The 228,232-nt window shown below is 62.1% G+C and carries 220 protein-coding genes, 1 tRNA gene and 3 pseudogenes (2 of these 224 only partly in view); 82 read left to right on the top strand and 142 right to left on the bottom strand.

What is annotated here, in order from left to right; genetic code table 11:
- From HNQ71_RS26865 to HNQ71_RS26835, 7 genes are all read right to left on the bottom strand, one after another.
- On the bottom strand, positions 1–166 hold the start of the coding sequence (locus HNQ71_RS26865) for a sensor histidine kinase (RefSeq protein WP_184876071.1). It extends 635 nt beyond the left edge of the window; only the first 166 of its 801 coding nucleotides appear in the window; its start codon is at positions 164–166; its stop codon lies off the left edge, out of view.
- 499 nt (positions 167–665) lie between these two features.
- Positions 666–3,536, bottom strand: coding sequence for an ATP-binding protein (locus tag HNQ71_RS26860; protein WP_184876069.1), 2,871 nt, complete (start codon positions 3,534–3,536; stop codon positions 666–668).
- A gap of 216 nt (positions 3,537–3,752) precedes the next feature.
- Positions 3,753–4,127 carry a serine hydrolase domain-containing protein gene (locus HNQ71_RS26855; RefSeq protein WP_184876067.1) on the bottom strand — a complete coding sequence of 125 codons (375 nt, stop codon included), beginning with the start codon at positions 4,125–4,127 and terminating at the stop codon, positions 3,753–3,755.
- 150 nt (positions 4,128–4,277) lie between these two features.
- Complete coding sequence (locus HNQ71_RS26850; protein WP_246462154.1) at positions 4,278–5,030, bottom strand: response regulator transcription factor; 753 nt, start codon at positions 5,028–5,030, stop codon at positions 4,278–4,280.
- A 2-nt stretch (positions 5,031–5,032) separates the two neighbouring features.
- Positions 5,033–5,422 (bottom strand): response regulator, encoded by a 390-nt coding sequence (locus tag HNQ71_RS26845; protein WP_184876065.1) that lies wholly within the window; start codon positions 5,420–5,422, stop codon positions 5,033–5,035.
- Positions 5,419–6,066 carry a response regulator transcription factor gene (locus tag HNQ71_RS26840; protein ID WP_184876063.1) on the bottom strand — a complete coding sequence of 216 codons (648 nt, stop codon included), beginning with the start codon at positions 6,064–6,066 and terminating at the stop codon, positions 5,419–5,421. Before HNQ71_RS26840 ends, HNQ71_RS26845 begins: the two co-directional genes overlap by 4 nt.
- Positions 6,063–8,129 carry a PAS domain-containing sensor histidine kinase gene (locus HNQ71_RS26835; protein WP_184876061.1) on the bottom strand — a complete coding sequence of 689 codons (2,067 nt, stop codon included), beginning with the start codon at positions 8,127–8,129 and terminating at the stop codon, positions 6,063–6,065. Before HNQ71_RS26835 ends, HNQ71_RS26840 begins: the two co-directional genes overlap by 4 nt.
- Before the next feature lie 579 nt (positions 8,130–8,708).
- On the opposite strand from HNQ71_RS26835, the gene HNQ71_RS26830 reads away from it, so the two are divergent.
- The gene (locus HNQ71_RS26830) at positions 8,709–9,005 is read left to right on the top strand and encodes a hypothetical protein (RefSeq protein WP_184876059.1); all 297 of its coding nucleotides are present in this window, start codon (positions 8,709–8,711) and stop codon (positions 9,003–9,005) included.
- Positions 9,006–9,143: 138 nt separating this feature from the next.
- The gene (locus tag HNQ71_RS26825; protein ID WP_184876058.1) at positions 9,144–10,670 is read left to right on the top strand and encodes a DegQ family serine endoprotease; all 1,527 of its coding nucleotides are present in this window, start codon (positions 9,144–9,146) and stop codon (positions 10,668–10,670) included.
- A 228-nt stretch (positions 10,671–10,898) separates the two neighbouring features.
- Here HNQ71_RS26825 and HNQ71_RS26820 read toward each other — a convergent pair whose 3' ends face one another.
- From HNQ71_RS26820 to HNQ71_RS26795, 6 genes are all read right to left on the bottom strand, one after another.
- Positions 10,899–11,957, bottom strand: coding sequence for an AraC family transcriptional regulator (locus HNQ71_RS26820; protein WP_184876056.1), 1,059 nt, complete (start codon positions 11,955–11,957; stop codon positions 10,899–10,901).
- A gap of 660 nt (positions 11,958–12,617) precedes the next feature.
- Entirely contained in the window at positions 12,618–12,950 is a 333-nt protein-coding gene (locus HNQ71_RS26815) for a hypothetical protein (RefSeq protein ID WP_184876054.1), read from the bottom strand.
- 249 nt (positions 12,951–13,199) lie between these two features.
- Entirely contained in the window at positions 13,200–14,105 is a 906-nt protein-coding gene (locus HNQ71_RS26810; protein ID WP_184876052.1) for a hypothetical protein, read from the bottom strand.
- Positions 14,098–14,703 (bottom strand): hypothetical protein, encoded by a 606-nt coding sequence (locus HNQ71_RS26805; protein WP_184876050.1) that lies wholly within the window; start codon positions 14,701–14,703, stop codon positions 14,098–14,100. Before HNQ71_RS26805 ends, HNQ71_RS26810 begins: the two co-directional genes overlap by 8 nt.
- 900 nt (positions 14,704–15,603) lie before the next feature.
- Positions 15,604–18,744, bottom strand: coding sequence for an efflux RND transporter permease subunit (locus tag HNQ71_RS26800; protein WP_184876048.1), 3,141 nt, complete (start codon positions 18,742–18,744; stop codon positions 15,604–15,606).
- Positions 18,741–19,916: an efflux RND transporter periplasmic adaptor subunit gene (locus tag HNQ71_RS26795; RefSeq protein WP_246462153.1), complete on the bottom strand. Its 1,176-nt coding sequence runs from the start codon at positions 19,914–19,916 to the stop codon at positions 18,741–18,743. Before HNQ71_RS26795 ends, HNQ71_RS26800 begins: the two co-directional genes overlap by 4 nt.
- Before the next feature lie 73 nt (positions 19,917–19,989).
- Here HNQ71_RS26795 and HNQ71_RS26790 point away from each other — a divergent pair, with 73 nt between their 5' ends.
- A complete protein-coding gene (locus tag HNQ71_RS26790) occupies positions 19,990–20,679 on the top strand; it encodes a hypothetical protein (RefSeq protein WP_184876046.1) in 690 nt (229 codons plus the stop codon).
- A gap of 536 nt (positions 20,680–21,215) precedes the next feature.
- Here HNQ71_RS26790 and HNQ71_RS26785 read toward each other — a convergent pair.
- Positions 21,216–21,515, bottom strand: a complete 300-nt coding sequence (locus HNQ71_RS26785) for a hypothetical protein (protein WP_184876044.1) — start codon at positions 21,513–21,515, stop codon at positions 21,216–21,218.
- A gap of 379 nt (positions 21,516–21,894) precedes the next feature.
- Here HNQ71_RS26785 and HNQ71_RS26780 point away from each other — a divergent pair, with 379 nt between their 5' ends.
- On the top strand, positions 21,895–22,089 hold the full coding sequence (locus HNQ71_RS26780; RefSeq protein ID WP_184876042.1) for a hypothetical protein: 195 nt from the start codon (positions 21,895–21,897) through the stop codon (positions 22,087–22,089).
- A 344-nt stretch (positions 22,090–22,433) separates the two neighbouring features.
- Here HNQ71_RS26780 and rpoH (HNQ71_RS26775) read toward each other — a convergent pair whose 3' ends face one another.
- The 4 genes from rpoH (HNQ71_RS26775) to HNQ71_RS26760 form a co-directional block, all read right to left on the bottom strand.
- Positions 22,434–23,330 (bottom strand): RNA polymerase sigma factor RpoH, encoded by an 897-nt coding sequence (rpoH, locus tag HNQ71_RS26775; protein WP_184876040.1) that lies wholly within the window; start codon positions 23,328–23,330, stop codon positions 22,434–22,436.
- Positions 23,331–23,467: 137 nt separating this feature from the next.
- Positions 23,468–23,842 (bottom strand): response regulator transcription factor, encoded by a 375-nt coding sequence (locus tag HNQ71_RS26770; RefSeq protein ID WP_246462152.1) that lies wholly within the window; start codon positions 23,840–23,842, stop codon positions 23,468–23,470.
- Between the two features lie 117 nt (positions 23,843–23,959).
- Positions 23,960–24,628, bottom strand: a complete 669-nt coding sequence (locus tag HNQ71_RS26765) for a response regulator transcription factor (protein WP_184876039.1) — start codon at positions 24,626–24,628, stop codon at positions 23,960–23,962.
- The gene (locus HNQ71_RS26760) at positions 24,625–25,788 is read right to left on the bottom strand and encodes a sensor histidine kinase (protein WP_246462151.1); all 1,164 of its coding nucleotides are present in this window, start codon (positions 25,786–25,788) and stop codon (positions 24,625–24,627) included. Before HNQ71_RS26760 ends, HNQ71_RS26765 begins: the two co-directional genes overlap by 4 nt.
- A 751-nt stretch (positions 25,789–26,539) precedes the next feature.
- On the opposite strand from HNQ71_RS26760, the gene HNQ71_RS26755 reads away from it, so the two are divergent.
- Positions 26,540–27,766, top strand: a complete 1,227-nt coding sequence (locus tag HNQ71_RS26755; RefSeq protein ID WP_281391406.1) for an oxalate decarboxylase family bicupin — start codon at positions 26,540–26,542, stop codon at positions 27,764–27,766.
- Between the two features lie 264 nt (positions 27,767–28,030).
- Here HNQ71_RS26755 and HNQ71_RS26750 read toward each other — a convergent pair whose 3' ends face one another.
- From HNQ71_RS26750 to HNQ71_RS26660, 19 genes are all read right to left on the bottom strand, one after another.
- Complete coding sequence (locus HNQ71_RS26750; protein WP_184876035.1) at positions 28,031–28,966, bottom strand: acyltransferase domain-containing protein; 936 nt, start codon at positions 28,964–28,966, stop codon at positions 28,031–28,033.
- 5 nt (positions 28,967–28,971) lie between these two features.
- Complete coding sequence (locus HNQ71_RS26745) at positions 28,972–29,919, bottom strand: AEC family transporter (RefSeq protein WP_343068256.1); 948 nt, start codon at positions 29,917–29,919, stop codon at positions 28,972–28,974.
- Complete coding sequence (gene mdcB / locus HNQ71_RS26740) at positions 29,919–30,794, bottom strand: triphosphoribosyl-dephospho-CoA synthase MdcB (RefSeq protein WP_210334062.1); 876 nt, start codon at positions 30,792–30,794, stop codon at positions 29,919–29,921. Before mdcB ends, HNQ71_RS26745 begins: the two co-directional genes overlap by 1 nt.
- 8 nt (positions 30,795–30,802) lie before the next feature.
- Positions 30,803–31,450, bottom strand: coding sequence for a malonate decarboxylase holo-[acyl-carrier-protein] synthase (gene mdcG / locus HNQ71_RS26735; RefSeq protein ID WP_281391412.1), 648 nt, complete (start codon positions 31,448–31,450; stop codon positions 30,803–30,805).
- Positions 31,451–31,457: 7 nt separating this feature from the next.
- Positions 31,458–32,180, bottom strand: a complete 723-nt coding sequence (mdcE, locus tag HNQ71_RS26730) for a biotin-independent malonate decarboxylase subunit gamma (RefSeq protein ID WP_184876031.1) — start codon at positions 32,178–32,180, stop codon at positions 31,458–31,460.
- The gene (locus HNQ71_RS26725; protein ID WP_184876029.1) at positions 32,167–33,111 is read right to left on the bottom strand and encodes a biotin-independent malonate decarboxylase subunit beta; all 945 of its coding nucleotides are present in this window, start codon (positions 33,109–33,111) and stop codon (positions 32,167–32,169) included. The genes mdcE and HNQ71_RS26725 overlap by 14 nt, the downstream gene beginning before the upstream one ends.
- Positions 33,108–33,425 (bottom strand): malonate decarboxylase acyl carrier protein, encoded by a 318-nt coding sequence (gene mdcC / locus HNQ71_RS26720; protein WP_184876027.1) that lies wholly within the window; start codon positions 33,423–33,425, stop codon positions 33,108–33,110. The genes HNQ71_RS26725 and mdcC overlap by 4 nt, the downstream gene beginning before the upstream one ends.
- A gap of 14 nt (positions 33,426–33,439) precedes the next feature.
- Entirely contained in the window at positions 33,440–35,086 is a 1,647-nt protein-coding gene (mdcA, locus tag HNQ71_RS26715) for a malonate decarboxylase subunit alpha (protein WP_184876025.1), read from the bottom strand.
- Between the two features lie 243 nt (positions 35,087–35,329).
- A complete protein-coding gene (locus HNQ71_RS26710; RefSeq protein WP_184876022.1) occupies positions 35,330–36,508 on the bottom strand; it encodes an NAD(P)/FAD-dependent oxidoreductase in 1,179 nt (392 codons plus the stop codon).
- Complete coding sequence (locus HNQ71_RS26705; protein ID WP_246462149.1) at positions 36,487–37,110, bottom strand: methyltransferase domain-containing protein; 624 nt, start codon at positions 37,108–37,110, stop codon at positions 36,487–36,489. Before HNQ71_RS26705 ends, HNQ71_RS26710 begins: the two co-directional genes overlap by 22 nt.
- 115 nt (positions 37,111–37,225) lie before the next feature.
- Positions 37,226–38,308: a type III polyketide synthase gene (locus tag HNQ71_RS26700; RefSeq protein ID WP_184876018.1), complete on the bottom strand. Its 1,083-nt coding sequence runs from the start codon at positions 38,306–38,308 to the stop codon at positions 37,226–37,228.
- Positions 38,309–38,625: 317 nt separating this feature from the next.
- The gene (locus HNQ71_RS26695) at positions 38,626–40,470 is read right to left on the bottom strand and encodes a mechanosensitive ion channel domain-containing protein (RefSeq protein WP_343068255.1); all 1,845 of its coding nucleotides are present in this window, start codon (positions 40,468–40,470) and stop codon (positions 38,626–38,628) included.
- Positions 40,471–40,844: 374 nt separating this feature from the next.
- Positions 40,845–42,161: a hypothetical protein gene (locus HNQ71_RS26690; RefSeq protein ID WP_184876015.1), complete on the bottom strand. Its 1,317-nt coding sequence runs from the start codon at positions 42,159–42,161 to the stop codon at positions 40,845–40,847.
- A 119-nt stretch (positions 42,162–42,280) separates the two neighbouring features.
- Positions 42,281–43,291, bottom strand: coding sequence for an Lnb N-terminal periplasmic domain-containing protein (locus tag HNQ71_RS26685; protein ID WP_184876013.1), 1,011 nt, complete (start codon positions 43,289–43,291; stop codon positions 42,281–42,283).
- Between the two features lie 153 nt (positions 43,292–43,444).
- Entirely contained in the window at positions 43,445–44,755 is a 1,311-nt protein-coding gene (locus HNQ71_RS26680; protein WP_425492271.1) for an alpha/beta hydrolase, read from the bottom strand.
- 57 nt (positions 44,756–44,812) lie between these two features.
- A complete protein-coding gene (locus tag HNQ71_RS26675; protein WP_184876009.1) occupies positions 44,813–45,769 on the bottom strand; it encodes a DUF2950 domain-containing protein in 957 nt (318 codons plus the stop codon).
- A gap of 26 nt (positions 45,770–45,795) precedes the next feature.
- Positions 45,796–47,166 carry a DUF3300 domain-containing protein gene (locus tag HNQ71_RS26670; RefSeq protein ID WP_184876007.1) on the bottom strand — a complete coding sequence of 457 codons (1,371 nt, stop codon included), beginning with the start codon at positions 47,164–47,166 and terminating at the stop codon, positions 45,796–45,798.
- A 215-nt stretch (positions 47,167–47,381) separates the two neighbouring features.
- Positions 47,382–48,416: a DUF2955 domain-containing protein gene (locus tag HNQ71_RS26665; protein WP_184876005.1), complete on the bottom strand. Its 1,035-nt coding sequence runs from the start codon at positions 48,414–48,416 to the stop codon at positions 47,382–47,384.
- On the bottom strand, positions 48,406–49,530 hold the full coding sequence (locus tag HNQ71_RS26660) for an HlyD family secretion protein (protein ID WP_246462148.1): 1,125 nt from the start codon (positions 49,528–49,530) through the stop codon (positions 48,406–48,408). Before HNQ71_RS26660 ends, HNQ71_RS26665 begins: the two co-directional genes overlap by 11 nt.
- A gap of 451 nt (positions 49,531–49,981) precedes the next feature.
- Here HNQ71_RS26660 and HNQ71_RS26655 point away from each other — a divergent pair, with 451 nt between their 5' ends.
- Positions 49,982–50,629, top strand: coding sequence for a MarC family protein (locus HNQ71_RS26655; RefSeq protein ID WP_184876003.1), 648 nt, complete (start codon positions 49,982–49,984; stop codon positions 50,627–50,629).
- A gap of 98 nt (positions 50,630–50,727) precedes the next feature.
- Here HNQ71_RS26655 and HNQ71_RS26650 read toward each other — a convergent pair whose 3' ends face one another.
- The 17 genes and pseudogenes from HNQ71_RS26650 to HNQ71_RS26570 form a co-directional block, all read right to left on the bottom strand.
- On the bottom strand, positions 50,728–51,672 hold the full coding sequence (locus HNQ71_RS26650) for a formylglycine-generating enzyme family protein (protein WP_184876001.1): 945 nt from the start codon (positions 51,670–51,672) through the stop codon (positions 50,728–50,730).
- Between the two features lie 6 nt (positions 51,673–51,678).
- Positions 51,679–53,184, bottom strand: a complete 1,506-nt coding sequence (locus HNQ71_RS26645) for an arylsulfatase B (protein WP_184875999.1) — start codon at positions 53,182–53,184, stop codon at positions 51,679–51,681.
- 324 nt (positions 53,185–53,508) lie between these two features.
- Positions 53,509–53,727 (bottom strand): hypothetical protein, encoded by a 219-nt coding sequence (locus tag HNQ71_RS26640; RefSeq protein ID WP_343068254.1) that lies wholly within the window; start codon positions 53,725–53,727, stop codon positions 53,509–53,511.
- 133 nt (positions 53,728–53,860) lie between these two features.
- Complete coding sequence (locus HNQ71_RS26635; protein WP_184875996.1) at positions 53,861–54,520, bottom strand: L,D-transpeptidase; 660 nt, start codon at positions 54,518–54,520, stop codon at positions 53,861–53,863.
- A 68-nt stretch (positions 54,521–54,588) separates the two neighbouring features.
- The gene (locus HNQ71_RS26630) at positions 54,589–55,557 is read right to left on the bottom strand and encodes an ABC transporter substrate-binding protein (protein WP_184875994.1); all 969 of its coding nucleotides are present in this window, start codon (positions 55,555–55,557) and stop codon (positions 54,589–54,591) included.
- A 300-nt stretch (positions 55,558–55,857) separates the two neighbouring features.
- Positions 55,858–56,298, bottom strand: coding sequence for a hypothetical protein (locus HNQ71_RS26625; protein WP_184875992.1), 441 nt, complete (start codon positions 56,296–56,298; stop codon positions 55,858–55,860).
- Positions 56,299–56,466: 168 nt separating this feature from the next.
- Positions 56,467–56,943, bottom strand: a complete 477-nt coding sequence (locus HNQ71_RS26620) for a hypothetical protein (RefSeq protein ID WP_184875990.1) — start codon at positions 56,941–56,943, stop codon at positions 56,467–56,469.
- A 178-nt stretch (positions 56,944–57,121) separates the two neighbouring features.
- Positions 57,122–57,727, bottom strand: a complete 606-nt coding sequence (locus tag HNQ71_RS26615; RefSeq protein ID WP_246462147.1) for a hypothetical protein — start codon at positions 57,725–57,727, stop codon at positions 57,122–57,124.
- A 128-nt stretch (positions 57,728–57,855) separates the two neighbouring features.
- Positions 57,856–59,790 carry a DUF3604 domain-containing protein gene (locus HNQ71_RS26610; RefSeq protein ID WP_184875988.1) on the bottom strand — a complete coding sequence of 645 codons (1,935 nt, stop codon included), beginning with the start codon at positions 59,788–59,790 and terminating at the stop codon, positions 57,856–57,858.
- On the bottom strand, positions 59,787–60,572 hold the full coding sequence (locus HNQ71_RS26605; RefSeq protein ID WP_184875986.1) for a hypothetical protein: 786 nt from the start codon (positions 60,570–60,572) through the stop codon (positions 59,787–59,789). Before HNQ71_RS26605 ends, HNQ71_RS26610 begins: the two co-directional genes overlap by 4 nt.
- Before the next feature lie 9 nt (positions 60,573–60,581).
- Positions 60,582–61,577: a HupE/UreJ family protein gene (locus HNQ71_RS26600; RefSeq protein ID WP_246462146.1), complete on the bottom strand. Its 996-nt coding sequence runs from the start codon at positions 61,575–61,577 to the stop codon at positions 60,582–60,584.
- Between the two features lie 47 nt (positions 61,578–61,624).
- Entirely contained in the window at positions 61,625–62,368 is a 744-nt protein-coding gene (locus tag HNQ71_RS26595) for a peptidyl-prolyl cis-trans isomerase (protein WP_343068253.1), read from the bottom strand.
- 558 nt (positions 62,369–62,926) lie between these two features.
- A complete protein-coding gene (locus tag HNQ71_RS26590) occupies positions 62,927–63,337 on the bottom strand; it encodes a hypothetical protein (protein WP_184875980.1) in 411 nt (136 codons plus the stop codon).
- A gap of 45 nt (positions 63,338–63,382) precedes the next feature.
- A complete protein-coding gene (locus tag HNQ71_RS26585) occupies positions 63,383–64,354 on the bottom strand; it encodes a formylglycine-generating enzyme family protein (RefSeq protein WP_184875978.1) in 972 nt (323 codons plus the stop codon).
- Between the two features lie 243 nt (positions 64,355–64,597).
- Positions 64,598–66,208: pseudogene (locus HNQ71_RS26580) on the bottom strand (arylsulfatase).
- Positions 66,209–66,980: 772 nt separating this feature from the next.
- Entirely contained in the window at positions 66,981–67,781 is an 801-nt protein-coding gene (locus HNQ71_RS26575; protein WP_184875976.1) for a hypothetical protein, read from the bottom strand.
- A gap of 130 nt (positions 67,782–67,911) precedes the next feature.
- Complete coding sequence (locus HNQ71_RS26570; protein WP_184875974.1) at positions 67,912–68,220, bottom strand: hypothetical protein; 309 nt, start codon at positions 68,218–68,220, stop codon at positions 67,912–67,914.
- 163 nt (positions 68,221–68,383) lie between these two features.
- Between HNQ71_RS26570 and HNQ71_RS26565 the strand changes: the two genes are divergently transcribed.
- Positions 68,384–70,060: a hypothetical protein gene (locus HNQ71_RS26565; RefSeq protein ID WP_246462143.1), complete on the top strand. Its 1,677-nt coding sequence runs from the start codon at positions 68,384–68,386 to the stop codon at positions 70,058–70,060.
- Positions 70,061–70,352: 292 nt separating this feature from the next.
- Positions 70,353–70,814 (top strand): hypothetical protein, encoded by a 462-nt coding sequence (locus HNQ71_RS26560; RefSeq protein ID WP_184875972.1) that lies wholly within the window; start codon positions 70,353–70,355, stop codon positions 70,812–70,814.
- Between the two features lie 446 nt (positions 70,815–71,260).
- Here HNQ71_RS26560 and HNQ71_RS26555 read toward each other — a convergent pair whose 3' ends face one another.
- Entirely contained in the window at positions 71,261–71,428 is a 168-nt protein-coding gene (locus tag HNQ71_RS26555; RefSeq protein ID WP_167392245.1) for a hypothetical protein, read from the bottom strand.
- Between the two features lie 495 nt (positions 71,429–71,923).
- Between HNQ71_RS26555 and HNQ71_RS26550 the strand changes: the two genes are divergently transcribed.
- Complete coding sequence (locus HNQ71_RS26550; protein WP_184875970.1) at positions 71,924–72,127, top strand: hypothetical protein; 204 nt, start codon at positions 71,924–71,926, stop codon at positions 72,125–72,127.
- 404 nt (positions 72,128–72,531) lie between these two features.
- A pseudogene (locus HNQ71_RS35045) lies at positions 72,532–72,957 on the top strand (polysaccharide biosynthesis/export family protein); the annotation flags it as partial.
- Positions 72,958–73,122: 165 nt separating this feature from the next.
- On the opposite strand, the gene HNQ71_RS35040 reads toward HNQ71_RS35045, so the two are convergent.
- Complete coding sequence (locus HNQ71_RS35040; RefSeq protein WP_246462178.1) at positions 73,123–74,001, bottom strand: hypothetical protein; 879 nt, start codon at positions 73,999–74,001, stop codon at positions 73,123–73,125.
- Positions 74,002–75,191: 1,190 nt separating this feature from the next.
- Positions 75,192–75,407, bottom strand: a complete 216-nt coding sequence (locus HNQ71_RS26540) for a cysteine rich repeat-containing protein (RefSeq protein WP_184875968.1) — start codon at positions 75,405–75,407, stop codon at positions 75,192–75,194.
- A gap of 63 nt (positions 75,408–75,470) precedes the next feature.
- Between HNQ71_RS26540 and HNQ71_RS26535 the strand changes: the two genes are divergently transcribed.
- Together HNQ71_RS26535 and HNQ71_RS26530 are read left to right on the top strand one after the other, a co-directional pair.
- Positions 75,471–76,634: an efflux RND transporter periplasmic adaptor subunit gene (locus tag HNQ71_RS26535; protein ID WP_184875966.1), complete on the top strand. Its 1,164-nt coding sequence runs from the start codon at positions 75,471–75,473 to the stop codon at positions 76,632–76,634.
- On the top strand, positions 76,631–79,780 hold the full coding sequence (locus HNQ71_RS26530; RefSeq protein WP_184875964.1) for an efflux RND transporter permease subunit: 3,150 nt from the start codon (positions 76,631–76,633) through the stop codon (positions 79,778–79,780). Before HNQ71_RS26535 ends, HNQ71_RS26530 begins: the two co-directional genes overlap by 4 nt.
- Positions 79,781–79,878: 98 nt before the next feature.
- Here the strand turns inward: HNQ71_RS26530 and HNQ71_RS26525 are convergent, their stop codons facing one another.
- Positions 79,879–80,232, bottom strand: a complete 354-nt coding sequence (locus tag HNQ71_RS26525) for a cupin domain-containing protein (protein ID WP_184875962.1) — start codon at positions 80,230–80,232, stop codon at positions 79,879–79,881.
- Positions 80,233–80,335: 103 nt separating this feature from the next.
- Complete coding sequence (locus HNQ71_RS26520; RefSeq protein ID WP_246462139.1) at positions 80,336–81,358, bottom strand: sugar-binding transcriptional regulator; 1,023 nt, start codon at positions 81,356–81,358, stop codon at positions 80,336–80,338.
- A gap of 155 nt (positions 81,359–81,513) precedes the next feature.
- Here HNQ71_RS26520 and HNQ71_RS26515 point away from each other — a divergent pair, with 155 nt between their 5' ends.
- Positions 81,514–82,311: a hypothetical protein gene (locus HNQ71_RS26515; protein ID WP_184875958.1), complete on the top strand. Its 798-nt coding sequence runs from the start codon at positions 81,514–81,516 to the stop codon at positions 82,309–82,311.
- A 15-nt stretch (positions 82,312–82,326) separates the two neighbouring features.
- Here HNQ71_RS26515 and ptsP read toward each other — a convergent pair whose 3' ends face one another.
- The 5 genes from ptsP to HNQ71_RS26490 all read right to left on the bottom strand — a co-directional run bounded on the left by ptsP (position 82,327) and on the right by HNQ71_RS26490 (position 87,132).
- Entirely contained in the window at positions 82,327–84,297 is a 1,971-nt protein-coding gene (gene ptsP / locus HNQ71_RS26510; RefSeq protein ID WP_184875956.1) for a phosphoenolpyruvate--protein phosphotransferase, read from the bottom strand.
- 56 nt (positions 84,298–84,353) lie between these two features.
- The gene (locus HNQ71_RS26505; protein ID WP_184875954.1) at positions 84,354–84,734 is read right to left on the bottom strand and encodes a PTS glucitol/sorbitol transporter subunit IIA; all 381 of its coding nucleotides are present in this window, start codon (positions 84,732–84,734) and stop codon (positions 84,354–84,356) included.
- A gap of 121 nt (positions 84,735–84,855) precedes the next feature.
- Positions 84,856–85,860 carry a PTS glucitol/sorbitol transporter subunit IIB gene (gene srlE / locus HNQ71_RS26500; protein ID WP_184875952.1) on the bottom strand — a complete coding sequence of 335 codons (1,005 nt, stop codon included), beginning with the start codon at positions 85,858–85,860 and terminating at the stop codon, positions 84,856–84,858.
- Between the two features lie 18 nt (positions 85,861–85,878).
- Positions 85,879–86,640 carry a PTS glucitol/sorbitol transporter subunit IIC gene (gene srlA, locus HNQ71_RS26495; protein ID WP_013892733.1) on the bottom strand — a complete coding sequence of 254 codons (762 nt, stop codon included), beginning with the start codon at positions 86,638–86,640 and terminating at the stop codon, positions 85,879–85,881.
- A 54-nt stretch (positions 86,641–86,694) separates the two neighbouring features.
- On the bottom strand, positions 86,695–87,132 hold the full coding sequence (locus HNQ71_RS26490; protein WP_184875950.1) for a transcriptional regulator GutM: 438 nt from the start codon (positions 87,130–87,132) through the stop codon (positions 86,695–86,697).
- A gap of 191 nt (positions 87,133–87,323) precedes the next feature.
- Here HNQ71_RS26490 and HNQ71_RS26485 point away from each other — a divergent pair, with 191 nt between their 5' ends.
- Positions 87,324–87,965 carry a hypothetical protein gene (locus HNQ71_RS26485; RefSeq protein WP_184875948.1) on the top strand — a complete coding sequence of 214 codons (642 nt, stop codon included), beginning with the start codon at positions 87,324–87,326 and terminating at the stop codon, positions 87,963–87,965.
- A 111-nt stretch (positions 87,966–88,076) separates the two neighbouring features.
- The gene (locus HNQ71_RS26480; protein ID WP_184875946.1) at positions 88,077–88,751 is read left to right on the top strand and encodes an HAD-IA family hydrolase; all 675 of its coding nucleotides are present in this window, start codon (positions 88,077–88,079) and stop codon (positions 88,749–88,751) included.
- A gap of 4 nt (positions 88,752–88,755) precedes the next feature.
- Here HNQ71_RS26480 and HNQ71_RS26475 read toward each other — a convergent pair whose 3' ends face one another.
- From HNQ71_RS26475 to HNQ71_RS26430, 10 genes are all read right to left on the bottom strand, one after another.
- Positions 88,756–89,865: a DUF930 domain-containing protein gene (locus HNQ71_RS26475; RefSeq protein ID WP_184876349.1), complete on the bottom strand. Its 1,110-nt coding sequence runs from the start codon at positions 89,863–89,865 to the stop codon at positions 88,756–88,758.
- Between the two features lie 164 nt (positions 89,866–90,029).
- Positions 90,030–91,106 carry an ABC transporter ATP-binding protein gene (locus HNQ71_RS26470; protein ID WP_184875944.1) on the bottom strand — a complete coding sequence of 359 codons (1,077 nt, stop codon included), beginning with the start codon at positions 91,104–91,106 and terminating at the stop codon, positions 90,030–90,032.
- Positions 91,094–92,797 (bottom strand): ABC transporter permease, encoded by a 1,704-nt coding sequence (locus HNQ71_RS26465; RefSeq protein ID WP_184875942.1) that lies wholly within the window; start codon positions 92,795–92,797, stop codon positions 91,094–91,096. The genes HNQ71_RS26470 and HNQ71_RS26465 overlap by 13 nt, the downstream gene beginning before the upstream one ends.
- 72 nt (positions 92,798–92,869) lie before the next feature.
- Complete coding sequence (locus HNQ71_RS26460; RefSeq protein WP_184875940.1) at positions 92,870–93,856, bottom strand: ABC transporter substrate-binding protein; 987 nt, start codon at positions 93,854–93,856, stop codon at positions 92,870–92,872.
- Between the two features lie 239 nt (positions 93,857–94,095).
- Positions 94,096–95,514 (bottom strand): pyruvate dehydrogenase complex dihydrolipoamide acetyltransferase, encoded by a 1,419-nt coding sequence (locus HNQ71_RS26455; RefSeq protein WP_184875938.1) that lies wholly within the window; start codon positions 95,512–95,514, stop codon positions 94,096–94,098.
- A gap of 3 nt (positions 95,515–95,517) precedes the next feature.
- Positions 95,518–96,516 carry an alpha-ketoacid dehydrogenase subunit beta gene (locus HNQ71_RS26450; protein ID WP_184875936.1) on the bottom strand — a complete coding sequence of 333 codons (999 nt, stop codon included), beginning with the start codon at positions 96,514–96,516 and terminating at the stop codon, positions 95,518–95,520.
- Complete coding sequence (locus tag HNQ71_RS26445; protein WP_184875934.1) at positions 96,516–97,544, bottom strand: thiamine pyrophosphate-dependent dehydrogenase E1 component subunit alpha; 1,029 nt, start codon at positions 97,542–97,544, stop codon at positions 96,516–96,518. The genes HNQ71_RS26450 and HNQ71_RS26445 overlap by 1 nt, the downstream gene beginning before the upstream one ends.
- Before the next feature lie 2 nt (positions 97,545–97,546).
- Positions 97,547–98,875 carry an NAD(P)H-dependent oxidoreductase gene (locus HNQ71_RS26440; protein ID WP_184875932.1) on the bottom strand — a complete coding sequence of 443 codons (1,329 nt, stop codon included), beginning with the start codon at positions 98,873–98,875 and terminating at the stop codon, positions 97,547–97,549.
- A 271-nt stretch (positions 98,876–99,146) separates the two neighbouring features.
- Positions 99,147–99,911 carry a phosphodiesterase gene (locus tag HNQ71_RS26435; protein ID WP_184875930.1) on the bottom strand — a complete coding sequence of 255 codons (765 nt, stop codon included), beginning with the start codon at positions 99,909–99,911 and terminating at the stop codon, positions 99,147–99,149.
- An 86-nt stretch (positions 99,912–99,997) separates the two neighbouring features.
- Complete coding sequence (locus HNQ71_RS26430; RefSeq protein ID WP_184875928.1) at positions 99,998–100,786, bottom strand: 3-hydroxybutyrate dehydrogenase; 789 nt, start codon at positions 100,784–100,786, stop codon at positions 99,998–100,000.
- A 244-nt stretch (positions 100,787–101,030) separates the two neighbouring features.
- Here HNQ71_RS26430 and HNQ71_RS26425 point away from each other — a divergent pair, with 244 nt between their 5' ends.
- Together HNQ71_RS26425 and HNQ71_RS26420 are read left to right on the top strand one after the other, a co-directional pair.
- Complete coding sequence (locus HNQ71_RS26425) at positions 101,031–101,819, top strand: acetoacetate decarboxylase (protein WP_184875926.1); 789 nt, start codon at positions 101,031–101,033, stop codon at positions 101,817–101,819.
- A complete protein-coding gene (locus HNQ71_RS26420) occupies positions 101,812–102,972 on the top strand; it encodes a patatin-like phospholipase family protein (protein ID WP_184875924.1) in 1,161 nt (386 codons plus the stop codon). The genes HNQ71_RS26425 and HNQ71_RS26420 overlap by 8 nt, the downstream gene beginning before the upstream one ends.
- 152 nt (positions 102,973–103,124) lie before the next feature.
- Here HNQ71_RS26420 and HNQ71_RS26415 read toward each other — a convergent pair whose 3' ends face one another.
- Both HNQ71_RS26415 and HNQ71_RS26410 read right to left on the bottom strand, forming a co-directional pair.
- A complete protein-coding gene (locus HNQ71_RS26415; protein WP_184875922.1) occupies positions 103,125–104,726 on the bottom strand; it encodes an inorganic phosphate transporter in 1,602 nt (533 codons plus the stop codon).
- 128 nt (positions 104,727–104,854) lie between these two features.
- Positions 104,855–106,069 (bottom strand): ROK family protein, encoded by a 1,215-nt coding sequence (locus tag HNQ71_RS26410; RefSeq protein ID WP_184875920.1) that lies wholly within the window; start codon positions 106,067–106,069, stop codon positions 104,855–104,857.
- A gap of 207 nt (positions 106,070–106,276) precedes the next feature.
- On the opposite strand from HNQ71_RS26410, the gene HNQ71_RS26405 reads away from it, so the two are divergent.
- The 6 genes from HNQ71_RS26405 to HNQ71_RS26380 all read left to right on the top strand — a co-directional run bounded on the left by HNQ71_RS26405 (position 106,277) and on the right by HNQ71_RS26380 (position 112,368).
- A complete protein-coding gene (locus HNQ71_RS26405) occupies positions 106,277–107,515 on the top strand; it encodes an extracellular solute-binding protein (protein ID WP_184875918.1) in 1,239 nt (412 codons plus the stop codon).
- 82 nt (positions 107,516–107,597) lie between these two features.
- On the top strand, positions 107,598–108,482 hold the full coding sequence (locus HNQ71_RS26400; RefSeq protein WP_184875916.1) for a carbohydrate ABC transporter permease: 885 nt from the start codon (positions 107,598–107,600) through the stop codon (positions 108,480–108,482).
- Complete coding sequence (locus HNQ71_RS26395; protein ID WP_184875914.1) at positions 108,482–109,327, top strand: carbohydrate ABC transporter permease; 846 nt, start codon at positions 108,482–108,484, stop codon at positions 109,325–109,327. The genes HNQ71_RS26400 and HNQ71_RS26395 overlap by 1 nt, the downstream gene beginning before the upstream one ends.
- Positions 109,328–109,329: 2 nt before the next feature.
- Complete coding sequence (locus tag HNQ71_RS26390; RefSeq protein ID WP_184876347.1) at positions 109,330–110,346, top strand: SIS domain-containing protein; 1,017 nt, start codon at positions 109,330–109,332, stop codon at positions 110,344–110,346.
- A complete protein-coding gene (locus tag HNQ71_RS26385; RefSeq protein WP_184875912.1) occupies positions 110,346–111,284 on the top strand; it encodes a PfkB family carbohydrate kinase in 939 nt (312 codons plus the stop codon). Before HNQ71_RS26390 ends, HNQ71_RS26385 begins: the two co-directional genes overlap by 1 nt.
- The gene (locus tag HNQ71_RS26380) at positions 111,271–112,368 is read left to right on the top strand and encodes an ABC transporter ATP-binding protein (protein WP_184875910.1); all 1,098 of its coding nucleotides are present in this window, start codon (positions 111,271–111,273) and stop codon (positions 112,366–112,368) included. Before HNQ71_RS26385 ends, HNQ71_RS26380 begins: the two co-directional genes overlap by 14 nt.
- Here HNQ71_RS26380 and HNQ71_RS26375 read toward each other — a convergent pair.
- Positions 112,350–112,904: a TetR/AcrR family transcriptional regulator gene (locus HNQ71_RS26375; protein WP_184875908.1), complete on the bottom strand. Its 555-nt coding sequence runs from the start codon at positions 112,902–112,904 to the stop codon at positions 112,350–112,352. The two genes, HNQ71_RS26380 and HNQ71_RS26375, sit on opposite strands and share 19 nt — an antisense overlap.
- Before the next feature lie 145 nt (positions 112,905–113,049).
- On the opposite strand from HNQ71_RS26375, the gene HNQ71_RS26370 reads away from it, so the two are divergent.
- Entirely contained in the window at positions 113,050–114,402 is a 1,353-nt protein-coding gene (locus HNQ71_RS26370; RefSeq protein WP_184875906.1) for an efflux RND transporter periplasmic adaptor subunit, read from the top strand.
- Positions 114,399–117,482 (top strand): efflux RND transporter permease subunit, encoded by a 3,084-nt coding sequence (locus HNQ71_RS26365; RefSeq protein WP_184875904.1) that lies wholly within the window; start codon positions 114,399–114,401, stop codon positions 117,480–117,482. The genes HNQ71_RS26370 and HNQ71_RS26365 overlap by 4 nt, the downstream gene beginning before the upstream one ends.
- A gap of 200 nt (positions 117,483–117,682) precedes the next feature.
- Here HNQ71_RS26365 and HNQ71_RS26360 read toward each other — a convergent pair whose 3' ends face one another.
- Entirely contained in the window at positions 117,683–118,144 is a 462-nt protein-coding gene (locus HNQ71_RS26360; protein ID WP_184875902.1) for a L,D-transpeptidase, read from the bottom strand.
- 52 nt (positions 118,145–118,196) lie between these two features.
- Positions 118,197–118,685, bottom strand: a complete 489-nt coding sequence (locus HNQ71_RS26355; RefSeq protein WP_184875901.1) for a hypothetical protein — start codon at positions 118,683–118,685, stop codon at positions 118,197–118,199.
- Positions 118,686–118,864: 179 nt separating this feature from the next.
- Here HNQ71_RS26355 and HNQ71_RS26350 point away from each other — a divergent pair, with 179 nt between their 5' ends.
- Positions 118,865–119,032, top strand: a complete 168-nt coding sequence (locus HNQ71_RS26350; protein WP_184875898.1) for a hypothetical protein — start codon at positions 118,865–118,867, stop codon at positions 119,030–119,032.
- A 70-nt stretch (positions 119,033–119,102) separates the two neighbouring features.
- Here HNQ71_RS26350 and HNQ71_RS26345 read toward each other — a convergent pair whose 3' ends face one another.
- Complete coding sequence (locus HNQ71_RS26345) at positions 119,103–119,789, bottom strand: response regulator transcription factor (protein ID WP_184875896.1); 687 nt, start codon at positions 119,787–119,789, stop codon at positions 119,103–119,105.
- A gap of 45 nt (positions 119,790–119,834) precedes the next feature.
- On the opposite strand from HNQ71_RS26345, the gene HNQ71_RS26340 reads away from it, so the two are divergent.
- Positions 119,835–120,608 (top strand): response regulator, encoded by a 774-nt coding sequence (locus HNQ71_RS26340; RefSeq protein ID WP_184875894.1) that lies wholly within the window; start codon positions 119,835–119,837, stop codon positions 120,606–120,608.
- Positions 120,609–120,683: 75 nt separating this feature from the next.
- Entirely contained in the window at positions 120,684–122,771 is a 2,088-nt protein-coding gene (locus HNQ71_RS26335; RefSeq protein WP_184875892.1) for a PAS domain S-box protein, read from the top strand.
- Between the two features lie 125 nt (positions 122,772–122,896).
- Here the strand turns inward: HNQ71_RS26335 and HNQ71_RS26330 are convergent, their stop codons facing one another.
- Entirely contained in the window at positions 122,897–123,307 is a 411-nt protein-coding gene (locus HNQ71_RS26330; RefSeq protein WP_184875890.1) for a hypothetical protein, read from the bottom strand.
- 496 nt (positions 123,308–123,803) lie between these two features.
- Here HNQ71_RS26330 and HNQ71_RS26325 point away from each other — a divergent pair, with 496 nt between their 5' ends.
- Positions 123,804–125,006 carry an aromatic ring-hydroxylating oxygenase subunit alpha gene (locus HNQ71_RS26325; RefSeq protein ID WP_184875888.1) on the top strand — a complete coding sequence of 401 codons (1,203 nt, stop codon included), beginning with the start codon at positions 123,804–123,806 and terminating at the stop codon, positions 125,004–125,006.
- A 50-nt stretch (positions 125,007–125,056) separates the two neighbouring features.
- On the opposite strand, the gene HNQ71_RS26320 is transcribed toward HNQ71_RS26325, so the two are convergent.
- Complete coding sequence (locus HNQ71_RS26320; RefSeq protein WP_184875886.1) at positions 125,057–126,472, bottom strand: aminotransferase; 1,416 nt, start codon at positions 126,470–126,472, stop codon at positions 125,057–125,059.
- Positions 126,473–126,742: 270 nt separating this feature from the next.
- Here HNQ71_RS26320 and HNQ71_RS26315 point away from each other — a divergent pair, with 270 nt between their 5' ends.
- The 3 genes from HNQ71_RS26315 to HNQ71_RS26305 all read left to right on the top strand — a co-directional run bounded on the left by HNQ71_RS26315 (position 126,743) and on the right by HNQ71_RS26305 (position 129,622).
- Positions 126,743–127,660 (top strand): ABC transporter permease, encoded by a 918-nt coding sequence (locus HNQ71_RS26315; protein WP_184875884.1) that lies wholly within the window; start codon positions 126,743–126,745, stop codon positions 127,658–127,660.
- On the top strand, positions 127,657–128,481 hold the full coding sequence (locus HNQ71_RS26310) for an ABC transporter permease (RefSeq protein ID WP_184875882.1): 825 nt from the start codon (positions 127,657–127,659) through the stop codon (positions 128,479–128,481). The genes HNQ71_RS26315 and HNQ71_RS26310 overlap by 4 nt, the downstream gene beginning before the upstream one ends.
- A gap of 67 nt (positions 128,482–128,548) precedes the next feature.
- Positions 128,549–129,622, top strand: a complete 1,074-nt coding sequence (locus HNQ71_RS26305) for an ABC transporter ATP-binding protein (RefSeq protein ID WP_184876345.1) — start codon at positions 128,549–128,551, stop codon at positions 129,620–129,622.
- On the opposite strand, the gene HNQ71_RS26300 is transcribed toward HNQ71_RS26305, so the two are convergent.
- The 5 genes from HNQ71_RS26300 to HNQ71_RS26280 form a co-directional block, all read right to left on the bottom strand.
- The gene (locus tag HNQ71_RS26300) at positions 129,586–130,896 is read right to left on the bottom strand and encodes a flavin monoamine oxidase family protein (protein WP_184875881.1); all 1,311 of its coding nucleotides are present in this window, start codon (positions 130,894–130,896) and stop codon (positions 129,586–129,588) included. The genes HNQ71_RS26305 and HNQ71_RS26300 overlap by 37 nt on opposite strands.
- On the bottom strand, positions 130,893–131,969 hold the full coding sequence (locus HNQ71_RS26295; RefSeq protein ID WP_184875879.1) for an extracellular solute-binding protein: 1,077 nt from the start codon (positions 131,967–131,969) through the stop codon (positions 130,893–130,895). Before HNQ71_RS26295 ends, HNQ71_RS26300 begins: the two co-directional genes overlap by 4 nt.
- A 114-nt stretch (positions 131,970–132,083) precedes the next feature.
- Positions 132,084–133,166 (bottom strand): ABC transporter substrate-binding protein, encoded by a 1,083-nt coding sequence (locus HNQ71_RS26290; RefSeq protein WP_184875877.1) that lies wholly within the window; start codon positions 133,164–133,166, stop codon positions 132,084–132,086.
- A gap of 25 nt (positions 133,167–133,191) precedes the next feature.
- Positions 133,192–133,905 carry a transcriptional regulator BetI gene (betI, locus tag HNQ71_RS26285; RefSeq protein ID WP_184875875.1) on the bottom strand — a complete coding sequence of 238 codons (714 nt, stop codon included), beginning with the start codon at positions 133,903–133,905 and terminating at the stop codon, positions 133,192–133,194.
- A 6-nt stretch (positions 133,906–133,911) separates the two neighbouring features.
- Entirely contained in the window at positions 133,912–134,706 is a 795-nt protein-coding gene (locus HNQ71_RS26280) for a methyltransferase domain-containing protein (protein WP_184875873.1), read from the bottom strand.
- Between the two features lie 201 nt (positions 134,707–134,907).
- On the opposite strand from HNQ71_RS26280, the gene HNQ71_RS26275 reads away from it, so the two are divergent.
- The 4 genes from HNQ71_RS26275 to HNQ71_RS26260 are packed head-to-tail and all read left to right on the top strand — an operon-like array spanning position 134,908 to position 139,590.
- Positions 134,908–136,527 (top strand): phytoene desaturase family protein, encoded by a 1,620-nt coding sequence (locus HNQ71_RS26275; protein ID WP_184875872.1) that lies wholly within the window; start codon positions 134,908–134,910, stop codon positions 136,525–136,527.
- Positions 136,514–138,079: a phytoene desaturase family protein gene (locus tag HNQ71_RS26270; protein WP_184875870.1), complete on the top strand. Its 1,566-nt coding sequence runs from the start codon at positions 136,514–136,516 to the stop codon at positions 138,077–138,079. Before HNQ71_RS26275 ends, HNQ71_RS26270 begins: the two co-directional genes overlap by 14 nt.
- Positions 138,080–138,082: 3 nt before the next feature.
- Positions 138,083–139,342 carry an aminomethyl transferase family protein gene (locus HNQ71_RS26265; protein WP_184875868.1) on the top strand — a complete coding sequence of 420 codons (1,260 nt, stop codon included), beginning with the start codon at positions 138,083–138,085 and terminating at the stop codon, positions 139,340–139,342.
- Between the two features lie 2 nt (positions 139,343–139,344).
- Entirely contained in the window at positions 139,345–139,590 is a 246-nt protein-coding gene (locus tag HNQ71_RS26260) for a hypothetical protein (RefSeq protein WP_184875866.1), read from the top strand.
- A 6-nt stretch (positions 139,591–139,596) separates the two neighbouring features.
- On the opposite strand, the gene HNQ71_RS26255 is transcribed toward HNQ71_RS26260, so the two are convergent.
- From HNQ71_RS26255 to HNQ71_RS26240, 4 genes are all read right to left on the bottom strand, one after another.
- Positions 139,597–140,655, bottom strand: a complete 1,059-nt coding sequence (locus HNQ71_RS26255; RefSeq protein WP_184875864.1) for a dipeptidase — start codon at positions 140,653–140,655, stop codon at positions 139,597–139,599.
- 152 nt (positions 140,656–140,807) lie between these two features.
- Entirely contained in the window at positions 140,808–141,107 is a 300-nt protein-coding gene (locus HNQ71_RS26250; protein ID WP_095089283.1) for a GNAT family N-acetyltransferase, read from the bottom strand.
- Positions 141,108–141,109: 2 nt separating this feature from the next.
- On the bottom strand, positions 141,110–141,730 hold the full coding sequence (locus HNQ71_RS26245) for an alpha/beta hydrolase (protein WP_184875862.1): 621 nt from the start codon (positions 141,728–141,730) through the stop codon (positions 141,110–141,112).
- A gap of 4 nt (positions 141,731–141,734) precedes the next feature.
- Complete coding sequence (locus tag HNQ71_RS26240; RefSeq protein ID WP_184875860.1) at positions 141,735–142,667, bottom strand: VOC family protein; 933 nt, start codon at positions 142,665–142,667, stop codon at positions 141,735–141,737.
- A gap of 226 nt (positions 142,668–142,893) precedes the next feature.
- Here HNQ71_RS26240 and HNQ71_RS26235 point away from each other — a divergent pair, with 226 nt between their 5' ends.
- Complete coding sequence (locus tag HNQ71_RS26235) at positions 142,894–144,462, top strand: sulfatase-like hydrolase/transferase (RefSeq protein WP_184875857.1); 1,569 nt, start codon at positions 142,894–142,896, stop codon at positions 144,460–144,462.
- 62 nt (positions 144,463–144,524) lie between these two features.
- Here HNQ71_RS26235 and HNQ71_RS26230 read toward each other — a convergent pair whose 3' ends face one another.
- Positions 144,525–145,862 (bottom strand): PRC-barrel domain-containing protein, encoded by a 1,338-nt coding sequence (locus tag HNQ71_RS26230; protein ID WP_184875855.1) that lies wholly within the window; start codon positions 145,860–145,862, stop codon positions 144,525–144,527.
- A gap of 272 nt (positions 145,863–146,134) precedes the next feature.
- Here HNQ71_RS26230 and HNQ71_RS26225 point away from each other — a divergent pair, with 272 nt between their 5' ends.
- Both HNQ71_RS26225 and HNQ71_RS26220 read left to right on the top strand, forming a co-directional pair.
- A complete protein-coding gene (locus HNQ71_RS26225; protein ID WP_184875853.1) occupies positions 146,135–147,055 on the top strand; it encodes a diacylglycerol/lipid kinase family protein in 921 nt (306 codons plus the stop codon).
- A gap of 379 nt (positions 147,056–147,434) precedes the next feature.
- A complete protein-coding gene (locus HNQ71_RS26220; RefSeq protein WP_425492270.1) occupies positions 147,435–148,955 on the top strand; it encodes a sensor histidine kinase in 1,521 nt (506 codons plus the stop codon).
- 71 nt (positions 148,956–149,026) lie between these two features.
- On the opposite strand, the gene HNQ71_RS26215 is transcribed toward HNQ71_RS26220, so the two are convergent.
- The 3 genes from HNQ71_RS26215 to HNQ71_RS26205 all read right to left on the bottom strand — a co-directional run bounded on the left by HNQ71_RS26215 (position 149,027) and on the right by HNQ71_RS26205 (position 150,714).
- Positions 149,027–149,485: a hypothetical protein gene (locus tag HNQ71_RS26215; protein WP_184875849.1), complete on the bottom strand. Its 459-nt coding sequence runs from the start codon at positions 149,483–149,485 to the stop codon at positions 149,027–149,029.
- An 11-nt stretch (positions 149,486–149,496) separates the two neighbouring features.
- Positions 149,497–149,823 (bottom strand): ElaB/YgaM/YqjD family protein, encoded by a 327-nt coding sequence (locus tag HNQ71_RS26210; protein ID WP_184875847.1) that lies wholly within the window; start codon positions 149,821–149,823, stop codon positions 149,497–149,499.
- A 129-nt stretch (positions 149,824–149,952) separates the two neighbouring features.
- Entirely contained in the window at positions 149,953–150,714 is a 762-nt protein-coding gene (locus tag HNQ71_RS26205) for a Crp/Fnr family transcriptional regulator (RefSeq protein ID WP_184875845.1), read from the bottom strand.
- A 204-nt stretch (positions 150,715–150,918) separates the two neighbouring features.
- Between HNQ71_RS26205 and HNQ71_RS26200 the strand changes: the two genes are divergently transcribed.
- Positions 150,919–151,239: a response regulator gene (locus HNQ71_RS26200; RefSeq protein WP_184876343.1), complete on the top strand. Its 321-nt coding sequence runs from the start codon at positions 150,919–150,921 to the stop codon at positions 151,237–151,239.
- A gap of 42 nt (positions 151,240–151,281) precedes the next feature.
- Here HNQ71_RS26200 and HNQ71_RS26195 read toward each other — a convergent pair whose 3' ends face one another.
- Both HNQ71_RS26195 and HNQ71_RS26190 read right to left on the bottom strand, forming a co-directional pair.
- A complete protein-coding gene (locus HNQ71_RS26195) occupies positions 151,282–151,833 on the bottom strand; it encodes a sigma-70 family RNA polymerase sigma factor (RefSeq protein WP_095089299.1) in 552 nt (183 codons plus the stop codon).
- Between the two features lie 3 nt (positions 151,834–151,836).
- The gene (locus HNQ71_RS26190) at positions 151,837–152,040 is read right to left on the bottom strand and encodes a NepR family anti-sigma factor (RefSeq protein ID WP_184875843.1); all 204 of its coding nucleotides are present in this window, start codon (positions 152,038–152,040) and stop codon (positions 151,837–151,839) included.
- A gap of 224 nt (positions 152,041–152,264) precedes the next feature.
- On the opposite strand from HNQ71_RS26190, the gene HNQ71_RS26185 reads away from it, so the two are divergent.
- The 5 genes from HNQ71_RS26185 (at position 152,265) to HNQ71_RS26165 (ending at position 155,570) form a co-directional block, all read left to right on the top strand.
- Positions 152,265–153,059 carry a response regulator gene (locus HNQ71_RS26185; protein WP_184875841.1) on the top strand — a complete coding sequence of 265 codons (795 nt, stop codon included), beginning with the start codon at positions 152,265–152,267 and terminating at the stop codon, positions 153,057–153,059.
- A 207-nt stretch (positions 153,060–153,266) separates the two neighbouring features.
- The gene (locus HNQ71_RS26180) at positions 153,267–153,431 is read left to right on the top strand and encodes a DUF1328 domain-containing protein (RefSeq protein WP_027031438.1); all 165 of its coding nucleotides are present in this window, start codon (positions 153,267–153,269) and stop codon (positions 153,429–153,431) included.
- Positions 153,432–153,615: 184 nt separating this feature from the next.
- A complete protein-coding gene (locus tag HNQ71_RS26175; protein WP_184875839.1) occupies positions 153,616–154,647 on the top strand; it encodes a sensor histidine kinase in 1,032 nt (343 codons plus the stop codon).
- Positions 154,648–154,914: 267 nt separating this feature from the next.
- A complete protein-coding gene (locus tag HNQ71_RS26170) occupies positions 154,915–155,241 on the top strand; it encodes a hypothetical protein (protein ID WP_184875837.1) in 327 nt (108 codons plus the stop codon).
- A gap of 83 nt (positions 155,242–155,324) precedes the next feature.
- Positions 155,325–155,570, top strand: a complete 246-nt coding sequence (locus HNQ71_RS26165) for a YMGG-like glycine zipper-containing protein (protein ID WP_184875835.1) — start codon at positions 155,325–155,327, stop codon at positions 155,568–155,570.
- A gap of 73 nt (positions 155,571–155,643) precedes the next feature.
- Here HNQ71_RS26165 and HNQ71_RS26160 read toward each other — a convergent pair whose 3' ends face one another.
- The 8 genes and pseudogenes from HNQ71_RS26160 to xylF form a co-directional block, all read right to left on the bottom strand.
- The gene (locus tag HNQ71_RS26160; protein ID WP_184875833.1) at positions 155,644–157,284 is read right to left on the bottom strand and encodes a CHASE domain-containing protein; all 1,641 of its coding nucleotides are present in this window, start codon (positions 157,282–157,284) and stop codon (positions 155,644–155,646) included.
- 155 nt (positions 157,285–157,439) lie between these two features.
- A complete protein-coding gene (locus HNQ71_RS35030; protein WP_246462137.1) occupies positions 157,440–157,805 on the bottom strand; it encodes a nuclear transport factor 2-like protein in 366 nt (121 codons plus the stop codon).
- Between the two features lie 322 nt (positions 157,806–158,127).
- Positions 158,128–158,226 (bottom strand): annotated as a pseudogene (locus tag HNQ71_RS35895) (hypothetical protein); the annotation flags it as partial.
- Between the two features lie 139 nt (positions 158,227–158,365).
- Positions 158,366–158,671, bottom strand: a complete 306-nt coding sequence (locus HNQ71_RS26150) for an EthD family reductase (protein WP_246462165.1) — start codon at positions 158,669–158,671, stop codon at positions 158,366–158,368.
- A 43-nt stretch (positions 158,672–158,714) separates the two neighbouring features.
- A complete protein-coding gene (locus HNQ71_RS26145; protein WP_184875826.1) occupies positions 158,715–159,023 on the bottom strand; it encodes a putative quinol monooxygenase in 309 nt (102 codons plus the stop codon).
- Between the two features lie 92 nt (positions 159,024–159,115).
- Positions 159,116–159,916 carry an ATP-binding cassette domain-containing protein gene (locus tag HNQ71_RS26140; protein ID WP_184875825.1) on the bottom strand — a complete coding sequence of 267 codons (801 nt, stop codon included), beginning with the start codon at positions 159,914–159,916 and terminating at the stop codon, positions 159,116–159,118.
- 11 nt (positions 159,917–159,927) lie between these two features.
- Entirely contained in the window at positions 159,928–161,259 is a 1,332-nt protein-coding gene (locus HNQ71_RS26135; RefSeq protein WP_184875823.1) for a sugar ABC transporter permease, read from the bottom strand.
- A 140-nt stretch (positions 161,260–161,399) separates the two neighbouring features.
- Entirely contained in the window at positions 161,400–162,440 is a 1,041-nt protein-coding gene (xylF, locus tag HNQ71_RS26130; protein ID WP_184875821.1) for a D-xylose ABC transporter substrate-binding protein, read from the bottom strand.
- 355 nt (positions 162,441–162,795) lie between these two features.
- Between xylF and HNQ71_RS26125 the strand changes: the two genes are divergently transcribed.
- Positions 162,796–164,043, top strand: a complete 1,248-nt coding sequence (locus HNQ71_RS26125) for an ROK family protein (protein WP_184875819.1) — start codon at positions 162,796–162,798, stop codon at positions 164,041–164,043.
- 152 nt (positions 164,044–164,195) lie between these two features.
- On the opposite strand, the gene phoB is transcribed toward HNQ71_RS26125, so the two are convergent.
- The 7 genes from phoB to HNQ71_RS26090 all read right to left on the bottom strand — a co-directional run bounded on the left by phoB (position 164,196) and on the right by HNQ71_RS26090 (position 174,474).
- Positions 164,196–164,885, bottom strand: coding sequence for a phosphate regulon transcriptional regulator PhoB (gene phoB / locus HNQ71_RS26120; protein WP_010911896.1), 690 nt, complete (start codon positions 164,883–164,885; stop codon positions 164,196–164,198).
- A gap of 19 nt (positions 164,886–164,904) precedes the next feature.
- A complete protein-coding gene (gene phoU, locus HNQ71_RS26115; RefSeq protein WP_184875817.1) occupies positions 164,905–165,612 on the bottom strand; it encodes a phosphate signaling complex protein PhoU in 708 nt (235 codons plus the stop codon).
- A gap of 25 nt (positions 165,613–165,637) precedes the next feature.
- Positions 165,638–166,444, bottom strand: coding sequence for a phosphate ABC transporter ATP-binding protein PstB (gene pstB / locus HNQ71_RS26110; RefSeq protein ID WP_095089320.1), 807 nt, complete (start codon positions 166,442–166,444; stop codon positions 165,638–165,640).
- A complete protein-coding gene (gene pstA / locus HNQ71_RS26105; RefSeq protein ID WP_184875815.1) occupies positions 166,441–167,292 on the bottom strand; it encodes a phosphate ABC transporter permease PstA in 852 nt (283 codons plus the stop codon). Before pstA ends, pstB begins: the two co-directional genes overlap by 4 nt.
- A 3-nt stretch (positions 167,293–167,295) precedes the next feature.
- Positions 167,296–168,279 carry a phosphate ABC transporter permease subunit PstC gene (gene pstC / locus HNQ71_RS26100; RefSeq protein ID WP_184875813.1) on the bottom strand — a complete coding sequence of 328 codons (984 nt, stop codon included), beginning with the start codon at positions 168,277–168,279 and terminating at the stop codon, positions 167,296–167,298.
- 67 nt (positions 168,280–168,346) lie between these two features.
- The gene (gene pstS, locus HNQ71_RS26095; RefSeq protein ID WP_184875811.1) at positions 168,347–169,402 is read right to left on the bottom strand and encodes a phosphate ABC transporter substrate-binding protein PstS; all 1,056 of its coding nucleotides are present in this window, start codon (positions 169,400–169,402) and stop codon (positions 168,347–168,349) included.
- Between the two features lie 512 nt (positions 169,403–169,914).
- Positions 169,915–174,474: a PAS domain-containing protein gene (locus tag HNQ71_RS26090; protein ID WP_184875809.1), complete on the bottom strand. Its 4,560-nt coding sequence runs from the start codon at positions 174,472–174,474 to the stop codon at positions 169,915–169,917.
- A 187-nt stretch (positions 174,475–174,661) separates the two neighbouring features.
- Here HNQ71_RS26090 and HNQ71_RS26085 point away from each other — a divergent pair, with 187 nt between their 5' ends.
- Complete coding sequence (locus HNQ71_RS26085) at positions 174,662–175,012, top strand: hypothetical protein (RefSeq protein ID WP_184875807.1); 351 nt, start codon at positions 174,662–174,664, stop codon at positions 175,010–175,012.
- A gap of 37 nt (positions 175,013–175,049) precedes the next feature.
- Here the strand turns inward: HNQ71_RS26085 and HNQ71_RS26080 are convergent, their stop codons facing one another.
- The gene (locus tag HNQ71_RS26080) at positions 175,050–175,286 is read right to left on the bottom strand and encodes a hypothetical protein (RefSeq protein WP_184875805.1); all 237 of its coding nucleotides are present in this window, start codon (positions 175,284–175,286) and stop codon (positions 175,050–175,052) included.
- Between the two features lie 245 nt (positions 175,287–175,531).
- Here HNQ71_RS26080 and HNQ71_RS26075 point away from each other — a divergent pair, with 245 nt between their 5' ends.
- On the top strand, positions 175,532–175,747 hold the full coding sequence (locus HNQ71_RS26075; RefSeq protein WP_184875803.1) for a hypothetical protein: 216 nt from the start codon (positions 175,532–175,534) through the stop codon (positions 175,745–175,747).
- Between the two features lie 95 nt (positions 175,748–175,842).
- Here HNQ71_RS26075 and HNQ71_RS26070 read toward each other — a convergent pair whose 3' ends face one another.
- Positions 175,843–176,211, bottom strand: a complete 369-nt coding sequence (locus tag HNQ71_RS26070) for a hypothetical protein (RefSeq protein WP_184875801.1) — start codon at positions 176,209–176,211, stop codon at positions 175,843–175,845.
- Positions 176,212–176,256: 45 nt separating this feature from the next.
- Between HNQ71_RS26070 and HNQ71_RS35570 the strand changes: the two genes are divergently transcribed.
- Positions 176,257–176,388: a hypothetical protein gene (locus tag HNQ71_RS35570; protein ID WP_281391405.1), complete on the top strand. Its 132-nt coding sequence runs from the start codon at positions 176,257–176,259 to the stop codon at positions 176,386–176,388.
- Between the two features lie 135 nt (positions 176,389–176,523).
- Here HNQ71_RS35570 and HNQ71_RS26065 read toward each other — a convergent pair whose 3' ends face one another.
- The 5 genes from HNQ71_RS26065 to HNQ71_RS26045 all read right to left on the bottom strand — a co-directional run bounded on the left by HNQ71_RS26065 (position 176,524) and on the right by HNQ71_RS26045 (position 179,127).
- Positions 176,524–177,357, bottom strand: coding sequence for a glutathione S-transferase family protein (locus tag HNQ71_RS26065; protein WP_184875799.1), 834 nt, complete (start codon positions 177,355–177,357; stop codon positions 176,524–176,526).
- Positions 177,358–177,378: 21 nt separating this feature from the next.
- Positions 177,379–177,960 (bottom strand): VOC family protein, encoded by a 582-nt coding sequence (locus tag HNQ71_RS26060; RefSeq protein WP_184875798.1) that lies wholly within the window; start codon positions 177,958–177,960, stop codon positions 177,379–177,381.
- Between the two features lie 161 nt (positions 177,961–178,121).
- Positions 178,122–178,196: transfer RNA gene (locus HNQ71_RS26055), tRNA-Glu, on the bottom strand.
- A gap of 90 nt (positions 178,197–178,286) precedes the next feature.
- The gene (locus HNQ71_RS26050) at positions 178,287–178,694 is read right to left on the bottom strand and encodes a VOC family protein (protein WP_184875796.1); all 408 of its coding nucleotides are present in this window, start codon (positions 178,692–178,694) and stop codon (positions 178,287–178,289) included.
- A gap of 49 nt (positions 178,695–178,743) precedes the next feature.
- On the bottom strand, positions 178,744–179,127 hold the full coding sequence (locus HNQ71_RS26045) for a fimbrial protein (protein WP_184875794.1): 384 nt from the start codon (positions 179,125–179,127) through the stop codon (positions 178,744–178,746).
- 26 nt (positions 179,128–179,153) lie between these two features.
- Here HNQ71_RS26045 and HNQ71_RS26040 point away from each other — a divergent pair, with 26 nt between their 5' ends.
- A complete protein-coding gene (locus HNQ71_RS26040) occupies positions 179,154–180,209 on the top strand; it encodes an RluA family pseudouridine synthase (RefSeq protein WP_184875792.1) in 1,056 nt (351 codons plus the stop codon).
- Positions 180,210–180,420: 211 nt separating this feature from the next.
- Positions 180,421–181,332: an RNA polymerase sigma factor RpoH gene (gene rpoH, locus HNQ71_RS26035; RefSeq protein WP_184875790.1), complete on the top strand. Its 912-nt coding sequence runs from the start codon at positions 180,421–180,423 to the stop codon at positions 181,330–181,332.
- A gap of 82 nt (positions 181,333–181,414) precedes the next feature.
- Here rpoH (HNQ71_RS26035) and HNQ71_RS26030 read toward each other — a convergent pair whose 3' ends face one another.
- The 4 genes from HNQ71_RS26030 to HNQ71_RS26015 all read right to left on the bottom strand — a co-directional run bounded on the left by HNQ71_RS26030 (position 181,415) and on the right by HNQ71_RS26015 (position 184,085).
- A complete protein-coding gene (locus tag HNQ71_RS26030) occupies positions 181,415–182,287 on the bottom strand; it encodes an MBL fold metallo-hydrolase (protein WP_246462136.1) in 873 nt (290 codons plus the stop codon).
- A gap of 242 nt (positions 182,288–182,529) precedes the next feature.
- A complete protein-coding gene (locus HNQ71_RS26025) occupies positions 182,530–183,189 on the bottom strand; it encodes a peroxiredoxin (RefSeq protein ID WP_184875785.1) in 660 nt (219 codons plus the stop codon).
- A 239-nt stretch (positions 183,190–183,428) separates the two neighbouring features.
- Positions 183,429–183,794, bottom strand: a complete 366-nt coding sequence (locus tag HNQ71_RS26020) for a cell division protein ZapA (protein WP_184875783.1) — start codon at positions 183,792–183,794, stop codon at positions 183,429–183,431.
- Between the two features lie 18 nt (positions 183,795–183,812).
- On the bottom strand, positions 183,813–184,085 hold the full coding sequence (locus HNQ71_RS26015; RefSeq protein ID WP_095089347.1) for a DUF4164 domain-containing protein: 273 nt from the start codon (positions 184,083–184,085) through the stop codon (positions 183,813–183,815).
- A gap of 262 nt (positions 184,086–184,347) precedes the next feature.
- Between HNQ71_RS26015 and tkt the strand changes: the two genes are divergently transcribed.
- From tkt to HNQ71_RS25975, 8 genes are all read left to right on the top strand, one after another.
- Positions 184,348–186,339, top strand: coding sequence for a transketolase (tkt, locus tag HNQ71_RS26010; RefSeq protein WP_184875780.1), 1,992 nt, complete (start codon positions 184,348–184,350; stop codon positions 186,337–186,339).
- Between the two features lie 47 nt (positions 186,340–186,386).
- Positions 186,387–186,554: a hypothetical protein gene (locus HNQ71_RS26005; protein WP_184875778.1), complete on the top strand. Its 168-nt coding sequence runs from the start codon at positions 186,387–186,389 to the stop codon at positions 186,552–186,554.
- On the top strand, positions 186,551–187,561 hold the full coding sequence (gap, locus tag HNQ71_RS26000; protein WP_095089351.1) for a type I glyceraldehyde-3-phosphate dehydrogenase: 1,011 nt from the start codon (positions 186,551–186,553) through the stop codon (positions 187,559–187,561). Before HNQ71_RS26005 ends, gap begins: the two co-directional genes overlap by 4 nt.
- A gap of 218 nt (positions 187,562–187,779) precedes the next feature.
- Positions 187,780–189,657, top strand: coding sequence for a potassium/proton antiporter (locus tag HNQ71_RS25995; RefSeq protein ID WP_184875776.1), 1,878 nt, complete (start codon positions 187,780–187,782; stop codon positions 189,655–189,657).
- Positions 189,658–189,800: 143 nt separating this feature from the next.
- Positions 189,801–190,997: a phosphoglycerate kinase gene (locus tag HNQ71_RS25990; RefSeq protein WP_184875774.1), complete on the top strand. Its 1,197-nt coding sequence runs from the start codon at positions 189,801–189,803 to the stop codon at positions 190,995–190,997.
- Between the two features lie 138 nt (positions 190,998–191,135).
- A complete protein-coding gene (locus tag HNQ71_RS25985; RefSeq protein WP_184875772.1) occupies positions 191,136–192,161 on the top strand; it encodes a class I fructose-bisphosphate aldolase in 1,026 nt (341 codons plus the stop codon).
- Between the two features lie 231 nt (positions 192,162–192,392).
- Positions 192,393–193,115: a DUF899 domain-containing protein gene (locus tag HNQ71_RS25980; RefSeq protein WP_184875770.1), complete on the top strand. Its 723-nt coding sequence runs from the start codon at positions 192,393–192,395 to the stop codon at positions 193,113–193,115.
- Between the two features lie 70 nt (positions 193,116–193,185).
- The gene (locus HNQ71_RS25975; RefSeq protein ID WP_184875768.1) at positions 193,186–193,902 is read left to right on the top strand and encodes an SGNH/GDSL hydrolase family protein; all 717 of its coding nucleotides are present in this window, start codon (positions 193,186–193,188) and stop codon (positions 193,900–193,902) included.
- Between the two features lie 28 nt (positions 193,903–193,930).
- Here HNQ71_RS25975 and HNQ71_RS25970 read toward each other — a convergent pair whose 3' ends face one another.
- Together HNQ71_RS25970 and HNQ71_RS25965 are read right to left on the bottom strand one after the other, a co-directional pair.
- Complete coding sequence (locus HNQ71_RS25970) at positions 193,931–194,092, bottom strand: hypothetical protein (RefSeq protein ID WP_184875766.1); 162 nt, start codon at positions 194,090–194,092, stop codon at positions 193,931–193,933.
- A gap of 113 nt (positions 194,093–194,205) precedes the next feature.
- The gene (locus HNQ71_RS25965) at positions 194,206–195,153 is read right to left on the bottom strand and encodes a ring-cleaving dioxygenase (RefSeq protein WP_184875764.1); all 948 of its coding nucleotides are present in this window, start codon (positions 195,151–195,153) and stop codon (positions 194,206–194,208) included.
- Positions 195,154–195,462: 309 nt separating this feature from the next.
- Here HNQ71_RS25965 and HNQ71_RS25960 point away from each other — a divergent pair, with 309 nt between their 5' ends.
- From HNQ71_RS25960 to HNQ71_RS25945, 4 genes are all read left to right on the top strand, one after another.
- The gene (locus HNQ71_RS25960; protein WP_184875762.1) at positions 195,463–195,630 is read left to right on the top strand and encodes a hypothetical protein; all 168 of its coding nucleotides are present in this window, start codon (positions 195,463–195,465) and stop codon (positions 195,628–195,630) included.
- Between the two features lie 84 nt (positions 195,631–195,714).
- Positions 195,715–196,305: a DJ-1/PfpI family protein gene (locus HNQ71_RS25955; protein ID WP_184875760.1), complete on the top strand. Its 591-nt coding sequence runs from the start codon at positions 195,715–195,717 to the stop codon at positions 196,303–196,305.
- A 148-nt stretch (positions 196,306–196,453) separates the two neighbouring features.
- Positions 196,454–196,864 carry a hypothetical protein gene (locus HNQ71_RS25950; RefSeq protein WP_184875758.1) on the top strand — a complete coding sequence of 137 codons (411 nt, stop codon included), beginning with the start codon at positions 196,454–196,456 and terminating at the stop codon, positions 196,862–196,864.
- Between the two features lie 70 nt (positions 196,865–196,934).
- On the top strand, positions 196,935–197,654 hold the full coding sequence (locus HNQ71_RS25945; protein ID WP_091578656.1) for a helix-turn-helix transcriptional regulator: 720 nt from the start codon (positions 196,935–196,937) through the stop codon (positions 197,652–197,654).
- 121 nt (positions 197,655–197,775) lie between these two features.
- Here the strand turns inward: HNQ71_RS25945 and HNQ71_RS25940 are convergent, their stop codons facing one another.
- The 3 genes from HNQ71_RS25940 to HNQ71_RS25930 form a co-directional block, all read right to left on the bottom strand.
- A complete protein-coding gene (locus HNQ71_RS25940) occupies positions 197,776–198,468 on the bottom strand; it encodes a DUF1013 domain-containing protein (RefSeq protein WP_184875756.1) in 693 nt (230 codons plus the stop codon).
- A 335-nt stretch (positions 198,469–198,803) separates the two neighbouring features.
- Entirely contained in the window at positions 198,804–198,944 is a 141-nt protein-coding gene (locus tag HNQ71_RS25935) for a DUF1127 domain-containing protein (RefSeq protein WP_184875754.1), read from the bottom strand.
- 208 nt (positions 198,945–199,152) lie between these two features.
- Positions 199,153–200,163 (bottom strand): NAD(P)H-quinone oxidoreductase, encoded by a 1,011-nt coding sequence (locus tag HNQ71_RS25930; RefSeq protein ID WP_184875752.1) that lies wholly within the window; start codon positions 200,161–200,163, stop codon positions 199,153–199,155.
- Positions 200,164–200,275: 112 nt separating this feature from the next.
- Here HNQ71_RS25930 and HNQ71_RS25925 point away from each other — a divergent pair, with 112 nt between their 5' ends.
- The 3 genes from HNQ71_RS25925 to HNQ71_RS25915 all read left to right on the top strand — a co-directional run bounded on the left by HNQ71_RS25925 (position 200,276) and on the right by HNQ71_RS25915 (position 202,101).
- Positions 200,276–200,470: a DUF1192 domain-containing protein gene (locus HNQ71_RS25925; protein WP_184875750.1), complete on the top strand. Its 195-nt coding sequence runs from the start codon at positions 200,276–200,278 to the stop codon at positions 200,468–200,470.
- Between the two features lie 87 nt (positions 200,471–200,557).
- The gene (locus tag HNQ71_RS25920; protein ID WP_184875748.1) at positions 200,558–201,805 is read left to right on the top strand and encodes an MFS transporter; all 1,248 of its coding nucleotides are present in this window, start codon (positions 200,558–200,560) and stop codon (positions 201,803–201,805) included.
- 32 nt (positions 201,806–201,837) lie between these two features.
- Positions 201,838–202,101, top strand: coding sequence for an ArsR/SmtB family transcription factor (locus HNQ71_RS25915; protein WP_095089373.1), 264 nt, complete (start codon positions 201,838–201,840; stop codon positions 202,099–202,101).
- 35 nt (positions 202,102–202,136) lie between these two features.
- On the opposite strand, the gene HNQ71_RS25910 is transcribed toward HNQ71_RS25915, so the two are convergent.
- From HNQ71_RS25910 to HNQ71_RS25895, 4 genes are all read right to left on the bottom strand, one after another.
- Positions 202,137–202,601, bottom strand: coding sequence for an SRPBCC family protein (locus tag HNQ71_RS25910; protein WP_184875746.1), 465 nt, complete (start codon positions 202,599–202,601; stop codon positions 202,137–202,139).
- An 11-nt stretch (positions 202,602–202,612) separates the two neighbouring features.
- On the bottom strand, positions 202,613–202,945 hold the full coding sequence (locus tag HNQ71_RS25905; RefSeq protein ID WP_184875744.1) for an ArsR/SmtB family transcription factor: 333 nt from the start codon (positions 202,943–202,945) through the stop codon (positions 202,613–202,615).
- A gap of 5 nt (positions 202,946–202,950) precedes the next feature.
- Positions 202,951–203,607, bottom strand: a complete 657-nt coding sequence (locus tag HNQ71_RS25900; protein ID WP_184875742.1) for a glutathione S-transferase family protein — start codon at positions 203,605–203,607, stop codon at positions 202,951–202,953.
- 121 nt (positions 203,608–203,728) lie between these two features.
- Positions 203,729–204,565 carry an alpha/beta fold hydrolase gene (locus tag HNQ71_RS25895; protein WP_184875740.1) on the bottom strand — a complete coding sequence of 279 codons (837 nt, stop codon included), beginning with the start codon at positions 204,563–204,565 and terminating at the stop codon, positions 203,729–203,731.
- 100 nt (positions 204,566–204,665) lie between these two features.
- Here HNQ71_RS25895 and HNQ71_RS25890 point away from each other — a divergent pair, with 100 nt between their 5' ends.
- The 3 genes from HNQ71_RS25890 to HNQ71_RS25880 all read left to right on the top strand — a co-directional run bounded on the left by HNQ71_RS25890 (position 204,666) and on the right by HNQ71_RS25880 (position 206,099).
- Complete coding sequence (locus HNQ71_RS25890; protein ID WP_184875738.1) at positions 204,666–205,187, top strand: winged helix-turn-helix transcriptional regulator; 522 nt, start codon at positions 204,666–204,668, stop codon at positions 205,185–205,187.
- 77 nt (positions 205,188–205,264) lie between these two features.
- Positions 205,265–205,498 carry a hypothetical protein gene (locus tag HNQ71_RS25885; RefSeq protein ID WP_184875736.1) on the top strand — a complete coding sequence of 78 codons (234 nt, stop codon included), beginning with the start codon at positions 205,265–205,267 and terminating at the stop codon, positions 205,496–205,498.
- Between the two features lie 169 nt (positions 205,499–205,667).
- A complete protein-coding gene (locus tag HNQ71_RS25880) occupies positions 205,668–206,099 on the top strand; it encodes a GlcG/HbpS family heme-binding protein (protein WP_095089624.1) in 432 nt (143 codons plus the stop codon).
- A 166-nt stretch (positions 206,100–206,265) separates the two neighbouring features.
- Here the strand turns inward: HNQ71_RS25880 and HNQ71_RS25875 are convergent, their stop codons facing one another.
- From HNQ71_RS25875 to HNQ71_RS25865, 3 genes are all read right to left on the bottom strand, one after another.
- Positions 206,266–206,667, bottom strand: a complete 402-nt coding sequence (locus HNQ71_RS25875; protein WP_184875734.1) for a hypothetical protein — start codon at positions 206,665–206,667, stop codon at positions 206,266–206,268.
- Positions 206,668–206,941: 274 nt separating this feature from the next.
- Entirely contained in the window at positions 206,942–207,124 is a 183-nt protein-coding gene (gene rpmF, locus HNQ71_RS25870; protein ID WP_008834724.1) for a 50S ribosomal protein L32, read from the bottom strand.
- A gap of 141 nt (positions 207,125–207,265) precedes the next feature.
- Positions 207,266–208,027 carry a biosynthetic peptidoglycan transglycosylase gene (locus HNQ71_RS25865; protein ID WP_184875732.1) on the bottom strand — a complete coding sequence of 254 codons (762 nt, stop codon included), beginning with the start codon at positions 208,025–208,027 and terminating at the stop codon, positions 207,266–207,268.
- A gap of 77 nt (positions 208,028–208,104) precedes the next feature.
- Here HNQ71_RS25865 and HNQ71_RS25860 point away from each other — a divergent pair, with 77 nt between their 5' ends.
- Entirely contained in the window at positions 208,105–209,022 is a 918-nt protein-coding gene (locus tag HNQ71_RS25860) for a polyprenyl synthetase family protein (protein WP_184875730.1), read from the top strand.
- Between the two features lie 108 nt (positions 209,023–209,130).
- Here the strand turns inward: HNQ71_RS25860 and HNQ71_RS25855 are convergent, their stop codons facing one another.
- Positions 209,131–212,559, bottom strand: coding sequence for an acyl-[ACP]--phospholipid O-acyltransferase (locus tag HNQ71_RS25855; protein ID WP_184875728.1), 3,429 nt, complete (start codon positions 212,557–212,559; stop codon positions 209,131–209,133).
- A gap of 561 nt (positions 212,560–213,120) precedes the next feature.
- Here HNQ71_RS25855 and HNQ71_RS25850 point away from each other — a divergent pair.
- Positions 213,121–215,460 carry a response regulator gene (locus HNQ71_RS25850; protein ID WP_184875726.1) on the top strand — a complete coding sequence of 780 codons (2,340 nt, stop codon included), beginning with the start codon at positions 213,121–213,123 and terminating at the stop codon, positions 215,458–215,460.
- Positions 215,461–215,478: 18 nt separating this feature from the next.
- Here HNQ71_RS25850 and HNQ71_RS25845 read toward each other — a convergent pair whose 3' ends face one another.
- From HNQ71_RS25845 to HNQ71_RS25825, 5 genes are all read right to left on the bottom strand, one after another.
- Positions 215,479–216,231: a Stf0 family sulfotransferase gene (locus HNQ71_RS25845; RefSeq protein ID WP_184875724.1), complete on the bottom strand. Its 753-nt coding sequence runs from the start codon at positions 216,229–216,231 to the stop codon at positions 215,479–215,481.
- Between the two features lie 60 nt (positions 216,232–216,291).
- Complete coding sequence (locus HNQ71_RS25840) at positions 216,292–216,843, bottom strand: phosphotransferase-like protein (RefSeq protein WP_184875722.1); 552 nt, start codon at positions 216,841–216,843, stop codon at positions 216,292–216,294.
- Between the two features lie 47 nt (positions 216,844–216,890).
- Positions 216,891–217,745: a lytic transglycosylase domain-containing protein gene (locus HNQ71_RS25835; RefSeq protein WP_184875720.1), complete on the bottom strand. Its 855-nt coding sequence runs from the start codon at positions 217,743–217,745 to the stop codon at positions 216,891–216,893.
- Positions 217,746–217,750: 5 nt separating this feature from the next.
- Entirely contained in the window at positions 217,751–219,001 is a 1,251-nt protein-coding gene (ispG, locus tag HNQ71_RS25830; RefSeq protein ID WP_184875718.1) for a flavodoxin-dependent (E)-4-hydroxy-3-methylbut-2-enyl-diphosphate synthase, read from the bottom strand.
- A gap of 316 nt (positions 219,002–219,317) precedes the next feature.
- Entirely contained in the window at positions 219,318–219,497 is a 180-nt protein-coding gene (locus HNQ71_RS25825; RefSeq protein ID WP_027023510.1) for a YdcH family protein, read from the bottom strand.
- A 242-nt stretch (positions 219,498–219,739) separates the two neighbouring features.
- Here HNQ71_RS25825 and HNQ71_RS25820 point away from each other — a divergent pair, with 242 nt between their 5' ends.
- Entirely contained in the window at positions 219,740–219,943 is a 204-nt protein-coding gene (locus HNQ71_RS25820) for a YdcH family protein (RefSeq protein WP_184875716.1), read from the top strand.
- A gap of 26 nt (positions 219,944–219,969) precedes the next feature.
- Here the strand turns inward: HNQ71_RS25820 and HNQ71_RS25815 are convergent, their stop codons facing one another.
- Positions 219,970–220,758: an IclR family transcriptional regulator gene (locus HNQ71_RS25815; RefSeq protein ID WP_184875714.1), complete on the bottom strand. Its 789-nt coding sequence runs from the start codon at positions 220,756–220,758 to the stop codon at positions 219,970–219,972.
- A 130-nt stretch (positions 220,759–220,888) separates the two neighbouring features.
- On the opposite strand from HNQ71_RS25815, the gene HNQ71_RS25810 reads away from it, so the two are divergent.
- From HNQ71_RS25810 to HNQ71_RS25765, 10 genes are all read left to right on the top strand, one after another.
- Positions 220,889–221,761, top strand: coding sequence for a transporter substrate-binding domain-containing protein (locus tag HNQ71_RS25810; protein ID WP_184875712.1), 873 nt, complete (start codon positions 220,889–220,891; stop codon positions 221,759–221,761).
- Positions 221,762–221,838: 77 nt separating this feature from the next.
- The gene (locus HNQ71_RS25805) at positions 221,839–222,504 is read left to right on the top strand and encodes an amino acid ABC transporter permease (protein ID WP_184875710.1); all 666 of its coding nucleotides are present in this window, start codon (positions 221,839–221,841) and stop codon (positions 222,502–222,504) included.
- 1 nt (position 222,505) lies between these two features.
- Entirely contained in the window at positions 222,506–223,156 is a 651-nt protein-coding gene (locus tag HNQ71_RS25800; RefSeq protein ID WP_184875708.1) for an amino acid ABC transporter permease, read from the top strand.
- A gap of 2 nt (positions 223,157–223,158) precedes the next feature.
- Positions 223,159–223,953, top strand: a complete 795-nt coding sequence (locus tag HNQ71_RS25795) for an amino acid ABC transporter ATP-binding protein (RefSeq protein ID WP_184875706.1) — start codon at positions 223,159–223,161, stop codon at positions 223,951–223,953.
- A gap of 35 nt (positions 223,954–223,988) precedes the next feature.
- Entirely contained in the window at positions 223,989–224,450 is a 462-nt protein-coding gene (locus HNQ71_RS25790) for a RidA family protein (protein ID WP_095089405.1), read from the top strand.
- Positions 224,451–224,473: 23 nt separating this feature from the next.
- Complete coding sequence (locus HNQ71_RS25785; RefSeq protein WP_184875704.1) at positions 224,474–225,679, top strand: aminotransferase class V-fold PLP-dependent enzyme; 1,206 nt, start codon at positions 224,474–224,476, stop codon at positions 225,677–225,679.
- A gap of 148 nt (positions 225,680–225,827) precedes the next feature.
- Positions 225,828–226,781: a metallophosphoesterase family protein gene (locus tag HNQ71_RS25780; protein WP_184875702.1), complete on the top strand. Its 954-nt coding sequence runs from the start codon at positions 225,828–225,830 to the stop codon at positions 226,779–226,781.
- 25 nt (positions 226,782–226,806) lie between these two features.
- Positions 226,807–227,151: a cupredoxin domain-containing protein gene (locus HNQ71_RS25775; RefSeq protein WP_246462135.1), complete on the top strand. Its 345-nt coding sequence runs from the start codon at positions 226,807–226,809 to the stop codon at positions 227,149–227,151.
- Positions 227,152–227,194: 43 nt separating this feature from the next.
- Positions 227,195–227,737 (top strand): sigma-70 family RNA polymerase sigma factor, encoded by a 543-nt coding sequence (locus tag HNQ71_RS25770; protein ID WP_343068246.1) that lies wholly within the window; start codon positions 227,195–227,197, stop codon positions 227,735–227,737.
- Positions 227,734–228,232, top strand: partial view of an anti-sigma factor family protein gene (locus HNQ71_RS25765; RefSeq protein WP_184875700.1) — the 5' portion only. 413 nt of this gene lie beyond the right edge of the window; the window shows 499 of its 912 coding nt (coding positions 1–499); its start codon is at positions 227,734–227,736; its stop codon lies beyond the right edge, outside the window. Before HNQ71_RS25770 ends, HNQ71_RS25765 begins: the two co-directional genes overlap by 4 nt.

The following is a 228,232-nucleotide window of genomic DNA, read 5'->3' as shown; positions in this document are numbered from 1 at the left end:
TAATCCGTTCAATGGCCCGTTTCACCTCATCGAGATTCGCCGGGTCTCTCGACAACCACCGCAAGGCGGTTTCCGCGTTTGTCAGTATTGCGGTAAGCGGCTGATTCACTTCATGCGCAATGCACACCGCGCGCTCGCCTATCGTTGTCGATTGGGTGCTAAACATAAGGTGCGGGCTCCTGCGCCAAGAGGGTTCGATTTGGTCGTGGGCGGTACCTGGTGCATGTCGCCTAAAAGCGGCCCTGGTTTTGGGGCAACGACATGCATAAAAACAAAGACTTAAAGCGCATCGCCTGAATCCGTTTCAATGCGACGCGCCTTAGGGCTGTGGGCGATCGATCCGCCTGAGCTTGCGAACGGGCGCGCGCCAAAACTATTGTGCTGCCGGGGAGGAAATGGTCCGGAGCGTTCGGTGTGATGAAGCCACGCGAATGTCCCAATTCTGACTCCCTCCAGCGTGGCGATTGTCTGGTACTCCATGCCAAGGAACTATCCGCTCTATGAGCTGTGAGGCGAGTTCAGCGTTGCAAATAGCTGTAAATATTCGCGCCCAAGACAGGCTGTGAATAAGCCCATGCGTGGGGCATCGCTCCAGGCTCCAGGCGCCTGGCGCGAGCATGAAAGAGCCATGGGGTTGGAAGCGGACCGCGACTGGTTTGCCCAGCTCAGCTGGTCGAGCTCAGTTCGTCGAGAAGTCGGCGAGCGGCAACCAGATCTTGGGTTCCAAATCCCTCTTTGAACCGCTGATAGATGTGTTCGAGCATGGAGCGGGCGTCCCCGCTCCGGCCGTGTTCCCCCCACATGCGTGCCAGAGGAATTGCAGCTTTCAACTCCCAACCCAGGGCGGATTGCTTGCGCGCACGATCGATCGAACGGAGCAGCGAGCCCTCTGCTGCAGGAAGGTCCGGTCTCGGCTGCGTCAGCAGGATTTCGCCTCGGGCGCGCAGCAAGTCGGGCAACCACAGTATCTCGCCGACTTGCTCCGCATGCTCCACAGCCTCGTCTATAGTGGCCAGCGCTTCCTCCGGTCGACCGGAAAGGGCCAGGCCCTCGGCCAAGGCACGCGATGCCGGCAACGTCACGATGCGGTACCGATTGGCATCCATCGCTTTCAGTCCTGCCCGCAAGATTTCGACGCCCGATGCCGCCTCGCCGCGCGCGACCATGAATTCACCCTTCAGCGCGAGGCCAACGGCGTGATAGGGAGCAAGGGAGTATTTGATAGCCTGCTCGATTACGATTTCGGTATGCTCTTCCGCTGCTTTAAGATCGCCACTCCAGTGGAGAACAGGGATGAGATAGATGAGAGCAATGCAATATGAGACCGGGTGATCGTAGCCCTGCGCAGTCCTGATTCCCTGACGTGCGACTTTGCAACCCTGGTCCGCGAAGCCGCACAGCCATAAAGACCTGGCCAGCGTTGCGAGCCCTGACACATGGTGGTCGTGGCCAAAGAAGCTCACCCTCCCCAGCTTGAAATCTGACGCAAGCGCCATGCCTTGTTTGCAGTGACGCAGCGCGGCCGCCTGATTGCCGGTCAAATGATATGATCCACCCAACATCCATTCGGTCATTGCGTTTTCGGTCGGGCCTCCGCTCGCCTTGGCAACGGTGTCGCTTCGTTTGGCGGCTGCCAACGCGCCGCTGAAGTCGCCCTGGCGCGTGAGAAAAATGTAGAGTCCAGAAAGCAACTGGAGTTGGCGCCCTCCATCCCGCAAAGCCTCGCAGAGGTCCAGGCCTCGCTCGATGCCGGCCCTGACTTCCAAGCTGTTGCCGCGGGCGTACATGGATGACATCGCCAGAGCCCCCTGGAGCTCCAGTTCCAGTTGCATCCCGTGATCCGTCTCGTGCAGCGCGCCCAGTGCTCGCCGGCACCATTGTTGACACTCATCCAGCAGTGAAAGCCCCAGGAATAGCGCAGCCCCATGCGCAGCCAGCTCAATGGCGATGGAACGGTCGCCCGAGCTGGAAAAACTCCACGCGAGCGCTTTGCGGACATTGCCGATGTGCGGAGCGTAGGCGGCTACGTTGTGGCCATCAAAAGCTGACCCTTTGGCCATGCCTTGCGCCAGAAGGCCGACGAAGTAGCACGCGTGACGTCTTTCGGCGGCTTCTGCCTCCCCGCCTTCCGCGAGCTTGGCCGCGGCATAGGCGCGTGTTGTGTCCAGGAGCCGGTAGTAAGCAGGCCCGCTTGTCGACAATATCCCCATGAGAGACTTGTCGATCAGGCTGGCGATCGTGTTGGTGACCATTTGCGTCTCGCCACCGGCATCCCCGGCGACTGCATGCGCCGCCGCCAGCGTGAATTGGCCAACGAACACGGACAGCCTGCAGAGGGTTCTCTGCTCATCCGCCGACAGTAGCCTGAAGCTCCAGTCGAGCATGGCCTGCAGCGTCTGATGCCGGGGCAACGCGCTGCGCCTGCCCTGCAAGAACAACCCGGCGCCGCTGTCCAGGAGATCGGCGGTTCCTTGAATACCATGGGTGCCCACACGACTGGCAACCAACTCGATCGCCAGAGCAATTCCATCGAGCCGGCGGCAGATATTCGCAACGATCGGAGCTTCGGTGTCGCTGAGCTCGGCACGGTGCCCGCTCGATCCCGCCCGCTCCATGAAAAGCTGGACGGCGGGCGAAGCCAGCGCCTGAACGGCAGATGACGTGTCGTCGGGCGGACTGTCGAGAGGCATCAGCAAATGCACATACTCGCCCTCGACGCGCAACGACTCGCGACTGGTCGTCAACAAGTGCAGCGACGGCGCTGCGCGAAAGAGGCGTTCGCACAGCTGCGCAGCCGTCTCGATCACATGTTCGCAATTGTCAAGAACGACCAGGGTCCGCTTATCGGCCAGGAAGGCGCTTATATACGGCTCGGGGTCGGGCCCCTGGACAAAGCAGCCGAGCGCCGATGCGACGGCAGAGGGAACGTCTGCCGGAGCGGTGAGCGAACCGAGATCAACGAAGCAAACCGCATCGTCGCCTAATTCCCGACGCAGCGCGTGGCCGACCGCGACGGCTACGGTCGTCTTTCCTATTCCGCCTGGCCCGACCACACTGACGAAGCGCCGCGACAACAGCAACGAGGACAGGGTGGCGACGGTCTCGTTCCGCCCGACCAGCAATTGCAAGGGCGCCGGGAGACTCGGGGGCAGCACGGAACCGGCAGGAGCGGCAATCCGGTCGGTGCCGTCCGCGTTTGAGCGCCGAACCGGTGCAACGAAAGTGTAGCCCCTGCCAGGAACATTGACGATGTATCGAGACCCGTCTTTGCCGTCTCTCAGCACTCTGCGAATGGCGGCGATGTGCACACGAAGATTGGCTTCCTCGACGAAGACGCCCGGCCAAACGAGATCGATCAGTTCTCGCCCGCTCACGATCTCACCCGCTCGGCCGGTCAACGCAATCAGAACGTCGAGCGCGCGGCCGCCGATGGCGACCGGTGTGCCATCCTTGACCAGCAATCGCTCAGCCCCGATCAAGCGGTAGCAGCCGAAACACAGGATTTCGCCGATCCCTAATTCTCCGTCACTTGCCATGACAGTCGTCCTGGTCGCTGCCAGCCTCATGCTCGAAGATCCGGGCGATCTTCTTTGCATCTTTTTGCGACCTTTAACTCGCCGGGACCGGCGCTCCGGGATCATATTGGGCGGTGTCCGAAAGAAGTCGGGAACCAGGGGCGCCAGCGCATCTTGGTGCCACGCGTTGCGCGAAGCGAGGAAACCGCAGTTCTCTCGGCTGCAGCATATGGAATGTCATAGTGCCTGGTTCCTTGTTGATGGGCTCCGTTCGAGGCTGAAAGGCGCGGTCGGTGGCAAGCGATTTTGCTCCGGCACGTCCGCATTGGACCGATCGTGGCGCTGGCAGGTCCGCTTTCTGACGATGCCTTCGACGGGAGTACTGGCATCGAGCTTGCCGCGATCGACAGGGATCATGGCAGCGGTCGCGAAAATCGATGTCGACCTCGAGAAAATACGGAAAAGCGCATCCTCCGCTGCCCTGCCCACCGGAACCGCTTCACTGGCTGAGCAGGAGAAGCGAACGCCGTTTCGGTCACCCATTAAGCCGACAACGAAGGGCAAATCTCCTTCGGCCACGCTCCAGTCGAGAACGTCCTGCAACATCGACATCGATGATACCTCTCCCAGACCCCCTCTATAGCGATCGGGCAAAATGTCTCTCTACGCGCTGCCGCGGAGAGAAGCGCAAGGATAAAGGAAGCGTGTCCGGGTCTCCATTCTGGCTTGGTACAGATCCGTATTCGTTCGGCGGGTTGGACACTACTTAGGTCTATCCAAAATAGCCCTGAGGCTAGTTGTGGGAGCAGGTGCCGAGCGCAGCAGCTCGGCCATCCTGACCAAATCGGCCAGGGATTGCGCGCCCATCCTTCTCATGACTTGAGCACGATAAATCTTAACCGTGGATTCTACCACTCCAATCCTTCCGGCAACCTGCTTGTTCATCAATCCTGCTGTCACCAGATCCATCACCTCGCGTTCGCGCTCGCTCAGCGTCTGAAATCGGGTGAACGTCTCGATCGCCCGCCGATTGCTATCGAGGCGCGTGCCGTCCAGCTCGATGGCCCTTGTGACGGCATCCAGCATTTCCTGTTCGCGAAACGGCTTCGTCAGAAAGTCGACTGCACCAGCCTTCATGGCTTTCACCGCCATCGGAACGTCGGCGTGGCCGGTCATGAATATGATTGGAATACGGATGCCGGCTGCGACAAGGCGAGCCTGAAAGTCGAGACCGCTGATGCCGGGCATACGAATGTCCAGCACGAAGCAGCTCGCAAGGTCGGGCAATTCCATGTTCAATAGCTGGGTCGGAGACGAGAAGGCCTGGCTCTGCAAACCGACGGATTCCAACAAATCGACCAGCCCTTCGCGCATCGAAACATCGTCTTCGACGATGAAGACGAATGCATCTTGGGTAGTCCCAGCATAGATGGGGACAGCCACCGGACGGGCGTATGACTGCGTCGGCTGCAGCAGCATGCGTTCGTACTCTCTGGTCATCAGATCACTTGTCATCATTACTCCCCTTGCGATGAGGCCAAAACGGCCAGGGCGACCGCCGCAAGCAATGCTGAAGCATCGAAGGGCTTTCGAAAGAACCCATGATGACTTTCAGCAGCCGCGCGCCTTTGGTCTGCGGCTTCATGGCGCGCCGTAATGAAAATGACGGGCAAGTCGGGGCGCAGAATTCGCGCACGCCGGCGAAGCTCGAAGCCGTCGACAACTGGCATGCCGATATCGGCTATCAGGCAATCTATCTTACGCAACTCGTCGCGTTCGAGGAAAGACTGAGGGGATGAGAACAGACGGACCGAGTGCCCCGCCGACTCCAGGAGATCTTCGATCGACTCGAGGACCCGAACGTCGTCATCGACAACCGCGATCGTTGATTTCCGTGCAGTTTTCATTTCGAAGATGTTCCCGCGCGCCGAGAATGGGTTACTGGTACTTGCAGCCTTTGGGCGATCCTCACGAGATCGGCCAGCGATGCAGCCTGCATCTTGTGCATGATCTTGCTGCGGTGGATTTGCAGCGTCACCTCACTGATCCCAAGTTCGGCGGCCGCCTGCTTGTTGAGCAGACCGCTGACGACCAGAGGCAGAACCTGGCGTTCGCGAGAGGTCAGGGAGGAAAGGCGGCGCTGTAGCGCCACAAGCTCGGCCCGCTCCAGGCGGACGTCGCAATCCCGATTGATCGCCGTGTGGATGGACTTCATCAACTCGGTTTCGCTGAACGGTTTGGTGAGGAAGTCCACGGCGCCGCGTTGGATGGCGCGTACAGAAGATGGAATGTCACCGTGTCCGGTGATGAAGACGATAGGCGGATGTTGATCGTTGCCGGTTTGTTTCTGGAATTCCAGCCCGTTGATGTCCGGCAGTTCGACATCGAGGATCAGGCAACCGGGCAGGTCCGGCCGGGGAAAAGCTAGATATTCAGCTATCGAGTTGAAGGCGACGGAAGCCAGGCCTCTTGCCGCCAGAAGGTCGCACAGCGACTCGCATATGCGGTGGTCGTCATCAACGATGAAAATGATACAGTCGTCCTGGGTCATGCCGCGTCGCCCGATTGGATCGGCAGCGTAAACGAGAACACCGTTCCCCTTGGCTCGATGCTCTCTGCCCAAAGCCGGCCGTCGTGTGATTCCAGTATCGAGCGACAGATTGCCAGGCCCATACCCATCCCCTCCGCCTTCGTGGTGAAGAACGGTTCGAAAATTCGTTCTGGTTCGGCAATTCCGTCGCCGTTGTCGCGGACGTCGACAAGGATCTCGTTCTCCCCATAGCGACGTGATCCAAACTTCAATGATTTCGACACGTCGATTGTCGACTTCATTGCGTCGATCCCGTTGCGAACCAGATTGACCAGCACCTGCTGCATCTGCACGCGGTCGGCGAGCACCGGCGGCAGCGCCGGATCGAGATCGGTCCCAACGAAGATGTCCTGCGAGATTATTTCGTCGAACAACAGCTGACGCACCTCGCCGATCACCTCGTTGAGATTGATTGAGGTTCTGGACGAAGCTGTTTGTATGAAGAGTGCTCGTATTCGGCCGACGACCTCGGCCGCGGCCATGGAATCGCGAACGATTCGCTCCGCGGTAATGCGTGCCCGCTGCAGGTTTGGAGGATCCGCCGACAGCCAGCGTTGGCAGGCATGACTGTCGGTGATGACAGCCGCCAAGGGCTGATTGACCTCATGCGCGATCGAGGCCGACAGCTCGGCGAGGCTCGCAAGCTGCGAAGCGCGCGAAAGCTTGTCCTGGGTCGCACGAACGGCGTCATGTGCTCTCATCTCGTCATCGATGTCGATGATGACGCCGTACCATTTCACGATGCGGCCATCGTCGTCCCGTAGTGGCATGGCGCGATTATCAACCCAGCGATAGACGCCATCGCCCCGGCGGTTGCGGTACCGCATGGCGAAAGGCTCCCCGGTCTTCAATGAGTGCATCAGGTTTCTCTTTACAGCCTCCAAGTCATCGGGATGCATAAGGCGTCCAAGTGCCCCGTCCAGCTTGGAACCCTCCTTGGGCGGACTGGGGTCGATCTTGCGGCCGTAGTAGGTTTCCAACTGCTTGTTGATGTAGGCTGGTTCGCCCTCGGGAGTGACGGACCAGACGAGTGTCGGTATGGTGTCGATAAGTTGCTGGAGTTCATACTGTCTGGCTCGCAATGCCTCCTCGGTCCGCTTGCGATCGTCGATGTCGGTGTTGCTCCCGAACCACTGGATCACAGTGCCGGAGGCATCGCGCATTGGCTCGCCTTGGAAAAGGAACCAGCGGTACTGGCCATCGAAACGGCGTAGCCGGGCCTCGATCTCGCCCGGCGCACCGGCTGCCAGGAGAGATCGCCAGTATTCGACAAGCCGGTCTCGATCGTCCGGATGTATGGCGGCAGTCCAACCCCAGCCGGCTGCCTGCTCCTGAGACAGCGCCGTGTATTCGTGCCATCTTCGGCTCAGGAATTCGGTTGAACCGTCCGGGCGGGCGGACCAGACCAGTGTCGGAAGGGCGTCGATCAGCCGCTGGAGCTGGAACTCTCTGGCCCCCAGAGCCTGTTCCACTTTCTTCAAGTCGTCGATATCGAGCAGGATGCCATACCACCCGATGAACTTGCCGTTCCGATCATGCCTGGCGCAAGCCGCGACACGGAACCAGCGGTAAGCCCCATCGTGGCGACGAAGCCGGTACGCGCCATGAAATTCCTGGCCATTCTCCAGGCATTGCGACATGAGGCCCGCGGTTCGGTCGAAATCCTCCGGATGAATAACCTGCCGGCAATGGAGATTGCTGGTGTCGACGGTGCCGAGATAGGCCCGAAGGCTCGTGCTCGCCTTGGTCAACCGGCCTTCCGGGTCGACGATCCATGCCAGTCCGGGAATGCCCTCCAAGAACTCGGGCGCGTCATACCCAGCGCGATCCAACGCACCCTGCCCTTGCGGCCCTTGAATGAGAAAGCCGGTCAAGATCGCAGTTACGGCGAGGAGGGTCATACGCACGTAAGTATTGGGTCCGGCGGTCTCAGCCAGTTCGCTGGACAGCCAGAATACCAACAAGCCGGCGCCGCAAATGGCTATTGTCGAGCCATACTTCCGCAGCAGCGGCTGTGCTTTCATTTTTGGACACCTCCGGACGCGGCTACTGCTGCCGCGCAAATCGGCATCAGGGCCTCGCCCTACCAGAAGACGACACGATCAGTCCCCCGAGATATCGGACTTCTACCACACTATATCAGAACAGGATGCCGCCCGGGCATAATGGAAAGATGTGATAGAGGGCCGGTCGCCCGCCGCTGCCGTAACACCACGAACTGGGCGCGCAGCACCAGATCATGCTCAAATACGTGGTCCCCCGTCGCATTGGCCGAACTGATACCGGTCCGCCGAACATCCGTCGGGACCGATGCCCGGACTGGACACGCAGCATCCTCCGATGGGCATACCAGGGGTGATAAGCGCAAGGAAGGGCCAGCCGCCGCAAAGCAGACAAAGCCGTCCACAAACCAGCCGGTATGCTGCTGTCGAACGCGATGGAAGGCGGCCCAGGAATGGCAAGTAGATGAATGTCGGGCTGGCGGCAGCAACCTGTCGGAGTCGGTCACAATGTGGCCGTCTGCGAAAGACGTCTTCCAAGATCGAAGCCACCAATTTTCTGCGGTAGCGGTTGCCGGCAGACATACGAAGAGGAGACTACAAATGGGCTGCAATCGAGCGCTGTTGCAGATATCATCCATTGGCGCCGGCGTTTTCATGTCGATCTGTCTCGCCGGCACAGTAGCGTCGGCTACAGCCAAAGATCAGGACACCGTGGCAACCGTGGTTGCCGACCAGGTGCGAAGCCAAGGCTTCCCTTGCAAAAATCCAAGTTCTGCCAAACGCATTGCGGCCGAGTCCGTACCAAATCAGACCGCCTACCTGCTCGAATGCGAGGGGACAACCTACCGGGTGCTCTTGATTCCAGACCAGGCAGCTGAAGTGGCCAGAGTTGACTGAAGCCCAGCCTAGTAAATCGGCTTGATCGGAAGCTAATCAGCGAGGCTAGCGCATCCGATCGGCCGTACGCCGGATAGACGGTTCCGCACGAGGAACACGCCACGGCGCCAGGACCAAAGCCTCGCACGGGTCGCGACCATGTCAACTTTCAAGATCCTCCGCAGGCACCGCGCCGTGCTGCTTTTCTCCGCCGTCCTCGTAGGGCCGCTCGTCGCTGGGGTCGCTCTGAACGCGAGTTTGGCCGATACGAAAATGGGCTCCTCCCCGGAGGCCTCCGCCAATCGCGCTTCGGTCACCTCCTATGCTCCGATCGTTGCGGCCGACAAACCAGCAGTGGTGACGATCACGTCGATCATGAAAACTTCATCGGCGCCCGATGGCCAATCCCAGCCCTCAGACAGCGGTCTGTCGTCCGATGAGCGGATGCCTCGATTCTTCAGCAATCGGGGAATTCCGGCGCCCAAGGCACCACCGCAGGGAGCGACGCAACTGGCAGAGGCCCTCGGCTCCGGCTTCATCATCAGTTCAGACGGCACCATCGTCACCAACAACCATGTCATCGACGGAGCTTCGGATATCATGGTGACGCTTGACGATGGAACCGAGCTGCCGGCAACCCTTGTCGGCCGCGACGCAAAATCGGACCTTGCGGTCCTGAAAATAAAGGCTGGGAAGCCTCTTCCCACTGTTGCCTGGGGCGATTCCGACAGGCTCAGGGCAGGCGACCCGATTCTGGCGATTGGCAATCCGTTCGGCATCGGAACGACGGTCACTGCCGGGATCGTTTCCGCCCGCGGGCGCGACCTCAACAGTGGTCCCTACGACGATTTCCTTCAGATCGATGCGCCGATCAACCACGGAAATTCGGGTGGACCTCTTGTCGACACCAACGGCACTGTCGTCGGTATCAACACCGCGATCTACTCGCCCAATGGCGGCAGTGTCGGCGTCGGATTTGCGATCCCTTCCAATGAGGCCGAAAAGATCGTCGCCAAGCTGATGAAGAACGGTTCGATCGAACATGGGCTGCTCGGCATCGAGTTGCAGCCGGTGACAACGGACCTCGCCAACGCCCTCGGCCTGCCGAAGCCCGAAGGTGCCTTGGTCGCTAATGTCGGCGACGGATCGCCCGCCTCTCATGCGGGCGTCGAGACCGGCGACGTCATTACCGGATTTGCCGGTCGAACCATCAACGAGCCCAAGACCCTGTCTCGAGCCGTGGCGGATCTCTTGCCGGGAAAAAGGGAGGCGCTGTCCGTTTGGCGCAATGGGAAGACAGTTGCGTTGTCGGTGGTCATCGGCGGCAATGACGTCAGCGTCAAACCGGTGGCCGTAACCACCTCTTCGCAACCGCTGCATTCCAGTTTTCCAACACTCGGTCTGGCGCTTGGTGACCTCGATCGAACCGTTCGCCAGGCCTTGAATGTGCCTTCACAGGTGGATGGTGCCGTGGTCGAGGGTGTCGATCCGGACCAGCCGGCAGCCACCTCCGGCATCGAATTGGGAGACATCATCATCTCGGTCAATGGCGTGCCGGTGAAGACTGCAAAGGAGACCAGCCAAGCCATTAGTGTCGCGGCAAAATCCAGCAGGAAGTCGGCGCTGCTGCTGGTCAAGCGCGGCGACCAGCAGACATTCATCGCTGTGCCATGCGGCAATGGTTGAAATGTGCGGGTGCCGCCGGAATGGTGCCGTCATATTGACGCGAAACGATTTCAGTCTCCTCGAGGGGACGAAATGCGGCCTCCGGGCTGCCCCCCGGCGAGGGCGATGAAGCGGAAGTGGCGGATCGGGCAGAGAAGACTCGACCCTCAATTGCGCCAGCTACCAGATCTCCGATCAAGGGCCGGGGAAGATGACAGCCAGGACCCAGCCAGCCGGGCCGTCCAGGGCCTATCCGAGGCTCCGCTGGTAAGCACTCGGCGTCAGGCCGGTCGCCTTGCGAAAAGCGGCCGTGAATGAGCTGGTTTCGCTGTATCCGACAGTCAATCCGACGTCGGTCACCGAATGAGCGCGCGTCGCTAGGAGACCCTTGGCATGCTCGATTCGACGGTCGATATGATACCGATGCGGAGGCATCCCAAAAGACAGCTTGAAGGCGCGGCAAAAATAACACGGGCTCAACCGGGAAAGCTCCGCGAGAGTGGCGAGCGGTACCGGTTCGCCCAAATGCGCCTCGATATGCGCTGTTACTATCCGCTGCTGCCAACCCGCAAGTCCGCCTCGAAGCTGAGGTTCGGCTCTCGGCGTCCCCTCATGGAAACGGACCAACTCATGAGCCAGGACGATGCCCAGTGCTTCCAGGTAACGCCAATTCTCCAGATTTGGACTTTCGAGCGACCTCATCAGTTTAAGGGCTGTGCCCAAAAGCGTTGCGTCCTCAAAGAAGAGCTTCGCCACGAACGTCACATCGGTGATGCCAGCGTTGAACGGAACTTGCAGCTTGGCAGGATCAAGATAGACAAACATGAGACGCGCAAACGTCCGCGGCGCATGCCATTCAAGATATTCGCGACCGGCGGGCACCAAGGTAAGCCGGCGACCAAAATCCCGCAGTTTCGACCGGGGCAAACCTTCGACGAAGGTGTCACCGTCTCGGCGCGTGCCCTGCTCGTAGACCACCAGCAAGTGCATGGGCGCGCGAAACCGGAATTCGAATTTGTCATGACCGGCGGCTTGGACCACCTCGGCAACTATCCCATCCGAAATCACTGTGCGACTACTCACCACGTCGGCTGAAGATATCTCGACACGGCAATCGGCCCCATCGGCGCTCCGGCGCGCGAACTGCGGATGCGCCACGGAGTTGGTACGGTGTGCCTTTCCGCCGTTGAACGGAGCGCGCCAATCCGCCGACAACAATGCGCCCGTTGGCTCCGGTCGCCGAGCATTGGCCGCGAAGGCAGCAATCGCGGGTAATTCGATGTCGCTGGAGGCAGGATTCATCAACATGGCTTGGCGCACATCCTTCGTGTTATCCCAACTGATGTCAGCCTAAGGCGCCGGTGATGATTTACTCCATTCTACATCCGTAGGTGGACTTAGAGTATTGGTCTGAACCGCTCATACTTTGGTTTGTGATTGGACGTCGCGATCGATTGTAATGGTGTATGTACCGAACGGACCAATGGGCCGGTTCTTCAATTGCGGCCGATCCCAGGTGATTGGTTGATTTGGCGGGGCCGTACGTCAGGTCTTGATGACCTTGAACGGGGTCCCCTGTATGGCTGGGCTTTTTGACGTTGCGCGCGAAATCCGCAAGCTGGATGCAAAGCCGGCAAGAACGACGAAGCACCGGCGGCAAAAACCACTAGGCTGTTGGGTGGGCATTGCGATCGGTGGTTTCGATCCATTTTCGTCACCATCGTGGCAGCGCTCCAACTCGTGCCAGATTGGTTTTCCGGGCCCCCTCCCACGCCCGCCGATCGATTGTGAAGGCCCTCCTCCCCCCGGGAGCGTTTCTCACGGCTCGAGTTCTTGGGCCGATGGCATGTCGTCATCGGCCCATTTTCTCTGCGCTCGGCTGTCGCAGGTGGGCCAACTCAAGTCGACGGCGCGGTCAAGTCGGCCTCAACCGCGATCACCGCGTAGCGAGAGGCGCAACACCTCTGGTCAAAACCGGTCCATGCCTGAAAAAAGATCGGTCGGGGGATACTTGTCCCCGTCGTTATCGAGCTGCGATGCCGGCTTCTTGGCCGATCTGCTTGTCGATACTTGACCATGCCTTGGCAACGAAGTGTGGTTGCTGTTCGTTTTTCGTTCGACACGATCGAACTTTGCCTGCATGCGTCCTGGAGGCGAACCTGCGGCAGCGGCCCAAGCCGTTGACAGAAGGACTGCCGCGAGTGCAGCCCCAATTGAAAGAGAACTCATGTGATTCACCTGTTGCGTCGTTCTGTTGCACAGCGCGGCAATATTCGAATAAGCGATAGAATTAACGCTCATGCCCGCGATCCTTATATAGGTCTCAAAATACGCTCTGAACCACTATACGATACACGTTGAACATAGCAGCAATAATTTTGGTTATTTAATCTTCAAGTATCATTCCACACATAAGAAATGATCTGGCGCATAAGACCAGCAGGTTATTCCTGCCGCCAGCTTTCCGCGGTTGGTCCGCGGTCCTCGCGTGGCGGCTTCATCCCTGGCCGCGGAGACCTGGACATACTCATGCACAGCGCGGCGCGTGTGTCAGTCGAAGATCGGCTTTCCGATTCCGTTCGAAAAAATGTTGCCGAGATAGAGGTGGAGCTGTGCACGCACGCCGATGTCGCGGCCCGAACTCGCATTGACCGGAACGATCGCCTCCACCCCGAGTTGAGCGTACTCGCCCACCCAGATAACGCCAGGATTGATCGTGCCCGTGGTCTGTCCAGCCGAAGGCCCGTTCAGCGGCGTCTGCATCGCGAATTCCACCAGCGGCACCAAACCCTCGGCGAAGCGATGAGCATTACCCTTGTCAGCGGAATGCGAATTGGTGAGCAGGCTGTATTCCAGGGCAAAGCCCCATTGCAAAATGTCAGGATTGTCGACCGTGGTGGCGCCGGTCACGGTGGTGGATTCGGTCGGCAGCGCGACTCCTAGGGTCGCGGTGACATTAACCGGACGCAGCCACGCCAGCGAATCCGACAGATCGCCGAAGCCCTTGCCGATGTAAAGCGTCGGTGTCACCGTCGAGAACGACTTGGCACCGAGATCGGACGATCCGGTGCCGCCCAGCGCCAGCGTACCGCCTGCCGAGAACACGAACTCGTGCTCGGCACTGGAATAGAGTTCATATTGGGTGCCGAGCACCAAATCGTCGAAGCCCGAGCGCGTGCTCCCCCGACCGACCATGCGGTAGTTTGCGGTAAACGACACCGACCAATCCGGGGTTATGAGCTTGCTGTAGGCGAAAGGAAAGTCGATCTCGCGCGAGCCGGTGTCGGGCAACTGCATCAATTGGGGAAAATTGACGAAGTCAGCCGGGGTGGGAACCACGGTCGCAAGAGTCGAGGGGAAGAAACGGTCCCCAACGTAGGACGCCGATGCTTCCGAACATGCAACGAGAGGCGCCAGGAAGCTGGGCACCACAAGGTACCGCGCCCAGTTAGCCATCCCACTCTCCTGCTTGACGCGCCCGACGCCGGCCACATCGTCGACTATGGGCTTCGCTTGCATCCACTGGCTGTAGGAATTGGAGATGATCATCCCCTTGGCCATTCACGCATGGAACGATGCGCTTGGGGTATGGATGAGACCGGGTCGGTTCAGTCCGGGCCTCGTCTTTCTCTGCAAACCAAAGCAAGACGATCACCAGGTCTGAATAGATGGCGAAGAAAATCAAAAACGATCTGGCGACCACGTCCACGGTTGAGCCCGCGAGCACGGTGAAAAGGCAGAGCGGTCCTGTTATGGCGACGAATTCGAACCAGTGCGTCTTGCCGATACGGTCGCGCCACGACAACGCATCGATGATCGCCGGGTCGAGTGGGTCGATGCCGGCAGAGACTGCGGAGCCAGGCACCGAAGCATGCCGACGGCGGCCCAGAGGGAAGAAGCATCCGAATTGGACAGTGCCCATTGCTCTCGGCCTCCAGGCCGTCGCCTCGCAAGCCGCGGATCTGACTGGTCGAACCGCGATCGCCTTCCAGGATGGCGTCAGATTCATGTGCAGCAGTGTCGTCGAGCCGTTAATGGCGATGCCTTGCTCCATCAGGGCTGTTCCGGTCGCCAGCAGCGCGCCCCTGCCTCCAGCGGCGGACTTGCAAGGTCGCATCGACTTCCTGGGTGCCATGCGTTCAAATCCTCGGGATCGAGCGCCGAATGTTGCGCCCAGGCAAAGAAATGTCTTTCGCAAACGCCGCCCCAATTCGAGTATCGCCCGTTGCACCGATTGGCTTCTTCAATTGGTTTCCAGGCGAAGCCGGGGGACCAGCGAGCAAATCGCGGATCGCCAAGCGACCCCAACTGTGTTCGCAGTTCTCGTCAAAAACTGTGCCCGTCCGACGCCTCCCGACAGACAATCCCAAGTAACTTCTTTGCCATTTGGGTTATGCAGCCATACCAATGGATTATTCATGCCAACGGCAAAATCTATGCATGCTTCCCCGACCGACAAGGAGCAAAAGAATGAAATGCCTGAACTGCGTAGGTGCGGTGAAAATACCTCACCAGTACTACTTCTGCTCCCAGGAATGTTTCGGAGAGACAACCCGCAACACCAATTGGAGGATGTTGAGTGATGGCCTTCCGCCTACTGGTTTTCCTGCTGGTGGCCAGCCCCGCACTGGCCCAGGACCAAACTTCCCACGTCCCCATTGGCCCTCCCGAGGGCAATTACGGCCAAGGGCACGAGAAGTGGCACAGCATCTATATGGGGATGCATAACACGTTGGGTGGCTCATGCTGCAACGGCGGCGACTGTCGGCCAACGGTCGCCAAGTTCGAGGGGGGAAAGTGGTGGGGCAAACTCAACGGAGTATGGACGCCGATCGAGCCATCCAAAAGGGTGCCTGAACACCCCTACTCATGGAACGAAACAGCCCACATTTGCGCGGCTGGGAACAGCGTTTACTGCTTCATACCCCCTGACAACGGGACCTGAACCTCTCGCCTAGCCGGCTGGGTGCCTCGTTTCGGAAAAGAGGTCGCCCTGCTCGGGTTCCTCAGGCGGTGTTTTTGCGCCTCGCAAGCCACCCAGGAATTTGCCGAGCCGCTCAAGATACAAGTAGACCACCGGTGTCGTGTAGAGCGTGAGAATCTGCGACAGCGCCAAGCCACCCACGATCGTGTAGCCGAGCGGCTGGCGGATTTCCGATCCGGCGCCGGTGCCCAGCATCATCGGCACGCCGCCTAGCATCGCCGCCATGGTGGTCATCAGGATCGGCCTGAAACGTATGGTGCAAGCGCGGTAGATTGCCTCCTGTGGACTGAGACCTTCGCTCCTCTCGACCTCGAGCGCAAAGTCGACAAGCATGATACCGTTCTTCTTGACGATGCCAATCAGCAGGATAACGCCGATCATGGCGATGACGCTGAAGTCCATATGGACCGCCATCAGCAACAACAAGGCGCCGATAGCGGCTGAAGGCAGCGTCGATAGAATGGTGATCGGATGGATCAGGCTCTCATAGAGCACTCCAAGGATGATGTAGATCACCACCAGGGCCACTCCGATCAGGATTGGGGTGCCTGACAGCGCAGCCTGAAAGGCTTGCGCGTTGCCCTGGAGGCTGGTTGCAAGCGAAGCAGGCTTTCCGGCATCGCGTTCGAACTGCTGGATCGCGGCGACCGCATTTCCCAGCGCCGCCCCGGGTTTTAGATTGAAGGAGATCGTGACCGCCGGAAACATGCCTTGATGATTGATCACGATCGGCGCAGCCTTCGTCATGCTGGTTACCAGGGCGCTTAACGGCACCTGCTGCCCTGTCGAAGAATTCAGATAGATATCCTTGAGCGCCTCGGGACCGTACTGGAATTCCGGGCTGACCTCGAGAACCACGTGATACTGATTGAGCTGTGTGAACATTGTGGAGACGATGCGCTGGCCGAAAGCATCGTCGAGCGTGTTGTCGATCGTCGACGGGAGGATTCCGAAGCTCGACGCGACTTCGCGATTGACGGTCACATCGAGCAGTGGTCCTGCATTCTCCTGATCGGTGGCCACGTCAACGATTCCCGGCATGGCTCTAAGCTTATCGAGGAATATCGGGGCCCAATGGTTGAGCTCGTTGGAATCGGCATCGGTCAGAGTATATTGATACTGCGTCTTCGAAACCCGACCGCCGACAGTGATGTCCTGTGCCGCTTGCATGTAAAGCGCTATGCCTTGAATCTTGGCGAGTTGGGATGACAGCCGGCTGATCACCTGATCGGCGCTGACGTCACGTTGGTTGTTTGGCTTCAAGGCAATGTACATTGTCCCGCGATTGAGCGTGCTCCCGCCAGTTGCTCCTATCGAGGCTCCGACCGAAGCTACCGCCGGATCCTTCAGCACAATGTCGGTTACCGCCTGCTGACGCTCGGACATAGCCGGGAACGAAATATCCTGATCGGCCTCGGTGACGCCGATAATCAGGCCGGTGTCTTGTTGCGGGAAAAAGCCCTTCGGGATGATGAAGTAGAGATAGCCGGTGACAGCAATCGTTCCGAGCATGACGAGCAGCGTCACGAAAGTGTGCCGCAGGACGATCCTTAGGCCGCGTTCATACAATCCAAGCAGCGCGTCGAAGCCGCTTTCGCAAATGTTATAGAGCCGCCCGTGCCTGACGTTGGCCTCATTCTTGAGCAGACGCGCGCACATCATTGGCGTCAGCGTGAGCGAGACCACCAGCGACAGGATCAGTGAAACGCTCACCGTTACGGCGAATTCCTGGAAGAGTTCGCCGACATAGCCTCCCATTAGAAATAGTGGAATGAACACTGCGATGAGCGACAGCGTAATCGAAATGATGGTGAAGCCGATTTCGCTCGAGCCCTTCAGCGCAGCCTCCATCGGAGTGAGGCCATCTTCGATGTGACGGACGATGTTCTCGATCACGACGACTGCATCGTCGACGACGAAGCCGACCGCGATCGACAAGGCCATGAGCGACAGATTGTCGAGGCTGTAACCAAGCACATAGAGCACTGCAAAAGTACCGACGAGCGAGAGGGGCACGGTTATTGCGGGAATGACCGTTGCCCAGAAATTGCGCAGGAACAGGAATATCACCATCACCACCAGAGCGACGGTCAGCATCAACGTGAACCGCACGTCTGCGACCGAGGCACGGATGGTTTGTGTGCGGTCTGAAACGACCGATACCTTGATGCCGGGCGGGATCGACGCTTGCAGTTGGGGCAACAGAGCCTGAATGCGGCCAACCGTCTCGATCACATTGGCACCGGGCAGGCGCCGGATAGCCAGCAAGATGGCGGGCTTCTTGTCGAACCAGCCGGCGACAAAGTGGTTCTCCGGCCCGTCGATCGCGGTGCCGATGTCGCGGATGCGCACGGGGGAGCCATTGCGATAGGCGACGATAACATCATTGTAGGCGTCAGGTTTGAGCAGTTGGTCGTTTGTGTTGAGCGTGAAGGTTTGACGCGGGCTATTGAGCGTGCCCTTCGCAATATCGACATTGGCCTCGCCGAGCACGTTGCGAACATCTTCAAGGCCAATGCCGCGGGCCGCGGCCGCTTGCGGATTGACCTGCACACGGATCGCCGGCTTCTGCTGGCCGCCAATGCCTACAAGACCCACGCCGGAGATTTGCGAGATCTTCGGCAGCAGGATGTTTTCCGCGTAGGCATCGACCGTCGTCAGTGGAAGGGTGTCGGATGTCAGCGCGAGCACCAGGATCGGAGTATCCGCCGGATTAACCTTACGGATGGTCGGCGGATAGGGGATGCCCAGCGGCAGATCGGGACTGGCGGCATTGATCGCAGACAGCACGTCAACCGCGGCGCTGTCGACGCTACGGCTGAGGTCGAACTGAACGGTGAGCTGTGTGCTGCCAAGCGCGCTGGTCGAAGACAGCTGGGTCACGCCGGGGAGTTGGCTTATCTGTTGCTCAAGCGGGGTGGCTACCGACGACGCCATGGTTTCGGGATCGGCGCCGGGCAACTGCGCTGACACCTGGATCGTCGGAAAGTTGACGTTCGGCAGGGATGCGACCGGCAGAAGCTGGTAGGTAGCCAGCCCACACAGCAGCAGACCCACCATCAGCAGGCCTGTGGCGATCGGCCGGCGAATAAAAGGGGCCGAGACATTCACGGGATTGCCTGTTGCACTGCGCTTTGCATGGCGGCTTCATCAGCGGCTTTGCCGCGCAGCACTTGAACGGGCGCGCCCTGCACGAGCCTGTACTGCCCGTCGACCACGACCGTCTCGTTCGCCTCGAGACCCGAATCGATAAGAGCTTGTCCCTCGGTCAACTGGGCAACTGTGACAGGCCGTATCCGCGCGGTTCCATCAGGCGCGATCACGTAGACATAGGGGCCGTTTGGACCTTGTTGCACTGCCGACCCGGCTATCGTCAGCCCCCCAGTGCGGGTATCAAGAAGCAAACGTACATTCACGAGCGCACCCGGCCAGAGTTGGTTCCTGGCGTTAGGAAACGTGGCTCGGAGGCGGATCGTGCCCGTCGTCTGGACAATCTGGTTGTCGAGAAGCAAAAGTTTGCCTTCGTCGAGCTTGGTCTTGTCGTCCTGGCTGTATGCAAAGACCGTAAGCTGCTGCCCCTTGGCCATCTGCTTCTGGATTTGCGGGAGCGTGTCCTCGGGCAACGTAAAGATCAACGAGATCGGTTGGACCTGCGCTACGTCGACCAGACCAAAAGTATCGGTCGGGTGAATGATATTGCCTTCGTCGATCTGCCGGATACCCGTTACACCGTCGATCGGCGAGGTCAGACGGGTGTAGCTCAGATTGATCTGCTCGGCCTGCAGCAGAGCCTCGTCTGCCTTGATGGTCGCCTGAAGCTGGATCACTTGAGCCTTCTGCGTGGCTACCAGTTGGGACGTGGCAAAGCCCTTCGCCAGCAGTTGCGTGTAACGGTCCAGGTCTGCCTGCGCATTGACGAGCAGCGCCTGGTCGCGATCGCGAGTGGCGGTTATCTGATCGATTTGTGCCTGATAGGGATCTGGGTCGATCTGCGCCAGCAGATCGCCCTTTTTCACGGTCTGACCTTGCGTGAATGTGACCTTCGTAATCGGTCCCGAGATTAGGCTGTGCACCACCACGTTGTTGTAGGCGATTACCGTTCCTACACCGCGAAGGTAGATCGGCACATCGTGACTGGCTACCTTTCCGGCAATGACTGGAACCGCCGGGGCAGGACCGGAGGCCGCCGCAGGTTCGGAATGGTCGTAGACGTGTTTGGCTGCAAGCCCAACGCCGCCGATCATGATCAGCAGCGCAGCAACAATGAAGGGTCGCTTGCGCATCGAGGGCTCCTACGACAGACGGCTCTAAAGGGATCAGTCTTTTCAGCAGCCGGATGTCGACGGCGTGAGGTTCATGCCCGTCAGCCCCGTGCTGCCGCAGGATGTGCCTGATACATTGAGCGTAGGAATCGCTACCTGTGGACTTGTTACCGGATCGGCCAACTCGGGTGTTGGAATGCCAATTGTCGAACTCACTCCCAAATTGCTGAGTTCCGAAGAACCAAGCGGAATCCCAACTGCGGCCCCAAGACTCGTGGACGATGTCCCGGTGGTCCTTGATGGTGTGGCTGTGGTGCCGAAAGACGAAGCGCTCGACGCCGTCGAATTGCAGGTGCCCGCCGCTGTTGAAACCGTCGGGTTCACAAACGACGTCCCGCTCGTGGATGTGGTTGCGTTCATGCCTCCGCCGTCGAAAGTGGAAAGGGCGGAAGTCGCTGCGGCAACTTCGGAACTTGATGCCAAGACACTTGGCGCCAAGACATTGGTACATCCGGAGTTGCTCATGGAATTATTCCCGATGTCCACGGCGCTACCCGTCAAGCCACCCGGATCGAGTTCGACAGCGCCAAGGGGAATAGCAATCGGATTGAGGGGCGAACCTACTGCAGAGAGGGGCGATGTCATTCCTGTCGCGGGTGTGGTGCTGATTTGCGCCAAGCTCGGCCCGCTGAACAAGAGAGCGACCGCAACGGTGATCAGAAAGATTGGCATCGCAACATCATGCTCATTTCGCATTGGAACTACCGTCGTTTCATGTGTCTAGGTAGAGAGGCAGAGAGCATCGTACTAATCCCACCGCCCTGACCGCCTGAGGCCAAGGATTTCATGTGTCCAGGCAGCACTTCCCCGGGTCGTTTGGGTGTCGGATTTCACCCGGTCAGATGGCGATGATGCCAGATAGAGGGGAAGCGCTCTTCCCTAAAGGCGGCTGGATTTCCCTATTCGCACGCCGACCCCGAGCATTTGTGGATTTGGACAAGGTCGCGCTCCTTGTCGGAATGGGCCTCGCCCTTTCATCGACCCTACGATGCGCGGGCTGCTCAATCGTCGATGCCCTCATCGCCTGCCGTATCGTACCGAACGGCAGCGGCGCGCACGCTTGGCCCGGCAGGTCGAGCATCTACGACATGCCTTGCCTCTGGCCCGCGACCGCTACAATGACGGACTACCGAGTTCATCACCGTGCCTGACACCGCATGCACTGCTGTAGGTCGAGCAGGATCACGCGCAAAGCAATTGTACAAAGCGCTCGGCAATTGGAGCCGGCAACACCAAACCACTCCAATTGGCGAGATTGGGTTACAGGCAAGAATGCCAGATTCCATTGGATCCATAGTAACTCGGGTTCACGGCGTCGAACGAGCAGTAAGCAGTATCGGTATCGTCGTTCAACCAGAGCTGGCTATCATGTTCCCGATCGTCAGATTCCCGACCGCTAAAAAAGACCTTGTGGTGCTGGCGGTTGCCAATGGCACCGCTGCTGAAGTGTACGGCATGACCATCTCCGCCGCCGCTGCGCGCCATGGAGACCGTCGCCGAGCCGGTCGCCAGCATCACGCCCAAAGTAATCTTTGCCAGTATTGTTGCTGATTTTCTCACGATATGCTCCTTCGGATTGAGAATTCATGGGCTTTTTGAACAGCACTTGTATCTCGAGCTCGCAATAGCACCTGCGTTTGATAGATACATATCCTGTATCTATGGATGCGACTCGGTGGGTGCATGGTGGTATCGGCAGTGCGAAACGAAATTGCAGTCAGGCGGCGGTTCGGCAGAGGTGCGAGCCAGAGCCTTAGTGTTCGAATCCGGTCCCCACTCGCACCATGGAGTCCGGATTCGAAGGGGCCGTGGTGGTTCACGGACAATATGGGTAAAGGTCGTGATACTCATAGTATGGGTACGGGTAACCGCAGTAGCCGTCGTCATAAAAGTCACTGCCGAAACCGCGGTCCCTTCTGAACCTATGACCGTCGCCGACATGGACACCACGGACATGGGCGCCACCGCGCATGATTGCAACACGACCGCCATCGGCAAAGCCTGCGCCGCGGCCACCGCCAAAGCCTCCGGCATGGTCGCCACCGCCCATGCTCATACCATGACCGCCGCCGCCAAAGCCGCCGCCACCGCCATGACCGCCGCCACCGCCGTGCGCCATCGAGACCGTCGCTGAGCCAGCCGCCAGCATTGCGCCCATGGCGATCGTCGCCAAGACTGATGTTGATCTTTTCATAATACGCTCCTGTAGTTGAAGCTTTCTTAGTTCTTGAAAGCAATACTAATATAGGTACAGGAGACACTCTTCAGCATGATACGCTTGTTTGATTTTTGTATATCTTATAGCTACAAACATTCTCTGTTGATTGCTTGAAGCCGGCAATGCGCTCTGCGAGCGGTCCTTCGCGGCCTCGGCTGCAAGGTGTCAGGCGCACTTTTGGGCAACGGGAATTGGTGCCGGCTCTATTGGCATTGCTCAGCGCCGATTTGCGCTCCGCAGCCGACCCATCTCCGGTCGTGTCATTTAATACTGACTGCGGCCTGGGGGGCGTCCCGTTTCGCATAGGTAACCTTCACTGCATTCTGCAATTTTTCGAAGGCGCGCATCTCAATCTGGCGCACACGCTCGCGCGAAACGCCGAATTCGCTGGAGAGATCTGCCAGACTCCTCGGATCATCCGCAAGCCGACGCGCCTCGAGGATGCGCCGTTCGCGTGTGTTGAGAACGCCAAGCGAGTCGATCAGCGCCCTATGCCGGCCGGAAGCTTCCTCGAACTGAACGAACTTGTACTCCTGGCTATCCTCGCCCTCGACCAGCAAATCCTGCCATTGGCCTTCAGCCTGGCCTCGCAGGGGCGCATTGAGCGACCTGTCCCCGTCCATGCGACTGTTCATGTAAACAACTTCTTGCTCCGTCACGCCAAGGTTGCTTGCGATGAATTCCACGTGCTCTGGACGCAGGTCACCGTCGTCCAGTGCCGAGAGGCGAGCCTTGAGTCGCCGCAAGTTGAAGAACAGCTTTTTTTGATTGGGCGTCGTACCGACCTTCACTAGGGACCAGGAGCGCAGGACATATTCGCGAATGGACGCCTTGATCCACCAGATCGCATAGGTAGCCAAACGAAAGCCGCGCTCCGGTTCGAAGCGATTGACCGCCTTGATCAGGCCGATGCTGCCCTCTGATATCACCTCCGACATCGGCAGCCCGTACCCGCGATAGCGCATGGCAATTTTGGCAACGAGGCGAAGATGCGACAACACCAGTTGGTGAGCGGCCTCCGGATCGTTGTCGTCGCGCCAGCGTTTTGCCAGCGCTTGTTCCTGCCCCAGCGTCAGCATGGGGAGATGTTTGATCTCGCCGAGATAACGGCGAAGCCCACTTTCGTTCGACAAATCTGTTATTGCTGCGCGCGCCATGAAGCACTCCTTGCCTACCTCGCAGGGGATCAGTTGTTTTTCGACGCCCATAGACGTTCGGTGTTGGCTTCTCTGTTCAGCGCTGCCGCTGTTTGCAGCGTTGTTCGCCTGAAGCGCGAAGGTGCACCCAGGTGCCGCTAGCGCGCGCCATGAAGCGCAGAATCGATACAGTTGATCATGGCCTGGCTGTCCAACGGCTTGCCGAAGAAGCCGATGGCGCCCGTTTCCCGAGCGCGTTTGCGGACACGCTCCTCTGGAAAGGCGGTGATCAAGATTGTCGGTATGTGATAGCCATGTTCGATCAAATGATCCTGCAGTTCTATTCCTGTCATTCCGGGCATCTGGATATCGCAGATCAGGCACGACGTAGTTTCCAGATTAGATGACATCAGGAAATCCTCGGCCGATTCGAATGCAAATGCGATGAAACCCAACGATCTGACGAGGCTTGCAGTGGCAAGTCGAACGGACTCATCGTCATCGACGATCGAGATCATCGCGCTGCGGGTCAATTGACTATTCCTCCGTGCTTGCCGATGACCCAAACATTGCTGCTTCAACGACTGTTTCTCGGCCAGATATTGCGCCTTCGCTTGCGAAAGCGAAAGTTATACAGAGGTGTGACAAGCTTATTTACCGGGAGCGTCTATCCCCAGAGCGCCGGCCATCTTCACCAGGTCGGCCAGAGTTCTGGCGCCCATTTTCTTCATCAGGCGACCACGGTGGATTTTCACCGTGATTTCACTGAGTTGCATCTCGCCAGCGATTTGCTTGTTCATCAATCCAGTCGCGACAAATGCCATCACCTGGCGTTCCCGAGGGGTCAGGGTGCTCAGAAGGCTCTGCATCTCCGACAGCGCCCGGTCTTTGTCTCGCCGTTGCCTGTCGCGCTCCAGAGCGCCGGCGACTGCATCGAGAATATCCTGATCTCGGAAGGGCTTGGTGAGGAAATCGACCGCTCCGGCCTTCATGGCTCGCACGGACATGGGAATGTCGCCGTGGCCGGTCATGAAAATGATCGGCAAGTGAATGCCTGCCTTGCTCAATTGCGTTTGAAATTCGAGTCCGCTCACCTCCGGCAGCCGGATATCAAGCACAAGGCAGCTTGGACCGTCGGGAAGCCGACTGTTCAGCAGTTCGGGCGCAGAACCGAAAAGCTCGACACGCGTTCCAACAGATCGGAAGAGGCTGCTCAAAGCTTCACGCAGCGACGGATCGTCGTCCACGACCAGGACAGTCGGAGGCATGGCGCCGTTGCCGACTTGTGGTTGAGAGGGCGAGGCGGGGCGTTGGATCATGAGCCGGCATCCTTTTCGACGCGTGGCAGGGAAAATTGGAATATCGCGCCGCCGCCTGGATTGGGTTCGATCCACACACGGCCTCCATGTGACTCCACGATCGACCGGCAGATCGACAGTCCCATGCCCAATCCCTCCGCCTTGGTGGTGAAGAAGGCCTTGAACAATTGACGCGCACTATCGGGATCGATGCCTGGTCCCGTATCCTGGACCCTCACATTTGCCTGGTTCGATTCATCGATCGAAGTCGTAACGAGAATTTCGCGCAGGTCGCTGTTGCCGGAGGCCATTGCCTGAATCGCGTTGATCAAAAGATTGATCAGGAGCTGTTGAAGCTGGATACGGTCGCCAAGTGCGGGCAGCGCCCGGTTGGCTAGGTCCAGTTTCAGGGTGATGCGATTTGCAACGAACTCACGCTGCACCAACGTGAGCGATTCGTTGACGATCTCGTTCATGTCGACAAGGGCCATCTGGATGTCGCCCTTCTTGGACAACGCCCGGATTCGATGGACGATATCGCTGGCGCGTTGGGCGTCAGCGATGCTCCGCTTGACCGCGCTGCGGACCTCATCCAGATCGGGCTTGTCTCGATCCATCCATCGCAGGCACGCCTCGCCGTTCATAACGATGCCGGCAAGCGGCTGATTCACCTCGTGCGCGATCGAGGCCGTCAATTCACCCAATGTGGTGAGGCGTGTCACATGGGCGAGTTCCGCCTGGGCCTTCAGGACCTCGGTTTCGGCTCGCCTGCGCTCTGATATGTCCGTATTCGTTTCGAGAACCGCCAACGGTCTGCCGTCGGCATCCGTCTTCAGCGACCACCGGCTGGAAACGACAACGACGGATCCGTCGCGCTTCGTGTGCACGAGCTCACCTTCCCAGCGGTTGGAACTGAGCAGTTCCCGATTGATCTCGTCGAGCCTGGCTGGAAAGACCGTCTGCAGGAGCTGATGGGTGGACCTTCCCGCCGTCTGTTCGGCCGACCAGCCGTAAATGGCTTCTGCACCACGATTCCAATAGGAGATCAGACCGCCCATGCTGCGTACGAAAATCGCATCATGCGTCAAATCGAGCAGTTCGGCCTTTTCGGATAGATCGGTCGAGGTCGACTGGTTTTTGAGCACCAAAAGGGCAGTAATGACAATGGTCGCGATGCTCATGACGCAGCGGCTGAGGGCGCCACCACTGGCTTCGTGTCCGTGAACAAGCCAGAAGCTCAGCACGGTGAGCCCAACACAGGCGAACGAACAAAAGACGATGCCACGCCTGCGAAAGGCGGTGGACGCGAGCAGAACAACGACCACATAGAGGACCGAGACAGATCCCGCAAATGGATCAAGAGTATCGACAGCGAATATTCCGGCGGCAAGAAGGTTGGCAAGAGGCGCCACCAGCCGCGAATTGCTCGGTGTTCGCGGAAATAGTCTATGCCGCATAAGGTCTCTGCCCAGCTTCTGGTCGACGCTTGCGCGCTGATCGACCTCCGTGTCGCACAGTGTCCAGGTCCAGCTTAAGCAGCGAAATCCTTTCTGCTTGTTCGAAATTGCGGTTGCCGGTGCCTGATTGCACCTTTGTCACGGCAACCGCGCTGCGAACCAATCCTGGGGATCGAGCGACCCATCGGCGGCACAGCTTGAGAGCGAGCCTACAGCATCCGATCCGGCGGAAAGCAAGCAGGCAAAACACAACGCGCAGGTGCTGGCAGCGACACGAGAGGAATGACGACACAGGGTCGGGTGAACCACGGCCACGATCATCGTGCGATTCAGCTATACCAAGCGTCAACAGGAAAGACCTCGTCAGCGCCCGATCAATATCGTGCGCCTTGCGTGCCAAGTGGACACTCATCCGGTCCGCGGCCGAACCAATTCGCGCAGACGAGAAGCCCACCGCAGCAAGGAATGAAACAAGATGAGCATAGCCACCGATAAGATATCCCGTCGAACCATGTTGGCTGCGACAGCAGCTGGCGGCTTGCTCACGACGGCGACACTGGCCCAGGCGCAAAACGGTGACCCGCTAGCCAACGGCCGCGGCGGCACCAACCCCGGTCCGATGAATCCTTCCCGAACAGCTCAGAATCCGGACCTGATGGTCCCACCGAGCACGGATGCGGGCAGTCTACCGAACCTGCGTTTCTCGTTCGACGATGCCCATATCCGACTGTCCGGCGGAGGCTGGACCCGCCAGGTGACCGCACGCGAGCTCGGCGTCTCCAAGGACATTGCCGGCGTGAACATGCGCCTGAATGCCGGCGGCGTGCGCGAGTTGCATTGGCACAAGGCCGCCGAGTGGGCCTATGTCCTCTACGGGAAAGCACGCATCACCGCAGTCGATGCCAATGGCCACAATTTCGTTGACGACGTCGGCGCGGGTGACCTTTGGTATTTTCCGCCGGGCATTCCACATTCGATCCAGGGCCTTGATCCAGACGGGACGGAATTCTTGCTCGTGTTCGATGACGGCGACTTCGACGAGGATAACACCTTCCTGCTGAGCGACTTTCTGAAGCACACTCCTCCCGAAGTGCTCGCCAAGAATTTCGGCGTTCCGGCAACGAGTCTTGCGAACGTCCCCGATCCCAGCGAGCTTTACATGTTTCCCGCGCCGGTTCCGGGGCCGCTCAGCGCAGACAAGATCGCGGGCGCGGTCGAGGTACCGCTGAGCTTCAGCCACCGCATGACGGCACAGGCCCCGATGAGGATGAAACACGGAACGGTGCGAATTACCGACAGCGCCGTGTTTCCTGTTTCCAAAGCAATCGCGGCGGCCCTTGTCGAGATCGAACCGGGAGCGATGCGCGAGCTGCATTGGCATCCGAATACGAACGAATGGCAGTACTACATCCAGGGCCAGGCCCGCATGGGGGTGTTCGCGGCGTCGGGCGAGGCCCGCACATTCGATTTCCAGGCCAACGATGTCGGCTACGTACCCTTCGCCATGGGGCACTACATCGAGAACACAGGCAACACGACACTGCGATATTTGGAGGTGTTCAAGAGCGACTACTTCGCCGATGTGTCACTGAATCAGTGGCTCGCCCTCACACCGCCGGAATTGGTCCGCGTTAGTTTGCGCGCCGACCCGCAGTTTCTGCACGCCTTGCGTAGGGGGAAATCGCCCATCGTGCCGGCCTAGAGCAATTCCAGGAAAAGTGTGAAACGGTTTTCCGTCCGGAATTGCGTCGAAACAAAAAGTTAGAGCCGTTCGCCGTTTCCGTAAAATGGTGAACTGCTCTAAGCGCGTCGCGTTGAACGGATTCGATCGACGCATTGTCCTAAAACCGCTGCGCACCCCGGTTCGAGAGCGAGGGTGGCCTTTGAGGTCCGTGCAAGTTGGTGGCGAGATAGCCGCTTAGCATCGTCAAAATAGCTGCGCTAGGCACACCGACGTGCTCGAGATTCACTTGGTTGAGTGATCTCTAAGCCAAGCGTAGGCGCCCTGAAGAGTTCTGAAGGCTTCCAGGCTTCGGGCTGGGATGTCGCTATACGCGCCGGCTGCCATTTCGCTCAGCGCCCGCCCGGGCCCGAGTTCGAGGAAGGCCGTTGCACCGCCTTCGATGCAACCCTGCAGGCAATCGGCCCATTGCACGGTTTGAGATATTTGCGCCGCCAGCTTGTCGAAACCTGCCTTGGTGTCGATGACAGGAGAGCCGTCGACTCCGCTCAAGACACGCGCGCCGTCAGTCGGAGAGCGCATCAGGCGAACATGGCGCAGGCTCGCGCGAAACGCGGCAGACGCCCCGGCGAGTCGCCTCGTATGGGAAGCAACCTCCACAGGTAACCCGACAACCCTGGCTGCGTCCGCCTTCGCTTCGTCGGCAAGGGCCTCCAATGTCGCGCGGCTCCCGCCAAGGACGAAGGCGTTGCCCGGATTGACGATAGCGATTGCGGCATTGTGCCGTTCGCATAGTCTCTCGATGGATTTGCGGGAAAGGCCACGGACGAAAAGCAGCCCGTCTCCACCGGGGGAAGCAGCGTCCATGGCTTCCGCGCGACGCGCGACGAGGTCCAGCGTGTCGGTCGCGCTGAACAGACCTGCAACACCCCAAGCCGCCACTTCGCCGACGCTATAGCCGGCGACGGTCAGCCGGTCGGGCAGCGTGTCCCGCAGCGCCGCCGCGGCTGCCAGCGCCTGCAGCGAGCAGAGTATCTGGCCAGTGCGGTTGCGGTGCAGGACGTCGCCCGATCCGGTCCGCACGATCTCGCGCGGATCCCGGTCGCCGAGCAACGTTGCGGCATGGGCAAATAGACCGGCAGCTTGCGGTGCATCGGCGGTCAGGGCGAACATGTCCGGATGCTGCCGCCCCTGTCCGGAGCAGAGAATTGCAAGGGCCATCGCCGCTATGGAAACATCGCGGCGATGGCGATCGCCATCGTCATGATGCTCACGATGGTGCTGCCAATGACCATGGAGCCGACCGTCGAAGAGTCGAGCCGATAGCTCACGGCGAAAAAGATGCCGAAGAACCCTGCCGGCACGGCAGCGAACAGGATCGCCGTCCTGGCGATCTCAAAGGGAACCGGTAGCAGGAGCACGATCGCGACCATCAGGAGAGGTCGAACGATATCGGCCAATGCGGTCGCGCCCACGATCTTCCAGTTGAACTCGAACGATTGAGCCGACAAGACCAAGCCGGTCAGGAACAGCGCTACGCCGGCTGCGGCCTGCCCTATCACCATCAGACAGGATTCGATGACAGGATTGAGCGTCACGCTGCATAGCGAGAGCAGGATTCCAAGCGCGGGGCCGAGAACAATGGGTTTTGTCAGTGCGCGCCTCAGCGCGTCGAACATCGGCGCTCCTGGCGTCTTGACGGCGCCGTCCTCCTTCAGGCTGCCCATTTCGGCGACAACCAATGTGATCGGAGTGACCAGGATCGAACCCGCGGCCATGGCAACGGCGACCGAGACCGGCCCCGTCGCTCCGAGCAGCGAGGATGCAATCGGAAGTCCGACACCGCCAAGGTTTGGGAAGGCAACGGTCAGAGCCTGTACCGACGCGCCCACCTTGCCCGTCGCCAGGAAGAGCCGCGCGATGGCGTACCAGGCAAGATAGATCAGCAGCATGACCCCGCCAAAAATGGCGAAGAGCGGCGCCTGGACGAGCAACTCGCCACGCGAGGCCGACGCGGTCGCCGCGAACAGGGATGCCGGCAGCGCGAAGCTCATGACGAGCGTGTTGAAGCCGTCGACATGATGGTTTTCGACGATGCCGAATCTTCCGGCTCCATAGCCGAGGGCCATCACGAAAAAGACCGGGGCGAGCGCCAGCAGGATTGTATTGGCCATCAGGCAAGCATCCTTTCCTGCGCGTCGACGAACAGGGTCATGGCAAGGAGGTCCGCCGAGCCCCCGGGACTGAGCCGACGGGCAACGAAGCTCTTGTGCACAAAATGGGCGCGGTCTCGCCAGCCGGGTGCGCCGATGCCGCCCTGGTCGAGAAAGCGGCGCGCGGCTCGACGCGCAAAGTCGAGACCGGAGAGGCCGCCGCGGTGCAGCAGACTGGTGTCCTCGACAACAGCAATGAGGGCGAAACATGTTTCGATACGCTGGGCTTCGGCGTCGTCGGGAGCCTCAAGGACGCTCTTTCGCAGGGTGGGCAGGCCGACATGATAGATGCTGGGGAATCCGAGAGCAGCCTCGATCCGCGCACCACCAGCGCCGAAGCGGCGACGGGCCACCTGACCATGGCTATGCGGAACCATCGGTCCTTCGAATATGCTGCGTGCCCACAGCCGCAGGACAACGGTTCCCAACGACAGCGTGGGATCCACCTGCCCGCCGATCCTGGCGCCGGCGGCCCCGCATAGCAGGCCCAATCCGAATATGGCGCCGCGATGGGTGTTGACCCCCGACGTCGCCGCAAGCATGGCTGCCTCAGCATCGAGACCGATTTCTCTCAAGGCGCGCATCGCGAGGCCGGCGGCGCCGGCTTCCGCCAAAGCCTGGAAATACGGCCCGATGGCCGCGGCGCTGGCGCGAAAAGTGCCGGCATCCATGTCTTCATGGCTGCCGGAATCGATGTGGCTTACAAGGCCCGGCTTGGGCCACGTCTCCAGCTCGTCGAGAAGGCAACGCACCGCGCTCGCGGCGATGGCCCCGGCCTCCGGAAAACATGGTACCTGCGCCTTTGACGGAAGCGGCCGCTTTGTGCCGAAAGCCAGGGCGACGGTCACGCCGGCATCCCTCCAGAAAGAAAAAACCGCGCGTCGAGCAACGCGACATCGCTGACGGTCTTGACCAGAACTTCTCGCGGGCCGGCGTGAAGCTCCCGCCAGTTCGCTGCCGCGCCGTCTTGGCGGATCAGCTCTCCATCCAGCCGCATCGGCGCAGCCGCCTCGATCCGCGCCAGATCGGCGGTCAGGCGGCTAAGATCCGTGTCGCGATTGACCTGCAGCAGGAGGTCGAGATCGGAGCGGTCGGTCAGATAGTCCAATCCTGTGACAACAGCCAAGGCGAGGCTGCCGAACACCCTTGCTTCCACACGATGCCGTGAGGCGATATCCTCAAGCTTGGCGAGCGTGGGTCGCCAGGCGCGTGGCGCCGACAGGCCGGCGGACCGCAGCGAGGGCGGCGGAGACTTCGACAGGATATCCTCGTGCTGCATGAGAAACGAAAATCGTTTCTTTCCGGCGAAGTACGGCAGCGCAAGGCCCAAAGGCACGCCATGCCCCTCACCCGGCATGGCACGTCGTCTAATGAGCGGCCAGCCTCTATCGACCCAAGATGAGACGAGCTCGTTCGCGGCGACATCGCTGCGTGTCAGCATCAGCGAACGCCACGCCGCCGGCCCGACGAATATCAGATCGTGACGCCGCATCGGCCGTTCACAGTGCTTGAAGTGCGAGTTCACGGACGCGCTCCGCGATGGCGTATGCCTTCGGGCGCCCGCCGCGCTCCACGCCGAGCGCATCTCGGCGGTCGCGTGCGTCCGGCATGTTCGCCAGAAGAGAGTCCAGTTGCTCCGCCAGCGGGACGGTCTCGTCCCAGGTGAGATGAACCGCGCCTGTCTGAGCAAGATTTCGCAAGCCCGGAGCGAACACCGGCGTGGACTTCGCCTTTTCCTGCAAAACCTCGATCGATAGCTTCGTCACCCTGGCCATCGATGGCAGGTCCATCACCGCCGGATCGGCGGACGGCAGCCCCACCAGCACGCGGGTGGCCAGCGCCGTGGCGAGGAGGGCGCCAGCTGCGGAGTGGCCGTAGAGAAGACCGATGGCGGGCCGCCCGCGCATATCCGCATAGATGAGGGACTTGGCGAGATGAGCTAGGAACTCGTTCAACCCCAAAAGCTCGTCCCGCTTGCTCATCCGCTGGCTGTCACTGTCCGCCAGGACGAGGATCGGGGCGTTTCCGTTTTCAAGCGACGCCAGGACGTAATTCGAAAGGCGGATGGCCTCGTCCACACCGAGCGCGGTCCGGTCCGCGACGCCGATGACGAGCGCCCGGCCACCCGATCGCAGTGCACCCGATCCTGACAGAACTCCGCCGCTGTTTTTCACGTCGTGGCCGTCGGGAAACAGCGAGGCGAGAATGTCATCGAGCGTCACGGCTGGACCTCCGGACTTTGTCAGCGAGTGCAATGAACTGGTCAGCGGGCAGCGCGGGAATGGAAACGGCGTCAGGGATGCCCTCTGCCGTCCAGATATCGACCGCATCCGGACAGGCGCCGAAGCGCTGCAACCGATCCTCAAGGCGAGATTGCTCGGCCCTCAAAGTGTCGATGCCGAAGGCGCGGATTGAACTGAGCAGCTCCAGTGCGGCGTCGCGAAAGTCCTGGATAGTATCATCGACGAAGACTTCGGCGCCGCCGAGGAGCCGGCGATGCTTGCCGCCCATGGTCCGCCAGACCAGCGCACGGTCACGGGAGTCGAACTCCTCGACACCGCGATTTGTCTCGATCACCTCGGGACCGGACACCGAAATGCGTCCCTGCTCGGAGACCGCCAACGCCGAGCAGCAACCAGCGATCAAACCGCCGCCGCCATAGCATCCGGCCCGGCCGCCGATCAGCCCGATCACTTTCACACCTGCGGTTCGCGCTTCGATCACTGCGCGCATGATTTCGGCAATGGCAAGCTCGCCTGCATTGGCCTCCTGCAGGCGCACGCCGCCCGTATCGAACAGGATCAGCACCGGAACGGACCCAATATCGCGCGCGGCGCGCAACAGGCCGGTCAGCTTCGCGCCGTGAACTTCACCGAAAGCACCGCCCATGAAACGGCCCTCCTGTGCTGCGACAAACACCGGCGAACCGTCGAGCCTGCCGCGTCCCACAACGATGCCATCGTCGAACTGCTCGGGAAGATCGAAGAGCTTGAGATGCGGACTGACCTCGCGCTTCTCCGGTCCGATGAACTCGACAACGCTTCCGGGATCGAGCAGCAGCCGGACCCGTGTCCGCGCCGAGGCCTCGTACCAGCTTGCGGTGCGATCCAGTTCCGCCGAGGACTTGGTCGTCTGTGTATGAGGGGCGCTCATTGGTCGTCCTCCTGCATCAGCCGGGCCGCTTGCGCCAGCCTGAGGGACACGGTGTCGGGACGCGCTCCGCCGTCATTGATGGAGAACCGGAGCCCGCCAGGCGAATAGCCTTTGACGAAGTCTGCGATCACGGCATCCCACACTTCGCCGAAGCCCGCGGCAGCAGTCCTGATCTCCACCAGGCATTCGGAGTCGGGCAGCACGCGTTCGGCCAGAACTTCGAGGTTGCCGGACGCCACCACGCCGATGACGGCCAGTTTCTTCGTGCCGGCCGCGCGCTGGCGGGTGGCGTGGCGGAAGCTCAGGTCCTCCATCGCGGCTGTCCTTCTCACCAGTTGCGGAATCTTGAGGGCGGCGCGTAGAGCCCACCCGACCAATGGACAAGATCCTTGATGGAACGCGCCGCCAGCATGCCCCGGTCGGCGTCCAGCGGATTGATATCGATATCTTCAGGACGGCGGATGACACCGCGCTCGCGCAGGTGCTGCACCATCTTAGCGTCGCGACCACGGCCGACGTCGGTGTATCCCGCCACCCCGCGGATCGCCTGCTCGCGCTCGCTGGCATCACGACAGAGCAGCAGATTGGCGATGCCTTCCTCTGTGACGATGTGCGTTACGTCGTCGCCGTAGATCATCACCGGCGCCAGCTCGAGATTGAGCCTTTCGGCGAGGTCGAGAGCATCGAGCCTCTCGACGAACAGCGGGACGTTCTTTTCGCCGAAGGTCTCGCCGATCTGCACGACCAGCTTGCGGCCGCGGCGCAGCAGCGTTGACCCCTCGGGATCGGCTTCCCTGCCGGCCTGCAGCCAGGGCTCGCTCGGATGTCGCCGCCCGCGCGCATCAGAGCCCATGTTCGGCGCCCCGCCAAAGCCGGCGATGCGCGAAGTGGTGACGGTGGAGGAATTGCCCTGAAGATCGATCTGCAGCGTCGAGCCTATGAACATGTCACAGGCATAAAGGCCGGCCGTCTGGCAGAAGGCCCGGTTAGAGCGCAGCGAACCGTCGGGTCCGGTAAAGAAGACGTCGGATCGGGCGCGGATGTATTCATCCATCCCGACCTCGGACCCGAAGCAGTGGATCTGCTCGACCCAGCCGGATTCGATGGCCGGGATCAACGCAGGGTGAGGGTTTAAGGCGAAATGGCTCGCCACCTTGCCCTTCAGCCCGAGTTTCTCGCCAAAGGTCGGCAAGAGGAGTTCGATCGCGGCGGTGTTGAAGCCGATCCCGTGGTTCAATCGCTTGACGCCATATGGCGCGTAGATGCCCTTGATCGCCAGCATGCCGGTCAGGATCTGCGACTCGGTGATAGCGGCAGGATCGCGCGTGAACAGCGGTTCGACGAAGAACGGCTTGTCGGCCTCGACAACGAAATGCACCCGGTCCCCCGGTATGTCGACGCGCGGAACCTTGTCGACGACCTCGTTCACTTGGGCGATAACGACGCCGTTCTTGAAGGCAGTGGCCTCCACGACGGTCGGCGTATCTTCGGTGTTAGGCCCGGTGTAGAGGTTGCCGTCACGGTCGGCGCTGACTGCAGCGATCAGCGCGACGTTCGGCGTAAGGTCGATGAAGTAGCGCGCGAATAGCTCAAGATAGGTGTGGACCGCACCGAGCTCGATCTTGCCGCCGAACAGCATCTTCGCGATGCGCGCCGACTGCGGGCCGGAATAGGCATAGTCGAGCTTCTTCGCCACGCCGCGGTCGAATAGGTCGAGATGCTCCGGCAGCACGACGCCGGACTGCACCATGTGCAGTTCATGCACCTTGGCTGGATCGACGGCAAGGAGGGCGGCGCAGAGCAGATCGGCCTGCTTCTGGTTGTCACCCTCCAGGCAGACGCGATCGCCAGGGCGGACCACCGCTTCCATCAGTCTGGTGGCGTCGCGCGCATCGACGACCTTGCCCTTCGCCAGCCTCGCGCCGGCTTGGATACGGGCGTTGCGCGCCTCCCGGCCACGCTGCCAGGTCATCATCGTCTTTGCTCCTCCAGCAGGCTCCGGATTGCTGGCCGAAATTATGCGCGGAGCTCCCTGGAGTATTTCCTCAGGCAACCATGTTTTCGACTTCGCACGCTGCCGAACCCGGCAGTTGCATGACGGAGCGAACGTTGTCAGGTTCCTCCACTTCGCAACCGTCTTCTGATCGATGCCGCAACGCTTGGCGACAGGGACTGAAGGCCGATCCAAAGCATGCTTTTGTTGGCCTGAGTGGAGCGATCACCGTAGAACTGGCAGCGCTTTCGTCTTGCCTGACAATCTGGCTCCGATCGCCAGGCTTTCGGGAAACCAACTGACGAAAGCCCTCATCGCCGCAGCGGATTGAGGGAGGACTGCAATGCGTGCCAACACAGCGGCGGTGCGAATGCGGGTTGCGAATTGTCTGTTCCAGGCCTTTGAGTAGCGACTGCCGGCGGCAACGCGCGCCTCGCGATCCCATCGGTCGAACCTGGCCAATTCGGTGGCCAACAGCCAGCCGGACTGCAAGGCCATGGAGATGCCTTCGGCGATGATGGGATGGGACTCGCCGGCAATGTTGCCGACCCGAAATATGTCGTCGGCAAAACGCGGACGAATGCCAGGCCGTATAGGCCCGGCGGCGAGCCATTCGCCATCGAGCGCTGCGCTCCCTATCGCGGAACCTGCACCAGGACAGGATGCCACGATGTGCGCGTGAACGGCTTGGCCTGCCGACAAGGCACCACTTTGCTCACGCAACCTGGCCAATACATCGCGGCGTATGCAGCAGGACAGCGACATCCTGTCCTGATCCGTCCACACCATGCCGCCATAGCCGCCCGGAAATACCAGGAGAGGCATGAGGTCTCGGGCGAGCGAAGCTCCTTTGAAATGCGCCTTGAAGCCAAACAGATCATGAGGCGCACTGCTTTTTGGGAGGTTGGTTGGAAGCTTTCCCTGCTCCCAAGAGCCATGCGCGGCTATCACGACTGGCGCAACGAGAACCCTCTCATCGTCTTTGCCGCTGATCCGGACCGTGGCGTTCTCCCCATCGCTGATGATCTTCACCGCGCGGCAAGGCTGAAAAACATCGGCGCCGGCATTGCGGGCGGCGTCCAAAAGGATGCCATCCAGAACGTCGCGACCAAGTGCACGCCCAAAAGCGTCTCCCGCCGCCCGGGGCATGCCCGCGTCAATGCCAGGGCCTGACGCAAACAATGCAACTCGCCTGACTTCCGGGCCTGCCTTGGCGCGAATGGCGGCGCCCGCCCCCAAACGGTCCAACAGCTCCAGATTGACTGCCGACATGAACTCGCCGCAGACTTTTCGGCGCGGGAATTCGCTTCGTTCGATGATGGCGACCGCGCGCCCCTGGCCGCACAAAGCCAAGGCCATGGACGAGCCACTTGGCCCGGCACCTATGACAATGGCGTCGTACATCGCGGGAGCGCTTCCTTGGGGATGACGCTGAAAGCGTGGGTAAACGGGCCAATCCTGCGTTCTACACACTGCTGGCTGGAATCCGATGGCCACAGGCTGGAAAGTTCATTGCCCGCGAACCCCGCGCGGACGCTCGCTGCTGCATCGTGCATGGTCACCTCGTTTGCGCCAATGACGCGTAGGAGCGAGCACATTCTCAAGGCACTGGCGTTTCGGCTTGGCTCGGTGGCGAGGAACACCGGTGCCAGCGAACGAAGCGCCGCAAACAGAACCTTCAAGTCCGCGTCGGAAAAATGGTGGAGGAACAGATTGGCCGAGACAACGTCGTACGCGCCGGCGCCGGGCTTTGCGATCCAGTCAAAGACGTCATCGGTGACGGTTTCAACTCGCCATCCCAGTGCGGCGAAGTCGGCGCGCCGTTTGTCTGAGATGAGGTTGACCTGGTCAAGCAAGACCAGATCGACGTCGGTCCAGCTCCTGGCGAAACGTCTTGCAACCGAGAGCATGAATGCCCCGTCGCCGGAGCCAAGTTCCAGAATCCTGGTAGGCGTTTTGCGGACGTTCGCCTTCAAGAGACCAGACATGATCGCGCTCTGAAACATCAGCGCGTTTATCCAAACGAGGTCGCGCCGGGAGCCGATTGCCCTCGGATCGTCGGCGGGCAGGATATCGAGCAGTTCCGGCTCGATCCGACGGCGGTCGAGATCTTTGGTCAACTCAGGCATTGCCGGCCGTATGGAACATCATCGTCTCAGCCGTCAGGCCGGGTCCGAATGCCATGGCACAACCCACCCGGTCTTCCGTGAACTCGCGCAGCATTCGCTCAAGCACGAACATGACCGTGGCTGAAGACATGTTTCCGTTTTCGCGAAGGACCTCGCGCGACATCGACAAAGCACCGGGATGGAGATCCAGCGCGCGCTCCACAGCATCGAGTATCGAGCGCCCGCCTGGGTGGACAGCCCAAAGATCAACGCTTCCGACGCTGCTGGCTCCCAGAATGCGGCCGATACCTGTGGCGAGCACACCCTGAATTGCGCCAGGGACTTGTCCCGACAAAACCATGTCGAAACCGTCGTCGCGAATGCCCCAGGTCATCAGGTCGCGGCTGTCGGCGGCGACGATCGCGTGAAAACTATCCAGGCCGATCCCGAATGGGCGGGCAGTCACAGACGCGGCCGCGCAACCGTCACCCCAGAGGCAGAAGGACAGCAGTTTTTCGAGATCGCTGGTCTCCCGGAGGTGGAGCGTACAGAGTTCAATACAGACGATTACAACGTGAGCATCGGGTTCGGACCGGATGATGTGCCGTGCCAGCTTGAGGGCGTTGATTGCCGCGTAGCATCCCATGAAGCCGATGATCGTACGCTCGACGGTGGTCGGCAAATTGCATCGAGCAATTATCTCCAGATCGATACCGGGGGCGGAGAAACCGGTGCACGTTGTCACGATCAAATGCGTGACGCTCGTCCGGTCCTTATCCTGGAGGAGCCGCTCCACGGCTTGCTGGGCGAGAACCGGCGCAGCGGCCGCAAACATCTCCATGCGTGTCGCCGTTCCTGGAAATGCACCCCGCTTGAACACGCCCGCCATGTCCACACTCGGCCCTTCAGGATCTTCGGCAGGCGCAAAGCACGAATAACGATGCTCGATCCCGCCCTTGTCTGCCATGCGATTGAAAATCGCGCGGCGACGGGGGTTTGCCGTCAACTGAGAGCCAGCAAACTGCAGGAAGAACCTGTGAACGCTGTGGTCGGGGACGGCCGTCGCGATTCGGTTGATGAAAGCTTGAGCGCACATTTTTTTCCTTGGCTTGCCGCCGCAAGCCTGTGGTCACCGAGGAAAGCGCCATGTGTTGGAGGCTCGCAGCGGATCTGCGCCTTCGACGGCAATGGCAAACTCTATTGTGGTAAACGCTCAGAACCCACAAATGCTTCCCTTGGACCCTGCTGTTCTCCAAATTTCAGACCCATGCTGTTGGATCGCAACCGAAACCTCGCTGGACAACGAATGTTTTGCGCGGTTTGCCCACAAGCACCATGAAGCCCGGCAAACCGATCTCGGGAGGTTTGCCAGTCACGCCTACAGCGCGGTAAGGCCTTTCCGCTTGTCCAAGATCAGGCCGCTCCAGGATTGGATGTCAGTGGCTTTGGGACGGCCTGAATGCCGTTTTCCTGAAATGCCTGGTGCACGGCGATCAAAGCGGCGCGGCGGATCATGAAGTGTCTGCCCGCTTTCGCCTTGAATTTGGCCCGGATGACCAGCGTGCCGTCCTCGACCTCGCCAATTCCCTGGCTCTTGAACGGCTCGAGCATGTCTCCGGCAAGTTCCGGGTTGGCCGACATATCCTGGCCGATCTTCTTGAAAATCTTGCGGACTTTTTCGACATCGGTGTTGAATGCAACGCGAAAGGTCAGTTTCTCGATCATCCAGTCGCGGCTGAAATTCTGGATCTTGCCGATCTCGCCATAGGGAATTGTCGCCAAGGCACCGCGCTGATGGCGCAGGGAAACCGACCGGACCGAGATTTTTTCTACGGTCCCCTTGGCGCCTGACGTTTCGATGTATTCGCCGAAGCGGAATGCATCATCGATCAGGAAAAACAACCCGGAGACCAGGTCCTTCACCAGCGTCTGCGAGCCGAAACCGATGGCCAGCCCGAACACGCTCAAGCCGGCGATCAGCGGCCAGACATTGACCCCGATCGACACCAGGACCGAGAGCAGCGCCAAGGCCAGAATGCTCGATTTGCCGACCGCGCTGATCAGCGGCACCAGCGTGCCAAGCCGTGAACGCGGCGCACCCAGCGCCTCCTCGTCACCACCTACGGCAGGCAACTCCGCGCGCAAGGCGCGAGCCGTCGCGGTGCCGACCACGTTCCACAGAAACGCCGCCACCAACGTGATCAGCGCCACACCGGATGCGCCCTTGGCGACCTCTCGCAGATCTACGCCGAACCCGGCAGCCAGCGGTGTCGCCCATAGCGTTCCCAGCATGGCAATCATTATAGCCACAACGGTGAAGCGGGCGGTCTGTCGCCCTGCCGCTGCCAAGATCGAGATGTCAGGAGACTCCAATCCGCGCTGCGCCCAGTTCCCGATCATTGCGTCGAGATGCGGCGCGGCGAGAAATATCAACCCGGTCAGCAGAACGGCCGACCCACGCAGCGATGCCCCCAGGGTCAGCGCGGCCTGAGTGCTGAGAAAGGTGATTATCAGGAACGCGATCACGATTGCCGGCCACATTTTGGCGAGACGGGTGCGCCAGCGGCTTCTGGGGCGCGGACCGGCGACGGCGGCTGCCATTGTGCGTCTGTGCCGCCATACCGCCCATGCAAACAGAACGTAGATCGGAATTGCCAAGCTTGTTCGCAGCAGATCCCCCAAGGCCGGCCCGACGCTCCAGAGCCGCAACGTTGCAATCAGCGCTGTGCCGATGATCGCCAGGCCAATGGCAAGCGAGAGATCGCGCACGAGCGCCGCCAGATGGGCGGAGTGCTCCACGAACTCGGTTCGCCGCGATGCCATCAACAGTGATCTGACGGCGGCGAGGATGATGAAGCCGAGCACGGTCACCACCGTCCAAAGGTGAAGGGTTTGCAAAGGCACGCCAGAACCGGCCAGCAGCCGCGCAGCAATGAAACCGATCACCAGCGCCACCACAATAGCCGCCACGCCCGCGAAGAATCTGCGCCATGCACTGCTTGTGGAACTCGCCTTCGCCAACCGCCGGGCGAGCAGGATGAACACGCCGGCGACGAGCGCAACAACCAACACAATCTCGAACAGGAGCCCAAGGAGAGACGTTCCCTCGGCTGCAAGCGAGGCCCGCAGGTTTTCAAGCTCGGCGGGGACGTCGCCCAAGGCGGCAAACCGCGCTAACAGTCCGGAGACGAAACGATCGGCGAGCTGTTCGAAGCCCGAAATCAACGAAGTGACGTCCGGTTCCGCTGTAGTGTCCACGATTTCCCCCTCTTCAGCGCCGCGGAAGCCAGTTCTGGCGGTCGCGGCCGTGTCTCGCTATCCAGCGCTCGACCGTCGCACAATTCAAGCTTCTTTTCTGCCCTGACCTTTTGCCCCGCGCGGGGTTCCGAGCGCACTGAACCTGCCGGCCCAGAGCGCAACGACCGCGCCGATGTCGTCGGTCGGATTGGCGATGTCTATCAGGCGTTTTCAGTGGCTTTCTTCTGGCTCGATTTTTAGAAAACCAACATCTCATTCAGCTCTCTATTTGACGCCTCACCGTAAGCAGGTACGCAAACGACAATGGCCATTCGACGGTGGTGTTTCATCGTAGCGGAGCGGGAGTGTTGAGAAGTTTGCGCGACATACCATCGCTAGCCGGGAGGCATCGCCGCGAGGAAGCCACTGGCCAGCAGATATTCATAAAGATGCCGTAGCGGCGGTGCGGGACGCAACTGATCGGCAGTTATCCATTGCCCGCTGCCGTCAACCTCCCATCCGCGTCCCAGGTCGGTGTTGAGCAGGTGAAGCAACTCCTCGCGAGGGCAGGGATAGGCCAGCACGCGCACGTCGGAGCCGAAAAGCCGCGCGATACCCTCGAGCAGGCGGCCTTCCAGGTGCTGGTATCTCACATCGTCGAAAATCCGTATCAACGCAGGCAGCGGCACGGCAAAACGCAACGGAGCCTGCGTATATCGACGCACGAATGCGGTCGTGCGGTACAACTGGCGATGCTGCGTCATCATCGCTGCACCCTTGCCCAATGCAGGAGGCGGCGCGTTGGAATCGACGACCGTCAGGCGCACATCGATGACATCCTTGACCTCAGGATTGCCAGCGACCTCGCGGCGAAGCGTTTCCAGACACGCCGCAATCGCCTCCGGTGAAAGGTCGTCGCGCGGGTCGCTCGCCAACGGCACGATGACCACAGCCTTCTTGTACAGAAATTCGTTGGCAGCGACCGCCCCACCATCACCGTCCAGCGTCACCGCCTCGGCCCGGCCGTCGCGTGCCAAGGCCGTATGCAGTTCGCGCATGTCATAACCCGCGAACGCGCGGCCTCGCATCACGATCTGATCAATTTCGAGGCGATCATTTGCAAGGTTGTCGAACATCCTCGCAGGCAAATCTCCGGGCGCTGCTCGCTCATTCAGCAGCGCATGCAGCAGGTTCACACCCAGAATGCCCACCGCCTCCTGCTGAAGCAGGTTGGCATTGTCGCGAAGGTTTGCGTGCAGCAGAATGTCGCTCGCCTCAGCCCGCGGTTGATCCTGAAAGCGGACGCCGATCCAGCCGTGGCAATCGTTGGTGCCGGCAAAGTTGCGGGCCGCGATGGTATCGGCGAAAGCGAACAAGCGCGTGTCTTTGCCGCGGGCCTCACCGACTTGTTGCACGAGCGACTTCCATTCACGATCGAGCATCGCCTTAAGCCGCTGCCCGGACACGTAGCGCGTTCCTGAGCCGTAAAGGTCGTCGCTCACTTCCTTGTCGTAGGCTGAGATGGTCTTGGCCACCGTGCCCGACGCGGCGCCAACGCGCAGAAACCATCGCGCCACTTCCTGACCCGCGCCGATCTCGGCGAACGAGCCGAAACTCGTCGCATCGAGATTGACCTCCAGCGCCTTCTGATACGTGTTTACAACGTTATCATCGGATCGATCGGTCGCATCGGTGGTAGCAGAATGATGCATGAGGCCTCTTCTCTTGCAGGAAGTAGCAACACTGCCCTCGACGCTAGTGCAATTTGATCCGTCCGGCCAGTTGCTCGCTCTCCGCCAATCGGCACACCCACCTGCGAGCCCCTTCCAGATCAATTGCCAAGGCCTGGAGACGGCACGCCAACCCGGATCAATCTCGAAAAATCCGGCGAAAGGCCCGACTTCCGCGCACGGTCGTCTATGTGGGCCAACTCCCGCAAGGTCGACAATGGCAAGCGGGTGTCGAGCGCACCGCGGTCGTACGCATAATCAGGAAGATAGCCGTTAACAATGAGCCGCCAGTCGAATGGAACTGCGTCGCCTACTGCTCGCATCATTTTGACGATCGTCGTCGTGCAGTTCGTCGTGATGGAATTGTAGAATGCAGGCTTCGTGGAAAGCGCGTTTGCGTCCGAGACGTATTCCAGCAGAAGCGCCCGGGCCGCGTCAGGCGATGCTTTCAGGCGATAGATCTGGACATCCTCTCCGCGAACATTCGACCTGACGCCGACGACATCTCGCTCATCGGCCGCAACAACAACCAAGGGATTGCTCTTGAACAGATCCGCTATGGGCGAAAACTCGCCACCGACACGGCGCCGCACCTCAATGGACCAAGCAAGATAGTCACCGCTGGAGAAGCCAAAGCTCATGATGACGTGGCCCATCTTCGGTCCAGCCCAATAGGACATGAAGAGGTCGGCGGTCTGAACCGTGGAAAGGTCGTAGGTTCGGGTTGTCCAATGTTCGGTGAAATCGGTGTCGCTGCGCCATTCGAAGTCACGCACGTCTTTCAGGGTCAACAGGTTTCCATCGCGGGTGCCGGTTACCTGACGGGCCACATCAGGAGCCCAGTCGGCGTCGCTCAAAGGCTTGATGGTGCTCCACCAGACCAGAACCACAGCAAATGCGGCGAGAAAAAAGACAAACGCCCGGATGCGAAAACGGCTGAAGAGCGCGATGATAGTGCCGAGGCCGAACAAGATGAAAAGGGCGCAGGCCGCAGCCCGACCAAGCTCCCCCACGGGCAGGCGATACCACATGGCAAATCCGGCCCAGGCAGTCAAAAGTGCAACGGCTAGTGACAGGATGATGGCGAGCGATATCCGAGCGATGCGATGCATTCATTTCCCTTCCAGCCAGACGGGACCAGCAGAAGCGCCGCTTCAGGTGGGGGCTCGCTCTCTGCCCTCTGAATGCCATTCTCACGGAATGTGAGAGCAACTTCGAGATGAGGCATCAATAAGCTTCGCTGCCGCCTTGACCTCGTTGAATCGCTATTTCTTGCACCCTTTTGTGGATGCCGTGGGCAGGTTGCAATTCTTGCTGCCAGCATTCGTTTTCTTACCGCCTTGCGAGCCGGTCAAGTTCTCGACCTCATTGCCGTAGTTTTCCCTGGTGTTCTGATCGACCATCGCCACGGGTGCCGCCATCACCAATCCTGCAGCACTGCCAGCCGCAGCCGCAGCGCCGGTCGTCGCTTGCACGATCGTGTCCCCAAGGCCGACCCTGCTGTCGGTAAGGGTCTGGCCGTCAGCCATCCGCGCTCCAATCAACTGGACGATCTGCGGAGACGAGGCGAACTTGCCGTGGTTCAAACTGTCTCCGGATTTGACCTTCGTCAGGTCGATGACGGTTACATTGTTGCTCGAAAGTTCTTCCTTGTATGGAGCCTCTTCCGGATTGATGGAGCCGAGCCGGGGGATGTTGCCCCAGACCCGTCGCGAAAATGCGAGCGCCCGGTCATCCTGCGAGACAAAGAGGGTGAACTGGGGGTGCTGTTTGCCCATGTCGGCAATCTGCGTGCGAAACACGTCGACATCGACGTCAGGCGCGGCCAGCATGACGTTCTTGAACTTCGCCGGCAGCCCGCCATTGCGGATCGCCATCTGGCGCAAGGATTCCAACGCTAGCCAGTTGCCCATCGAATGGGCGAGGATCGAAACTTCTTTTACTTCAGGATCGTGAGCCAGATATTGGAACAGCGTCTCGAGCGCATCTCGCGTGTAGTTGGTGCTTTCGCGATCGTAGCCATAGGCCAGCGTACTGCCTCGGGAAGGCCATGTGACCAGGATCGGAGCGCTGTCGGTGCCTGTATCGTGAGCGATCTGCGCAAAGCGATAAAGGGAGTCTTCGAAGCGGTTGTTGAAGCCATGGACGAATACCAGCACGCTGTGGTCCGGGCTCTTCCTGACGGTGGCGTGTAGCCATTCCTTCGCGCCATCCCGTGTTAGTTCTTCGGCTTTCACCACCGCGAAATCGGTTGCCGGGTTTGACGGCAGCTTCTTGGGCCAGGCGACCTCACCGACCTTGCGGACCGATGCTGGTGGGATAGACACCGTAATGTCCGCAAATGAAGGATCCGTCCCGCGTTCGCCCGTATACATCTCGGCCGGATTGGTGGAGCGAGCGCGGGTCGTCGTCACCAGCATCTCCACCTTGCTGGATGCCGGTGATGTATCGGCTACGGGCAACAGGACATTCGTCGGGCGGGACGCGCAACCGAAAAGCAGGCCGGCAAATGCAAATGCCAGCAACGCATTGGGGATACGCTCGAATTTGTACTCGTCTGCAAAACTGGCTTCCAAAACGTCCCCCTCACGTGTGCAACGCACTGGCGGTAACATCACCGTTTCCGAACCAGGCTAGTCACCTGTCAGCTGCCATTTGTTATCGGGATTGAATTGCTTAATCGCGCCGGCCACAGCCTCCGTTTTCGGGCCTAGATCGGCCTCGTAGACAATACCTTGCTGATTGACCACAAAGGTTTTGACGCCCGTTTCGGCATATTTCACAGGCCAGGCCACAAGCGCGAAACCTGCAATCATGTTGCCGTTGATAATATAGTTGTAGGGGCCACCGGCGATATTCCCGCCTTGGCCGGTCAGGATGCGGAAGCGATAACCAAAATAGCCATTGCCTTTCTTCGCCTTGTCGAGAGCCGCCTGGTTGATGAAATCGCCTGCCGGACTAACGCCATTGGTCTCGTCGGACGGCCAATATAGTCCGTCGGCCCGGCCCTCGCTGCTGATCAGCTTCTGGGCGTATTCGAACACGCCATCACCGTCGCGGTCTTCTGCAGCGTAGTCACGCTGAGCTTCCACATAGGCGCGAACCGTTTCGATCGCAGTGATCTCATTTTCGCCGACGCGCCGGTTGATGATCTCTTCGATGCCAGCATAGGTATCGAAAGCCCATTTGCCGTCCTTACCCTTGGTGATGGGGAATGGCAGCGTCCATAGTTTGTCGCCGATGTCGAGTTCCCTGCGGTCGCCAAGATCACGGACAATCAGTGTCTTGGCAGCGCCTTGCCGGATCTGAGTGTAGGTATCCATCACGCCTTCGCTTGTCCGCAGCTTCGCGGCATCCAGCCCAAGCAATGCCGCCAGTCCGTCAAAATCGTCCTTCGCGAGAACCGATTTAAACGCATCCACCGCCGCCGAGGGATCATCGAAGTGCGGCGGATCTTTCTTGGCCACGTAGTCCGAGAGACTGTGCACCTCCTGCGCGCCGGCAAAATTTGCGGAACCCGCGCCAATGCTCAAGATCATTGCGGCACCGAGCAGCGAACGTAGAACAAGACTCCGGACGGACGTTTTCATGGTCGGTTCTCCTCTCGCCAAATTTATTAACGCCTGCGCCCGCCACCGCCGCGCCCGCCACCGCCCTGCCTGCCACCGCCGTGCCTGATCATTTTGTTGCCGCCGCCGCCGCTGCGAATTCCGCCTCCCATGCTCCTCGCACCGCGGTTGGAGGCAATCTGCTGACGTTTTCCGGAGCTGACGTTGCCAAGACCCGAAGGGTTCCTCGGCCTGTTGTCCACTCTCGCTGCGGGCCTGGGCTTGCCGACCGCACGATTGATATTCCCCGACGCCTTGGCCGCAGAACGGTCATTCTTTCGTGCCGCGGAAATCGGGTTGTTGTTGGTCGGCTTTTTGACATCCGGCCTCGACGCCGGGGGCCGGTTTTTCAAACCCTCTCTAATTTCGCGTTGGCGGACGTCCTTCACCTTGCCGGACTTTCCGGCAAGCGTACTCGCTCGGTCCCTTTTCAGATCGGACGCCTTGTTGCGCATATTGTTGCGATCGTCGGACTTGACCCGGTTGCTGATCTTCGTTTTGTCGATGTTGGCGAATTGGTTCTTGTCGAAATTTAATTGCGAACGGTCGACGTTTTTCCAGTCGACGTCGTTGAAATTGACCTTGCCGTTTATGTTGTTGAAGCAATTGTTGCAGTCGATATTGATATCGTTGCCGTTCCAGCGGCCTCCCGACACGCCCCAGTTATTCCAATCCACTGCCGCTGCCCAGACGGCGCCAGTCACGAAGGCCGCGAAATAAGGCGCGGTGGGATAGTAATAACTTGGGTAGGGGTCTGGATAATAGGAGATCGGAGCGACCGGATAGTCGGTGGCATAGAGCATTTGTGGCTCGTACCGTGGAACATAGATCGTGTCTGCGCTCGCGGACCGGATGACGACATTGTCGTTCTCCTTGACAACCTTGACCTTGTCATCGGACTTGATCACGCCTTTGGCGACAGCCGTGTCGCGCAACTGCTGTATGGCGACCAGAACGTCTTTTTGCTGATACGTCAGTGCGTCGCCAAGCGCCTGGGTCCACTCCAGATCGTCGCTCATCATTTTGACGATGGCGGGATAGTTGAGCAGTGAAATGACGCTGCCGTCCCAGCTTTCCTTCGGTTTCGGGCCTGGCTTCTTGGCGACCTGATCCAAAAACCGGCTCGCCTCGACGATCTGCAATGGATAAAGCGACGCTTCGGAGATCACCGCGACGAGTTCGTCGGGATAGAGCGCTATTCGCGCTACCAGGACTTCGAGTTCATCCTCGTCGAGCGGTTCGGGCGCCTGGGTAGCCGCTGCGCCAGCTGTAGCAGCGGCTTGATCCTGAGCAATCGCGAAAGAGGCCGGACCCGAGCAAATCAAGACCGTCAGTATGGCCACAGCGCCAACAGGCCAACGCGGAAACTTGATCTCCATTGTCGTCCCTCCAAGGTATGTGAACCTGGTTGTCAGCGATGTTCTGTCGCCGAGTCTGGGCGAGTGCTCTTGCCTTGGCGTTACGTTGGCGCATTACCTGCAGATGCGGAAGGTAAGTAACTGTATGCTACGTGCAGACTGGGAAACCCGGCCAGCGGATCAGTCGAGGTCGAGGCTATCCTCCGGATCGAATGTCCGCGCCGGTCACGAGCACTTTACGATAGCACGGTGTCTTCAGCGCTGCGCCTCGGTCCTGGCCAAAGCAACGCCGCCATGAAGATCGTATAGGCGATGGCGACGAGTATGTAGTTGACCCGCGTGGCAAAGGATTCCGCTGCCGATCCCGGTAGCGGCGATACGCCTGTTCCAAACAGGATGAGGAAGATTGTCAGCGCACCCGCATAGAGCTTGGCGGCAGGGTCGCTCAGCGCGGCGCGGCCGCCGAACACCAGGCCGGCGAGCAGCACCAGGACAAACAGCGTGGGGGTGGTGGGATGAACCTGCAGCAATGCGAACGCAAAGGATGCAACCAAGCCTCCGAGGAGATTGACCATGACGAGGCCGAACGCTGCCCTTGCGCTTGCGATGACGTCGAGCTGTGACAACAGCGATGCGACAGTGATTGGAATGACGATCGCCGTGGCGAGGCCGTCCCGCGTCAGGCAAGCGAGCACGGCGATCAGCAGAATGGCGGCATTGGCTGCGGCGTAGCGAGCGGCGCGAGGGTTTGCAGCAGGAGCCGGGGCTTGAACATCGGCGCTGCCTCGGTCGGGTATGACCGCGTGGGCAAGCCACATCAGGACCGCTCCGCTGACCACGCCCTGCACAAGGATCGACAGGATGGAATCACCGAGATCGCGGTTGAGCACGGTCAGCAGCGGCACCATCACGGCGACCACCAGGACAAGAAAGATCGCCCCGCCACCCTTGCCGTTCGCCTGCAGGTAGAAACAGATGAAATAGACGAGGCCGAGCAGCAGCAACAGGACCGGCGGCCGGTCGCCTGTCAGGACCGCGACGGCCTGCAGAAGCGCGCCGGCGACAACAATGAGGATCACCATTCCCAGGGCCTGTTTCAGCTGCAGCGGGCGGGAACTGGAGATCAGGAACTGCGCCGCGAACAATGGTCCCAGAAAGGGGATGATGGCCCCCGACAGAACCGACCATGTGAAGCCGACGGCTACAGCCAGCGCGATGCGCAGACCCTTGCGCCTGGCATTGGCTTGAGCAAGGTTGCCGTCAGCTGACATAGGTCAGGACCGACAGGATGCGCATCCAGATGCGGCCGATCGTGTTGGTCACCGGATGGTCACCGGTATAGATCACCACGTTCGCCTGCGATCCGTAGCGCACGCCCTTGGGCCTGCCCTCGTCGAGGATCAGGCGGACGGGAAAGCTCTGTGGCGTTCTGACCCATCCGCTTTCGGTGGAGATTTTGGGGAGGCCGGTCTTGGGATCGACGCTTCCCTGAGCCACGCCCATCCCGACGCTCTCGACCGTGGCACCGAAAACTTGGCCGGGCAAGAGGTCGAACAACACGTCGGCGCGGTTGCCTGCGGCGACGTTCTCAAGGCTGTTTTCCTTGAACGCCGCGGTGATCCAAACCGTGCCGACATCGATGAAGGTCATTGCGCTCTGGCCGGCGCCGACAACGCCTCCGATGGAAAGCTGGAGGTTGGTGACGACGCCCTCCGCCGGCGCCAGGACCGTAGTGCGCAAAAGGTCAAGCTGCGCGCGTTGAAGTGCCGCGAGCGCCTCCTTCAACTGCGGATTGTCGGCGCCTGATGGGCCAAGTTCTTCTTGTGCCTTCTTCAGGTCCGCTTCAGCGGCGACGACCGAGGCATTTGCTTGGTCCACCGCCGCCTTCGCCTCGTCGTACTTCGCCTTGGCATAGACGCCGCGCTTGACGAGCTCCATGGCCCGGCTGGCCTGTTCCTGGACGTGGTCGCGAACTGCCTGCGCTTCCACAAGGCGTGCCTGGACGGCATCGACGGAGGCTGTCGAAGCGCCGATCGACTGGCCTACCCGGGCAAGCTTTGCTTCCGCCTCAGCGACGGCCAGCTCGTATTGCTGCGGATCGATGCGAAACAACATCTGACCAGGCGTCACTGCACTGTTGTCGACCACACCAACTTCGATGACCCGCCCGGTGACCTCCGGCGCGATGCCCACGACATAGGCGCTGACCGTCGCCTGCGATGAAGAAGGTGTACGCCTCTCCATGAAGATCGCTATCACGAACAACAGACAGGCCAGTAGAAGCACGGCCAGCGCGACACGGCGCAGCGGGTTTCCCTTCCTGGCTTGCTTATCCGGGCCTTCAACGGTGTTAGCTTGAGAAATCCCCGTTGCATCGGACGCCATGGCATCTTCTCCCTGTCAGACCAAGCGGGCATCGCGCCGCCGATCGATGCTTGCCTCCCAGAGTCTTCAACCCAGGCAAACCGGCATGCGGAACCCGGCGCGCAGGTACGAGTAGAAATGACCTACCGACGGCTCGGTTTTCATTGTGCAGGCGCCCCTCAGCGCGCCCACACTATACACAGTCTTTTGACGGTTCCAGCCAACTTGGGTGTTATTTACGTGGTAGCAACGGCCAGATCTTCGCGACGGCAATCCCCAGGATCAGAGCGGGTTGCACGGAAGAGCGAGCGCTAGCGTTGCGGATTATAGAGCCGACTGAACAAGTCGTATTCCAACGTGGTTTGTCGGACGGGCCATTTGTCCTGGCGGCGGCAAACCCTTCCCCGATTTGCTAGACAATCCGTTTCGGACAGGCGACAGTCATTCAAGTCAGCGCTGAGGGGAACTTCCGATGGATTTCACGGTCATTGATGTCACTCTCGTGACAAAACTTCTGCTACTGCTGCTGGTTGGCATGGGACCGAAGATCGCACTGGTGCCTTTTCTGGAAAAGACCCAAAAGTTCGACGCCGAAACCAAGGTCAAGATAGGCCGTCAGATGGTCTTGACGGCTCTCGTTACGGCTTTGATCCTTTTTGCCACTGGCGCTCTGCTGATGAGGCTGCTGCATATCACCGGCGGTGCGGTGGCGATCGCCGGCGCCATCATCCTGGCGCTCCTCGCGATCAAGATGGCATCTGGACCGACAGAAAAGCACGAAGAGGATCTGGGTCTGCCGGTGGACCCGGAAAAAATTGCCGTTTTTCCCCTTGCTGTCCCCTATCTGCTGAATCCCGTCGGCATCACGGTCATCATCATTGCCTCCGGCGAAGTCGTCTCGGTTGCAAGTGCAGCGCTCGTCGCCGGGCTTATCCTGCTCGTCGCCGCATTCGACTATCTGGTGTTCACCAATATCGACGCGGTGGCCAAGCGAATGAAGCCGGCTAGTCTTATCGTTTCGGAGGTCGTGTTCGGCATTCTCCTGACAGCGGTAGCGGTCCAACTGGCTGTTAGCGGACTTGTCAATCTCGGGATCATCACCGCGAACGTCGCACATTGATTACGTGCTCGCGCCATCAGATGTCCAACGCTGGTACACCATCATCCTGCTGCTGCGGAAAAGGGAGCACCTACAGCCAGTTAACAGCAAAACTGCCGTCACATTGAGTGCTTGATGCAACGGAAACCGAGGTGGCAAGTGGACGTGTCGATCGCTTGCGCCATGCGCGCGGCCGGCCGGTAACGGCGGCAGTAGTTGGGAGCGCACAGGAAAGACCCGCCCTTGGTGACCTTGCGCGGAATCTTGATGTCTGGCGTTGCCGGATCGTAGCTCGCCTCGCGTTCGCCGCCGCGGGGGTTGGCCATGGTGCAACAAGGGCTCTCGATCTGGCCGTGTTGCTGGTACCAGTCGACGGTCCACTGCCAGACGTTGCCGGCCATATCGTAGAGCCCGTAGCCGTTTGCCGGAAATGAGCCAACGGGAGCGGTCCATTCGTAGCCGTCGTCGCAGTTGTTGCGGTACGGGAACTCGCCCTGCCAAGTGTTGGCCATGTGGCTGCCGCCTGGTATGAGCTCGTCGCCCCACACGAATTCAGCACGGGGCAGCCCGCCGCGAGCGGCAAACTCCCATTCGGCCTCGGTCGGCAGCGCCTTTCCCGCCCAGTCCGCGTAGGCTTGCGCGTCCTCGTACGCGATATGGACGACAGGATGGGTTTCGAGACCCTTGAGGCTACTGGCCGGCCCGCGCGGATGTCGCCAATTTGTGCCGCGCACATAAGCCCACCAATTGTAGTGATTGCTGCGATCGATGCCGCGCGGAGGCTTGACGAACAAGGCTGAAGCCGGCGCCAATGAATCGACACTGGCTCCGGGATAGTCCGCGGCATTTGCCGGACGCTCAGCCAGCGTGACGTAGCCACTAACCTCCACAAAGTGCCTGAATTCACCATTGGTGACGGTCGTGCGATCCATCCAGAAGCCGCCGACGACAACGCGGTGCGCCGGCGCCTCTTCCGGATAGTGATGGTCCGAACCCATTAGGAATTCGCCCCCGGGGATCCACACCATGTCCTCGCGCGCCGGTGCCTCGGATGGCCTGCCCATCCGCCGTCAATCCCCCAAGCTGAGCAGCGTCGACGGATCGGCCGTCACCGGCGGCGCGAAGAAGGTCAGCCGCACTGCTTCCATAAGCAGTTGCGGCGGTGCCATCTCGCCAGCCAGTTCGACGATACGCCCTTGCAACTCCTTCATCCTGTCCGGGTTCGCCGCCGCGAGATCGTGAGTTTCGGATTTGTCGTCGGCGAGGTTGAAAAGCTCCGCCTTCGGCGGCAGTGAGGCCTTCCACACAAGCTTCCAGTCGCCTTTGCGAACGGCGCCGGCCAGAGGATCGACGTTGTAGACCACCTCGGCGCGGGGAGACGGCTTTCCCTCGCTCAGGGCGTTCCAGACATTCATGCCGTCCAGTGGCTTGTTCTTCTCCAGCTTGGCTTCGGCGACTGCGGCAAGCGTGGGATACATGTCCGTAACGTGGACCATGCCATCGACCACGCCCGGCTTGATCTTGCCCGGCCAATTGGCGAAGGCGGCGACCCTGGTGCCGCCCTCGTAGAGTGTGCCCTTGCCGTCACGATAAGGTCCGTTGTCGGCGGGCAGCGCGCCCCCGACTTTCGAGTCGCCGGCAAACAGCGAGTCTTTCACGCCACCATTGTCGCTGTGGAAGACGACGATGGTGTTGTCGCGCATGCCCTTCTTTTCGAGCGCCGCAACCACCTTGCCAACGCCGTCGTCCATCACCGAGATCATCGCTGCATATTTGCGTCGGTTCTCGTCCGCGATACCCTTGAGCCGGTCGAGATACTCCTGCGGCGCCTGGAAGGGCGTGTGCGGCGCGGTGAAGGCCAGGTAGAGGAATAGCGGGCTCTTGCCCTCGTGGCGCTCGACAACCCGCACGGCCTCGTTGCCGAACAGCGTGTTGTCGAAGCCGGTTTCGCTGAGCGGCTTGTTGTTGCGATACCAGTCCTTCACGCCATGGGAGGAATGCTTGAAATGGTCGATCTCTCCGACCAGAGCGCCGTAGAAATAGTCGAACCCGCGCTGCCGCGGCCAGAACTCTGGCTTGGCATGGCCGAGATGCCATTTGCCGACCATGGCCGTCTTGTAGCCGGCGTCTTTCAGAACCTGCGGCAAGAGGTACTCGTCGACCGGGAGCCCGTAGGTGCCCGCTGCCGGAATGACGCCCGTCTGCAGGCCATAGCGCAATGGATAGCGGCCGGTCATTAGTGCCGCGCGCGTCGGCGTGCACATAGGCAGGGCGTAGAACTGGTCGAAGCGGGCGCCGCCCTCGGCGAGCTTGTCGAGGTTCGGCGTCTTGATATCGGAACCGTTGAAGCCGGCATCCCCCCAGCCCATGTCGTCAGCGACGACGTAGACGATATTGGGGAGCGCCGGCTGGGCGGCCGCAGGCTGAACCCCGGCAAGGCCGGCGAGCACGCCCGAAAGGCCAACCGGTGTAGCCAGTCGCGACGCCGCAACCGCCGTGCCGGCCATCAATGCGTCCCGCCGCGTGATTTTGTTGCTGATGCCGGCTTCAGCCGGGAAATCTCGATCGTTGCTCATGTTTTGCCCCTGCCTGCTAAACCAGATCATGCGTTCAAAACCCGGCATAGTCCGACCAGCCGTGCGTCGGCATTGATCTCGCGCAATTTGATTATAAGCTACATCTAATATAATTGTGCAGCTATCCATTTGGCGCAAGGAGATCGTGACGGGGTCACGCGAAAGCGCCGGCGCGGGGGACCACGCCGCACATTTGAATGCGGATCATCGAGCGCCTTGGCGTGGCCGGAAAGCTGGCGCCGCGACATTCGCCTCCCGATCATCGAAGGGAAAACGGTGGCCCGCACGCTACGAACCCAAACGTTCGAATTCGCCCAGAGCCAATCAAACGGGCTCAACAGATTTCACGTTGCCTTCGGTGTCCACGAGGCAGCTTGTCTTCTTGCCGCCGGCATCGAGCTCGACCTGATAAGTTTTGGAATCGATCTTGCTCGAGGAAACCGGAAGTATCTTGGCGCTGTTGACGCCGCTCGACTTGGCGACCGCGCTGGCGCAAAGAAGCTGCAGATCCGCCGGAGCCGTCTCGACCTGCGTCCTCGACATTTGCTCCGGAGCAGGCGGCGGCGTGCTGACGCAAGCGCTCAAGGTCTGCGCCATGAGTCCAAGTGCCACGACCAGGATGGAACTTCTCACTGCACATTTTGCCGACATTGCTTGTCCCTTTCCGAATGCCGCTTCACACGCCCTTGTAAAGGGCCGCCCCCTGCATGAGGACGATGACCTTGGCTCCGACCTTGACGCGGGATGCGAAGTCGGTGATGTCGTCGTTCCTCATCCGGATACACCCTGACGACACGTCGAGCCCGATCGTCCAGGGTTCTGGCGTACCATGTATCCGGTAGATCGTGTCCTGATCGCCCGCGTAGAGATAAAGCGCTCTGGCCCCGAGCGGATTGTCGGGCCCCCCCGGCATGCCCGCCGCATATTTGACCGCGTTTGGATCACGAGCGACCATTTCGGCCGGGGGCGTCCAGGTCGGCCATTCCGCCATGCGGCCGACGCGCACGATACCGGCCCATCCAAAGCCTTCCCGGCCGACGCCGATGCCGTAGCGCATGGCCTGCTGACCGGGCTGCACCAGATAGAGAAAATGCTTGTTGCCATCGATGATGATCGTACCGGGCACCTCAGCGGTGCGGAACTTGACCATCTGTGGGCGAAATGCCTCGGGCACTTCCTTGTGGGCGGCGTAGTATTTTCGCGCTTTCTTCTTGTCGTAATCGACCCACTTATGTGTCTGCGGATCGAACACCTGTGTCTGAGCGGCATACGCCAATGTCGCGCCGATCGTGGTCATGACAAGCGCTGCGACAAGAACGAGGCAGCGGCCAGCCATTCTGCGATCATTGCTTTTCGAAGTGACGGACCGGTTTGCGAGCGGAAAGGTCATGGTCGTCCCTGCCTCTACTTCGACCAGGCGCTAAGCCGGTCCTCATGCTTTGCAACCCAGGCCTGCGCGTACTTGGCGGGATCTTGCCGATCGACCTGCAATGCGTAGCTCATCTCGGTGACCTCGTCTGGGGTGAAGTCGACATGGGAGAGGAAGGCCGCCACTTTCGGCAGGCGCTTGGCCATCGACGAGGCAAATCCGATGTAGAAATGGGATGCGTCCCACGCCACCGGCGCCTCAGATTTCGTAAGCCAGTCCGGATCGTCGCTCGGCATCACGATGTGCCACTTGGCCGGATCGTATTTCGGCTCGGTCAATTGGATGATGTCATGGAGCTTGAACATATGGTGCGGACTGTAGCAGTAGAATGCCATCGGTTGCCCCGTTGCCGCCGCCGCATCGACTGCCGCCATTGCCATGTCTTCCGGCATTTGAAGCAGCGTCATCGTTTTTTCGTAACCGTAGCTCTTGGCGCGGATCTTCTCGATGCTCGTCGACGACCAGCCTAGCGCGCCAATCCACATTTCGCCCTTGCCATCGCCGTCGGTGTCGAACACGGCCGCTTTTTTCGGATCGGCCAGATCTGAAATGTCCTTGACGCCATATTTGTCAGCCGTCTCGCGCGTCACGCAGATGCCCTGCGTAGCCGAGACACCCTTGGGGCTGAGGTCCACGGTCTTGCGCCCGTCGACGTATTTCTTGACGAGTGAATCGAGATTGGGAAGCCAGACTTCCGGATAGACGTCGACCTCCCCGGTATCCATTCCGGCGAATGCGGTCATGGAGCCCATCTCGCGCACGTCGGCGTCCAGATTGAGTTGTTCCTTCAATCCGTACTTGATGATATTGGCCGCGGCCTGGCCCGAGGGCCAGTTCGGCATCGCAATGAGGAGGTCGGCCGCAAGGGACCGGCCATGCACCGCCAGCACCATCAGTGCCGCCAGCGACACTTTCAGCAGATGTCGCCGAAACCGACTGTCCATTGTCTCCCTCCCCGTGGGCCTGAGATGAACCGCAGCGGCAACGAGAGGACTCCCGATCCGCCACGCAACCGGCACACCACCGATAAACCGCTTTTGCCTGCCAGCCGGCGTTCCATCCCGTTTATCGGTTCGTGTTGTCCCGAGACTACCGGATGGAGTCGGCAGCGGAACGTAAGTTACGTGGAGGGCGGGGTAACTTTTTTGACTACGAGGCCGTTCAAACGGCGCGCAGCGGCGGTCTAATATTGAACTGTGTCGATCACATAGAAACCGCCAAAGGGCGGCACCCTGCACCGATCGCTAGTAACAATTACCGGAATCGGCTTCCCTGGGCGAACACCCCCGATAGTATCTGTCTGAGTGATACCCATCGCCATAGTATCGGTCGTGGTAATATGGATCGCCGTAATACGGATCGACGTAATACGGATCGCCGTAGTACGGATCCCCGTAATAATCGCCGCCTCGGTAATACCCGCCGTAGTAGCCGTTGCTGTTGGCGATCACGCTGCCAAGCAGCGCTCCGGCGACAAATGCGCCACCCGGGGCCCAGAAGTCGTTGTGCCAAGTGTGGTGGCGATAGCCGCGATAGCCCCTGTACCAGCCATCCCGAACCCGGATGACATCTAGCTGCGCGCCTTGTGCTTTGGGTACGAATATTGGGGCGGCGTCAACTGGAACAGTGCTCGCAAGTGCAAAAGTTGCGACCATGGCGGTCGCTATGCCTGACAGGAACCTCATGATCACGTCCTCGCTGGTGGCAATATCTACCGTATGCGAAACGTCGTCATTGACTGCGTGAAACGCAGTCGATCGAAGATTGTTCCGAGACATGCAAACGTTTTGACGGGCAGACAAGGCCCGCCGACCCACCGGCACCCTTGTAACGGACTGGTTTGGCAGCTTGAACTATCTGGTACGGCCGGGTGCCGAGGAATGGTCTTCTCGTGCCCTGCCCAACCGTTCAATTTCGAGCGAATAGCAAAACAAACTGAACAGAACCAGTAAGACATCCAACAGCTTGACCGCTCCCTGAATGAATGACGGGAATCGATCGAGTTCCGGTACGTGGCGGAAAAAGAAAACCGAAAACAAAGCGCCTCCGAAGAAGAAGCTGACCCGGCTGGCAAACAGGAACAGGTGCCTGACCAAGGCATTGCGAAACGGTGCGGGGATCGCAACCCAGCGGAACCTGACCCAGTAGCAGGTCTGTAGAACGAGGGCACCACAGACCACCGCGGACTGCTCATAGTGGCTGATATCCTGTGGTTCTCCCAATTGCGTGATCACTTGCCGGAAAATTGGGAAAATCGTCAAAAACAGGAACATCGCCGCAGCCGTCTCAACGACCATCAATGAGACGTATCGGATGTTATTGCTGGTCATGCCGGACTATCCTCGACGCAGCGGCGGCGCCTTTGGTCGCACAGCCACAGACCATGGCGTTCCCGGTAGAAAATGCAACTTCAACGGATCGTCTCTGGCCGGCTTGCCGTCGACCAGATTGCCGCTGTGTTTGATGGCCCGCCGGCAGCGATGGGTGGGAATATTGCCTGGCGGGCGGTCAGTGCTTGAGGCACTTGCGGCCCACTGCCATTGCTTTGAAAGTCCCCTTCAGGTCGACGACAAAGGCCCCCTTGGTTTCCGGAAATACGGTCATCTTGTATTTCTTCGCCACGTCGCGCTTGAACTTCGGGTCGTCGGTCAAGATGTAGCCGCCAGCATACCCGCCCTTGAGTTCGCCGCTCGTGCTAGTGGCCACACCCTTGTAGAGATGGCCGTCCAGCGAGACGAAGATGTCCGAGTTGGTCCCGTTCTGAAGGCCGATATCCACCTTCGTGAACACGCCAAGATACCCGACCTCCTGATTTGCGGTGACGCCCATTTGCACCGCACTTGGTCCATCCTGGCGCACGATCAAGCAATCTCCGCGCGTTTGATTTGCATAGATCGTCCAGCCCTCGACGTCTTCCCCGTATCGGACAAGGACATCGCTGGCCTTGGGAAGCGGATTTTGTGTTTGTGCGTAGGCTGCCGTCGCACACGAAAGTGCTACTGACGTTGCCGCGATGAGTGTCGTGAAGTTTCGCATGGTATTGCCTTCCCTTTGTTTGCCGTTTCTTGCCCATGAGTGTTCGTTTTTGTGGATCGTCGCTGCCGTGCCCGTCATGGGGCGTTGCTCGGAGGTCATATCACCAGTTCGACCTCCCCCCGGCCGCCACCTCTTGTCGACCACGGGTCGCGTCGTAGCGGCGCAGCGTCGGCTTCCAGTTGTGCCTCCACTTGCGCCGAGGCTGGCTAGCCGGCTGGCGTGTACCAGATCGGCGACGTGTAGGCTCGTTCCTGCGTCGTCATGGTCACATCCGGCGACATCTTGATGCCAAAATATTTCGCGTCATAGGCGGGCCAGCGCGGCGTCGGAATCTCAATGACGCGGCCATAGTAGAAAGCCCGCTGGGACGGATCGAAATCGGGGTCCTTCCATACGGCGCTAAGCTCTGGCGCTCCGATCGTGTTGGTCCATGTGGCATTGGCTACGTCGACCGTGTTGCCGACCGGCGGCAGCTTGCCGTCGGTGCCCGGCTTGCGGTCGCCGGACCAGGCAACATCGTAGACCTGTTCATGCACCTCGCCGGCGGCGTCCAGCCAACCTTTGACGATCTGGTAGCGGTCGAGATTGGCGCCGATCGGATCCTTCAATGCCGCAACCAGGAAGGTCGGCACCTTGCCCGCGGGCGCCTGCTTGAGGTCGCCGCCCATCGGCACCCCCTTGGTGTAACCGGCGATAGCCGGGCTGCGGGTATTGGCGTCGGCTTCGACGAAATCGAAACCGCCGAAGAACCGAACTGCCATCCGCGGCCCGGTCGTGGCATACGTCTCGCGCCGTTTCATGGCGTCGAAGATCGATGCGCGTGTGTTCTCCTGCGCCCACACTGCGGCATAGCCCGATGCAGTCGTCTCCCAGCCCAGGATCTTTAGGCCGAGCTTGGGGTTTGCCATGAACGGGTGTGACCAGCGTTCCGGGCTCGGCTCGCCGGTCGATATCTTGCCGAAAAAGTTGTCGTCGTCGGCAGTGGAGAGGCCCGTGTGCGAATCCGTGCTGCCGACCAGGCCGAACTTGTAGGGATTGACCCCCAGCTTGGCTTCCAGCTTCAGCCCGTTCTTGAGCGCCGAGCGCGTATACTCGAACTCCAGCATGTCCGGTGTCTTCTTGACGCTGAGGTCAAGATTGCCCTTGTCCCATTTCTCGAAATTGGCGAATTCGTCATTGGGAGAAAGAAAGGGGTGGCTCTCACCGTCGCCCTTCATCTGGGTGGTCTCATAAAGCACCTCCCAGTTGGCGCGCTGCTCGGCGTATTCGCGATCGATCTCCTTACCGGTGACCGGCTCGATGATCGGGAACATCTCGCCATTGCTCAGATTGCCATTGTGGGCGATGGCAAGCACATCGCCGCCGGTCTTGTCCTCATAGTTCCGCAGCCATTTCCACAGGTCGCGCGGGTTGTTGCTGCCGACGGGCGGCTGCGTCGTGTACGGCTCGATGAGACCGGCCTTTTCGGCACCATCGCGGAAAATGACATTGCGGTGGAGATTGTTGCCCTTGGACAGCGACGTCCATTCAAAGCCGATGAAAGCGGTGAAGCGCCCCGGATCGTTGGCTTCCTCGGCTGCCGAGATGATGCTCTGCCACACCGACCGATAGGCGGGATTGCCCGGCTGGTAGATGATCTCGGGCGGAAATTTGCCTTGCGAAAAGGTCATAACGATTGACCACGCCGCTTCCCCGGCGTGCCCCGACTGTATCATGTCATACCACTCGCGGGCCTGTGCGTTCTGCAGGATCTCCGGCTTTCCGGCCATGAAGTCGGTGAACCATCCCATATTGTCGGAGTGATCCGCGACGACCAGGAAGTCGAGCGGACGCGACAGCCTGGCCGGCTGTCCAGTCGAGGAAATGACCTCCTCGCCCTTCGCAAATTTGTAGGCCTCGCGCGGTCCGAGCCTGGCACCGGCCGCCCCGGCGTCGAAGGACAGGGCCGTGTGCAAATGCGTGTCGCCAAACAGCGGCCGCGTCGGGAAATCGCGACCGGCATAAGGCGAGTAGGGTCGAGCCTTGATAGCTTGCCCCGCTTCCTCGACGGTATAGGTGCCGGCATCCTGTGCCCACGCCACGGCGCTTGCGCAGACGGCAAGTAACACGAGACTTGTGATTGCCAACGGTTTCCGGATCATTGTCTCTCTCCCTCATGGAATGAAATCTCGGTATGGTCGGGTGTGCATCCGAGTTCGGCGGGCGTGATGCCAACCGGATGCGATTGCTTTGAAGCGAAATCGGGTGAGCCGGCCCCCGCGCCTACCAGCGAGAAGACCGCTTTCTGTGATATTTCGACGGCACTGTCGTTTGCGCCGACATGCGAATAGCTGAGCAGGAATTGGGCGATCTGCGGCGCCGGCCCATAGAGCCGCACCACGCCGCGCTCGACAGCCTGGCCGAAGGTCAACCGCCGCGCCGCGACTTCGGCTATCACGGCTTCGCCGGCGACAATGACCAGATCTCCGGGCTGCGCCCCCGAGACATGGACCGTTGTGCGCAGGCCATCAGGACCCTGATCGAAGCGCGTCCACAGCATCGGCTCAACGACGACCAGAGAAACCGAAGCCTGGAAGGGCCCCGGCGATGCCACCCGGAGCATGTCGCCGAATTGCTCCAGCGCCGCCGCTGTCAGCTTAAATCTGTGTCCGAACAGATCTGGTCCGGTCTGATCGAAGTTCGCCAGCGGCAGCCGTCCCGCCGCCACCTCCCTCGATATCGCGCCGACGACGTAGAGTGAATCGGGATAGAGCCAATTCAGGAAGCCCTGCGAAACCGTTTGCGGACTATCATAGCCGCAAGTGCGTCCTTCGGAGACCGAAGCAGCAGCCATCAACGACGCGGCGAGCGCCACCGCGGCAGCGCGTGCAAGTCTCCGGCCCCTCAGGCAAGGTCGGCGCGGCAGTCTTGCGGCGGTTCCCATTTGCTCCTCCTACAAGAACATCGCGTCCAGCCTCTGGACGCTCCAGAATGCCGCGATGATCCCGATGGCATAGGCCGACGCGACGATCGCCTGCCGCGGGATCATGACGAAGCGCATCACCGAATAGACCGCGGCCAGCAAGGCGGCGATGAAGGCCAGTTGCCCGAGCTCGACGCCGACATTGAAGGCCAGCAGCGCCAGCGGAATGTCGCCCTGCGGCAGGCCGAGCTCGACCAGTGCACCGGCAAAGCCGAAGCCGTGCAGCAGGCCGAAAATGAAGGCCACCATCCACGGCCTCACAATGGCCAGGCTGACTTGCCCGCGCTCCATCCGCACAACCTCGGCGGCGACCATGACGATGCTGATGGCGATCATCGCCTCCACCGGCCGCGACGGCAGCGTCAGCCATCCGAGTGTGGCGCAGCTCAAGGTGATCGAATGAGCAGCCGTAAAGGCGGTGATCGCTTTCACCAGCTTGCGCCAGTCGCGCACGACCAGCATCAGCCCGGCGACGAACAGCAGATGGTCGAAGCCGAAGGCGATATGCTCGATGCCGTGACGGACGTAGGTGACGAACACCGCCCAGGCGCTCTGCGACGCCGGAATGACTGCCGACGGCTCGCTGGGGGTAAGTCGCGCCGTCCAGCTGTTGCCGTTCGCGAACACCACGTGGACCAGCGCGTCGGTCATACTGTTCTGCAACCCGTCGATCACGACGCTCTGGCCTGCGAGCGGTTCCAGCGTGCGCATGCGCCAAGTCTGCACCATGGCATCGCCCGTCGGATGCGAGATGATCGGCGTCACCGTCTCGATCTTGCCGGAAAAGAGTGCCGACAGCGCCAGTCGCGCATTGCCCTGCATCGGCGTTTTGAACAGAACGCTGAACTCGTTCGGCGCCTCCTCCTTCAGGCTGAGATAGGCGGGACGCACCTCGTGGGAGTAGGCAACTTCGCAGAACAGCGCAGCAATGACCGCTGTCAGCAGGACCAGTCGAACGCACTCCAACGCGGAGCGGGCTCCCCGCACGAGCTTAGACCACTTGGCCAGCCGTCTCATTGTGCGGCCACGTTCGTTGCAGGCCCTGGCCCCAGCGCTGCTTTCGTACTGTCATCAATCTCGACGCCGTACTTGTTGCGCAGCTCGACCAGGTACTCTTTGCTCAGTTCGGTCTGCTTTGCAGAGCGCCACTCAGCCAGCACGGCATCCTTCACGGTCTCGAAGGGCTTTGGCGCGGTCGCCGTGCGCTGCGTGACGAGCACCAGATGAAAGCCATAGCCGGATTTCACCGGACCGCGCCACCCGCCCGGTCCAAGTGCAAACACCGCGCGCGCAAAATCGGCGCCGAACATTCCAGACAGCGCCTGTTCGTCGGTGTCGGCAAAGCTGTCGCCGAACAGCAGCCGGTCGCCCTCGATTGAGTCGTCCTCGACATTCGCTGACAGCGCTCCCAGCGCGGCGGTCGCGTCCGCCGCGGCATCCTTGCGATGCTCCGGGTTGAAGTAGACCTGCCGAAACGAGAGTTTTCCGGGCGTCTCGAAATGTGCAGGGTTGGCGGCATAGAACTGCCGCAGTTCCACTTCGGTTGGCTCGGCAAGCTGGGCCGTATCCTCGACAATGAATCTGAGCTTTTGCGCCAGGCGGCGGCGGATGATTGTGTCGTCCTTCTCAAGGCCCATCTCCTGCGCTTCGCGCGCCATCACTTTCTCATTGAGGAGATCGTCGACAAGACCCTTGAGTTCATCGGCGGTTGGCTCGCGCAGCCATTGGCTCGACCAGGTCTGCTTGAGCCAGCGCACGTCGCCTTCGCCGATACGGACCGGCTCCGCGGCCGTTGTTTCGACATGCCTGTCGTTCAGCCAGGAATAGCCGCCAAACAGGATCGCGCCGACGACGGCAAAATGCAGCAGAGGCTCCCTGAGCAACGTCATACGCAGTCCTCGATTCCCGCTACGGCTGCGTCTCGCACGACAGCTTCCACGCGGCACCGTCGGCTCTCCGGCAGCCGACAATGGAAATGCTCTCAAATGACTCGAGCAGCGCCTTTAGGGCGTGATTACCCGATGAGCGCTTCCTGCATTCCTTCGCGGATAGTAGGCACCAAAGAGCTGGCGCTGGAATGTAAGTTACGTGGGGTAAGCATGTAATCGCGCTACTGAACGGCTGTCGTTGCCGGGCGCCAACTCGTCAATGTGCCAGGCGAGCGCTGCATCTTGCGGACCTGCGCGTGGGATTGGCTTCGGAGCAGAGGCTCCGCATTTGAACCTTGCTGGCCCTTTAGACGAGCGCCGCGCCATCGTTGAGCAGCTTGCCCGCGGCAGTCAGATGCAACGTGCCACAATGCGCCCCCTCGGTTGTCATCGGTCGCCAAGGGGAGTTTCGGTCGAAATGCCGCGTAGAAGCAGACCACCCCAGACGGCCATCAGTGCGTGAAGTGCAACAGTGGGCCAAAGCAAGACGCCGGTCATCTTTAGGACTGCGGCCGCGTAGACGAGGAGAATTGATACGGCTGTGTTGTAAATCAGAATGCCAACAAGCAGGCCTAATAGCGCATGGCTTACCTTGTCGTTCCTCGCGATCCAGCTTGCGACACCTATGGCAAGCAGCGCCGCGCCCGCGATGCGGCCGACAAAAATTGCTTCAACCGTGGCGCTTTCCAATCCAAGTAGGAGAACAAACGGAACGGAAGGTTGCAAAAGCAGACCGAGGCCTGTCGCGGCTTCGATTGCTGCAATGACGACCAGGAATAACTTTCGTGTCGCGTCCATTTGTTGACCTCGTCGATCGCTCATGCGTGCTAGCAGCGTCGGTTCTCAGTGCACGATGCAGTGAAAACCCAGATGGCTGGTCGAGGTGTCGACCGGCTGAGCCATCCGCGCGGCCGGGCGGTAGCGCCGGCAATAATTGGGGGCGCAAAGATGCGACCCACCCTTCATCACCTTGCGCGGGATCCTGATCGCCGGCTGTCTCGGATCGAGACTGTCCTCCCGCTTGGCGCCCCGAGGGTTGTCCACCGTGCAGCACGGGCTGTCGATCTGGCCATGCTCCTGGTACCAGTCGGTCGTCCATTGCCAGACATTGCCGGCCATGTCGTAGAGGCCGTAGCCGTTGGCGGGGAACGACCCGACCGGCGCTGTGTACTCGAACCCATCATCGAGCGTGTTGCGGTAGGGAAACTCGCCCTGCCAGGTATTGGCCATATGCATGCCGTCCGGCGTCAACTCATCGCCCCAGGGGAACTCGGCACCCTCTAGCCCGCCACGCGCCGCGAACTCCCATTCTGCCTCGGTCGGCAATTCCTTGCCGGCCCATTTTGCGTAGGCCTCCGCATCCTCGTAGGCCACATGGACGACCGGGTGGTCGGCAAGCTTCTTGATCGAACTCGCCGGGCCGCGTGGACGACGCCAATTGGCGCCGCGCACATAGACCCACCAATTGTAGTGATCGCGGAGATCGACCTGTTGCTTGGCCTTGATAAACACCACCGACGAAGGCGCAAGCATGTCCGGCTGCCAGCCGGGGTAGTCGTCCGGGTTCGCCGGCCGCTCGGCCGCCGTCACATATCCGGTTTCCTCGACGAAGCGCGCGAAGTCGCGGTTGGTGACGGTGCAAATGTCCATCCAGAACCCGCCCACCGTCACCCGGTGCGCCGGGGCCTCCTCCGGATAGTGCTTGTCGGAACCCATGAGAAACGTGCCGCCGGGAATCCAAACCATCCGGTCGTGGGGTGGCCTGACCGGCGTCGAGCCGGCGAGCTTTCGTTCGGTGTCGGCAAGTTTTGTCATGGCTCTTATCGCGTCGTCCTTGATGCAATGCCCTGTTGGCAACTCAGGGTTCGAACGAAAACACCTCAGCCCAGTCTGCCTTCATGTCGACAACCGTCCAACCACCGGTGGCGGCCTCGACACAGGTCCATTGCAGCATTGCAAGATCGCGGGCGAGCCTCATCGAAACTTCCTCTTGAGGCCGACAAGGTGACCCACGGGCGGGGCACCCTGTCGCAATAATGTAGCGCCAGGGACCAGGCCTCAATTCCCGCCGCCACTCGCCCCGCTCTGAAGTGCCTCGAGGAACTGGCCGACATCAAAGGACCCGGACTTCTGGCTTGGCGGGTAGTCCTTGAAGCTGGCGAGGAACTGCCCGACGATCGCCTGGGCGGGAACCAGCGTCCACAGTTTGTCGGCCCACCAGCGCTCATAGGTACCCGCCTCGTCGAAGTAGCGCTCGAACGGGTCCTCTCTCAAATTGGTTACGATCGGGACATTCTGCGTGACGCGTTTGCCGGTGAACAGATTGCCCTCGATCCAGGCGAAGCTGATCTTCCAATCGTCGTAACGCATCGCATTGATGTTGGCCTGGTCATCAAAATAAAAGAATTCGCGGCGAGGTGCCTCCTTGGTTTCGCCCTTGAAGAAGGGGATGAAGTTGTAGCCGTCGAGATGGGTCTTGAAGGTCTTGTCCCCGACCTTCTCGCCCTTGAGGAGTTTCTCCTTGATATCCGGCGCGCCGGCTGCGGCGAGCAAGGTTGGCAGCCAATCCTAGTGCGCCATTGTTGTGTTGATGATCGTGCCGGGTTGAATGACACCCGGCCAGCGGGCCATGCAGGGCGCCCGGAATCCGCCCTCCCAGGTCGTGCCCTTCTCGCCGCGGAATGGTTGCGTTCCGCCGTCGGGCCAGGAGAAGCTCTCGGCGCCATTGTCGCTGGAGAAGACGACGATGGTGTTGTCTGCGATCCCGAGTTCGTCGACCTTCTTCAGCAGCCGGCCGACCACGTCGTCAAGCTCGGCTATGCCGTCGGCGTAGAGGCCGTAGCCGGTCTTGTCCTGCCATTTGGGTGACAGGCGGGTCCAGACATGCATGCGCGTTGTGTTGTGCCAAAGGAAGAACGGCTTCTTGGCGGCTACCGATCGATCCATGACGTCCAGCGATTTGGCCAGCAATTCTTCTTCGGCGGTCTCCATCCGCTTGCGCGTGAGAGGGCCAGTGTCCTTGATGACCTGTTTCCCGACACGGCCGAAGCGCGGATCCTCTGTCGGGTCGTCGACATCTGTGGCTTTCACATCGAGGACGCCGCGCGGCCCGAACTTCGCATGGAACTCGGGGCTCTTCGGATAGTCCGGGTCTTCGGGCTCCTCCTCGGAGTTGAGATGGTAAAGGTTGCCGTAGAATTCGTCGAAGCCGTGCCGGGTCGGCAGGAACTCGTTGCGGTCGCCCAGATGGTTCTTGCCGATCTGCGCTGTCGCATAGCCCTGCGCCTTGAGCAGTTCAGCGATGGTCGGGTCCTTGTCCTGCAATCCTTGCGTCGACCCGGGCAAGCCTACTTTCAACAGTCCGACGCGTAAGGGGCTCTGGCCGGTAATGAAGGCAGCTCGTCCGGCGGTGCAGGATTGCTGCGAGTAGTAGTCCGTGAAAAGAGCGCCTTCCTTGGCGAGTCGGTCGATGTTCGGTGTGGAACCGCCCATCATGCCACGATGATAGGCGCTGAGGTTCCAAACACCCACGTCATCAGCGAAAATGACCAGGATGTTTGGGCGATTTGCGGTGTCTTGCGCTCGCGCCGGGCCGGCTGTCACAACTGGCGCCAGGGTTGCCGCTGCAAACAGCGAGACGCCGCTCAACAGAAGATCCCGGCGTCGCATCGACAATGTCGCCTGGTTTTCATGATCGGTCGAGCTGGGTTGTTTTTCCTTGTCACTCATCGGGTGTTCCTCCCTAATGCTGCTGTTTCAAGATGACTCAGGTTTTTCTGTTGGCGGCGAAATTGAACCTTGCAGTCGCAAGCCACGCGATCGCTGCGAAAGCCATTCATTGCAGAGGCACAGGCCTTGCTGCGGGGGCCCCGCTTTCCGGCTGCTTTGCGGGCCGATCAAAGACTCGACGTAGTTTTCCCTGGTGTCCTGATCGACTGCCGCTAAGCATGTAGAAATCACCAAGCCTGCAGCACAGCCAGCCGCAGCTGCTACATCGGTCGTTGCTTGGACGATCGTGTCACCCAGGGCGGACCTGCTGCGGGTCGGTCTGGCCGGCGGCCATCCGCGCGCCGATCAGTTGACGTGCACCACCACGTACTTCGAACCCGAGTGCTGATAATATTTCGCGCCGCAATGCCAGATTGCTGTCCCGTTGATCGAAGTCTTGACGCAACCGGCCGGTAGCCTGGCTACGTACACGCTTGTTCTGCGGATGGTCCGCCGGGTCGCGCGCCTGGCGACACCCGCTGCGCTTGTGGCCGTGAGAGGGCGGCCAACGCGGGCCAACGCTTCAGATGATATCGATCCCTGAGTCACCAGGGAGACCGGATCAATCTGTACGAAAGTAGCCAAAGCCAAGGCCAGGACGAAAGATTTGCGCATTGTGAGTTTCGTTGTCATCATTTCCTCCATTGTTTTGTCATTGATCCAAGTCTGCACGCTAGAAACGCATGACCAGTCCCAAGATTGGTCCCTGCTGGACGACATCGAAGACGAAGCCGTCGTTGCGGTAGTTGACGCCGAGCGCGCGGTAGCCTGCGACCGCCGAAAAGCGTTCGTTGAAGCGGTATCCCAATGCGGCGGCGACATCCCAGTCGACATTGGCGCCGCCTGCACCCACCATGCCCCAGCCCGTCAGATATACTTCGGAGGTGAGCGAATAGGTCGCGCGAACACCGGCAAGCCCATCGACCCAGGTTGCCCCGTCGCTGCGGGACACGCCGTCGAGGATACCGCCGTGGAAGTCGAGGTCGGTGTTTACGGACCAAACCCTCATGGCGGCGACGAGATCGAGGCGTCCGGCGTCACTCTGGACGATCGAATAGCCCGCGCCGACCAACCCTGAAAACGTTTCAGAACCGACATCGACATTGGTGGCGACGATGCCTCGAGGCGTGCCGCTTCCGGTCGACAGTTTTACATACATCAGGTCGCCGAAGATGCTGTAGCGATCGTAGCGTGCCTCGGCTGTGGCCATCGCCGCAAAGTCGAGATTCTTCAGGATGTCGCCGAAACTCGCATCGACGTCGACGGTGGGAAGACCGAACTGCGACACCTCACCCGAGAGCCCGGCTGCCCAAAAGTACGGCGCAACGGAGAACGTCCAGCCCTGTTCGGTCACCACTGGCTTCAGGTCCGGCGTCAAGGGTGAGACCGCATCCGCGGCCCGAGCGGGATGGGCAAGCCAAAGGACGGAAAGAATGGCACAACCCAGGGCTTGTTTCCGATAGAAAGTCTTCATGTCAGGGCTCGCTCTTGAGTTTGGTCACTATGTGCGGACTTAGTGCTCTTGGGAACCGGGATTTCGATGGCGGTGCGAAGCGCGGCCGTTGGCATGTTTCCCGCGCTGTCGGCCCGGCGGCCATGGCTGTTCACCGTGGCGGCCATGGGTTGATACCCGATTTCCGGGCGGCGTCGGCGTTCAACACTGCTGCTCCTACCTCTCCAACCAAGCGATCTATCAGTTCCTGCCATTCGGCTCGCCTGGCCTCCCGCAATGCCGGCGGGGCCTGGTCGACCTTCGAGAGCGCAAACTCTGCATCCGCGAGTTCCTCGCAGATGTCGCGAAAGCTCTCGCTCCGGTCCATCAGCCGATGGATCGTCAATTCAAACTGGGGGTATCGGCGCACTGCCGCCGAGACCGCTCGGTGTCTGTCAAACGATCCGTCTTTTGTATTCATGACACCAGTTCATCGACCTGACGCAATCGTATTGCAAATAGAGGGCGGTGGGAGGTAAGTTACGTGGATAAGCATGTAACCGCGCCACTAGAAGTTGCGGCTGCAAGAATCAAGTGAGGAGACGGTGATCCAAGGGGGTACGTCCGCACTCGGGGAGCATGAGTTGCCCCTTGAGGTTTGCCGCGCTCAACTTGGACTTATCCTCGACAGTGCTGACTTCGATGCCACCAGCCGCGAGCGGCGCTTCCTCAGCCATGTGGTGGAAGAAGCATTGTCGGGACGAGGCGACCGCATCAAGGCCTATTCCATCGCAGTCGAAGTGTTTGGTCGCGGAGAGGCGTTCGACCCGCAGACGGATCCGATCGTTCGCATCGAGGCTGGCCACCTCAGGCGTGCGCTCGAGCGATACTATCTGACCTCGGGACAAACCGACCCAATCCTGATCACGATTCCAAAGGGGGGCTATGTTCCTGTCTTCTCGCTCCGTTCGCCATCTGCGCTAGAAGCGCCCCCGTTGCCGCTTGTTTCGGAAAAGCCAACCGCCTTTCCGGCACGGCGCATGCCGCTGCCGCTGGCGCTGGGGGGAACTGTAGCCCTTCTCGTGGCAGCAACGTTGGTGCTGGCGTGGTCATGGAAGTCGGTCAGGCCCATCGTGCCAGAAACGCCCCATGTGCTTGTCGAGCCGTTTGACGACCTGACCGGCACCGGCGCCGCGACGGCCATCGCGAATGGATTAAAGCAGGAAATTGTCAGCCAGCTTTCGAAGTTCAAGGACATTGTGGTCATGGAGTCGGCACCCAAAGCGGGCGACGCCTCGATCTCGATGCCACGATTTGTGCTTGCTGGCAGCGTTGGCCTATCGGTCGATTCTTTTCGGCTTCGGGTCAGGTTGATCAACATGGTCAACGGTTCGGTTCTATGGGCCGACAGCTATGACGGCCGCATAAAAGTCGCTGACGTTGTCAAAGCTCAAGCCGACGTCGCGCGCAACGTGTCGACGAGCTTGGCGCAAACCTATGGCGTGATCTTCCAGGCGGATGCCAATGTTCACCTTGACAACCCGCCCGACGATTGGGCCGCCTATTCGTGTACGCTTTCCTTCTATGCGTATCGGGTAGATCTCAAACCAGAGACCCGTACATCAGTACGTTCCTGTCTTGAAAAGGCCGTGGCCCGCTTCCCGAAATACGCTACCGCCTGGGCTCTTCTTTCCCTGGTCTACATCGATGACCATCGATTTCAGTTTCCCGTCGATCGCGCGTTCTCCGCCGCCGCCCTCGAGCGCGCCCTCGCCGCGGCGAGGCAGGCGGTAGCACTCGACCCGCTCAATATCCGAGGCCGCCAAGCGGAAATGCTTGCGCTCTATTTCAACAAAGAAATCGACGCTTCCTTGAGAGTAGGCAAGCAGGCCTTGGCCATGAACCCGAACGACACCGAGTTGATGGGTGAATATGGCCAGCGCTTGGCGTTCGCCGGTGAATGGCATGATGGCTGTGCGCTGGTTGAGGAAGCCCGTCAAAAGAATCCGAGTGCCTTGGGCTACTACGAGGTGGACCTGGCCCTTTGTTCCTATTTTAACCGCGACTACCCTCAGGCAGCTATGTGGATCAAGAAGTCGCCAGTTCAATCAAACCCGCTCTACCATATGGTTGCGGCTGCCGTTCTTGCTGAAGGCGGTTACAAAATCGAGGCCGATCGCGAGCGCGAGTGGCTGGATAACAATCAACCGGATTTGGTGCAGAACTTGCGCGAAGCGGTTTCGAAGCGGTTGACCCGTTCGCAAGATGTCGAGTTCTTCATTGGCTCGTTGAAGAAAGCCGGTCTCGCCGTGGCGGACTGAGAGCGAATTCTGTGACGTTGGCAACTGCTCTCTTTGGCGGGTTACGTCGCGCTGCCGCCTTTCTGTATAGAAACGCAACAGCGGCTACAGTCATGGTAGCCACCAGAGAGGGCGGTCAAATCCTTCGCCATCACGGTAAGCTGGCGATCTTTTCGGCGCTGGGAGCCGGTGACCCACGATATTTACCGTTAGTTACGTGGCGCCTAGAAACGGGAGGTGCGAGGGTGATGCGGAGACGAGGGTGATGCGGAGATTCGCACCACTCGGCAGGGGTGTTTTGTAAGGGGACGTCATGGCTGACAAGATCCACGGCTTTCTGCCTGCCACGGCCGAAATGCCGACTGACCGTCAGCGGTTGATCACCCGCTATATCTTCGGAGTCTTGATCGACCTCGTGGTCCTAAACCTGTTCGATGAGTTTTCGGACAGCGTCACGGTCTCTTCCTTCAGCGTGTCGTTGCTTGCAGCCATCTTGTTGCAGGCCCTTCTGAAGGGGACGATCGCCATCGAGCATCAGGTCGCCGTGTTCTTCACGGCAAGGCAAGGTGCCTTCATGAAGTTCATGCGATTCTTCGGCGCATGGGTGGTGCTGTTCCTATCCAAATTCGTGATCCTGGAGGCGATTACCTTCGTGTTCGGAGATAGGGTTCGCTTCGAAGGCATGCTGCACGGGGTGGTGCCGCTGATCATCGTCGTCATGGCCATGCTCATCGCCGAGGAAGTGATCGTCCGGTTCGTCAGATGGATCCGTTGAACGGCTACGCAAGGTTCATTCCACCCATGTAGGAGGCACTCTTTCTCCTAGCGGGACGCCAAGCGCGGTCCGGAGCGCGTCAAAGCTGGCGGGATCATGTCACGTCACGTTGCAAGCGGCTGCCCGTGATTTCAAAGGGTTTCCAACCACTATCGGCCGGTCCGCGCGACATGGGACGCGGGAACGCTTGAGCCCAAGGCTTCCGCGATCACACCATAGGCTAACGCGATCATGCAGTTCACAATACAACTACAAGCGGTCGATTCCTCAGGGATGTAGCCACTCTGAAAGCCCGCCGCGGGTCGCTCCCGTGGCGGGCTTTTCATCGATCGGGACCAGGTTTTCGAGCTTCCATCAAGATGGCCTTGGGTGGCATTGCAAAGGACTGGAAACCAGGCCGCTGCCGAGTCGTAGGGGATAGCTACGGCGTACGGCGCAGTCGACCGTCAGCGCCCCTTCTTGACCTTCGGCGCAATCTCTTCAATCCGCACCTTGTCTCCGATTTCTTTGGCCAAAGCGAAGGCCTTCTCCTTGTCCTTCGTTGACAGGACTGTGCGCCAGTGAGGTTTCTCGAACACGCTCACGACATAGGTCGGCACCGGCTTGTCGGTCATCCTTCCGGCCTTCGGAAATGGCCGGTGCGGTGCATGCTTGGGTGAAGCGCGCCGCACCGGCCACTGCAATAGCGGGAAAATCCCCCGCGCCGATAAGTCTATATTATATTAGAGGTCGCGCAATTAAGACTGAAGTCCTTGTTTCATCGGCCCTAAAGGCCCGCTTTCGCGATGTGCGGGCTTCGCGCAAAAAACCGACCGGCTTTCCGCCTCATGGCGGCGAAAGTGCAGCCACGACATCGTCACACAGCGGGTGTTCGAGCGCAATGATCCTGGCGCAGGCGCACCCTGATCTGATTGCGCTGGCAAGCCGGTGAGACTGCGAACGGAGCGAAAGCGGAAGTGGCCAGCGGACGGCCACAACGAGATGTTGGCGCGACCGCAAAATGTATCGTTTTACACAATTTCCAATTGCTGGACTCGCGCGATGCATCGGTAGTTTAATTTTTGCATCCAGCCAAGGAGTGGAAGGTCGCGAACTGGGAGGAAGCAGGCATGGATTTCGAATTCGACATCCGCCATCCATCTGACGATCAGCCGTACGAAATCACCTCTTTCGCCCAAAAGTATGGCCTATCGATCCCAATTGCGGACGCCATGCTCTTCGCCAAAGGACCGTCGCGGACGGCATGCGACGCTGCCGCATTGGCCTTCCTCTGCGCTATCGCCGCACAAGCCAAGAAACAGAGGGCGCAATAGGCCTGCCACCACCGCGACAATACCGCGTCAGGCCGAAAGCGGGATCGACGTTGACTAGGCGCGAATTGGCCGAGCGGGACGCCGCTGCCGATCGCGCGGTATCGGCCACCGCAAACCGTGACGAGCGAATAAACGGGGCCTTTCCTGATGTCTTTGCCGAAATGCAGCGGTCGTTGAACGCGATATCGAAGGTCGAATCGCGGAGCAGTTGGTTGCCGAACCTGGTACGGACGTGCCCGCTTACTCAATTGGGCGATGCAGCTACGCTCTATTTGGTACTCACCACTGCTGATCGACTTTGGTAGGCTCACGCCGTGAGCTTTGTGCTACGCGCCGTGAGCTTTGTGCTACGCGCCGTGAGCTTTGTGCTGCGCGTGGTCAGTGAGAGTCATGGAGGTCCAGTCATGGATCATGTCCAGACGTCCAACGCGGATTGCCACAGCCCTGCACTCCCCGGTGGTATCCGACGATTCTCGGCCATGGCGGCGTTGTTTCCTGACACCCGCAAGAGGTCACGCGGCGCTGCGATAAGCCTCATCCCGTTCTGCCTGATCCTCCTATTTGGCGCCCCGGCAAGGGGTCAATCGGAGACTGACGACAGGCTCGCCCCTCAAGACACTGTCGAGCTAGAGGTCTCGGGGTGGGATGCCTTGCGCGGCGGCATTACGGAGGGCGTGGAGCTCAACGGTGCTTTTACGATCAGTGCAACCGGGACGCTGGATCTTCCGGGCATTGGGCACGTTCCGGCTGCAGGTCTGCGTGAGAGTGAATTGGCAAGGCTGATTACCGATCGCTTACAGGCCAGAAGTGGCTTCGATACGCGACCCGTGATGACCGTCCAGCGCACGCAATCGGCAGCGTCTTCGGGCGGCGCCAAAGTCGAGGGGTACCCGGCTGGGGCGCCATCTGACGTGAGCGCTTCTCGCCCATTGGTGGAGGCTGCCGCGACCGGGCCAGGACGGGAACGATCCAAGACGGATGCGTCACTGCATGAACTATCGGCCGTTCGCGAGGAGCTTGAGGCGGCTCGCCAGCAGGCGTCTGCAGAGCGTCAGTCTGCAGACAGGGTTGAGCGGGTTCTTCGCAGCGAACTGGAAGCGGCGCGAGACGAACTTGACGAGATGCGGCGTGTCACAGCCGAGGCAGGCGTGAGTGCGCGTGCGGTCGCAGAGGCGACGACTCTTCAAGGACAAGCCCTTGAAGACCAGAAGCAACGAGCCGAACGGCTCGCGCAGGGTCTGGCCATGGCGCAGCGCGAAGTCGAAAGCTTGCGAGTCACAGCCGCTCTCGCGATCCGCGAAAAGGCCGCCGCACTCGGCGCGCACCAGGCTGCGGAAGTTTCCCTGTCTGGAGCGAAACGCGCGCTTGACGAGGGGCGGCAGACGATCGAACGCCTCGAACACGATCTTGCCGCGACGCACCAATCCCTCGATGCTCTTGAGGCCAGCGGAAAACTGGCTGCGGCTGCACAAATGGCAGATATTCAGGACCGTCAGGTTGCTGAGGCCGCTGCAAAGCGAGCCGGCGAAGCGCTCGCATTGGAACGCGGGAGGGCAGATGCTCTCGAGCGTGATCTCGATGCTGCTCGCCAGGATCGCGACGCGGCAAAAGAGGAAGTCGCCCGTCTCTCTGCTGCTCTGGAGCAACAGCGCGAAAGGGCCATGGGCCTGGCCCGCGACCTCGTTGCGGCGCGCAACGAAACCGACATCCTGAAAGCTCGCAATCGCGATCAGCGCATCGAGCCCGCTTCCAAAGCGCCTGCCGGTGATCGCGCAGGCCCACGTACCGGTGCACTCGCAGGGAAACGGGCTCGATCCGCCCATGAGCCCGAAGGGCGAGAAATCCGCAAAGTGGCGGTCCGCAAGTCGCCGCAACCTGTTCGGCTGACGACGATCAGCCTTCCCGCCGCATTGCTCCCGACGCGGGCGCCATTGGGCACGGCACAGGGATTATGGTGATGCGCAAGGATCTAGCTGCAGTATTGGTGATCGCAGTTGCGATCGGGCCTGCTCCGGCTCTTGCTGGGGGCCTTGGAGGCAAAGTCGGCGGTATCGGGGTCGGCGCCGGTGTGGGCGTTGGCTCGAACGGCGCCTCCGTTGGTGTTGGCGCGAGCGTCGACGGAATCGGAGGAGCAGACGTCGGAGGGTCGGTCGGCACGAACCAGGGATCGGCGGGCCTTGGAGGCAACGTCGGTGGCATTGGGGTCGGCGCCGGTGTAGGCGTCGGTTCGAACGGCGCCTCCGTCGGTGTCGACGCGAGCGTCGACGGAATCGGGGGAGCCAATGTTGGAGGCTCGGTAGGCACGAGCAACGGATCGCTTGGCGCCAACGTTGGAGCCGGTACCAACCTCGGCGGCGTGGGCGGCCTTTCGGCAAGCCCCAGTGCGGGAGACGAATCCACCGGTGCTGGCGCCGCTCCGGGCAGTTCGGCAAATAGTCGAGCGAGCGCGGCGTCGGGGGCTACCACAGGGCCAGCAAGTGTCGGTGTCGGCAAGAAGGCGGCCGCCATAGTCGTGACGAAGGGCGTGCGACACGCAGTCGCCCTGCCACGCAGCCTTTGGCCCTCCAAAGGTGGTCGCGACACGTTCAGGTCGAACACCACAGGTTATCCCATGCGGCCGCTCCAGGCGCGGTTAAAGGCGATACCTGGCACCCCGCCCGCCGTGGTTCGCGTCTGCCGTCAGGCGATCATGTCGGCTGCGAAGCCACTTGGTGCCGTGCGTGTGCACGCAGCCAGCGCAGGTGCCTTGCGCCGGCACCTTCGCGGTGCCCTCACCGCTCCGATCGAGGTGCGCATAGACTATGCAAGGCAAGGCGGCATAGAGGTTCGGCAGGCGCGGGTCGGATGTCGCCTCGACGCGGCGGGAAATGTCGTCGCGGTGACATAGGTTTGACGAACCTGGCGGGCGTCCGACGTCTCACTGCCAGACAAAAGGGCCGGGCCCATTCGCCAGAGCGTCCGAACATCCGGCTTGCCTGCCCATAGCGCTCAGGAGTGGCGTTGATACATGCGCGGCTCCGGCCTCAGCCGACCCTGACAGCTCGGCGGAGAGCACTGCGCGATCCTAACCAGGCGTATTCGCCTTGACGACCTTCTGGCATTCCGGGGTCAGCTCGCTGAAATGTTCCGTCAGACATTGAATGACGCGGCCGCCGCCTGGCTCCACGCCTTTGCAGAACTTTTCGAAGTTTGCTTGGCAAGCCTCACGTTCGGCCGCTGTCTGCGCCTGAGCAGCAAGCATCTGAACGGCTAGGAAAACCCCGCTCAAGGCAATTCGCATGACAAACCCCTCCAAAATAGCTAACATTCAATCAAAATACCGTGAAGTGTTGAGGGGGGTCAAATGCTTTTGGTATCGCGCATTGCGCTGACCGTAACCTTGCTTACGGCGACGGCGTTGCTTTCAGCCTGCAACAAGCAAAATTCCTATGTTCCGCCGCCGCCGCCCAAGGTTGACGTGGCGCTACCGCTCAAGCAGACGGTAACGCCCTATCTCAATGCGACGGGGAACACGGCCGCCGTCAATTCGACGCCATTGGTTGCCCGGGTAGCGGGCTTCATACAGGAAATAGACTACAAGGACGGCGACAGCGTCAAGGCGGGCAGCCGACTGTTCCTTATCGAGCCTGAACCTTACCAGTTGGCACTTGAACAGGCCCAGGCTGGACAGACTTCGGCAGATGCCTCAGTCAAACAGTCCAGCGCCGATCTGAAGCGGCAACAGGAATTGCTCGCGCAGAAGGTAATTTCGGCGTCCACGGCGGACCAGGCTGCCGCTGCCGCTGCGGTCGACGTGGCCAAGCAGCAGCAGAACGCCGTTGACGTCAAGCAGGCCCAGCTCAACCTGAGCTACACCGAAGTCAAGGCACCGTTCGACGGCATCGTCACCGCCCGCCAGGTATCGGTCGGGCAGTTCGTTGGCACTGCCAGCACTTCCGACCTCGCAACGATCGTCCAGATGGATCCGATATACATCAATTTCAATGTCAGTGAGCAGGACGTGCAGCGGATCCGGGCTGAAATGGCCAGGCGTGGTCTGACGATGCAGAATCTCAAGAAGATACCGGTGGATGTCGGCCTGCAGACCGAGAGTGGATATCCGCACAAAGGAACGCTCGACTATGCAGCGCCGGCGGTATCTTCCTCGACGGGCACGCTACTGGTTCGCGCCGTTTTGGAAAACAAGGACAAGGCGCTGCTGCCCGGCTATTTCGTCCGACTGCGCATCCCGCTCGGCGAACAGCCGGACATGCTGCTCGTACCGGATCGTGCAATCAGCAGCGACCAGAGCGGCCGCTATGTGCTTGTCGCCGGAAAGGACGACACAATCGAGCAACGCGGCGTCGAGATTGGCCAACAGGTCGGCGAGTTGCGCGTCATTACCTCCGGCCTGACAGCGGAAGACCGCGTCGTCATATCTGGCTTGCTGACGGCCCTGCCCGGCCAGAAGATCGAACCGACGGTGAAGACCCTCCAGCAAACTCCGGCCAATGGTGCTGGCCAATGATCTCCAAATTCTTCATCGAACGACCCGTTTTGGCGAATGTCATTGCCGTCCTTATCGTCGTCGTTGGCATCGTCTCGCTCTTTGCGTTGCCGGTAGCGCAGTATCCCGATGTGGTTCCACCGACCGTTTCGGTAACCACCCGTTATCCGGGCGCCAGCGCGCGCACGGTCATCGACACCGTCGCCCTGCCGATCGAGCAGCAAGTCAATGGCGTCGAGAACATGCTCTACATGCAGTCCTTCGCTGCCTCGGACGGCAGCTACAACCTGACCGTCACTTTTGCCATCGGTACAGATCTGGACCTGGCTCAGGTGCTTGTTCAGAACCGGGTCTCTGCCGCCATGGCCGGGCTGCCCCAATCAGTGCAGGTGCAGGGCGTCAACGTGCAGAAGAAGTCGACCTCCATCCTCGAGATCGTGACGTTGACTTCGCCTGACGGAAAATATGACAGCCTCTATCTCAGCAACTACGCGACTATCAGTCTTAAGGACGAAATCTCGCGGTTGCCTGGCGTCGGCAATGTCAGCGTATTCGGCGCTGGTCAATATTCCATGCGGGTCTGGCTCGATCCCGAAAAGATGCTGGCGCGCGGCTTGACCACGCAAGATGTCGTTCAAGCACTTCAACAGCAGAGCGAACAGGTCACAGCAGGTCAGATCGGCGCCCCGCCGGCGCCGGACGACCAGTCCTTCCAATATTCGATCGAAGTGTCCAGCCGCCTTGACGATCCCGACCAGTTCGGCGCCGTTGTGGTCAAGACAGGCGCCAATGGCGATATGACGCGTGTTCGCGATGTCGGGCGGGTTGAACTCGGTGCGCAGACCTACGGACAGTTCTTCAACCTCGACGGTCAGCAGGCCGCCGGCATGGCCATCTTCCTGGCACCCGGCGCGAACGCGCTCGATGTGGCCAAGAGGGTCGCGTCCAGGATGGAGGAATTGGCGCGTACCTTCCCGCAAGGCATAGCTTACGCGATACCGTTCAACACGACCAATTTCGTCAGCCAGGCGATCAACGAGGTCTACAAGACGCTGTTTGAGGCGGCGGTGCTGGTTCTGATCGTCATCCTCGTCTTCCTGCAGGATTGGCGGGCGATGCTGGTTCCGGCCACTACCGTACCGGTCACCATCATAGGCGCGTTCGCGGCGATGGCGGCGCTCGGCTTCTCAGTCAACCTTTCCACCCTGTTCGCCATCGTGCTCGCCATAGGCATCGTCGTCGATGACGCCATAGTCGTGGTCGAGGGAGCCGCCCACAACATGGAACGCGGCATGTCGAGCCACGACGCCGCCATTGCCGCCATGAAGACATTGTTCGCGCCGATCATCGGCATCACGCTAGTGCTGCTGGCGGTGTTCTTGCCGGCGGCCTTCCTTCCCGGCCTTACCGGCCGGATGTACGCGCAATTCGCGCTCGTGATCGCGGCGACCGCGCTGATCAGCGCCGTCAACGCCGCGACATTGAAGCCAACGCAATGCGCGACATGGCTTAGGCGTCCCGTGCCACCTGACCAGCGCAATGTCTTCGCGCGCGGCTTCAATGCGGTCTACCAGCGTGCCGAGAATGCCTACGTCCGGTTGATCGGAGGGATGGTGCGTCATAGCGCCGTAACGGGTGTGGTCGCACTCATGATCATCGGCGCGGCCGGCTACGGCATGTCGCGCGTCGCTACCGGTTTCATCCCAATCGAAGACCAGGGTTATCTGCTCGCGGCGGTCCAGCTGCCTGACGGCGCCTCACTTGGTCGCACCCAGGAAACGCTGCAGCAGGTTTCCAAGATCGCCAAGGCAACACCTGGGGTGGAGACGGTGGTCACCATCGCCGGGCTTTCAGCCCTCGACAACAATTCAACGCTAGCCAACGCAGGCGTCGCCTACATCATTCTCAAGGACTGGGATCTGCGCGGCAAGAGCGAAGACCTGGCTTCGCTCTACGCCACTCTCAACAAGAATCTGTCGGCCATGGCCGACGGGCTTGTACTGGTGCTTCCTCCGCCACCAATCCAGGGCATCGGCAACGCCGCCGGCTTCACGCTGCAAGTCGAACTCCGCGACGGCAGTTTCGACCTCTCGAAGCTGCAAGGCTCCGTCAGTGCGATCGTCAGCAAGGCTGAAACGCAGTCGGGCATCCAGCGTGTCTCGTCATCGTTCCGCGCCAACGTCCCGCAGTACAAGGCCGAGATCGACCGCGACAAGGTGCAGGCCCTCGGCCTGACCACTGACCAGGTATTTCAGACGCTCGCCGGCTATCTCGGCTCCAGCTACGTCAGCCAGTTCAACAAGTTCGGGCGCGTCTTCCAGATCTATGTGCAGGCTGACGCCCAGTTTCGGTTGACCCCGGAGGAAATCCGCCGCCTGACCGTCCGCAACAACAACGGAGACATGATCCCACTCGGAACCGTGTTGACAATTGAACCCAGCGTCGGTCCATCGCTGATCAGCCTGTACAATCTCTATCCCGCCGCGTCGATCGTAGGCGTGCCCGCCGCAGGCTTTTCGTCAGGCGATTTGATCAAGCTGATGGAGGAGATTGCAGCGGATAGCCTTCCGCCCGGTACCGGCTTCGATTGGACTGCGCTGTCTTTCCAAGAGAAGCTCGTTACCAATCAGGTTTACCTGGTGTTCGGAATGGCGCTGCTGCTTGTCTACCTGGTCCTTGCCGGCCAATACGAGAGCTGGCTCGCTCCGATCTCAATCCTGCTCGCCGCGCCGCTGTCCCTGGTGGGGCCGGTCTTGGTGCTCAATGGCCTTGGCATCGACAACAATCTCTATGTCCAGATCGGCCTTATCCTGCTCATAGCGCTGTCAGCCAAGAATGCGATTCTGATCGTCGAGGTCGCACGCGAACTGCGTGCCGCCGGCACACCTATCGTCGAATCGGCGATCGAGGCCGCACGTGCCCGCTTCCGGCCGATTCTAATGACATCGTTTGCCTTCATCCTCGGCGTGGCGCCGCTGGTGTTTGCAACCGGCGCCGGTGCGAGCGCACGGAAGTCGATCGGCATCACGGTCTTTTCCGGCATGCTCGCTTCGACCTGCCTGGCCATTCTTTTTGTGCCATCCTTTTTCGTCATCCTGCAACGATTGGAGGAACGGCGCTCCGGACGCACGAAGAAGGACGAGGCCACCTCAACCGTGCTCAAATAGCGCTATAATCAAAGCTGCATGGCGCGCCGGCATGCCTGTCGTTGCTCGCACTGGATATGCCAGGGACGTCAACCATCAACGGCCTATGCGGACAGGCCTCAGCCGACCCTGACGACAAAATGCTTCGTCACCGGTTCGATGATCTTCCAGGTTCCCTTGAAATCGGCTTCCACCACGAAGGCGTCGCCGGGGCCCACCTCGACCGGTGCGCCGCCATCGGGGGTGATGATGATGCGGCCTGCGATCATGTGCACGAACTCGTAGTCGGTGTAGGTCGCGTGATAGGTGCCCGGCGTCGCCCGCCATGTGCCCGAGATCACCTTGCCGTCCTCGGTCGTGTGCTGGACGGCGGTTTGCATGGTCGGCCTGCCTTCGACCACGATCCATCCGGCCAGATCGCCGGCGTCGGCCTTTTCGACAGCGCCGAATTTGAGGATTGTCTCGCGTGTCATGGCTCAGGCTCCGTTTGATTGGCTCAGGCGTCAGTTGCCTGGATCGTCAGATAGCGGATGCCCCTGACGCCGGCAACCGGCCGACATCACCCGGCCGACGTCATTATGAGGCTTGCGCCGCATGCGCCTCGAGCATGCGCCGGGCGCTTTCCTCGTCGGTGATCAGGATCGTCGGGGCGATCAGGGTCATGGCACCCAACAAGGCTTCGATCTTCTCCTCGCCGCCGGAGGTCAGGATGCGGATCGGCGCCTTGCGCAGCCGGTCGACATCCACCGACATCACGTGGCTATTGACGGGGTGGTCGACCAGATCGCCATTGCGGTCGAAGAAATGGAACAGAAGATCGCCCACCGCGCCGCGCGCAAGCAGGGCCTCCCGATCCGCTTCCTTGAGGAAGCCGCCGCGAGAGAAGGTGGTGGCCGAGGCGATGCCGCCAACGCTCAGCAGAACCGCATCGAGCACGTTGGCCATTTCAAAAACCTCCTGCAGGCCGCAGCGCTCGACCAGCGCGATCTTGGTCTCGACGCTGTCGACGACGGCCGGCGTCGGGATCAGATAGCCGTCGCCCTGGAAGATTTGGGCGAAGCGCCAGGCGAACTCGGCCGGGTTGAATCGACGCACCACGCCGACACCGCCGAGCAGCGAAATGACCTTGAAGTCGGTGAGCGACTTGGCGCTGATGAAGGGCAGGCTTGAGAACAGCGTCCTGCCCCAGCCAACGCCGACCCGCATGCCGGATTTCATCGTGTCCGACAGGAAGCTGCCGGTCTTGGCGCTGATCGCCGGGGTCGGGTCGGCATTGGGGGCTGAAAGCGGCGCCACCAGCGCCTGCTGCAGCCCGAAGGTCTTTTCCAGCGCGCGCTCCAGCCGAACGATTTCGGACAATTCGCTTTCGATGCTGATTTTCACCTCGTTGCGCGAGCGGGCGTCCGCCAGCATGCGTACGATGGTGACGCGGCCGACGCCAAGCACGTCGGCGATCTCGTTCTGCGTCATCTGCTCGACGAAATACATCCAAGCGGCGCGAATCCTTAGGCGATCCGTCCGACTTTCGCTGGCAACCTGCTCGGGCGTCTGGCTTTCACCTCGACTGTCGTTGGTTTCGCTCTGTCGTCGCCTGCCCAAATTCGTCCCTCCCCACGGCGATGGACGAGCGCGCCGTCGCCGATTCTGCATGCTGGCCTAGTATCGCCTATTGATCTACCAATCGATAGGAACAATCTAGAAGTGGCGGCTGCCTCCTGTTGGCGGTCATCCGCAGCAATTCGAGGCGATTGGAAATGCTCCGACAAATCTCCGAAGATGTCCGCGTCAATCTGAAGGACCGGTTGCGGGAAGTCCGTGAAATCATTCGCCAAAGCCGCCATGACGGCAGCGGCGACGCCAGTGTCGTGCGCGAAGCAACCAGCCATCTGCCGCCATTTCCAGGCAAAGGCATCGAAGGCCTGCTCAGCCATGCTGCAAGTGCCTTCGACGAAGCACTGTCGATCGCCGAATCCTTTGTCCCGCACGAGCGCCCGATCAAGGTGGACGGCACCACGGTAAAAGGCCTCGCCACCTATTTCCCGGCCGGGAACGAAGATCGCCAGTTGAGCGCGGAGCGTCTCTTCCGGCGCGACATGTATTATCTGACCAAGGCGGTGCTGGCCGGCCTGAACATCGACAATGCCCGCATCCACGAAGCCGATTTCGCCGCCGTCCATGCCACGATGCGCAAGCGGCATGGCGATCAGCTGGCTGCCTTGGTCGCACCAGGTGCTGGACTGCCGGCGATCGCGGCCATTTGTTCGGCGCTGCTGGTCGAGTGTCTCAACCAGCGCCCTGTCCACTTTGCCGAAACGCCGGAAACGCCGGCGATTGGTGATCGGTCGCTCGACATCAGCTGCCTGTCGCCGCTCGTTCTGGCCTGTGGCCTGGCAAGCACCGGCAGGGACAGTTCGCCTGAGCCGGATATGCTGGAGATTGCGATCCTGGCAGCCGATATCCGCCATGACCGCATCGTTCAGGCCTGCGCCAAGGCGAGCCCGGTCGATGAACTGACACCCGTCTTCGCCACCTTGCTTGCCCATTTGCCTTAACGACTCAGAACTCGGTTAGGCGGCACCTTCGGCCGCCATGGCCATGATCGTCTTCTTGGCTCGCTGGATCGAGGCCGGGCTCATCGAGAGCTCGGTCAGCCCCATTTTGATGAATGTTGCAATGAGATCGGGACGGCCGGCCGCTTCGCCGCACATGCCGACCATGATACCTGCGGCGACCCCGGCTTTGGCCGTCATTTCGATCGCCGACATGACGGCCGGATTGGTGACATCGTTGAGCTTGGCCACTGTCGGGTTCAGCCGGTCGGCGGCCATGATGTACTGGGTTAGGTCATTGGTGCCGATCGAGAAGAACGCCACCTCGTTGGCCAGCGCCGGGGCGATCAGCACGGCGGCCGGGGTTTCGATCATCACGCCGAGATCGAACGCCGCATGCGGCACGCCTTCGGCTTTCAGCTCGGCCGCGCATTCCGCGACCAGAACCCGCGTCTGCCTGACCTCGCCGATGTCGGCCACCATCGGCAGCATCACCTTGACGTTGCCGTGCCCGGCCGCCCGCAGCAGCGCCCTGAGCTGGCGCTTGAAGATGTCGGGCCGGTCAAGGCACATGCGGATGCCGCGCCAGCCCAGAAAGGGGTTTTCCTCGTCGGGAAATTCGATGCCGGCGATCGGCTTGTCGCCGCCGATGTCGAGCGTGCGCACAATGACCGGGTACGGTGCGAAGGCCTTGGCCAGCGCCGCATAGGTCTCGGCCTGCATGTCCTCCGAGGGAAGGTGCATATGACGCATGAACAGGAGCTCGGTACGGAACAGGCCGACGCCCATCGCGCCGGCTTCCTGCGCTGCCTCGATTTCCTCCAGCGAGCCGATATTGGCCGCGACCTCGATCACCTTGCCACCGGCCAGCTTCGGCGTCACCGTCTTGAAGATGGCCAGCCCGGCGCGTTCCTGCGCCGCCGCTTCGACACGGCCGGCGAATTCGGCGCGGGTCGCCGCATCGGGGTCGATGATCACGCGGCCGCTGTTGCCATCGAGGGCCACTTCGCGCGCCGTGCGCAAGGCATTGATCTGGTCGCCGAGGCCGAGCACCGCGGGAATGCCATGCGAGCGGGCGATGATGGCGATGTGCGAGGTGGCGCCGCCATGGCCGCACACGACCCCGCCGATGCGCTTCAGCGGCGCGCGCGCCAGGTCCCAGGCGCCGATGTCGTCGGCGATGAGGATAGCGCCTTCGGCGATGGTTTCGAGGCTGATGTCGTCCTGCCCGAGCAGCACGAGGCAGATCTGCCGCCCGACCGCATGGACATCATCCGCCCGCGCATTGAGGTAGTGATCATCGACCGCGCTGAAATCGGCGGCGATGGTGGAGGCGGCGGTGATGACGGCTGAAACCGCGTCGTTGCCGCCCTTGATCAGGCCCTCGGACTCACCGGTCAGGCTGTCGTCGGCAGCTATGTCCCTGAGCGCGGCGATGATGCCACGGTCTCCGGCCGACAGACTGTCCTGCGCCAGTGCCCGGTCCATGCGCGCCTGGACGGCAGCGACGGCGGCGCGGAACCTGTCGATCTCGCCGGCGACCTCCTCGACCTGCAACCTGCGGCCTTGTCCTGCGATATCAGGCGGGAAATGCGCGAAGGCCGGCCCGATGGCGAAACCTTCGCTTGCGGCCACGCCGCGCAAGCCGGTGGTTGCGCCGGCAACAGCAGGCAACGCGGCAGCGGCGTCCTGACCCGTATTGCCGGCCGGCGGCGAGTCCTCGTCATCAAGGCCCGCCTTGGGATTTTCGAGATAGCCGATCAGCGCCTCGATGGCCTCGATGGCGTCGGCGCCGTTCGCCCGCACGGTGACTTCCTGGTTTTCCTTGACCGCCAGCAGCATCAGCTTGACCGAGCTCTTGGCGCTGACCACCTTGCCGTCCTTGACCAGTTCGACGTCGGATTCGAAGCCCTTGGCGAGCTTGACGAACCGCGTCGCGGGACGGGCGTGCAAACCTTCATGCACTCTGACGATGGTCGAGCGTTCCATGGCAAATACTCTGGTCCTGGGCGCCACCGCCGACTTCGGCGGTAACGCGAATGCTGTCAGGCGGCGATGGTGATGATCGCGCCGGTCTTGAGCGCGGCCACGAGAGCTTCCGCATCGACCTGCGAGGCGCAGATCTCGCCGGGCCTCTCGGCCTCGGCAGCGCCGTTGAACGAGATGACGACATGGCCCATTTCCAGCACCTTGCTCCAGGCGCTGGAACCGACCGCGGTAATCGTCGCGGCAAGCGGGCCAAGGGTGATCGACGCGCCCTTTTGAGGCGCGCCGTCGCTGGGTCCGTGCTCCGTCTTGTGCAGCACGGAAACCTCGGCGAGTTCCGGCGGCGAGCCATCCGCAAACAGGATGACCACGCCTCCTTCGGCAAGATCCGCCACTTCGGGTCCGATAGCAGTGACCCGTGTTCTCAACAGAACCGTCATATGGCGAACCTCATTCCCTAACTTCCCTAAGAGCGGTTCACGGAAACGGTGAACCGCTCTATCCCTTTGTTTTGACGGAATTCCGGACGGAAAACCGTCGCGCACTTTTCCTGGAACTGTTTTAGAACACGATCAGGCTGACGATCCAGGCGATCAGCACCGAAACCGGGCCCATGATCTGGCGGCTGATGAGCACCGCCGGAACACCGATTTCGATCGTCTTCGGCTTGGCCTCACCGAGCGCCAGGCCGACAGGAACGAAGTCGCAGCCCACCTGGGTATTGTAGGCAAACAGCGCCGGCAGTGCCATCGCCGGCGAAATCGTGCCGTTGGCGATCTGCGGACCGATGATGGCAACGCCGATGACCTGTGCGATGACCGCGCCGGGCCCGAGGATGGGCGACAGGAACGGCAGGCCGCAGATCGCCGAGATGATCAGCAGGCCGACGATGTTGTTGGCCAGCGGCCCCATCGGCTGTGCCAGCACATCGCCGATGCCGGTGTAGAGGATCAGACCAATGAGCATGGTCACGAAGGCCATGAACGGCAGCACGTTACGAACGACCTGGTCGATGGTGCGGCGGCCGGCATTGAAGAAGATGCCAACGACACGGCCCATGACGCGGCCGATCGAACTGATCAAACCGATCACACCACCTTCGCTCGGCAGCGGCTGCGGCGCCGCGGCCGCATTGTTATTGCCTGTATTCATCGATGCTGCTCCCCCGGCAGTGGTGACCGCTTCGGATCCGTCCGCCATTGTGATGTTGGCCGGCTTCACGCCCGAAACGTAGATGTCCTCGGTGATGAACTGGGCAAGCGGCCCAGACTGGCCGACCGGAGTCAGATTGACGGTCGGGATGCGCTTGCGCGGATAGACACCGCACCGCGCGGTACCTCCGCAATCGACGACGACAACCGCCATCTCGCTTTCGATCGGCGGCGCCTTGAACCCGTCGACGGCTTCGGCGCCGGTCATTTCGGCGATCAGTTTCGCCACCGGGTGAATGCCACCACCGGTCACGGAGACAACCTTGCTGCGCTGCTCGGTCGGCTCGATGACCAGCGGTCCACCCCAACCGGTGTTGCCCCGGGAAATCCTTACGGCTTTGTATGTCTTGGCCATGATGTCCTCCCCGCCCCCTTACAGCTCCACGCCCTGGCGGCGTGCCATGATCGCGGTGATGCGTTCGGTCAGCATGCCCTTGAGCAGGATGACGACGAGGCCGACGATGGCGTACCAGATCGCCACCTTGACGTGATAACCGGCAACCACGGCGCCTTTCTTTTCCAGCTCCAGCAGCGCGACGAGAATGCCACCCCAGACGAAATATTCGCCGGGATTGATGTGCGGGAACAGGCCGAGCGGCGGGTGCACATAGGACACGGCCGCGTCATAGAAGGCGGGCTTGTGCTTCTCTTCCAGGAACGATCCGAACGTATAGGCCATCGGATTGGTGAGGAAGAACACCGCCAGCAGCGGCAGCAGCGTATAGCGGGTCAGCGCGATCCTGCCGGCGCCGCGCGCCAGGCCGTGCACGCGCTCTTCGCCGACCAGTTCGGTGACTGCATAGAAGGCGGTCATCAGCACCACCAGTGTCGGAATGATGCCGGTGACGAAGCCGGCGAAGACCTCGCCGCCCTTCTGGAAGATACCGATGAAGTACTTGCCGATGGCGGTCAGCCAGCCGAGTTGCTCTTCCTGCTGGACTTCCTTCAGCTTTTCCTTGAACTGATCGACGGTGATCGGTCCGCTGTCCGCCTGCGCGAGGACAACGAGATGATCGGAGGCATGCTCTACCGCGAGCTTGCCATGCAATGCAGCATCAGAGACCATGGCACCTGCGACATGCAGATTGTGCACGGCCATGTCGGCATGCTGCGCCAACAACGAAAATACAGACATTTCTCCTCCTTATGCCGCCCGCCTGTTGATCCCAGTCGGTGCGCGGCGTCCTCTCTAAGCCCTTGCTACGTTCAAACCGGACAGACCCGGCTTCTTCCCCGGCTCCGACCGTGTCTTGTCGATCTGTTCGATCGCCCGCTTCACGGCCTCGGCCACACCGGGTTCCCCCTCCCCCATGATTGCAGGGTTGGACCGGACTCGATCGAGGGGAACGCCCTCGAATTCTTCATGTCTCTTGAACTTGGTGAACACGGAACGGCCGCTCATCACCATCAGGCGGCGCACGACCAGGTCAGGCGTCACCACGACCAGCGCGATGGTGCCTTTGGCCAATCGACCGCGAAAATTGCCGGCTCCGACGAAGCCATCCTTGTACTGGTCGGTGACGCCCCTGAAGACATCCGAATAGTGCCGCATCTGCAGCCAGACGCCGAGCGATTGGAGCGCCCACACAATAACCAGCAGAAGCAGTCCCCACTGCCAAATCGCCATTCGGTTCTCCTCCCGAAGCCTATGTTGAACCGCACCTTGGACCGACGCGTGACAACAGCAAAGTGAGAACATTTGTTTCCGCGAATGTCAATATGTATGATATTGGCCTCACTGCGGTCATCCACAGTCGTCAACTGATTTCGGTGGCGGCGCCGTTGTGCTAGCCTGACCGGGAACAGGATACGAGAAGCATGGACCTGCCCTTCAGGGACGAACTGGCGCTCATGCCCGACCTTCGCCACAGGTTGCGGCAGTTGCGCTGGTTCCGCGCCACCTTCCGCGGCAGCGCCAAGGTGGTGTCGGACACGTTCGGCGTGCGCTTTGAAATCGACGAAGCCAAGCTCACCCGTGCCTTTCTCGACTGGGTCGAGGTCATGGAGGCGCAGAAAGGCTTCGCCGCGGTCGACCGCGCCGACTTCATCGTCTTTGCCGCCGGCCTCGTTTTGCGCGAACTGATCAGGCAGGCGCCGGCAAGGGAAATCTCCGGCCTCAGCCAGTTGATTGAAACGGATTCGAACGCCGGCACGCTGGAAATCATCCGCTTCTGGCCGGAAGGGTTCCTCTACACCAACTACTGCGTCTCGGTGATCTCGGCGATCCACGAGCAGGAATTCGGCAGTGCGCCAAGCATCGACAAATGCGCCGATGACCTGCGCACATGGTGGTCCTATCGCGAGAACGTGACCGAGATGCCGGCCTACGCAGTGGCTTTCCTCGACCGCTTTCTCGGCGCCGAACCGAACTGGATCACGCCCGATCGCGCGCAGTCCCGGCAAGCCATGCAACGGGCGCTCGGATCCTCGCGTGCCAGCGATGCCATCCGCCGGCTTTGATTGCCCCTCGGCTTCGCGCCTCCAGGCATGCGGCTGTCAAAGCATGCGCACTATTGAACATCTGACTTTTTGCCGATAGCGATGTGCGAAATCGACTCGGGAGAAAAGCGCGTGGCGCGATCAAGGCCTATCATTTTCGATTGCGACGGCGTTCTTGTCGACAGCGAACCTCTGGCCGCCCGCGCCTATGAACGCGTCTATGACAAGCATGGCATGCCTGGGGTTCACGGCGGTATCATCGCCCAATGCATCGGCATGAAGCAGTCCGATATCATCGCCAAGATCAGGGATTTGACCGGTCACCAGTTTCCGGCGGCGGCGGACGGCGACATCTGGGCCGAGACCAAGATCCTGTTTTCGCAGGAGTTGAAGCCGACTCCCGACATCACCGCGTTTCTGGAGACGCTTGCCGGCGACCGCTGTGTCGCCTCGTCATCCTCCGTCGAGCGCATAAACCACAGCCTGACTGTGACCGGACTGTCAGGGTTTTTCGGCGATGCGATTTACAGTTCCTCGATGGTCAAACGCGGCAAGCCCGCGCCCGACATCTTCCTGTTCGCCGCGGACAAGATGGGCGCCAAGCCGGCAGACTGCATCGTCATCGAGGATTCGCCCTTCGGCATAGAGGGCGCAGTCGCCGCCGGCATGATGGCGATCGGCTACACCGGTGGCGGCCATACCTATGCCGAGCACGGCGCACGACTGACAGCGGCTGGTGCCAATTTCATCTGCAGCGATTGGCAAGAAGTTAGCCGGCAACTGGCCGGGCTCGGTGTGCCGGCCTAGCCTATCAGCGAATAGGCAGTCCAAGGCGGACCCATTCGCTGGGCGGGATCGCCGGTCCGACGCGGAAGGTGAAGGACAAGACCCTCGTCGCATCGGTGTCGACCTGGCACCGGAAGCCCAGGTGGTACCATTTCGTCGTTGCGCGAAAAGCGACATCCGGGGCGTCGAGGACATTGCCAACCTTCAGCGGAACACTTGGGATCAGGTCGGGGAAATAAGAGGCGTCCAGCAGTTGCTGCTGCAACGCGCTGGCGCAAAGTTGGGCAATACGCTTCTCGCGAGGCACCCCGCCCATCGCGCTCGTAGCCAGCGCATCTCCGGTAGCGCCCTGCGAGTAGAGCCTGTGAACCCCCGGAAGGCCCGAATAAGCCCGCGAAGCATTAGCGGCGGTATCCGTGGAATTTGGCCTCCCGGCGCCCTCGCTTCGGGACTTGGAGACCTTCGCAGGGCCGGGCTTCGGTTCATTTGCGGGTTTGGGCTTCGGCGCTTCGGCTGACGTGGGAAGCTCGATCTCACCGTCGCCGCCGTCGGCAGCCAAAGGCGGTGGCGCCGCTTCTGTTTGCTTGTCGGGTTCGTTCGCTCCCGCCTCTTGTTTGTCTGCCTGCTGTTTATCCATCTCCTGGGGGGGCTCAGCGTCCTTCGCAGCGTCTACCGGCTTCTCCCCGACCTTGGTTGAATCTGGCCGCCCCTCGGCGACCGCCGGCATGGTGGATTGGTTCTCTGCAGGCTTCGGCACGACAGGCGGCTTCGAATCGTCATCCTTGGCCGGCGAAGGCGAGTTGTCTTGAGCGCTGGCCCCATCCAGGGATTTCCTGGGGCCGGTGTCCTTGTCACCAAACTGAAAGACAGGCTTCAGGACCTTTTCTGCTTTCGATTCCGGTGGTTTTTCAACCTTCGGTTCCGGTGGCTTCGGAGGCGGTACCGGAGCAGGTTTCGGTTTTGGTTGCTCGGGCGGAGGCACGAGCGCGACATTTACCGCTTGCTCCTGCTGCGGCTGTTGAGGTGGCCTCGGCACGTTGTAGACCACGAGCGCTGCGATCAGCGCGTGCAGGATCAGCGATGTGGGCAAGGCCCACAACAAATTCCGGCGCCGGTCTCGTGTCTCGTCCTTCATTCCTTCCGATGTGGAATGAAAAAGCGGCCGCTTCAAGCACAGGTGCTGTATTGGCGCAATTTAGCCGCTGACAGGTTGGTGATATCGATGACCACTCGCAGCTGCTGACGGCGAGACCGGTGCGGCCTTTTCTACAAAGCCGCCGAGCAGGTCGAGCATCATCACTATGCCGCCCTCGCCGCCGGGATGAGCCATCCAGATCGTATCCGCAGACGCGCCTGCGTGCCGCTCTCCAGCATCACCGGATCGGGCTGTTCGAAATGCAAGGTGAGGTCGGGGCCGGCGGAAGGCGTAAATTCGATGCGCGCCGAGCCGCCCTGGTAGATTACCCGCTTGACGTGGCCATCGAGGCCGGGGCCGTCCGGCACCACCTGGACATCGGCTGACCGGCAGCAGATCCTTGCGCCGGCGCGCGGCCGCTCGCCGGTCCGGCAGCGAACGACAAGCTCGGTGCCGAGAACCCGGACCTTGCAGTGACCGCCCTCCTCCGCGCTCAGCACATCGGCGGGGAGCAAAATACCTTGCGAAATGAACGATGACACCATTTCATTTGCCGGCTCACGGTAGAGTTGGCGCGGCGTCGCCAGCTGCGCAAGGCGTCCATGATCCATCACCGCGATGCGGTCGGCCAGCGCCATCGCTTCGGCCTGGTCATGGGTGATGTAGACGATTGTGGTGCCCGTGCGCTTGTGAAAGGCGGCGAACTCATCCTCCATCGAGGCTCTCAGATGCACGTCCAGATTGGCGAGCGGCTCATCGAACAGCACCAGCGACGGCGCGGCGACGAGGCAGCGCGCCAGCGCCACGCGCTGGCGCTGGCCACCGGAGAGATTGGCCGGCCTGCGTTCGCCCAGCCCCTGCAGATTGACCAAGGCGAGCGCGTCTTCGACCTTCCGGCGCGCAGCCGCCTTGTCGAGCTTTGCCACCTTGAGCGAATAGCCGATGTTCTCGGCGACCGTCATGTGCGGCCACAGCGCGTAGTTCTGGAAGACGATGCCGACGCGCCGCTTTTCCGGCGCGACGCTGCCGCCCTTGCCCGACATGACCTCATTGCCGATGCGGATCTCGCCTGACGTCACCTTCTCGAACCCCGCGATGAGCCGCAGCAACGTCGTCTTGCCGCAGCCGGAGGGGCCGAGCACCGCCAGGAACTCGCCGTCGCCGACATCGATCGATACGTCCCTGACCGCGTCGAAGTCGGCAAAACTCTTGGTCACATTGTCCAGGGTCAATCGCGCCATGGCAGCACTCCGCTTGGAAGGTGTCGGGCAAGGAGATTGGTCGTCAGCATTAGCACGAAGGTGACCGCCACGGTGATGACGGACATCGCCGCCGCGTAGTTGGAATCGCCACCCTGCTCGAAGGAGAACATCACCACGCCGATCGTTTCCGAGCCCGACGACCACAGCAGCGCCGAAACAGTGAGCTCGCTGAGCGCCGTCATGAAGATCAGCAGGCCGCCGGCGATTGCCGCCGGCGCGACCAGCGGAAAGATGATCGTGCGCATGCGCAGGAACAGTCCGGCGCCGGCCACCTGGGCCGCTTCCTCCAGCGCCCGGTCGATCTGGTGATAGCCGCTGATGGTCGGCCGCAGCGCCAGCACCAGGAAGCGGGCGAGGTAGGCATAGAGAATGATCCAGACGGTGTTGTAGAGCTGGATACCAGTAAGCGGGATCGGCCGCAGGAACAGGAGCAGTGAGGCGATCGCCAGCACGACGCCGGGCAAGGCATAGGGCAGTTCGACCGACAGGTTGAGCAGCCGCACCCAGCGCTGCTTGCCCCAGGCAATGAGATAGCCGATCGGCACGGCGACGATGACCGCGAAGACGGCCGCCGAAATCGACAGCCAGAAGCTGTTGAAGAAGGCGCGGCTGGCCGCGTCATGCTCGAACAGCACAAAGCGATAATTGTCGAGCGTTGCTGTCTTTGCGGTGAGAGCAATGCCGTAGCCCGGCACCAACGACGTCAGTACCAGCCCGAACAATGGCAGGAACAGCACCGACACGATCAACAGCCACATGCCGGCCTGGACGGCAGGCCGCCAGCGGCCGAGCTCGTAGGGCTCGGCCGGCAGCGACGTCGAGCTGATGCGATAATCGCGGCGGCGGCTCATGACCTCCTGGGCGAGAATGCCAGCCATTGCGATGATGCCGATCAACACCGACAGGAACGCGGTTTCGCCGAGCACCGCCGGACCACCGCCGGCCAGCCGCTGATAGATCAGCGTCGGCAGCACGAGATAATTGGCGGGAATGCCGAGAAAGGCAGGGATGCCGAAATTGCCGACGCAGGACACGAAGGCCAGTGCCGTGGCCGCCATGATCGACGGCGTCATCAAAGGCAGCACGACGGTGACCAGCACGGTCAACCAGCCGGCGCCGCCGGCGCGCGCCGCCTCGACCAGCTCGCGTGGCAGCTTGCGCAGGCCGGCGCGCACCAGCAGGAAGACCAGCGGGCCGTACTGCACCCCGAGCAGCAGGATGATGCCCGAGGTGGAATAGAGCGGATTTCTGGTGCCGAGCGGCGGTGCCGCGCCAAACAGCTTGAGGAACGGACTTGCCGGACCGAACAGTTGCAGCCAGGCCAGAGCCGTCACCTGCGGTGCGATCATCAATGGCATGACGTAGCAGAGCATCAGGGCGCTGCGGCCGCGTATGTCGGTCAGTGTGATTAGGACAGCCACCAGCGTCCCCGACAGCACCGCAAGCAAGGTGCCGCCGATGCTGACGACCAGCGTGTGCCAGGTCGCGATCCAGGTCGCCGGGCTTCTCAATCCGGCTTCTATGGCGATGCCGGACAAGGTGCCGCCGGGTGCCACGATCTCCTTGATGAGGCGCAGCATCGGCAGCAAGGAAAGCAGCATGATGACGACGGCCACCATCGCCGTCAGGGCCATTTCCTGGCCCCGACTTTCCCTGATCCGTGTTGACATGATTGCGTTTCCTGGGATCTGTCAGCGGTCCGGGATGCCGCTTCGACGGCATCCCGCCCGCGATTGTCGGGCTCAGCCGCCGAACAGTTCCGAGAACTTCGCCTTGTCGGCGTCGGTGGTGGCGACGATGGCCTTGGTGTCGAACGGCATCACCTTGACCTTGACGCCTTCCGGCATCCATTCGGGGCGGCCGACCGAGGCACGCGCCGGCAGATAGCCCATCGACAGCGCCAGCTTCTGACCTTCGTCGGAAAGAATGAAGTCGACGAACTTCTTGGCGCCGTCAACATTCTTGGCCGTCTTCATGATGGCGACTGGTTCGGTCACTGCCGGCACGCCTTCGCTGGGGAACACGAATTCGACCGGCGAGCCCTTCTTCTTGGCGTTCATCGCCATGAAGTCCACCAGGATGCCATAGGGCTTCTCGCCGCTGGCCACGGACTTCAGCACGGCGCCGTTGCCGCGCACGCTGATGGTGTTGTTGGTCTTCAGCTTCTGGAAGAAATCCCAGCCATAATTGGTATCGCCGACGAAGCCGGAGAGCAGGTAGGCGGCCGCACCCGAATAGAGCGGGCTCGGCATGACTAGGCCGTCGGCATAGGCCGGCTTGGCGAGATCGGCCCAATGCGCAGGCTTTTCAGCCGCCGCAGTGTTGTAGACGATGCCGGTGGTGATCAGCTTGCTGCCGAAATAAGTCTTGCCGGCGTCATAGGCATCGGCCTCGATGCCGTCCAGCTTCGCCTGAGGATAGGGCAGCAGCCGGTCGTCCTTCTTCAGCAGTTCCATGCTGACCGCGTCGGCGATCAACAGCACGTCGGGCTGCGGGCTGCCGGCGGCGAATTCGGCCGCCATCTTGGTCAGGATGTCACTTGTCCCGGAGCGATAGATGGTCACGTCGATGCCGGGCTGCGCCTTCTTGAAGGCATCCACGGTCTTGGCCGCATCGGCTTCCGGCTGGGATGTATAGAGCGTCAGCGTTTCGGCACCGGCCACGCCGGCAAACAAAGTTGCCGCGAGCGCTAGCTGGCTGGCCAGCAGCTTGATGAATAGCGTCTTCATGAGACCTCCTGTCTTGTCTGTGCATGAGCGGGCCAGCGTCCTGGCCGGTTCCCGTCCCCCCTCCCTGCACGGCGCATATGACTGGTGGATGACAGCGCCCGATCAAGCAACGGCTTCGCGCGACATGCTCTCACGGCACAACGACACCGGCCCGCGGAACCGGCGTTCCACGAGCCTCATGGCCGACCCTGGGCTGAGATCCTTCGGGGCACCCGGAGGCTTTGGTGAGTCGGCCGGCCCTAGACCAGCATGCCCATCGGGTTCTCGATCAGGCGTTTGAAGGCGACAAGCAGTTCGGCCCCCTGCGCTCCGTCGACGGCGCGATGGTCGGTCGACAGCGTCACCGACATCACGGTAGCGATCTTGATCTCGCCATTCTTGACCACCGCCCGCTCCTCGCCGGCGCCGACCGCCAGGATTGTCGCATGCGGCGGGTTGATGACGGCGGCAAAGTCCTTGATGCCGAACATGCCGAGGTTGGACACCGCCGTGGTGCCGCCCTGATACTCTTCCGGCTTCAGCTTGCGGCTGCGCGCCCGGCTGGCCAGGTCCTTCATCTCGTTGGAGATGGTCGACAGCGTCTTTTCGTCCGCCTTGCGGATGATCGGCGTGATCAGGCCGCCCGGGATCGACACCGCAACGCCGACATCGGCATGCTTGTGCTTGACCATGGCGCTTTCGGTCCACGACGCATTGGCATCCGGCACCGCCTTCAGCGCCAGCGCCATTGCCTTGATCACCATGTCGTTGACCGACAGCTTGTAGGCCGGTGCATCACCCTTCTCGGTCTTCTTCACTGGCGCCGCCGCATTGATCTGCGTGCGCAATGCCAAGAGTGCGTCGAGTTCGCAGTCGAGCGTCAGGTAGAAATGCGGGATGGTGGTCTTGGCCTCGACCAGGCGGCGCGCGATCGTCTTGCGCATGTTGTCATGCGGGACCAGTTCGTAGGAGCCTTGCTCGAACAGACGCAGCACGTCCCCCTCCCCCTTGAGGGGAGGGTGGCCGGCCAAAGGCCGGTCGGGTGGGGTCATCTCGGCAGTGCTCGGCGCCAGGGCAGTGCCTTCTGCGGCGACCCCCTCCGTCCGCTTCGCGGACACCTCCCCCTCAAGGGGGGAGGAAAGCGCTGCGTCGATATCGGCCTTCACCACCCGGCCGTGCGGGCCGGTGCCTGATATTGCTGAAAGGTTGAGTCCCGCCTCACGGGCAAGACGCCGAGCCAAAGGTGTCGCGCGCATTTTCCCCTCCCCCTCGCGGGGAGGGTGGCCGGCCAAAGGCCGGTCGGGTGGGGTCGCCTCGGCAGTGCTCGGCGCAGAGGCGGTGCCTTCTGAGGCAACCCCCTCTGTCGACTTCGTCGACATCTCCCCCACGAGGGGGGAGATTGGCGCCTTGTCCTGCTTCGTAGCAGTCCCGTAGATTTCATCATCGGCGTAGATCCAGGCAACCGCCGCGCCGACTGGAATGTCGATCCCCTCCTTGCCTGTGACATCGCGTAAGGTGCCGCTGGCCGGCGAGTCGATTTCCATCGCCGCCTTGTCGGTCTCGATCTCGAACAGCACATCGCCCTTCTTGACGCTGGCGCCCTCTTCGGCGAACCAGCGCGAGATCTGTCCGGTCGCCATGTCCATGTCGACCTTGGGAAGAATGACTTCGGTCGGCATCGATCAGCGAACCCCTTTCACGAGGTCGCGCGCAGCAGCGATAATGTCGGGAACTTGCGGCACAACAGCCTTTTCAAGTTCCGGATTGTAGGGGATCGGCGTCTCGGCGCCGCCCAGCCGCACGATCGGCGCGTCGAGGTAATCGAACGCCTCGCTCTCGGCGACCATCGCGCTGACCTCGGCGCCGATGCCCAGCGTCTTGACCGCTTCGTAGACGCACATCAGCCGCGACGTCTTCTTGACGCTGTCGATGACGGTCTGCTTGTCCATCGGCCGGATGGTCCGGAGATCGATGACTTCGATATCGATGCCTTCGGCTTCCAGCGCCGCCGCGGCGTCGAGCGCCTTGTGCACCATGATCGAGGTGGCGACGATGGTCAGGTCGCGGCCCTCGCGCCGGATGTCGGCCTTGCCGATCGGCACCGTGTAATAGCCCTCGGGCACCGGACCCTTCACCTTGTAGAGCAGCTTGTGTTCGAAGATCATCACGGGATCGGGATCGGCGACCGCCGCCAGCAGCATGCCCTTGGCATCATGGGGCGTCGCCGGCTGGATGACCTTGAGCCCCGGCACATGGCCGAGCCACGCCTCAAGGCTCTGGCTGTGCTGCGCCGCGGCACCGGTGCCGGAACCGGCGGGAAAGCGCATCACCACCGGAACCGAAACCTCGCCGCCGAGCATGAAGCGCATCTTGGCCGCCTGGTTGACGATCTGCTCCATGGCGAGTGTAGCGAAATCGGAAAACTGGAACTCGAAGATCGGCCGCATGCCGGTGAGGGCGGCGCCCACCGCCACGCCCGCGCCACCCAGTTCCGAAATCGGCGTGTCGATCACCCGCTCGGTGCCAAACCGATCGACCAGATCACCCGTGACCTGGAAGGCGCCGCCATAGACGCCGATATCCTCGCCCATCAGGAAGACGCGTTCGTCCATGTCCATGGCGATCGCCATGGCTTCCTGGATCGCCTGGGCGTAGCTCAGTTCACGCACCATCGCGTCCATCACGCCTGCTCCGTATAGACATAATTGCCGGTGTCGCAGACATCCGGAGACGGGCTGGCCTTGGCGAACTCGATGCCATCTGCGATCTCCCGCGCCACGGCGTCGCGAATGGCCTCGATACCCTTGTCGTCGATGAAGCCGAATTCGCGCAGTTCGTTCTCGAACAGGGTGATCGGATCGCGGTTCGACATCCAGTCCTCGATCTCCTCCTTGCTGCGATAGCGGTTGCGGTCGCTCTTGGAATGGCCGCGATGGCGATAGGTCTTGGATTCGATCAGTGTCGGCCCCTCACCGGCGCGTGCACACTCGACAGCCTTGTACGACGCCTCGGCGACCTCCGAAAAAATGTTGCCGTTGACGATGACACCCGGCATCGAATAGGCGGCGGCGCGCTCGGCGATGTTCTTGATGGCGGTCGAGCGCGCCGTCGAAGTTGACATGCCGTAGCCGTTGTTTTCGCAGACGAAGATCACCGGCAGCTTCCAGACCGCGGCCATGTTCAGTGCCTCGTGGAAGGCGCCTTCATTGTTGGCGCCATCGCCGAAGAAGGACACCACGACCTTGCCGGTCTTCATCATCTTGGCGGACAGTGCTGCCCCGACGGCAATCGGGATGCCGCCGCCGACGATGCCGTTGGCGCCGAGATTGCCCTTGCCGACATCGGCGATGTGCATCGAGCCGCCACGGCCCTTGCAGTAGCCGGTGGTCTTGCCGAAGAACTCGGCGAACATGCGCTTGACCTCGGCGCCCTTGGCGATGCAATGGCCGTGGCCGCGGTGCGTCGAGGTGATCTGGTCATCCTCGGCAAGCGGCATGCAGATGCCCATGGCGCTGGCTTCCTGGCCGATCGACAAATGCATGGTGCCGTGGATTAGGCCGCGCGTGTAGGACTCCTCCGCGCCCTCTTCGAAGCGCCGGATGAGGTACATCTTGTGGAGCACATTCCTGAGCTGCTCGGCGCTGTACTGGCGATAGACGAAGGGCAGGTTGGCGCGATTGTCGGCGACGGCTTTGCTGGCTCCGGCCATGATCAGGCTCCCACGGACCCGTAGACGAGCTTGTCCTGGCGGGCGCGCAATTCGGCGATCTTGGACCCCGGCGCGGGAGCGGCATTCGCATAGGTGATGAGTTCGCCCTTCCTGATCGGCTGGGTCACCGAGCCGCCTTGCAGCAGGCCGCAGGGAACAGCCTTGGCGGCACGCGCCTCCGGCGCCGTCATGATCCAGGCGCGGTAGCAATATTCTCCGATCGCATCGAGCTTTTCGCCGGGCTTCATGTCCTTCTTGGCCACCGCGCAGACTTCGGCCGTCGGCTTGGCCAGCGGCACCATGTCCGCCTTGCCGTAGAGCACGACGCGAGCGCAGGTCAGCGGCACTTCGAGCGAGGTCAAATGATAGGGACGGTGGAAGGTGAAATACGGGCCCTTGCCCATCTTCAGATCTTCCATGCGCTCCGAAATGCGCGGGTGCGACATGTCGGCGACGACAAACACGCCCGGCGCAACACCTTTGCCGATCGAGTAGTCGACGACGCCGACCTTCGACAGCACGCCTCCGTCCTTCTGCGGCACCAGGACCTTGGACAGTTCGCCAAGCGTCGCCGCCGGGCCGTGCATGCCGGATTTGTCGGGAACCAGCCCGGTGGCATTGGCGATCGCCGCCATCTCGACCATGGTCTTGGAGCCATCGACGAATTCGACCAGCATGCGCACATTCATGTGCCGGCGCTTGGCCTCCTCCTCATAGTCGGGGGGCGTGGCGTCGATGTTGAGTGGATTGTTCTTGCCCTTGCCGGCGGCAACGATCGGATGGCCCATCGCCGAGACGAATTCGATCAGCTCCATGCAGGAGGACGGCTCGTCGCCGGCACCCAGCGAATAGGTGACACCCAGCCGGTCGGCCTCGCTTTTCAGATAGGCGCCGATGGTGACGTCGGCCTCGACATTCATCATCACCAGATGCTTGCCATGCTCCATGGCGCGCAGGCCGATCTCGGCGCCGACGGCCGGAACGCCGGTGGCGTCGATGACCACGTCAATGAGGTCATTGTCGATGACCAGGCTGGCATCGTTGGTGACCGCGATCTTTCCGGCCTCCATCGCAGCCGTCATCGCTGACGCATTCGACACCTCGCGCGCGTGGCCGGTTTCCTGGAAGGCGATATCCACCGCCTTGCTGGCGGCGGGCATGTTCAGTTCCGAAATGGCGCCGATCTCGATGCCGGACATGTGGGCGACACGGGTGACGATATCGGTTCCCATCTCGCCGGAGCCGATCAGACCGATGCGGATGGGCTTGCCCGACCTGGCGCGTTCCTCAAGATCGCGGGCAAGGCCCGTCAACGAAACATTGGAAGCCATACCGCTCGTTCCTCCCATCATGCAGGCTGTTCAATCGCCTGACGGGTATTGAACATCTGTATTTCTGTCAAGACTAATGTCCACCGTAGTCGCTTTTTGGCGCCCCATTGCGGAGGCTCCGCGTGACCCAAAACAGCCACCAAGCGGAGGGCGCGCAGCGGGCTGCGCATACAACAGACTGGCATGGCTGCGTGCCGCCTGACACCCGGATTCTGGGTGGCTTCTCCACCGGTCGTGACGATCGCTTCGCCACGCCCCTTGACGGTTCAGGCTATGGCGCCGGCGGCACCGGGAAATCGTGAAAATGCACGATCACCCCGTCCGCATCGATCAGGATCACGGCATAGGCCGGCGACTCGTGACCGAGGCTCCAGCTCTGCGATAAATCGAGCGCGGTCTGATGATTGGTGCTGCGCAGCGTGCTGACCGGAATGCCGCGCCAGCTGCCGGCGATCAGCCGGTGGACGTGTCCGGCGAAGATATGGCGGACGTTGCCGTGGCGCAGCAGAACCTCATGCAAGGCATCGGCATCGGCGAGCATGACTCGGTCGAGCTCGGGGATGTGGATCCGAAACGGCGGATGGTGCATGAACAGGAAGACCGGCCGATCGCGACCCTCTTGCAGCCGCTCATCGAGCCAGTCGAGGCGCGCTGCACATAGTTTGCCCTCGACATGGCCGCTGTCCAGCGTGTCGAGCAGGATCAGGCGGCCTTCGCTGCTGTCGACGACACTTTGGACAAAACCGCGCTCGGTGGTGGCTTGCGGGAACATCTCGAGAAACAGCGCCCGGTCGTCATGGTTGCCAAGCATCAGCCGGCAGGGCGGACCGAACCCTGACAGACTTTCCCTCAGCGCGGCGTAAGCGGAACGCTCGCCGTCATTGGTCAGGTCGCCGGAAATCACCACCAGATCGGCGTCGGCATGGTTGCCGCCGATGTCGGCAAGGCAGGCTTGCGACCTGAAGAGCGGATTGGAGCCGTACAGAAGACCGCCCGGCGTCATCAGATGCGGATCGGATATCTGGATGACTTTCATGGACCTGACCGGGATGCTTTCCTGCTGGCGGCTTTCCCGTTGAAGCCTGGCAACGTCAGCCGGCAAACGAACGCCTTGACCATCCTCTACTGCGCGGTCCAGCCGCCGTCCATCGGCAAGGTCGTGCCGGTGATCTGCTTGGCAGAATCCGAGCACAGGAACAGCGTCAGCGCCGCAAGCTCGTCTACGGTGACGAACTCCTTTGTCGGTTGCGCCGCCAGCAGCACGTCGTGCTTGACCTGTTCCTCGGTCATGCCGCGCGCTTTCATCGTGTCGGGAATCTGCTTTTCGACCAGTGGCGTCCAGACATAGCCCGGCGCGATCGCATTGACGGTGATGCCGTCAAGCGCCACTTCCAGCGCCACCGTCTTGGTCAGGCCGGCAATGCCGTGCTTGGCCGACACATAGGCCGACTTGAACGGCGAAGCGACCAGCGCGTGCGCGGAAGCCGTGTTGATGATGCGGCCCCATTTGCGCGCCTTCATGCCGGGCAGCGCGGCCTTGATCGCATAGAACGCGGCGAGCAGGTTGATACGGATGATGGCTTCCCATTTGTCGTCTGGGAAGTCCTCGATCGGCGCGACATGCTGGATGCCGGCATTGTTGACCAGGATATCGAGGCTGCCGAACGCGGCCTCGGCCTCATGCACCATGGCGCTCACCGCCGCGCCATCCATCATGTTGGCATCGGAGTAGCGGCACTTGACGCCGAAATCATTCTCGATTCCGGCGCGCTCCTGTTCGATTGCCACAGCATCGCCCAGACCGTTGATGGTGACGTTGGCGCCTTCAGCAGCAAAGGCGCGGGCTATTGCCAGGCCGATTCCGCTGGTCGAGCCGGTGACGAGGGCATTCTTGGAAGACAGGGAACCCATGGTGATCTCGCGCGAGGTGGGAGGGAACATGACATATAATTGTGCATCGCAGCATGACAATGACAGAGCCGTGTGTCGATGCGATTACAGCCTTGCGACACGCTGGAGCATGGCTCCTATCCCTTCCAAACCGTGGTCGCCGGGCTGACACGGCGCTGTCATGGTGCCGTGCAACATAATCGGTTGCGCATTCGCGCGGTCATTCCTGACGAGATTTTGCCGTAGAGAACCTTGGGGGTGCAGCTTGGAAATCGCCGATGTCTTGAAGCGCGCCTATGCGATGCCACTGACCAATCCGTCCTTCCCGCCGGGGCCGTATCGTTTCTTCGACCGCGAATACGTCATCATCACTTACCGCACGACGCGCGAGGCGCTCGAAGCCGTCGTACCGGCGCCGCTGGAGATCGACGAGCCGCTGGTCAAGTACGAATTCATCCGCATGCCTGATTCAACCGGCTTCGGCGACTATACCGAGACCGGCCAGGTGATCCCGGTGCGCTACAAGGGCCAGCACGGCGGCTACGTCCATTCGATGTATTTGGACGACGACGCGCCGATCGCCGGCGGCCGCGAGCTCTGGGGCTTTCCCAAGAAGCTGGCCAATCCCAAGATCGTGCATGAGGGCGAAGTGATCGTCGGCACGCTGCACTATGGCAGCGTTCTGTGCGCCACCGGTACCATGGGTTACAAACACCGGGAGGCCGATCACGATTCCGTTCTTGCTTCGCTGGCTGCTCCCAACTTCCTGGTCAAGATCATCCCGCATGTCGACGGCACGCCACGCATCTGCGAGCTGGTCCGCTACTACCTTACCGATATCACGCTGAAGGAGGCATGGACGGCGCCCGCGGCACTCGATCTGCGGCCCCATGTCATGGCCGACGTGGCGAAGCTGCCGGTGCTCGACATCGTATCGGCTGTTCATTTCACCGCCGATCTGACGCTCGGGCTGGGCGAGGTGGTTCACGACTACCTCGCTGATCGCAACCCCTCCGAGACCAGCGCAACCCAGCCGGAGAAAATTCGTGCTTGATCGCAATCGCAAGAAGGAGGCTACCGCCACCATCGAGGAAATATCGGCGCAGTATGACCGCATCGCGCTGGTGTTTCAGGGTGGCGGCGCGCTCGGCGCCTATCAGGCCGGTGTTTATCAGGCGCTGGCCGACGCGGGCTGCGAGCCGAGCTGGCTTTCCGGCGTATCGATCGGCGCCATCAATGCGGCGATCATCGCCGGCAATGAATCAAGCCGCCGCCTGCAGCGTCTCGAACAATTCTGGCAGACCATCTCGGGCCGCAAGATCTGGGCCTATACGCCCGAAGGCGACATCTACCGCGACATCCGCAACCGCACCAGTTCGTGGATGACGATGACCATGGGCCAGCCAGGCTTCTTCAAGCCGCGCAATCCCAATCCCTGGTTCGAACAGCCGGGAGCCGAAGGCGCCACCAGCTTCTATGACACGGTCGAATTGAAGGAGACGCTGGAAAGCCTGATCGACTTCGATATCCTCAACGACGGCAAGAAGCGGCTGAGCGTCGGCGCGGTCAATGTCAGAACCGGCAACTTCGTCTATTTCGACACCGAGAAAGTGCGCATCGAGCCGGAGCACATCATGGCCAGCGGCGCGCTGCCGCCCGCCTTCCCGTCGATCCGCATCGAAGGCGAGTATTACTGGGACGGCGGCATCGTCTCCAACACGCCGCTGCAGTATCTGCTCGACCAGGAAGAAGACCGCTCCTCGCTGGTATTCCAGGTCGACCTGTTCAGCGCGCGCGGCTCCTTGCCGCGCGGCATGGCCGATGTGCTGTCGCGGCACAAGGACATCATGTATTCCAGCCGCACGCGGCAAAACACAGACAATTTCCAGCGCATCCATGCGCTCAAGATGAAACTGCTCGACGCGCTGAAGCGCGTCCCTTCCGAATTGCTGAGGGAAGGCGAGAGAGAGCTGATCGCCGACTATTCCAATGCCGGCGTGGTCAACATCGTCCACCTGATCTACCAGCACAAAGGCTACGAGGGTCACGCCAAGGACTACGAATTCTCCGGCACCTCGATGCGCGAGCACTGGGAGATGGGGCTGGAGGACACGCAGCGCACGCTGCGCCATCGCCAGTGGCTGACCTTGCCGACCAATGTCGAGGGCGTCGCCATCCACGATCTGCACCGCGAGGATCCGACCTGAGGTCATTGCTGCGCCTTCCTCCGACGAGGCGCATGGCAAATTCACAGTTTTGAGGACCAAGGCCTGCAGCCGCGTTGAAATAAGCCAGATCACCCAAACGAAAGACGGCGCCGAACCGGCGCCGTTTTCATTTCAACATCTGATTGTCCGCTCTAGAACACCTGGCGGAAGATGATGAACAGCACGAAGGCGAGCGTGATCGAGCACGGCAAGGTCAGCACCCAGGCCAGCAGCAGGTTGCGCACCGTCGACCATTGCAGGCCCGAACCGTTGGCGGCCATCGTTCCGGCGACGCCCGACGACAGCACGTGGGTTGTAGACACAGGCAGCCCCAGCCGGTCGGCCATGCCGATGGTCACCATCGCGACAAGCTCCGCGGCGGCGCCCTGGCCATAGGTCAGATGGCTCTTGCCGATCTTCTCGCCGACCGTGACGACGATGCGCTTCCAGCCGACCATTGTGCCGAGGCCGAGCGCCAGGGCGACGGCGACCTTCACCCAGATCGGGATGAACTTCGTCGCGTTGTCGACCGCCTTGTGATAGTCGGTGACCGCTTTCAGATCGGCCGCCTCCATCGGCAGCAACTTCTTCTTGTCGATCAGCTTGAGTGCCTCGCCGATCAGGTAGATGTCGTTACGGGCGTTGCTGACCAGATCGGTCGGCACGTTGTCGACAGTGGCATAGGGCTGCAGGCCCGCTGTCGTGTCGTGGATGTAGGTCTGCAGCGCGACCGTCGTCTGGTCGCTCCAGGTCCGGGTGCGCACGGCATCCTGGACGGCTGCCTTGGCGTCGGTGACGGTGACGCCCGGCTTGACATATTTGCCCAGCGCCTGTTCGACGCTGACGGAAGCCGACTTGTAGGCCTCGAGATAGTTGATGTCGGGCGTCCGGTTCAGCGCAAAGGCCGTCGGCACGACACCTATCAGGATCAGCATGATCAGGCCCATGCCTTTCTGTCCGTCGTTGGAACCGTGCGCGAAGCTGACGCCGGTGCAGGTGAAGATCAGCAGCCCGCGGATCCACCATGGTGGCGGCGTGTTGCCTTTCGGTGCTTCGTAGAGGGCCGGATTGCGCACGAGTAGCTTCATCGCATAGAGCAGTATCGCAGCGGCGAAGAAGCCGATGATCGGCGACACCAGCAAGGTGATGCCGACATTGGTCGCCTGCGACCAGTCGACACCGCTGGTGGCACTGCCGGCAGGCGCCATGAACTGGTTGGCGAGGCCGACGCCGATGATCGAGCCGACCATCGTGTGCGAGCTCGAAGCCGGCAGGCCGAGGAACCAGGTGCCGAGGTTCCACAGGATGGCGGCAACGAGCAGTGCGAACACCATCGCAAAGCCGGAGGAAGAGCCGACCTGCAGGATCAGTTCGACCGGCAGCAGCGACAGGATGCCGAAAGCGACCGCACCGCTGGAGGTGAGAACCCCGAGGAAATTGAAGGCGCCCGACCACATGACCGCGAATTCAGCCGGCATGGAGCGGGTGTAGATGACCGTCGCCACCGCATTGGCGGTATCATGGAAGCCATTGACGAATTCGAAGCCGAGCGCGATCAGCAAGGCAATGCCGAGCAGGATCCACGGCACCGTCTTGGCCTCGGCCAGATCCTGGCTGAGCGCGTAGCCGACATAGACGACGCCGACGAGCACCAGCACGCCGAAGGCCGGCAGGAACCACTTCGCGCTACCCGAATTGTGCAGCGGATGATCCGGTCTCGGAATGCCCGCCTCACTAGAAACTATGTCCACCATGTCCCACTCCTATTGCATTGCAGCAAAGAACCGGGATGAACGCTATGTCCGCACAATGAACCCTGTGTGACGATATCGAACACAACTTCCGAGGATATTTCAGGCGAAATGCCTGGTGGTCGACGCTGTCAGGTGCTGCTGGACCGCGTCTTCAGGATCGCCGAAAACCGTGGATCGAAGGCGCGGCTGATCGGCGCCGCGGCAGCACCGAGCGCGATCGACCAGGGATCGGTGGTGCCGAGTTGCAGGCGCGGCAAATTCCGCCCCGGCCGGTCGGCGATCGACGGCAGCAGCGGATGCATCGCCTCGACCAGCCGGCGGGCCAGCGCTTCCGGCGCTCCGCTTGTCAAGATGACGGTTTGCGGATCGAAGATCGTTTCGATGAGATGCACGCTCCAGCGCAGATCATGCGCCGCACCATCGATCCAGGCCATGATCTTGGGATCCTCGGCCGTGACCAGGCCGTCCAACTGTTGGTAGATGTCGTCGTCGGCCGGGTTGAGGCCGAGATGCTGGTAAAGCGAGGCCAGCGACGCGCGATGTTCCAGCGGCGTCGAGCCGGGGCCGGCCGGCGAGAGCAGCGCCATGCCGATCTCGCCGGCATTGCCATGGCCGCCGCTGTAGAGCTCGCCATTCAGGATCAATCCGGCGCCGATGCCGTAACCGACGTAGAGGCAAACCGCGTGATCGACACCGTGCGCCGCGCCGACGATGCGCTCCGCCGTCGCGCAGGCGGCGGCGTCGTTCTGCAAGCTGACATTCAGGCCTGTGCCTTTGGCGAGCGTCTCCAGCAGCGGAAATTTCTGCCAGGCCGGCATCATCCATTTATCGTCCGAATTCTTCAGCCCGAAAGGACCCGGCATGGCGACGCCGAGACCGACGAGCCTCTCTTCGGATTGGGCGAAGATCTGGGACAGCTCACGCCGGACGCCGCCGACCAGGCCAAGGATCACCTCGACGCCTTTCGACGGCTCATCGAATGGCAGGTTGGCCTCGGCTCGCGCCAGCACGCTGCCGACCAGGTCGACGGCGACCGCCCGCGTCAGGTGGCGATCAATCTGCAGCCCGATGGCGAAGGCGCCTTCGGGAACCAGCCTGTAGGGGGTCGAGGGCTGGCCCCTGCCCTTGCGCACCGAATCGAGGGCAACGACCAGGCCGTCGCTTTCGAGGTCCTCGATGATGTTTGAGACCGCCTGCTTGGTGAGTTGGGTGGCGCGCGCCAGGTCGGCGCGCGACAGGGCGCCATTGAGACGCAGCGCCTCGATCATGACACGACGGTTGTGCGCGCTCGTGCCTTCCTGGTTGGTGCCGCTCTTGGCGCGGATCGGGCTGATATCGTCCACCAGCGTTTCCCTCTTGACTCCATTAGGATATTGATCGACTAATTAAGTCAAGCGAATTGACTTAATAGCGAAACCGACCGCAGAACAAGACGGCCAGGGCTTTAAGCCCGGCGCCGCTCACGGTCGGGGACCATTGGGTCACGTGACATCAATCCGGGAAGGCAACGCAGATCGCCGGCCCGCCAACATCGGTAATGGGAGAAGAAGATGCTGAAATCGATCGGTAAGACACTCTTGGGCGCAGTCTTTGTCGCAGGATTGCTCGTTCCCCATGCTTTCGCCGAAACGTCCATCAATGCGCTTTTCATGGCGCAGGCCGCCTACAGCGAGGCTGACGTGCGCGCCATGACGGACGCCTTCATCAAGGCCAATCCCGACATCAAGGTCAATCTCGAATTCGTCCCTTATGAAGGCCTGCACGACAAGACCGTGCTCGCACAGGGCTCGGGCGGTGGCTACGACGTCGTGCTGTTCGACGTCATCTGGCCGGCCGAATACGCCACCAACAAGGTGCTGGTCGATGAGTCGTCGAAGATCACCGACGACATGAAGAAAGGCGTGCTACCCGGCGCCTGGACGACGGTCCTGTATGACGGCAAATACTACGGCATGCCGTGGATCCTCGACACCAAATACCTGTTCTACAACAAGGAGATCCTGGAAAAGGCCGGCATCAAGGCGCCGCCGAAGACCTGGGAAGAACTCGGCGAACAGGCCAAGATCATCAAGGACAAGGGCTTGCTGAAGACGCCGATCGCCTGGAGTTGGTCGCAGGCCGAGGCCGCGATCTGCGACTACGCCACGCTGGTTAGCGCCTATGGCGGCGACTTCCTCAAGGACGGCAAGCCGGACTTCCAGAATGGCCCCGGCGTCGCGGCGCTGAAATACATGGTCGACAGCTACAAGTCGGGCCTCACCAATCCCAATTCCAAGGAATTCCTGGAAGAGGACGTGCGCAAGGTCTTCGAAAACGGCGACGCTGCCTTCGCGCTGAACTGGACCTACATGTACAACATGGCCAACGACCCGAAGGACAGCAAGGTGGCGGGCAAGGTCGGTGTTGTGCCAGCGCCAGGCGTTAGTGGCACCAGCGAGGTGTCGGCCGTCAACGGCTCGATGGGCCTTGGCGTCACAGCGGTCTCCAAGCATCCGGACGAAGCCTGGAAATACATTGAATTCATGACCTCGCAGGCGACGCAAAACCAGTATGCCAAGCTCTCGCTGCCGATCTGGGCTTCGTCCTATGACGACCCGGCGGTCACCAAGGGCCAGGAAGAATTGATCGCCGCCGCCAAGCTCGGCCTGGCCGCCATGTATCCGCGCCCGACCACGCCGAAATACCAGGAGCTGTCGACTGCCTTGCAGCAGGCGATTCAGGAATCTCTTCTCGGCCAGTCCTCGCCGGAGGATGCCTTGAAGACCGCCGCGCAAAACAGCGGCCTCTGAGCGCCGTTGTCCTTCAACATGGGCGGCCTTGTGCCGCCCATGTTATGTCCAGATCAAAGATGAACGAAGAAAGGCTGCTCCGATGTCGGGCACCTGGATGACAACCCGTGCATGGCTGCTGATGCTGCCGCTGCTCGTGGTCATGCTCGCCGTCATCGGCTGGCCGCTGGCCGATACCGTCGGGCTATCCTTCACCGACGCCAAGCTTGTCGGCACGGGCGGCAATTTCGTCGGCTTCGACAATTATGCGAACATGCTGTCCAGCGCGAATTTTTCGCGCACGCTGGTCACTACGACACTCTTCGCCGTGATTTCGGTCGCCGCCGAAATGGTGATCGGCGTTCTCGCAGCACTGCTGCTCAATCAACAGTTTCATGGCCGCGCCATCCTGCGCGCCTTGATGATCCTGCCCTGGGCGCTGCCGACCGTGGTCAACGCTACGCTATGGCGGCTGATCTACAATCCCGAATATGGCGCGCTGAACGCTGCCCTCACACAATTGCACCTCATCGATGCCTACCGTTCCTGGCTCGGCGAGCCGGGCAAGGCGCTGGCGGCGCTGATCGTCGCCGACTGCTGGAAGAATTTTCCGCTGGTGGCGCTGATCGCGCTGGCGGCGCTGCAGGCGGTGCCGCGCGACATCACCGCCGCCTCGCTCGTCGACGGCGCCGGGGCTTTCAACCGCTTCCGCTTCGTCATCCTGCCCTATCTCGCCGGCCCGCTAATGGTGGCGCTGGTGCTGCGCACCATCGAGGCTTTCAAGGTCTTCGACATCATCTGGGTGATGACCCGCGGCGGCCCGGCCAACAGCACGCGCACGCTGTCGATCCTCGTCTACCAGGAGGCCTTCTCCTTCCAGCGCGCCGGCTCCGGAGCGTCGCTGGCGCTGATCGTCACCCTGCTCGTCACCGTGCTGGCCATCGCCTATGCGGCGCTGGTGCGCAAGACCGCGGGGAGTGCCGCCTGATGGAACGCCAGAGCCCTGCCTTCACCATCTTCATCCATGCCTGCGCTTTGCTGCTCGCCACCGTCATCCTGGCGCCCCTCGCCTGGTTGTTCATCATGAGCATATCGCCGGCCGCCGACCTTGCCGCCAAGCCGTTGCGTTGGTGGCCGCAAAGTGCTGACTTCTCCCGCTACGGCCAATTGCTGTCGACCGCCGAAAACAGCGCCGGCGCTGCCTTCACCTCATCGTTGCGTAACAGCCTCGAGATTGCCGGCATGGCGACCATCGCGGCGCTCGCGCTGGCGATCCCCGCCGGCTGGGCCGTCTCGCGCACGCCATCGATCGGCTGGTCGCTGTCGATGGTCATCGCCACCTACATGCTGCCGCCGGTGGCGCTTGCCGTACCGCTCTACATGGGCCTGTCGTATCTCGGCCTGCTCAACAACATCTTCGGCCTGGCTCTGGTCTACCTGACCATTCTGGCGCCGTTCACCACCTGGCTGATGAAGTCGGGTTTCGATTCGATCCCGCGCGAAATCGAGGCGGCGGCGATGATCGACGGCGCCGGCCTGTTCCAGACGCTGCGCATCATCACGCTACCGCTGGCAGCACCTGTTATGGCGACATCGGCGCTGTTTGCCGTGCTGCTCGCCTGGGACGAATTCTTCTATGCGCTGCTGTTCACGTCCGACCAGCGCGCCAAGACCTTGACCGTCGCCATCGCCGATTTGGCGGGCGGCCGTGTTTCCGACTACGGATTGATCGCCACGGCCGGCGTACTGGCCGCCTTGCCGCCGGTGCTGATCGGCCTGGTCATGCAGCGCGCGCTGATCTCGGGCCTGACCAGCGGCGGTGTGAAAGGATGACAATGACCACTGGCGAGAGCCGCCCCGCCGGGCTCATGGCGATCGACCGCGAGATGGCGCGCCAGCATGCCGATGCGATCGCGTCGTTCGAACGCAACGCGGCCATGGCGGCAAAGGCCGCCGCCTCGATCCGGCAGAGCGGGCGCCTGCTGCTGCTCGGCATGGGCGGCTCGCACGCTGTCGGTCGCGCCGTCGAGCCGCTCTACCGTGCTCTTGGCATCGACGCACTGGCACTGCCGCTTTCCGAGCAACTCGGCCAGCCACTGCCGCTTGAGGGCAGGACGGTGCTCGTTACCTCGCAGTCCGGCGAGAGCGCCGAGGTCGTCAGATGGTTCTCCGAGGCTGGCAGCGCTGCCGATGTTTTCGGCCTGACGCTTGAAGCCGCTTCGTTCCTCGCTCGCACCGTACCTTGCCTGGTCGGCGCCGGCGGCACCGAACTGGCCTTCGCCGCGACCCGCAGCCTGACCGTGACCTTCGCCTTGCATCTGGCGATTCTTGCCGCACTCGGCGAGGACCCGAGTGCCGCGCTTGGCGCCCTGGATCAGCCACAAGACAACGACATCACACAGGCGCTCGCAGCACTGGCCGAGGTGACGGCCATCGTCACCTCGGGCCGCCGGCTGCAGGGTCTTGCCGAAGCGCTGGCACTTGGCCTCACCGAACTGTCGCGCCTGCCGTGCTTTTCGCTAGAGGGCGGCCAGTTGCGTCACGGGCCGATGGAAATGCTCGGCCCGCACATCGGCGTCATCCTGTTTCGCGGCAACGACCCGACATCGGATCTGGTGACCGCCATGGCCATGTCCGTGGTCGAGGCCGGCGCACCGCTCGTGGTCTTCGATTCGTCCGGGCAAACGCCTGTCGCAGGAGCCGTGACGCTTTCCTTCAAGCCGGCCTCCGGCCTCGCTGCGATCTTCGCCATGCTGCCTCCAGCGCAGCGCCTGATGATCGCTTTCGCCGATGCCCTTATCGACAATGCCGGCACGCCGGTTCGCTCGACCAAGATCACCAGGAGCGAGTGATGCGTACGCTTGCGGTGATCGGCAACGTCAACGTCGACCTGATTGTCGGCCCGGTAGCGCCGTGGCCTGTCGCCGGAACGGAGACCGTCGTCGACCACGACGAATTGCGCGTCGGCGGCCAGGCCGGCAACAGTGCGCTGGCCTGGGAGGCGCTCGGCGTCGATTTCGCCGTTGCCGCCAATGTCGGCGACGACCAGTTTGGCCGTTGGCTTCGCGAGGCCTTTGGCCACCGCGCCGAGAAATGGCCGGTCTGTCCTGAAGGCACGACGCTGTCCGTCGGCATGACCCACCCGGACGGTGAGCGGACCTTCTTCACGACACGCGGACATCTGCCGCGCTTCAGTCTCGCCGACGTGCTCGCCGTCCTCGACGGCAGGGCGCTCTCGGGCGGCTACGCGCTGTTGTGCGGCTCCTTCCTGACCGACGATCTCACGCGCCACTACGACGCGTTTTTCGACTGGGCGGACAGCCACGGCATTGCCGTCGCGCTCGACACCGGCTGGCCGATCGATGGCTGGACCGAGGCCAATTGCACGGCCACCCGCGCATGGCTGTCGCGCTGCGAACTGGCGCTGTTCAACGAGGTCGAGACCGTGACCCTAGCCGGAATGCAGAGCCCTGTGGAGGCGGCGCGCGCGATCCGGTCGAGCATGAGGAAAGGCGCGACCTTCGTCGTCAAGCGCGGCCCGCTGGGCGCCGTCGCCATCGGCCCGGACGGCGCACTTGTCGAAGCCGTCGCGCCCGACGTACGGGTCGTCGACACGATCGGCGCCGGCGATGTCTTCAACGCCGCCTTCCTCGCCGCACTGGCGCAGGAGCAACCACTATCGGCCTGTCTATCCGCCGCGACGCACGTAGCGTCGCGCGCGATTTCCACCTTGCCCCGCAACTATGGCGGCCCGATGCAATTCAGGGAATCCACACATGAGCGCGCTTGAAATCCGCGACATCCGCAAGAGCTACGGCAGTGTCGAGACGCTGAAAGGCATCGACATCGCGCTGCAGAGCGGCGAATTCCTGGTGCTGCTCGGCTCGTCGGGCTGCGGAAAATCGACGCTTCTCAACATCATCGCCGGGCTGGCCGAGGCAACCAGCGGCGACGTGCTGGTCGGCGGCCGCTCAATCCTTGGCGTTCATCCCAAGAACCGCGATATCGCCATGGTCTTCCAATCCTATGCGCTCTATCCGAACCTCACCGTCCACCGTAACATCGGCTTCGGATTAGAGATGCGCGGGGTTCCCGCCGACGAGCGCGACAGGGCGGTGCACGAAGCGGCGAAACTGCTGCAGATCGAGACCTTGCTCGACCGCAAGCCGAGCCAGCTTTCCGGCGGCCAGCGCCAGCGCGTCGCCATTGGCCGGGCGCTGGTGCGCAAGCCGCAGGTCTTCCTGTTCGACGAGCCGCTGTCCAATCTCGACGCCAAGCTGCGCCTGGAAATGCGCACCGAACTGAAGCGGCTGCACCAGATGCTGCAGACCACGATCGTCTACGTCACCCACGACCAGATCGAGGCGATGACGTTGGCGACCCGCATCGCGGTGATGCGCGACGGCAGGATCGAACAGCTCGGCACGCCCGAAGAGATCTACGACCAGCCGGCGACACTCTATGTCGCGGGCTTTGTCGGCGCGCCGTCGATGAACATGCTGCAGGCGGTCTTCACCGACGGAAAGCTGGCCATTGCCGATACCGACGTGCGCATACCTGTGCCCGCACGCTATCGAAACTCGGCCCGCGACGGCGCACGGGTCGTCGTCGGCATCAGGCCCGAAGCGCTTCGCGTGGCGACAGGTGCTGCGACGGACTTGTCATTGCCCGTTGAGATCGAGGTCGTCGAACTGACCGGACCGGAACTGGTCACCACGGCCCGCATCGGCCCACAGCGGCTGACGGCTTGCCTGCCGCCACGGACCCGGCTTGCCAAGAGCCAAACATGCAGCTTCGCCTTCGACGAGACAGCGCTTCGCTTGTTTGACCCGGCAACCGGCAAGGCCTTCCCGGATCAGTCCTCGCGGGTCTGAGGCGATCCTGCAATCTCAAGCAGGGACGCCACCAGCAACTGCCGCTCGTCCTTCGAAAGGACATCCGCATCGAAGAGGCTCATGCTGCGCAGCCCTTCTATGGCCAGGTAGCAGACCAGCAGCGACTTCAGATCCGGCGTCTCGCCCTTCAGGCGCTCGAAAAGCTGCCGCTTGAACGTCGTTATGGGCGTCATGAAGTCGGGATCCTCGGCGATTGCCGAAAAGATCCAGGATGCCGATGGCCGCTTGTCCTCGCAATCATCTGCCGACAGCGCGACATAGACGGCGAGTGGGTTTTTGCCTTTGTCGGCGCTGTTGGCGGTTTCGAGAGCTTGCCCGAAGTCTCGCAAATAGCCCTCGACCAGTCCCTGCATCAACTTGGCCTTGGTCGGGAAATTGTAGAGCAACCCGCCTTTCGATACGCCGGCGCGGCTGGCAACCGCTTCCAACGACAGGCTGCCAGGTCCGGATTCTCGTGCGACATCGGCCGCCGCAGCAAGAATTTTCTCGCGCGAGTTCGATCTTGGAGCTTTCATGGCCCCTCCCATCGCAAGCTTAGGCCCAATTGACAAGACCGTCCAGACGGTACAGTAAGACCGCCGTTATTTGAAATCGGGACCCGCAGTCGATATGTGTCCCGATGTCCGCGCTTAGCGCCGGATTTCGGCTGAGGGGACTTCCTTGTTCAAGCGCATCCTTCGTATCGTCATCATCGCCCTTGTTCTGCTCGTCCTCTTCGTCGTGGTCGGTGGCATTGTCGGCTTCAACTTCCTGCGCGACAACGGCATCAAGCAGTATTTCGCAACGATGAAGCCGCCGGCGGCGACCGTGTCGACGACTATCGCCAAGCCGTCGACTTGGACACCGGGCGTCGAGGCTATCGGTACGGTCAGGGCTGTGCGCGGTGTCGATCTGACGGTTGAAACCACAGGCATCGTCAAGGAGATCCTGTTTCACGCCAACCAGAAGGTTGCGGAAGGCGCGGTCCTGCTGCAACTCGACGGTGCGGTCGAGCGCGCCGATCTGGAGGCGACGAAGGCGCAAGTCGCGGTCGTCCAAATGGCGCTGACGCGCGCCATTGAACTGCAGAGGCGCGGCGTCAATGCGGACGCAACGCTCGACACGGCGCGGGCAACCGCATCGGCAACCGCCGCGCAAGTGAACAAACTGCAGGCGGTGCTCGACCAAAAGCAGCTGACGGCGCCTTTCAGCGGCACGGTGGGCATCCCGAGAATCGACCTTGGCCAGTACCTGGCGCCTGGCACCGTAGTGGTGACGTTGCAGGATCTGGACACGATGCGGGTCGATTTCTCGGTTCCCGAACAACAACTCCCGCTGCTCAAGATTGGCCAGACGGTGCGGCTGGGCATCGGCGGCGGCGAGATGCCCTATGCCGGTACCATTCGCGGCATCGACCCGAAAATCGACCCATCCAGCCGGTTGGTGAATATCAGGGCGGAAGTCGCCAATCCTGACGGCAAGCTGACCCCTGGCCAGTTCGTGCAGGTCCGTGTCGAACTGCCAGAAGAGCAGAATGTGCTGGCGCTGCCGCAGACGGCGCTGACCACCAGCCTCTATGGCGATTATATTTTCGTGGTGCAGGCGGCGAAGCCCGCCGAAGCGCCCCCCACGCAGGCGGCCAAGCCGGAAGAAAAGCCCGCCGCGTCGGCACCCGACAAACCGGCGGACGCCCAGCCCGCAGACAAAAAGCCCGCAGATGCCAAACCGGCCGATGCCATGAAGCCGGCGGCTGATGCAACCAAGCCGGCTGTCGATGCAGCAAAGCCGGCGGACAACGCTGCCGATCCGGTCAAGCCGGCGGCGGAAGGCGACAAGCCTGCGCTGGTGCTGTCGCAGGTCTTCGTCAAACCCGGCCGCCGCAACGAGGGCATGGTCGAGATCGTCGAGGGGTTGAAGGCTGGCGATGAGGTCGTCACCGCCGGTCAGAACCGGCTCTTCAACGGCATGTCCGTCGCCGTCGACAACACCATCGACCCGACCAAATCGGCGAACAAGCAGGCCGACGAGCAATGAGCTTTTCCGATCTCTTCATTCGCCGGCCTGTCCTTTCGACAGTCCTCGCCTGCATGATCCTGCTGCTGGGTTTCCAGGGCATCTTCAACCTGTCGATCCGGCAATATCCGAAGGTTGACGAGACGGCGATCACCATCACGACGGCCTATCCGGGCGCCAGCGCCGACCTGATCCAGGGCTTCATTTCCGCCCCGATCGCCCGCGCCGTCGCCTCGACCGAAAACATCGACTACGTCACCTCGTCGAGCCGTCCGTCCTCCAGCACCGTGACGGTGCAGATGAAGCTTGGCTCCAATCCCGATGTCGCCCTGACCGAAGTGTTGTCCAAGGTCCAGGGCGTGCGCGGCACCTTGCCGGACGCCTCCAAGGACCCCGTCATCGTCAAGGGTACCGGCCAGCAGTTCGCGATGATGTACATCTCGATGCAGAATCCGAACATGACGAAGGAGCAGCTGACGGAGTATATCGAGCGCGTCATCCGGCCACGCATGTCGACGGTCGAAGGCGTTGCCGACGTGCAGATCTTCGGCGCCCAGGAATACTCGATGCGCGTCTGGATCGACCCGGTCAAGCTTGCCGCGCGCGGCGTGACGGCCTCCGAGGTTCTGGAGGCGATCAACAATTCCAACTTCCTGTCGGCGCCGGGCAATACAGAGAACGAGTATGTCGTCTCGTCGATCACGGTGCGCTCGACGCTGCAGACGCCGGAAGCATTCGCCGCGCTGCCGCTGCGCTCGACCGACGGCAATGTGGTGCGGCTGCGCGACGTGGCTCGCGTCGAACTCGGCGCCGAGAACACCGACACCAGGGTCAGCTTCAACGGCAAGCCCGGCACCTTCCTCGCCATCTTCCCGACGCCGGCGGCGAACCCGCTCACCACGGCGGCGGCGCTCACCAAGCTGGTGCCGCAGATTCAGGAAACGCTGCCGAAGGGCATGACGATCGAGGTCGTCTACGATGCGACCGGGCAGATCAGCGCCTCGATCGACGAGGTGTTCAAGACCATCGCCGAGGCGGTTGCCATCGTCATCGTCGTCATCCTTTTGTTCCTTGGCTCTTTCCGTTCGGTGATGATGCCGATCGTCACCATCCCGCTGTCGCTGATCGGCGTCTGCTTCCTTTTGTTTGCGGTCGGCTATTCGATCAACCTTCTCTCCCTGCTGGCCATGGTGCTGGCCATCGGCCTTGTCGTCGATGACGCCATCGTGGTGGTGGAAAACATCCACCGGCACATGGAAGAAGACCACATGTCGCCGATGCAGGCGGCATTCAGCGGCATGCGTGAGATCGCCTCGGCCATTGTCGCCATGACGATGACGCTGGCCGCCGTGTTTGCGCCGCTGGCCTTCACCGGCGGCCTGACCGGCGCGCTGTTCCGCGAATTCGCAGTCACGCTGGCCGGCTCGGTGGTGCTGTCAGGTGTCATCGCCGTCACCATCACCCCGATGATGTCGGCGCGCCTCTTGAAGTCCGGCACGCCCGGCCGCTTCCAGCGGATTGTCGACGGCACCTTCGCGCGGGTCGAGCACGTCTACGAGAGGGCCGTCACCGGTTCGCTGAACTATCGCCCGCTGACGCTGATCATCGTGCTGGCGCTTGTCGGCGTCACCGGCTTCATGTTCACCAAGACCTCGACCGAACTGGCGCCGGAAGAGGACCAGGGTTTTCTGCTCTCGATCGTGACGGCGCCACGCTATGCGACGTCCGATTACACCGAGACCTACGTCAACCAGATGCTCGGCTTGGTGAGGGATATTCCGGAGACGCGGGCGCAGTTCTCCGCTGTCGCCTTCAGCGGTGAGACAAACAGCGCCTTCGTCGGCTTTGCCTTCAAGGACTGGGCTGAACGCAAGCGCAATTCCAAGGAATTGCAGGCCGACATTACGGCCCGTCTCGCCAAGGTGGCGGGTGTCCAGGCCTTCGTCTTTGCCCCACCGACGCTGCCGGGCTCCGGCGGCGGCCTGCCCATCGCCATGGTGGTGCGATCGACCGGCGATTCCTCGGAAGTGTACGATGTGGCGGAGAAGATCAAGAACAAGGCGCAGGCCTCCGGCCGCTTCATCGTCGTGCAGAATTCGATGGCCTATGACGCCCCGCAGGTGACGGTGACCATCGATCGTGACCGCGCCGCGGCCCTCAACCTGCCGATCGCCGATATCGGCCGGACGCTGACGCTGCTGGTCGGCGGCGCCGAAGTGGCGCAGTTCGATCGCGACTCCAACAGCTACGACATCATCCCGCAGGTGCCGCAGAAATTCCGCGATAACCCCGAAAAGCTCGGCGAATACTTCGTGCGCAGCGTCACGGGCGAGATGGTGCCGCTGTCGGCCGTCGTGAAGATCTCCAACAATGCCGCGCCGGCAGCCATCGAGCAGTTCAACCAGCTGAACTCAGCGACGATTTCCGCGCTTCCGCTGCCCGGCGTCACCACCGGCGACGGGTTGAAGGCGCTGGAGGACATCGCCAGGGAGAGCCTGCCCGACAGCTTCTTCATCGATTACTCCGGCCAGTCCAGGCAGGAGAAAGAACAGGGCAACACCATCCTGATCGCCTTTGCGGCGGCCGTCATCGTCATCTATCTGGTGCTGGCGGCGCAATTCGAAAGCTTCCGCGACCCGCTGATCATCATGATGGCGGTGCCGCTGTCGATCTTCGGCGCCATCGTGCCGCTCAATCTGGGCCTCGGCACGCTCAACATCTATACGCAGGTCGGCCTCATCACGCTGATCGGCCTGATCACCAAGCACGGCATCCTTCTGGTCGAGTTCGCCAACCAGCAGCGTGAAATCCATGGCATGCGGCGGCGTGACGCCATCATCGCCTCGGCCAAGGTCCGCCTGCGGCCGATCCTCATGACGACCGCGGCGATGGCGCTTGGCGTGGTGCCGCTGATCACGTCCAGCGGTGCGGGCGCCGCGGCGCGCTACTCGATGGGCCTGGTCATCTTCACCGGCATCCTGGTCGGCACCATGTTCACGCTCTTCGTCGTGCCCATGTTCTACACCTTCATCGCCAGCAAGGACCTGCCGCATCTGGCCGAGAAGCCGGATCCGAAGCTGATGCCGGCACTGCCGAGCTAAAACAATTCAAAGAAAAGTGTGCAGCGGTTCGTTCTGAATTGCGCAAAACAGGATGACAAACAAAAGAGGCCGGAAAATTCCGGCCCCTTTTTTTGGCTGGGCTCGATACCGCCGGTAAGCTGTACTCAATACCGCGACAAGCTTTCCTGCGGGAGCCTTGAGCAAGGACGCGGCAATTGGCCTGCCCGTTCCACAGCCTGCTACTTGACGATGACGATGCTGGTGTTGGTTGGCCCGAACATTTCGACGAGCTGATAGAAATCGGCAGCATTGTCGGGATGCAGTCGCACGCAGCCATGCGAAGCCGGTTGGCCGAGACGTTTGATCGCGTTGGTGGCATGCACCGCATAGCCGCCGCTGAAGAAGACCGAGTGCGGCATCGGCGCGTTGTCGTACTTCTTCGAATACCACATCTCATGCATACGCGTCGGCTTGAACGAGCCGGTCGGCGTCACATGGGCCCCGTCGCCAGTGGAAACCTTCCAGGCGAAGGCCGGCCGGCCATCGACCGAGACCTCCATGACCTGCTGTGAAAGCGAAACGCGGGCCACGATCTTGTTGGCGGCGTGCGCTGCACCCGAGCCTGCGCCGAACAGCAGTGCCGCACCGGTCAGGGCGGCGGCGGCGACGTTGATAAGCTTGGCGGAAATGGCGTTGTGCATGATGGTATCCCCTCTCTTTGCCGGGCTTGGCCGGCTCCAATTCGATGGCTGCTTATCCCAACGCCTTGTTTCGGGGAGATTTCGTGAAATGCTCGTTTGTGTTTCGAATCTGTTTCCTCAGGTTAACAGGAAACGGTGCTGACGGAGCCGAGATGGGGGCAGATACTGCTTGCTGACGAGGCCTGGCGCCACGAACATGGGTATTTACCCCTAAGCGAAAATGCGAATTTCTGCATACGAAACAACGGTCATCGATCTCGAAACCAATCGGCAACAAAGCGGGACTCCAAGCGGCATGATCCGGATACGGGCCGCAAGCAAAGTTGACGTAACGAAAACAGCCGGTAACGAAAATCGAAACGAAATCGAACGCACTGTCCTGGGTTCTCAGGATCAGCATCGCGGCAGTGGTCATCGGCGGCGGCGGCACGGTTGCCGGCAACCCTCTGGCAAGGCTCGGCGCGATGACGTCAGGCGAGATTTCGACACTGCATGCCGCACTGTTTTTTGCCACGGTCTGGACTGTTTCCAGCCTGCGCATCGTTCGGCTCAAGGCCCTCTGGCGGGTCGGTCTTAAGCTGACGGGAGTGCGCGGCCCCTCCGGCAACTTGCTGCCGAGAGGACCGAAGGCCCGCGCCGCTGCGGGGGGCTCCGTGAGCGGCGCGGGCACTTCGGGAGATCCTGAAGTGACCTGCAACACACATATGGGGAACTGATACGATGAACACGAAATTTGCTGCTTCGGTGCTTTCTGCACTCCTTTACGCGCAGGGCCTGCTGGGCTTTGCCGCCGTTGCCACCGTGCTGCTCAGGGACCGCGCCCATGCGAGCGAGCTCACCGTGGGCAATGACATACCATCGGGTCCGTCGTTGCTGGTGGTACGCTGAGCGTCAGGAGCATCGGACCCAGGTGGAAACTCCGATGCTTGAACGAAGAGATGACGTCAGTGCCCAGCCGTCAGTCGGCGAATTGCTGCGGCGGATCGAACCTATAGCCGGCGCCGCGTATGGTGGTAATGGTGTCGGTGTCGAGCTTGCGGCGCAGCCGCACGATGCGCGAATCGATCGAGCGATCGAAGGCGTCAGCGTTTTCGGCAGGTGCCGCGGCAATGATATCGTCACGCGTCAGCACCTTGCGCGGACTGGCCAGGAACAGCCTGAGCAGCGCCACCTGACCGGGCGAAAGCTGCTCTTCCGTGCCGGACCGATGCATGACCATGGCCGATCTCAGATCGACGGTCGCGTTCTCCAGCACGATCAGTTCCTGCGTGCCCCTGCCGCGCCGCGAAAGCAGGCCGCCGACACGGGCAGCGAGTTCCCTGACATTGAGCGGGCTCTCGACGACGTCGGCCGCACCAAGCTCGAGCGCCAGCACCTTATCGACGAGATCTGCCGGCCGGCAGATCAGAATGAAATCCGGTCCGCCCTCGCCACCATAGCGCTTGAGCAGATCCCGCCCCTCCGCCTGGCTGAGGCTGTCGCCGATGACGACGACGTCGATGCCCTTTCCCGACAGCAGCGACTCAGCCTCCCATGGCTGTCGCGCCTGATGCACATCGTGGCCACGCCGCTCGAGATGGTCGGCGAGTTCGGTCGCGACCACTTCGGCGACCGAAACGAGCGCAATGACGGATCGTGCGGCCATATTTTCCAACCGTTCCCTGGCAACTAGATATGAGTGCTGGACATCATGTTTATACCCAATCTACTTTCCACTGAAAGTGGGAGCGAGAGCATCGTGCGGGCAAGAATTGTCATCGTCGAGGATGAGCCCGACCTGAGGGACGCGGTCGCCGAGTATCTGGGCGCCGCCGGCTACGACGTGGCCACCGCCGAAAGTGCGGCCGCCGCGCGCAGCCTCGTTGAAACGCAGTCGTTCCATCTCGCAATCCTTGACATCGCCATGCCGGGCGAGGATGGCCTCTCGCTCGGTCGCTGGCTGCGTTCGCGGCTGCCGATCGGTATCATCTACGCGACCGCCGCCGGCACCGCGCTCGACCGCATCGTCGGGCTGGAACTCGGCGCCGACGACTACATCGTCAAGCCCTACGAATTGCGCGAGGTGCTGGCAAGGGTCCGCAGCGTGCTGCGCCGGGTTCCTCAGCCGCAGGAGCTTCAGGGCAAGAAGGCCGCGACGGATCGCCGTTCCGTTGCCTTTGGCCCTTTCCAGGCCGATCTCGACGGCAGGCTGGTCACCGGCGCCAATGGCTCGGTGATCGACATGGCCAAGAGCGAGTTCGACGTGCTGGAGGTTTTCCTGACCCGCGCCAACCGGCTGCTGACCCGCGCCGCGATCTCCGAGGCGATCGGCTTCACCGAAGACCCTGACTCGTCGCGCGCGGTCGACATTCGCATCATGCGGCTGCGCAAAAAGATCGAGACGGATCCGGCCAATCCGAAATTTCTGCGCACGGTGCGTGGCGAAGGCTATATCTTCTCGCTGCCGACCGGCGACGGCAACTGAGCACCGAGCCCAAAGAGGGGTCAGGCTCGCAGCCGTCGCTCGCCGATCGAACTGGCCCTGGAATGACGGCAGAAGATGACCGCTGAAGCAGCAAACACGGATGTGCAAGGGTTCAGGCAGGGCGCAGCGATGGCAGCCGTGCGCGTCGTTCGCCGGCTGCGCGAGGCCGGCGACTGGCAGCGCGAGATGGAGGGCATCCTGGAAACGCTCTGCCGGGCCACCGAATGCCAGCGCGGCATCCTGTTTCGCTTGCGCGAACTGCCCGGCCAGGGTTTCGCCCAATCGGTCGCCGCCTACTGGATCGACCCCGACTTCGGCGGAGAACTGGCATCCCCAACCGTCATCATGCAGTCGGTCGTCAATTCGGATCCGCTGCTGGAGCGGGTGGCCGAGGATGAGCGGCAAGGCAAGATCTTCGCCGGTCACACGCGCGATCTCGAAGGCTTCCTGAGAACCGACTTCGAAAAGCAGAACATCAAGTCGTTCCTGTCGGTGTCGGTCTTCGCGCATGGCCATCTGTGGGGCACGCTGGCCGTCAATGACTGCGTCGACGAGCGTGAGTGGACCGACGAGGAAGAGGCGACGCTGCACATCATCGCGCTCGCCATCGGCGACGCCATCGAAAGATCGCCCTCCGACGCCCATGCCAGCGAAGTCATTCGCCGCACCATGCTGCAGGCCTCGCTCGATGCCATCATCGTCATCGACGAGACCGGCTCGATCATCGAGTTCAACCCGGCCGCCGAAAAGATGTTCGGCTTCATGCGCAGCGACATCCTCGGCAAGGACCTGCTCGACACCGTCGTGCCGGAATACTACCGCAAGGGTTATTCGTCGGGCGCCGAATACATGTCCGGCCGCGGCGCGCCGATGGTCGGCCAACGGCTCGAGACGGTTACCCAGAACGCCGCCGGCGAGGTGTTCCCGATCGAGCTGACGGCAACCGAGATGCGGGTCGCCGACCGCCGCCTGATCTTCGGCTCGATCCGCGACCTGCGCGACAAATTGCGCGCCGAGGAGGAGATTGGTCGCCAGCGCGAGAAGCTGCACCAGAATGAGAAGATGGCGGCGATGGGTTCGTTGCTGGCCGGCGTCTCACACGAGCTCAACAACCCGCTGGCCGTGGTGGTGGCGCAATCGACGCTGCTGCACGAATTCGCCTCCGATCCACAGACCAAGGTGCGTGCCGAGAAAGTGCGTGCCGCCGCCGAGCGTTGCGGCCGCATCGTCAAGAGCTTCCTGTCGATGGTCCGCCTTCATCCCGCAGCCCAGGCCGAGACCGACCTCAACCAGGTGATCCGTGCGGCCCTCGAGGTGACCGCCTATGGCGCGCGGTCAAGCGGCATCATCATCGACACCGATTTCGCCGCCGGCCCGCTGCTGGCCATGGCCGACGCCGACCACGTGACGCAGGTGGCGGCCAACTTCCTCATCAACAGCCAGCATGCATTGGCCGGCATTGCCGGCGACCGGCTGATCAAGGTGCGGACGTTCCGCGGCGACCGGAGCAACCCCGGCTTCTCGGTCGAGGACAATGGGCCCGGCGTGCCGGAAGCGATCCGCGGCCGCATCTTCGAATCCTATTTCACCACCAAGCCGGTCGGCGTCGGCACCGGCATCGGCCTGTCGATCTCGAAATCGATCATCGAGCGGCACAATGGCAGTGTCTGGTTCGAGGAAGTTGTCCCGAGGGGAGCACGTTTCGTGGTCCAGCTGCCGGCCATTGTGGCCGGCGCCGCCGGCGCCGGCGAGAACCAGCCGCGCTCGAGCGGCTTGCGCCACGCCTTGATCATCGACGACGAGCCGGATGTCGCCGGCTCGCTGTCCGACATTCTCGAATTGATGGGCATCAAGTCGCGGATTGCACCCGTCTGGGAATCAGGCACCGCCACCTTGGGCGGCCACATGCCGCCCGATATCGTCTTTTCTGACCTGCGCATGCCCGGCATCAGCGGCATATCGATCTATCGCGAGCTGCTGGCCGAAAGGCCTGACCTGGCGCAGCGTTTCGTGCTGGTCACAGGCGACCTGATCGGCGCGAAGGCCGAAATCGAGGCTTTGCCGGCGCAGCAGCGGCCGCAGATCCTGGAAAAGCCGTTCAGCACGCTGGATGTACGCAGCGTGCTGTCCGCCATTGCCGAACAGGCGGCATTGAAAGGATAAAAAGAGGCCCCCAGCCGGGCTCGTGGCAGGGGGCCGAAGAAGAGCGCGCTGGAGGGAGCGCTCGGGGGAGGTCAGAGCATGATCCCAAAGAGGGAACCGGTTTCGGGATCAGGCTTTGACAAAAATCAGAAAACGTTCGGCGTGCTGGTCAACGGCGCGGCGTTGGCGATCATTCGGATCGCGCGGATCTTGTGCGCTCCTGACTGCTCGGCGATGGCGCGCAGGCAATCCATGCTTTCGGCGCCCCAGGCCTGGCCCTTGCAGGCGAAGTCGATCGTCGGCATCGGCAGACGCGCGGTCCTGGTCGTCGTCTGCGCGCCGTCGACGAGGTTGGCTGGCGGATTCAACGAAGCGAAGGCCGGCCCGACTGTCGGCGCGAACGCCATGCCGATGAAGGCGCAAGCAGCCAGCAGAATGAACATCGCCATGGGATGGTCGCTGGCCTGCTGGCGCAGCGCCAGTTTCGGACGGCGGTCATCGCGCTCTGGAGCCTGGAGGAGGTGCTCGCCACGGGTCGTTTTGATTTTCGCATACATCGCCGTTCCCTTCGCTGAGTTTCTTTTTGGTGATGAAACGAACTTAGCCGCACTGTGTAACCGGGCTAGGGTGGCGCAAGTCTGACAATGTAACCGCCCTGAAACAGTGTTTCGGGCAGAATCGGGCAAAACCGGTCACAGCGTTTTGCTCATCCCTCGAAGAATGAGTCTTCGCCCGATTCCGGCCCTGATTGCTCTGGCCAAGCGCCGCCGCAGTGCGGCCCAAGCCGACGACCGGCAAGCCCGTTCCCGCCCCCGCAAGGCGTTTTGTCCGCCGCTCCGTCCGCCTCGCAAAGTCGTGCCGGGACAGTGTCCCTGAAAACGTGACTAACACCCGGATTCTCCGGGATTTTCCGGGCCGACAGCCGCGCGGATTCTGGCTCCAGACGACATCAAGATTCCGCCCCGGAAACCTTCGTGTTTGCACAAGCCATTGCATTTCAATGCAAAATATGCTTTTATTGAATGAGTATTCAATAAAAAGAAGAGACGTTTTATGAACCCGCACCTCCGTGACGTGGCGATCCCCAACGATTGGGACCGGCGGGGACTGCCGGGTTGGAGTTACCATTCCGATGCCCTTCTCGAACTCGAGAAGGAGCACGTCTTCCGCAACCACTGGCAGATCGTCGGTCATGTCTCGGATATTCCGAATGCCGGCGATTACCTGACCATGGATGTGGTCGGCGAGCGCGCCTTGATCGTGCGCGGCAAGGATGGCGTCGTGCGGGGCTTCAACAACATGTGCCGCCACCGCGGCAGCCGCGTCGTCGCCGACAGCCAGGGCAATTGCAAGAATGCGCTGGTTTGCCCGTTCCACGGCTGGGTCTACAACCTCGACGGCACGCTGCGCGGTGCCGCGCGCCCGCGTTCTTTCCCCGACCTCGACAAGACCGAGTTCGGCTTGATGCCGCTCGACCTGGAAGTGTGGATGGGTTTTATCTTCATCCGCTTCCGCAATGGCGGGCCGCAGCCTTCGGTCGCCGAGCTGATGAAGCCGATCGAGCCAGAATTCGCGCATTACAACGCCGCCGACATGGTGCCCTCCTGGGGCATCTGGACCCAGAAGACGCCGGTCAACTGGAAGTCGGTGCGCGATGTCGACAATGAGGGCTATCACGTCGCCATGGCGCATCCAGCACTTCAGGATCTCTATGGCGCCACCTATTTCGACGAGCCGTTCATCAACGGCGTGTCACGCTCCTTTGCCACCTACAACCCGCATGCCGGCCGCCGCTGGAGCGTCAAGAACTATGTCAAGATCGCGCCCGAGCCGACACATCTGCCCGACTATCTGAAGAAGGCCTGGGTCTATTACGGCATCTTCCCCAATGCGGTCATTTCGGTGATGCCGGAATCGGTGCAGTTCTATCAGGAGTTCCCGCTGTCGACCGGGCAGACCCTGCTGCGCGGCGCCATCTACCGCTACCGCGACGAGAGCCGCGAGCAGGCCGCCGCTCGCTACCTCTCCTTCCGCATTGATCGCGACACCATGTCGGAGGACGTCCAGCTTTCGGTGTGGTCGAACGAATCCATGCTGTCCGAGGCCTTCGAGGGCTTTTATCTCTCGGACCTCGAATATGGCGTGCGCACGCATCACGACCACCTGCGCAAGATGCTGCCGGTGCTGGGTCTGGAAACCGCGCCCGAGGAGAAGGACATGTGGAATCTAAACGACGCGCTCAGGTCGCGATCTTAGGGCATACGGCGATGAGAGAGCCCTCTCCCCGTGAAACGGGGAGAAGGGAACTACCCCCGCCACACGCCTTCTTTCCTCAGATCATCCATCGTGCGCGAAATGCCCTCGCGCAAGATGCCGACCATGTCGTCGATCTGCTCGCGCGTGATGACCAGCGGCGGCGACATCACGCACATGTTGATCAATGGGCGAACCAGCAAGCCGAGTTCATGGCAATGGGCATCGATGCGCTTGCCGACATCCTTGTCGAGCTGCAGCGGATCCTTGCTTTCGCGGTCGGCCACGCATTCGACGCAGCCCATCAGCCCGAGGCCACGCACCTCGCCGACCAGCGGCAGCTCTTCCAGCGTCTTCAGCTGTGCCTGGAAATAGGGCGCGACGTCCTGCGTATGGGCAAGCACGCCTTCTTCCAGCAGGTCGAGGTTTTTCAGCGCCACGGCGCAGCCGACGGGATGGCTGGTGTAGGTCAGGCCGTGGCCGAACAACGCGTCGGGATGGTTCGAACGGCGCAATTCTTCCAGCAGCCGCTCCGAGATGATGACGCCGCCGAGCGGGAAATAGCCCGAGGTGACGCCCTTGGCGAAGGTGATCATGTCGGGATCGATGCCGAACATGTCGCCCGAGGCGAAGACATGGCCAAGCCGGCCGAAGGCCGTCACCACCTCGTCGGAGACATAGAGGATGTCGTTGTCGCGGCAGATCTGGCGGATGCGCTTGAGGTAGCCGTCGGGCGGCACGACGACGCCGCCGGACGCCTGCACCGGCTCGCCGACAAAGGCGCCGATCTTTTCAGCGCCGACACGGGCGACCGTGTCGAGGAACTGATCGACCAGGAAATCCGTGAAGGCGGCAAGGCTCATGCCGTGCGGGCGGCGGAACGGATCGGGCGAAGACAGCTTGATCACCAGTTCGTCGGCGCCATCCATCCAGTCGCGGTCGCGCGGTCGGCCGTTGAGCGAGGCCGACAGATAGGTCGAGCCGTGATAGGCGCCGCCCCGGCTCAGGATCAGTTTCTTTTCCGGGCGGCCGCGCACATTGTTGTAGAACTGCATGAAGCGCAGCGCCGTCTCGACGGCCGACGAGCCGCCGGTGGTGTAGAAGACGTGGCTGAGATCGCCTGGCGCGTGGCCGGCGATGCGCTTGGCGAGTTCCGCCGATGGCGCGTTCATCGTGTACCACGGCGTGTTGTAGGACAGCGCCATCGCCTGGTCGTACATCACCCTGGCGAGCTCTTCGCGGCGGTGGCCGACATTGACGCACCACATGCCCGCGGGCCCGTCGATCAGCCGCTTGCCGGTGCTGTCGGTGATGTAGATGCCGTCGCCTTCCCCGATCAACGCGCGCGCCTCGGCACCGACCGAACCAGCATAGGGCCAGGGCTGGATGAGGTGGCGCTTGGCCAGCTCGACGGCATCATCGCCGATATCAGCCGCTTCGCTCGCCCTCAGATCTCTCACAGCAGCCACAATCGCCTCCGTATCATCTCGTCTGATTTTTCTCGGGCATGAAATTCAGCGTCGAATGCCGGAAATGGCGGCTTTCTTCACTTCATTTTGAATGTCCGTTCAATCAATATTACAGAAATAGCGCTTGATTTCAATCGGCGGATGCGCGCATGATCAAAGAAAGCCGGCAAGCCAAAACAAATTGGGAACAGGCGCCGGCGCCAGCACAATGGGATGCCGCATGGCGGGACAGTCCAGGCCAGCAACCGAGATCACACCCGGAGCCCTGCAATGACGGCGGCGGCGGAAGGGTCGTCCCCGTTGCGCATGACGCGGGCCAGACGAAATGCCCTTCTCCAATCCGAACCTGTACAGGGCTTTGCCCTGATCAGCCCGACCTTTCTCTACGCGCTCATCCTTCTCGTCCTGCCGATCCTGGTGGTCATCGCCCACTCCTTCTGGACGCAGAACTACCTGACCATCGACCGCACCTTCACGCTGGAAAACTACCGCATCGCGCTGACCGAGCCGATCTACCGCGATCTGTTATGGCGCTCGCTCTACATCTCGCTGACGGTCAGCCTGTTCACGGTCATCCTGGCCTACCCGATCGCCTACTTCATTTCCTTCCACGGCGGGCGCCACAAGAGCCTGTGGCTGTTCCTCATCACCATCCCGTTCTGGACCAGCTATCTGCTGCGCGTCATGTCGTGGAAGGTCATCCTCGGCTACAACGGCGTCCTGAATTCGGGCCTGATGGGTCTTGGCATCATCGATGAACCGTCGACCGCGCTGCTCTACAATTCCAGCGCCGTCATCATCACGCTCACCCATGCCTGGGCGGCCTTCGCCATCCTGCCGATCTTTGTCTCGCTGGAAAAGGTCGACCGCACGCTGGTCGAAGCAGCCACCGATCTCGGTGACGGCCCGCTGCGGTCTTTCCTGCGCGTGACATTGCCGTTGTCGGCGCCAGGCGTCATCTCGGCGGCGCTGATCGTCATGATCCCGACCGTCGGCGACTATGTCACGCCGAAACTGGTTGGCGGCAAGGACGGCGTCATGATCGCCAATGCCATCCAGGCGCAGTTCGGCAAGGCCTCCAACTGGCCGCTGGGCGCGGCCCTGTCCGTTACCACCATGCTGATCGTGACGCTGATGGCGGGCGCCACGGTCCTCATCATCCGCGCTCTGCAGAGGCTGGCGCGATGACGGCGGTGCGGCGCTTCCTGTCGGGCGGCTGGCTGCCGGCCTACGCGTTTCTCTACGTCGTGTTTCTCTACCTGCCGGTCATCTTCCTGCCGATCTTCTCGATCAACACGGCAGCGACGCCGAAGTTCCCACTCTCCGGCTTCACCTTGCATTGGTACGAGGACCTGCCCCGCACCCCGGCATTGCTCGACGCCGCCTGGAACAGCTTGATCGTCGGCGTGTCGGCTGCGATCCTCTCCACGGTGCTCGGCATCCTCGCCGCCCGCTCGATCACCCGCTACCGCTATCCCGGCCGCCGCACCATCAACGGCCTGATCATGGCGCCGCTGGTCCTACCCGAAGTGATCGTCGCCATCTCGATGCTGCTGGTGATGCTGCAGCTCGGCTTGAGCCTGTCGCTATTCACCGTCGTGCTCGGCCATGTCCTGGTCTGCATCCCCTATTCGATGACGGTGCTGACCTCCGGCTTCGAGGGCTTCGACCGCAGCCTGGAGGAAGCCTCCGCCGATCTCGGTGAAAGCGCCTTCGGCACTTTCCGGCGGGTGACGCTGCCGATGGTGGCGCCGGCGATCATCTCCAGCCTGCTGGTCTGCTTCACCATTTCGCTGGACGAGTTCATCATCGCCTTCTTCCTCACCGGGACAGAGGCAACGCTGCCGATCTACATCTGGGGCCAGCTGCGTTTCGCGGCGAAATTGCCCGGTGTGCTGGCGCTCGGCACGCTGTTGCTGGTTGCCTCCTTCCTGCTGATGACAATTGCCGAAATCCTGCGTCGCCGCGCGGCCAGACGCACCCAGAACGAGGGAGGCCTCTATGCCTGAGCAGCCGCAGATCGACCTGCCCAAGGTCGAGCGCCCCCAGGAAGACCGGTCGAGGCCCGAACGAGCGATGATCGAGATCCGCAACGTCACCCGCAGCTACGGCGCGTTCAAGGCGCTCGACGACGCCTCCTTGACCATCAGGGAGGGCGAATTCTTTTCGCTGCTCGGTCCATCCGGCTGCGGCAAGACCACGCTGCTGCGCATGATCGCCGGCTTCGACAATCCGACCAGCGGCTCGATCTCGGTCGGCGGCCAGCCGATGGAAGGCATCCCGGCCAATCGCCGGCCGACCAACATGGTGTTCCAGAGCTATGCGATCTTCCCGCATCTCAATGTCGAGCAGAACGTCGCCTATGGGCTGAAGCGGCTCAAGCTACAGGGCGGCGAAGAAAAGCGGCGTGTCGAGGAAGCGCTGGCCCAGGTGTCGTTGACCGGGCTAGGCAAGCGCCTGGCAACCGAACTTTCCGGCGGCCAGCGCCAACGCGTGGCGCTCGCCCGTGCGCTGGTCATGCGGCCCAAGGTGCTGCTGCTCGACGAGCCGCTGTCGGCGCTCGACAAGAAACTGCGCGAGCAGATGCAGGTCGAACTGCGCCGCCTGCAGCAGGCCGTCGGCATCACCTTCGTGCTGGTCACCCACGACCAGTATGAGGCGCTCGCCATGTCCGACCGCATCGCCGTGATGTTCGGCGGCAAGATCGCGCAGGTCGCCTCACCCAAGGAAATCTACCAGCGGCCGGTCAATCGCCAGGTCGCCGACTTCCTCGGCGGCATGAACTTCGTCAAGGCTGAGATCGTCGAGGAAAATAGCGCTTCGCTGGTTGTCGACACGCTGGGCTTCGGCCGCGTCAAGACCGACAAGCCCAAGGCCTTCGTGCGCAATGGTGGCGCAGCCACGCTCGGCATCCGGCCGGAACGCCTGCGCGTGCTATGGGACAATGCGACGGCGAAGTTCGAGGTCGCCGGCAAAGTGGTCGAACGCCACTATTTCGGCGAGATCACGCATTTGATCGTCGATATCCCGGGCCTGGAAAAGCCGCTGTCGGTGACCGAGACCAACGATTTCGGCGCCGACGACATCCCGGTCGGCACCTCGATCCGCCTTGCCTACGATCCGGAGGCGCTGGTGGCGATGGCCGACTGAAGATCGGCCATGATCTTGCGCGCCGCGATGCGCCCGGCAACGATGGCGCCCTCGACATAGCCTGGAAATGACGGCGACAGTTCCGAACTGGCGAAATGCACTGGCGCTGCGCCGGTGAGAAGCGTGCGCTCCGTGTCGGTTGCCGTCGCATCGATGATGAGATCGCTGTAGGCGCCGCCGCTCCAGCGGTCATCCGTCCAGTCGCGATAGCTGAGATCGAGGATGTCGCCCGCCTCGGGCCCCAAGGCCTCCACCAGCCTTTTCGCTATTTCGGCGCGCAGTGCCGCATCGCCGAGTTCGCGCCAGCGCAAGGCCAGCGGCCCGCCGACGAAGACGACCAACGCCGCGTGATCGTCGTCCTTGCTGACATCACAGGCAAAAAGCCCCGGCAGGTCGCGCCACATCACCATGCCGCTGAGGCCGTGGTCGCGCCAGAAGGCGGTGGGAAAGCGCACCAGCACCTTGATCACCGCCCCGCTTTGCCAGACCGCCAGAGCTCTTTGCAAGCCAGTCGGCAACGGTGGCGCAAAATCCAGTTTCGCGGCCATCGTCGGCGGCACGGCGATCAACACCGTCCGTGCCTCGATGATACCCGCCGCCGATACGATACGGACCCTTCCCGGCCCATGTTCGATCGCCATGACCGCTGTGCTCAACCGCAGCCGATCGCCGAGATCGCGGGCCAGGTCGCCGGCCAGCGAAGGCATGGTTTCGCGCACGAAATACTGCAGCTCCGTCACCTCGTTGGTGATGCGCCGGTCATTGTCGATCAAGTGCCACAACGGCAGTTTTTCCAGAGCCTGACACCACAGGCCTTCGATCATCGAGCGGAACACCGCCTTGGCGTCGTCAGGATCATTCTGGCCATCGAGCCATGTGGCGACGGTCAGGCCGGCATTCGCCGGATCATCCGGCGCGATCGTATTCATGCGGTCGCGGATCGCCATCGAGCCGGCATATGTTCGTTCCGCCTCCCGGGCGGACATCGCCGGTTGGGCGACGAAGTCGCCATCCAGATAAGTCTCGACCAGCGTCTTGCCGCGCGCCGCGACCAGGGCCATCAGCTCCGGCATGTCCTCGCACAGGAATTGGCCGCCGCTGTCGATGCGCTCGCCAAGCCCGTTCTGTCTGGCTTCGACGCGTCCCCCGACGCGGTCGCGCGCCTCGAGCAGCAGGAAGTCGATACCGGCTGCCTTCAGCTCGAGCGCTGCCGACAGGCCGGTGAAACCGGCACCGACGACGACGACGACGGTTCTTTCCGGTTCGCTCGTCAATAGCCGGCCTTGATCTTCTCGAACTCGGCCACCATGCGCTGCTTGAGCGCTGGTGGCACCGGTTGCTGGAACAGCGTCTTGTCGAGGAATTTGTCGAGATTGTCGAAGCCGCGGTCGACCAGCACCGTGTGGTCGATGGCAGCCATGCCTGCGCCATTGCCATGGCCGTAGCCGAAGGTCTTGACCAAATAGTCCGACACGGCGGGTGCATTGACGGAGTTCAAGAAATCATAGGCTTCGTCGAGCCTGCCCGGCGCATCCTTCATCAGCACATAGCCGCACACCCAGGTCGAAATGCCTTCCTTGGTGTCGCGGTTCATGGCGATCGGCATGCCTTGACCCTTCAGCGTCACAAAGGTCTCGTTCCAGCCCCAGACCAGATCGACCTCGTTGCCGATAAAGGCCTGGTTGAGATCGGTGTCGTCGGTCCAGTAGAAGCGGATGTTCTTGTGCACATCGCGCAGGAAGGCGGATGCCTCCTGGAACTGCGCGTCGGTCATCTTGGTCCAGTCGTTGAGGCCGATGACGAGGCTCGCCAGCGCATAGGCGTCGTCGACATTGTCACCGATGGTGACGCGGCCTTTGAACTTGGGATCGGCAAAAATCCTGAGCGACTGCGCCTGTCCGGCAGTCACCTTGTCGGTGCGGTAGAGCAGCGAGGTGTTGCCCCAGTCGAACGGCATGAACCAGGCCTTGCCATCGGCGGTGGTGGCGAGATCCTTCATCGCCATGATGCCGGGATTGAGATCCTTCCAGCCGGCGATCCTGGAGGTGTCGAGCGGCTGCAGCATGCCGGCCTCGCGCCACTTGACCACGCTTTGCGAACAGGGGTGGGCGATATCGGCCCTGAAGCCTGCCCGCATCTTCTCGAAGGCCTCGTCCTCGTCGCCAAAGAAAGCGAAGGTCGGCTCGGCGCCGTATTTGGCAGCGTAGGTGGGGTGCAGCAGCGGATCTTCATAGCCCGACCAGTCGAACACCACGAGGTCGCCGCCGCCTTGCGCCAAGGCATAGACGGAGCCTGCGCCTATCAAACACGCGGCGGCAAGGGCAAGGCGGCGTAGCGCTGATTTCATGGCACGAAACTCCCCCGTCGCGAAAAAGGCTACTGCCAGGTTAGGAGAATTCGGCTGCTTTGGCGAGCCCGCCCGCCCGCCATGTCGACGGGCGGACGGACAGGCGAGACAGGCTCAATAGCCGGCTTTGATCTTCTCGAATTCGGCGATCATCTTGAGCTTGAGGTCGGATGGCACCGGCGACTGGAACAGCGTCTTGTCGACGAATTTCTGCACGTCGTCATAACCCTTTTCCTTCAGCACTGCCTGATCGACGCCGGCCATGCCCTTGGCGTTGGCCTGGCCATAGCCCCAGTCCTTGACCAGTACCTTGGCGGTCTCCGGATCGTTGACGGCATTCAGATAGTCATAGGCCTTGTCGATATTGCCGGGCGCGTCCTTGAACAGCACGTAGCCGCAGACCCAGGTCGATATGCCTTCGTCGGTGTCCTTCTTGGACATGATCGGCACACCGGCCGCCACCGACTGCACCGTCGCGTCATTCCATGCCCAGGCGAGGTCGACCTCCCCGCCGCTCAGCAACTGCACGACGTCGGTGGTGTCGGTCCAGTAGGAGCGCACGTTTTTGTGCACCTGGCGCAGGAAATCCGACGCCTGCTTGAACTGGTCGTCGGTCATCTTGGTCCAGTCCTTGAGGCCGATGGCGAGGCTCGCCAGCGCATAGGCGTCGTCGACATTGTCGCCGATCGACACCCTGCCCTTGAACTTGGGATCGGCGAACGCCTTCAGCGATTGCACGTCCTTGGCGTCGATCTTGGAGGTGTTGTAGGTGAGCTGCGTGTTGCCCCAATCCCAAGGCATGAACCACGCCTTGCCGTCCGGCGTGGTGGCAAGATCCTTCATCGCCATGATGCCGGGATTGAGGTCCTTCCAGCCCGTGATCTTCGACGTGTCGAGCGGCTGCAGCAGGCCCGCCTCGCGCCATTTCACCACGCTCTGCGAGCAGGGATGGCCGAGATCGGCCTTGAAGCCGGAACGAACCTTCTCGAACGCCTCGTCCTCGTCGCCGAAGAAGGCGAAGGTCGGCGAGTCGCCGTTCTTCTCGACATATTTCGGGTGGAAGCTCGGGTCTTCGTAGCCGGACCAGTCGAACACGATCAAGTCCTTGTCGGCGGCGACCGCAAATGCGGCGGCCGACGCCGCCAGCGTTCCAGCCAGCACCAAGGTCAATGTCAGGCGTCTTGTCAGTGTCTTCATTGCCGTTCCATCCTCTGTGGTTTTCTTATGGTTTCGCCGCGCCAGCCGCCTTCAACGGATAATGTTTGGGGAATGCCGCCGACAGGAATTCATTGGCCGCCTGCAGAGCGGTTTCACGGGTGGTGTCCTCGGTGCCCATCATCAACCGCAGCCACAACCCCTCGGTCATGGCACTGAGTGCCAGCGCCATGACCTGCGGCTCATAGGCGTAGTCGCCGCTCTGCTTCAGCGCCGCGCAAAGGTCGATGAAGATGTTTTGGTAGACGGCATCGCGGGCACTGCTCAGCGCCTGATAGGTCGGCCGCGACTTGGCCTCGCCCCAGAAGGCGCACCAGGCGGCGAGCTTGCGCTTGTTGCAGATCGAGCGGTCGAAATCGGCCGCGACCAGCGCCTGGAGTTGCCGAGCCGGATCATCGCCCGCCTTCTGAAGGGCATTGCGCCAATGCGCCGAATACTCGTCATACATGTGCTGCAAGGTCGCTATGAGCAGTTTTTCCTTGCTCTCGAAATGGAAATTGACGATGCCGCGCGACAGGCCCGCGCCGTCGGCGACATCGGCCATCGTCGTCTCCGAATAGCCGCGCTTGGCCAGTGAATCGATCGTCGCCTCGATGAGTTGAAGCTGCCTGACCTCCTTCGAGGCCTTGCGTCCGCGCTTCTCGGATTCAGCTTTCCGTAATGGTTCAAGGAGGGCGTCCCTGGCGTCTGCCGTCTTCATGGGTCTGATGGTCTCCAGCATCGCCGGCTATCCAACCGGCTTCCGACCGCGAAGATGAGTGGGACGGTGTTCGCCACTGTCAAGCACCTTCTGCATGGCTTCCCAGGTTCGGATGTTCTTGTCGACATAGGCGGGACCGACCACCGCTGCCACAGTCGGATAGAGCGGTCCTTTCAGCCTTTCCAGTTCGCCGCGCGCGACATCGCGGTACCAGGGATTGCGGTCCCGGACCGTGACATCGGCAAAGCCGGCCCGGCGCATCGCCTGCGCATAGCGCGTCGGCGACGCCATGGCGAAGGACAGACCTTCGGCAGCGACATAGGCCTTCATCTCCGGCGACGGTTCGCCGTCATGCGAGATCATCCAGTTGGAGGCGGCAAAGACACCGCCCGGCCTGAGCACCCGGAAAATCTCGGCGAACAGGGCGTCCTTGTCGGGCACATGCAGCAGCGCATCCTTGGAGAAGACGACATCGAAGGAACGATCTGCGAAAGGCAGTGCGCCCGGTGGCGCCTGGATGAAGCTGACACGATCCGCGAGCCCACGCGCGGCGGCGCGCCGGATCGCCGTCTCGATGACCGGCTGTTCGACATCGAAACCGGTGGCGTGGGCAGCGCCATGACGCTCGACCAGATGCAGCGTGATGCCGCCCGAGCCGCAGCCGATGTCGAGGATCGTCTTGCCCTGGAGCGAGAGCCCTTCGACCACCCGGTCGACCTCTTCCGGCCCACCCGGCGACAGGTAGCCGTCGCCCCACAGCGCCTCGAGGAAGCGGATGGCGGTGTCGTCATACTCAGGCTCGGCTACTGCCGTTTCGATCATCGCACCTCGGCCCCGTCAGCCGATTTGAGCACTTTCGATTGCCGGCAAAGCGTAGCGCATACAGGGCAAAACGCAACACCATTTGTTGAACATTCATTCAATATGGCTGGACAAAATGGCGGCTGCTATGCCAAATTCCGCGCATTCGGGAACAGATCACGCAAAAATGAAGAGCGGGTCTCACGGGAAGACTGGGCCAAAATGAAAGCTTGGGACGCGATCATCATCGGCGGCGGACACAACGGCCTGGTCAACGCCTGTTATCTGCAGCGCGCTGGCCTCGACGTGCTGGTGGTCGAGAAGAACGACTGGGTCGGCGGTGCCGCCACCAGCCGGGAATTGACGCCGGGCTTCCTCTATTCCAACTGCTCCTATGTCTGCTCGCTGTTTCGCCCGGAGATCATGCGCGACCTCGAACTGCCGCGCTTCGGCCTGCAGGTCATCTCCTACGAGGGCGGCGCGGTGTTCACGCGCGACGGCGACTACCTCGCCAACTACCGCGACCACGATGCCCACCGGCGCGAATTCGCCCGCTTCTCGAAACGCGACGCCGAAGCCTATGACCGCTACGCCCGCGATGTGACGCGACAGTGCCGCTTCATCCAGCCGCTTCTGATGCGCACCGCACCCGACCCGACCAGCCTGCGGCCGCGCGACCTCGGCGAACTGCTCTATCTCGGCAAGAAATTTGCCGGCCTGTCGGCCGAAGAAATGGCGCTGACGCTGCGCTTCTGGACCATGTCGATCTCGGAGTTCCTCGACGAATATTTCGAGACCGACGTGATCAAGGCGAACTTTGCTTTGTCCGGCATCATCGGCACCGCGCTCGGGCCGATGTCGCCGGGCACCGCCTACGTGCTGCTGCACCACTATATGGGCGAAGTCGACGGCTCGGTCGGCGCCTGGGGTTATGCGCGCGGCGGCATGGGCGCGGTGACCAAGGCGCTGGCAGCGGCATTCAAGGCCTCGGGCGGCACCATCCGCACCGGCGCCGAGGTCGACCATGTACTGGTCGGCAGGGGCAAGGCCAAGGGTGTTGTGCTGGCTGGCGGCGAGGAGCTTTATGGCAAGCTCGTCGTCTCCAATGCGGACGTGAAGCGCACCTTCCTGAAGCTGGTCGAGGAAAAGGAATTGCCCGACATCTTCCTGCGCCGGGTCAGGAACTTCAAGATCCGCGGCTCGTCCGGCAAGGTCAACATCGCCCTCGACTCGCTGCCGGAATTCCCGGCTCTGCCGAAGGATTCGCCGGTTTATCGCGGCGACATGCATTTCACCGATTCGGTGGAGCGCATGGAGCGCGCCTATGACGACTGGAAGGCCGGGCGCTGGTCGGCTGACCCGTTCCTCGACATGGTTATTCCAACGACGCTCGACCCGACCATGGCGCCGCCCGGCAAGCACTTCATGAGTTGCTTCGTGCAATACGCGCCGCCCAAAATTGCAGGGGCGGAGTGGACCGATGCCGACCGCGACGGCTTCGCCGAAAGCGTGATTTCGCAGATCGCCGAGTACTCGCCCGGCTTTCGCGACCGCATCGTCCACATGGAGGTGCGCACCCCGCGCGAGATCGAGGCCGAGGTCGGCCTCACCGAAGGCAATATCTTCCAGGGCGAACTGACCTTCGACCAGCTTTTGTTCAACCGTCCCGTGCCGGGTTACGCGCAGTACCGTTCACCGGTCGGCGGCCTCTATATGTGCGGCTCCTCGACCCATCCCGGCGGCGGCGTCATGGGTGCGCCCGGCCGCAATGCCGCGGCGGAAATCCTGCGCGACCTCGCCAAATCGACCTCGCATATGAGTGCTGCCCATGACGTCATCTGAGACAATCGTCATTGGCGGCGGCCACAACGGCCTCGTCGCCGCGGCCGCGCTGGCGAAGACCGGCCGCAAGGTGCTGGTGCTGGAGGCCGAAAGCGAGGTCGGTGGCGCCGCGCGCACCGAAGAATTCGCTCCGGGCTTTCGCGTCTCGTCAATCGCCCATCTGCTGAACCGGCTGCATCCCGATGTGGTCAAGGCGCTGGAGCTGGACATGCACGGACTGCAATGCGCGCGTGCCGACTTCATGCCGTCGGTTGCGCTGTCGAAGGACGGCCCGCCGCTGGTCCTGCATGGCGCCTATGGCGAGGTGCTGACCGGCGCCAGTCCGTCCGAGCAGGCGGCCTGGAAGGAATTGCGCGCGCAGCTGCTGCGCTATGCCGGCATATTGAAGCCGTTCCTGTCCCGCCGCCCGCCAGATCTTGCCGGCATGTCGCTGCTCGAGACCGCCTCGTTCGGCCAGGCCGCGCTGGCGCTGAAGAAGCTCGGCAAGGAAGACATGCGCGACTTCCTGCGCGTGCTCTTGATGAACGTTGCCGACCTGCTCGACGAGCAGTTGGCCGATATCAGGCTGAAAGGCCTGCTCGCCTTCGATGCGACGCTTGGCAGCCATCTCGGCCCCCGCTCGCCAACCTCATTGCTCGGTCTCTACTACCGGCTGGCCGGCGAGACCGGCGGTGCGGCCGGCGCGCAGATACAGCCGCAAGGCGGCATGGGCGCGGTTGTCGCTGCCATCCGCGCCGCGGCGGAAAAAGCCGGCGTTACCGTCCTCACGTCGACGCCGGTGGCGAGGATCATCGTCGAGAAAGGCCGCGCCGTCGGTGTCGCGCTTGACACTGGCGAGGTGCTGCGTGCCAGGACGATCGTCTCGGCCATCAATCCGGCGACCACTTTCCTCGACCTTGTCGGGCCGCGCCAGATCGATACCGGCTTTGTGCGCAAGGTGAAAAACGTTCGCATGAAAGGCGATGCGGCCAAGCTCAATCTGGCGCTCGACCGGCCGCCGCAATTCAGCGGTGTCGATGCCGCCGGCCACAAGGGTCGCCTGGTGATCGCGCCTTCGCCCGATCATGTCGAGCGCGCTTTCAACCCGTCCAAATATGGCGAGTTCTCGCCCGAGCCTGTGATGGAGATCACACTGCCCAGCCTTGCCGACCCGTCGCTCGCGCCCAGCGGCGCCTGCGTGCTGTCGGCGGTCGTGCAATACGCGCCCTACGCGCTGAAAGAGGGCTGGGATGCCGGCAAGCCGAAATTCCTCAAGGCGATCATGGCTCAACTCGAAGCCTATGCGCCTGGCATCGGCAAAAGCGTGGTGCACGCAGAGCTTCTGACACCTGACGACATCGAAACACGCTACCGCATGCCGGGTGGCCACTGGCACCACGGCGAATTGCAGGCCGACCATATGCTGATCTCGCGACCGGTGTCCGGTTGGTCGGGCTATGACACACCGATCGAAGGGCTGTTCCTGGCCGGCGCCGGCTCGCATCCCGGGGGCGGCGTCTCCGGCGCTCCCGGCCTCAACGCCGCGCGGCGCATCATTGCGATGAAGGGGTAAGCCATGGCCCAGTCAACCAGGAAGAAGCCCGTCTCGAAGACAGTCAACGCGGCTGTTTCCGCCCGCATCGCCGCGCAGGACCATTTCCGCACGCTGCGGCTCGGCACGCCGTTCCAGCCGCGCATCGACGCGCTGGCCAAGACCCAGGACTGGTACAATTGGGCCGGCTATCGCGCCCCACATTCGCTGTGGGACGAGGAACTCGAATACTTCGCCATCCGCAGCCAGGCGGCGCTGTTCGACATTTCGCCAATGACCAAATACCGGATCGAGGGGCCGGATGCCGAAGCCTTCCTCGACCGCGTCACCTTGCGCGATGTCACCAAGCTGAAACCCGGCCGTGTCCACTACACGGCGTGGTGCGACGACGAGGGTTTCGTCCTCGATGACGGCACGCTGTTCCGGTTGTCGCCGACGCGCTTCCGGCTGTGTTCGCAGGAGCGGCATCTGCCATGGCTGCTCGATAGCGCGATCGGCTTCGATGTGACGGTCGAGGAAGAGACCGAGGCTGTCGCTGGGCTCGCGCTGCAAGGGCCGACCTCCTTCGCGGTGCTGCGTGATGCCGGCTTCGCCAGCGTCGAGAGGCTCAAAATATTCGACCTCGCCGATTTCCCGCATGATGGCGGCACCGTCGGCATTTCGCGCACCGGCTTCACCGGCGATCTCGGCTACGAACTGTTCGTCTCGGCCGACAGGGCACTCAGCCTGTGGGACCGGTTGATGGCGGCCGGCCAACTGCGCGGTATCCGCGCCATCGGCTACACCGCGCTCAATCGCGCCCGGCTCGAGGCCGGATTGATCGTCGCCAATGCGGATTTCACCACCGCCGAGCACGCCATCCGCGCCGACCGCTTACGCATGCCGGACGAGATCGGCCTCGGCTTCATGATCGATCTGGAGAAAAGCCATTTCAACGGTCGCCGCGCCATCCTCGACGCCAGGGCGAAACGCAAGCTGCGCCATGTGCTGGTCGGACTGGAGATCGAAGGCAACATCCCCGCCGAACATGCCATCGTCTACCACAAGAAAAGCCAGGAGGTCGGCCTGGTCAGCGCCGCCATGTGGTCACCGATGGCCAAGCGCAACATCGCCATTGCCTCGCTGGCGCGGCCGTACGGTGATACCATGGTCGACGACCTCTGGGTCGAGATCTATGCCATGCGCGAGCTGCAGTATCAGAAGCTGATGAAGCGGGCCAAGGTGGTGGCGCGTCCTTTCATCAAGCTCGACCGCCGCACCGCCAATCCGCCGGCGGATTTCTGACCATGATCGACGAATCCGAACTCGAAGCCGCCGAGCAATGGGAGCTGGTCAACACGCCGCTCGGCGAGAAATGGTCGGGCCGCACGCGCTATGCCGCCGCCATGTTCTTCTACAAGCGCGGCGAGATGAGCGCCGAGACGCTCGAGGTGTACCGCATCTGCGCAAGGCTCGATTCGGAGGATCCGTTGCCGATCATCCGCGATCGCGGTGTCGGCAAGGACTGGCTCAAGCGCATGGGTTTCGAATAGGTCTTTCTAGCCTATGGTTTTCTCCAGCATGCTCAGCCAGTTGCGATAGGCGATCTTTTCGATCAGCGCGCGGCCGAAACCGCGCGCGGCCAATGCATCGATGAGCTTCGGCAAGCCGGCGACATCGCCGATGACGGCCGGGATCATGGCGCCGTCGAAATCCGAGCCGAGGCCGACACCGTCCTCGCCCAGTGCCTGCAGCAGCGAATCGACATGGCGCACCATGATGTCGAGGCTGGTGTCGGCATTCATGCGGCCGTCCTCGCGCAGGAATCCGGTGGCGAAGTTCAGCCCGACCATGCCGCCGGATTCGCGGATCGCACCGAGCTGCCAGTCCGTGAGATTGCGCGAATGGCCGCAGATCGCGTGCACGTTGGAATGGGTGGCGACCAGCGGCGCATCGCTGAGCGCTGCGACATCGCGAAAGCCCTTCTCGTTGAGATGCGACAGGTCGATCATGATCTTCAGCTGGTTGCAGGCCTTGACCAGCGCCTTGCCGGCATCGGTCAACCCGGGGCCAGTGTCGGGCGAGGACGGAAAGCGGAACGGCACGCCGTGGCCGAAGGCGTTCGGCCGGCTCCAGACGATGCCGAGCGAGCGCAGGCCGGCAGCATGCAACACGTCGAGCATGGTGAGTTCGGGATCGATCGCCTCGACCCCTTCGATGTGGAACACAGCCGCGATCGAGCCTTGCGCCATGGCGTTGCGGACATCGCCGGCACTGCGGCAGACGGTCAGCCCCCCGGCTCGTTCCAGCCTGAACAGGATCGAGGCCATCGCGATCGTCGAGGTCAACGCATCGGCGCGCGGAACCTCGGGCGGAAGCGGCTCGGCATCGCTCGGCGCCAACGGCACGGCGCTGCGCCTGGATTTCTCGACGGGCGGCGGAAAGATGGCGAACATGCCGCCGGCAAAGCCACCGGCTTTCGCGCGCGGCACGTCGACATGGCCGCCCGATTTCCCCTCGATGAACAGCTTTTCGACGTCCGTGTCTTTTGACTGGTAGAGTCTGAGCAACGTGTCGTTATGGCCGTCGAAGACGGGAACAAGGTCGGTTTCGGTCATTGGGGGATCATTCGGTTCGTTTGTCGGCGCGGTGGCTGCGATAGATCATATCCACTTAGGCAAGATGCGCTACCCGTGCAAATGCCAAAGCCATCGAAGCGGGACGACAGCCTGATGTCGCGCCGTTCCGATCGACGAAATGCCGGCCGATCCTACTGCTTCAGCACGTCTGCCCATTCGTGATGGCGGCGGAACTGGGCGTTCGCGAACGGGCAAAGCGGGATGATCTTCTTGCCCGCCGCGCGCGCATCCTCGACGGCGCGGGTGACGAGCCGAAGCCCTGCACCCTGGCCGCGGAAGACGTCCGGCACTTCCGTATGGTCGATGATGATTTGGTGCTCGCCGATCTTGGTGAAGGTCATCTCCGCCTCGGCGCCGTCCGGCCCGCGCAGGACGTAGCGACCCTTGGAACCGCGATCTTCCAGTTCGATTTCAGGCAGTTGGTCCGGCATCGCTATACTCCCTGGGTGGCGCCGGCAAACAGATGCCGTGCCGCCTCGATTTCGTTTGGCCGCACCTCGTGCCCGCCGTCATGCCACTCCACTGTGACATCGGCGCCGGCGGCACGCAAATAGGCTTCGAGCCGCGTTGTCAGGTTCGGCGGACAGATTGGATCGCGCTGGCCGGCGGTCACGAGAATGTGACGCCCGGCGAGACTGCCGTTAATCTCAGGTTCGAATGGGATCAGCGGGTGCATCAGCACCGTGGCATCGAACATCGCCGGCGCGGCAAACACCACCGAGGCCAGGATGTTGGCGCCGTTGGAATAGCCGAGGCCGAACACGGATGACGGCTTCGCCGCCTCGATATGGGCCTTGATGAAGCCGGCCATCTTGTCCGTCGCCCGAGCCAGATCACCCATGTCGTAGACGCCCTCTCCGGTGCGGCGGAAGAAGCGCGCCGCACCATGCTCCGCCACATCGCCGCGTGGCGAGATGATGGTTGCCTGGGGCAAGAGATCGCGCCCCAGCGACAGAAGCTGGTTTTCATCGCCCCCCGTGCCATGGAAGACGAAGAGCAACGGACCGCCCGGCGAACCGGGCAGCACCTTGTAAGTGTAAGCGTCCTTGCTCATGGTCTCAGCCTTCCAGCTTCTGCAAGTGCTGTTCGAGATAGGGCCGCAGATGCTGATGCTGCGTCGGCAGCTTCAGCGCCTCACCGAGATGGGCGGTATCCTCATCGCGATCGAATCCCGGTTCGTTGGTGGCGACTTCGAACAGCACGCCACCCGGCGTGCGGAAATAGATGGCCCAGAAATAATCGCGGTCGATCACCGGCGTCACCTGATAGCCGGTGTCCATCAACGCCTTGCGCACTTCGAGCTGCTTGGCGCGGTTCACGACGGCGAAGGCGACGTGATGAACAGAGCCGGCGCCGAGATCTGCGAAGGCGGCACCCGGCAGCGATTCGATGTCGATGACGTCGGCGCCATTGCCGTTCTTCACCGCCAGCCGCCTGACATTTCCGGACTTGTCGATCTCCTCGTAGCCCATGAACTTCAGCAGCTCCTCGGTGGCGCCGCCATCCTTCAGCCTGAGCGCCACGGAGTGAAAGCCGCGAATCGCCTCATCGGTGGGGATGCCGCCTTTCGCCCATGGCTTTCTGGCGTCGGCCTTGTCCTCGACTAGGGCGAAACCATCGCCGTCCGGTCCGGCAAAAGCCAGGCGCTTCTCGCCGAATGTCTCGTCGCGCGACACGCCAGAGACGCCTTCTTGGGCAAAACGCTTTTCCCAATAGGCGAGCGTGCCTTCCGGCACGGAGTAGACCGTGGTGCCGACTTCGCCGACGCCATGACGGCCCTTGCCAATGTTGGGAAACGGAAAATAGGTCATCACCGAACCCGGCGTGCCGGCCTCGTCGCCATAGTAGAGATGGTAAACGTCAGGCGCATCGAAATTCACGGTCTTCTTGACCCGGCGCTGACCGAGTTTCCTGGTGAAGAAGTCGTTGTTCTGGCGGGCATCCCTGGCCATCGAGGTGACATGATGCAGGCCCTTGATCTGATCGAGCATTGTCTTGCTCCTTCCCTTGGTGCTTGTGCGGCCCTTGCCGCTGTCCACGCCTATATGAGGGCTTCACAGTTTGCGGCAAAGGCGGCAAACACAGAATGGACTGTGCTTCATGAGTGAACAATCAAACGAACTTTGTTCACCAATTGACGAACATGTCAGGCTTGCGCCGTCGCCGAAATTCGGTTCCATGACCGGCGTTCGACCATACAGGATAAGGGTATCGCGAGTGACCGGAAAAGCCAGGCGTCCGAATGTTCTTCTGATCACATGCGACCAGTGGCGCGGCGATTGCCTGTCGGCTGCCGGCCATCCGGTTGTGAAGACGCCGAATGCCGACGCGCTGGCCGCCGAGGGTATGCTGTTCGAGCGGCACTATGGTGGTGCGGCACCTTGCTCGCCGGCCCGCGCCTGCCTCTACACCGGCCTCTATCAGATGAACAACCGCGTCTGCCGCAACGGCACGCCGCTCGACGCCCGTCACGGCAACATCGCGCTGCATGCCCGCAACCTCGGCTATGATCCGACGTTGTTCGGCTACACCGATGTATCGCTCGACCCGCGCCTGCTGGCGCCGGGCGACCCACGGCTGCAAAGCTATGAAGGCGTGCTGCCGGGATTCACGGTGCGCCAGTTGCTGCCCGAGCATCAGAAGCAGTGGCTGTCATGGCTCAAGCAGCGGGGCATCGACACCGGCGCCGGATCGCCTGACATCCATCGCCCGGTGAACGAAGGCGGCAAGGCCGAGGCCGCCGTCGGCAACGCACCGCCCGTTTATTCGAAGGACGAAACCCCGGCCTCCTTCCTGACCGGCGAATTCACGCGCTGGCTCGGCGAGCAGGAGGAAGACGCGCCATGGTTTGCCCATCTTTCCTTCATCAGCCCGCACCCGCCCTTCATCGCGCCAGCGCCATACAACACGCTATATGATCCAGCCGACGGTCCCGCCTTCCACCGTGCGGCAAGCTGGCAGGCAGAGGCGGAGAGCCACCCCTATCTCGGCTATGATCTCGACCGGCAGAAGCAGGCCAAGTTCCGCCCCGACGCCAGTGGAAAGGTGCATGATTGGAGCGTCGACGACTTTCGCCGCATCCGCGCGATCTACTACGGCATGATCTCGGAGGTCGACGCGCAGCTCGGCCGTATCTGGCAACTGGTCAAGGCCGCGGGCGCATGGGACGACACCATCATCGTGCTGACGTCGGACCACGCCGAGATGATGGGCGACCATTTTATGCTGGGCAAGGGCGGCTATTTCGACGGCAGCTACCACATTCCGCTGATCATCCGCGACCCGCGCCACGGCATGGCTGCCGGCAGCAGCGTCGATCGGTTCACCGAAGCGGTGGACATCTTGCCGACGCTTCTCGACCTGCTCGGCGAAGCCCCACAACCGCATCTGGACGGATGCTCGCTGAAGCCGTTCCTGAGCGGCGGGACACCTGCGGCGTGGCGCGATGCCGCGCATTGGGAGTTCGATTTCCGCGCGATTGCCCAGGGTGACGCCGAGCGGCATTTCGGCATCGCCTCACGCCAATGCAATCTCGCCGTCATCCGCATGGAGAAATTCAAGTATGTGCATTTCGGCGGCAACTTGCCGCCGCTGTTGTTCGACTTGGAAAACGATCCGGGCGAATTGAACAACCTCGCCACCGATCCGGCCTACCTGGCCGTGCGGCTGGAGTTCGCCGAAAGACTGCTTGCCTGGCGAGCCGAACACCTCGACCAGTCGCTGGCATTGGCCGAGCTGACCGAGCACGGTGTTGCCGGCCATGTTAGCAGGGGATCAAGGCAGTAGAGCAGCAGGCCTGAACTGCGCCGCACCCTACTGCCCTACTGCCCTACTGCCCTCGTTGCTTCTTACTGCACGATCATGCGCTGTTGGTCGCGCTTCTCGGCATAGCTGCCCTTCTCGTAGGCAGCTTGAGCCTCGAGCTGTTCCTTGGTGAAGGTCGTGTACAGGTATCTCTTGCCATCCTTGTCGGTCATGAATTTGAGATTGTCCATGCCGACCGCGACTTCCTTCTCGCCAATGCCGAGGAAGCCGCCGACGTCGACGATGACCGCGTCGGTCTTGTTGTCGGGCGCCAGCACGACGTCACCGATTTCGCCGACCTTGGCATCATTGGCGCCGTAGACGGTCGTGCCCTTCAGGTCGTCGGCGCGAATCTCGCCGACAGGCATCTCGGTCAAGGTCGACTTGTCGATTGCCGCCGTCTGGGTCTGGTCGGGTGCCGAGGCATCGGGTGTCGAAGCAGCAGGAGCCTCCGCCGTCTTGTCAGCCGGAGCGACGGCAGGAGCCGTGGCATCGGACGGTGCAGCAGCAGGTGCGGATGCCGCCGGCTCATTGGAAGCCGTCGTTGCCGGTACCGGATCATAGGCCTTGCGGTCGAAATCCGGCTGCGCCTGCAATTCCTCCTTGGTGGTCTGGGCCACCAGCCAGCGGTCGCCGTTTTTCTCCGCCCACTGGGCCTTGCCGAAGTCATAGGTGACATTCTTGGCGCCAAGGCCGAGGAAGCCGCCGACGCCGATGACAAGCGACTCGGCCTTGCCTTCCTTCGTCAGCACGATGTCGTTGACGCTGCCGATGTTCTGCGCGTCATCGCTGGTGCCGTTGTAGACGGTTTCGCCGATGATATTGGTGGCGAGATTGCCGGCGGCGCGCTTCACTGGTTCGGCCGGAGCAGCGTTCATGTCGACGGGTGCCTGCGCGGTGTCAGCCGGCGCGGATGCCGACGGAGCCTTCGCATCCGTCGATGCGACCGGCGCCGGAGCCGGCGCGTAAGACTTGCTGTCGAACTCCGGCTGCGCCGTCAGTTCGTCCTTGGTCGTCTGGGCAACCAGCCAGCGGTCGCCGTTCTTTTCGGCCCATTGCAGCTTGTCGTAATCGAAAGCGACGTTCTTCGCTCCGACACCCAGAAAACCGCCAACGCCGATGACGACGGACTTGGCCTGGCCGTCCTTGTCGAAGACGACGTCGCTGACCTTGCCGATGTTCTCGGCATCGTCGCCGGTGCCGTTGTAGACGGTCTCACCGATGATGTTGGTGACAATGCTGCCTTCGGCGTGCACCCGAGCGGCGGCTGGCTCCTGAACGGCGGGGGTCTGCGCGGGTGCCGGGGTTGTCGCACTCTGCGCATAGGCCCCGGTCGCGACCAGCGCTGCGAGTGCCGTCGTGGCTAAGAGTTTTTGGGTCATGATGGTCTCTCCTCGTGGGTGATTCGTACACGCCGCGCCCGGTTGAACGTCGCTGAGGCGGACCGGACGTGACAACTACTTCACAACGTCGTGACCATGCTGTTGTTCCGGCAAAAAATACTTCGCGTCGTGGCGAAACCAAGCGGCGGGAAGCCTGGAGGCCGTAGCTACGCCGTTGATTTCTCAAAGCGGAACCTTTCCCGCTTCGTCGCGTTTCTGCCTATGGCTGGGTTTGTCCCGGCCGCATTTCGATGGAATGGCGGGAGCGGGGCATGAAATTTGCTGCGGTGCTGAACCGGGACGGTGGCACCTTGCGCACGACGGACCTTGCAGCTTTTTCCGACAGGATGCGCCAGACCCTGGAGACGGCAGGCCACTCCCTCAGCATTGAGGTGGTTGATGGCAAGGAAGTGGTGGAGACGCTCGACAGCGCTGCATCGCGACACTCTGTCGATGTCGTCCTGGCCGGAGGCGGTGACGGAACCATTTCTGCCGCCGCCGCTCGGCTGATGGGCACCAGGAAGGCGCTTGCCATATTGCCGGCCGGCACGATGAATCTGTTCGCACGCGGACTGGGTATTCCGCAGTCCCTCGATGCCGCCCTGAAATCCTTCGCCGACGGCGAGATCATCGCAGTCGACGTGGCCACGGCGAACGGCCGGCCCTTCGTTCATCAGTTCTCGATCGGCATGCATGCCAAGATGGTGCAGTTGCGCCAAAAAATGGAATTCGGTTCGCGCCTCGGAAAGATCGGCGCCTCGGCCAAGGCGGCCTGGGCGACGATCAACAATCCACCGGCGATGAACGTGACGCTCAGCATCGGCGACGCCGAGATGGCGGCCCGCATCACCGGCATCGGCATCACCAACAATCTGTTCGGCGAGGGCCACCTGCCCTACGCCGACAACCCGGCCGGCGGCGTGCTTGGCGTCTATGTCACGGTGGCTCAGCAGCGTGCCGAATTGGTCAAATTCTTCTTCAACATGGCGCGCGGCAAATGGCGCGACAACGAACACGTGGAAATTCATCAGGCTGACCGAACGGTCCTGAAAATCCATTCGGGCAGCAGCAAGTTCCGCGCCGTCATCGACGGTGAACTGGTCAGGCTTGACCGTGAGACGACGATCGAAATCCGGCCTGGCGCGCTCAATGTCCTGGTGCCGGCCAGCATCGCAGAGGCGAAGGCTGCTTGATGCGATCTCGAACGATGGAGGCCGAAAATCTAGCCGCCAGGCGCGCTTCCTTGCTCTGTCGCCGGCGTCTTGGCCATTTCACCATAGATTTCGGCGATGCCCCATGCTGCGAAGGCCAGAAGCAGTGCGGCAATCAGGATACGCAAGCCGTGCCAACCCCAACCTCCCTGACGCGCTTTGTTTTCGGGAATGATCTTGGTCTTGATCGGTCCTTGTCTCGTTTTACGCCGACTGGCGCGGTCAGCGAAACACGGTCGGGTAACGGTTCCTCGCTAGGATGGTTCCGGGGACGCCGGCTGGTCATGAGCCGGCAGATTCGAGATGCAGCGAAGGCCGGGACGGGCCATTGGGGACTTGGGTGAACAGCAAGGCGGAAACAGTGCCAAATCTGCCGGCCGAAGTTGCGCGCGCGGTCAAGGACGAGGCTCGGCTGGCCGTGCTGCACGGTCTGGAGGCATTGGACACGGGGGCCGATCCGGATTTCGACCGCATAGGCAGCCTTGCCGCGGCGGCGATGCAGGTTCCGATCGCCTTGGTGACGCTCGTCGACCATAAGCGCCAGTGGTTCAAATCCTGTGTCGGTCTGGACGAGACCGAAACCGCCACCGATATCTCGTTCTGCGCCCATGCGATTGCCGCCGGCGACGAGCCTATGGTTGTGGCGGATGCCGCGACGGACCCACGCTTTGTGACCAACCCCCTGGTCACCGGCAAGCACAATATCCGCTTCTACGCCGGCGCGCCGATGATCGTGGCAGGCGCCCGCATCGGGACGCTGTGCGTGCTCGATCGCAAGCCGCATGCCTATCCGTCCAGCGCCATGCTCGAGCAGTTGAAGGCGCTTGCCGACCTCGCCGGCAGCCTGTTCACCTTGAAGGATGCGACCCGCAGCGGCGCCATCGCCGAAGCAGCGCTGGTGCGAGAGGAAAAGCGGCGCGCCATCGCGCTCGACGCGGCTTCGCTCGCCAGTTGGGCATGGGACATCCGCACCGACATCATCGAATGCGACACCTTGCTGTCGGAGTTGTTCAACCTGCCGCGTTCGAACCGGCTGCGGGCGCGCGACATCCTCACCGCCATCGATCCTCGCGACGTCCACCAGACCGAAACCCGCTTTCGCGATGCCTTGACCGGCAGCGACGACTATTTCGGCGAATACCGGGTGAAGGGCTTTCATCCGCCGCGCTGGCTCGCCACGCGTGGTCGCGTCATCGAGCGCGACGGCGACGGCAAGCCGACCCTGATCTTTGGCGTCAACTACGACATCACCGAACGCAAGCTTGGCGACGAGCGGCAACGGCTGCTGTTGCGCGAGCTCAACCACCGCGTCAAGAACACGCTGGCGACCGTCCAGGCGCTGGCGACGCAGACGGTGCGCCATGCCCGCCAGCCGAGCGAGTTCCTCGAAGCTTTTGGTGGACGGCTTCAGGCCCTGGGCATCGCGCACAATCTGTTATCCGACCGCGAGTGGCGCGGCATCGGCATCCGTGAACTCGTCCAGATCGAGGTCAGGCCCTTCGACACCGCCGACCAGCCGCGCATGACGATCTCCGGCGACGAGTTGTTGCTTTCGCCCGACCAGGCCGTCGGGCTTGGCCTGATCCTGCATGAACTGGCCAGCAATGCGCTGCAATATGGCTCGCTGTCGGCGGCGTCCGGCAGGGTTGATCTCGGCTGGAGGACGCAAGGCAGAAAGGGTGCCCGGCGGCTTGTGCTGACCTGGCGCGAAAGCGGCGGCCCGCAAGTCGCCCCGCCGGAGCGACACGGCTTCGGCTCGATCCTCATCCGCCGCAGCCTTGCCAAGGTCATTTCAAGCGAAGTGACCCATGAGTTCCGGCCCGACGGCGTGTTTGCCGAAATTTCGATGCCGCTGGAAGATCTGTCGAGCGACAAACCATGATCGCAACCGAAAGGCCGCGACGCAACGTTGAAGCCGGTTTCGGAGAGATCATGGTCAAAAAGAAAATGACCTTATTTCCGCTCGCCTTCTTCCGAATCGTCTGACTTCACGTTTTCGCGGTAGATGGCGTAGGCGGCCAGCGCCACGGCCGGACCGAGAATGACGCCGAGACCGCCTTTGCCCTTGAGCAGCGCCGGCAGCACGGCAAGCGCCGCGGTGATGCCGATCGCTTTCATGTCGGCATTGCGCTGTTGTGCCCGACGCCTGGCACGTGATCCTGCGGATATCTGGAAAACCAGGAGGATCAGCCCCGCAAGCAGCAGGAAACCGGCGCCAAAGCCCAGCGCGGCGGCAAGCGATCCGTAGCGACTTGCCGTCCAGATATAGGCTGCCCCGACCAGAAAGCCGAGGCCGCAGAGCGCCACTGATATGGCGAGCCCATAGACGATTGCCGCCGTGCGCGCCCGGCGCATGGCGGCGACGGTTTCGCCCGATGCCAGACCTGCAATCAGGGATGCGAGCATTCCCATCTGGAATGCGACTAGCGACGCGCGAGGAGCGCGAAGAGGAAGCCGACACCGGCGGCGATCGCCAGTGAGGTCACCGGCTTTTCGCGCACGCTCGCCATCAACTGCGCTTCGATATCCTTGGCATTGCCGCGCAGGCTGTCAAAGGCTGCCTCGCCTTGCGCACGCAATTGCTCGACCCCTTCCGTCGCCGCACGCCGCGCAGTGCCGTAGCCATGCTCGCCGGTCTTGGCCAACTGCTTGGTAAGCTTGTCGATATCGGCCTTCAATTGCCTGATATCGGCTTCGAGATCTGAATTCGACCGGCTTTCGGTTGCGGTCTTTCCTGCGGCAGTTGCCATTGCTTAACTCCTTGTGATTGCTTGATTTCAAACGCGCCGCATGTCTCAAGGTTCCGGCATCACGGACAAAGTAGCCGAAAACGCTTGCGTGTGCACCCGATCCGCTGGCGCTCAGAAAAAGGCGTTTCGTCAGATCAGCGGCCGGCGCGCCTCGCCCAGCCCTTCCCAGCCGGCGAGTTGCTTGAGCCTTTCATTGTCGGTGACCTCGCAACCGCCGTCGCGCCAAACAATCAGCTTTTTGTCCATCAGCTTGCGGATCGTCTTGTTGGTATGGACCAACGACAGGCCGAGCGTGTCGGCGATATGCTGTTGGGTGATCGGTATCTGGACGGATTGCTTGCCGTTCAGGCCAACGACCTTGGCCCGGCTGCCGATAAAGGCGATAAGATAGGCGGCGCGCTCGATGGCGCTGCGACGCCCAAGGCTGAGCAAATTCTCGTCCAGCATGCGCTCTTCGCGCGATGCGATCCAGGTGATGTCGTAGGCCAGCCCGGGATGATTGCGGTAGAGCTCATGGAGAGACTCGCGTTCGAAAACGCACAGCAGCATCGGCGACAGCGCTTCGACGGAATGCTGCATTTCGCCCATCACGCTGCCCTGCAGGCCGATCAGATCGCCGGGCATGAGATAGTTGAGGATCTGGCGGCGGCCGTCCTGCAACAGCTTGTAGCGGAACGCCCAGCCGGAGAGCACGGTGTAGAGATGGGCACTGTGGCTTCCCTCCACCAGGACCGTGGCGCCCTTGTCGACGGCGAGCTCGCCCTTCTTGAATTTGCTGATGAAGGCTAGTTCCTGTTTTTCGAAGTCGCGGAAGACCGGTAACGGCCGCAACGGGCAGTTCTCGCAAGGATACTGGCGACTGGCGACGGCACGACCGTTCTGGCCTGACATTTCGACCCCTCTTCGAAAGCCCGCACGAGGCTGCGTCCCAACGCGTTTGCGCGGATCGAGGTTCCGGACGGGCACATGTCTTTTTTAAATGACAGCTTGCCAAATAGCGATCATGACTCCGATCCTTACAAGGAGCCCTTGCCTGTGTCCCCTTTGCTTGATGGATTGCGGATTCTGGTCCTGGAGGATGAATTTCTCATCGCCATGGATGTCGAACAGCTTTGCCGTGATCATGGCGCCGACGAGGTGGTGATCGCCCGCGATCTGGCCGAGATCGACGGTCGGCAGGTCGCCAGGCACTTCGACGCCGCCATTGTCGACCTTATGCTCGGCGGCGCCTCGACACTCGATTTCGCCTCGGGCCTGCGCGCGGCAGGCGTGCCGTTCGTATTTGCCTCGGGCTATTCGGATCCCGATGAAATCAAGACATCGTTTCCGGGCGTCAGGCTGGTCGGCAAGCCCTATTCGGGTGAGGACCTCATGCAAGCGGTGGCGGCGGCCTGCGGACGGGGTTCTCCCGGCTGAGACACGATCCAACTCCTGCGGATCGCGCCTCGCGACCGCAGGTCAGTTGGCCGGCGAGCCCGTTACCTGGGTCGAAATCGCATCCGGACCATACTCGTCTTCGCCGGAGATCTTCAGGATCTCCTGCAGTCGCGTGCGGGCCCGGCTGACGCGGCTCTTGATCGTCCCGACGGCGCAACCGCAGATTTCGGCGGCCTCCTCATAGGAGAAGCCCGACGCGCCGATGAGGATGATGGCTTCGCGCTGGTCCTCCGGCAATTGTTCGAGGGCGCCGCGAAAATCCTTCAGGTCGAGTTGGCCATGCTGGGCCGGATGAACGGCAAGCCTGGCCGTCATGATGCCGTCGCTGTCTTGCACCTCACGCCCGCGCTTGCGCATCTGCGAATAGAATTCATTGCGCAGGATGGTGAAAAGCCACGCCTTGAGATTGGTGCCGGGTTGGAAGCTCTCATGCTTGTCCCAGGCCTTGACCAGTGTTTCCTGGACGAGATCGTCCGCCTTGTCGGCATTTTGCGTTAGCGACACGGCAAAGGCGCGCAAGCTTGGGATTGCCCCAAGCAGATCGGTCTTGAAGCCTTGGGAGACCGCTGCCATGCTTCAGTCCTTCTTCTGTGCGGGTTCGGCCTGTTCCAGTTGACTGAGCAACTGTGCAAAGCGATCCGGCACATCGTCAGAGACCAGCTCATCGTAATATTGTTTGAGTTTGCGTCCGATTTCGGAATTCGGCCCGAGTGCGTCACCGGAACCGTTCCGGCGCCTGCCCGCGACGCCAGCCAGAATATCTTTCGTCATATCCTTCATTTTGCCCTTGTATTCCCAGCGCCCAAGCCGCTCATAACACTACTCAACACAACGCAAGCGGCACCCTCGTCTGGTTGCCCGTCCGAACTTCAAACGCCGTCCCGGCGCGTTAGTTCCATCAAGGTCGGAACTTTTTCTCAAGCCCTGCGTTGTTTAAGCGGGGCTTGCAATCAGCTTGACCTGCACTCTATGCAACCACGTCATTCTGAGGGAGACGTCTTACCATGAGCTTATCAGCCACCATCGCACCACATCTGCCGTTCCTGCGCCGCTTCTCGCGGGCCGTTTCCGGATCGCAGGAGAGTGGTGACGCGCTGGTCGCCGCGATGCTCGAAGCCATCATCGCCGATGTCGATATCTTTCCCGAGGCCTCGAGCGACCGCATTGCGCTTTACAAGGTTTTCGCCAAGCTGTTCACGTCGATCGCCATACGCGTCCCGCAGGAGCAGGCTCAGTCGCCGTGGGAACAGCGCGCCGCCGCCAATCTGAACGCGATTGCGCCGCGTCCCCGCCAGGCCTTCCTGCTGGTTGCCGTCGAAGGTTTCAGCGAGGATGAGGCGGCCGAGATCCTCGATGTCGGCGACCAGGAGTTTTCAGAACTGCTTGCCCAGGCTAGCAACGAGATATCCCGCCAGGTGGCAACGGACGTGCTAATCATCGAGGATGAACCGCTGATCGCCATGGATATAGAAGAAATGGTCGAGAGCCTCGGGCACCGCGTCGTCGGAACGGCGCGCACGCATGCCGAGGCGGTGACGATGTTCGGCAAGATGCGACCCAAGATGGTGCTTGCCGATATCCAGCTTGCCGACGGCAGCTCGGGCATCGAGGCCGTGAACGAGATCCTGTCCTCGACATCGGTGCCGGTGATCTTCATCACCGCCTTCCCCGAGCGGCTCTTGACCGGCGAACGCCCCGAGCCGGCCTTTCTGGTCACCAAGCCGTTCAACCCCGACATGGTTAAGGCATTGATCAGCCAGGCGCTGTTCTTCGATCGCCAGGCGAAAGCCGCCGCCTAAGGGAGCACTTCTTGACGGCACGACGCGGTATCAAAAGGCCGCCTGATGCGATGCATCAGGCGGCCTTTTGGATGCCCGGACCCGTCATCGGCGAATTCCCGGCGTCACCCTGCCCAGAACGATTTGCAAGCATCGTCTTTTTCGGCAAATGGTGGAACAAACCGCATTTACTCACGTTTTCATCGCACCATTCGAAGGAGATGGATCATGCTCTACTGGGCGCTCGTATTTCTCGTCGTGGCAATCATAGCCGGCGCGCTTGGTTTCGGCGGCATCGCCGGCACGTCTGCGGGCATAGCGCAGATATTGTTTTTCATCTTTCTCGCTTTCCTGGTCATTTCGCTTCTTGCCGGCCTGTTCAAACGGGCGTGAGGACCGAACGATCATTCGAGCGAACACTGGAAGCCGCACCCCTCAAACGGTTTCCAGCCACCGCCGGGCGGTGTCCTTCACAGGACACCGCCCGGCGGACCGCTTTGGAGGCTGGTTTCCGTAAACCTCTGGAACCCATTGCATAGTGAACCGTTCAGCCTGAGTTGGGTGGACAGATTGGCAGATGCGTTCGAGGACCGGAGATAGGAAACAAGACGTGCCTGGCGATGAAGTCATCGCCTTGCATCCCGCCGAAAGCGGCATGCAACTTGGCCGGGCCCTTCTCCACGCGCTGCACAATGCCGGCATTTCCGTTCTCTATCAGGATCGCGAACTGAAAACGGTATGGGCGCGCAATATGCGTGCGCCGTGGGCTTCCGACACCGCAGACGGCAACGGCATCCTGCCCGCAGCGCAGATCGACCGCATCGGCGCGGCGAAGCGCGACGTCATCGCATCCGGCAATCCGCAACGCCTCGAAATCAGCGTCCCCGCAGAGGACGGCTTTCGCTGGTTTCAGGTCTGGGTCGACGCAGACCATGGCGATGGTGGCACGGTGCAAGGTGTCGTCACCACCATGGTCGAAACGACCGATCAGAAGCGCCGTGAGCAGACCCTGACGACATTGTTGCGCGAAGTCAGCCATCGCTCGAAGAACCTCCTGGCGATCATTCAAAGCATAGCCACCCAGACCGGGCGCTATTCCGATGGCATCGCTGATTTCCTGACGCGCTTTCGCGGTCGGCTGCAATCGTTGGCCTCGTCCCAGGATCTGGTGACCTCCTCAAATTGGCGCGGCGCTGCACTTCGCGAACTGGTGTCGGGCCAGGTCGGTCGCAACGGAGTGGATCCGTCCCACGGCCTGCGCTTCCGTGGCGCAAACCCCTATCTCAATCCCAACGCCGCGCTGCACATCGGCCTTGCCATGCATGAACTCGCCGTCAATTCGGTCAGCTATGGCGCCCTTTCACGTCCAGATGGCTTCGTTGAAGTTACGACCGATCTCAATGCCGCTGCCGGAGGCCCGGCGCTGTCGCTGACATGGGCCGAAATAGTACCGGCGAGCGACATCGAGCACAGCCAGAAACGCTTCGGCAGTGTCGCGCTCGAGCGGGTCGTGCCCGCCTCCCTGAACGGAACGGCGACGCTGGAGCTTATGCCCGGTCGCCTCGAATACCGCCTCGTCGTTCCGCACGGCAATTTTGAAACCGAGTGAAGCGCCCGCGCCTCCCCCAGGATCATCCTTAACCGGCTACTCACCATAAAAGCGGATTCTGTTTTCCCCAGATACCGCTGGAACCTGCCGCACCGCCGAACATTGCCGCGTCCTGTTGCAGCTGGTTTCCTGACGTCCATCACACTGCGTCTGCTATCACGGCCGGCGCCGGAATTACCCGTTGCGCCGCGTTATTTCGCTGGTCGCCCTGCGGCCGAGGAACTTTGGCGGCTATGGACCGTTACTGTGGCGAGAGGACATGTCGCCATGGAACACATTGCTGCATTGTTGCTGGTCATCGGTTGCTCGAACACGATGGCCGACTGCCATGAATTGCAGGTACCGGTGAGCGTTTTCGCGACCGCCGACCAATGCGTCGCCGAACGGCCATTCGCGCTGGGCGACGTGCAGGGGCAGGCTCAGCACATTGTCGGCAAGTGCCTTGCCGTCGATCCGGCGCTCGAAGACGACTATGACCAGATCGTCTGGAACGTGCGCCCGGACGGCACGCTCAACGCTTCCCTGGCTATCTCCAACGTCGTGATGGCATCGAACGCGGCGCGCCCAGAAAAAGACTATCTTCGCCAACAATAGATTGCAGCAGCAGCGGCCGCCATTTAATGCTAAATGGCTGTCAGAGCTTACCAAAGTGTGGACACAAAGTGAGGAGTGACTCTATGCGGAAGATGATTATTGCCATGATTGCGGTGGCTGCCCTCAGCGGCTGCACAAGCACCGAGCAGGATGTGGTTGGCGGCGGCTTGATTGGCGCCGGTGTCGGCGGCTTGGTCGGCGGCGGCAAGGGCGCGCTGATCGGTGCGGCAGTCGGTGCCGGTTCCGGCCTGCTGGTTCGCAGACTGCAGAACGGCTATTGTCAGTATCGCGATCATCGCGGCCGGATCTACACGGCTCGCTGCAACTAGTTCGGCGATAATCGAAACGTCGATCCGGAGACCGGCCCGCCGGCCTCCGGATTTTTGACGACTGCACGCTGCATTAGCCTGTCAACGGAATCCTGATCTCCACATTCAACCCGTCATCGCGATAATCGCGGTTGATCGTGCCGCGCAATTCGCGCGTGACGTTGAGGTCGATCAGCTTGGTGCCGAATCCGATCTTGGCCGGCGCCTCGAGTTTCCCCTGCCCGGTTTCGCGCCAGTTGAGAACCAGTACCCCGTCGCGCCCTCGCCCTTCGAGCGACCAGTCGACCTTGAGCGCCCAATCTCCCTTGAGCGAACTGGCTGAATTGCCGGTTTCGCCATATTTTAATGCATTCGTCGCCAGTTCATGGAACGTCAGGCCGAGCGCCTGCGTCGTGGTTTCGTCGAGCAGCACCTCCGGCCCCGACAAAAGCTTCTCGGGCAGCTCCTTGCCGAACACCTGGCCGAGCTCGATGCGCAGGAGATCGCCAAGATCGGCCTTCTGCCAGCGCGAGCGCGTCAGCATGTCCTGAGACGCCGCCATCGCCTGCAGCCTGGCCGAGAAGGACGAGGAAAATTCGTTGACGTCTGTGGCCCGCGAGGCCGTCTGGCGCGCGATCGCCAGCACCCTGGTGATCGAATTCTTGATGCGGTGCTTCATCTCCTGCAGCATCAGGTCTTTTTCGAGCAGGCTCTTTTCCGTCGTCTCATGCAGGCGCGACGCCGCCTCATAGGCCCGCTCCTGATAGCGCGCCACCAAAGCGATGGCGCCCGCCAGCAGCAAGCCGAACAGCCCCAGCATCACCGGAATGGCACGCGACGACGGCTGCGAAAAGGCGCTTGTCGGCCGAAACAGGACCGTCCACGGTTGGCCGGCCACCATGATCTTGCGGGTGACCAGCAGCCTGTCCCCGAAGGATGACGCTGGTGGCGTCTCCGACCGGAACAAGAGATTGTCGCCGCTCACAGCGCCGTCATAGATTTCCGTGTTGACCGGCAGCAGCGGCGACCGGCTGAGCGCTATCTGGAACAGGTCCCGTGCCCGAAAAGCCGCATAGAGAAAGCCGGCCGTGGAGGATCTGGACGCATTGATGACATCGGGAGCGGTTTCGACATTGAGCCGCACGAAGACCAGGAAGCCGGGGAACGTCTGCGCCGCACCCGTGCTCTGGCCGAGCTGCACCAGCGCGCTGGCGTGCTGCTCATCGTCGGACATTGCCTTTTCGATGGCCACGCGCCGCACCGGTTCGCTGAACATGTCGTAGCCGATGGCGGCCTGGTTGGACGGATCCAGCGGCTCGAACATCACGATGGGCGCGCGCCAGGGTTGCGTGGTGTCCGGATAGATCGGATGGCTGACACCATGGTCGTGCAGCATGTCGCGTTCGACCGCCGCCTCGTCCCCCGTCTTTACCAGTCTGAGAAAGCCGATACCGCGCAAGCCGGCGAAGTTGTTGTCGACATCGAGCGCGTTGAAGAACGCCTTGAACTCGTTCTGCGAGATATTGCCGTTGCTGGCATCGAACAGGGCCTGCGTCGACCGCAGCAGCGACAGATGCAGGTCGATGCGGCTCTCGATCCGGTTGAGCGCATCGTCGGCCGTAGCTTCGAATTTGATGCGGGCAGCTTCCTGCGTCGCGAAATAGGCAAACCCCGCCATCGTCATGCTGATCAGTGCAACGGCGACGAACGCGACGATTGGAAAAAGCTTCTTCAACGGATGATGCGGTCCATGGGCAATGTCGGACCTTTATGGGCAAGTCGACATGCCAACACAATGGCAAGGCCAAGCCATCATGACAGCTGGCACATCACATGACCGGCAACCAGCGGCCGGGCACGGTTCGTCCGGCCAGGGTGGTACCGTAGACGCTAGTCCAACCGCACCCAATCCATGGCTTCGAGCACATAGGGAGCGAACAAGAAATCCCGGATCTCGATGATCCGGCTTTCCGACCAGTCGATCAGGACAAAATGCGCGGGTCTTTCCATCGGGCCGGTGCTGTCGAAGACCAGCATAGCCGGCTTCCCTTCGACAGCGCCGAGGGCGAATCGCCATTTCGTCTCTTGCGCATAGCGCGTGAAATAGAGGCCGATCTTGTCGCGCCCTTCCAGTTGGAGCCGGTTCACCAGATCGAGCTTCACGTCGTCGGCAAGCATGACGCGGATTGCGTCGAAATCGCCGCTCCGGAACAGATGGACATAAGCGGCGATCTTGCGCCGGTCCGAATCGGACATCAGCGGCAGCCTCGTGTCCTCGGGCGCCTGCGCGAAAAGCCGCAGCGCAGCGCGCCCGCGCTGAAGCGCCGATTTGGCCGCTGTCGGAGAGCACCCGGCGATGTTTGATCTCCTCGATCGAATGACCCAGAACATCCTTGAGGATCACCGCGCAGCGCTGAAGTTCGGGCAGCCGCAGAAACGTCTGAAAGCTGACCGCGACGATGTCCGCTTCTGGAATAGGCGCCGCTTCGACGTCTTCAGTAAGCGGGACGACCGTGTTCCGGGATTTGACGCGCAGGAAATCGAGGCTCGCATTGTGGGCGATGCGGAACAGCCAGCCCTCGAGATTATCCACTCCGGCGCCCTGGGCTCGCGCGTGAAGGGCCTTGACGAGGGTGTCCTGCAATACATCCTCGCCATTGACCGCCGATCCCGTCATGCGCGCGCAGTAGCGGTGAAGGCGTGGCCGCAGCGCTTTCAGACGATCCTCGAATTCGTTCGCGTTCATGTATCGAGACCTATCCTCGCTTCCCCGCTCTTCGTCGTTATTTTGCCCGAGACGAACAAGGAAGGAGAGCTCAGACTTCTCTGTTGTCGAAAAGGAACATTTGGACGCCCGAGTCATCAGGCGCAAAAAGGCGTCGATCCGCCCCGGCCGCTTGCCCCTCCGCGCTGGCAAACGCCTTTTCGATGGCCGCAAGGTCGTCGAAATACAGCGTTCCGATCCGATGAATATTGGAGGGTCCTACCGGCGTTGCGATAGGGCCATTGCTGACTTCGTATTTCCTGAGGCCCGGAAGCTTCTTGGCGAGAGGCACGTGGATTTCGAAGTAATGCCGGTCAAACGCCTCGACGTTCTCCGGTGTCGGGTAAATCACAACCATCCGAGCCATTGCGGTTCTCCTTTGTTGCTTGTGTGACGCAACCTTACTTGTGCGTTTCGCTCAACACTGCCGAGCCCACCATCGAGTCCAGGCTCGCCAGCTCCCGAATCTTCGGGAAATAGGCTTTCATGCGTGGATCGCTGCGCATCGCCTCGACGGCTGCCGGGGTCTCCCACTCGGAGTAGATGACGACGCCTTCGCCGTCCTGCGCCGCGATCAGCCGGGTCATCTTCCAGCCGCGGAGCGTGCGGACCACCGTGTCGGTGTTCTGCTTCAAGAGCGCGATCAGCGCATCCTGCTTGCCGGGTTTGACCTTCAACAGATTGATCAAGATGACGGATTCGTCGGACATGGCATGTCTCCTTCTGTTCGGACACACCAAGGACGATCCGACGGGCAGAAACGGATCGAGACGTAGAAAGATTACTTTGGAAGATCGGAGTTCTAGGCGGCGATCTTCAGTGCGCCTGGCCCAGGAATGGCGCCGGGCGGACATTTGCCCAGAATGATCATGCCGAGCACCTCGTCCTGGGTCACATCGGTGGTGCGCGCGGTGCCGACGACCTGGCCGTTTTTCATGACGCAGACCCGGTCGGCAAGCTCGAACACGTCGTGGATGTCGTGGCTGATCAGGAAGATGCCGATGCCGTCGGACTTGAGCTGCTTGACCAGTTCGCCGACCTGCGCCGTTTCCTGCGGACCAAGTGCCGCCGTCGGCTCGTCCATGATCAGGATGCGCGCGTTGAACAGGATCGCGCGCGCGATCGCCACCGATTGCCGCTGTCCGCCCGACAGTTTGATCACCGGCTCCTTGAAGCGCTGGAAGCGGGGATTGAGCCGGCCCATCACCTTGCGCGCCTCCGCCTCCATCGCAACGTCGTCGAGTGTGCCCCAGGCGGTCATCAGTTCCCGGCCGAGGAACAAATTGGCGGCGGCATCGACATTGTCGGCCAAAGCCAGCGTCTGGTAGATCGTCTCGATGCCGTATTTCTTGGCGTCGCGCGGGTTGGAGATCGATGCCTCCTCGCCGTTGACGAAGATATGGCCCGCGTCGCGCTTGTACGCGCCGGACAGGATCTTGATCAGCGTCGACTTGCCGGCGCCGTTATGGCCGAGCAGCGCCACGACCTCACCGGGGAACAGGTCGATCGAAGCGTCGTCAACGGCGCGAATGCCGCCAAAGGCGATCGAGATGTTTCTCATGTCGATCAGCGCGGTGGCTGCGGGTGCAGTCTTGTCGATCATGGTCATGCCTCCTAAACGCGCTTGCGATAGACGGTGTCGAGCCAGACAGCGACGACGAGCACTGCGCCGACCACGATGCTCTGCAGCGGCGAGTCGATGCCGAGCAGCACCATGCCGGACTGCAGCGACTGCATCAGCAGCGCGCCGAGCATGGCGCCGAGCACCGTTCCGGAGCCGCCGGCAAGCGAGGTGCCGCCTATCACGGCGGCGGCGATCACCAGCAGCTCGTCCAACGTGCCCAGCGCATTGGTCGACGCGTTGAGGCGGGCCGACGAGATCGCCGCGCTGATCGCGGCCAGTACGCCCATGATCATGAACACCTTCATGGTCACCCAGCGGGTGTTTATGCCGGCGAGATTGGCGGCCTCCGGATTGCCGCCGATGGCAAAGACATAGCGGCCGAAACGGGTGCGTTTGGTGATGAAGGTCATGACGATACCGACCGCGACCGCCATCAGTACCGGGATGGCGATGCCGTGGGCGATGAACAGCCCACCTTCGGGAATGGTGATGCCGTTCTGCTGTGCATACTGGCGCACGATGCCTATTGGCCACGGATAGGAATTGGCGATCCAGACGGCCCCAAGGATGGCAGCGCAACTGACCAACCCGAGAAAGGTTTCCGCCCAGACGGGGCGCAGTGGAAAGTTGAACCGTTTGCGCTGCGACCGGCCGTTGAGCAGCGCGAAAGCGACAGCCGCGCAAGCGACGATGCCGACGATCCAGCTGGCGCTGGCGCCGATCGAGCCACGCGGTCCGCCGCCCATCAGCTGGAATGTAGCGTCGAGCGGCGCGACCGTGCGCCCATTGGTGATCAGCCATGCCATGCCGCGCCAGACCAACAGACCGCCCAGCGTCACGATGAAGGCAGGAACTTCGAGATAAGCGATGATGAAGCCCTGGAAGGCGCCGATCACAAGACCAAGCACCACGCCGGCGGCCAGTGCGATGATCCAGAGCCAGGGATTTCCAAGCTGGAATCCGATGACGCGAATGAGGAATTCGGCTTGCGCTACGCCCATGATCATACCGATCACGCCTTCGACGGAACCAACCGAAAGGTCGATGTTGCGCATGACGATGACCAGCACCATGCCGGTTGCCATGATCGCGACCGAGGAAGTCTGCACCGATAGGTTCCAGAGATTGCGCGGTGTCAGGAAAAGTCCGCCCGAAAGGATGTGAATGCCGACCCAGATGACCAGCAACGCACCGACCATGCCAAGCATGCGCGTATCGAGTTCGGTTGCCCTCAAGAAGCGTCCGACGGCGCTCAGTTCAGACGCACGCGCCCGGTCTGCGGGCGTATTTGCGGCAGGCGTGTTAGAGGTCGTGTCGGTCATGATGTCCTCCCAGCGGTTGCCGTCTGGCGCGGTTTCCGATGCTATTTGCTTTCCGCGGTCATTTGAAGCGGAATGCCCCTTGAGAAACGCCGCGGCCTTGAGGCCGCGGCGCCGAGATCGAACGGGGATCTGGTTCGGTTTTAGTTGCAGGCCGCGACGGTGCCGGCGGCGACGCCTGCGCAGACTTCGTCCTTCTTGATCCAGCCGGCGTCGATGACGACGTTGAGATTGTCCTTGGTGATCGCGATCGGGGTCAGGAACAGCGAGTTGGTCTCGTTGCCGCCGGGCGTGGTGAACTTCACGGCGTTCGGGATCTTGTCCAAGGCAGTGCCAGCTGCCAGCTGCGAGGCGATCTCGGCGGCGTTCTTGCCGAGTTCGCGTGCGTCCTTCCATACCGACACGGTCTGTGTGCCGAGTGCGACGCGGTTCAGTGCGGCATGGTCGCCGTCTTGGCCGGACACCGGAACCGATCCTGCCAGCCCTTGCGCCGTCAGCGCGGCGACGACGCCGCCGGCGGTGCCATCATTGGCCGCCACCACGGCGTCGACCTTGTTGTCGTTGGCGGTGAGGAACTGTTCCATGTTCTTCTGGGCATTGGCGGGCAGCCAACCGTCCGTATAGGCCTCGCCGACATTCTTGATCTTGCCGCTGTCGATGGCTGCCTTGAGCACTTCCATGGAGCCGGCGAACAGGAAATCGGCATTCGGATCGGCGCCGGAGCCCTTGATGAAGACGTAGTTGCCTTCCGGCTTGACCTTGAACACTTCGCGGGCCTGCATACGGCCGACTTCCTTGTTGTCGAAGGTCAGGTAGAACACGTTCTTGTTCTCGATCAGCCGGTCATAGCCGACGACCGGAATGCCTTCGTCCAGTGCCTTCTGCACCGCCGGGCCGATGGCCGAGGCATCCTGCGCAAGGACGATCAGCGCGTTGGCGCCCTGCGAAATCAGGCTCTCGACGTCGGTGAGCTGCTTGCCAGGATTGGACTGCGCATCAGCGGAAATGTATTTGTCACCAGCCGCCTCGATGGCCTTCTTCATCGCCGCTTCGTCGGTCTTCCAGCGCTCTTCCTGGAAGTTGGACCACGAAACACCGATGACCTTGTCCTTCGCCTGCGCGACCGACGCGAGCGTCAGTGACATGGCGACACCCGCCAGGATGGCGGCTGTGAATCTTTTCATAATATCCTCCCTGCGCCGCGTATGGCGCGACCAAACTGACCCGTAGGCCGGCACAGAGGCTCTATTTTTTCGAGCCTCGAAAAAATACTGATCCAACGTCCGAACGCTGTCAACATCGATTTTGATGGATTTTGACGTCTCTCCGAGTTTTTTTCGAGCTCCGGAATAAATAATGACAGGATGGTGGGCTTCTGCCAGAATTTGGCTTGGCGCATCTTGCCCCAAAAGTGCGCAGCGGTTTTGGGGCAACGACACGCGCAGAAACAAGTGCCTGAAGCGCGTCGCGCTTTCAGGCTTCGCTGATGGCCTTCGGGAGGCACGAAAGGCTGCGGCGACCGGGAGGATGTGAAAAAGCATGTCGGTCGGAATCCGCCACGACGATCTGCGCCGCCGCAACCGGGCGATGGTGATTGCGGCCGTGCGCCGCGCGGGACAGCCGTCCCGCACCGAGATAGCCGCGACCACGGGCCTCAGCCATTCGACCATATCGGCGATCTCCTCCGACCTCATCGGCGAAGGCATCCTGTCCGAGAGCAAGCCGAGCGAGGCCGGCTCGCTCAAACGCGGCCGGCCGCAGGTCGGCCTCGGCCTCAATCCGGAAGCGGCGGCGGTGATGACCGTGGTGCTGTCGCTGAATTTTCTCTCGGTCGCCGTTATCGATTATGCCGGCCAGGTGATTGCCGAGGAACAGCGCCGGCTGGACACGCTGACCATGTCACGCGACACGCTGGTCGGGGAATGCGTCGCCATCGTACGGCGCCGTCTCGAAGACCCCGACCTCGACGTCCGCAGTGTCGCCCGCATTGCGCTGGCGATCCAGGGCATCACCGACACGCGCGCCCGCGCCATGCTGTGGTCGCCGATCACGCCGCACACCGATATCGCCTTCGCCGACATCCTCGAGGACGAGTTCGGCATCCCCGCCACCATGGAGAACGACTGCAACATGATGGCGATAGCGTTGCGCAGGCGCGACCCCGATCGCTACCGCGACGACTTTATCGCCATCCTGTTGTCGCACGGCATCGGCATGGGCCTGGTGCTGAAGGGCGAACTGTTCACCGGCACCCATTCCTCGGGCGGCGAGTTCGGCCATATGATCCATCAGCCGCACGGCGCGCTGTGCCGCTGCGGGCGGCGCGGCTGCGTCGAGGCCTATGCCGGCAACTACGCCATCTGGCGCAGCGCAAGGCAGATGAGTGAGGACGCGAAACCCGTGGCCGATGTCAGTGACGCCGACATGCGCGCGCTGGCGAGCGCGGCCCGCGAAAGGGATGGACCCGAGCGCGAGGCCTATCGCAAGGCCGGCGAGGCACTCGGCTACGGTCTCGGCAGCCTGTTCGCGCTGATTGATCCGGCGCCCGTCGCCATGGTCGGCGTCAGCGCCGCCGCCTTCGACCTGATCGAGCCGGCATTGCGCGAGGCGATTGCTCAGACCGCCGGCGGCCAGCATTCGAAATCGATTTCCTTCGACACCGAACCGAACGAACTTCCACTGATCCGCGAAGGCTGCGCCATGCGCGCGCTGACCTTTGTCGACCAGGAGATTTTTGCGCCGGGCACGCAGGCGAGATCCGGCCTCGGCGGCAAGAACGTTGCGTGAATAGCGCCGGGATGTGTTGAGATTCAGGTCAGGCCGCGCCGAGAATGGTGGGTTCCGAGAACCGGAACGGAGCGGACATTCGGGTCCGTGAGTACCGGAAGCGTAGGAAACTGCCGTTCGCAGGCCGGCATCACCTGAATATCAGCATATCCCTAATCTTCTCGGATCGCGTAGCCCGCCCCACGGATGGTGCGGATGACATCGGGCATGCGGCCATTGTTGACCGCCTTGCGCAGCCGGCCGACATGCACGTCGACCGTGCGTTCGTCGATGTAGATGGTCTCGCCCCAGACATTGTCGAGCAGCTGGCTGCGCGAGAACACACGGCCGGGATGGCGCATCATGAATTCGAGCAGGCGGAATTCGGTCGGGCCGAGCCGGATCTCGCTCTTCTTGCGATAGACCCGGTGCGATTCACGATCGAGCACGATGTCGCCGACCTTGAGCACGCTGGACAGCACTTCCGGCTTGGCGCGGCGCAGCAGCGCCTTGACCCTGGCCATGAACTCCGGCGTCGAGAACGGCTTGACGAGATAGTCGTCGGCGCCGGTCGAGAGGCCGCGCACACGATCGCTTTCCTCGCCACGCGCGGTTAGCATGATGATCGGCAGCCGCTCGGTCTCGGGACGCATTCTTAGCCGGCGGCAGAGTTCGATTCCGGAAACCGCCGGCACCATCCAATCCAGCACCAGAAGATCGGGGACGTTCTCCTGCAGCCGGATCTCGGCCTCGTCGCCGCGCGTCACCACCTCGACCTGGTAACCCTCGGACTCCAGATTATAGCGGAGCAGCACACCTAGCGGCTCCTCGTCCTCCACCACCATGATGCGTGGCGCGATCATCGACTGGTCACCCCTGCCGTCATGCCGCCGGCGCGGACATTGCCGTCTCGTCCTGCTTCGGACGATTGGCGGGCAGCTGCGTACCGGTCAAAACATAGTACGCATTTTCAGCGATGTTGGTGACGTGATCGCCGATGCGTTCGAGGTTCTTGGCGCAGAACAAAAGATGCGTGCAGGCGGTGATGTTGCGCGGGTCTTCCATCATGTAGGTCAGGAGCTCGCGGAACACGGAGGTGTATTTTACGTCGATGCGCTCGTCGTCGGCGCGCAGCTTCGCCAGAGCCGCCGCGTCGCGCGCCGCATATTCCTCGATGACGCCCTGCACCTGGATCAGCACCAGCTGCGCCATTGCGTCGATCGAGTGCGACAGGTCGCGCGGCGTGACGCTGAGGCCGACGGTGCCGACGCGCTTGGCGATGTTCTTGGCAAGGTCGCCGATGCGCTCGAGGTCGCCGGCCATGCGGATCGAACCGACCACATGGCGCAGATCGTCGGCCATCGGCTGCCGCTTGGCGATCAGTGTGATGGCGCGGTCGTCGAGCTCGCGCTGGCGCGCGTCCATGATCGCATCGTCGGAGACGACGCGCTGCGCCAGGGCGTTGTCGGAGTTCAGCAGCGCCTTGGTGGCGCCGCCGACCATCGAACCGGCCAGGTCGCCCATGTCGCGGATCAGCCTGCTGATCTGCCCGAGATCCTCGTCGAAAGAAGCGACTGTGTGTTCGCTCATGATCCTAGTCCTCGTATGCCTGAGCTCAGCCGAAGCGGCCGGTGATGTAGTCCTGCGTGCGCTTCTCGCGGGGCGACGTGAAGATCTTCTCCGTGCGGTCGAATTCGACCAGTTCGCCCAGATACATGAACGCCGTCTGCTTCGACACGCGCGCCGCCTGCTGCATGTTGTGGGTGACGATGACGATCGTGTAGTCGGCTTGCAACTCGTCGATCAGCTCTTCGATCTTGGCGGTCGACAGCGGGTCAAGCGCCGATGCCGGCTCGTCGAGCAGGATGACTTCCGGCTTCACCGCCACGGTGCGGGCAATGCAGAGCCGCTGCTGCTGGCCGCCAGAGAGGCTGAGGCCGCTGGCGTTGAGCTTGTCCTTGACTTCGGTCCAAAGTGCGGCGCGCTTCAGCGCCTGCTCGACACGGCCGTCCATCTCGGACTTGCTGATCTTCTCGTAGAGCCTGACGCCGAAGGCGATGTTTTCATAGATCGACATCGGGAACGGCGTCGGCTTCTGGAACACCATGCCGATCTTGGTCCGCAGCAGGTTGAGGTCCTGCGAGCGGTCGAGAACGTTCTGGCCGTCGAGCAGCACCTGGCCCTCGGCGGTCTGCTTGGGATAGAGCTCATAGATGCGGTTGAAGACGCGCAGCAGCGTCGACTTCCCGCAGCCCGAGGGTCCGATGAAGGCGGTGACGCTGCGCTCGGGCAGCGACAGCGTGATGTCCTTCAGCGCCTTGCTCTGGCCGTAGTAGAAGTTGAGGTTCTTGACCTCGATCTTGGCCTTGCCGGCAATTGCCTCGGCGGCGATCGTCATGTCTGGAGACAACATCTGGCTCATTTGTCCTCTCTGCGTCCGGTCAGGCTGCGAGCAAAGATGCTGAGCGCGAGAACCGTCAATGTGATGATGAGTGCACCGGTCCAGGCCAGTTGCTGCCATTCCTCGTAGGGGCTGAGAGCGAACTGGAAGATGGTCACAGGCAAGCTGGCCATCGGCGCGTTGAGATTGCTCGACCAGAACTGGTTGTTGAGCGCTGTAAAGAGCAGCGGCGCCGTCTCGCCGGAGATGCGGGCGATCGACAGCAATATGCCGGTGACGATGCCGGAGAGGGCGGCTCGGTAAGCGACCGACTTGATCACCACCCAGCGCGGCGCGCCGATCGCGGTGCCGGCTTCACGCAACGCGTTCGGCACCAGGTTGAGCATGTCCTCGGTGGTGCGCACGACGACCGGGATGACCAGGATGGCAAGCGCGACGGCGCCGGCGATCGCCGAGAAATGCCCCATCGGCCGAACCATCAGTTCGTAGACGAACAGGCCGATGATGATCGACGGCGCCGACAAAAGGATATCGTTGATGAAGCGCACCACGGTGGTGAGCTTCGAAAAGCGCCCGTACTCTGCCATATAGGTGCCGGCCAGAACCCCGATCGGCGTTCCGACGACGACGCCGATTATGGTCATCACGATGCTGCCGTAGATGGCGTTGAGCAGGCCGCCGGAATCGCCGGGCGGCGGCGTCATTTCCGTGAACACTGCAAGATTGACGCCGGACAGGCCCTTATAAAGCAGCGCGCCGAGGATGAGCGCCAGCCAGGCAAGTCCGATGCCCGCGGCGGCGACGCACAGCGTCATCATCACGGAATTCTTCCTCTTGCGGCTCTGATGAAGCGATGTGGCTGTCGACATCGGTCAGGCTCCCGTGCGGGCGTCAATGCGCATCAGCATGTAGCGTGCGATGGCGAGGATCAGGAAGGTGATGACGAACAGGATCAGGCCGAGCGCCACCAGCGAAGAGGTGTAGAGATCGCCGACGGCTTCGGTGAATTCATTGGCGATGGTCGCGGAGATCGTCGTTGCCGGCGCGAACAGCGAGGTGCTGATGCGGTGCGCGTTGCCGATGACGAAGGTCACCGCCATGGTCTCACCAAGCGCGCGGCCGAGGCCGAGCATGACGCCACCCATGATGCCGATCCTTGTATAGGGAATGACCACGCGGCGGGTCACCTCCCAGGTCGTGCAACCGATGCCGTAGGCGGACTCTTTCAGCACCGGCGGCACCGTGTCGAAGACGTCCTTGGTGATCGAGGTGATGAAAGGCAAAACCATGATTGCAAGGATCAGCGACGACGTCAAAAGGCCGATGCCGTAGGGTGGACCGGCAAATAGGCTGTTGAGGCCGGGAATGCCGTGGAACGCGCTGATGATGAAGGGCTGCACCGTCGTCTGCAGGAAGGGCGCCAGCACGAACAGGCCCCAGATGCCGTATATGATCGAGGGGATGCCGGCGAGCAGCTCAACCGCCATGCCGATCGGGCGCCGCAGCGGGCGCGGGCAAAGCTCTGTGAGGAAGATGGCGATGCCGATGCCGAGCGGCACGGCAATCAGGATGGCGATGGCGGACGTGATGATGGTGCCATAGATCGGCGCCAGCGCGCCGAATTTCTCGGTCACCGGATTCCAGCTTTCACTGGTCAGGAAGGAGAAGCCGAAGGTCGACAGGGCTTGCCATGAGCCGGCAAACAGCGAAATCGCAACACCGCCGAGCAAGACTAGCACCAGTATGGCGGCGGCACGGGTCATTCCGTGGAAGATCGCGTCGGTCAGCGCGAAACGTCTGACAGTCGCGTCGCGCGAACCTCGAATTGCTGGCAAGGCTTCCTGGACAGCACTCATGTGAAGCTCGGCTTTTTGAGTTGAGGGAAAAAGGAGCGCCGCGGCGCGGCGCTCCTTCAAAGCGGTGTTATTCGCCGACGTAGACAGGCTTGCCGTCAGCCTGGATGTCGGCCTTCCACGAAGCCTTGATCAGGTCGACGACGCTGTCGGGGATCGAGACGTAGTCGAGACCCTTGGCGGTTTCCTTGCCGTCCTTGTAGGCCCAGGCAAAGAACTTCAGCGCTTCGCCGGTCGCGGCGGCGTCATCGGGGGTCTTGTGGATCAGCACCCAGGTCGAAGCGGCGATCGGCCAGGTGGCGTCGCCGGGTTCGTTGGTGATGATGACGTTGAAGTTCTTCGCGCCCTTGAAGTCGGCATTCGAAGCAGCCGCGCCGAAGGATTCGAGCGACGGCTCGACGACCTTGCCGGCGGCATTCAACATCTTGGAGTAGGACAGGCTGTTCTGCTTGGCATAGGCATACTCGACATAGCCGATGCCGCCATCGGTCTGCTTCACGGTGTTGGCAACGCCTTCGCTGCCCTTGGCGCCGACGCCGGTCGGCCATTCGACCGCCGTGTCCGAACCAACCTTGTCCTTCCAGTCGGGCGAGAGCTTGACCAGATAGTTGGTGAAGTTGAAGGTCGTGCCCGAGCCGTCCGAACGGTGGACGACGGCGATCGCCGTCGACGGCAGGGTCAGGGTCGGGTTCAGCGCCTTGATCGCGGCGTCGTCCCAGGTGGTGATGGCGCCGAGGTAGATCTGCGCGATCGTCTTGCCGTCAAGGATGAGTTCGCCCGGCTTGACGCCCGTCAGGTTGACGATCGGCACTATGCCGCCCATCACCATCGGGAACTGCACAAGGCCGTTCTTTTCCAGATCGGCATCGGACATCGGCTTGTCGGTGGCGCCGAAGGTCACGGTCTTGGCGATGACCTGCTTGATGCCGCCGCCCGAACCGATCGACTGGTAGTTGAGGCCGACGCCGGTGTCTTTCTTGTAGGTGTCGGCCCACTTGGCGAACACCGGATAGATGAAGGTCGAGCCGGCGCCGGAAAGGTCCGCGGCCATTGCTGCGGAAAGGGTGAAGGTAGACGCTGTAGCCATTGCAATCGCAACGACCGCTGAGCGGATGAAATGTCTCATGTGGCCTGCTCCTGTTCGGAAGATGGTCTCTCGGCGCCATCCTCTCGGCGCCCGCTGAGGCCAATAGCCTTCGATTATAACAGTCGCATGACAGTTTCATGTCACCCCGGTAACGCGTCATCGGGGCGGGGAAAATGCCGGCCGGCCGGCACTTGCGGCGGAACCCGGCTTTGTGCCCGGAATCAGGCACTTGCGCCGTTTCACACCGAGAGTGACCTGCCGCTTCGCGATCAACGCCTCGGCAAAGAAAATCCGGACGGGAACGCGTTGCTCTCGGCCAGATGTCGTGGCCGGGCCATCGCCGAAAACAGGTCCGTTGGGGTAGGTTGACGCTGTTTCATGCCGGCGGTCGCTGCTCCCGCCCGTAACTGGAAGGGCGGAGAATTCGAATGTGGCCATTGTCTCGGCTGGGCGCCGCCTTGGATATGGTGCGATCGCGCCATAGTCTTGCCTCAGCGGGGTGTCGCGAATCTCCGCCGGGCTCCCCCGGGCAAGCCGGTGCGACGCCGGCCTTACCCGGCGTTGCGCTGAGCCTGGCGGCTGGCGCCGACCCAGCGCTCGACCTTCTCGAGCAGGGCCCTTGGGCTGATCGGCTTGGGCAGGTAGTCGTCCATGCCGGCCTCCAGGCAGCGTTCGCGATCGCCCTTCAGCGCATGCGCGGTGACGCCCACGATCGGCACATGCGTGCCGGTTTCTTCCTCCAGGCGGCGAATGGCGGCGGTGGCTTCGAGCCCGTTCATCTCCGGCATCGAGACATCCATCAGGATCATGCATGGATTGAGCCGGCCGAAGGCGTCGAGCGCCTTGCGGCCATTGCCGACGATCTCGAAACCATAGCCGGTCTCGCCGAGAATCTGGGTGAACACCATCTGGTTCACCTCATTGTCCTCGGCCACCAGGATATCCAGCCGGTCGCCGCCGGCCGTCGCGGGCGGCCGGGGCCGAACCAAAGGCGGCTGCAGCAGCGCCCGTTGTTCCGACGGTGCCGGCGGCGGTGGCCGCACAACCTTGCCCGGAGGGATGTCGCCTGCCGGCGGCTGGGTGTCGACTGTGTTGTGGCGATGGCGCTGGATCGTGGCAACCAGCGTCTCCAGCAGCACCGATGACCGCGCCGGCTTGATCAGCTGGGCATCGATGCCGAGATCGCGATAGCTGGTGTTGGCGAGCGACTGGTCGACCGAGGTCAGCATGATGATCGGCGTGCCGGCGAGACCGGCGGTGTTGCGCACGATCCGCGCCATTTCGGCGCCGCTCATGCCCGGCATTTGGTAGTCGAGCACCACGCAGTCGACCGGCACGCCATAGGCGGCGGCCGCGATCAGCACCTTGAGACCCTCGGCGCCGCTTTCGGCCGCACAGGAATCGAACGTCCACGATGTCATCTGTTCGGTCAGGATGGCTCGGTTGACGGCATTGTCGTCGACGATCAGCACGCGCGCGCCGGTCACGTCGACAGGCGTGATGCGTTGCCCGTTCTGCTGTCCCGCCCTCGGCAGCGTGACGGTGAACCAGAACGTCGAGCCCTTGCCCTCGGCGCTCTCGACACCGATGTCGCCGCCCATCAGCTCGACGAGCCGCGAGGTGATGGCAAGGCCAAGGCCGGTTCCCTCGTGCCGCCTCGTCGACGAGGTGTCGACCTGGCTGAATTTCTCGAACACGAGTTTCAGCTTTTCCTCGGGGATACCTATGCCAGTATCGGTGACCGAGATCGTCAGTTTCGTCCCGGTCGGAACCCTTTCGCCGGTGACGTCGACCAGCACATGGCCTTCATCGGTGAACTTCACCGCATTGCCGAGCAGGTTGGTCACGATCTGTCTGATGCGGCCGACATCGCCCACGAACAGGCTCTCGAGACGAGGCTCGATGCGCACGATGAGCTCGAGATCCTTCTCCTTGGCGCGTGTCGACACCAGCGTCGCCACATCCTCGATCGCCTCGGCAAGGTTGAAGGGGGCCGGATCGAGCACCAGCTGGCCGGCGTCGATCTTGGAGAAATCCAGGATGTCGTTGATGATGGTGAGCAGCGCGTTGCCCGATTTGACGATGATGTCGGTGAACGTCTTCTGTTTCGAGTTAAGGTCCGATTTGGCCAGCAGTTCGGCCATGCCGAGCACGCCGTTCATCGGCGTGCGGATCTCGTGACTCATATTGGCGAGGAATTCCGACTTGGCGCGGTCGGCGAGCACGGCGCGCTGCCGTGCCTCGCGCAGTTCGGCCTCGCGCGTCTTCAATTCGGTGATGTCGGTGGTCGATCCGATCAGGTAGAGCGACCCGTCGGAGGCGATCATCGCGCCCTTACGGGCGAATTGATGCCTGACGCTGCCGTCGGCCAACGTCACCGTCTCTTCGACCTCCTGGGTTTCGCCGGTGCGCAGTACTGCAAGGTCGCTGCCGACAAAGGCTTCGCCGTCCGGCCCGAAGATCTCGATATCTGTCTTGCCGATCGCCTCTTCCTTGGCGAAGCCGGTCAGGTCGCACCAGCCCTTGTTGACGTAGAACTGCCTGAGATCGGAGCGCTTCGCGTAGATCGATACCGGGACGTTGTCGATCAGGCTGCGGAACACTTCGTTCTCGCGCATGCTCTCTTCCAGCGCGCGCTCGCGCGCCTTGACCTCGGTGATGTCGGTGCTCGAACCGACCAGATGCACCGATCCGTCCAGCGCCACCAGGCGGCTCTTGCGCGTCATCAATTGCCGAATTGTGCCGTCGCGGTGGGTGACGGGTTCCTCGACCTCCTTGACAGCGCCGGTCACGGCGACCTCCGTGTCGTCATGGCTGTAGCTATCGGCGTCCTGCGCGCCGAACAGCTGGCGGTCGGTGCGGCCGATGACCTCTTCCTTGGCGAGACCGGTTATCGCGCACCAGGCCTTGTTGACGAACTCGATGCTCAGGTCCTGCGCCTTGATGAAGGCAGCCACCGGCAGTTCGTCCAGCACGTGCCGGAACAGATCGATCTGGCGCATCGACTCGCGCAGCGCCTTCTCGCGGCTCTTGATCTCGGAGATGTCGACGCGAACGCCGATGAACGTGCCATCGTCGGTCCGCATGTCGTAGACTTGATACCAGCGGCCATCGGGGTTGTGACGTTCGAACGAGGAACTGGGCAAGCGGTAGCGGGCCAGGATCGCGTCCAGCCAGCGATCGGGATCGCCGTCGTAGAGCTTGTCGACTTGCGGGTCGCCGCTGGTGCGGAAATAGCCGCTCGAACGGCCGAGAGCCAGCGCCTCGCGGAGTGTACAGCCGGGCCGCCATGCCGGCCTCAAGGCCGGCAGCGTGTCCTGGATCTTGCGGTTGGCGAAAACGAACTTGTCGTCGCGATCGTAGATGATCACGGCCGCCGGCAAGGATTCCAGCACGCTGGCGAGATGCTTGCGCGCATCCTCGGCCTCGGTCTCGCGGCGCTTCATGTCGGAAATGTCGAACAGGAAACCGGCGACGTAGTTGCGGCCGCTAGGCATGCCGACGCGGCTCTTCCTGACGATGCGCGAGCGGCTGGCGCCATTGGCTTCGAAATTTTCTTCCACTTCGTAGGCGCGGCCGCTGGCAAGCACATCCCGTTCGCTCTGTTCGAATAGCGCGACATGGCTGCCTGAGACGAAATCGCCGCCGGGCTTGCCAAGCATGGCTTGCGGCGTCTGGCCAAACAAGGCGGCGAACGCTTCGTTGACGAACACAAACCGCAAATGGTCGTCCTTGACGAAGATCGGATCCTTGACGGCGTTGATCACCGCTTCCGCCAGCCGCGCTTTCTCCAGCGCGTCGGCAAGCGCAGCCTCGCGATCCTTCATATCGGTGACGTCGACATAGGAGATCAGCCGCTTGCCGCCGGCCAGCGGCGCCATCGACGAGATCAGCGTGCGCCCGTCATTGCGCGGGAACTGTCGTGATCCGGCCGTGCCGGCCCTGATTTCCGCCTCGCGATCGGCGATATGCCGCTGCCATGTCGCGTCGTCGGAACCATACGGGTCGACGTCGCGGCTGGCGTCCATCAGCTCGCGGAAGCTGCAGCCGATCTCGGCGCGCCGGGCGTCGATCTGCCAGAAATCGTAGAAGGCACGGTTGATGACTTCGGCGCGCAAATCGGCATCGACGACGAGGACACCGATCGGCATCTGGTCGACCATGGTGCGAAGGTTGGCGAAGGTCTCCGCCGTCCTGGCATTGGCGTTCTCGACTTCGGCGTCGCGAAGCTTCAGTTCGGTGATGTCGTAGTAGGTCAGCAGGCGCTTGCCGCCGGACAGCGCGGTGACCGAGAACATCATGGTCCTGCCGTCGGCGTGGAGAAATTCGCGTGGCGCAACGGAGCCGGCGCGAATCTCCTCGATGCGGGTGGCGAGGTAGCGCTGCCATTGCTGCTCGTCGATATCGCCATAGATGCCGTTGCGGCGGTTGAGTTCCATCAACAGGCTGAACGGGGCGCCGACGGTCACGGCACCGTCCGGGATCCTGGACAGGTCGCGATAGGCCTTGTTGACGATCAGCGTATCGAGTCTGGCATCCAGAAGCACCACGCCCATGTGCATGGCGTCCATCGTCCGCTCGAGATCGGCAAGATGCTGGACGGGTTCGCTATCCGCCGCCGGCTTCTGCTCCATGGCCCCGAAGGCACTAGCTAGCGCCGTGACGTTGCGGCCGATGCCGCGATAGCCGGCAAATCGTCCCTCGCCATCGAACCTGGGACAGCCCGAGGTCGAGATCCAGCGGCAATCGGCCCGGCCACCTTTCAGCTCATGGACGAAGTCGCGAAACGGCCGATGCGCCTGCAGATCCGCCAGATGCGCGGCACCGCTGCGGTCGCCGTTCAGGACCTGGTTGAGAAAGTCGAAGCGGAACCGGCCAAGCACGTCAGCCGGATCGATGCCGGTGGCTGCCTGATAGTTCTGCGAAAGCCAGGAGAAGCGCAATTCGGCGTCGGTCTCCCAGACCCAGTCCGAACCGGCTTCGACCAGTTGGCGCAGCGTATCGGGCGAATCCCTGTCGGCAGCGGACGACGATGCATCGTCGCCATGCGTTGCCGATTTGCGAGGGCCGCGCCTGCCACGCGCGCCAATTGTGTCGTCCGCTTCCGCCATGCCGTCCCCACCCGAAAACCAAGGCCGAACCCTCCCCGCGGTTCGTCGCCGGAATGTGCCCGACAAGCATTAACGATCCGCTAACCTTAACAGGCGGTTAGATATTTGGGCCGACACCGGCCTGCGTTGTTCCGCCGGCTTGCCGGCAGGATTGAAGCCGCTATATAAGTTTCAAGGGATATTGCGGATGGTTGGACGGACCTTGCCTTGTTTCATGGGGCTGATGCTGCTTTTCGGCAGCGGCTGCTCGCGCACCTATGACGGCACCGTGGTCATCCCGAGGCCGCTCGATGTCAGGCGCTTCTGGGATCGGCCGCCACCGCATGTCGAATACGGACCGGTTGAAGAAGGCGCCTTTCCGGTGGCGCCGCAGCCGCCGCAGCGATTTTCCGAGCGCAGGGTGGTAACCCATGCCCCGCCAAGACGGCACCGGACGAGGGTCTCGACCACACAAGCCTCCCCGTCTGAACCGGCGAAGCTGCTCACGTGCAGAAACGTCAGCGAGCCTGGCAAGAGAGCTCGCATGGTCTGCGAATAGCGATCGATCGGCAAAATGCCCGTCAGGGAGCTTGCCTTCAGAGCGAGGCGGCACCTTTTTTGGGTTCTTTGGCACCGAGCTTGTCGAGTGCAAAACGCACTTGACGCAAATCGTCCTGCCAGCCGTCTTCGTCGCCCATCGAGCTCTCCGAGGCCGCCCGCTGCAGCCCACGCGCCTCGGATTCGATGTCGCGCAGCTCAGCGATTTTCTGTTCGGTGGTCAGGGAGCCGTCTTCGACGATCTCCAGCACCCGCATTTCCCTGAATGTGGCCATGACGTTTCTCCTGGCTAATGTCGATCACAACGCCGTGAGCGCCCCTCTGTTCCGGGCAGATTCTGGGTTCCGACAGGTTCGCAGCGAAAGGCGGTGGTCAGTCGGCCGGGAAGAAGGCCGGGCCGACGACGCGCACCGACCGCTTGCCGGCTTCGATCGACTGGAGGGATCAATCCGTCGTTACCGCAAGCTGGATTTGAAACCTTTGCCTGGCCTTCGGCGTTAATGGCCAAAGGAGAACGCAGATGTCGATCCATTTCACGGTTTCGGACCTGACAAGAAACCTGTTTCACTCGCTGGGGCTGGATCACGTGCGTGCACCAAGGCCCCTCAACGCCGAGCAAAACCTGTTGCTGGAATGCTATCTGGCCGGCCAGGTCCCGGAATCGGCCTGGAACGACTACGTCTTCGAGACGCCTGACCTTGCCCGGCATGCCGAGGCACGGCGCAGCCACCACTGAGCCGGCACGAGCCAGGGCCGGACGAACCGCCGGTATACGGAGGTTTCGACGCGCCTGTCGGCTTACGTCGGTGGTCGGCCTACGTCGTTTGTAGCTTATTTGGGCGAGGTGAATTGCAACGTGAACACGTTGCCAGCGACACCTTGTGCCAACTTCGATGAGAAGGTCAGGGGCAGGCAATTCTGCAAGGCCGTCGTCGCGGCGTCGACAAATGATTTTTTCGCCTTGGCGTCGCCGTTCACATGGATGGCTGTCGGCCTCGGGGGGCCGATCAGCGTGCCATCCCGCTTGAAGCTGAAGCTCAGGGTAACGCTGGCAGTTCCGGCGTCCGCCGGCGGTGTCCAGCATGCCTGGATCGCAGCCCCAACATCGCCCATGTTGTTGAGTTCAGCGGCATTTGAAGGATGAACGGCGCCTGCCAGCATCATGCAAACAATCGCAGCCTGCCTCGCAACGCTTTTCATCGCCAGCCCTCGTCTCGACCGACAGTCCATGCCGGACTGCTGAAAATGGATGGTAAGGCCAACGCCGACAATGACAATATCTCTCGGCAAAAAGTTGATGCCAAAAATGCGACACCGGAGCAATTCCAGGAAAGGTGTGAAACGGGTTTTCCGTCTGGAATTGCGTTAAAACAGTGAGCGAAAGCAAAAAGGCCGGCATTGCGCCGACCTTTCCTTCCACCTCGGCGCCAGTACATCCGTGGTCGCGGGGTGAATTATCGGCAGTAGACAGGGCTTTGGTTAACGAATCCTTAACCTGGGGGCCCTTTAACCTCAGGCCTTGGCTTGCGATCTCACATAGGCGATGTAGCCGCGCACGTCGCCGGCCGGCTCGGCGTAGGCCTTGCCGAGCGCCTTCTCGATCGCCGCCATATACTCCTTGGCCCATTTGGGCAGGGGATAGTCGACGACCGCCAGGAACTCGAGCGTCGCCGCCAGGCGGATGTCGGCGATCGACGGGTTCTTGCCGCCGATGAACGGCTTGCCGTCCCTGAAGAAACTGTGGAAGACCTCCAGCGGCTCGGCAATCGCGGCCATCGCTGCCTTCTGGGCTTCGGACTTCTTGTCGGGGTGGGCGTCGCTGTGGCCGACCTCGCCGGCATATTGCGGGAAGCCGAGGAACGGATAGGTGGCGCGCGCCACATAGGGGTAGAGCGTACCGACCAGGTAGAACATGGCACTGTCGATCATCGCCCGCTTGGCCGGCGCCTTGGGATAGAACTTCTCCAGCCCGTGCTTGTTCGCCAAATATTGCATGATGGCGCAGCTTTCCCACAACACGCCTCTGGGAAGGCCCTTGTCCTCGATCATTGGTGTCAAATGCGAGGGGTTTCGCGCCGTGAATTCCGGCGAGCGGGTATGGCCCCAGGCATCGGTCTCGTCGGCGCCCAGCCCGGCCGCGCGTGCGAACACCCGAACTGTCATGTTGTTGACGCTGGGCTTCAGCATGCTCAGCTTCACGGCAGGTTTCTTAGCCGACTTCGCCTTGGCCTTCGCGGCGGGCTTGGCAGCAGCCTTCACCGCCGGCTTTGCCGCCGCCTGCGCCGCCGGTTTTGCGGCTGCTTTGGCCGCGGGTTTTTTCGCACTCTTCGTCGCTGTCTTGGCCATTTGTTCCTCCCTCTGGTTTGTTCAGTATGGGTTCTTCGGCGCCCGATCGTCCGACAAGGTTGCGCGCGAACGCTCGACGAGCGCCTGGATCGCATCGGCGAGATGCACTTCCGCAATGTTGTAGTCGCCGCGCGCGACACGCAGCCTGTGCGCTTCCATCAACACATCGGCATGGGTGAACCCCGCCGGCGGCTCGAAGCGGTAGGAGGCGAGTTCGATCAGCAGGCCGAGCGGATCCTCGAAATAAATCGAATCCATGAAGCCGCGATCCTTGACGCCGCTGTGCTTGATGCCGCGCTCGTCGAGCCGGCCAACCGCCTGCAGGAAGGTGACGCGCGACACCGAAAAAGCGATGTGGTGGACGCAACCCGGATCGGTCGGCGTGCGCCGCTTCTCGGGCGTGCGGTTCTCGTCGGTGAAGATGGTGATCAGCCGGCCGTCGCCCGGATCGAAGTAGAGGTGGCTCTCTTTTGCCTTGTCGAGGTTGGGCTGCTCGAAGATGAACGGCATGCCGAGCACGCCTTCCCAGAAATCGATCGAGGTCTGGCGCCCGGCGCCGACCAGCGTGATGTGATGCACGCCCTGCGATTGCAGTTTCTGCATTGGCCTTCCTCCCCGCACGGCATCAACTGCCGGTCTGGATCCCCGGCGTTCTGCGCGCCGCTCGAGCCGTGCCTCAGGATCCAAGCCGTAATGCTAATGCAATCGGCCCCGCTGCGCCAGAAGCGACGAATGCAGAGAGAGCGGATGATTGGTGGAGAGAGTGGTACGCCCAAGGGGAATCGAACCCCTGTTCCCGCCGTGAGAGGGCGGTGTCCTGACCGCTAGACGATGGGCGCGTTCAAGAACCGGCGATATAGGCTGACGGCTGGGAAAAAGCAACTGGGCTTCGCCGGCTTTGTCATATCGAGGAAAAGCCGGCCAACAGCCTACCGTTTCGGCTCGATCAGGTCCCAGAGATTGCCATGCAGATCGGCGAAAACCGCCACCGTGCCATAGGGCTCGAAGCGTGGCGCTTCGCGGAATTCGACACCCTTCTCCAGCATCGCCGCATGGTCGCGGGCAAAGTCCTCGGTTTCGAGGAACAGGAAGACACGGCCGCCGGTCTGGTTGCCGATGCTTTTCCTTTGTGCCTCATCGGAAGCCTCGGCCAGCAGCAGTTTCGCGCCCTGCCCTTCGGCCGGCGCGACCGTGACCCAGCGCTTGCCACCACCGAGATCGACATCCTCGACCAGCAGGAAACCCAGCCGCTCGACATACCAGGCAATCGCCTCGTCATAATTGGCGACGACCAGGGCGACGGTCGCGACGCGACGATGTTCGGCGAACTCGGTCATCGCTGACGCCTGCTCATTTGTTGCCGACCGCTCTTTTGTCGCGGCCCGCTCATCTGTTGCGAATTGCAAAACGGCCGATCATCCGGCGCTCTGTGATATCGTAGATGAAGATCGTGCGGCTGCCGTCGGTGAGCTCGGCGTCGATGGACACGCGGTTGCCGGACAGCGACTGGCTGACCACCTTGGCCCCGACCGGCAGCACGATGTCGCCGCTGACCGGCTCGCCGGCCGGCGCCTGGATGTCACCGGCCAGCGGCGGGTTCGCCGGTGGCGCGTTGCGGGCTTTGTAGACAAGGGCGCCGATCACCACCATAAGGGCAAGGAACAGCAGGCCGAGATTGATCCCGACGAATCGGACGAGTTTCCTGCGCACCTTTTCGACCTCGGGGTCGAGCGGTTTCTCCTGATCTTCCTCGGCAATTGGGCTGGCCATGGCAAATAGTCCGGAACGGTTTTTCAATGAGCGCTCATAGCGAAGAGGCCCCTGAATTGATAGAGGACCAATTCATAGCGGCGCCGCCCACCGTGCTGGTGGCGGGCGCGGATGCGGCCGGTCAGCGCCTCGACCAGTGGCTGGCGGCGAGCCTCGGCCCGGACATGTCGCGCAGCCGCGTGCAGATGCTGATCAGGCAGGGCGCGGTCAGGGTCGACGGCAAGCCGGTCGACGAGACCAAACGCAAGATGACGCCGGGCGAGAGCGTCTCGGTCGCCATGCCGGAGCCGGAACCGGCGGAGCCACAAGGCGAGAACATCGCGCTCGACGTGCTCTATGAGGATGACGAACTGATCGTCATCAACAAGCCGGCCGGCCTGGTCGTGCATCCCGGCGCCGGCAATTGGACCGGCACGCTGGTCAACGCGCTGATCCATCATTGCGGCGACAGCCTTTCCGGCATCGGCGGCGTGCGCCGTCCGGGCATCGTCCACCGCCTCGACAAGGAGACCAGCGGCGTCATGGTGGTCGCCAAGACCGATCGCGCCCACAAATCGCTGTCCGAAGCGTTCGCCGATCACGGCCTGACCGGCGATCTCGAACGCGCCTATCTGGCTTTGGTCTGGGGCATACCGCAGCGGCCGACGGGCACGGTCGACGCGCCGCTCGGCCGCGCCGCCGACCGCGTGCGCCGCGCCGTGGTGCCGGAAGGACGCGACGACGCCCGCCATGCCGTCACCCACTTTACCGTGCGGGAGCGCTTCGGCGTCGATCAGCAGGAGTTCGCCACGGCCAGCCTGGTCGAATGCCGGCTCGAGACCGGCCGCACCCACCAGATCCGGGTCCACATGGCGCATATCGGCCATCCGGTGATTGGCGACCCCGACTATGGCCAGGCCTTCCGCACCAAGGCCAACCGGCTGCCCGAACCGCTGAAAAGCCAGGTCAAGGCATTTTCCCGGCAGGCTTTGCATGCCTGGCTCCTTGCGTTTAGCCACCCGACTACCCATTTAACGATGAGGTTCGAGGCGCCGATACCGAGGGACATGGAGGAACTCGTCGGCGGCTTTCGCAAGCTCTGAACCGGTCACCAACAAGCTTCAAGCTAGCCATCAAAAAACCTGACTGGCATTGTTCACTTCAGCGTGACACACTGTTTCGTGTTGAACAAACGCCTGTCTTTTCTGGTTTTGTTCCTGTATATATCTGGTGTCGCGGGCGAGCCTTTTGGTGCTCGCGTCACATGCCCGCCGCGTTTCGGGGGCATCACTCCAATAGAGAGGGGGCGCTATCATGGCCCAGTCACTACCCAGTATCGTTTCCGGCGAAGGCGGCCTCAGCCGCTACCTGGAAGAAATCCGTCGCTTTCCCATGCTGCAGCCGCAGGAAGAGTACATGCTCGCCAAGCGATATGCCGAGCATGAAGACACCTCCGCTGCACACAAGCTCGTCACCAGCCACCTTCGGCTCGTCGCCAAGATCGCCATGGGCTATCGCGGCTACGGCCTGCCGATCGGCGAGGTGATCTCGGAAGGCAATGTCGGCCTGATGCAGGCCGTCAAGAAATTCGAACCGGAGCGCGGCTTCCGCCTCGCGACCTACGCCATGTGGTGGATCAAGGCCTCGATCCAGGAGTACATCCTGCGCTCGTGGAGCCTGGTCAAGATGGGCACGACCGCCAACCAGAAGCGCCTGTTCTTCAACCTGCGCAAGGTGAAGGGCAAGATCCAGGCGCTGGACGACGGCGATCTCAAGCCCGACCAGATCGCCGAGATCGCCACAAGGCTGAACGTTTCCGAGGCCGAAGTGGTGTCGATGAACCGCCGCCTGTCGGGCGACGCCTCGCTCAACGCCCCGATCCGGGCAAGCGAAGGTGAATCCGGCGAATGGCAGGACTGGCTGGTCGACGACCATGAAAGCCAGGAAGAGATGCTGATCGAGCAGGACGAGCTGGAAAACCGGCGCGGCATGCTGTCGGGCGCTCTTGCCGTGCTTAACGAGCGCGAGCGGCGCATCTTCGAGGCTCGTCGCCTCGCCGAGGAGCCGCTGACCCTGGAAGAGCTGTCGGCCGAGTTCGACATCAGCCGCGAGCGCGTGCGCCAGATCGAGGTGCGCGCCTTCGAGAAGGTGCAGGACGCGGTCAAGGCCGCCGCCAAGCGCCAGACCCAGGCGCTGCGCACCATCGAGGCACAGCCGGCGGCGTAAAGCCAACTTCGGCAACGAAATAAAAAGGCGGCGTCAGGAAACTGACGCCGCCTTTTTTGTACTGCTGTCTGGCGCCGTCAGGTCAAAGTGAGTCCAGCGGAAATTTCAGATACCGCCGGCCATTGGCTTCCGGGTCGGGCAGCCGTCCGCCATTCATGTTGACCTGCAGCGCATGCAGGATCAGCCTCGGCATCGGCAGTGTCCTGTCGCGGGCTTCACGCAGGGCGACGAAATCAGCCTCGGTGCGAGCGGCAACAAGATGGATATTGCTGGCCTTCTGCATCGCAACCGTGCTTTCCCACAACGGCTCTCGTCCACCGGGCTGATAGTCATGGCCGACGAAAACCCGCGTCTCGTCCGGCAACGCCAGGATGTCCTGGATCGAGTGCCACAGCCGCGCCGCACTGCCGCCGGGAAAGTCCGCCCTCGCGGTGCCGCTGTCTGGCACGAACAGCGTATCGTGGATGAAGGCGGCATCGCCGATCACATAGGTGATCGAGGCCAGCGTGTGCCCGGGGGAGAACAGCACCGTGACCGGAAGGGTGCCGATCCGGAAGGTCTCGCCTTCCCCGAACAGTCTGTCCCACTGCGAACCGTCGGCGGGAAAATCCGGCCAGTTGTAGATCGCCTTCCACAGTTTCTGGACGTCGACGATCCTCTCGCCGATCGCCGTGGGCGCGCCGGTCTTAAGCTTCAGATAGTGTGCCGCCGAGAAATGGTCGGCATGCGGATGGGTATCGAGAATCCACTCGACGCCCAGCCCCTGCTCGCTGACGAAGTCGAGCAGGGCATCGGCGCTCTTCGTCGCCGTGACGCCCGACCTCTCGTCGAAGTCGAGGATCGGATCGATGATGGCGCATCGTTTCGTCGCCGGGTCGGCGACGACATATTGGATGGCCCCGGTCGGCTTGTCATAGAAGCCGCTGACCTGCGGCCTGGCCAAAGCTAGGTCCAATTTCAGCCCCCCAACCCTTGATGCATGTCGCTCAAAAGTGGCCCCGGCTTTGCGAGAACGACATGCATGACAACTCAGACCTGGGCGCGCCATCTGAATCCATTCAGAAGCGACGCGCTTTGGTCGGCAGGAATGATTTTCTCCACCGGCACCCAAGGGGAGCATGGTTGCCCCCTCGCGTAACCCAGTCAAGTATCATTTCGCTCGCTGCGGCGAGAAAGCCAAAAACTGTTCCGAAGTGGTCAAGCGGATGGCTGCTTGGTCTTCCTGAGATAGGGCAGGATGGTCTCGTAGGCGCCGAAACGCTTGATTGCATCCTCGTTGGAAACGGCGGCGGTGATGATGACATCCTCCCCCTGCTTCCAGTTCGCCGGCGTCGCCACCTGGTGTTTGGCGGTCAGCTGCATGGAATCGACCGCGCGCAGGATCTCGTCGAAGTTTCGGCCCGTGGTCATTGGGTAGGTGAGCACCAGCTTGATCTTCTTGTCCGGTCCGATGACATAGACCGAGCGCACCGTGGCGTTGTCGGCGGGCGTGCGGCCCTCCGACGTCTCGCCGGCGCCGCCCGGCAGCATGTCGTAAAGCTTGGCGACCTTGAGGTCCCTGTCGCCGATCAGCGGATACTTCACCGAATGGCCGGTCGCCGTCTTGATGTCGTCCTGCCATTTGCCATGGCTTTCGACCGGATCGACCGAGATGCCGATGATCTTGACATTGCGCTTCTTGAACTCGCCTTCCAGCCCGGCCATCGTGCCAAGCTCGGTCGTGCAGACCGGGGTGAAATTCTTCGGGTGGCTGAATAGGATCGCCCAGCCGTCACCGATCCATTCATGGAACTTGATCGTCCCTTGCGTGGTCTCGGCGGTGAAGTCCGGCGCGATGTCGTTGATACGAAGGCTCATGACACATCTCCCCTGAAACAAATCCTGCCAGCAGAGAGGGCAGCAGGCGGCAAACCATGCCGCCATCAAGGCGTCCCCACGCTCCGGCATTGCTGCATCTTAGCGCAAAAATCGTGGCGGCGAGATAATATGAAACTCTTGTCGGCGGCAGAACGAGCATTTTTGTGCTGCCGACGGCAACGCCAGCGCGTGCGAGCCACGAGCCACGTGTGGTGTGGGCAGGAAGGCTCCGTGCCGCCTCAGGCCTTGTTGACCGCCAGCGTCTCAGCCAGATCTTCCATGCGCTGCGCCAGCGCACCAAGCGCATTGGTCAGCACGCTGTCGTTCTTGTCGGCCTTGGTCAGCGCATCGTCGCGCGTCTTGCGCAAGGTCAGCACTTCGCTTTCCATGCCCTTGACACGCTTCTGCAACTCCGAGAGCTCGTCCATCACCATGATGCCGGCCATGACGGTCAGCCGCTGGTCGCCGATCTCGCCAAATGAGTCCTTCAGATGCAAGACATAGCGGTCGAAGCGTTCGGCAAGATCGATCAGATGCTCTTCCTGGCCTTCGTCGCAGGCCATCCGATACTGCTTGCCGTCGATGGAAACCGTGACTTGTGCCATGAGCCTACCTGTCCAGCCCTATCTGTCCAACACAGCCCGGATGGTTTCCATGGCGGTCACCAGCCGTCGCGACACTTCCTTGTTGGCGTCTTCCAGCCTTTCGGCGCGCGCTTCGGAATTGTCGAGTTCTTGCGCCAGCCGGGATCTATCGGCATTCATCCGCTGCACCTCGGCCTCGGCTTCCGAGTAATCGCGTTCATGCTCGAGCTTGGCCGCGACGGCATTTTCCAGCCCCTCGATGGCCTTACCCAGCCTGGAGATGACTTCCTTGAGAGTGGTTTCCCCGGTCATGGCCTTCGTCCTGTGCCCTGCCCATCACCGAATCGTTCGCGTTCAGAACGCGTTATCCGCGAAACATTAGGCACCGGGTGAAGGCAACGTCAACAAAGCTCTCGCGACTGTCCCCTGCTAACGCTAATGTAGGCCCGCCGCCGGCATCACAACGCCGGCAAATACGCACCGATTTGTTGACTAAAAGCCCGCGCCTGCTATGTGTCGCGCACCCTCTTCCAGGGCTCTCCCCAGCCCCCAAACCCCCATTTCTGGAGGAACCATGACGTCGCGTGAACAACATGACCGGATGGCCAATGCGATCCGTTTTCTCTCCATGGACGCCGTCGAGAAGGCTCAGTCCGGCCATCCCGGCCTGCCCATGGGCTGCGCCGACATCGCCACGGTGCTGTTCACACGCTTCCTGAAATATGATCCCAAGGCCCCGCACTGGCCCGACCGCGACCGCTTCATCCTGTCGGCCGGTCACGGCTCGATGCTGCTCTATTCGCTGCTGCATCTGACCGGCTACGAAGACATGACCATCGACCAGATCAAGCATTTCCGCCAGTTGGGCTCGAAGACCGCCGGCCACCCTGAATACGGTCACGCCACCGGCATCGAGACGACGACCGGCCCGCTCGGCCAGGGTCTCGCCAATTCGGTCGGCTTCGCGCTCGGCGAGCGCATCATGAACGCCGCCTTCGGCAACGACCTCGTCAATCACTACACCTATGTGCTGGCCGGCGACGGCTGCCTGATGGAAGGCGTCAGCCAGGAGGCCATCGCGCTTGCCGGGCACCTCAAGCTCAACAAGCTGATTGTCTTCTGGGACAACAACAACATCTCGATCGATGGCCCGGTGTCGCTCGCCGACAACACCGACCAGGTTGCCCGCTTCCAGGCTTCCGGCTGGAACGCCAGCCACATCGACGGCACGGATCCGGAAGCGATCGCCTATGCCATCGAAGCCGCCCGCCATTCCGACAAGCCGACGATGATCGCCTGCAAGACGACCATCGGCTTCGGCGCGCCGACCAAGGCCGGCACCAACAAGGCGCACGGCTCGCCGCTCGGCGCCGACGAGATTGCCGGCGCGCGGAAGTTCTTCAACTGGGATTCGCCGCCCTTCGAGATTCCGGCCGACATCCTCGACGCCTGGCACACCGCCGGCCAGGCCGGGGTTAAGGCACGCACCGACTGGGAAGGCCGCCTCGCCAAGGCCGAAACCAAGCTGAAGGCTGAGTTCGAACGCCGCATCGCCGGCAAGCTGCCGTCCAACTTCGACGCCGTCATTGCCGACTACAAGAAGAAACTCGCGGCCGACAAGCCGAAGGTCGCCACCCGCAAATCGTCCGAGATGGCGCTGGAGGTCATCAACGGCGCAGTGCCCGAGACCATCGGCGGCTCCGCCGACCTGACCGGCTCCAACAACACCAAGACCAGCCAGACCAAGAACATCACGCCGGACGACTATGGCCAGCGCTATGTCCACTACGGCATCCGCGAGCATGGCATGGCTGCCGCACTCAATGGACTGACGCTGCATGGCGGCCTGATCGCCTACGGCGGCACCTTCATGTGCTTCTCCGACTATGCCCGTCCGTCGATGCGGCTGGCCTCGCTGATGGGCATCCGTTCGATCTTCGTCATGACCCACGATTCCATCGGTCTGGGCGAAGACGGGCCAACCCACCAGCCGGTCGAGCATCTGGCGGCATTGCGCGCCATTCCCAACCACAATGTCTTCCGTCCCGCCGATGCGGTGGAAACCGCCGAATGCTGGCAGATCGCTCTCGAGTCGGAAAAGACGCCTTCGACCTTGGCGCTGACCCGCCAGAACCTGCCGACGGTGCGCACGGAATTCTCGGCCAAGAACCTGAGCAGCCAGGGCGGCTACGAACTGGCCGCGGCCAGCGGCGAGGCCGCGGTGACGATCTTCGCCAGCGGCTCCGAAGTCGAGATCGCGCTTGCCGCCCGCGAGTTGCTGGAAAAGCACGGTCATCCGACCCGCGTCGTGTCGATGCCTTGCTTCGAATTGTTCGACAAGCAGAGCGACGACTACCGCAAGAAGACGATCGGCAACGCGCCGATCAAGATGGCGATCGAGGCGGGCATCCGCCAGGGCTGGGATCATCTCATCGGCTCCGACGGCATCTTCATCGGCATGACCGGCTTCGGCGCCAGCGGCACCATCGAACAGCTCTATCCGCATTTCGGCATCACCGCCGATGCAGCCGCCAAGGCAGCGGAAGCCCGTTTGCACGGCAAGTAAGGCCTTGCATGTCGCCCAAAAGCGCATCGTGGTTTTGGGACAACGACATGCCGAAGCAAAAATGCCCCGGCGAAACCGCACAAAGCGATTTCGCCGGACTGGCCCAACCTAATCGATTTAAATCCATGTCGCTGCGGCTGGATTCTTTCCGCTTCCGCCGCTATGAAGCTGCGGACCCATCGTCTGCCCTCCAGCTCCCCGGGAGAGAAAAATGACCGTCAGAGTTGCCATCAACGGATTCGGCCGCATCGGCCGCAACATCCTGCGCGCCATCCATGAATCAGGCCGCAAGGACATCGACGTCGTCGCCGTCAACGACCTCGGCCCGGTCGAGACCAATGCCCATCTCCTGCGCTTCGACAGCGTGCATGGCCGCTTCCCGCACGAAGTCTCGGTCTCCGGCGACCAGATCACCGTCGGCAAGGAAAAGTTCAAGGTCACCGCGATCAAGGATCCGACGCAGCTGCCGTGGAAGGAACTGGGCGTCGACATCGCGCTCGAATGCACCGGCATCTTCACCGCCCGCGACAAGGCCGCCGCGCACCTGACCGCCGGCGCCAAGCGCGTGCTGGTCTCCGCGCCCGCCGAAGGCGCCGACCTCACCGTCGTCTACGGCATCAACCACGACAAGCTGACCAAGGACCACATCGTCATCTCCAATGCGTCGTGCACCACCAACTGCCTGGCGCCGCTGGCTGCCGTGCTGCACGAGACGGTCGGCATCGAAAAGGGCATGATGACGACGATCCACTCCTACACCGGCGACCAGCCGACGCTGGACACCATGCACAAGGATCTCTACCGCGCCCGCGCCGCCGCCTTGTCGCAGATCCCGACCTCGACCGGTGCCGCCAAGGCGATCGGCCTCGTCCTGCCCGACCTCAAGGGCAAGCTCGACGGCATCTCGATCCGCGTGCCAACCCCGAACGTCTCGGTCGTCGATTTCAAGTTCATCGCCAAGCGTCCGACCACCGTCCAGGAGATCAACGACGCGGTCATCGCCGCTTCCAACGGCAAGCTGAAGGGCATTCTCGGCGTCACCCATCACCCGAACGTCTCGATCGACTTCAACCACGATCCGCGCTCCTCGATCATGGCGCTCGACCAGACCAAGGTCATGGACGGCAACTTCGTTTCGGTGCTGTCCTGGTACGACAATGAATGGGGCTTTTCCAACCGCATGGCCGACACGGCGGTCGCTTTCAGCAAGACCATCGCCTGATCGCAGCGCTTTCTCTTCGAGACCTGGAACGCCCGGCTTTGCCCGGGCGTTTTTCATGAGATCGCCATGCGCCTTCTCAAATTGTGCCCCGAACGCCAAAACGCTCGAAAATCAGCGGCATAGGGCAAAAAACCACCCCGCCGCCTTGCACTGGTCACGTCTTCGCCCCACTCTGCCGTAAACCAGGAGACAGACGAATTTGAGGGGCTGATTTCAGGATGGAGCATGCGATCTATCTCGTCACGCTGGTCGGCACTGCACTCGTCGTCGCCGCCGCGTTTTCGAGCCTGATCGCCTTCCGCTTCGGCGCCCCGCTTCTGCTTCTGTTTCTCTGCATTGGATTGGCCAGCGGAACCGACGGCCTCGGCATCCAGTTCGACAACGCCCGCATCGCTTATTTTGCCGGCTCACTGGCACTGGCCGTCATCCTGTTCGATTCCGGTTTCGGCACGCCGCTCAACGCCTTGCGGCAGGCGGCGGGGCCGGCGCTGTCGCTGGCAACCGTCGGTGTGCTTGTGACCACCGGCCTGTTCGGCGCCGCCGCCCACTACCTGCTTGACCTCACCTGGCTGGAATCCTTCCTGCTTGGCGCCGCCGTCGCCTCCACCGATGCCGCGGCGGTGTTCTTCCTGCTGCGCGCCGGCGAGATCAATCTGCGCGAACGCGTGCGCTCCACGCTCGAGGTGGAATCCGGCACCAACGACCCGATCGCCATTTTCCTGACCATCACGCTGGTCGAAATCATCGCCGCCCATGCCAACCCCGAAGCCAATGTCCTGCTCACCAGCCTGGCGTTCGGCTTTCTCCTCAACATGGGCCTCGGCGCCGTCGTCGGCGCGCTTGGAGGCCTCGCCATCGTGCGCCTCGTCGACCGGCTCAATCTCGACCACGGCCTGCTGCCGATCTTCGTGCTGACCCTGTCGCTGATGATCTTTGCCGCCGCCGGCGCCATCGGCGGCTCGGGCTTCTTGGCGGTCTATATTGCCGGCCTGATCGCCGGTAATTCCGACATTCGCGCCGTCACCATTCTGAAACGCTTCCAGGACGGCATGTCGTGGCTGGCGCAGATCATCATGTTCCTGATCCTCGGCCTGTTCGCGACGCCGTCACAATTTCCGGCGATCATGGTGCCGGCGGCAGCGCTCGGCCTGTTCCTGATGTTTGTCGCCCGCCCGATCGCGGTCTGGCTCTGCCTGATCCCGTTTCGCTTGCCGCGCCCCGAAGTCGCCTTCGTCTCCTGGGTCGGCCTGCGTGGCGCGGTGTCGATCCTGCTCGCCATCACACCGCTGCTCGGCGGTTTGGAGAACGGCCGTATCATCTTCAACACCGCCTTCATCATCGTGCTGGTCTCGCTGGTCATCCAGGGCTGGACGGTCGGGCCGCTGGCGCGCCGTCTCGGCCTGATCGTGCCGGCGCGGCTCGGCCCGCTGGACAAGGTCGAACTGGAACTACCGGGCTCGGCCCATCACGAGCTTCTTGCCTATCGCGTAGCACACGGCAGTCCGGTGGCGCGCGGCGAGCGCATTCCGCGCTGGGCACGGCCCTCGCTGGTGCTGCGCGACGGGCGCTCGATGCGCTTCCAGGACATGGGCAGGCTCGCCGCCGGCGACCAGGTCTATATCTTCGTGCCGGATCGCTATCCGCGCCTGCTCGACAAGCTGTTCGCCAGCCGCGCCGTGGTCGATCCCGAGGATGCGGATTTCTTCGGCGCCTTCGCCGTGGACCCGGCGCGCTCAGCCGCCGAACTGGAAGCCGCCTATGCGCCCGGCCTGACCGAAGCGGAACAAAAGCTCACCGTCGGCGCGCTGGTCACGGCGCGGCTCGGCGGACATGCCGAATATGCCGACCGCGTGCTGCTCGGTCCGATCGAGCTGATCGTCCGCGACGTCGACGACAAGGGCAAGATCATGGGCCTGGGCCTTTCCTTCGAGCCAACCGCGCCCGTGGCGCGCGTGCCGGTTTTCCTGAGCGCCGGCGAAATCGGCGACCGGCTCTCTGCCTTTATCCGCAACTGGCGCAAACCGACCGAGACGCAATTGGCAGAGGCGCGGGCGGACGAGAAACCGGCGGCGGAAAAGGCAGCGACCGAGAGCTGACACGGCGATTGCGGTGCTGCCCTAATCCGCCTGCCGGCACGGCCTTGGTCCCGCCTTCAAAATTTCGTCGCGAGCCCAGCCTAAGCCTTGCATCATCGTCGGCGCGGGGTATGGTCCCCCGATTTTTCGCGAAAGGAACCTGCATGGCCGCCTTCAAGACCCTGGACGACATCGGCAACATCAGCGGCAAGCGCGTGCTGGTGCGCGTCGACCTCAACGTGCCTGTCGCCGACGGCAAGGTCACAGACGCCACCCGCATCGAACGCATTGCGCCGACCATCGCCGAGCTCTCTGGCAAGGGCGCCAAGGTGATCCTGCTCGCGCATTTCGGCCGTCCCAAGGATGGCCCCTCGCCGGAACTTTCGCTGGAGCCGATCGCCAGGGCGACCGCCGATGTGCTTGGCCGTCCCGTCGGCTTCGCCAGCGATTGCGTCGGCGACACGGCGGGAAGCGCCATCGCCGCCATGGACAAGGGCGACGTGCTGCTGCTCGAAAACACCCGTTTCTACAAGGCCGAGGAAAAGAACGATCCGGCCTTTACCGAAAGGCTCGCCGCCTGTGGCGACATCTTCGTCAACGACGCTTTTTCCGCGGCGCACCGCGCCCACGCCTCGACGGAGGGGCTGGCGCGTCTGTTGCCGGCCTTCGCCGGCCGCACCATGCAGGCCGAGCTCGAGGCGCTGGAGAAGGGTCTGGGAAATCCGGTCCGTCCGGTGGTTGCCATCGTCGGCGGCGCCAAGGTCTCGACCAAGATCGACCTGCTGATGAACCTGGTGAAGAAGGTCGACGCGCTGGTCATCGGCGGCGGCATGGCCAACACCTTCCTCGCCGCGCGCGGCACCGATGTCGGCAAATCGCTGTGCGAGCATGATCTCGCGGGCACCGCCAAGCAGATCATGATCGAAGCGGCCGAGGCCGGCTGCGCCATCATCCTGCCGGTCGACGGTGTCGTCGCGAAGGAATTCAAGGTCGGTGCGGCCTGCGAGACCGTCGCCATCTCGGAGGTGCCGGCCGACGGCATGATCCTCGATGTCGGCGCCAAAACGGTGGCGACCATTGGTGAATGGATCGACCGCGCCGCGACGCTCGTCTGGAATGGCCCGCTCGGCGCCTTCGAGATCGCGCCCTTCGACCATGCGACGGTGGCGGCGGCGAAGCACGCAGCGGCACGCACCAAGGCCGGCAAGCTGGTTTCGGTTGCCGGCGGTGGCGACACGGTGGCGGCACTCAATCATGCCGGCGTCGCCGACGACTTCACCTATGTCTCGACCGCCGGCGGCGCTTTCCTGGAATGGATGGAAGGCAAGCCGCTGCCCGGCGTCGACGTGCTGAAGCACTGAAAAAGCAAACAACCCGATCAACTCTAAAGAGGCAACCGGGGCTCTCATGACTTTCAATCGATTCGAGCTTTCCGATGCCATTCCTTTGGCGGTAGACTTCCGTTAAGCGCGGAAGACAACCGTTTCAGGAGAAGCAGAATGAGCGAACGTCTCGAAGACATTGCCGCCGCGATCGTGGCCGATGGCAAGGGCCTGCTGGCCGCCGACGAAAGTTCCGGCACCATCAAGAAGCGCTTCGACGTCATTGGCGTCGAATCGACTGCCGACAGCCGCCGCGACTACCGCGAGATGATGTTCCGCGCCAGGGAGGCAATGACCCGGTACATTTCCGGTGTCATCCTCTACGACGAGACGATCCGCCAGAAGGCCGCGGACGGTACGCCGCTGGTCGATATCATCAAGGCGGCCGGCGCCATCCCCGGCATCAAGGTCGATGCCGGCGCCAAGTCTCTGGCCGGTTTTCCCGGCGACACCGTCACCGAGGGCCTCGACGGCCTGCGCGAGCGCCTCGCCGACTACTACAAGCTCGGCGCCCGCTTCGCCAAATGGCGCGCGGTGATCGACATCGACACCGGCAAGGGCGTGCCTTCGGCCAATTCGATCAGCTCGAACGCCCATGCGCTCGCCCGCTATGCGGCACTTTGCCAGGAAGCCGGCATCGTGCCGATCGTCGAGCCGGAAGTGCTGATGGACGGCGCCCACGACATCGACACCTGCTACGCCATCTCGAAGGCGACGCTGATCAAACTCTATGACGAGCTTCATGCGGCACGCGTCGTGTTGGAGGGGACCATCCTGAAGCCCAACATGGTGCTGGCCGGCAGGAAATCCGGCAAGGTGAGCAGCCCTGAAGAAGTCGCGGAAATGACCATAAAGCTGTTCCGCGAGACCGTGCCGGCTGCGGTGCCGGGCATCGCCTTCCTCTCCGGCGGCCAGGAGGACGAGGAAGCGACCGCGAACCTCAACGCCATCAACGCCATCGGGCCGCACCCGTGGAAGCTGACCTTCTCCTATGGCCGCGCCCTGCAGGCCGCGCCGCAGAAAGCCTGGAGCGGCAAGGCCTCGAACGTCGCCGCCGGCCAGGCCGCCTTCACCCATCGCGCCCATATGAACCATCTGGCCGCACTTGGGAAATGGAAGGCGAGCCTGGAACAGGCCGCCTGATCAGGGCTTTCCGTCTTCCTTCGAACCCGGGCCGCTGTGCCCGGGTTTTTTGTTTGTGGTTTGCCTAGGCTTGGGCCGGCGCGCCTGCATTCCTACTTCCTCTCCGGCGCTGGAGCGTGACCCCGAAAACCGGAATCCAGTTTCGGAAGAAGATCATGCTCAACAAACAGCCGACGATGTCGGTTTTCGCCCGTCCCGAACGTCCTTGGGATGACAGACAGGGAGAGGTTCATGCATCGCAACAAGGTCGTTTCGCGCGAAGATTGGTTCCAGGCGCACAAGGCGCATCTGGCGCGCGAGAAACAACTCACCAAACTTCGCGAGCGCATCGCCGCCGAACGGCGTGAACTGCCCTGGCTGAAGATCCGGAAGGACTATGTCTTCGAGACCGGGCAAGGGCCGAAAAGACTGGCGGACTTGTTTGCCGGCAACAGCCAGTTGATCGTCTACCACTTCATGTTCGGGCCGGGATGCAACCATCATTGCGAGGGCTGCTCGTTCCTTGCCGACCATATCGACGGCGCCAACCAGCACCTCAAGCATCACGACGTGTCGCTGGTGGTGATCTCGCGGGCGCCCCTGGCCGAATTGCTGCCCTACAAGCAGCGCATGGGCTGGAAGTTCGACTGGGTGTCGTCCTATGCCTCGGATTTCAACTTCGACATGCAGGTCTCCTTCACCGACAGACAGATCGCGGCTGGCGATACCACTTACAATTTCGAGACCAGTCCCCGGACGTCGAAGGAGCTTCCCGGCACCAGCGTTTTCTACCGAGACGAGAACGGCGACATCTTCCTCACCTTCATGTCGCGCGCCCGCGGCGGCGAAACTCTGATCGGCACCTATGATTATCTCGACATGACGCCGAAGGGCCGCAACGAAACCGGCCCCTATCATGGCCTTATGGACTGGGTGCGGCTGCACGATGAATATGGCGACCGGTCTGGAGAGTAGGAGACCTGTTGCGATTAGCTTGTCGGCTCCGGTCTTTCACCTCAGGCGCAACATGCGCTAAAGGATGCGCATGCAGCGCCCTCTCGCCCTTCTCACCTGGCTCGCCTACCCGGTCTATGTCTGGCAAGGCCTTGGCGTTCGCCGACGCACGACGCGCATGCTGCCGGCACAGGGTCCGGTCATGCACGATCTCTCGGGCAACGCGCCGGCGATCTCGCTTCTGGTGCTGGGGGATTCCTCGGCCGCTTCGGTTGGCATCGGCAACTCGGAAAACGGACTTGCCGCGCAACTCGCCGTGCTGATTGCGCAGAACACCGGCCGCGCCGTGCGCTGGCGGGCCGCCGGCTTCAATTCGGCAACGTCGGGCCATATCCGCGACCATGTCCTGCCCAATCTGTCGGCCGATCCGTGGACTCATATCGTGCTCGCCATCGGCACCAACGACACCAAGAATTTTCACTCGGTGCCGCGTTTCAAGAAGGAGTTCGGCGGCCTGCTCTACGCGCTGCGCGCCAAATGGCCGGAAGCGCGAGTGGTGTGGTCGCCGGTTCTGGAGTTTACGCGGGCACCGGCCATGCCGTCGCTGCTCGGCAAGATCCTGGAGATCCGCGCCACGGCGATGAACCGTATGGGCGAACGCCTCTGCCTGGAACGAGGCGCGGTACCGGCGCCACGCCTGCCGATCACAAATCCTGAAGAAGGCTTTGCCTCCGACGGTTTTCACGCCTCGGAAGCCGGCTACCGGGCCTGGGCCGAGCACCTCGTCGGTCTGGTGCTGGCCAGTTGAACCGGGGCTGGGCTTACCTGGCGCGGGCCTATGTCCAGTGTCCGAGCACGGCTGTTAGGGAAATTGCCGCCATCGCCAGCAGCGCGAGCTTCCAGAAGTCGCTGCGCCGCTTCAGCCCCGGCCAGCCGAGCGGCTTGATCAGCTGGATGACCATGATGCCAACAATGACGAGCGCGAGGAGTTTCGACATGCCGCCTTTGACCAGCAACTCGGCCGGCTGTCAAAGCACGTCGTCGTTGCCCGAGAAGAATGGCGCCGCGATCCCGAACCGGAACGCGGCGCCCGCCTTGACTGAGAAACGATCTACTTCAGCGGCTTGAGGCCGGCCTCGATCGAAGCGCGCTTCGGTTCAAGGAACGGCGGCAGGGCCAGCTTTTCACCCAGTGTCTCCAGCGGCTCGTCGGCGGTGAACCCCGGCCCATCGGTGGCGATCTCGAACAGGATGCCGTTCGGCTCGCGGAAGTAGAGCGAACGGAAGTAATAGCGCTCGACCTCGCCGCTCGATGGCAGCCGGAATTCGGCCAGCCGCGCCGTCCATTGATGCAGCGTCTCCTGGTCCGGCGCCCTGAAGGCGACGTGATGGACCGCACCCGCACCTTGCCTTGCCGGCGCCAGTCCCGGCTGCACCAGGACATGAAGCTCCGCCGCCGGTCCGCCCCCGCCCATTTCGAAGACGTGAACCTGACCTTCCGGCGAGGCATAGTCACGGGCCTTGCGCATGTTCATCACCTGCGTCACCACCGCCTCGGTGTTGGTGATGTCGGGAACGCTGATGACAATCGGCCCGAGCCCCCGGATCTGGTGCTCGGCCGGCACCGGGCTTTGCGCCCAGGGATGGCTGTCGCCCTTGCCGCCATCGCTGACCAGACGCAGACGCTGGCCCTCGGGATCCTCGAAATCCAGGCTGGGGTAGCCGCCGATGTCGGCGATCTCGCTCGTCGCGATGTTTTCGCCGCTCAGGTGCTGCTTCCACCAGGCAAGGCTTTCCTGGCTGCCGACCCTGAGGCTGGTCCGCACGATGCTGTGGGTGCCCCGCCGCTCATGGCCAACCGGCCAGTCGAAGAAGGTAAGATCGGTGCCCGGTGTCGCTTCGCCGTCGGCATAGAAGAGGTGGTAGGCCGAGGTGTCGTCCTGGTTCACCGTCTTCTTGACCAGCCGCAACCCCAGCAGCCTTGTGTAGAAATGAAGATTTCCAGGCGCATTGGCTGTGATGGCGGTCAGATGGTGAATTCCTGTCAGTTGCAGGCTCATGGTCGTCTCCCTGTTTTTGGGGAATAATTTTCTCCCTCCATATCAGAACTTCGGCCGCGTCGCTGAAGACCGCGTATCCTGACAGTCCGTCGCTCGGGACTGAACAATCAAGACTCGACCGGTATTCCAACGGTGAACAATCCCGGCCGTGCAAGCTTCTTTCGGGCTACGTTTGGATGCCGCGAAAACAATGCTTCCCTCGCAACAAACACCGATCGCAACTATCGTCCGGGCCCTGCCACCCTCCTGACAGACTGCTGTCAGGAGGGGTATGCGATACTGCCTCCAGTTAAAGAGAGGAGACTAGCTATGAACGGTTCCACCATTCTACGCGGCATGCAGCACTATGTCGGCAAGATACGGACGATGCGCAACGAGATCCGCGCCCAGCGGTTCATGAACTCGCTGCCGGCAGACATTCGCAAGGATATCGGCTGGCCGGACATGTATGCCGAGCGTCGCTACCGCGGCAATTGAGACGAATTTTTCGACACAGCGGTTGGAAGTGGGCGTCCCAACGCCCAGATAACAACTCCGGCGCGCGAGGGATGGAGCGAGCTCATGCCCGAACAGAAGCAGATCGGCTTTCTTTTCATCGACGGCTTTGCCGACTGGGAATATGGGCTGCTGGCGGCATCGACGGTCGAATGGTTCGGTGCGCGCACCGTATCGCTGACGCCCGGTGGCAAGCCGGTGACCGGGATCAGCGGTTTTCGGCTGACACCGGACCGCTCTGCTGAAGCTCGGGAGAATGCCGATCTCGACGCCATCGTCGTCATCGGCTCCGACCAGTGGGCAGGCAAGGCGCCACCGGATGCGGCAGAACTGCTCACCGCTGTTGCGTCGCGCGGCGGCGTCGTTGGCGGTATCTGCGCCGGCACGTTGGCGCTGGCCCGAGCCGGCCTGTTCGAGAAGGCCAAGCATACCAGCAATGGCCGCGATTGGATCAATAGTCATGAAGCCGGCTATGCCGGCGACGGCAACTATCAGGACGTGCCGCATGCCGTTGCCGACGGCGCTGTGGTTTCCGCGCCGGGCTCGGCGCCGGGCACCTTCGCGCTCGCCATTCTGAAGACGCTCTATCCGGAAAAAAGCAGCGATCTTGCGCAGATGCGGACGCTGTTCGCCAAGGAGTATGCTGAAGCCTCCTGACAGTATGCTGTCAGGATGGACGTGCAATAGGTGTCGCTATTCGGGAGAAACGCATGGCTTCCATTGCTGCAAAAACCTCGGGCTGGTTCGAGATTCCCGGCACTGACATTGACAGGGCGAGAGTCTTCTATGGGAGGGGCCGCGCGGAATGGTGAAGAGCTGGAACGACAGGCTGAATACGCCTGGCATCAACGGCGTGAAGCCGACGCCGCGCACGATGGGCGATGTGATCGAGGGTCAGCCGATGCTGGTGCCGACCGCTCGTCAGGTCGATGATTTCATCCGCTCGATTCCGGAAGGCGTCGAGATGGATGTCTGCGCGCTGCGCACGGCACTTGCCATCGAGCACGGCGCCGAAGTGACATGCCCGGTCACCATCGGCTATCATCTGCGGACTGTTGCCGAGGCCGCCAACGAGGATCTCGAGCGCGGCATGACGTTGAGCGATATTGCGCCGTTCTGGCGCGTGCTCGACGCGAACACGCCGACCACGAGAAAACTGTCCTTTGGCGCGGCATTCGTCGCCGCGCAGCGCAAGCGCGAAGGGCTGAAACCATGATGCATGCCGCCCCAAAAGTGTTCTGCGATTTTGGGCGACATGCATAGAAACAACGCCGAGGGACCAAACGATGCGCCGCGCCGACAGGCTCTTCCAGATCGTGCAGCATCTGCGCGGTGGCCGCCTGGTCACCGCCCAGAAGCTTGGCACGTGGCTCGAGGTTTCCGAGCGAACCATCTACCGCGATATCGCCGACCTGCAGTCGACCGGAGTGCCGATCGACGGCGAGGCCGGCGTTGGCTACATGATGCGGGAGGGTTTCGACCTTCCGCCGCTGATGTTCACGCGTGACGAGATCGTCGCGCTGGTTGCCGGCGCCCGCATGGTGCGCGCCTTTGGCGGCGCCGCCATGGCGCGCGCCGCCGACGAGGCGCTGGTCAAGATCGGTGCGGTGCTGCCGGATGCCGAGAAGGACCGCATCGCCCGCACCGAGATCCACACGCCGATGTGGGTGGTCAGCGACGCCGCCCGCGAGGCGATCGACCTGATCGAGCGCGCGGTCGAAAAACGCCAGGTGCTGACCATCGACTATAGCGACGAGGCCGGCCGCGGCACCGCGCGCGATATCCGTCCGCTCGGCCTGTGGTTCTGGGGCAAGGTGTGGACGCTGGTCGCCTGGTGCGAGATGCGCGACGACTTCCGCGCCTTCCGCATCGATCGCATCGCTTCGGTGGTCATCGCCGGCCGTATCTTCAAGCCGGAACGCGGCAAGCAGCTTGCCGACTTCTACCGGGCGGTGGAGCGCAGCGAGGATTACGGCATGGCGCCGGACCGCGCGGCCCGGACCTAGAGCAACTCCAGGAAATGAGTGAACGGTTTTCCGTTCGGAATTGCGTCAAAACAAAAAGAGACTGCCGGATCGCACAAAAAAGCCCGCTCGAAGCGGGCTTTTTGTTGGGTTGTCGCAGATATCACTCGTCGTCGTGGTCCGTGTTCTTCGACTTCAGGGCCGACAGCTTGGCGAAAACGGCGTTGGCGTCGAGCTCGGCGTCCTCGTCCTTCGGCTTCTCCGGAGCCGGCACCAACCGCTCGGTCAAGGCCGCCGGCAAAAGCGTGTCGCCGACCGGCTGCGCCTGTTCGCGGCCACGCGAAGCGCGGTTGACTTCCATGTCGAGGTCGATCTGCGAGGCGAGGCCCAGCGTCACCGGGTCCATCGGCTGCAGATTGGCCGAGTTCCAGTGCTTGCGCTCGCGGATCTGCTCGATCGTCGACTTGGTGGTGCCGACGAGGCGCGAGATCTGCGCGTCCTTCAGTTCGGGATGGTTGCGCACCAGCCACAAGATGGCATTCGGCCGGTCCTGGCGCTTCGACAGCGGCGTGTAGCGCGGGCCCTTGCGCTTGGATTCCGGCACCCGCACCTTGGGGTCCGAAAGCTTCAGGCGCTGGTTCGGGTCCTTCTCGGCGCGCGCGATCTCGTCGCGGGTCAGCTGGCCGGTCATGATCGGGTCCATGCCCTTGATGCCTTGCGCCGATTCGCCGTCGGCGATGGCCTTGACCTCGAGCGGATGCAGCCCGCAGAACTGCGCGATCTGCTCGAAGGAAAGCGCGGTGTTGTCGACCAGCCAGACGGCAGTCGCCTTGGGCATCAGCAGCGTATTGGCCATTTTTAAAAATCCTTCTCGTTCGCCCGCGTTCCCGCGCGGGCGGTGGTTTAGAGCCACCAAAATGGGAAATTCGCGGCCTGTATAGCCGCTCCGTCGCCGCTTCGCAATGTTTTTGGATATCGTCGGCCAGAAACCGTGACCCGCGACCGCCGGAAGGGCTGCGCGCAAGCTGGCTTTGCCAACTGAGGCCGCGGTCGGCCGGGCTTCGTTGTCCGACCCCCAGAACGACAAAACCCGCCGGACTGGGTCCAGCGGGCTCGGAACCGCGACGGGGATCCGTCTGATGCGGCTCTGGCTTCTACGGCATGGTCTGCCTAAGCGGACCGTGCCCTACTTTAGATGGCCTTGCGGGCGATCTTTTCGATGTCGGCGCGGTTGATGCCGAGGTCGTGCAGCTGACGGGCGTTGAGACGGTTCAGCTCGCGCACGGTCTCGGTGTACATCCGCCAGTTACGGAAAGCGCGGATCGGGTTCATGGTAGTCCTCCAAATGGGTTGTTCGTTTTGGTGATGCTCAAATAGTCATCATCGATCAGGACTTGAACGGCCGTTTTTGCATAGCAATGATGCAAATGCTGCATTGCACCATTAAGCCTCTGTTCATCTTGTAGGCAGGCAGGCAGGCGCGCGACCAGGATGTGTCGAGATAGAGGTCAGGCCGGCAGCACCTGAATCTCGATACGGCCTAGCCGACGTCGAGCACGATCTTGCCGATGTGCTCGCCCTCCTCCATCCGCTCGTGCGCCCGCCAGGCCTCGCTGAGCGGGAAGATCATGTCCATCACGGGAGCGACCTTGCGCGTGCCGAGCAACGGCCAAACCTGCGCCTCCAGCGCTGCCGCGATCGCCGCCTTGAACTCGACGGTGCGCGGCCTCAGCGTCGACCCTGTATGGCTCAGCCGCTTGACCATGATCTTCGAAAAGTCGGCGCTTGCCACGGCGCCGGCCTGCACGGCAATCTGCACGATGCGACCCTCAATCGCCGCGGCCTCGTAGTTGCGCGCCACATAGTCGCCGCCGACCATGTCGAGGATGACATTGGCGCCTTTGCCAGCGGTCGCCTCCTTGACCGCGGCGACGAAATCCTCGTCGCGATAGTTGATCGCCCGGTCGGCGCCGAGCTTCAGGCAGGCGTCGCACTTGTCCTTGCTGCCGGCGGTGGTGATGACATAGGCGCCGAAAGCCGAGGCAAGCTGGATCGCTGTGGTGCCGATGCCGGACGAACCGCCATGGACGAGCAGCGTCTCGCCGCTCTTCAGCCCGCCGCGCTCGAACACATTGTGCCAGACCGTGAAGTAGTTTTCCGGCACCGCCGCGGCTTCGGTGTGGGTAAAGCCGGCCGGCAGCGGCAGCACGCTGCCTGCGTGAACCGTGACATATTCGGCATAGCCGCCGCCGGGCGTGAGCGCGCAGACCCGGTCGCCAATACGCCAGCGCGATATGTCATCGCCAAGGGCGGCCACTTCACCCGACGCCTCGAGGCCGGGCAGGTCGGACGCGCCGGCCGGCGGCGGATAGGCGCCCTTGCGCTGCTGGATGTCGGGCCGGTTGACCCCGGCGGCGTGCACCTTGATCAGGATCTCGCCGGGACCTGGTTGCGGCACGTCGCGCGTTTCGGGTTTCAGCACCCGGGGGCCGCCCGGCTCCGAGATCGCGATGGCCGTCATTCTTGCCGGAATTTTCTGTCCGCTCGCCATGAGATTTCCCGTCTTTCCTCGCCGTTATCCGATCGGCTGTTTGCATCGACGCCCCTGCCCTATGTATGCTGATTGCCAAATCAGGCAAATGGCCAATGTGGGAGGAGCGACGATGGCGATCTTCGACGACGAACCCAAGAAGAAGGCGCGCCCGCACGAGATCGGGCAGGACCTGTCGCTGCTTTCGGTCGGTGACTTGACCGAGCGGATTGGCATACTGCGCGATGAGATCGCCCGCCTGGAAAACGAGCTCAGGGCCAAGGACAGCACCAAATCGGCCGCCGAAGCACTGTTCCGCCGCGGATAGAGGCGGGCGCGGGGCTCGCCGCGGAAAAGCCCGAATGCGACTGTCTTCAGACCCAGCGTCCCCGCCAACCCCGAGCCGGATCCAACAATGTTCGCAACCTACCGACCGATCCTCTCGCTGCTGCGCGGCACCGCTTTCCTGCTCGCGGCGTCTGGATTGCACGGGCTGCTGTTGCCGCTGCGCGGTCAGTTGGAAGGCTTCTCGACCGCATCGCTCGGCCTGATGGGCACGGCCTGGGCCGGGGGCTTCGTCACCGGCTGTTTCTTCGCACCGCGCATCGTGCGCCGCGCCGGGCATGTGCGCGCTTTCGGCGCCTTTGCCGCGTCCGGCGCCATCGTGGCGCTGCTCACCGGATTGATCATCGACGAGTATGTCTGGATCCTGCTGCGCGCCTTCACCGGCTTCACCATGGCCGGCGCCTTCATGGTCATCGAAAGCTGGCTGAACGAAAAGGCCACCAACGAGAACCGCGGCACCATCTTCGGCCTCTATATGATGGTCACCTATGCCTCGATCATGGGCGGGCAGATGATCGTCGCTGGCGGCGACGTGAAGTCCGCCTCGCTGTTCATGATCACCGGCATCCTGTTTTGCCTGTCACTCCTCCCGACCGCGGTTTCGACCGCTTCCCACCCCAAGCCGCTGCAGGATGTCTCGCTCGACGTCAAAGGCCTTTATGTCAATTCGCCGGTGTCGGCTGTCGCCTGCGTCCTGATCGGCATCGCCAACGGCGCCTGGGGCACGCTTGGCGCCGTCTATGGCGCCCGCATCCGCATTCCCACGGCCGAGATCGCCCTGATGATGAGCCTGGTGGTCGTTGCCGGTGCCGCCATGCAGCTTCCGGCCGGGCGCCTCTCGGACAAGACCGACAGGCGTTTCGTGCTGGCCGGTGCTGCCTTCGGCGCGGCCTTGGTTGCGCTTGCCATCTTCCTGTTCGAGCCACGCTCCAGCGTCTTCGTCATCGTCTTCACCGCCGCCTATGGCGGCTTTGCCTATACGCTCTATTCGATCGCGGTGGCGCATGCCAACGATCACGCCCGCGCGGAGGATTTCGTCAAGGTGTCGGGTGGCCTGCTTCTGCTCTACGGCTTCGGCACGATGATCGGACCTCTGCTGGCAGCCGCCTTGATGGGCTGGACGCGCCCGGAAGGCCTGTTCCTGGCGACCGCTTTCGCGCATCTCTGCCTAGCGGGCTACACGTTGCTGCGCATCAGCCGCCGTGCTCCGGTGCCGATCGAAGATCGTGACGCCTTCAAGACGCAGCCGGCCGATCGCTCGGTAACGCCGGAAGCATTGCGGCTTGATCCCAGAAGAAAAGCAGAAGCAGACAGTTGAGATTCGAAAGGCTTTGCCTCACTAATAGTGGCATGATGTTTTCCGATGCCTTCATGGCGATTGCTGACCCCAACCGGCGCCATCTTCTGGAAGAACTTCGCCGCGGCCCGAAGACCGTCAACGAACTGGCCGCGGGTTTGCCCGTATCGCGCCCAGCCGTTTCGCAACATTTGAAGGTGCTGCTCGATGCCGGGCTGGTCAACGCCAAGGCGGAAGGCACCAGGCGCGTCTATACGGTGAGCAATCCCGGCTTCCTCAAACTCAACATCTGGCTCGATCAGTTCTGGGAAGCCTGACGGCCCGCATTGACCGGCAACACTCACCACGCGGTTCAAGCTTCCTCGCGTAAGAAAGCGCCGAGCGCATCGAGCAGTTCGCCTGTGCCATGCTCGCGTGTGGTCGACGTGTCGTGTCCGTCGAGGAAGGCGCCCTGTTCCGTCATCACAAGCCGCGTGCCGTTACCCTCGGCCAGAAGCTCGATCGTGGCCAGCGACACCGAGACACGGGTTTCGCCGAACAACAACTCATAGCTGTAGACGATGCGCTGGTCCGGCACGATGTCTTGATAGACAGCATTGAAAAAATGCATCTGGCCATCGCTCGGACAGCCGGCATTGACCTCCTTGCCGCCAATGCGGAAATCCATTTCATGCCTGCTGGGAATCGGATCGTGCGGATCGGCGAACCAGCGTCGCTTGGCCTCTGGATTGCTCAGCGCAAAGTAGACTTTTGCGGGCGACGCTGGGTAGCTGCGCTCGATGACGAAGGTTGAATGGACGACGGATCGTTCGGTCATGATGGGCTCCTTCAGTGTCCTTCAGTCTCAGCCAGAAAATCGCCGAGCCGGTCCAGCCGGCGCTCCCAGGCGAGACGCCGTTCATTGATCCAGTGTTCGGCTGCTCTCAGTGCCTTGGGTTCGATCTGGCAGGTGCGCACCCGGCCGAGCTTCTGCGTGCGCACGAGGCCGCTTGCCTCCAAAAGGTTCAGATGCTGGACGACGCCCGACAGCGACATCGCCAGCGGTTCGGCCAGTTGGCTGACCGAAGCCGGTCCGCGCGACAGCCGGTCGACCATCTGCCGCCGCGCCGGATCGGCGAGCGCCTGGAACATCAGATCGAGCTGGGCAGGATCGTGCAGCATTGCGATCAGCCGTTGTTGTACGGGAAGAACTTGAAGTAGGGCTGTGCCTCCTCGATCACGCGGGCGAAAGCGGGGCGCTGTGCCAGGCGGTCATGGTATCGCTTGACGGCGGGGTATCTGTCGCCGAACGGCTCGACCTTGTTGGCATAGAACAGTGCCGGAGACGCCGAGCAGTCGGCCATGCTGAAGGCGTCGCCCACCGCCCAGGTCTTCGTCTGCATGTCCTCTTCGACGATGGCGTAGGAATTGCGCAGCTGGGCGCGGGCCTGCTCGACCCCGAACGGATCGGTTTTGTCCTGCGGCCGCAACCGGTCGCCGACGATCTTCTGCATCGGCTCCTGCACATAGAAATCATAGAAGCGATCGGCCTGCCGGACCGCCAGCGCCAGGTCGATGTCGGCCGGAACGAGGTCGACCGGCCCCGGATAATGGGCTGCCAAATATTCGACGACGATGGTCGATTCCAGCGCCGTGCGGTCGCGCGCATCGTCGCGCAGGGCCGGCATCTTGCCGGTCGGCGAAATCTTCAGGAAGGCCGCGCGCGACTCGGTGTCGCCGAGATCGACGATGACCGGCGTGAACGGTATGCCGTTCTCATACAGCGCGATCAGTGGCTTCCAGCAGAACGAGGCCAGCGGATGGAAATGAAGCGTCAGGGACATTTTTTGCTCGTCTGTTTCGGGATGCTAGAAGTCGGTGTCGTGTTGCTCGCCATGATTAAACACTGAAGCATTTACTTAACTATTGCGGCAGGCCTTGCTCGTCAAGGCCGCGCAGAATGACTCAATTGGCTTGAGCGTGGTCGACGATGGCGGAAGATATCACCTTCCAGTCGTCCGGGTGCAGCTCGTGGCCGCCGCCTTCGATCCGAAGAATTTTCGCACCGGCGACAGCCTCGACCAGTGCCGCGCCGTGCTCGACAGGAAAGATCGGATCGGTGGTGCCATGGATGACCAGCAGCGGCGCCGTCATCTCGCGCAGGCGGCCCCTCCATGCGTCGCCACCCCTTACCATGAAGTGGTTGGTCGCGCTCAGAAAACCGCCGGATCGATCGTAATCCTGTTCGATGAAGGCCCGCATCCCGGTCTCATCGAACGGATGTACGGTGCTTGCGATCGCCCGCGTATCCTTGACCATGAAATCGACCACCTGGCCACGGTCCGACCAATCGACTTTGGCGCCGTCGGCCGAATGCTTGATATAGGCATCGCTCGTTTGTGGCAGATGCGATGTGTCGGTTCCCAGGGGCGAGCTGCTGATCACGGTCAGCGAAGCGACACGGGCCGGGTGCCTGAGGGCCACAAGCTGGGCGATCATGCCGCCCATCGACATGCCGACGACATGCGCCTTGCCGACGCCGTGGTCGTCGAGCACACGCATCGCGTCGTCGGCCATGTCGTCGAATGTGTAAGGCGGCTCGCCCGGCGGATATTTGGTCGAACGGCCGGTATCGCGATTGTCATAGCGGATCACGAACAGGCCGCCATCGGCCAGTTTCCGGCACAGCGCCTCCGGCCACCAAAGCATCGAGGCCATCGATCCCATGATCAGCAACAGTGGCGGGTTTGGCGGATCGCCAAAAGCCTCGGATACGATCTCGGGGCGCTCGATCGTTGTCATGGCTCAATCTCTTCCTCAGCAACACTGATTGCGTTTTGCAATCAGTTGCACGATAATAAAACTGATATGATAATGCAACCGGTTTTGCGGAGAAAATCTCATGAGCATGGATCGCCGGTCCGGATGCCCGATCAACCTGTCGCTCGAAGTGTTCGGCGACCGCTGGAGCCTGATCATCCTTCGCGACATGATCTTCGGCGGCAGGCGCCACTTTCGCGAGCTGCTCAACGCATCGATGGAAGGCATTGCCTCCAACATCCTCGCCGACCGGCTGAAGCGGCTGATGCAGTTGGGCATGCTGACCAAGGCCGACGATCCCAGCCACAAGCAGAAGGCGATCTACAGCCTGACCGAGATGGCGATCACCCTGGTGCCGATCCTGGCCCACCTCGGCGCATGGGGCCGCGTCTGGTTGCCGGTCAGCGCGGAACTCTCGATCCGCGCCGAGCTTCTGGAGAAAGGCGGACCGCCGATGTGGGATAAATTCATGGACGAGTTGCGCCACGAGCATCTCGGCATGCCGCTCGATACATCGGCTGGCCCTTCTGTCCGTGCGACCTTGCAGGCCGCCTATGAGGCCGTGGTCGCCGGCAGGGCCCCCGGCGCCAGCCCGGCCGCTTGACCAACTTATTTTCCCGTTTGGGGCCCGGCTCTGCTAAAAGGGGCGGAAAACCACAATTCACGGGATTGGATAAGGTCTTGGTTGAGAACTCTCGGGATGCTGCCCGCGCGCGTGCTGACCTGCGTTTCAAGAAGCAGGAAGAGGCGGCAACCGTCCGCCAGAAGGCGATGGCCGAATACGTCGCCGAGAGCGACGCCCGTCAGGTCAAGACCAACAAGCTGCGGGCGCTGCGTCTCGCCAAGGAAGCGGAAGACCTTGCCAACGCACCGGCGGCACCCGCCAAGAAGCCGGTCCGCGCCAAGAAAAAATAGCGCTGCAGGCCGGCACGATCGACTGCCGGTCTGGAAGCTGCAAAAATGGCATCGCCATATCCGGATCGTTCGATCCCACCTCTTAACGCGAAGCAATTTCAACCGAAACCGGGATTTTGCCGTGCCCGTCGACGGTCGATGATCGGCGCGTTTTAATCAGGAGACTGCCATGACCGCACTGCCGCTCGAAAAAGCCAGGCAAATCATCGATGCCGCCTTTGCCAGGGGCGCAGATCTCAAACTCAAGCCGCTCGGCGTCTCGGTGCTTGACGCCGGCGGACATCTGGTCGCCTTCCAGCGCCAGGACGGCGCCTCGTTCCTGCGCCCGCAAATGTCGGCTGGCAAGGCCTATGGCGCGCTCGCCATCGGCATGGGCTCGCGCCGCGTCGAGGCTTTCGCCAAGGAGCGCCCGCATCTCGTCGCCGGCATCTCGGACGTGTCTGGCGGCCGCGTGCTTCCGGTCGTCGGCGGTGTGCTGATCCGCGACAAGGCCGGCGCCATCATCGGCGCCGTCGGCATTTCCGGCGATACGTCGGACAATGACGAAGCGGCCGCCATCGCCGGCATCGAAGCGGCCGGCTTCACTGCCGATCCGGGCTGAACTTTAGCAAATATCACGGCCAAGGCTGCGTTGAGATTCAGGTCAGGCCGAGTCGAAGTTGGTGGCCTCCGAGAACCGGAGCGGAGCGTACTTTTGGGTACATAAGCGCCGGAAGCACAGGATGCGGCCATTTGCAGGCCGGCATCCCCTGAAGATCAATGCAGCCTTAATTCAGATTGATGTCTCTGCTCGCCGACCGCATAGACACCGCAAACCCCGCCAGCACGTCGAACAGCGCGATGACCATCAGTGTGAAGAAGATGGAATGTGCCGCGCCCTTCACCAGCAGGAACTCGACCAGGAACGCGACGAAGACCAGCGTCGACAACAGATGGTCCATGATCGAGGCGCTGGTCGTGCGCACCGACTTCACCATTTCAGCGAAAAGGGAAATCAGCCCGATCAGCACTATCAGGTCGCCGAGCGTCATCGAGAACACCCCGCCCGACATCATGCGGAAGGAGAAGATTTCGTTCGCCCACGGATCGTCGCCGCCGCCGAATATTCCGAGCAGGCCGAGATTGTAGAGCACGAAAGGCACGATCAAAAGCGGGACGGCACCGAACATCTGGCGTCTCCATATGGGGGCAATCTCTGTAGAATGCGCCACAAGCACGCCGTCAAGAATTTTCGTAAAATGCCACGAACACGGTCGAAGACCGGATGCAACAACCATGTCAGCCCCGGCGCGACGATCCTGATGAATATCGCCCGCGCCAGGCATTTGGCGTTTGGGTGAGCAGCCAAGCGGCAACGCAGGCCGCCCGGTTATCTGCCCACCCAACGCAAAAGACCGGCCACTGGCCGGTCTTTCGAAAGCGCAAAACGTCGAAAAGCTGGTCTCAGCTTTCCTTGGGCGTCAACACCTGGCGACCGCGATACATGCCGGTCTTCAGGTCGATGTGGTGCGGACGGCGCATTTCGCCGGAATTCTTGTCCTCGACATAGGTCGGGGCCTTGAGGGCGTCGGCCGAGCGGCGCATGCCGCGCTTGGACGGAGAGGTTTTTCGTTTCGGAACGGCCATGGATATGCTCCATTACATGGTCAAAAAGCCCCGCTTGCCCTCGTGAAAGGGCCGTGTCGGGGCCGGAATCTGAGAAAGTCGGGTGCCTATACACGCCCTACGCCGTTTTGGCCAGCACTGCCGCGAATTTTTTTGAGCTGGCTACTGCAGACAGCCGACATAGGCGCCGGAGCGGCCGGCCCGCCGCTCGATCAGATTGGCAAGCCGTCTCAGGCCAGGCCCGGGCTTCGCCGGATTGCGGGCGATCGGATTTGGCAGGGAGACGGCGAGCAGGGCGGCCTGCCGTCGCGACAGTTGTTTTGCCGAAACGCCGAAATGGTGCTGTGCGGCGGCTTCGATGCCATAGATGCCCGGCCCCCACTCGGCGATGTTGAGATAGATCTCCATGATGCGCCGTTTCGACATCACCGCGTCGAAATAGACGGCCAGCGGCAATTCGACCACTTTTCGCACCGAGCCCAGCGGCCGTGACCAGAGAAAGAGGTTCTTGACCGTCTGCATGGTGATGGTCGAGGCGCCGCGCGTTGCTTCGCCGGCCAGCGCATCGTCGACGACGCCCCTCAGTTCGCCCAGATCGACACCGCGATGAAAGCAGAACTGCCCGTCTTCCGACATGATGACCGAATTGGCCAGCACCGGAGCGACATCATCGATCGACACCCAGCGGCGGTCATAACCGGAGAATGTCGCCAGATCCTTCAGCATCAGCGTCGAGACCGGATGCACGAAGGACGGCAGATAGAGGAACGTCAGCACCGTTGGTATGAGCGCCAGCACCGCGGCCACGACGATGCCGCGCCGGACCCAGCGCTTGAGACCGCGGCGGCTCACGCTCCGCGATCTGGTCGCCATGTCCAGCTTTTCGGTTTCATGATCGACGATCGGTTCCGCCAAGCCGCCCAACCCGTACTTCTCCCTGCTCCGGCATAATGGCGCTTGGCTTCTTGCGCAACGTCTGAGTGTCGGCTACCGGTCCCGCCATGACGAATGAGGACGAAATGGCGTTCGAAATGGCGCTCATCAGACGGGCAGCAGCCGTCGAGGTGCTGCTGCGGCGGTTGCTCGACGACCGCGCGCTTTCGGGCGAGATCGCGCGGCCCGACCGCCTGATGGCGGCGATGCGCCACGGCGTTCTCAACGGCGGCAAGCGCCTGCGCCCCTTCCTGGTCATGGAAAGTGCAGCCCTTTTTTCCGCCGACGGCGAGGCCGCACTGCGCGTCGCCGCCGCCCTTGAATGCGTGCATTGCTATTCTCTGATCCACGATGATCTGCCCGCCATGGACGACGATGACCTGCGTCGCGGCCAGCCGACGGTGCACAAGGCCTTCGACGAGGCAACCGCCATCCTGGCCGGCGACGCCTTGCTGACGCTGGCCTTCGACATCATCGCCGACGAGGCGACCATGCTGCCGGCTGAGCGGCGCGCGGCCCTGGTGCTGGCGCTGGCCCGCGCGGCCGGGGCCGGCGGCATGGTCGGTGGCCAGAAGCTCGACCTCGAAGCCGAACAGGCACCGCCGGACGAGGCCGGCATCATCCGGTTGCAGGCGATGAAGACAGGCGCCCTGATCCGCTTCGCCTGCGAGGCGGGCGCGCTGGTCGCCGGCGCCCCGGCCGAGGACCGCGAGCGGCTGGCCGAATTCGGCTCGGCGATCGGCCTTGCCTTCCAGCTTGCCGACGACCTGCTCGACCTGACCGCCGATGCCGGCCAGATGGGCAAGGCGACCGGCAAGGATGCAGCCGCCGGCAAGGCGACGCTGGTGGCGCTGCACGGCGCGAACTGGGCGCGCAGCCAGCTTCACGGCCTCGTCGACCAGGCGCATGAATTGCTCGCGCCTTACGGGGAGCAGGCGGCGCTGCTGAAAGAAGCGGCGACATTCGTGGCGACCCGTAACAACTGACGCTGGGCCAACCAAGACGTCGGCGCGATCGGATTGCTCCGTCTGCTTTGCGTCATGACGAACGCCAAACGGGCCGACTTGGTCCGTCGCCTATTGGTTACGACTGGCTCAAGCCACCTTGATCTTCATCTCTTCTTCGCCGCGCACCAGTTTGGTCACCGCGGCGAAGTCGAGCTTGCCGGAACCGAGGACCGGCACTTTCGCAACGGCGCGGACCTCGGCCGGCACCATCAGGTCCATGGCGCCGTTCGCCTTGGCGAAGGTCAGGAATTCGGCGCGCGTGGCGTTGGCGGCCTCGGTGATCAGGATCAACTTTTCGCCCTTGCGCGCATCCGGCACAGTGGCGACCGCTGAGAGCGAGCCTTTCCACAATTCGCCGGCCAGCGCCTCGATGGCAGCCAGCGAGATCATCTCGCCGCCGATCTTGGCGAAGCGCTTGGCCCGGCCGCGAATGGTGATGAAGCCGACGTCGTCGACGGCGACGACGTCGCCGGTGTCATGCCAGCCGTCTTCGAGTGGTTCGAGCACACCGGGCTTCTCGGCCCTGAGATAGCCGGCCATGACATTGGGCCCACGCACGAAAAGCCGTCCGCCATCGTCGACACCGGGCACCGGATCGAGGCGATATTCCATGCCGGGCATGATCTTGCCGACGGTTCCGGAGCGGTTGTACATCGGCGTGTTGATCGAGATCACAGGTGCTGTTTCGGTGACGCCGTAACCCTCGAGGATGCGCACGCCGAACTTCTCCATATAGGTCATGCGCGTCGCTGCCTTGACCGGCTCCGCGCCGGCAAAGCAATAGCGTATCGAGCGGAAGTCATAGGGGTGCGCGGTGCGCGCATAGCCAGCGAGGAACGTATCGGTGCCGAAGATGATCGTCGCGTTCGAGGCGTAGATCAGTTCCGGCACGATGCGGTAATGCAGCGGTGAGGGATAGAAATAGACCGGCACGCCGGAGATCAGCGGCAGCACCGTGCCCGCCGTCATGCCGAACGAATGGAAGATCGGCAACACGTTGAACACCTTGTCGCCCGAATGGAAGTCGATGCGCGAGGCGGCCTGGGCGGCATTGGCCAGGATGTTGCGGTGGGTGAGCACGACGCCCTTTGGCGTGCCTTCCGAACCCGAAGTGAACAGGATCACCGCGGCATCGTCGGGCTTGCGCGGCGCGCGTGGCGTGCTCTTGCGCAGCAAGCCGAGCAACTTGTCCTTGAGGCCGACGGTCTTGCGCAAATCGTCGAGCCAGACGATGTCGACCGAGCGGCCGATCTCTTCGATGACACCGCCCAGCTTGGCTTGTTCGATGAAGGCACGCGAGGTGAGCACGGTGCGCACTTCGGCGGCCTTGCAGGCGGACAGGATATTGGCTGCACCTGCGGTGAAGTTCATCATCGCCGGAACCTTGCCGGCCGACATGACGCCGAGCAGCGTCGCGCATGAGCCGTTGGCGTTCGGAAGCATAATGCCGAGCGTCTGCTGGCCGGCATAGAGGTTCTGGAATTTCTCGCCGAGCACTGCGGCGGCCGTGAGCAGCTTGCCGTAGCTCAGCGAACCGGTGACCGGATCCTGCACGGCGAGCTCTCGCATGCCGCGTTCGTTCGCCGTCTGGATGATCTTTTCCAGCACCGTCTTGTCGATGTCCTGGGTACGGAAGACGAGGTCCGACATCACCTGGTACAGGGCAACGCCCGCCGCGGCGCGGCGCTTGCGGCCCTTCAGTTCCTGCGGCACTTCAAGCTTCACCGGCTCAAGGATGGTCACCTTGACCTTCGGGAACAGCCGGCGGCGCACGTGCTGCGAGGTCAGCCGTGAAAAATAGCTCTTCTCCAGCCCGTCGATGCGTACCGGCACGACCATTGAGCCGGTCTTGTCGGCGACCATGGCGGCGCCGTCATAGACCTTCATCAGGCCGCCGGTGACGGTGATGCGGCCTTCCGGGAAGATGACCAGCGGATCGCCGCCTTGCACGATCTTGATCAGCGTGCGGGTCGACATCGGCTTGGACGGGTTGAGCGGCAGCGCACGGGCCAGTTTCATGAACGGCTTCATCCACCAGGCCTGGGCGATGGTGTGGTCGATGGCGAAGACCGGCTCCTCATCGGTCAGGGTCAAGGCCAGGGGACCATCGAGGAAGCTGACATGGTTGAGCGCCAGGATAGGTGCCGGGCCGGCAGCCTTGAGGTTTTCCATGCCCTCGACTTCGAGGCGATGGAAGGCACGAAACAGAATGGAGACGAAATCGCGGAAAGCGTTGGTCGGCAGGTATTTCAGCATCAGCCAGGCGGCGATGGCGTTGGCCGCGGCGAGGCCGAACAGGATGGCTCCGGTAGAGGCGCCGGCTGCCTGGATCGCGGCGACAAGTATGCCGCCTACGGTCATGAAGCCGGCGTTGACGATGCTGACGGCGGCGACGACGCGAGCGCGGCGCTCTTCTGGCGACCAGGCCTGGACGGCGGCAAAGGTCGGCACCACGAGGAATGCGCTGGCAATCGCCATGCCGGCGAGGTCGATCGCAACATGGATCGTGTTTGGCCCGGCGAAGAACAGGGCAAGGGTCTCAGTCCTGGGCGAAGGCTGCATGCTCCAGATGGTCCAGGCCAGGTCCAGTCCGAACAGCGCCAGCAGCGCCGTGCCGACCGGCGCGGGCAGAAGCACGATGCGTCCCTGCGACATCCATGCGGCAATGGCCGAGCCGATGGCGATCGAAACGGCGAACACCGCGAGATAGGCAGTCACGGCGATCTCGTTGCCGCCGAGCGAATCCTTGATCAAGGTCGGCAGGATCGAAAGAACGATGGCGCCGATCAGCCAGAACCAGGACGTCATCAGTCCGGCGCGCCAGATCCGCTTGTCGCCACGCAATCCGTTGACCTGCCGCCAGGTCGAGCGAAAAACGTTCTTGTCGATGACGAGGTCGGGGGCCGCAGAACCGGTGGACGGGATGTAGCGGCTGACGATCCAGCAACTCACAGCGAGGATCATCATGATCGGCCCGAAGACCGACACGCCTATGCCATCGGCCGAGACGACGCCGCCGGCGATGGTGCCGCCGAGGATGGCGGCGAAGGTCGCCGATTCGATCCAGGCATTGGCGCCGGGCAATTCCTTTCGCTCGAGATGATCCGGCAGGATGCCGTACTTGATCGGTCCGAACAGCGCCGAGATGATGCCGAACATCAGCAACGCCACCATCAGCACCGGGATCGACGACAGCGCGATGCCGACGACCGCGACGCCAGCAGCGACGATCTCGGTGAATTTCAGCCGGCGAGCGATGAGGGCTTTGTCAAACCGGTCGGCGATCTCGCCGCCAAGCGCGGACAAGAACAGGAAGGGAGCCATGAAGACGGCACCGGCCAGGGTGACCAGTGACGCCGCCTTGTCCGCCGCCAGCGTGAACAGAATAAGGAACACCAGAGTGTTCTTGAGGAAATTGTCGTTGAAGGCAGACAGGAACTGCGTCCAGAAGAGAGGCGCAAAGCGCCGTGTCATCATCAGATGGCTGTTCGTATGATTGTTCGGGGCGATGTCCATGTTGGCGACTTCCATTGGGTAAGGCCGTTGAAGTCCTGGTCCGATCAATCAACGGTCTTACGCGGTTTGAGCGTAGTGGTAGCGGAAACCCGGTTACACTTCGTTACTGCGGTTGGCGTCCATCAGCAGTGTCTCGGTCTTGGCGTCTTCCAGCCGGTTGCTGAAGCGGCTTGCGTCTTCCGCATCTGACGATCGAGGTATGCACGAGCATGATCGCCGCCATCGCATGGACCTTGGCGGCAAATCATGCCTCCAATAAGGTGGATGCCGCTCGCCATCTTCGAGGCCACGATGGCGAAACTGGCCGTAGCAAACGCTTTCTGGTGCTTGAGTCCTTGGGCGCTTAGTTGTTGGTGGCCATCGATATGACCCTTTCGTTTCAGCCTTAAGCCGGGTCGCTGTTGGTCTGTTTCAGGCCGGATACAATCCGACTTGCCAACAGCGTTGCCGCCAGCCGTTCGAGCACCTGCATCAGCGCATGGTCCGCGTCCACACGAAATTTTAATGTAAATGAAGCGTAATCCCGACCATTAAAATGATGCGTATGTGTTGGGGTTGCGCATGCCGGAATATTCGTCCTTCATCCGGTCAGTCCGGATCCGCTATATTTCAGGGTTGCTGATCTTTGCGCTGGCTTCCGCCGCCATCGTGATTGCGCTCGATCGGGTCAATTCCTTTCGCCATGACATCGATGCGCTGAGCAGCAACCTCGTCGTCTTCACCCGCGACCTGCGCAACGCGACGAGCTTTGCCGAGACGACCGGCACCGCTTGGCGGGCGGAGACACGCGATGCGCTCACCTCATCGGCGCGCGGCCATTCGGAGCGCCTGACCGGCGAGATCGAAACGCTGACCGCCCAGCTTGCCGCGATCAAGCCGCGCCTTTCGGTGAAGACCATCAACGAGCTCGAAACCGCTTCCGTCAACGGCGACCTGTTCTGGTCGCCGCGCGACATGGTGCGCAACTTCAACCTGATGTCGATGGCGCAGAAGGTCGATGAATGGAGCTATCGCGAAATCCGCAACCAGAATGACCTGTTCGCCCAGCCCATGCTGGTCCGCGTCCGCACCGCCATGGACGACGAGCGCCATCTGGCGGATGTCTCCAGCGACAGGCTATTGCTGTGGGCGAGCGGCATCCTGTTCGCCGCCCTTGCCATCGTCGCCTTCTGGATCTTCCGACCGATGGAAGTGGCCATCCGCCGCGCCTTTGCCGAATCCGCCGAATCCCTGTTCAAGGCCGAGGCCGCCGACCGCGCCAAGTCGGAATTCCTGGCCAATATGAGCCACGAAATCCGCACGCCGATGAACGGCGTGCTCGGCATGGCCGAGCTGCTGGCCAAGACCGACCTGACCCCACGCCAGAAAACCTTCACCGACGTCATCGTCAAATCCGGCAATGCGCTGCTCACCATCATCAACGACATCCTCGATTTCTCCAAGATCAATGCCGGCCAGCTCACCCTCGATCCGGCTCCCTTCCGTCTCTCCGAGGCGGTCGAGGACGTGGCGACGCTGGTATCGGCGCGCGTCGCCGAGAAGAACCTCGAACTGATCGTGCGTGTCGACCCGCGGCTGCCGGCCTATGTCGTCGGCGACGCCGGACGGTTCCGGCAGATCGTCACCAACCTGCTCGGCAATGCGGTGAAATTCACCGAGAAGGGTCATGTGCTGATCGATGTCGGCGGCGAGGTCGTCAACGACGTGATCCAGCTCAAGGTCCGCGTCGAGGACACCGGCATCGGCATACCAGCCGAAAAACTGCAGAACGTGTTCGAGAAATTCGCCCAGGTCGACGGTTCGTCGACCCGTCGCCACGAGGGCACCGGCCTTGGCCTCGCCATTGCAGCACGCCTCGTCGATCTGATGTCTGGCAAGATCGGCGTCGAAAGCGAGATCGGCCGCGGCTCCGTGTTCTGGTTCGCGGTGCCGCTGCCGGCGCACCATGCCGCGGCCCGCGACGAAATCGTGCCGGTCGACGTCACCGGCGCGCGCGTGCTGGTCATCGACGACAATCCGGTTAACCGCGAAATCCTGCTGGAGCAGCTGAGAAGCTGGAGCTTCGACTGTGCCGCCGCCGAAAGCGGCGCCGTCGGCCTGGCCTTCCTCGATCGCGCTTTCCAGCTGGGCGCTGCCGTCGACTGCATCATCCTCGACTACCAGATGCCGGGCATGAACGGCGCCGATGTTGCCAGGGCCATTGCGTCCGACAGCCGGCTGGCTTCTATTCCGGTGGTGCTGCTGACCTCGGTCGACCAGGTCGATTTCGGCAAGATGATCATCGACTTCGGCATCGCCGCGCATCTAACCAAGCCGGCGCGCTCCGCGGTCCTGCTCGGCACCGTCATCTCGGTCATCCAGAGGGCCCGCTCGCAGGTCGGCAAGGCGCAGTTCGTCCGCGAACCGATCGTGACGGTTCCCCCGGCCGCGCCTCCCGCTTTCACCGTCATCCGCGGCCCGGCGATGCCGGTCGCCGCAGCACCAGAATCGACGGCCACGCCGAACGGTCCGATCGATATCCTCATTGCCGAGGACAACGACGTGAACCAGTTGGTTTTCGGCCAGATCCTCAACGGCCTTGGCCTCAGCTATCGCATCGCCGGCAACGGTCGCACGGCGGTCGAGATGTACCGGGCGCTGCGCCCCAGGCTGATCCTGATGGACGTCTCGATGCCGGAGATGAACGGCTACGAAGCGACCCGCGCCATCCGGGCGATAGAGACCTCGTCGGGCACTCACATCCCGATCATCGGCGTCACCGCGCACGCGCTGAAAGGCGATCGCGACAAGTGCATCGAGGCCGGCATGGACGACTATCTGCCCAAGCCGGTCTCCCCCGACCGCCTCGGCACCAAGATCGGCACCTGGCTCAGCGAGACGGTGGTGGCGAAAACGGCTTAGCCGGCAGCCATCGACGCATCAGGCGGCGGCGTCCATGTGATAGCGGCGCATCCAGTCAAGGCTCGTCTCGTCGGCGAGCTTTGCAACACCAGGCCTTATCTCATCGGCGTTCGGCGCTTGAACGCCCAAGGCTTCGCAGATGTCTAGCAATGTCGCGGCCGGGTTGGCGGCAAGACGCTCATAGCCAACCCGCAGCGGAATGATGCCTTGTTTCGCAAACCAAAGGTTCCAGGCGGCATCATAGGCCTCGAGCTCCGTGACCTCACGTCTGAGCCGCTCGAAATCATATTGAGGTTCTTTCGCGGGTGCGACCCTTTCGATCTCGGTTCCATCGGGAGCGATATGCCAAAGACCGGTTTGCTCCGCCTTGACCAGGGAGACAGCCTGCGCAAGCTTGTTCTCACGCGAGAGATGCATGTAGAGAACATGGCCGAATGCTTTCTCGAAACGCGCTCTGTCCGATGGAAGTTTTGGGAAAACCTGGTCGAGGATCGCTGAAAGCTCATCCAGGTTTTCCCGCATCAGACGAAGGCCGAAAATGCCTGTCCCACCCCTGCCATTGGCGATCGCCGCCTTGAGATAGGCGGCATTGAAGTCGAGATCGCCCATCGTGTCGCGATGGGGCAGGCCCCACTCCTCGGCCCACTCCGACACATCCTGCCGCCGATAGAATGAGTGAGGATTGCCAGCCGTCTTCGTGGACGCCAGAAGCTTGCATAGCAACGTGCTGCCGGTCCTCGGCGTGCCGCAGATGATGTATCCGTCAAACATGTCACGGCTCTCGCGGTTCGTCGGTGGCAAGGCTGTCGCCCCTGGCAAAGAATGGTCGCGCTATAGCTGAAATCTTTGGTGGATGCGACGGGCACACTCCTGCGAGGTCAGCACGCTGGTGTCGACTTCGAGGTCGTAGCGAATGTTCTCGTGCACGCGCCCATATTGCCACCGCGCCAGTCCCGGCAGCCGATCGGCACGCTGGGCTTCGCGCGCCTCCAGCACCTCCAGCGGCGCCACGACGCCAACCACATGGAGGTCGAAGGCCGACAGCAGTTCGAGATATTCGGACATTTCGCCGTTGCAGAGCACCTCGTCGACGATGAGGTTGTTGCCTTGCCCAGCCATGGCGGCGATGGCGTGGCGCATGCCGCGCAGGGTTCGCGCCCCCACCGATCCGGTTCTGATCACGACCGCAGGCTTGCCGTCCTGCCGGATGGTCTCATAGGAAAAGCCATCCGCATGGTCCTGCAAGGCGTCGGGCAGCATCTCGATGAAAGTGTCCATCTGGACATGCAGGAAGGGCGCGGCGGTGATCTGTTGCAACGCCCTGGCGATGGAACTCTTGCCGGCACTGCCGACGCCATTGAGCAGAATGATGCTGGCTTTCACTTCAGCGCCCCCTTCTCGGCCAGAACATCTTGCCCGCCACGGTCAGACTACCGGTTGCGCACCACCACGCACGCTCCGCCGACGCTTTGCAATTTTTGGCAGATGACATTGGCGGCGGCGCGGTCGTCGACACCGATCCTGACCGCGAAGATGCCGCGCCGGCCGATTGGCGTGCGCACCCGGCTGACCACCGGATCATGGCCACTGAGCAGGGAAGGGAACCGGCTCCTCACCCGCAGCCACTGGCTGATCGCGGCGCTGCGGCGGAAGTTGCCGGCCACCTGGATGCCCCATGGTTTTATGTTGATCGAGGCCATCGCCACGGTCTGCGACATGATCACCGGCAGCCTGCGGCAAGCGACTGCAAAATCCGCCTTCTGATCGAGCGGCTCGACCTTTCCGGCATAGGCCGGGTCGGTGAACTTGTCGACCGGCTCGCCCATGATGTCGAATACGTAGCTCTCGGTCTCCATCGGCAGGAAGCCGCCGGAACCGAGCCAGCGCGACACCCGGCTTTCACCGGCATTGTAGGCGGCCGCCGCCAGTCCGAGATTGCCGTAGCTGGTTTTCATCTCGGCGAGATATCTCGCCGAGGCAGGGATCGCCTGGTTGATGTCGAAGGAGTTGGCAAGGCCGCGCATCTTGGCGGTGCCCGGCATGAACTGGGCGATGCCTTCGGCGCCGACCGGACTGACGGCGTTGGGATCGAAGCGGCTTTCCTTCCAGATCAGCCGGGCGAAGAAATCCCTGGGCAGGCTGTTCTGATCGGCATGGGCCTGGATCAGATTGCAGACCTTGTCGATGAGCCGCTGCTTGGCGGATTGCGGTGGGTCTGCCTGAACCAGCGTCGACCAGCCAATTCCGCACAGCAAGATCAGCGCTACCCACAGGAAACGCTGCATGGCGCCTACTCGGCCGCGGCCTTGCCGCGACCAAACCGTTGCTCGATATAGTCGGCGACCATTTTCTCGAAATCCGCCGCGATCGACGGCCCGCGCAGCGTCGCTGCCTTCTTGCCGTCGACGAAGACAGGCGCCGTCGGCGTCTCGCCGGTGCCGGGCAGCGAAATGCCGATATCGGCATGTTTGGACTCGCCCGGGCCGTTGACGATGCAACCCATCACCGCGACCTTGAGGTTCTCGACCCCGGGATATTTTTCGCGCCACACGGGCATGTTCTTCCTGAGATCCGCCTGGATGTTCTGGGCGAGCTCCTGGAACACGGTCGAGGTCGTGCGGCCGCAACCTGGACAGGCCGCGACGATCGGCACGAACTGCCTGAACCCCATCGTCTGCAGCAGTTCTTGCGACACCTGCACCTCACGCGTGCGGTCGCCGTTCGGCTCCGGCGTCAGCGAGATGCGGATGGTGTCGCCGATACCTTGCTGGAGCAGGATGCCCATGGCGGCGGACGAAGCCACGATGCCTTTCGAACCCATGCCAGCCTCGGTCAGCCCAAGATGCAGCGCGTGGTTGGAGCGGGTAGCGAGTTCGGTATAGACGGCGATCAGGTCCTGCACACCGCTGACTTTGGCCGACAGGATGATTTTTTCGCGGCCAAGGCCGATTTCTTCCGCCATCTCGGCCGACAGGATCGCCGACTGCACGATCGCCTCGCGCGTCACTTCCTGTGCCGTCAGCGGAAAGCCCTTGGCCTGGTTATCGTCCATCAGCCGGGTCAACAGCTCCTGATCGAGCGAACCCCAGTTGACGCCGATGCGCACCGGCTTGTCGTATTTGATTGCCATCTCGACGATCGCAGCGAACTGCCGATCCTTCTTGTCCTTGAAGCCGACATTGCCCGGATTGATGCGGTATTTGGCCAGCGCCTCGGCACAGGCCGGATGGTCGGCCAAAAGCTTATGACCGATATAGTGGAAATCACCGACCAGCGGCACGTCGATGCCGAGCCGCGCCAGCCTTTCGTGGATGCGCGGCACGGCGGCAGCGCTCTCGTCGCGATCGACGGTGATGCGCACGATCTCGGAGCCGGCGCGGTGCAGCGCCGCAACCTGCGCAACCGTCTGGTCGACATCGGCCGTATCGGTATTGGTCATCGACTGCACGACAACCGGCGCGCCGCCGCCGACGACCACGCCGCCGACATCGACGCCGACCGAGGTGCGGCGGGGGAAGGGAGAGGAAAAATATCCGGTCATGCCCGGCAGCCTTTTGTCTCTGGAGCGCCATGCGTCCACCGGAACGCACAAACGCCCCGGGCCGATGCGCTAAAGTCCGGGCATGAGGTGGAGGAGCAAAGATGGCTTGTCAATGGCGACAGGTCGCCACTGGCCGCAATTGGCCCGCCGCCGGGATCAAAAACAATCGATGATCCGGCGACGACCGAAGCGAAATTTGACCTGAACGGAACTCCAGCCTGGGCGACAGCCGCGCTGGAAATCAAAACCCACCACACCGGCGACAATTGCCGCCGGCAAAGGGCAGTGGATCGTGATCGTCTATATCAGGAGGGCATCAATGCGTTGTCGGTTGTGCTCTCAGTTTTTCAATCTCGTCCTTGAGTGCCAGCTTGCGTCGCTTGAGATTCACGATTTCGAGGTCGTCCACCGACGGGTGGTTCATCGCGTCATCGATCTCGCGCTCGATGTCGCCGTGTTTCCGCTGCAACTCATCAAGATGGGAAGCAAGAGACATGATTGGTTCTCCCTTTCATGGTTTTCCTCGATTGCAACCGTCACGGCGCGTCCACCGCAGGTTTCGCTTCTGTGACGGCACAATGACACTGTGCCACCATCCGGCGGCGATGTCGAATGCTGCGTGGTAGCATTCCACGACAATGTGAAATGTGATATGGGCTGCGCGCCAGCGGCAGAAGTTGCCGGTCCCGCCCAATCAGGCCCAGTTTTTGGGCGCCGCAGACGTGCAGACGGTAAAGAATGTCCGATCAGGAACAGGCCGATATTCGCCTCGAATTTTCCCGGCTGAAGCAGGAACACGCCGATTTCGATGCGGCGATCAACGCGATGATCGCCATGAACTGCGACCCGCTGCAGATCCAGCGCATGAAAAAGAAGAAGCTGTTCCTCAAGGACCGGCTGATGGCGCTGGAAGACAAGATCATCCCCGACATCATTGCGTGAGACGGCAGAGCCGGGTCGCTTTGCACCTATCCGGCGATCGAAAGCCTGGCGGCGCGGTCGCGCAGCAGACCGATGAGACTGCCGGTCCGCTCCTCGGACGTATCGATGGGAACCACCAGGCACATCGTCGCCTCGACCCTGCCCGGTCCTGAAAAGACAGGCGCGGCGAGGCATTTCGTATACGCATCGACAAGGCCCGAGGTGACGCAATAGCCTGTGGCTTCGGCCTTCGCTATGTCGGCGATGAAGTCGCCGAGAAGCAATCTGCGGCCGTCCGGCAGGACGAGATCGTCTTCGGACACCATGTCTTCGATCTGGGCCTGCTGGAAGCCCGCCAGAAGCAGCCGTCCCGAAGCGGTCCAGGGCAGCGGTATCTGCAGGCCGGTGGCGGAGCTGATGCGGAACGGCCTGGTGCCGGGGCTTGAATGGACGATCGTATAGCGGCCGCTCTGCAGCATACACAGTTCCGAGGTCTCGCCCGTTTCACGCGACAGATTGTCGACCTCCTGGCGCCCGCGCCTCAAGAGGTCGTTGCCGCGCACATAATCCATTCCGTAGAGATAGAGCTTCTTGCCGAAATAGACGCGATTGCCGTCGCCGGCCATTTCCAGCAGGCCGGCATCCACCAGCGACCGCACAAGCGTGTAGGTCGTCGAGCGGGGTGCGTTCACCCCCTTGGCAAGATCGCCAATGCCGATCGCCCGCTGTGTCGTGTGCAGAAACTCCAGGATCTCGAGGACCCGGTTGAGACCCTTTTCACGGGAGCCCGAAATCTTCTCGTCGGCTGAAACTGCTGCGGCATTGCCATCTTGCATTGTCGATTCCTAATGCTAGTATCTGTCTTGTACAGGATACATACGTCTCTTGTAAGAGACAATCGCTCTGAAAATCGACGATGCGTGTATTTCCTGTGCGTAGGGGAACACAACACGAAAGGAGGTCGCCGTGAACGACACATCCGGAAGACGTGATTTTCTGAAATTGGGAATGGCGGGACTGGCCACGGCTGGCGTGCTGGCAACCGTCGATGCCCAGAAGGCCGCTGCCCAGGCAGCATCCGACAGCCTGCTGCGCACCGTGCTCGACCGCGGCAAGCTGATTGTCGGCACCGGCAGCACCAATGCGCCCTGGCACTTCGAGAACGATGCCGGCGAACTAGTGGGCATGGACATCACCATGGGACGCATCCTGGCCAAGGGCCTTTTCGACGATCCGACCAAGGTCGAGTTCGTCATGCAGGACCCGGCCCAGCGCATTCCGAACGTGACCACCAACAAGGTCGACATCACCATCCAGTTCATGACGATGAGCGCCCAGCGTTCGCAGCTCATCAATTTTTCCCGGCCCTACTATGTCGAAGGCGTCGCTCTGCTGACCCTTCCCACCGCCGAGAACAAGACCTTCGACAAATTGCTTGCCGCCGGTTCGGCGACACGCGTCTCGATCCTGCAGAACGTCGATGCCGAAGCATCGGTGCACATAGCCCTGCCGCAGTCGCAGGTGATGCAGATCGACACCCAGGCCAACGTGTTGCAGGCCCTGGAAGCCAAGCGTGTCGACGCTGCCGCGGTGGATCTTTCGACCGTGCGTTGGCTTGCCTCGCGCAATCCGGACAAATACTTCGACGCCGGCAAGAGCTGGTTCTCGATGCTGTACGGTGCGGCACTCCGGCAAGGCGATCTCGACTGGCTGACTTTCGTCAATCAGACCTTCACCATCGCAATGTTCGGTCACGAAACGGCGCTCTACGACGCGGCGTTCAAGGATTACTTCGGACAGGAGCCGCCGGCTCGCCATCCCGGCTTTCCGGTCATCTGATCCAGTTGGCGGAAGGGCGGCATTCAGCGCCCTTCCGCCAGCTTCTCCTCGACGGCCCTTCGCACTGAGGCTGACGCATGGGCTATGCCCTCAATTTCAACCTGATCTGGCGGCATTTCGACAAGCTGTGGGGCGGACTGCTGCTCAGCCTGGAACTCGCCGTCATCTCAATTGCCATCGGCATCGTCATCGGCCTGGTTCTGGCGGTCTGGTACGTCTCGGCCGGGCGCGTGGTGCGCACCATCATCGCTGCCTACGTCGAATTCATCCGCAATGTGCCGCTGATCTTGCTCGTCTATCTGGTGTTCTACGGCCTGCCGACGGTGGTCGATCTCGCTTACAGCGCCCCGACCTCGTTCATCCTGACGCTATCGGTCTATAGCGGCGCCTATCTGGTCGAGGTGTTCCGTTCCGGGCTCGAAGCCGTCCCGCGCGGCCAACTCGACGCCGGCAAGGCGATTGGCCTGACGCCATGGCAGCGGCTGATTCATGTGCGCCTGCCGACCATGCTGCGCATCACCTTGCCAGCTCTGTCCAACACCTTCATCTCGCTGTTCAAGGACACCTCGATCGCCTCGGTCATTTCGGTGCCGGAGCTCACCTACGGCGCCCAGTGGATCAATTTCAACACCTTCCGTATCGTCGAGGTCTACCTGGTCACGACGGCGATGTATCTTTTGACCGGCTATGCGCTGCTTTTCGGGTTGCGGCTCGTCGAGCGCCGATTCAGGGCGGCGCGCTGACATGCTCACCCAGATCGCCTATGCCTTGCCTTTCCTCGCCCAGGGCTTCGCCTTGACCTTGTGGGTGTCGCTGCTGGTCGTGGTCCTGTCGCTCATCGCCGGCGTCCTGCTCGGCGTCGGCCTGGTTTATGGTCCCGTGCCGCTGCGCTGGGCGGTGCGCATCTTCAGCGACACGATCCGCGGCATTCCAATCCTGGTGCTGATGTTCTTCGTCTATTACGGCGTGCCCGCGATCGGGCTTCATCTGCCGTCGTTCTGGGCCGCCGTGCTTGCGCTCACTCTGTTCAAGACGGCGCAGGTCATCGAGTATCTCAGGGGCGCGGTCGGCTCGATCCCGAAAGGGCAGTCGGAAGCAGCGATGGCGATCGGGCTGACCTTTCGCCAGCGCTTGGCTTACGTCATTTTCCCGCAGGCATTCCGGCGCTTCCTGCCACCCTGGATCAACGGCGTCACCGATGCGGTCAAGGGCAGCGCTCTGGTGTCGCTGCTCGGCATTACCGACCTGATGCAGGCCATCAACCAGGTCATCGGCCGCACTTACGAGGCCATGCCGCTCTATATTCTCGGTGCGCTCATCTACTTCGCGGTCAACTATGCCCTTTCGCTCGCCAGCCGGCGGCTCGAGCGGCGTTTCTCCTTCATCCGGGAATAGCAATGTCCACAAGTTCGAACGACACCCGGGCCCTTCTCGACGTCCGCGACGTTTCCAAATCCTTTGGCGTCGTCCAGGTCCTGCGCTCGGTCAGCTTGCAGGTGACGCGCGGCGAGGTAGTGACGGTCATCGGCCCCTCGGGCAGCGGCAAGACCACGCTGCTGCGTTGCGTCAACTTCCTGGAAAGCTACGACAGCGGCTCGATCCGCATCGACGGCAAGGAGGTCGGCTTTCGCGACCCGGGAACCCGTCAGCGCCGCAGCGAACGCGATCTCGCCGCGATGCGCGCCGAAACCGGGATGGTGTTCCAGAGCTTCAACCTGTTTCCGCACCTGACGGCGGCCGGCAACATCATGCTCGGGCTGCGCAAGGTGCGTGGAAAAAGCGAAGCCGAGGCGCGCTCGATCGCCGAGCACTGGCTCGGCCGCGTCGGCCTCGCCCACAAGGCCGACAGCCTCCCCGCCGAACTGTCGGGCGGCCAGCAGCAGCGCGTCGGCATTGCGCGCGCCGTGGCTATGGAGCCGAAGATCCTGCTGCTTGACGAGATCACCTCGGCGCTCGATCCCGAACTCGTCGGCGAAGTGTTGGCCGTCGTGCGCAGCCTCGCCGAGGACGGCATGACGATGCTGATGGTGACACATGAGATGGCCTTCGCGCGCGATGCTTCGAGCCGCATCGTGTTCATGGCCGATGGCGGCGTCAGCGCCGTCGGCCCGCCGAAGGAGATTCTCGCGGCTGAGACCACCAACGAGCGCCTCCGCACTTTCCTGGCGCGCTTCCGCGCCTCGCATTTCTGACACTGGACAGCGAAAGCTGTCGCAAGGAGCAATTGATGACGCCCTACATCCGGCTCGCCGAACTCGGCTTGACGCTGCCCGAGCCGCCGACCCCGATCGCCAACTTCGTCACCCACGCCGAAAGTGGGCGGTTGATTTTCCTGTCCGGTCAGGGACCACTGCGGGCCGACGGCACGCTGTTCACCGGCAAGGTGGGAGACGATGTCACCGTCGAGGAGGCCTATCAGCATGCCCGCCTCACCGGCCTCAATCTACTCGCCGTCATGCACGCAGCCGCCGGCGACCTCGGTCGCATCGTGCGCATCGTCAAGCTGCTCGGCTTCGTCAACGCGATACCGACCTTCAGCGATCACCCAAAGGTGGTCAACGGCTGTTCCGACCTGTTCGCCGATGTCTTCGACAATATCGGCGGTCATGCCCGCTCGGCGATCGGGGTCGGCTCCTTGCCGGGAAATATCACCGTCGAAATCGAGGCGGTCGTCGAGATCGCAGCCTGACTTTTAGAAATGGAATCCGAGAGATGAACACCTATTCCGCCGACGGCTCCAACACCACCATCCGCGAACGGCTCGGCCTTCGCCCGATCATCAATGTCTCAGGCACGATGACCGCGCTCGGCGCATCAATCATCGTCCCGGAAGCGATCAGCGCCATGGCTGAAATGGCTTCGCAATGGGTGGAGATGGACGATCTGCAGCGCGCCGCAAGCACGGTCGTTGCCCGCCTCACCGGCGGCGAGGCCGGTTTCATCACCGCTTGCTGCGCCAGCGGCATCACCATGGCGATCGCCGGCGCGATGACTGGAACCAACCTGCTCGCCATCGAGCGCCTGCCGGACGACACCGAGGGTCTCAAGTCTGAAGTCATCGTCCAGCTCGGTCACATCGTCAACTACGGCGCGCCGATCGACCAGTCGATCCGGCTGGCTGGAGCGAGGACCATTCCCGCCGGTACGGTCTCCGTGACCCAGGACTATCATGTGCGAGATGCGATCCGCGACCGCACGGCGGCGGGTCTCTATGTTGTCGCGCACCACACCGTGCAGTACGGCATGCTGTCGCTGGAGGAATTCTGCGAAATCTGCCACGCCAAGGGCGTCCCGGTGATTGTCGACGCCGCTTCCGAATATGACCTGCGCGGCTTCCTGGAGCGCGGCGCCGATATCGTCATCTACAGCGGACACAAATTCCTCAGCGGACCGACCAGCGGCATCGTCACCGGGCGCAAGGACCTGGTGCGCGCCGCCTATCTGCAGAACCGCGGCGTCGCACGCGCCATGAAGGTCGGCAAGGAGAGCATCGCCGGCACCATGGCGGCACTGGAAGCCTGGGAAAAGCGTGACCATGCCGGCATCCGTCGGCGCGAAGAGGCAGCCCTCAACCTATGGAAAGACACGTTGCAGGGACTGCCTGGCATCGTCGCGCAGATTATCCCCGATCCGACCGCCAATCCGCTCGACCGGCTGCAGATCTTCGTTTCGGCCGAGAGCCGGTTCACTGCCGCCGGCCTCGCCTCGGCCCTGGCCGCGGGCTCGCCGCCAATCATCGTGCGCAACCACGAGGTGGAGCGCGGGCATTTCTTCCTGGACCCGTGCAATCTGCATCCCGGCGAAGCGGAGATCGTCGCCGAACGGCTGCGAGCCGTATTGACCGCGGGCGACCGGCCCGTCGACGCCATGAAGCCAGCCCGTAAGGATTCGTCGGGCTCATTGCGCTGGCCGGACTAGATTGAGAGCGGGCGTCTCTCGCAGGCTGGTGTCATCAGAACGCGCCATCACGAAGCCGTGAACGGCTGAACCCGCAGCAGCCGGGAATAAACCGCCGCCATCCCGGGTCTCCTCAGCATACGCCACTCCTGGCGTTGAGGAGACCGACATGACCCATCACCACAATGACGAAAGCGGACGCGACGGCATCAGCCGCCGCCATGCACTGGAATGCATGATTTGGGCCGGCACCGGCGTGCTGTGGACAATTTCAGGCGGCGTGCCGGTGTCGCTCAATCTGCTTGGCGCCGCGCAGGCCGCCGAAGCCATGGCCACCGGCTTCACCTTCCTGCAGATATCCGACAGCCATATCGGCTTCGACAAGGCCGCCAATCCGCATGCCATCGACACGCTGAAGGAGGCGATGGGCAAGATCCAGGCGCTGCCGCAAAAGCCCGCCTTCATGATCCACACCGGCGACATCACCCATCTTTCCAAGCCGGCACAGTTTGACAATGCGGCTGAGATCATCGGCGGTGCCGGCTTCGACGTGCATTACGTGCCGGGCGAACACGATCTGATCGATGACGGCAACGGCAAGGCCTATCTCGACCGTTACGGCAAGGGCACCAAGGGGGCCGGCTGGTACTCTTTCGACCAGAACGGCGTGCATTTCGTGGCGCTGGTCAATGTCGTCAACCTCAAGGCCGGCGGGCTCGGCAATCTCGGCGCCGAGCAGCTGGCATGGCTGGCCGACGATCTGAAGGCGGTCAGCGCCTCGACGCCGATCGTCGTCTTCGCCCATATCCCGTTGTGGGCCGTCTATCCCGAATGGGGCTGGGGCACCGACGACGCGGCACAGGCGCTCGGTCTGCTCAAGCGCTTCGGCTCGGTCACCGTGCTCAACGGCCACATCCACCAGATCATGCAGAAGGTGGAAGGCAACGTCACCTTCCACACCGCGCGCTCGACCGCCTTCCCTCAGCCGGCGCCGGGCACCGCCGCCTCGCCCGGACCGATGACCGTGCCGGCCGGCCAGCTGCGCGGCCTGCTCGGCACCAGCAGTGTCACCGTGAAGCAAGGCGGACAGGACCTCGCCATCATCGACTCGACGCTGGCTTGAGCCTGAGCCGCGAAAGGAAATCACCATGATCTGCATACGCCTTCCGGCCCGGCACATGGCCGCGATCCTCGCGGCCTTCAGCTTGACGACGGCGACCTGTCAGCCGCTGCGCGCGGCCGATGCGCCGATGGTCAAAATCGAGAATTTCGCCTTCACCCCACCTGTGCTGACCGTCAAGCCCGGCACCACCGTGACCTTCAGAAACGACGACGACATCCCGCATCTGGTCGTCGCCAATGATTCCTCCTTCCGCTCCAAGGCGCTTGACACCGGTGACACATATGAATTCACCTTCACCAAAGCAGGCGACTTTGCCTATTTCTGCGGGCTCCACCCGCATATGCAGGGCAAGATCACCGTCGCGCCCTGAGGGCGCATGGCAGAACCTGCCCGGAGTGCCGGATCATGCTGCGGTGTTAAGCGAGAAGGCCCTGGCCGAGCGCTTCGGTGAGGTGGTGCTGCCCCATCTCGGCGATGCGCTTGCGCTCGCCCGCTGGCTGACCGGCAATGCCGCCGATGCCGAGGACGTGGTGCAAGAGGCCTGCGTGAAAGCGCATGCCGGCATCGCCGGCTATGCCGGTGGCAACGCCCGCGCCTGGCTGCTCACCATCGTGCGCAACACCGCCTACACCTGGATGTCGCGCAACCGGCCGCGCGGCATGCTGGCCGTCGGTGACCTCGGCGATCTCGACGAGATGGCAGCGGCGCATGGCACCAGCCAGCCGGACGAAGACGGTCCGGAAGCGAGCCTGATCGCAAGGGCCGATACGGCGGCACTGGAGGCGGCGATCGTGGCGCTGCCGCAGCCGTTTCGCGAGACGCTGGTGCTGCGCGACATCAACGGCCTCAGCTATCGCGAGATAGCGGCGATGCTCAGCGTCCCAATGGGCACCGTGATGTCGCGGCTGGCCCGTGCCCGCGGCCTGCTTGTGTCTGAACTGGGGAGAGCGCCATGACCAACCATGACGACGGACTGCCCAACGATCCCGAAGGTATCAGGCTGATGATCCATGCTCTCGTTGATGGCGAGCTCGACGCGGCCGCGGCACTGGCGGTCGAGCGGCGCATCGCCGCCGACCCGCAGCTTGCCGCCGAACACGCCCGCATCGTCGCCTTGCAGGCGGCAGTTAACCGCTTGCCGCGCCCCGATGTCAGCGATGCCTTTCAGGCCCGCATCGCGGCAATCGGCATGGCGGCCACGGCACAACAGGCACAAGACAAGCCGGCGGAGCCGCGGCAGGGCACGCCGCCGGCGCAACCGGGGTTGATTGCCCCAATCGGGGGAAGCGCGAGGCGAAACGCCGAAACACGTCCGTCGCAGGCGCGGGTCCTGCCAAGAACGCGCCGCTTCGGCTCGTTCGACTGGCGCGCTCTTGCCGCGTCGATCGTGGTCAGCGCGGTGCTGGCCAGCGGGGTGACGCAATGGGTGATGGTCAACAGCGCGTCCGACA

Source organism: Mesorhizobium sangaii (assembly GCF_014207355.1).
In the GTDB taxonomy this organism is placed as follows: domain Bacteria; phylum Pseudomonadota; class Alphaproteobacteria; order Rhizobiales; family Rhizobiaceae; genus Mesorhizobium; species Mesorhizobium sangaii.
The sequence above is the reverse complement of the archived record's forward strand: the minus strand, read 5'-3'. Positions and strand labels throughout refer to the sequence as shown.

Coding starts and splice junctions, on each gene's coding strand:
- ptsP (WP_184875956.1), bottom strand. CDS start 84,297: ATGGAACGCTCGACCATCGTCAGAGTGCATGAAGGTTTGCACGCCCGT.
- HNQ71_RS26635 (WP_184875996.1), bottom strand. CDS start 54,520: ATGGCTGGCCGCTGCCTCGTTCTTGTCGCAGCGCTTGTCATGACCACG.
- HNQ71_RS26250 (WP_095089283.1), bottom strand. CDS start 141,107: ATGCCGGACCAACTGCCTGAAATCGAACTGGAAGATCGCGGTTCCAAG.
- HNQ71_RS26360 (WP_184875902.1), bottom strand. CDS start 118,144: ATGCACAACGCCATTTCCGCCAAGCTTATCAACGTCGCCGCCGCCGCC.
- HNQ71_RS26810 (WP_184876052.1), bottom strand. CDS start 14,105: ATGGCTAACTGGGCGCGGTACCTTGTGGTGCCCAGCTTCCTGGCGCCT.
- HNQ71_RS26490 (WP_184875950.1), bottom strand. CDS start 87,132: ATGGCGATTTGGCAGTGGGGACTGCTTCTGCTGGTTATTGTGTGGGCG.
- HNQ71_RS25985 (WP_184875772.1), top strand. CDS start 191,136: ATGAGCGAACGTCTCGAAGACATTGCCGCCGCGATCGTGGCCGATGGC.
- HNQ71_RS26515 (WP_184875958.1), top strand. CDS start 81,514: ATGCTCCGACAAATCTCCGAAGATGTCCGCGTCAATCTGAAGGACCGG.
- HNQ71_RS25940 (WP_184875756.1), bottom strand. CDS start 198,468: ATGGCCAATACGCTGCTGATGCCCAAGGCGACTGCCGTCTGGCTGGTC.
- HNQ71_RS26200 (WP_184876343.1), top strand. CDS start 150,919: ATGGATGTCGAACAGCTTTGCCGTGATCATGGCGCCGACGAGGTGGTG.
- HNQ71_RS26080 (WP_184875805.1), bottom strand. CDS start 175,286: ATGGCCACATTCAGGGAAATGCGGGTGCTGGAGATCGTCGAAGACGGC.
- HNQ71_RS25970 (WP_184875766.1), bottom strand. CDS start 194,092: ATGTCGAAACTCCTCGCGCTCGTCATTGTTGGCATCATGGTCATCCAG.
- HNQ71_RS26415 (WP_184875922.1), bottom strand. CDS start 104,726: ATGGTGGACATAGTTTCTAGTGAGGCGGGCATTCCGAGACCGGATCAT.
- HNQ71_RS25835 (WP_184875720.1), bottom strand. CDS start 217,745: ATGCAGCGTTTCCTGTGGGTAGCGCTGATCTTGCTGTGCGGAATTGGC.
- HNQ71_RS26645 (WP_184875999.1), bottom strand. CDS start 53,184: ATGAGCAACGATCGAGATTTCCCGGCTGAAGCCGGCATCAGCAACAAA.
- HNQ71_RS26375 (WP_184875908.1), bottom strand. CDS start 112,904: ATGAAAGCTCCAAGATCGAACTCGCGCGAGAAAATTCTTGCTGCGGCG.
- HNQ71_RS26665 (WP_184876005.1), bottom strand. CDS start 48,416: ATGTCAGCTGACGGCAACCTTGCTCAAGCCAATGCCAGGCGCAAGGGT.
- HNQ71_RS25785 (WP_184875704.1), top strand. CDS start 224,474: ATGAACACCTATTCCGCCGACGGCTCCAACACCACCATCCGCGAACGG.
- ispG (WP_184875718.1), bottom strand. CDS start 219,001: ATGACCGGATATTTTTCCTCTCCCTTCCCCCGCCGCACCTCGGTCGGC.
- HNQ71_RS26245 (WP_184875862.1), bottom strand. CDS start 141,730: ATGAGCAAGGACGCTTACACTTACAAGGTGCTGCCCGGTTCGCCGGGC.
- HNQ71_RS26085 (WP_184875807.1), top strand. CDS start 174,662: ATGGTTGGACGGACCTTGCCTTGTTTCATGGGGCTGATGCTGCTTTTC.
- rpmF (WP_008834724.1), bottom strand. CDS start 207,124: ATGGCCGTTCCGAAACGAAAAACCTCTCCGTCCAAGCGCGGCATGCGC.
- HNQ71_RS26650 (WP_184876001.1), bottom strand. CDS start 51,672: ATGGGCAGGCCATCCGAGGCACCGGCGCGCGAGGACATGGTGTGGATC.
- HNQ71_RS26780 (WP_184876042.1), top strand. CDS start 21,895: ATGGACACCACGGACATGGGCGCCACCGCGCATGATTGCAACACGACC.
- HNQ71_RS26765 (WP_184876039.1), bottom strand. CDS start 24,628: ATGATCCAACGCCCCGCCTCGCCCTCTCAACCACAAGTCGGCAACGGC.
- HNQ71_RS26685 (WP_184876013.1), bottom strand. CDS start 43,291: ATGCATCGCATCGCTCGGATATCGCTCGCCATCATCCTGTCACTAGCC.
- HNQ71_RS26380 (WP_184875910.1), top strand. CDS start 111,271: ATGAGCGCGCTTGAAATCCGCGACATCCGCAAGAGCTACGGCAGTGTC.
- HNQ71_RS25980 (WP_184875770.1), top strand. CDS start 192,393: ATGCATCGCAACAAGGTCGTTTCGCGCGAAGATTGGTTCCAGGCGCAC.
- HNQ71_RS26825 (WP_184876058.1), top strand. CDS start 9,144: ATGTCAACTTTCAAGATCCTCCGCAGGCACCGCGCCGTGCTGCTTTTC.
- HNQ71_RS26815 (WP_184876054.1), bottom strand. CDS start 12,950: ATGAGCGTTAATTCTATCGCTTATTCGAATATTGCCGCGCTGTGCAAC.
- HNQ71_RS25920 (WP_184875748.1), top strand. CDS start 200,558: ATGTTCGCAACCTACCGACCGATCCTCTCGCTGCTGCGCGGCACCGCT.
- HNQ71_RS26790 (WP_184876046.1), top strand. CDS start 19,990: ATGCCCGTCAGCCCCGTGCTGCCGCAGGATGTGCCTGATACATTGAGC.
- HNQ71_RS26850 (WP_246462154.1), bottom strand. CDS start 5,030: ATGACAAGTGATCTGATGACCAGAGAGTACGAACGCATGCTGCTGCAG.
- HNQ71_RS26450 (WP_184875936.1), bottom strand. CDS start 96,516: ATGGACGCGATGGTGCGTGAACTGAGCTACGCCCAGGCGATCCAGGAA.
- mdcA (WP_184876025.1), bottom strand. CDS start 35,086: ATGATGACCTGGCAGCGTGGCCGGGAGGCGCGCAACGCCCGTATCCAA.
- pstA (WP_184875815.1), bottom strand. CDS start 167,292: ATGTCGACAGCCACATCGCTTCATCAGAGCCGCAAGAGGAAGAATTCC.
- HNQ71_RS26175 (WP_184875839.1), top strand. CDS start 153,616: ATGCGTTCGAGGACCGGAGATAGGAAACAAGACGTGCCTGGCGATGAA.
- HNQ71_RS25775 (WP_246462135.1), top strand. CDS start 226,807: ATGATCTGCATACGCCTTCCGGCCCGGCACATGGCCGCGATCCTCGCG.
- HNQ71_RS25960 (WP_184875762.1), top strand. CDS start 195,463: ATGAACGGTTCCACCATTCTACGCGGCATGCAGCACTATGTCGGCAAG.
- HNQ71_RS26830 (WP_184876059.1), top strand. CDS start 8,709: ATGGGCTGCAATCGAGCGCTGTTGCAGATATCATCCATTGGCGCCGGC.
- HNQ71_RS25795 (WP_184875706.1), top strand. CDS start 223,159: ATGTCCACAAGTTCGAACGACACCCGGGCCCTTCTCGACGTCCGCGAC.
- HNQ71_RS25975 (WP_184875768.1), top strand. CDS start 193,186: ATGCAGCGCCCTCTCGCCCTTCTCACCTGGCTCGCCTACCCGGTCTAT.
- HNQ71_RS25930 (WP_184875752.1), bottom strand. CDS start 200,163: ATGGCGAGCGGACAGAAAATTCCGGCAAGAATGACGGCCATCGCGATC.
- HNQ71_RS25825 (WP_027023510.1), bottom strand. CDS start 219,497: ATGTCTCTTGCTTCCCATCTTGATGAGTTGCAGCGGAAACACGGCGAC.
- HNQ71_RS26535 (WP_184875966.1), top strand. CDS start 75,471: ATGCTTTTGGTATCGCGCATTGCGCTGACCGTAACCTTGCTTACGGCG.
- HNQ71_RS26075 (WP_184875803.1), top strand. CDS start 175,532: ATGTCGATCCATTTCACGGTTTCGGACCTGACAAGAAACCTGTTTCAC.
- HNQ71_RS25850 (WP_184875726.1), top strand. CDS start 213,121: ATGCCGGAATATTCGTCCTTCATCCGGTCAGTCCGGATCCGCTATATT.
- HNQ71_RS35570 (WP_281391405.1), top strand. CDS start 176,257: ATGGATGGTAAGGCCAACGCCGACAATGACAATATCTCTCGGCAAAAA.
- HNQ71_RS26755 (WP_281391406.1), top strand. CDS start 26,540: ATGAGCATAGCCACCGATAAGATATCCCGTCGAACCATGTTGGCTGCG.
- mdcC (WP_184876027.1), bottom strand. CDS start 33,425: ATGGAGGACCTGAGCTTCCGCCACGCCACCCGCCAGCGCGCGGCCGGC.
- HNQ71_RS25950 (WP_184875758.1), top strand. CDS start 196,454: ATGGTGAAGAGCTGGAACGACAGGCTGAATACGCCTGGCATCAACGGC.
- HNQ71_RS26185 (WP_184875841.1), top strand. CDS start 152,265: ATGAGCTTATCAGCCACCATCGCACCACATCTGCCGTTCCTGCGCCGC.
- HNQ71_RS26465 (WP_184875942.1), bottom strand. CDS start 92,797: ATGTCAACACGGATCAGGGAAAGTCGGGGCCAGGAAATGGCCCTGACG.
- tkt (WP_184875780.1), top strand. CDS start 184,348: ATGACGTCGCGTGAACAACATGACCGGATGGCCAATGCGATCCGTTTT.
- HNQ71_RS25790 (WP_095089405.1), top strand. CDS start 223,989: ATGACGCCCTACATCCGGCTCGCCGAACTCGGCTTGACGCTGCCCGAG.
- HNQ71_RS26760 (WP_246462151.1), bottom strand. CDS start 25,788: ATGAGCATCGCGACCATTGTCATTACTGCCCTTTTGGTGCTCAAAAAC.
- HNQ71_RS26640 (WP_343068254.1), bottom strand. CDS start 53,727: ATGTCGAGGACGCAGGTCGAGACGGCTCCGGCGGATCTGCAGCTTCTT.
- HNQ71_RS25780 (WP_184875702.1), top strand. CDS start 225,828: ATGACCCATCACCACAATGACGAAAGCGGACGCGACGGCATCAGCCGC.
- HNQ71_RS26475 (WP_184876349.1), bottom strand. CDS start 89,865: ATGAAGGACGAGACACGAGACCGGCGCCGGAATTTGTTGTGGGCCTTG.
- HNQ71_RS25900 (WP_184875742.1), bottom strand. CDS start 203,607: ATGTCCCTGACGCTTCATTTCCATCCGCTGGCCTCGTTCTGCTGGAAG.
- srlA (WP_013892733.1), bottom strand. CDS start 86,640: ATGTCTGTATTTTCGTTGTTGGCGCAGCATGCCGACATGGCCGTGCAC.
- HNQ71_RS26255 (WP_184875864.1), bottom strand. CDS start 140,655: ATGACCGAAACCGACCTTGTTCCCGTCTTCGACGGCCATAACGACACG.
- HNQ71_RS25965 (WP_184875764.1), bottom strand. CDS start 195,153: ATGAGCCTGCAACTGACAGGAATTCACCATCTGACCGCCATCACAGCC.
- HNQ71_RS26260 (WP_184875866.1), top strand. CDS start 139,345: ATGATCGACGAATCCGAACTCGAAGCCGCCGAGCAATGGGAGCTGGTC.
- HNQ71_RS26240 (WP_184875860.1), bottom strand. CDS start 142,667: ATGCTCGATCAGATCAAGGGCCTGCATCATGTCACCTCGATGGCCAGG.
- pstS (WP_184875811.1), bottom strand. CDS start 169,402: ATGAGACATTTCATCCGCTCAGCGGTCGTTGCGATTGCAATGGCTACA.
- HNQ71_RS26070 (WP_184875801.1), bottom strand. CDS start 176,211: ATGAAAAGCGTTGCGAGGCAGGCTGCGATTGTTTGCATGATGCTGGCA.
- HNQ71_RS26135 (WP_184875823.1), bottom strand. CDS start 161,259: ATGACCGACACGACCTCTAACACGCCTGCCGCAAATACGCCCGCAGAC.
- HNQ71_RS25880 (WP_095089624.1), top strand. CDS start 205,668: ATGACCGCACTGCCGCTCGAAAAAGCCAGGCAAATCATCGATGCCGCC.
- HNQ71_RS25875 (WP_184875734.1), bottom strand. CDS start 206,667: ATGTTCGGTGCCGTCCCGCTTTTGATCGTGCCTTTCGTGCTCTACAAT.
- HNQ71_RS26150 (WP_246462165.1), bottom strand. CDS start 158,671: ATGGTTGTGATTTACCCGACACCGGAGAACGTCGAGGCGTTTGACCGG.
- HNQ71_RS26555 (WP_167392245.1), bottom strand. CDS start 71,428: ATGACCGACAAGCCGGTGCCGACCTATGTCGTGAGCGTGTTCGAGAAA.
- HNQ71_RS26395 (WP_184875914.1), top strand. CDS start 108,482: ATGGAACGCCAGAGCCCTGCCTTCACCATCTTCATCCATGCCTGCGCT.
- HNQ71_RS26630 (WP_184875994.1), bottom strand. CDS start 55,557: ATGGACAGTCGGTTTCGGCGACATCTGCTGAAAGTGTCGCTGGCGGCA.
- HNQ71_RS26575 (WP_184875976.1), bottom strand. CDS start 67,781: ATGAAGACTTTCTATCGGAAACAAGCCCTGGGTTGTGCCATTCTTTCC.
- HNQ71_RS26020 (WP_184875783.1), bottom strand. CDS start 183,794: ATGGCACAAGTCACGGTTTCCATCGACGGCAAGCAGTATCGGATGGCC.
- HNQ71_RS26700 (WP_184876018.1), bottom strand. CDS start 38,308: ATGTGCGCTCAAGCTTTCATCAACCGAATCGCGACGGCCGTCCCCGAC.
- HNQ71_RS25915 (WP_095089373.1), top strand. CDS start 201,838: ATGATGTTTTCCGATGCCTTCATGGCGATTGCTGACCCCAACCGGCGC.
- HNQ71_RS26340 (WP_184875894.1), top strand. CDS start 119,835: ATGTTTATACCCAATCTACTTTCCACTGAAAGTGGGAGCGAGAGCATC.
- HNQ71_RS26860 (WP_184876069.1), bottom strand. CDS start 3,536: ATGGCAAGTGACGGAGAATTAGGGATCGGCGAAATCCTGTGTTTCGGC.
- HNQ71_RS26440 (WP_184875932.1), bottom strand. CDS start 98,875: ATGGCTTCCAATGTTTCGTTGACGGGCCTTGCCCGCGATCTTGAGGAA.
- HNQ71_RS26275 (WP_184875872.1), top strand. CDS start 134,908: ATGAAAGCTTGGGACGCGATCATCATCGGCGGCGGACACAACGGCCTG.
- HNQ71_RS26060 (WP_184875798.1), bottom strand. CDS start 177,960: ATGCAGAAACTGCAATCGCAGGGCGTGCATCACATCACGCTGGTCGGC.
- HNQ71_RS26835 (WP_184876061.1), bottom strand. CDS start 8,129: ATGAAAGCACAGCCGCTGCTGCGGAAGTATGGCTCGACAATAGCCATT.
- HNQ71_RS26855 (WP_184876067.1), bottom strand. CDS start 4,127: ATGTCGATGTTGCAGGACGTTCTCGACTGGAGCGTGGCCGAAGGAGAT.
- gap (WP_095089351.1), top strand. CDS start 186,551: ATGACCGTCAGAGTTGCCATCAACGGATTCGGCCGCATCGGCCGCAAC.
- phoB (WP_010911896.1), bottom strand. CDS start 164,885: ATGATCGCGCCACGCATCATGGTGGTGGAGGACGAGGAGCCGCTAGGT.
- HNQ71_RS26610 (WP_184875988.1), bottom strand. CDS start 59,790: ATGATCCGGAAACCGTTGGCAATCACAAGTCTCGTGTTACTTGCCGTC.
- HNQ71_RS26190 (WP_184875843.1), bottom strand. CDS start 152,040: ATGAAGGATATGACGAAAGATATTCTGGCTGGCGTCGCGGGCAGGCGC.
- HNQ71_RS26615 (WP_246462147.1), bottom strand. CDS start 57,727: ATGACGGGCACGGCAGCGACGATCCACAAAAACGAACACTCATGGGCA.
- HNQ71_RS26215 (WP_184875849.1), bottom strand. CDS start 149,485: ATGGGAATGCTCGCATCCCTGATTGCAGGTCTGGCATCGGGCGAAACC.
- srlE (WP_184875952.1), bottom strand. CDS start 85,860: ATGGCCAAGACATACAAAGCCGTAAGGATTTCCCGGGGCAACACCGGT.
- HNQ71_RS26460 (WP_184875940.1), bottom strand. CDS start 93,856: ATGAAGACGCTATTCATCAAGCTGCTGGCCAGCCAGCTAGCGCTCGCG.
- HNQ71_RS26365 (WP_184875904.1), top strand. CDS start 114,399: ATGAGCTTTTCCGATCTCTTCATTCGCCGGCCTGTCCTTTCGACAGTC.
- HNQ71_RS25945 (WP_091578656.1), top strand. CDS start 196,935: ATGCGCCGCGCCGACAGGCTCTTCCAGATCGTGCAGCATCTGCGCGGT.
- HNQ71_RS26745 (WP_343068256.1), bottom strand. CDS start 29,919: ATGGCCAATACAATCCTGCTGGCGCTCGCCCCGGTCTTTTTCGTGATG.
- HNQ71_RS26805 (WP_184876050.1), bottom strand. CDS start 14,703: ATGGAGCAAGGCATCGCCATTAACGGCTCGACGACACTGCTGCACATG.
- HNQ71_RS26430 (WP_184875928.1), bottom strand. CDS start 100,786: ATGGGTTCCCTGTCTTCCAAGAATGCCCTCGTCACCGGCTCGACCAGC.
- xylF (WP_184875821.1), bottom strand. CDS start 162,440: ATGAAAAGATTCACAGCCGCCATCCTGGCGGGTGTCGCCATGTCACTG.
- HNQ71_RS26145 (WP_184875826.1), bottom strand. CDS start 159,023: ATGTCCGACGAATCCGTCATCTTGATCAATCTGTTGAAGGTCAAACCC.
- HNQ71_RS25805 (WP_184875710.1), top strand. CDS start 221,839: ATGGGCTATGCCCTCAATTTCAACCTGATCTGGCGGCATTTCGACAAG.
- HNQ71_RS26015 (WP_095089347.1), bottom strand. CDS start 184,085: ATGACCGGGGAAACCACTCTCAAGGAAGTCATCTCCAGGCTGGGTAAG.
- HNQ71_RS25910 (WP_184875746.1), bottom strand. CDS start 202,601: ATGACCGAACGATCCGTCGTCCATTCAACCTTCGTCATCGAGCGCAGC.
- HNQ71_RS25990 (WP_184875774.1), top strand. CDS start 189,801: ATGGCCGCCTTCAAGACCCTGGACGACATCGGCAACATCAGCGGCAAG.
- HNQ71_RS26045 (WP_184875794.1), bottom strand. CDS start 179,127: ATGGCCAGCCCAATTGCCGAGGAAGATCAGGAGAAACCGCTCGACCCC.
- HNQ71_RS26180 (WP_027031438.1), top strand. CDS start 153,267: ATGCTCTACTGGGCGCTCGTATTTCTCGTCGTGGCAATCATAGCCGGC.
- rpoH (WP_184876040.1), bottom strand. CDS start 23,330: ATGGCGCGCGCAGCAATAACAGATTTGTCGAACGAAAGTGGGCTTCGC.
- HNQ71_RS26290 (WP_184875877.1), bottom strand. CDS start 133,166: ATGAAGACACTGACAAGACGCCTGACATTGACCTTGGTGCTGGCTGGA.
- HNQ71_RS25955 (WP_184875760.1), top strand. CDS start 195,715: ATGCCCGAACAGAAGCAGATCGGCTTTCTTTTCATCGACGGCTTTGCC.
- HNQ71_RS26295 (WP_184875879.1), bottom strand. CDS start 131,969: ATGAAATCAGCGCTACGCCGCCTTGCCCTTGCCGCCGCGTGTTTGATA.
- HNQ71_RS26305 (WP_184876345.1), top strand. CDS start 128,549: ATGATCGAGATCCGCAACGTCACCCGCAGCTACGGCGCGTTCAAGGCG.
- HNQ71_RS26550 (WP_184875970.1), top strand. CDS start 71,924: ATGGATTTCGAATTCGACATCCGCCATCCATCTGACGATCAGCCGTAC.
- HNQ71_RS26725 (WP_184876029.1), bottom strand. CDS start 33,111: ATGAGCGCCCCTCATACACAGACGACCAAGTCCTCGGCGGAACTGGAT.
- HNQ71_RS26315 (WP_184875884.1), top strand. CDS start 126,743: ATGACGGCGGCGGCGGAAGGGTCGTCCCCGTTGCGCATGACGCGGGCC.
- HNQ71_RS26345 (WP_184875896.1), bottom strand. CDS start 119,789: ATGGCCGCACGATCCGTCATTGCGCTCGTTTCGGTCGCCGAAGTGGTC.
- HNQ71_RS26335 (WP_184875892.1), top strand. CDS start 120,684: ATGACCGCTGAAGCAGCAAACACGGATGTGCAAGGGTTCAGGCAGGGC.
- HNQ71_RS26265 (WP_184875868.1), top strand. CDS start 138,083: ATGGCCCAGTCAACCAGGAAGAAGCCCGTCTCGAAGACAGTCAACGCG.
- HNQ71_RS26660 (WP_246462148.1), bottom strand. CDS start 49,530: ATGGCGTCCGATGCAACGGGGATTTCTCAAGCTAACACCGTTGAAGGC.
- HNQ71_RS26605 (WP_184875986.1), bottom strand. CDS start 60,572: ATGGGAACCGCCGCAAGACTGCCGCGCCGACCTTGCCTGAGGGGCCGG.
- HNQ71_RS26165 (WP_184875835.1), top strand. CDS start 155,325: ATGCGGAAGATGATTATTGCCATGATTGCGGTGGCTGCCCTCAGCGGC.
- HNQ71_RS26525 (WP_184875962.1), bottom strand. CDS start 80,232: ATGACACGCGAGACAATCCTCAAATTCGGCGCTGTCGAAAAGGCCGAC.
- HNQ71_RS26170 (WP_184875837.1), top strand. CDS start 154,915: ATGGAACACATTGCTGCATTGTTGCTGGTCATCGGTTGCTCGAACACG.
- HNQ71_RS26750 (WP_184876035.1), bottom strand. CDS start 28,966: ATGGCCCTTGCAATTCTCTGCTCCGGACAGGGGCGGCAGCATCCGGAC.
- HNQ71_RS26280 (WP_184875873.1), bottom strand. CDS start 134,706: ATGATCGAAACGGCAGTAGCCGAGCCTGAGTATGACGACACCGCCATC.
- HNQ71_RS26795 (WP_246462153.1), bottom strand. CDS start 19,916: ATGCGCAAGCGACCCTTCATTGTTGCTGCGCTGCTGATCATGATCGGC.
- HNQ71_RS26355 (WP_184875901.1), bottom strand. CDS start 118,685: ATGCGCAGGCTGGAAACAGTCCAGACCGTGGCAAAAAACAGTGCGGCA.
- HNQ71_RS26710 (WP_184876022.1), bottom strand. CDS start 36,508: ATGTACGACGCCATTGTCATAGGTGCCGGGCCAAGTGGCTCGTCCATG.
- HNQ71_RS26540 (WP_184875968.1), bottom strand. CDS start 75,407: ATGCGAATTGCCTTGAGCGGGGTTTTCCTAGCCGTTCAGATGCTTGCT.
- HNQ71_RS26405 (WP_184875918.1), top strand. CDS start 106,277: ATGCTGAAATCGATCGGTAAGACACTCTTGGGCGCAGTCTTTGTCGCA.
- HNQ71_RS26005 (WP_184875778.1), top strand. CDS start 186,387: ATGCCGAAGCAAAAATGCCCCGGCGAAACCGCACAAAGCGATTTCGCC.
- HNQ71_RS26675 (WP_184876009.1), bottom strand. CDS start 45,769: ATGAAAACGTCCGTCCGGAGTCTTGTTCTACGTTCGCTGCTCGGTGCC.
- HNQ71_RS26570 (WP_184875974.1), bottom strand. CDS start 68,220: ATGAATACAAAAGACGGATCGTTTGACAGACACCGAGCGGTCTCGGCG.
- HNQ71_RS26705 (WP_246462149.1), bottom strand. CDS start 37,110: ATGTTTCAGAGCGCGATCATGTCTGGTCTCTTGAAGGCGAACGTCCGC.
- HNQ71_RS25995 (WP_184875776.1), top strand. CDS start 187,780: ATGGAGCATGCGATCTATCTCGTCACGCTGGTCGGCACTGCACTCGTC.
- HNQ71_RS25895 (WP_184875740.1), bottom strand. CDS start 204,565: ATGACAACGATCGAGCGCCCCGAGATCGTATCCGAGGCTTTTGGCGAT.
- HNQ71_RS26205 (WP_184875845.1), bottom strand. CDS start 150,714: ATGTCAGGCCAGAACGGTCGTGCCGTCGCCAGTCGCCAGTATCCTTGC.
- HNQ71_RS26140 (WP_184875825.1), bottom strand. CDS start 159,916: ATGATCGACAAGACTGCACCCGCAGCCACCGCGCTGATCGACATGAGA.
- HNQ71_RS26325 (WP_184875888.1), top strand. CDS start 123,804: ATGAACCCGCACCTCCGTGACGTGGCGATCCCCAACGATTGGGACCGG.
- HNQ71_RS26455 (WP_184875938.1), bottom strand. CDS start 95,514: ATGCCGACCGAAGTCATTCTTCCCAAGGTCGACATGGACATGGCGACC.
- HNQ71_RS35030 (WP_246462137.1), bottom strand. CDS start 157,805: ATGTCCGATTCGGACCGGCGCAAGATCGCCGCTTATGTCCATCTGTTC.
- HNQ71_RS25860 (WP_184875730.1), top strand. CDS start 208,105: ATGACGAATGAGGACGAAATGGCGTTCGAAATGGCGCTCATCAGACGG.
- HNQ71_RS26470 (WP_184875944.1), bottom strand. CDS start 91,106: ATGGCGCGATTGACCCTGGACAATGTGACCAAGAGTTTTGCCGACTTC.
- HNQ71_RS26210 (WP_184875847.1), bottom strand. CDS start 149,823: ATGGCAACTGCCGCAGGAAAGACCGCAACCGAAAGCCGGTCGAATTCA.
- HNQ71_RS26585 (WP_184875978.1), bottom strand. CDS start 64,354: ATGACAAAACTTGCCGACACCGAACGAAAGCTCGCCGGCTCGACGCCG.
- HNQ71_RS25905 (WP_184875744.1), bottom strand. CDS start 202,945: ATGCTGCACGATCCTGCCCAGCTCGATCTGATGTTCCAGGCGCTCGCC.
- HNQ71_RS26820 (WP_184876056.1), bottom strand. CDS start 11,957: ATGTTGATGAATCCTGCCTCCAGCGACATCGAATTACCCGCGATTGCT.
- HNQ71_RS26230 (WP_184875855.1), bottom strand. CDS start 145,862: ATGACCCAAAAACTCTTAGCCACGACGGCACTCGCAGCGCTGGTCGCG.
- HNQ71_RS25935 (WP_184875754.1), bottom strand. CDS start 198,944: ATGAACCCGATCCGCGCTTTCCGTAACTGGCGGATGTACACCGAGACC.
- HNQ71_RS25845 (WP_184875724.1), bottom strand. CDS start 216,231: ATGTTTGACGGATACATCATCTGCGGCACGCCGAGGACCGGCAGCACG.
- HNQ71_RS26330 (WP_184875890.1), bottom strand. CDS start 123,307: ATGTATGCGAAAATCAAAACGACCCGTGGCGAGCACCTCCTCCAGGCT.
- HNQ71_RS26400 (WP_184875916.1), top strand. CDS start 107,598: ATGTCGGGCACCTGGATGACAACCCGTGCATGGCTGCTGATGCTGCCG.
- HNQ71_RS26050 (WP_184875796.1), bottom strand. CDS start 178,694: ATGACCGAGTTCGCCGAACATCGTCGCGTCGCGACCGTCGCCCTGGTC.
- HNQ71_RS25800 (WP_184875708.1), top strand. CDS start 222,506: ATGCTCACCCAGATCGCCTATGCCTTGCCTTTCCTCGCCCAGGGCTTC.
- HNQ71_RS26310 (WP_184875882.1), top strand. CDS start 127,657: ATGACGGCGGTGCGGCGCTTCCTGTCGGGCGGCTGGCTGCCGGCCTAC.
- HNQ71_RS26040 (WP_184875792.1), top strand. CDS start 179,154: ATGAGCGCTCATAGCGAAGAGGCCCCTGAATTGATAGAGGACCAATTC.
- HNQ71_RS25815 (WP_184875714.1), bottom strand. CDS start 220,758: ATGCAAGATGGCAATGCCGCAGCAGTTTCAGCCGACGAGAAGATTTCG.
- HNQ71_RS26620 (WP_184875990.1), bottom strand. CDS start 56,943: ATGACCAGCAATAACATCCGATACGTCTCATTGATGGTCGTTGAGACG.
- HNQ71_RS26655 (WP_184876003.1), top strand. CDS start 49,982: ATGGATTTCACGGTCATTGATGTCACTCTCGTGACAAAACTTCTGCTA.
- HNQ71_RS26385 (WP_184875912.1), top strand. CDS start 110,346: ATGCGTACGCTTGCGGTGATCGGCAACGTCAACGTCGACCTGATTGTC.
- HNQ71_RS26445 (WP_184875934.1), bottom strand. CDS start 97,544: ATGGCCGGAGCCAGCAAAGCCGTCGCCGACAATCGCGCCAACCTGCCC.
- HNQ71_RS25890 (WP_184875738.1), top strand. CDS start 204,666: ATGAGCATGGATCGCCGGTCCGGATGCCCGATCAACCTGTCGCTCGAA.
- HNQ71_RS26195 (WP_095089299.1), bottom strand. CDS start 151,833: ATGGCAGCGGTCTCCCAAGGCTTCAAGACCGATCTGCTTGGGGCAATC.
- HNQ71_RS26625 (WP_184875992.1), bottom strand. CDS start 56,298: ATGAGGTTCCTGTCAGGCATAGCGACCGCCATGGTCGCAACTTTTGCA.
- HNQ71_RS26690 (WP_184876015.1), bottom strand. CDS start 42,161: ATGCATCATTCTGCTACCACCGATGCGACCGATCGATCCGATGATAAC.
- HNQ71_RS26560 (WP_184875972.1), top strand. CDS start 70,353: ATGGCTGACAAGATCCACGGCTTTCTGCCTGCCACGGCCGAAATGCCG.
- HNQ71_RS26505 (WP_184875954.1), bottom strand. CDS start 84,734: ATGACGGTTCTGTTGAGAACACGGGTCACTGCTATCGGACCCGAAGTG.
- HNQ71_RS26590 (WP_184875980.1), bottom strand. CDS start 63,337: ATGGACGCGACACGAAAGTTATTCCTGGTCGTCATTGCAGCAATCGAA.
- HNQ71_RS26350 (WP_184875898.1), top strand. CDS start 118,865: ATGAACACGAAATTTGCTGCTTCGGTGCTTTCTGCACTCCTTTACGCG.
- HNQ71_RS25855 (WP_184875728.1), bottom strand. CDS start 212,559: ATGGACATCGCCCCGAACAATCATACGAACAGCCATCTGATGATGACA.
- pstB (WP_095089320.1), bottom strand. CDS start 166,444: ATGAGCCAGATGTTGTCTCCAGACATGACGATCGCCGCCGAGGCAATT.
- HNQ71_RS25925 (WP_184875750.1), top strand. CDS start 200,276: ATGGCGATCTTCGACGACGAACCCAAGAAGAAGGCGCGCCCGCACGAG.
- HNQ71_RS26270 (WP_184875870.1), top strand. CDS start 136,514: ATGACGTCATCTGAGACAATCGTCATTGGCGGCGGCCACAACGGCCTC.
- phoU (WP_184875817.1), bottom strand. CDS start 165,612: ATGAGCGAACACACAGTCGCTTCTTTCGACGAGGATCTCGGGCAGATC.
- HNQ71_RS26530 (WP_184875964.1), top strand. CDS start 76,631: ATGATCTCCAAATTCTTCATCGAACGACCCGTTTTGGCGAATGTCATT.
- HNQ71_RS26225 (WP_184875853.1), top strand. CDS start 146,135: ATGAAATTTGCTGCGGTGCTGAACCGGGACGGTGGCACCTTGCGCACG.
- HNQ71_RS26065 (WP_184875799.1), bottom strand. CDS start 177,357: ATGGCCAAGACAGCGACGAAGAGTGCGAAAAAACCCGCGGCCAAAGCA.
- HNQ71_RS26090 (WP_184875809.1), bottom strand. CDS start 174,474: ATGGCGGAAGCGGACGACACAATTGGCGCGCGTGGCAGGCGCGGCCCT.
- rpoH (WP_184875790.1), top strand. CDS start 180,421: ATGGCCCAGTCACTACCCAGTATCGTTTCCGGCGAAGGCGGCCTCAGC.
- betI (WP_184875875.1), bottom strand. CDS start 133,905: ATGCTGGAGACCATCAGACCCATGAAGACGGCAGACGCCAGGGACGCC.
- HNQ71_RS26435 (WP_184875930.1), bottom strand. CDS start 99,911: ATGAAAGTCATCCAGATATCCGATCCGCATCTGATGACGCCGGGCGGT.
- HNQ71_RS26025 (WP_184875785.1), bottom strand. CDS start 183,189: ATGAGCCTTCGTATCAACGACATCGCGCCGGACTTCACCGCCGAGACC.
- HNQ71_RS26670 (WP_184876007.1), bottom strand. CDS start 47,166: ATGGAGATCAAGTTTCCGCGTTGGCCTGTTGGCGCTGTGGCCATACTG.
- HNQ71_RS26845 (WP_184876065.1), bottom strand. CDS start 5,422: ATGAAAACTGCACGGAAATCAACGATCGCGGTTGTCGATGACGACGTT.
- HNQ71_RS25820 (WP_184875716.1), top strand. CDS start 219,740: ATGTCCGATCAGGAACAGGCCGATATTCGCCTCGAATTTTCCCGGCTG.
- HNQ71_RS26840 (WP_184876063.1), bottom strand. CDS start 6,066: ATGACCCAGGACGACTGTATCATTTTCATCGTTGATGACGACCACCGC.
- mdcG (WP_281391412.1), bottom strand. CDS start 31,450: ATGCGGCGTCACGATCTGATATTCGTCGGGCCGGCGGCGTGGCGTTCG.
- HNQ71_RS26390 (WP_184876347.1), top strand. CDS start 109,330: ATGACCACTGGCGAGAGCCGCCCCGCCGGGCTCATGGCGATCGACCGC.
- HNQ71_RS26485 (WP_184875948.1), top strand. CDS start 87,324: ATGGACCTGCCCTTCAGGGACGAACTGGCGCTCATGCCCGACCTTCGC.
- pstC (WP_184875813.1), bottom strand. CDS start 168,279: ATGAGTGCTGTCCAGGAAGCCTTGCCAGCAATTCGAGGTTCGCGCGAC.
- HNQ71_RS26125 (WP_184875819.1), top strand. CDS start 162,796: ATGTCGGTCGGAATCCGCCACGACGATCTGCGCCGCCGCAACCGGGCG.